Raw genomic sequence first — 224,167 nt, forward strand, 5'->3', positions numbered from 1 at the left:
GAAGAAGGTAAAGCGAAGCTTGCTCCGCTTGCAAAATTCAACCAGACACAGGTAGCCACCTCTTCAGCGGTTATTGCCGTATTTGCAGATATGAAAAGCGATCTTTATCTAGATGAAATTTATGATACAGCCGTAGAAAAAGGCCTAATGCCTGCTGAAGTCCGCGACCGTCAAGTACCGGCCATCAAAGGATTCTTTGAAAACAGCTCGTACGACCAATTGAAAGAAATGAATCTGATCGATTCAGGGCTTGTGTCAATGCAGCTGATGCTTGCCGCGCGTGCGCACGGATATGATACCAACCCAATCGGCGGGTATGAAAAAGATCAGATTGCAGAAGCTTTCGGGATGGATAAAGAACGCTATTATCCTGTTATGCTGCTGTCTATCGGCAAAGCAGCGGATCAAGGCTATCAGTCCTACCGTCTGCCAACTGAAAAAATTACAGAGTGGAAATAACACGAACCGAAAAGGAGAATGAAAAATGATTATTATTCATGCGCAATTTCAAGTAAAACCGGAAAAGGTATCTGAATTCCTGGAGGAGATTTCTGTACTCGTTTCTGCCTCAAGAGAAGAAAGCGGCAATGTTTCTTATGAGCTGATGAAGAGCACTGAAACAGATCATGCTTACACAATGGTGGAACTATGGGAAGGACAGGAAGCTGTTCAAAGCCATAATACAAGCACGCATTTTCAGGCATTTGTAGAAAAAGCACCTCAATACCTTGCAGCGCCGCTTAACGCGAGAATTTTTGCAGGGGAAGAAGTAAAGCGATAAGAGCAGTGCCGGAGCTCGGTTCCGGTGCACTATGCAAAAACCCCCGGAATCATTTCCGGGGGTTTTCGCATTCACAGCAGGACTGCAGAATGTGCGCAAGGCGGCTTCCTCTGCTTTTGCTGCTGCTTTACAAATACGAAAAACGGGTATTAAAAAACCTGATGACACCTATAATAGAAAAATATTTTACTAATGCATAAATTTTCTGTAAAATTAACTTGGAATCTATAGAAATAGCATCAGGGCAGGTACTGTACTGAAAACCGACTTATTTTATCGGTATAATCGCAATACCGGATGAAACCATGCAGACGAATGAGGTGTAAAGATTGCCATTACAAGTAACGAACAGTCCATTTAATCAGGAGCAGTCTGATTTGCTGAATCAGCTGCTGCCTTCTTTATCTCCGTCACAAAAAATGTGGCTTGCCGGATACCTGGCTGCCACAGAACAGGCTGCACCGGCCGGTACAGCTGTTCAGCAGTCTCCGGGCGGATCGGCACACGCTTCAAAAGATGTAACCATCTTATACGGGTCCCAGACAGGAAACGCCCAGGGGCTGGCTCAAAAAAGCGGCAGGAAACTGGAAGAGAACGGGTTCAAAGTAACGGTTTCCTCTATGAGTGATTTCAAGCCGAATTCGTTAAAAAAACTGGAAAATCTGCTGATTGCCGTAAGTACGCACGGAGAAGGGGACCCTCCTGACAATGCCCTTACATTTCATGAATTTCTACATGGAAAGCGCGCTCCGAAGTTAGAGGGTTTGCGGTATTCCGTTCTGTCTCTCGGGGACAGTTCGTATGAGCAGTTCTGCCAGACAGGAAAAGAGTTCGACTCACGTTTGGAAGAGCTTGGCGCAAGCAGACTTGCCCCGCGTGAGGACTGTGACCTGGATTATGATGAACCTGCTGCAGAGTGGCTCGAAAAAGTATTGGCAGAATTGCAAGGTGCGGAAGCGCAGTGTCCATCCAATGATAAGGAAATCACATACTCCGGTGAGAGTACATATACGAGGACAAACCCATTTCATGCGGAAATCCTAGAAAGCATCAATCTCAACGGCCGTGGCTCAGACAAGGAAACGACCCATTTGGAGCTCTCGCTTGAAGGTTCCGGCCTCTCCTATGAGCCAGGGGACAGTCTAGGGATTTACCCGGAAAATGATCCGGCGCTCGTGAACCTTATAATAGAAGAAATGAAATGGGACGAGGATGAGACCGTAAAGGTCAACAAGCAGGGAGAGACTAAATCTCTTAAAGAGGCGTTGACTTCAAACTTTGAAATCACCGTTTTGACGAAGCCTCTAGTAGAACAGGCAGCGAAGCTTACTGGCGGCAAAGAGCTTGGTGAACTGCTTGCACGGGAAGAAGAGCTCAAAACCTACATGAAAGGCCGAGATCTGCTTGATCTGCTCACTGATTTTGGACCTTGGAACGGAACTGCACAGGACGTATTGAACATCCTCCGCAAAATTCCGGGCAGGCTCTACTCGATTGCAAGCAGTCTCGAAGCAAATCCGGATGAGGTCCACCTCACGATTGGTGCCGTCCGGTATGAGTCGTACGGCCGTTCGCGCAGCGGAGTCTGCTCGATCCTCTGTGCAGAGCGTCTGCAGCCGGGGGATACGATTCCGGTGTACGTACAGTCCAACCAGAACTTTAAGCTTCCTGAGGACGGAGATACTCCGATCATTATGATCGGCCCGGGTACCGGAATCGCGCCTTTCCGTTCATTTATGCAGGAGCGCGAGGAGAAGGGTGCCGGAGGAGAATCATGGCTGTTCTTCGGAGACCGTCATTTTGTCACAGATTTCCTTTACCAAACAGAGTGGCAGAAATGGTTAAAAGACGGCGTCTTGACCAAAATGGATGTAGCTTTCTCAAGAGACACGGCAGAGAAGGTTTATGTACAGCACAGAATGCTCGAGAACAGTAAAGAATTATATGAATGGATCCAAAGCGGTGCCATTGTTTATGTATGCGGGGATGAGAAAAACATGGCCCATGATGTTCACAACACGCTTATAGCCATCCTTATTCAAGAAGGAAAGATGGCAAAGGAAGAAGCGGAAGCATACATCGCTGAAATGCAGCAGCAAAAAAGGTATCAGCGGGACGTTTACTGACCGCTGAAGAAGGAGCATGATTAAAAATGTCTAAGCGCACGTTAACTGCACCAGAGGGCAGTCCGAGTGATGTTGAACGGATAAAAGAAGAGAGTAAGTTCCTGCGCGGAACTCTCGCAGAATCCATGCTCGAACAAATCAGCAGCGGCATCTCAGATGATGATAACAGACTGATGAAATTCCACGGCAGCTACCTGCAGGATGACCGTGATCTCCGGATCGAGCGCCAAAAGCAAAAGCTTGAACCTGCTTATCAGTTCATGCTAAGGGTACGCCTTCCGGGAGGGGTGGCCACGCCGGAACAATGGCTTGTGATGGATGATCTGGCAGACCGGAACGGAAATGGAACCTTAAAAATCACGACTAGAATGACCTTCCAGATGCACGGTGTTTTGAAGTGGAATATGAAAAATACGATTAAGGAAATCCACCAATCGCTCATGGATACAATAGCGGCTTGCGGGGATGTAAACCGTAATGTGATGTGCAATCCGAACCCCAATCAGTCCGAAATCCATGGAGAGGTGTATGAGTGGTCCAAAAAGCTAAGTGAGTATCTGCTGCCAAAGACGAGGGCTTATCACGAGATCTGGCTTGATGAAGAGAAGGTCACCGGAGAAGAAGAGTTCTCTGAGCCGATGTACGGCCCCCTTTATCTGCCAAGAAAGTTTAAAATCGGCATTGCAGTGCCTCCATCAAACGATATCGATGTGTATTCCCAGGATCTCGGATACATCGCAATTGTAAAAGACGGCCAGCTTACAGGCTTTAATGTAGCGATTGGCGGCGGAATGGGGATGTCTCACGGGGATAAGGAAACCTACCCCCAGCTTGCAAAGGTCATCGGATTTTGCAAACCGGAACAGATCCTGGATGTGGCAGAGAAGATCATCACAATCCAGCGGGATTACGGCAACCGTTCTGAAAGAAAAAATGCGCGCTTCAAATATACAGTAGACCGGCTTGGTCTTGACAGTGTAGTTGAAGAGCTGGAAGAACGGCTTGGCTGGAAGCTCGATCCGGCTGAAGAATTCCATTTTGACCACAACGGAGACCGCTATGGCTGGATTGAGGGAACGGAAGGGACATGGCATTATACCTTATTTATTGAAGGCGGCCGTGTTGCGGATTTTGAAAACTATAAGCTGAAGACCGGCTTAAAGAAAATCGCGGGCGTGCACACAGGTGATTTCAGGCTTACAGCCAATCAGAATGTAATCATCGCAAATGTTTCTGCAGAAAAGAAAGCAGAAATCGAAGAAATCATTCAGGCTTACAGCTTGACTGACGGAGCACAATATTCCGCACTCCGCAGAAGTTCGATGGCATGTGTGGCACTCCCTACATGCGGGCTCGCAATGGCGGAGGCGGAGCGCTACCTGCCTGAGCTGATCAGCAAAATTGAAGAGATTGTAGATGAAAACGGATTGCGTGATGAAGAGATCACGATCCGCATGACCGGCTGCCCAAACGGCTGTGCCCGCCACGCTCTTGGGGAAATCGGGTTTATCGGTAAAGCACCGGGCAAATACAACATGTACTTAGGGGCTGCCTTTGATGGAAGCCGCCTCAGTAAAATGTATAGAGAGAACATAGGAGAAGATGAAATCCTGCGGGAGCTCGGAGAACTTCTTCCGCGTTATGCAAAGGAAAGAGTGCAAGGGGAGCATTTTGGCGACTACGTTATCCGTGCGGGAGTTATAGAGGCAACCACTGACGGCACAAACTTTCATCATTAAAAAAGAGATGACCGATTTTGGTCATCTCTTTTTTCTGCGCACATAGTAATTATGAAAAAGACTGGCGATCGCGCCTGCCCCAAGGCTGAATCCGATCAGGATGCCGCTGATTGCCACGCAGAACGCTATGTACTCAAAAAGAGAATAGTCTGAAAGCATACTCCAGTCAATTTTACCCTTCCAGTCTTCGATCACAAGGTTCATCCCGTAAATACCTGAAATGACCGTATAGGTAGTCAGAATAAACAGGAGATAATTATTCCGTTTCCCCGCAAGCTTTTCCTGGTTCCGGTAGAGGCTGTCCAATGTCTTTTTCACTTCATCATAAAGGGTGGAAATGTGAAACACCTGATTCATCAGAGAAGCGAGCTCCTGCCCCTCGGTGCGGCTGCTGATCTCCTTAAAATGGTACTTGCCGGAAAAGTCGGTGATTGCTGTGATGAGCTGTTCGATTTCATTCGTCCGGTTCTTTCTGTACATTAATGAATACTGGTAGGACAGCTTCAGAAGCACCATTTTATAAAAATAGTGAAGGAGCAGGCTGTAATAATGTTCACCATACATTTCTCTATAGACAGATTCCGCATGGCTGCCGCCCTGGGTAAGGCATGTAAACGAATGGTCGCTGATGATATAGTTCGTTTCAGGAGCCCACCGTGTATAGCAGTGATCTGAAACATAGTTCCTGATGTATTCCGGATTCCCGGCGGATAGATAGGGCATTCCCTTCTGGTCATATCCGTTGACCTGGCCGCACCGGAACAGATGTTCATCAGATACGCCCTTCCCGGAAGAGATGAGTGTGCTGATCACATACATTCTTTCATCCACAAAATAGGGAAGGCTTCCAAAATAAGAAGATTCGTTCTCTCCTGTTTCTATAAAAGGGACGATGCATGGAGCCACTTCCTTAAAGATGTATTCCTGTATGCTGCTGTATTCCCGGCCGCCGCTGACTGCCTTCAGATTTTTATTTTTCGCGATTTTAGGCTCAAGGATTCGGAAGTGATTTTGAAAATCCTGTACATCAGATAAAGTGAGCCCAGTTCCGGATAGCTTTGTCCTGACAGAGAGGATTCCAATTTGAAAAGGGCAAATGAAAAGATCAGCTGAAAGGACATCCGCTGTATAAGTTCTTCCTTCTTGACCATACGAAATCTGAACGGAAGACCCGATACGGGAGGAGAAGCGGCTCAGCGATTCTTTGCCCGGTTCAGGGTCAAATAACAGGTTTTCGATGAAGGGAAGAAAATACAGGTCCATCTGATCGTGGGAAACGGACCTTCCCGCTCCGTAATACCGGTCTTCGAGCTCTTTTTCACGAAGCCTGAAATAAGCATAGCCCCCTTTTTCAATGGCAGGCTTCATCTTCTTGATATCTGAATGCTTTAATGAAAACGGAAAGATAAATTGGCTTGCTGCTTCTTCAAGGAGCAATTCCCTCTCGGCAGTCATGGATCGATTCCCCCATCAGGTTAGTGGATAAAAAAAAGCCTGTCCTCTCGAACAAGCCTCTTAGTGCACCGTGCGGTAAACGCCTATTACTTTTCCAAGGATGGATACGTTGCGGAGTATGATCGGTTCCATTGAGGAATTCTCCGGCTGAAGCCTAATGTAATCCTTTTCCCTGAAGAAACGCTTTACTGTTGCTTCGTCATCCTCTGTCATGGCAACGACTATGTCTCCGTTATTCGCAGATTGCTGCTGTCTGACTACGACAAGATCTCCATCCAGAATTCCTGCTTCAATCATACTGTTTCCTGCGATTTCAAGCATAAAGACCTGTTCGTCCGGAGAAGCCAGGCGCTCCGGAATCGGAAAATACTCTTCAATGTTTTCAATGGCAGTGATCGGCAGACCGGCCGTAACCTTTCCTATGATCGGAACATTCACTACTCCGTTCTGCGGAATGTCCAGTCCCTGCTGCTCTTCTTCTGTGAGAATCTCAATGGCACGCGGTTTAGTCGGATCTCTTCTTATAAGGCCCTTGTTCTCCAGTCTGGCCAGGTGGCCGTGGACGGTGGAGCTTGATGCCAGTCCGACTGCGAGGCCGATTTCCCTGACGGACGGCGGATAGCCTTTGCTTCTGACTTCCTGTTTAATAAAATCAAGAATGTCCTGTTGCCTTTTTGATAGTTTGCTCATCCATAGCACCTCGGAGTAAGTAATTTATAGTTATTGTAGCATGATTTACCTTTGGATACAAACATAAGTTCGAAAAAAGGGCTTGACCCAAAACGTTTGTTCGTCTTATAATACAAACAGGAAATACGAACAAACATTCTGGAGGTTGAGTATTCATGTCAAAAAGCACTTTTGCTATTATAGCTTCATTTTTTGTTCTAGTCGGAGGAATTATTTTTTGTGCAGCGGGTGCAGGCAGCAGCAAAGCGATGGACGGCTATGCTAAAATAGAAATCCGCGAAGGGGATAATTTATGGGACCTTGCAACTGCGCTTAAGGACAAACACAGCCTGACCCAGATGGAATTCGTAGAATGGGTCGGCCAGGAAAACAGTCTGAATTCCATCGTGCTTAAGCCGGGTGATACAGTGTACATTCCCGTGAAAAAGGATACCCTTCATAAGCTGGACGGCACAGTTGTTGCCCTGGAGGAGTAGATCGCATAATGAAAGCCGTTATATATTGCAGAGTCAGCACAGTGAAAGAAGAGCAGGAAACTTCTTTGGGCAGGCAGAAGGAAGAGCTTGTGAAGCTGGCTGAAGAAAACAGCATAGAAGTTGTACGGGTGATAGAGGAAAAAGCGAGCGGCTATGAAGTGGAGAGAGAAGGAGTGCTTGAGCTTCTTGATGTGATCGGGAAAAAGGAAGCAGAGGTTCTGCTCATTCAGGATGAGACCCGTCTCGGCAGAGGCAGTGCACGGATGGCTATTCTCCACTGCGTATATAAGGAAGAAGCGAAAATCTATACAATAGCAGGAAAAGGGGAACTTCAGCTTTCAGAAGCGGATTCCATGGTTCTTGAAATTGTCAGTGTAGTGGAAGAATATCAGAGGAAAATTCACAATATGAAGATCCGCAGGGGCATGCGGCGGGCTGTGGAAAATGGATTCCAGCCGCAGCATAACCTGCATGATCTTTCTTCCGGAGGACGAAGGGAAAAAATAGACGTACCGATCAGCGAGATTGTGCGGTTAAGGAAGAACAAGCTGACATTCGCTGATATTGCCGCAACACTGAGAGGTTTTGGGTATTCTGTTTCCAAAGCAACCGTACATAGAAGATATCAGGAATATATGGATGAACAGGAGGCAGCCAGCGGATCTTAAAGATCTGTTCGGTTGCCTTTTCAGGCAGTTTTTTGTACGATGTCACTATCGATAGATAAAGGAGACTGCTATGCTTTCACAGGAAAAAATGAACAGAATCAATACCCTGGCCAGAAAATCAAAGTCAGAGGGCCTCACAGATAAGGAAAAAAAGGAACAGCAGGCTTTAAGGGAAGAATATTTGAAAACGTTCCGAAGCTCTGTTAAAAATACGTTGAAAAATGTGAAGATTGTTGATCCAGAGGGCAACGATGTGACCCCTCAAAAGCTGAAAGATGAAAAAAATAAACGACTGCACTGAGTGACTGCCGGGCCTGTTTGAATAAACAGGCCTATTGGTTGTACTATTCCTGCTGTACGGATATGATAAGAGTGTAAAATGTATTTCGAAAGGATGATTGAACATGACATTATCTACTATTGATTCTTTGTCGATCGCAACAATCCGGACACTGTCCATTGATGCCATTGAAAAAGCAAATTCCGGCCATCCTGGAATGCCAATGGGATCAGCTCCTATGGCGTACAAGCTTTGGACGGACCATATGAAGCAGAATCCCGGCAATCCGGACTGGTTCAACCGTGACCGCTTCGTGCTGTCCGCAGGCCACGGCTCCATGCTGCTTTACAGCATGCTTCACCTGGCTGGATATGATGTTTCCATGGAGGACATCAAGTCTTTCCGCCAATGGGGAAGCAAGACTCCCGGACATCCTGAATTCGGACATACTCCGGGCGTAGATGCAACTACAGGCCCGCTGGGACAGGGAATCGCCATGGCGGTTGGAATGGCGATGGCTGAACGCCACCTTGCACATACATATAATAAGGAATCCTTCAACGTTGTAGATCACCATACCTTTGCAATCTGCGGAGACGGCGATTTAATGGAGGGAATTTCATCTGAAGCATCTTCTTTTGCCGGTCATCTTAAACTCGGCCGCTTGATCGTCCTTTACGATTCCAACGACATCTCCCTTGACGGTGATCTGGACCGCTCTTTCAGCGAAAATGTCCAGCAGCGCTTTGAAGCAATGAACTGGCAAGTACTCAGAGTCGAAGATGGAAATGATACCGATGAAATCGGCAGAGCCATTGAACTTGCAAAGAAGAATGAAGATCAGCCGACACTAATCGAAGTGAAGACAACCATCGGGTTTGGTTCTCCAAACCGTGCGGGTACTTCTGGTGCACACGGTGCGCCTCTTGGAGCGGAAGAAGCAAAGCTCACTAAAGATGCCTACAAATGGACATTCGATAAAGATTTCCATGTTCCGGATGAAGTGTACAGCCACTTTGAGAAAACGATCAAAGAAGCAGGAGCAAAGGCTGAAGAAGACTGGAACAGGCTTTTTGCACAATACAAAGACCAGTATCCGGAGCTTGCTGCCGAACTGGAACTTGCCATTGGCGGAGGACTGCCTGAAGGCTGGGGTCAGGATGTAAAAGTGTATGAAACCGGCAAAGGAATGGCTTCCAGGGCTTCTTCTGGAGAAGTGCTGAATGCGATCGCAAAAAATGTTCCGAATCTGTTCGGCGGTTCCGCAGATCTTGCAGGATCCAATAAAACAACGATTAAAAACACTGAAGATTTCACAGCGGACAATTATGCAGGCCGCAATATCTGGTTTGGTGTCAGAGAGTTCGCCATGGGTGCTGCACTGAACGGAATGGCGCTTCACGGTGGACTCAAGGTTTTCGGAGGCACATTCTTTGTCTTCTCTGATTATCTTCGCCCGGCTATCCGCCTTGCGTCACTGATGGGACTTCCTGTCACTTTTGTCTTCACACATGACAGCATTGCAGTAGGGGAAGATGGCCCTACACATGAACCGGTTGAACAGCTGGCTTCTCTTAGAGCAATGCCGAACCTTGATGTGATCAGACCTGCAGATGCAAATGAAACAGCAGCAGCTTGGAAGCTTGCTTTAACATCGAAAACGAGCCCGACCGCTCTTGTGCTTTCCAGACAGGATCTGCCTACTCTCGAGCACTCTGCAGAGCTTTCATCTGCAGGCGTTGAAAAAGGAGCCTACGTTGTATCACCGGCAGAGAAAGAGCAGGCGGACGTGCTGCTTCTCGCATCTGGCTCTGAAGTCGGCTTGGCGGTAGAGGCCCAAAAGACTCTCCTTCAGGATGGAATTTACGCATCTGTCATCAGCATGCCTTCCTGGAAGCGGTTTGAGGAGCAGTCTGCCGAATACAAAGCTTCCGTCCTTCCGAAGGATGTGAAAAAACGCCTGGCGATCGAAGTGGCATCTCCACTTGGATGGGAGAGGTACACTGGTGATGAAGGGGACGTACTCGGAATTAACGGGTTCGGAGCCTCTGCACCGGGAGAAGTGATTATGAAAGAATACGGCTTTACTCCTGACAATGTAACAGCACGCGTTAAAGCGCTTTTGAATAAGTAATAAAGAAAGAGAGCTTCCCGGCAGCGGGAAGCTCTCCTTTTTTCAGGAGCATCCGAACTGCCGCTTCGACAATATTAGTGAATCCTCTCTCCGCATTAAGACACGATTTCCCAGGCTGCCCCCGTATAATAGGTTCATACGATTTGCAGAGGCGGGAGGGGATCTGGTGAGGCATTATTACCTGTATTTAATCGAAGAAGAATTCGCAAGCCATTATTTCGGCAAAGAGGCAAAAATCTTTGATTTGATAAAAAACTTTCAATGGACAAGCATTCATGATGGCTCTTATGAAATGCTTAACCGCCAGGTGCTGTACATTTCGCGGGACTTGCCGGTGAAGGAAATTCATGAACTGCTTAACGGATTTCTTATGCACAGGAAGGGGTACCGCCGGCTCGGGTCACTGCATCGGCTCGTTTTAAGCGCTGAGCAGGGCCAGGCTACGCTGCTGGTGAAGGACCGTTATATTGAAATCGATGCACAGGGGAGTTTTGAAGCGGAAACGATTTTCTTTGAAATCCTGCGTAAAATGGACCCTTGCTTTATAGCTATGGACTTCCAATCTCAACGATACGGCTGGCTGAACCCGATATCAGAAAGAAATTTTGTCTAAAAAGGCAGAAATTGCGCAGGATTTATTGTATAATATCGAAGGGTTTAGTAGACTGTAAACGAGAGAAAGTGAAGGAGGAACTACCATGACTTTATGGGTTGGCATCACACTGATTATCGTTGCTCTCCTGGGCGGCGTTGCACTCGGTTTCTTTATCGCTCGCCGATATATGATGAGTTATTTGAAAAAGAATCCGCCAATCAATGAACAAATGCTGCGAATGATGATGATGCAAATGGGTATGAAACCATCCCAGAAGAAAATCAATCAAATGATGAAGGCAATGAACAGCCAGCAGCTGAAGTAAACACTTTAGCTTCTTAGCGGAAGAACTTCCTCCATTAAACTGGTAAACCATCATTATAACTGAAAACTCCTTTCACTGATTCTGATCAGGGAAAGGGTTTTTTTATATCACAGATAAATTATTTTGAAAACGCTTGCAGGAAATTCCGTCCTTTTTTAGAATTTTTCTTATCAGAGGGGGGTGCGGCAGTTGAAGCAGGTGAAGATCGAGATGATTATTGAAGGAGAAGAACCTTTTCAGTATACGGTGGAGTTTGAAACTGCACAGCTGATGATGCATTGTGACTATCTTACGGTGAACATGAATACGGTCAGAGTCCATGCTAAGGAAGTAACAGATAAGGGCAGAGTGAAATTTTACGGGGTAAGAAGGAAACCGGAGGAGTTCACGTATTGACAGGAAGGTGAGAGGAGAACGCGTGCAGCGTTCTCCCCTTCGTTACTGGTAGCATACCGGATTTGCCGGCAGGAAATGCTGCTGATATTCATAGAGCATTTTATCGAGCTCCTGGCTGTATTGAATGGTGATCGGAGAAGACATTCCGTTCTTATGTACAATCTGGTTTAATTCTTCCCGTTTATGCTCGATTTCTTTGAGCAGGTTTTTCTTTGTCACAATTCTGTATCCTTTCTTCCGCTGCTGTTTATTTAAATAGAAAATAGTTATAGTGTTTGCTGTATTTGTCATCCATGATTATAAAGCTTTTTTTAGTATTGTAGAATAGGAGTGTTTTAAGTGTAAGAAAATTGACATATGAATGTCATAAAGCGAAACATTTCCTTGCATGACCAGCTGGTATGATTAAAATAGAATGATGAAGAAAAGAGGATGAAGATGGCAGATGTGAATGCAGTTTTATCATTTGGAGCAGGATTTCTGTCTTTTGTTTCCCCATGCTGTCTCCCGGTTTACCCGGCCTTTTTATCCTATATAACCGGGATGTCGGTACAGGATCTGAAATCCGGGCAGGCAATGCGGCAAAAAGAAAGCATGCTCCACACCTTTTTTTTCTTGCTTGGCTTCTCCAGTATTTTTATTGCGCTCGGCTACGGCACCTCGCTAATTGGAAATCTTTTTATCTCCTATCAGGATCTGCTCAGGCAGATCGGTGCGATATTGATTGTATTTCTGGGGTTTGTCACGATGGGAATTTTAACGCCTTCCTTTTTAATGAAGGAGAGGAAGCTTCACTTTAAACACCGCCCGGCAGGCTATGCAGGCTCGATTTTGATCGGGCTCGGGTTTGCCGCAGGATGGTCGCCTTGCATCGGACCCATTTTGACTGCCGTTATGGGACTGGCAGGTACGAATCCCGAATCAGGGATGGTATTGATGTTAAGCTATGCCCTTGGTTTTGCGGTTCCTTTTTTTATCATGACGTTTTTCCTTGGAAAAGTAAGCTGGATTTCAAAGCATACGGTTTCATTTATGAAGGCTGGCGGAGGAATTATGGTGGCGATGGGCCTGCTTCTCTTTTTTGATGGGATGACTGTGATTATCCGATACTTTACAGAACTGACAGGATTTTCGGGATTTTAGACCTATAAAATTTTCGGTAACGAGACAAAAATAATACTTTTTCCTCATTTTTCTGTTATAATGATGATAGATTAGGTGAAGCATGATGAGGGAGGAGTAACATGGCTAGAGTATTGATCGTTGATGATGCCAAATTTATGAGAGTAACACTCTCAAACATCCTGGAAGGGGCAGGCTATACGATAGCCGGTGAAGCAGAGAATGGAGAGGGTGCAGTCCGCTTATACAGGGAGCTTCAGCCAGACCTTGTCACGCTGGATATTACAATGCCTGAAATGAACGGACTGGAAGCACTTAAAGAGATCATGAGGGAATTTCCCTCTGCCAAAGCTGTTATGTGCTCTGCGATGGGGCAGCAGAAAATGGTCGTGGAGGCCATAGAGGCAGGAGCAAAAGACTTTATCATCAAGCCATTTGATTCCAGCAGGGTCCTTGAAGCAGCCGCAAGGGTACTCGGATAAAAGAAGCTGCCATTTAGACGGTGATCTAAATGGTTTTTTCGTTTCCGAAAGGATTAAATTTTGGACACGCTCATATATTAAGATGGAACAACTTCGTTTATAATAGAATGTATTACGTGAATAAGGGATGATGAAGATGGATTTATTAGTCATTTCTACCATTTTTGCTGCCGTTATGGGGTTTGCAGTGCTGGTGATCCGCATGCGGGCATCCAGAAAACCCGCTTCTGCTAAAAAAATCATTCTCCCGCCGCTCTTTATGAGCACAGGGGCGCTCATGTTTGTGTTTCCGTTCTTTCATGTGACCGTCGCAGAATTTTGGGAAGCAATTTTAGCAGGAATGTTTTTTTCAATCTTTCTGATTAAGACAAGCCGTTTTGAAATCAGAGACAATGAAATATACTTGAAGCGGTCCAAAGCCTTCGCATTCATTTTAATCGGCCTGCTTGCTGTACGGATTGCTGCAAAATCCTATTTAAGCTTATCGATTGATGTAGGCGCGCTGAGCGGCATGTTCTGGATTCTCGCTTTCGGAATGATCGTTCCATGGAGGATTGCGATGTATGTTTCATTTAAAAAGATCCAGAACCAGCTAAACCCCCCGAATACCCAGGCAACATAAAAAGCTGCACTTCCAATGTGCAGCTTTTTATTTAGAAAAGATGACAGATGAATGCTCTGCGGGCAGGTTTGTATAGGCTTTCATATTCACGTTTAAAACAAAGCTTTGTACATCTGATAGTCGATCTGCTTTTCCTTCAGTCTTTTCTTCAGAAATTTATGGTCTCTTTTTGGAGTGGCCATAATGTACCCTCTTATCACGAGATCCTGAGAGATGGAAGAGGCTCTTTCAGCAAGGGCAAGCTCCCCGATTTTCCCTGCGATTCTCTCTCTGGCCACATCTCTGAAAAGTTCCGGTACGGGTGAAACGAGTTCCTCCAGCAGTTCTTTCTGCGTTTGATCCCATAGGTGCCTCGATTTTAAAATGTAATGGTCCTGCCAATCCAAGTCGGATTTTCCGTCTTCCTTGGGGAGCCTTTTTAAAAATTTCCTGAACATAAAATATCCCCCGATTGAGAGCATGCCTGCCAGGAAAAAGACCCAAAAAAGGATAAACCATTGAAACCAGCTGTCCAGCATCCCTATCCCCCCAACTGTTTCCATTTGCTCTTATTATATAGGAAAACAGGGAAGAGGTGGACTGGTTATTCTTCTTTTTTGCTGTTCCAGATTTTACGGATGATATGGGTCTTGTATAACTCGAGCTTTCTCTGTTCTGTCGGGTGCCGGCTGATGCCCGCCTTCTTAAGCTCTGAAATGTACCATCCCTTCGATCCTTTATAAGCCAATTGAAAGTACCCCATTTCTTTTTTGAAAAGGATATGCAAAGGCAGGGAGAATGAGAACCGGCAAATTATCCCCCTCCGGCAGGATTTACAGTTGATTGGCCGGCAGGACCTGTCTGATTCGCTCCCATTTGGCCCCCGTTCGGAGCCGCTCCCATACTTTGGCTTCCTCCGGATTGAGCCTGACTGCCTCCGTTCCCATTTTCAGCCGATTTAGAAGCACTGATCGGGCTGATCGTCCGGGTGTTTCCAAAATGAACGATGCCCCCGGAAATTTCATTGATCACCAAATTTTTGATGTATACTCCCATTCCAATTATCTCCTGACTCTTTTTTATCAGGATATGTACAGGCTTCGGCTAAGGTATAAACGATTGACCGGATTGCTGCAATAAAAGTTTCCCGATGAGGTCTCGAGCTTTCACTTACAAATAAAAACTCCCGGAATGCAGCAGGAGCATTCCGGGAGACTGACTTACTTTCCTTCCATACCGTCCGGATGAATGGTAAATGCGGCGGGATGACCAAAAGGTTCCGTTTCTTCTTTCGAGATGGAAATCTCGAGTATGTGGCTGGAGTAAGCTGCCTGTATTTTCCGCTTTTCCAAAGTGAACGGCAGAAAGACCTGTGCTTTCCTTCCGGCTGTTTCAACGATTAAACAGCAATCTTCTGCTGTTATCGTCATATCAGCTGGCGGACAATCACGCAGATCCGCCTCAATGTAATAGGAGCCGCTTGTTTCAAAAACATCGGTGCGTATCCCACCGGCATAGACCGCAAAAGGATCCTCCAAAAACTGATTAAGCCATCGGTCCAGATCTTCTAAACCGGATTCCCTGTGATCTCCCATGCAGCTGCATTCCTTTCATTCCTGTATACCATTAGAAATATTCAGTCATGGCAGCATGGTGATGACAAAATGCCAATTGATTTAAAAATCATGCCCGCTGTTATGCTTCTGTCTGGAATGATTCCGGTTTTTTACTTTTTTTGAACCGCTGAGAGGCTCCGGCTGACCGGGCTGATCTCCCTTTGGTGCATTTTTTCTGATGTCTTTGCCTGTATTTTTATTTGTCATTTTGATCTCCTCCTTGTCCATTTAGGTTTTGCTGACGGAAGCGATCTATTCATGCATACAATTGGCTTTGCAGGAAAAGATATGACCATTGCAAAGGAGTGAAGAGCTATGCCGCACTATAAAAACAAACAGCAGTCCTTTCAGGCCGCACAGCAGGAAGCAACTGAAACCGTGACGCATTTTCAAAACATGGATCCCGCATCTCCGGATTACGGCTCCCATCTGAAGCATTTAAAAGAAGAAATCAGAGAAACAAATGCTCAAATACAAAACGCACTGGAGAACGCCTCAGAGCATCAGCGTGCCCAGCTTGAAACATTTAAGCGGGATATCAGCCGGATCGTAAAGGAAACAGGGGAAGAGGATCAGATCTGACCTTTCCTGACAGGACTGTAAAACCCTGTAATGGATCCTCCGTCAGATGGGGAGAAGCTGTTAGCGGGCGGAGGGTTTAAGAAAACACCTAAATAAAATACGTGAAATAACGGCTCTCTGGACCGGTGCAATGCCGGTCTGAGACGCCGTTATTTCTTTTTTTACGGAGAAACGCTAGAAAAAAGACTCTTTTATATCTTCAGGTTACTGGTTCTTTTTCCGTTTTTTATTGTTTTGTCTTTGCTCTGCAGTAAGGGGCTCGTTGCTGGTTTCTTCATTATAGCCTGCACCGGTGCCCTGAGCACCTGCTGCATTCATTCCTTCGATGATATGATTAGCCTTTCTTTTTGCCATTGCCTGCACCTCCTCGCCTTTAACATGTCTCAGTAATAGCGGATTATCCAAAGGATTAAATTTTCTTATTTTGGGAAAATGAAGAATAGTTAAATCTATAAGGATATCTTATAATGTTCGATAACATCATTGATATTTACTTATGTATAAAGTTGTATTAATATTGAAACGTATAAGTGCAATGCAATGAACGCAAACGTTTTCGGCCTTTGCCGATCACAGCTTTAAGGGGGAGACACACATGACGGAGCAATTGACTAATCAAGATGTATTTCAGGCACGCAAAACATTCAGCCTGAATGGAAAGACGTATAACTATTACTCTTTGAAAGCGCTTGAAGACGCAGGAATCGGTGAAGTGACTAAGCTTCCTTATTCCATTAAAGTATTGCTCGAATCTGTCCTCAGACAGGTAGATGGATTTGTTATTAAGAAAGAACACGTTGAAAACCTTGCTAAATGGGGGACGAGCGAGCAGAAGGAAATTGACGTTCCGTTCAAGCCTTCCCGCGTTATCCTTCAGGACTTTACAGGGGTCCCGGCAGTAGTGGATCTTGCATCCCTTCGTAAAGCAATGGCTGAGATGGGTGGAGATCCTGATAAAATCAACCCTGAAATCAATGTGGATCTCGTTATTGACCACTCTGTACAGGTTGATAAAGCGGGGACGGCAGATTCCCTTCAATTCAATATGGACCTTGAATTCGAACGGAATGCTGAACGGTACAAATTCCTAAGCTGGGCGAAGAAAGCGTTTGATAATTACCGTGCTGTGCCGCCTGCAACAGGAATCGTTCACCAGGTCAACCTTGAGTATCTTGCAAACGTTGTTCATGCTGCACAGAAGGATTCTGAGCTGCTTGCCTACCCGGATTCCCTCGTCGGAACAGATTCCCATACGACGATGATCAACGGCATCGGAGTTCTCGGATGGGGAGTAGGGGGCATTGAAGCAGAAGCTGGAATGCTCGGCCAGCCTTCCTATTTCCCTGTTCCGGAAGTAATCGGCGTCAAGCTTACCGGCAAGCTTCCACAGGGTGCTACTGCAACGGATCTGGCTCTGAAAGTTACACAAGTCCTCCGCCAGAAGGGCGTAGTCGGCAAATTTGTTGAGTTTTATGGTCCCGGGGTTCCTGAGCTTCCGCTCGCTGACCGTGCGACGATCGCGAACATGGCTCCTGAATACGGTGCAACATGCGGATTCTTCCCTGTTGATGGAGAAACATTGAACTATCTTCGTCTGACAGGCCGCGAAGAGGATCAAATTGACCTTGTTGAAGCTTATTCCAAAGAAAACGATCTTTTCTACACGCCGGATAAAGCAGATCCAATTTTCACAGATGTCGTTGAGATTGATCTTTCCCAGATCGAAGCCAATCTTTCAGGCCCTAAACGGCCGCAGGATCTAATCCCGCTTTCTGAAATGAGAGAGACTTTCCATAAACAGCTTTCCGCTCCTTTTGGGAATCAGGGGTTCGGCCTGACAGAAGAAGATTTAAATAAACAAGTGCCTGTTAAGCTTGCAACAGGCGAAGAAGCGGTAATGAAAACCGGTGCGATTGCTATCGCGGCCATTACGAGCTGTACGAACACGTCTAATCCGTATGTATTGATCGGTGCGGGCCTTGTGGCGAAAAAAGCCGTCGAAAAAGGACTGCAGGTGCCGGCTTATGTGAAAACTTCCCTCGCACCAGGCTCGAAAGTCGTAACGGGATATCTTGATAATTCCGGATTGATGCCTTATCTTGAAAAGCTTGGCTTCAATACAGTCGGCTATGGCTGTACGACTTGCATCGGGAACTCCGGTCCTTTGGCTGAAGAAATCGAAAAAGCGGTCGCTGATGCAGACCTGCTGATCACGTCCGTGCTCTCAGGAAACCGGAACTTTGAAGGGCGTATCCACCCTCTTGTAAAAGGAAACTACCTTGCATCTCCACCGCTAGTCGTAGCTTATGCGCTGGCTGGTACGGTCGATGTGGATCTTAAAAATGATCCGATCGGAAAAGACCAGAACGGCAGCGATGTATTCTTCCAAGATATTTGGCCGACTTCTGAGGAGATTAAAGAGGTCGTGTCAAGAACGGTGACACCGGAGCTGTTCCGTAAAGAATACAACCGCGTGTTTGACGATAATGCCCGCTGGAACGAGATTGAAACAACAGATGAGGCCCAATATGTGTGGGATGAGAATTCAACTTATATTCAGGCACCTACTTTCTTTGAAGGAATGTCTCCTGAGCCGGGAACGGTTAAGCCGCTGACAGGCCTTCGTGTAGTAGGAAAGTTCGGGGACTCTGTCACAACGGACCACATCTCACCGGCAGGATCGATCGGAAAAGATACACCGGCTGGACGCTACCTTCAGGAAAAAGGCGTGTCGCCTAGAGATTTCAACTCCTACGGCTCCCGCCGCGGAAATCACGAAGTTATGATGCGCGGAACGTTCGCCAATATCCGGATCCGCAATCAGATTGCGCCTGGTACAGAAGGCGGTTATACCACATACTGGCCTACAGGCGAAGTTACGTCCATTTACGAGGCATGCATGAAGTATAAGCAGGATGGTACTGGTCTTGCGGTGCTTGCCGGCAAAGATTACGGCATGGGCAGCTCCCGTGACTGGGCAGCCAAAGGAACTACTTTGCTTGGAATCAAAATGGTCATTGCAGAAAGCTATGAGCGGATTCACAGAAGCAACCTTGTCCTGATGGGTGTTCTCCCGCTGCAGTTCAAAGATGGAGACAGTGCAGAATCTCTTGGCCTGACAGGCAAAGAAGTATTCGAAGTGAGCATCGGAGAATCTGTAAAGCCGCGTGACTACGTTAAAGTGCGTGCTACAGATGAAAACGGCAGTTCACTTGAGTTCGAAGTACTCGTCCGATTTGACAGTGAAGTGGAGATCGACTACTACCGTCACGGCGGAATCCTGCCAATGGTTCTCCGCGGCAAGCTGAAAGCATAATGCAGACGGAAAAGGCAGCCGGAATGGCTGCCTTTTTTGATGTTGTCCCTTTTTTGGTTTTTACAGTAAAATAAAAGCATATCTATATAGAGAGATGCTTTTGAAAGGGGAACAGCCATGTTGAAAAGAGCAGCCGCTGTTATCATTTTGCTTATTCTCGCTTCAGCGGCAGTCTGGCAGCTGCTGTGGCCTGAGGAACCGTCGGTGGGAGTCGAAGAAGGCAACAAAGCACCTGATTTTACTTTGCCGCTTTTAGACGGAACAACCGCCAGCCTTTCGGGGTACGAAGGGAAGAAGGTGATCGTGAACTTCTGGGCAACGTGGTGCGGGCCGTGCAGGAAAGAAATCCCTGAATTAAAAAAGATTGCAGAGAAATATGAAGGTGATCTGGTTATTCTGGCTGTCAATTATACGGTTTCAGAAGCAAATGAAAGCACGGTTCAGAATTTCGTCAAATCAAATGCGATGGACTTCCCTGTTTTACTGGACCGGGAGACCGATGTGTTGAGCGACTATAAAGTTTTCAGCTACCCGACCAGCTATTTTCTCGATGAAAATGGGGTTATCAAAAAAATCCACCGCGGAATCGCAGATCAGAAAACGCTTGAAGAGTTTGCCCAATCTTGACATTCTCCGTATGAAAAGCGAAAAATCGGACAATACTGTCGCTAATACATATGGAGGTGCAGGATCCTTGCGAAAAATCAGGAAATTGTCATTTGACGAGCTGGTTTCCGAAAATAAGAAAGCGCTGTTGAAGGATGCCGCTTTTCTGGATAAGATTGAAGAGAGACTCGAGCAGCGCTACAAAGAAGAAAAATAAACTCATGAAAAGACCTCCTCCCGGACAAAATAAGAGCCGGAAGGAGGCTTTTTTTATGACCAATTCCAATAAAAAACAAAGCCAGTTCAACCCCGATCATATCGGTACGAAATCGAGAAGCTTTGGCGGCAACAAAGGGAAGCAGATGCAGGATAAATCGAACCAGCATCCTCAAGTGATCCAGACGAAGGGAGAGTAAAACGATGGGCTATAAAGCGAACCCGGACGACCGTTCCGATAATGTAGAGAAGCTGCAGGATATGGTGCAGAACACAATCGAAAACATCGAGAAATCACATGAAACGATGGGAATTGCGACAGAAGAAGAACGCAGCCTTATTGAAGAGAAAAACAAACGCCGCGAGGATTCCATCAATGCGATGAGAGCAGAAATTAAAGATGAAGCACAAGCTCGCGAGAACGGATATAAATAAGTCCGAATGGAAAAAACCGGCTCCGGCCGGTTTTTCCCATTCATGGCCGCAGCCGGTCATTTTCGCTGAGGAGCGGTACGGCCTGAATTTCCGTGCAACAAAATCAGCATGGAAAAGGGAAACGCTTCGAGAAGTAAATAAACTATGTTCTAAATAAACAGTAAAGACCGTGCTTTTTGCCGGGTGCTATTCTGCATGATAAAATAAAGGGCATGAACGTACAGTTAGGAGAGAACAGCATGTTTACATCAAATACAGAAGTGCAGGTCCGCTATGCAGAAACAGACCAAATGGGCATCGTGTACCACGCCAATTACTTAGTCTGGATGGAGCTGGGCAGAACAAAGCTGATTGAGGACCTCGGTTTTTCATATGCGAGGATGGAGGAAGAAGGAATTCTGTCTCCTGTCACCAGTCTTACTGTGGATTATAAGAAGCCATTGAAATATGGAGAAAAAGCAACCATACATACGTGGGTCAGTGAATATTCAGGCGTACGGGTAGTTTACGGGTATGAAATGTTTACACCCGACGGAGAACTTGCACTAAAAGCACATTCTTCGCATGTGTGCGTAAAAAAGGATTCGTTTAAGCCGATCAACATCCGCAAATACTTTCCAGACTGGGACGCTGCTTATAAAAATGCCGCTGAAAACAGGAACTGATGGCTTTTGGAATCACGAAGGCCGAAATAGAAGAATGGAAAAAGAAAGTCGCCGACGGCGAGGTGGCGCTCCTGACCCATTTTTGGAAGGATGAACGTTTCCCGCACTCACATGCCGTTACGAAAGCAGGGTGCAGGGATCTAGGTAAGCTCGCAGAGTGGGGAAACCGTTTCGGCCTGGATGAAAAGTGGATTGACAGGCGCAGCAGCTATCCTCATTACGATCTGATGGGTGCTATACAGATAAAAGTGCTCGAACATTACGGAAGAAACGACATCATCCATAAATTCAAACTCAAAAAAACCGCAGATTAATCTGCGGTTTTTTCGTAGTCAAAGACCGGTTCGTTATTGTCTTCATCAAACTTTATCAAAAGATCATTGCCGTCAAAATACCAGAGATCCTGCTCGCTTACGAAGAACTCAATCCCGCATGCTTCAGCAGAAGCACCGGCTTCCTCTTTGTTCTCCTGTACAACCCCAAGGCTAAACCCCTTTTGGATCGTGCTGGAGCCGCCGTATCTCACAAAAAACCGAACGGAGTCTCCAGCGTCAAGATGCAGTTCATCCTTATACCACTTAGCAGCGTCATCATTCATTTTAATCTTCATGCCAGCACTCCTTTCTTCCCCATCCATTATAAGCGATTTTAGAGGCGTTCAGCAAAAAATACCCTTCAAATTAAAATAAACATTGTGCTAAATAATCACTAAAGTAAAAGCGATGTGCTCAAAAGAAGGTTATCTTTTGACGAAACATATAGTAATTGTATACATTTTGTATAGAAGATGTCGAAGGGAGGGCCGTCCAGGATTTATCTGCTGACCAAATAAACTAAAGGGAGAGACAGTACATGAAAAAAATCAGTATGCTGGCAATTGCGTTTATTTTTGCTTTACTAGGGAATTCTGCTGCTTCTGCGGCGCAATCCAAAGAGGCGATGGTTCGTATCGTTCATGCTTCCCCCGATGCACCTGCAGTAGATGTAGCAGTTAATGGTGACGTAGTTGTCGAAGGAGCTGAGTTTAAAGCAGCAACTGATTTTATGGCAGTTCCTGCAGGGGAACATAAAGTAGAAATTTTCGCAGCAGGTACAGCAGATGAAGGGAAACCAGTTATCAGTGCTGATTTGACAGTGGAGGCTGGCAAGATGTATACAGCTGCCGCGATCAATACATTGGATAACCTTGAATTAAAGGTCCTCAATGACGATACAATGACGACAAACGGAAAATCCAAAGTGCGCGTTGGCCACTTTTCTCCAGATGCACCAGCTGTTGATGTAGGGATTAAAGGTGAAGATGCGCTGTTTGCCGGTGCTGAATTTTCCGGTGTAACAGAATATATGGAAGTAGACCCTGGAAGCTATGACCTTGAAGTTCGCCCGGCTGGTACAATGGATTCCGTCCTTGATCTTTCCGGTACAGAGCTGAAAGAAAACATGACGTATACGGTTCTGGCGGTCGGTTTTCTTGAAAAAGAACCTGCGCTGGATGCAATTGTCCTTGAAGATCCAATGATGCCGTCCGGAATGCCTAAAACAGGAATGGGAGGAGCATCTGAGAGCAGTGGCTCAGCAGCCCCTTGGGCAGCTGCTGGAATGGGTGCAGTACTGCTGGGTGCGCTGATGATCTATGGCAAAAAGAAAAGCGCCCAGTAAGCTCATTCTGATTATCGCATTCCTTTTGCTTGCAGGCTGCAGTGCGCAGAGCGAGCAGGCTGAAAAGCGGGAGGAAGCCCGGATTGAAAAGCCTCCTGTCATGCAGAGCGCCTCTTCAGACGACACTGCTTCTAAAAAGGTGGAGAAGGTGGAGAGCGAGGGAGTGATTCCTGCTCAACTCGAAATTCCGGAAATCGGAGTGAAAGCAGCTGTGGAACAAGCGGGATTGCTGGCAGACGGTTCGATGGATGTCCCTAAAAAGGATGAGAATACAGCATGGTTTGAGAATGGAGCTAAACCCGGAGATGCAGGGAATGCTGTGATCGCCGGGCATGTAGACAGCAAAACAGGCCCATCTGTATTTTACCGTTTGAAGGAACTTCAAAAGGGTGATGAAATCCTGATCAAAAGCAGCTCCGGAGAAACCTTAACTTTTACAGTAGAAAAAGCAGCGGCATATCCCTATGAAGAGGCGCCGCTTCACGAAATCTTTGGAGCGGACCGGGAAACCCGGCTGAATCTGATTACTTGTACAGGGGAGTTTGACCGGAGCAAAAAAACGCACCTTGAGCGACTCGTTATATACTCGAAGCTGAAAAAATAATGAAAAACCCCCTTCTTCCTGCTGAAGAAGGGGTTTTTTCTGTTCCAACACAAATATCTAAATAAACTATGTTCTAAATAATCAATAAATAACTAAATCGTCAGCAAAGAAATCGAACCAACTGCGCAAAGAGCTTACCGATCGTTAAGCCCCAAGGCTTATATGAAAATATGGCGCTGGCTCCTTATGGATAAATGCAGATGAAGGTAAGCTAAAAACATGAAAGAAAGGAGCTGAGAACATGAGAAAAGCGGGATTAATCGCGGCAGCCATTTTTCTTGGGATCGTGCTGCTCGCAAGCACCGGGCATATGATCGGCCTTGCGGCCAGTGCTGTCCTATTATACTTCGCATGGAAAGGTTTTGTGAAGACAGATTCAACCGGAATGAAAATTTTCTGGGCTGCAGCAGGCTTGATTGCCCTAAGCGCTTCGGCAGCCAACCTGCCGGCGATCATAGGAATCGCAGCTTTGTATGGACTGCTTAAAGTTGTTAAACGTTTAAAAGGAACCAGTAAAAAAGAGCATCGCTCAACAGATCCATTTGACAATTTTGAACGGCAATGGAACGAAATCAATCAAACCAAGTGAGGGGATTAAACGATGAGCAACTTATTTACGAGAATGAAAGACAGCATCTCTGCCGATCTGCATGAACTGCTTGATCACAAGGAAGAGAAAAATCCAATTTCCATGCTGAATCAGTACTTAAGAGAATGTGAGAAAGAAACGGAAAAAGTCAGAGCACTTGTGGAAAGACAGTATAAATTGAAGGATGAATTTCAAAGAGAGCTTCAGGATGCACTAAGAATGGCTGAAAAACGGAAGCAGCAGGCGGAAATTGCCCGCCAGGCAGGGGAGGCTGATTTGATCACCTTCGCAGAGAGGGAGCATAAACATTATGCAGAACGGGGAGAGCGTTTGGCGCATTCTCTGGAAGAAGCCTCTAGCCAGCTGGTTACCCTCGAACATAAGTATGAGGAAATGAAACACAAGTTGAAGGATATGCATTTACGGAGAATGGATCTGATGGGCCGCGAAAATACTGCACGTGCCCAATACAAAATGGACAAAGTACTGCGCAGGGAAGATGTCGCATCCTCTGACCGGTTTGCTGAGATGGAACGCTACATCGACCGGATCGAATACAAGGTTCAGACTGACTATTACCGCAACACGATCGATGCAAGAACAGAAGAGCTCCAGAAGCAATTAAATGAGCAAAAAACAAATGCTTCATCCTGATTAAACGTGGTATTCTAAAAAGAGGCGCAGGATTGCGCCTTTTTTACGATAGGGAGGCGGCCGCTATTTTCAATCAATTAAAGACAGAAACGATCAACTTGTTCCTTCTCATCGGGGTCGCCCTATTGGTTCTCGAATTCACGCTTCATGACGGGGGAACGGTGTTTTTTCTGCTGGTGACCATCGCCGGTATTTATTTTGGCAGAAAAAAAATGCCGCGTACGAAAGGGAAAATCCTATTCTGGTCCGGAATTTTTTTCTTTACACTCACTCTGCTGAACACAGCAGCATTCAAATTTTTGCTGATCGCCATCCTCGTTTATACCATCTATAAATATATCCAGAATCAGAAAAATCCAAAGGTCATAAAACCAGAGCAGCCGATCGTTCTTGAAAAGAAAGAAGACCATGGAATGGTTATAGAAGCCCCGCTCATGAAGAACATTCTGTTCGGAACTCAGCAGACCCCTGAAGAGGTTTATGAATGGAAGGATATCAATATACAGACAGGTGTTGGGGACACGGTAATCGATTTGACCAATACTGTGCTGCCTAAAGGAGAGGCCGTTATTTTTATCCGCGGTTTTATCGGCAACATTCAGATTTTTATCCCTTATGATGCAGAAGTCTCTCTAAAGCATTCAGTAGCAGCAGGTGCAGTAAATGTTCTGGATTATCAGGAGCCGAGAAAGCTGAATTGCACGATCAACCTGCAGACGGAAGGATACCTGGAAGCAAAGGAGAAGATCAAAATCTGCACATCTCTTTTGACGGGTGATCTCGAGGTGAGGCGCAAATGAGTACATGGATCCGTTCTGTTTTTATGGGCGCTTTGCTTTCCTTTATGCTTTTTATTGCACTTTTTACGTTATGGTTTTTTGCTTTTCCTCCTGATAACTGGTCCATTCTATGGGAAAAAGAGATAGCGGATTTGCCGTTCATCCTTTTCGCGCTGATTTTATGCCTGATGATTGGATCCGTTTTCGGATTGATCACCGGTCTCGGTATGAAAAAACAGTTTAAAATGATCATTTCCTTCTTGTCTGAGCTTGAAGCGGGACGCCATACGAACACTTTCACCGAGAAGCCGGCCGCACCGGAGCTGCAGCAGATATGGGACCGGCTGGGGAAATTGAATAAGCAGCAGACTGAACAGATCAAAATTTTTCAGAAAACAGCAAATGAAAGAGCCGAAAATCATGAAAAACAAGTGCAGGCCATGGTATCTCTAGAGCGCCAGCGTCTGGCCCGCGAACTGCACGATTCAGTCAGCCAGCAGCTTTTTGCAGCTTCCATGCTGATGTCTGCGATAAATGAGAACGAGGAGATCCCCGAAGCGATACATAAACCATTAAAAATGGCCGAAGAGACCATTCATCAATCACAGCTGGAAATGAGAGCTCTGCTTCTTCATCTCCGTCCCGCAGCTCTAAAGGGAAAAAGTTTAAAAGAAGGAATCGAGGAACTGCTGTCAGAGCTGGTACACAGAGTTCCGCTGAATGTCAGCTGGAAGCTTGAGCCGTTTCAGCTGCCTAAAGGGGTGGAAGACCACCTGTTCCGTATTCTGCAGGAATCCGTCTCCAATACATTAAGGCACGCTAAGGCTGAACAGCTTGATGTTCTGCTGATTAAAAGAGAAGACCTCGCGATCCTGCGGATTTCGGATGACGGGATCGGGTTTGATATCGGAAAAACAAAAGCGGGGTCCTATGGGCTTCAGAATAGTAAAGACCGGGCAGCGGAGCTTGGCGGAATGGTTAAGATCGTCAGTCTTCCGAATAAGGGGACGCGGCTTGAAGTGCGCATCCCGCTGCTGGACGGGGATTCAGGAGGGGGAAAATCGTGATTCGCGTATTGTTTGCAGATGATCATGAAATGGTCAGGATCGGAGTTTCTTCATATTTAAATGCTCAGTCAGATATAGAGATCATAGGAGAGGCAGAGGATGGTTTACAGGCTTATGAGCTGGCTCTTCAGCTGAGACCCGATATTATCCTGATGGATCTCGTGATGAAAGAAATGGATGGAATTGAATCCACCAGGAAAATCATACAGGATTGGCCAGAGGCTAAAATCATCATTGTCACAAGCTTTCTGGACGATGAAAAAGTTTATCCTGCTCTAGAGGCAGGAGCATCCAGCTACATGCTGAAGACATCAAAAGCGGTGGAGATCGCCCGTGCGATCCGGGAAACCTACCGGGGCCAGTCTGTTCTCGAGCCGGAGGTAACGGGGAAGATGATGCAGCGGATGAGACAGCCGGACCGTTCTGCCCTGCATGACGAACTGACAGCAAGGGAAATGGAGATCCTTCTTTTGATGGCACAAGGGAAGTCCAATCAGGAAATGGCGGATGAGCTGTTTATCGCATTGAAGACCGTTAAAGTGCATGTCAGCAACATTCTGGGCAAACTTGAGGTCCATGATCGGACACAGGCTGTTATCTATGCATTCAAAAATGATCTGATCCATGAAAAATGAGCCGCTGACGGCTCATTTTTTTGTGGTAAGGACGTGTTTTTTTATAGAATCATCAAGCTCAGGGTCTACATTTTTCAAAATGCGGACCTTGTAATTGCTCTTATTGGAGTGAGTGACGATGGTCGGGATAAAGCCGGGTTCTCCTATTTGAAGATCTCTTTTATCCCCGGAGATTTTTTTGTAGAAGGTGAGCTTTGCAATCCCTCCAATGTCTTTATAATCTCCCTCCTGTCCAGAGAGAAAGTTTCCAAGTGAATAGATCACCAATGTTTTTTTGCCGCTTTTAGCCGTGATCCATTCCATCGGCTGCAGCACGTGGGGATGGTGGCCGATAATCACATTCGCTCCCTCATTGGCAAGCATGGCTGCCAGGCTTTTCTGTTCTCCATTCGGAAACCGTTCATACTCCAGCCCCCAGTGGGCGCTAACAATGACAAAATCAGCAAGTTCTCTCATTTCACGGATGTCTTTTTTCATCTTTTCAGCATCGATCAAATTAACGAGATAGGGCATTCCTTCAGGCACTGGAATCCCGTTTGTGCCGTATGTGTAGGAGAGGAATCCAAACCGGATCCCATTCCGGTTAAGGACTCTTGGTGTCAGCTGGTCCCTTTCATTTTTATAGGCCCCTGTGTAGAGAACATTGCGGTCCTCGTAGTAGCGGATCGCGCTTAGCACTCCTCTCGATCCCTTGTCCAGTGTGTGGTTGTTTGCCATATTCATGACATCCATCCCTGCGTTCAGAAGGGCATCTCCAGCCTCATGAGGTGAATTAAATGAAGGGTAGGAAGAAAGGCCAAGAGCTTCACCGCCAAGAATCGACTCCTGGTTGATATAAGCTGCGTCCGATTCTTCGAAAATGGTTCGGACCTCCTCAAACATGGGGTTAAAATCATAGCTTGTCCCCGTAAATGCATCTGTGTAGAGCGGCTTATGGATTAAAAAGTCCCCGGCGGCCGTAAGCTCAGCCTTTGAGGCAAATGATTTTTCCGTGAGTGTGACTTCATGTTCCGGATTATTTTCAGCAGACCGGGGGGAGCCTGAAGTTTCGTTCCCCAAAAGAAAGTATGCTGAGCCTGCCCCTGCAGCAACGGTGAAAGCGGTAACAACTGTAAGTATGGATTTCTTTTTCATCTTCATGCATCCTTATCAATAGAATCTTTATCCTGCTCTCAGCATAGCTGAACAGCGAGGAAAACAAAAGAGAATTTTAATAAGCTGTCCAGATGAAATGGACAGCTCAATACGTATTATACCGCTTTTTTCCCAAACTTCACCTTTGGTTCTGTGCCGTTGCGGATTCTGCTGATGTTCGCCCTGTGCCGGTAGATCACAAACGCTGTCATGACTGAGGTCATGATGATCAGCCACATATTCCCGAGAAAAATGGAGAATACGACAGCATACAGTCCTGACATCATGGACGAGAGAGATACATATCTTGTTGCCAGAAGAAGGACGAAAAAGAATGCGAGCATCGTAATAAAGAGCACTGGTGCATAGAACAAAAGAACACCGCCTGAGGTAGCAACGGCCTTGCCGCCCTTGAACCTTGCGAAGACCGGGTACATATGGCCGATCACAGCAACGATTCCTGCGAGCAGCGGATGGAAGCTGCTGCCGAACCACAGCGGAACGGATGCGGCGGCCGTGCCTTTAAGGATATCAGAAATGGTAACGATCAGACCTGCTTTGACACCGAGTGTCCGGAAGGTGTTGGTTCCCCCGAGATTCCCGCTTCCGTGCTCGCGGATATCAATCCCGTATCCCGCTTTGCCGACAATCAGACCGGAGGGAATGGAACCGAGCAAATAAGCAATAATAACAATAAGTACAATAATCATGGACGAACTCCTTTACCCGCATGCTTGTTTTTGTTACTAGTTTATCATGACAGAAGCCTTTCAACTACTGTCCCTTAAAAATTCTTCCGGCCCGGAACAGTTGCGGTCTGTGCATGCAGCCTATAAGATAAAAAGAAAAGGAGTGTGCAGAATGATTGAAAATCCGTCGAGGGAAGAAATTGGAAGGCTTCTGAAGGAAAACAAGCGCATAGCGGTCGTCGGACTGTCAGATGATCCGGGCCGTACTTCATACATGGTCAGCGAAGCCATGCAAGCTGCAGGCTATGAAATCATTCCTGTTAATCCCACGATCAAGGAATCTCTCGGAGTTCCGGCTGTTCCGGACTTAAAAAGCATTAAAGGACCTGTCGATATTGTGAATGTGTTCAGGCGATCTGAATTTCTTCCGGAAGTGGCAGAGGATTTTCTGGAGATCGATGCAAAGATTTTCTGGTCGCAGCTCGGTGTCGTTCATGAAGAAACATACCGGATGCTGAAAGAGAAGGGATATACAGTCATTATGGACCGCTGTATTAAGGTCGAGCATGCGATAACAAAGTAAACAAAGGGGCCTGTACAGCAGGGCCCCTTTTAAGGGAATCCTCTTCAAAACCTTCCAATTATCCTCCATCTTTCTAAAAAAAAACGTCCTTCTGACAAAATTAGGTTTGCGAATTACTGCGGAAAAGATAAAATAGTGCTTGGACGCATTCCTTTCATGAAAATTTTTCTAATTGTTTAAGGAGTGCAAATGAACGTATGCATCAGTCGTATCCGCTAAACCTTGTCATTCAAACAAGGTTTACGGTACAATATAGAAACACACGTTCCCATTTTGATTGCGAATGTTTGAAAGGAGTACAAGTCTTTGGCTAAGCAGCAATTTGATTACAACGATGATGCGATACAGGTGCTCGAGGGCCTTGAAGCGGTCCGCAAGCGGCCGGGCATGTATATTGGAAGCACGGACACTAGAGGCCTCCATCACCTTGTCTATGAAATCGTCGACAATTCAGTCGATGAGGCATTGGCAGGCTACGGGGATGAGATTATCGTCACCATTCACAAAGACAACAGTATATCTGTTAAAGATAAGGGGCGCGGCATGCCGACGGGCATGCATAAAATGGGAAAGCCCACACCTGAAATCATTCTTACCGTCCTTCACGCCGGAGGAAAATTCGGCCAGGGCGGTTATAAGACAAGCGGAGGACTGCATGGGGTTGGGGCGTCCGTCGTAAATGCGCTCTCTGAATGGCTCACGGTTACAATCTGCCGGGACGGTACGATCTATGAACAGCGGTTTGAAAAAGGCGGGAAGCCGGTCTCCACGCTGGAAAAGAAGGGGAAGACCAACCGGACCGGAACCACGATCCACTTTAAGCCGGACCCTCTCATATTCAGTGCCACCGTCTATAACTTTGAAACGCTCAGTGAACGGCTGCGGGAATCCGCTTTTCTGCTTAAAGGCTTTAAGATTCAGCTCAAGGACGACAGGGACCATCTTGAGGAAACGTATCTGTATGAGACAGGAATTGAAGCTTTTGTAGAATATTTAAATGAAGAGAAAGACGCGCTTAACCCGGTCGTGTCATTTGAAGGGACCCAAAATGGAATTGAAGCAGAATTTGCTTTCCAGTTTAACGATGGGTACTCTGATAACATTCTTTCATTTGTGAACAACGTCCGCACAAAAGACGGCGGAACACATGAAGCAGGCGCCAAGACGGCGATGACCCGTGCGTTCAATGAGTATGCCCGCAAAGCCGGTCTGCTTAAGGATAAGGATAAAAATCTTGAAGGCTCTGATATACGCGAAGGCCTGGCAGCCATTATTTCCGTCCGCATACCGGAGGAACTCCTTCAGTTTGAGGGACAGACAAAGGGCAAGCTTGGAACGAGCGAAGCGAGATCCGCGGTTGACTCGATCGTATCCGAGCATCTGGCCTACTTTCTGGAAGAAAACCCGGATATCAGCACCTTGCTCACAAGAAAGGCGATTAAAGCCTACCAGGCCAGAGAAGCAGCCCGCAAGGCACGTGAAGAGGCGAGAAGCGGGAAAAAAAGAAAGCGCTCTGAAACATCGCTGAGTGGAAAGCTGACACCTGCACAGTCGCGGAATCCGCAGCGGAACGAATTGTATCTTGTAGAGGGAGACTCGGCAGGAGGGTCCGCCAAGCAGGGCCGGGACCGGAAATTTCAGGCTGTTCTCCCGCTCAGAGGTAAAGTCATCAACACGGAAAAAGCAAAGCTGCAGGACATCTTTAAAAACGAGGAAATCAACACGATCATCCATGCGATCGGCGGCGGTGTCGGCGCTGAGTTCATGTTGGAGGATATCAACTACGACAAAATCGTCATCATGACCGATGCCGATACGGACGGAGCGCATATTCAGGTACTGCTGCTTACCTTCTTTTACCGCTACATGAAGCCTCTTATTGAAGCGGGCAAAATATTTATCGCCCTGCCGCCTTTATACAAAATCAGCAAAGGGACCGGCAAGAAAGAAGTTGCAGAATATGCATGGTCGGATGAAGAGCTGAAAGCCGTTCAGAAGCGGGTCGGGCGCGGGACCATGATCCAGCGCTATAAAGGACTTGGGGAGATGAACGCCGATCAGCTGTGGGAGACGACGATGAACCCTGAGACACGCACGCTGATCCGTGTAAGGATCGATGATGCGGCAAGAGCGGAGCGCAGGGTGACCACCCTGATGGGGGACAAAGTCGAGCCCCGCAGAAAATGGATCGAACGCAATGTGGCGTTTGGTCTTGAGGACGAAAGCAACATTCTGGAAAATGAAAATCTGTCGGCTTTGGTGGAGGAATAATCTATGGCATTAACTGAAAAATTTCACGATCTTCCATTAGAAGAAGTATTAGGCGACCGGTTCGGCCGCTACAGCAAATACATCATTCAGGACCGTGCCCTGCCGGATGCGAGGGACGGCCTGAAGCCTGTACAGCGCAGAATCCTATATGCCATGTACGCAGAAGGCAATACACAGGACAAAGGCTTCCGCAAATCAGCGAAAACGGTCGGAAACGTAATCGGGAACTATCACCCGCATGGGGACTCTTCTGTGTATGAAGCGATGGTCCGGATGAGCCAGGACTGGAAGGTCCGGAACCTGCTTGTGGAAATGCACGGCAACAACGGGAGCGTGGACGGGGATCCGCCCGCAGCCATGCGTTATACGGAAGCAAGGCTTTCAAGCATCGCTTCCGAACTGTTAAGGGATATCGATAAAGAAACAGTCGAATTTATCCCGAACTTTGATGACACAAGCGCTGAGCCGGTCGTCCTTCCTGCAAAGTATCCGAATCTGCTTGTGAATGGCTCTACCGGAATTTCGGCGGGGTATGCAACAGAGATTCCCCCACATCATCTCGGGGAAGTCATCGATGCGGTGATTAAACGGATCAACCAGCCTGAATGCTCAGTAGATGAATTGATGGAGGTCATCAAGGGACCAGATTTCCCTACCGGCGGAATCATTCAGGGCATTGAAGGAATTAAAAAGGCTTATGAAACAGGTAAAGGGAAAATCATCATCCGCAGTAAAGCGGCGGTTGAAACGCTCAAAGGCGGACGTCAGCAGATCGTTATCACTGAAATTCCTTTTGAGGTCAATAAGGCCAACCTCGTTAAGAAAATGGATGAATTCCGCATCGAACGCAAGGTGGAAGGGATCTCCGAAATCCGCGATGAAACAGACCGGACCGGGCTCCGTATTGTGATCGAACTAAAAAAAGATGCAAACGCAAACGGAGTTTTGAACTATCTGTACAAAAACAGCGATCTTCAGATTCCGTATAACTTTAATATGGTAGCCATCGCAGGACGCAGGCCAGTGCTGATGACGCTGACTTCCATTTTAGACGCATACATCAGCCACCAGCGCGAGGTGATCACCAACCGCTCGGTCTATGAGCTCAGAAAAGCGAAAGAGCGCCAGCATATAGTAGAAGGCCTGATCAAGGCGCTCTCCATCCTGGACGAAGTCATATCGGTCATCCGTGCTTCCACTGACAAGCGGAACGCGAAAGAAAACCTGATTTCCTCATTCGGCTTTACAGAGCCTCAGGCTGAAGCGATCGTAACCCTTCAGCTGTACCGCCTTACAAATACAGACATCACGGCCCTCAGAAGCGAAGCGGAGGAGCTCGACCGGAAGATCGCCGAACTTGAAGCGATCTTAAATGATGAAAACGTGCTGTTTAACGTGATCAAGACCGATCTGAAGAAATTGAAGAAAACCTATCAGGACCCGCGCCGGTCAGTCATCGAAGCGGAGATTGAAGAGATTAAGATCAACCTCGAAGTGATGGTTGCCTCCGAAGACGTGATTGTGACTGTTACGAAGGATGGGTATATCAAACGCACGAGCCAGCGATCTTTTTCTGCATCGAGCGGGCAGGAATTCGGCATGAAAGAGAGCGACAGGCTCATCTGCCAGCAGGAGATGAACACAAAAGACGTACTCCTGCTGTTTACGAACAAAGGCAGTTATCTGTATTGCCCAGTGCACACACTGCCTGACATCCGCTGGAAGGACCTCGGCCAGCACATCGCGAATATCGTCCAGGTCGATAAGGATGAGTCCATCCTTAAAGCGATTCCTGTTAAAGAGTTCTCTGAACACCAGTATTTGCTGTTCATCACGAAAAATGGAATGGTGAAGAAGACAGAGCTCCTCTCTTATAAAGCCCAGAGGTACTCAAAACCGCTTGTCGCCTTGAACTTAAAAGAAAACGATGAAGTGATCGATCTTCATCTGACAGACGGGAAGACCGATCTTTTCCTTGCCACGCATTTTGGATACGGACTCTGGTTCGGAGAGGAAGAAGTCAGCCTTGTAGGGGCCCGTGCAGCGGGTGTGAAGGGGATCAGCCTGAAACCGGACGATTACGTGATAGCCGGGAAAACCTTCGCTAAAAACACGAGCCCGTCGGTAATCATTGTTACGCAGCGCGGAGCTGTAAAGAGAATGGATCTGACCGCAGAATTCGAGCATTCTGCAAGAGCAAAACGGGGACTCGTCATGCTCCGGGAGCTGAAGAAAAATCCGCACCGCCTGACAGGGGCTATACTGACTGACAAGGACATACAGATCTACCTGAAGACCTCCAAAGGAAACATCGAATCCATCCGGTCCAGTTCTTACCGGAACAATGACCGCTACAGCAATGGATCCTTTGCAGTAGATGAGCACGAGGCAGGCACTGTTACAGATATATGGACAAACGGCTGGTCAACAGACTGAGCTAGACGAAAAACCCGCTGACAGGCGGGTTTTTGTTTTGCACTAAACAGCAGAATCTTCCTGATAGCGGTTTCCGCCTTCCGGCTTAAGGGAATAGCAGGAGAAATGAAAGGAAAGGAGGATGTCTATGAACCGGATTCATGCGTGTGAAAGGAATAAAAAAAATTGTGTGTCCAGTTTTAACAGCGAGCCATCTCAGTATGTAGAACCAATTCCGTATCATAGCGATGAAAAAACAGCTGTTCAGCTGATGGAATCTGTACTCCTCGATTTAAACGGAACGGAAATTGAAGAAAAGGATCCTGCTTATATCCGATGCATCTGCAAAACGGCCTTTTTGAAATTTAAAGATGATGTGGAAATATGGTTCGATGCAGAAAACAAAAAAGTACATATAAAGTCTTCTTCAAGAATGGGAAAGTACGATTTTGGAGTTAATAAAAAAAGGGCCAAGCACGTTTTGAAGGCATTTCAGGAAAAAGAAAAAGCGGCCCGTTAACGGAGCCGCTTTCCCTGCTTGTTTATTTTTCAGAAAAGTAGTTCATAAATGCGTGAATGATTTCATTTCCCTGATAGAACAGCAGTGTAGCGGCTGTTAGAGAGAAGCCTGAGATCATGATTGCTTTAAGCCAGAACATCCGGGTCGCCTCCTTTGCATGGATTTTGCCTATGCTGTGGATCTGCGCCGGATGCCCGAAAAATAATCAGATTGATAAAAGACCGGGAACAAAAACCTTTTTATTTTAACTTTTTTTACTGCTGACAAGATCAGCAGGGCAGTCCACGCCATCTGCTGAAGCGAAGCTGCACTGATATCAGGACCGGAATCCGCCGGGAAGAGAGGTTCATACTTGCTGTGCTCTTGCTCTTTCACGTGAACGGAAGGCTCTTCCACGAGCTTGACCTGGTGATGCTGACCTGCCAGATAACCAGTCAGGATGAAAAAAAGCATGACAGCCAAAATCCGATTCAAGGTCTTCATCACCTCCTGTAAATCGTATTTTAGCATGATACAAGGTATTCGAAAAGAAAAAAGGACTATACAAATAACAAAATTTCAGTATAATAAAAACTTGATGTTAGCTTTCCTTACATACTCAACTAATCGATTTGGAGGATTTTTATGGACTTTATAAATGGTCTGTTTTACGGGTATCTTGATTTGCTTTGGAGCAAATTGCTTATCTATCTGCTGGTCGGACTTGGAATCTTTTTCACGATCCGCACTAAATTTGTTCAATTTCGCCATTTTGGTGAAATGATCCGCCTCCTCGGCGATAAGAACATGGTACAGGGAGAGGGCGGAAAAGGGGTTTCCTCTCTGCAGGCGTTCTTCATCAGTGCCGCATCGCGTGTAGGTACCGGTAATATTGCTGGAGTCGCGATCGCGATTGCGCTTGGAGGACCGGGTGCCGTGTTCTGGATGTGGCTGATCGCCCTGATTGGAATGGCAACTGCATTTGTGGAAAGTACACTTGCACAGGTATACAAAGTAAAAGACGGAGATCAGTACCGCGGCGGTCCTGCTTATTACATGGAGCGGGCCCTGGGCCAGCGCTGGATGGGCATCTTGTTCGCGATCTTGATCACTTTATGTTTTGGGCTGATTTTCAATGCGGTACAGGCGAATACGATTGCATTGGCGTTTGAATCCGCTTTTGATGTGAACAAGAATATAATCGCTGCCATTTTAGTCATCATTACCGCTTTTATCATCTTTGGCGGGTTAAAAAGAATTGTGGCAGCAACTCAGCTGATTGTTCCGGTTATGGCCGGATTGTATATCCTGGTCGCTTTGTTCGTTGTCATTGTGAACATCAATCAGGTTCCTGCCGTGATTGGTGAAATTTTCGCCTCTGCATTTGGATTGCAGTCTGCTGCAGGGGGAGCTGTCGGAGCAGCACTCCTGAACGGTGTGAAAAGAGGACTGTTCTCCAATGAAGCCGGAATGGGGAGTGCGCCGAATGCAGCTGCTACAGCTCACGTATCGCATCCGGCTAAGCAAGGTTTTATTCAGTCGCTTGGAGTATTCTTCGATACGATCATGGTCTGCAGCGCTACAGCATTCATGATTTTGCTATATGATTTAACACCGAACGCAGAACTGAAAGGCATTCAGCTTACCCAGGCTGCACTCAGCCACCATATTGGGGGCTGGGCTCAAATCTTTATTGCCGTCAGCATCTTTCTGTTCGCATACAGCTCTATTATCGGAAACTATTATTACGGTGAAACGAACATCGAATTTATGAACAAGAGTAAAAACCTGCTGCTTGTCTACAGGATTGCTGTACTCGGAATGGTCATATTCGGTTCCGTGTCAGGATTCCAGCTCGTCTGGGATCTCGCAGACGTATTCATGGGGACCATGGCGATTGTCAACCTGATTGCCATCACTCTTCTGGCAGGAATTGCAGTAAAGGTCTTGAATCATTACATGAAGCAGCGAAGAGAAGGCATCGATCCTGTGTTCACTGAGAAATCAGTACCGGGATTGAAAAATATTGAGGCCTGGAACGAGAACAGGCTGAAAGAGAAATAAGCGAAAGGAGTGCTGTTCATGTGAAACAGCGCTCTTTTTTGTTTAGCAGTAGCTTTAAAGTGGAAAAATGCTTTAGAATAAGCAGAAAGTGTTTCAGAAAGAAGGGCCTTGGATGTTTGTGATAAAAACCCTCTCCTATAAAGAAATCCTTTATATAAAAGAGATGGAATTTGAAGAAGGTAAAGTGACGAGTCTGATCGGGGAAAGCGGGGCAGGAAAGTCTACTTTGCTGAAAATGCTGAACGGACTGCTGTCTCCTGATAAAGGGAGTATAACGTATAAGGGGAAAGAGCTGTCAGAGCTAAATTTCATTCAGCACCGGAGAGAGGCTGTCATGCTCGCTCAGCAGCCGGTCATATTCGAAGGATCGGTGAGGGACAATTTGCTGATCGGCCGGAAGTTTTCTGAAAAGCCTCCAGTGGATGATCAGATGCTGACTGAAGCGCTGTCTTTTATAAAGCTGGATAAAGACCTTGATGATGATGCCGAGGATTTATCCGGAGGTGAAAAGCAGCGGCTTGCTCTTGCAAGGGTTTATATCATGGACCCGGATTGTTATCTGCTGGATGAGCCAACTTCCGCTCTGGATGAGGGAACAGAAGAAGAGATTGTACGCAGATTTTTGGAGAAGGTAAAAGGGAAAACGGTCATCATGGTTACCCATTCTAATGAAATCGCGGAAAAATACAGCGACCAGGTGATTACTCTTCATAAACTGGCAAAGGATCACGCCCATGAATGATAACATGATTAATATTGACTTATGGAGACTGTTGGCTGCATACGGGTTTATCATCCTGCTGCTGGTTATCGTCAAAAGAAGAGGCATTCGCAGGGAATGGAAGATCATTATCGCCACGAGCCGGATGACGATCCAGCTGATTCTAGTCGGCTACATCTTAACGTACATATTTGAACGCCCTAATCCGTTTATATCCATTCTTATTGTATTGGTCATGGAGACCTTTGCCATCCTGAACATCTTCAGGCAAGTGGAGGATTATCTGTCAAAAAAAATGAAAACCGCGATCGCTGTCTCGATGCTCTCGGGGTCTTTAGCCAGTCTTATCTATTTCAATTTTGTCGTCGTTCACTTCGAACCATGGTATGAACCGCGCTATTTTATTCCAATCGCCGGGATGATCATTGGAAACTCCATGACCGGTATAACGCTTGGAGTCAAAAACATGGTGGAGGGCATGAGGAAGCAAAAGCAGTATGTAGAAGGTGCGCTTATGCTTGGAGCTAAGCCGGAGGAGGCCTCGCGCTCCATCGTCAACTCTGCTTTTGATTCAGCGATCCTGCCGACTCTTAATAATATGCTCGGAATGGGGATCGTCTTTCTTCCGGGCATGATGACAGGTCAGATCCTGGCAGGTGCAAGCCCGCTTGTAGCCATTGAATATCAGATTGTCGTGCTCCTCAGTATTACAGGAAGCACCGCTCTATGCGTCATCCTCTTCATCCAGCTCGGGACAAAGCTGTTTTTTAACAAACGGTCCCAGCTCGTATATAGAGGAGAAGAGTAAATTTCTCAAAGAACCGTGCAGAATAAAGCTCTGCATGGTTTTTTTGATTGCAGCAGGAGGCTTTTTCACTTACTATAAAAACAGAAGGAAAATATGGTAATTGTTCAAGGAAAAGGATGAGGCATTTTGACTTCTTATAAAGCCATGCTTTTCGATCTGGATGACACACTGGTGGACCGGGATCGGGCAGTAGAGCGTATGTTCTGCAAGGTTATAGAGACATGCTATGAAGATGTTCCAGTGAATGCCGAGATGCTGCAAGCATTTAAGGAGAATGATCAAAAAGATTATGGCACGAATGATAAAACACAGATGTTTGAATCGTTTTTTCACAAATACCCGCCTGCATACAGATTGCAGGGCGGGCAGATCCTGGAGTTTTGGAATGTGAATTTTCCGCTTTGCTTCGAAGAGGATCCAGAGGTCATTCAGGTTGTAGAAGCAATAAGGAGAAAGGGGATAAAAACGGGGATTATTACGAATGGTTCTTCAGTCAGGCAGAGGGCGAAGTTGAAGAATACCCGGCTGAATCCATATTTTGAAACAATCCTCATTTCAGAAGAAGCGGGACTCAGCAAGCCTGACAGCCGTATCTTTGAATTAGCCTTATACAAGCTGAATGTCCAGCCGGAAGATACACTGTTTATAGGGGATAACCTGCACTGGGATATAGAAGGCTGCCAAAATGCGTGCATGATGGGCGTCTGGTACAATCCACTAAATAGAAAGGCCCCATCAGATATCATACCGTTTGCAGAAATCAGCTCGTTAGATCAGCTTCTTGATCTCTAATTGCAGCACCATACTCGAGAATGTATAGAGGATAGTAAGATGATTACGATACAAAAAGCCGTTATGGCAGATGCAGTTCAACTGACTGCCATCATGAAGAGGACGTTTGATGAAGAGGCAAGAAGGTGGCTTGAAAACAAAGAAACAGCAGATTATAACATTCAGCCGCCGGGGTACGATTCTGTGGAGATGATGAAGTACAGCATCGAGGAACTGCAGTGCTACAAAATCATGAATCATGGTGAACTAGCGGGTGGTCTGATTATGACGGTGACCGGCTCTCAATTTGGCAGGATTGACCGGATATTTGTAGATCCTCTTTATCAGGGAATGAAAATAGGTACGCGTGCTATGGAACTGGCTGAAATAGAGTATTCTTCCGTTCTCACATGGGATCTTGAAACATCGGTGAGGCAGGTGCCCAACCATCATTTTTATGAAAAATTGGGGTACCGGGAAGTGTTCAGATCAGAAGATGAAATTTGCTATAGCAAGAGAATGGAAGAACCCTCCCGCACTTTTCATTTTAATGGCGATATTGAAGAACCTTCTGCCAGCCTTTACGATCAACGCAGCATGGAGGGAAGCGGGTTTTATCAGGTTAACCTGGCAAAAAGCTCTGTCAGCAATAGCACACTGCAGGAGGCCCAATTCAGCAACTGTAATCTCAGCGGCTCAAAGTTTCAAAATATCAATTTCCGGGACAGTCTTTTCGCTGATTTAAACCTTTCTAACAGCAAGCTCAGACATGTAACATTAGAAGGGATAAAGGTAATGGATTCGACTCTGGGGGAAAGGAATCATCCGGTTACGTTCGAAAGATGCGATCTTGAAGGAACAAAAATCAGCGGCTGCAGCTTGAAAAATGCTCAAATTACGAAAAGTGAAATAGAAGGCATGACAATTGACGGGATATCCGTGGAAAAACTTCTTGAAGTGTATGATGCTTACCAGAAAAAAAGAGATCATTAAACGTACAGGATATAAAAAGAAAAAGCGAAGACGATTGGCAGTCAACGCTTTTTTCTCTATTATTCAGTAAGTTCGCTTGTTACGGTCTGGAAAACTCGACAGTCCTATCATTCCGTTCAAACCATCCTCTAAACGACCAGTTAATATACCCGCCATCGCCTTCATTCGTGAATTTTCCATCTTCAAATACCCAGACTCCGAACGTCACACCGTCATATTCCACCGTTTCAAAGAATTTAACGCCGTTTAATTGTTCATCATATCCTTGGCTTAAGTTCATCACCATCACATTGTGCTGCTGACCCGCTGCATAAAATGCGTTCTCCATCGCGCCTTTAACAAATCCGCTGCGGTTGTCCGCTGTTTTTACTGCGTCAGCAATCGCTTCTCCAATGGCTACAGGATCAACCGGAATCTCTGCAGCCGCTCCGGCCGCCTTTGCAGAAGCAGTTGATTCTTCAGATGCAGGAAGAGCTAATGGCGTCACCAGCATCGCTAATCCCAAAGCAGACGAAACAGCAGCTTGTTTTTTCTTCATAAGATCTCCTCCTTATTTTGAGTTACGGAGAACTTTTACCCTGATGATCCTAAAAAAAACAAAATTAGAAAATAGTAGTATAATTTAATATTATTTTGAAGAGAATTAACTGGGTCAAAGTTCACTAATATACAAAGCTATCCGTTGTTTAGATCATCTAATGATCCCTTATATTACAGATACGTAAAGGCGTAATGGGAGGTTGGAAGGCAGACTGTCCGTAGGTCAAATTATTTTTAAATCGATCACTTTTGAATAATAATCCCATTAAATGGCGTTTTCCAGCATTTATCATAAGAAGGAATGATTCACTTTTTGTTAAAACAGTACATTGGTTACAGGGGTGATTGCATCTAAAACAGCGCTGTAAAGAACGTGTAAGGGGAGCGGGTGCATATTAAAGGATTTTAAGGCTGGAAAGAAGCTTTGAATGAAAAATGATTCTCTTCCAGATTTGTACAGTGTGATTAGCGGGAATGAGGCTGCAGCGGAAATAAAGCTGCCAGTGAACATACTTGAGTTGCTGTAAAGTAAACTTTCATAAGAAAACTTAAGTCACAATCGTTCGTATTGATTGCTGATTGGTTTATGTATTGAAGAAGACCAAGATACGAAAGTCTGCAGCGATGCAGCAAATAAACGATATGAATAAAGGCAGGAATCAGAAAAAAATTTCTTTTTGTCTCATTATCTTAAGTATACTTAGGTTTTGAGACAAGATTCAGTTTGATTCTGCAACTGATTAGAATTTACATTATGTCTACTTGAAAAAAGTAAGAAAGCCAGAGCATAGTTACTCTGGCAACTTTCCCCTACTATAAATCATGGCCTTCATTTATCTTGGAATTCTTCCGTTTATTCTGTAACTGCTCGATCGGCAGCTTTTCTTGCTGGAAAGTCTCAAACTTTCTTTCTAAATAAATTCCCTTGTCTGAATAAATCCAGTCAGCAAACTGTTTTATCGTTTTTCTGCCGCTGACATATACCCGGTAATGGTTGTTGTAGGTTTTGAATACGGGTTCAAATCCTTGTTTTTCAAGCGTTATTTTGAGCATGCTCATGAAATCAAACGACCCGCCTACAAAATTAATGAAATATCCTCTGTAATTAATATTTCCATCACCATCAAAATAACCTCGGATAAAATGATGTAAATATTCCTCAGGTATAGTAGGAAATACAGCATCAACTGACTTTTTAGAAGAAACCCCAAATAAATTAATCAAATCTTCCCTCATAATTTTACTGTTCAAATTAAGAATATACACTCCGGTCTTTTTATTCTGGCACAGGATGGCTTCTGACTGCATCTCCTCTCTGATTTGTTCGAGGATCATGGGATCTTTCTGAGCAAAGCTTACGGTTTGCTGCTTGCTGGCAACAAAGCCATCTGCATAGAAAAATCCGAGTATGTATGCCATGTTGTTTGACCACGTTTTGAAATAATGTTCGTTCAGCCTGTATTTTCTGTGGGAATGTCCGAAAGGTCTCAATTGAACATTATGATCTTTAAAAACGAGCCTTACATAATTTGGTGATACGTTTTCTGCTTCTGCTATTTCTCTCGTCCCCGTACCTTCTCTGTAAAGCCTGATCATCTCCTCAATCTCCATTGTCCTCTTTCTTAATTTTCCCTTCTTTTTCCCGCTCTCCATATCCATCCCTCCTATTAGTATAAACATTCCATTTTCATTATACGAACATTTGTTCTATAGGTCAAAAAATAGCATTTTGCTATCGGTTCATTCTAAAAAAACGACATAAATAAAAACGCCTTGCCTGCAATTCCTTCTGCCGGCCGGGCGTTTGTTTAAGGTATATCATCCATCATACATCCTATCTGCTCCGCCCTTTGTATAGGGTCTGCAGATTACTTTCTCAAGATCTTTTCCATCGCTTTTCCCCTTGCTAATTCATCGATCAGCTTATCCAGGTAGCGAATTTCACGCATCGTTGGTTCTTCAATGTTTTCTACACGGACACCGCAAATCACGCCTTTGATCAGTGCCCGTGACGGATTCATTTGAGGAGCTTCCGAAAAGAATGTTTCAAAATCAATCTTATTATCGAGGACCATTTGAAGCTCCTCTTCGCTGTATCCTGTCAGCCAGCAGATGATTTCATCTACTTCTTCTTTTGTACGGTCTTTTCTCTCTGCCTTTGCGACATAATGCGGATAGACGCTTGCAAAGCTTGTAGTAAATATTCTATGTTTCGTCATAAGATACCCTCACTTTCGTTCATTCTCCAACCGTTTTGAAATAGCCAGTCAGCTATTTATTAGATTCATGCAGCTCGCAGACTTGTATGGCATTTATCCATTTTCCTGCTTTATCTGACTGTAACCTTCGACAGATCGGCATCCAATCCCTTTAAAGCCGCGTACGTCAGTTTATCCATCACCGCTCCGTCAAAGCGTACCGTTTTAATATCGCGGTAAAACTTTTTGGTCAGGGTGAAACCGGAAATGAAGGACGTATTCTTAAAGGAAGCGTTTTTAAAGGAAGCGCTCTTTAGTGCTGTTTTATCAAACTTGACTCCCATAAAGGTCTGTCCGTCAAAGGACATCCCGCTTAAATCGGAATATTTGAAGTCCACTCCGTTAAAATAACAGTTTTCAAATACCGCTTTACGAAGATCGGTCTTGGTCAATGTGACGTCCGTCATGTTCACGCTGTTAAATTTGGCGCCATCCAGCCCTGATGCGCTGAAATTCGTACGAACCAGGATGGTTTGATTAAAGCTTGCATTGGAAAGGTCAAGGCTCTTGAAACTGCAGTCTGTCAGGTTTGCTCTGTCAAAGTTCGCTTCCCTTACATCGCTCCCATTGAACGAACTGCCGGTCAGATCAGCACCGGAAAAGTCGGAGCCGTGAAGTGCACTGCCATTAAACTGGCCTTTATGAGCCTTCACCCCGGCAAAGTCACTTTTCACAAGATTGCTTCCGCTGAAATTTGTCAGCACCTGACGCTCAAGCGACCGGGTAAGATTGGCTACCTCCATGACCGTCTCTTCAATGTCTCCAATGCTGTCAATCGTCATCCCGAATGCGGTTTCATCATCCTTTCCCTCCGCTTTCAAGTCGCGGAACCGTTCCTGAAGATCAGAAAGCAGATCTTCTTTCAGCTCATCCACACTTTTTACGCCGTCATATGGTGCAAAAACGCCGTTCAGATAATGGTTCAGTTTTTCGTTCATCAGTAGTCCTCCCTATAATAAGTCTTCAAGCACCCGCTTCGCATACTCCCAGTTGCTTTTGTTGCGCTCATAAGCAGCTCTTCCCTTATCGGTAATCCTGAAATATTTTCTCCGTCCGCCCTGTGATTCATTGCCCCAGTACCACTCGATGTCTCCGTCCGCCTCGAGCCTGCGGACGCTTGAGTACATCGTAGCCTCCTTTAGCTCGTACTGGCCTCCTGACCGTTCGGCAATCAGCTTCACGATCTCATAGCCGTACCGGTCTGTTTCGGCAAGCAGCCTCAGAATCATCGTATCCGTATGTCCGCGGAGCAAATCGGATGTGATTTTGTTAGCGCTCATTCCATCACCTCTTATTTGCAGTATATGCCACATTACTATGAGTGTCAAAGTAATTTATTTATGATATTACTTTGCTGAGGAAGTTCTTTTTATTCATGGACAAACGAAAAAAGACATCCTTCATGTTCCTATAATGCGCAGATCACAGCTGGAGCCGGTTTACGTACGCAGGTGCATGATAGATGCCTTTTATTTAGACGGATGTGATGTAAGGGGGTAAATCCTGTGAACTCTTTTATTGACCAGCAGCTTCGGGTCATATTCATAACGCGTAATTAGAATTATTTTTTCTTTTTCTTCGAATAAAACTCAGCTGCTTTTTTTCGGTTTCCGCACAGCTCCATGCTGCACCAGCGTCTCTTTCCTCCTTTAGATGTATCAACAAAATAGAGTTTGCATTCTTCATGATTACACTTCCGAATACGCTCGAGAGGAATATTTTCAAGAGTATCCAATAAAGAATCCAAAATGCTGTACAACACGTGATCTTCAACCGTTTCCCCTTCAAATGTCATCTTCAAATTTTCACTGATGGTCGGGCTGACTTGCAGGTTTTCAACAGCTATTTTAATTGTATTGGCCGTATTAAGCGAAAGCTCTCCTCTTTGTTCGATCTCTGCCAATATCGTCTTACAAAGAGTACGGATTGTGTGAAGCTCAACAAGTAAAGATTCCAGTATCTCTTTTTTTTCCAGAGCTTCTGCATCAGATTTCCGCAATAGATTGTTTCCCTTCAGCCATTGAAGCGCGCTTGATGCATTAGCTAATATGTCTATCTCTTGTTTATTCGAGACGTAAATGGTATTAACAAGGTTTACCCAAGAAGACCCGCCTAATGTAAATATTGATTTATCCAAAATGTAATCACCTCACTACAATTATAACCACTAAAAATAATTTGACAAGTTATAAAAAGTGATGTAACGTAAATTGTAACTTCTAAAAATAGTTTTAACGGTTATATAGATTTGAATTTCATTAACCCTTTTAGAAGTGCAAAATAAAATGGATGAGGTGGTAATATGACAGTTACTCACAAAACGATCAGGATTCAGGGCGTAGATCTTTTCTATCGAGAAGCAGGTCAAAAGGAAAATCCAACAATTCTGCTGCTTCATGGTTTTCCCTCCTCTTCGCATATGTATCGAAACTTAATACCGGAATTAATGGAGGAATTTCATGTTGTGGCACCCGATTATCCAGGGTTTGGGAACAGCGGCCAGCCGGAAATGAATGAGTTCGAATACACATTTCATAACTTTGCCCTTCTCATTAATGAGTTCGTTGACCAATTAAACATAGAGAAATTTAGTATTTACGTACATGATTATGGTGCTCCAGTAGGGTTCAGGCTGGCGCACGAACACCCTGAACGTATTCAAGCCATTGTAACCCAAAACGGAAATGCCTATGAGGAAGGTTTAATGGCAGCCTGGGACCCCGTACGCACATACTGGAATAATCCTAATAAGGAAAATAAGGATAACATTCGATTCCTTTTATCAGCCGAATTTACGAAGCATCAATATATGAATGGTACCCGTAACCCTGAGCATATTAGTCCTGATGCTTGGAATATGGATCAGTTTGTTTTGAATCGCCCCGGAAATGACGAGATACAGCTTGCTTTACAATATGACTATAGAAACAACGTTAAGCAGTATCCGAACTGGCAGAAATTCTTTAGGACCTACCAGCCGCCTACACTCGTTATATGGGGCAAAAATGACATGTTTTTCGGACCTGAAGGTGCTCTGGCATTTCAGAGGGATCTTGATGACTGCGACGTGCATTTATTGAATACAGGCCATTTTCCACTGGAAGAAGATTTAAAAATAAGCGCTTATTTAATTAAACAGTTCCTGCAAGACCGTCTGCAAAGCGAAGCCTGATTCCTGCAGAAGTGGCTTTTTATCATACCTTTCCTTATGTGTTTCATTGTGGAAGAACACGGTCTTCCTTATAATAAAAATAGATAGGTTATGTAAGGAGACCCAAAGATGAAAGAAGAACAAAATGCAAATCCAGAAAACATCTTGGATGAAGAAACCCTCTTTATCGTTTCCCAGACATTCAAAGCCCTGTCGGACCCGACCCGGCTCAGAATTCTTAATCTTCTTTTCGAAGGAGAGCATTCCGTGAACGAGATCGCCGAAAAGCTGTCGCTTTTGCAGACGACTGTATCCCATCAGCTCCGGTTTTTGAAAAATATCCGGCTTGTGAAATTCAGGAGAGAAGGAACGTCACTTTACTATTCCCATGATGATGAACACGTCATTGATATGCTGAAGCAGACGATCGACCATGCGAGACACATGTAAAAAAGACCTGATGCACAAAGCATCAGGTCTTTTTTAATTACAGGAAGAACAATTTCCGCCTGCCGAATCGATCTGGATCGTTACATGGTGAAGCTCGAATGATTCATGAAGCAGCTTTTTGGCTCTTTCCAGCAGCTGCGGGTAATCCTCAATCGTTTCTACCTCCAGATGGCAGCTGAGCGCCGGAAAATCAGAGGTGATCGACCAGATATGCAGATCATGAACACCTTTCACTTCTTCCATTCCGAGCAGCGTCTCTTTCACCTTTTCGACATCTATGTTTGGAGGCACACCCTCCATCAGAATATGAAACGATTCCTTTGTCACCCTCCATCCGCTTATCAAAATTAATAAGGCGACAAGGACGCTTGCAATCGGATCCGCCAGATTCCAGCCGAAAAACAGAATGAGCAGAGCGGCTGTGATCGCCCCGACAGAGCCGAGCAAATCTCCAATTACATGAAGGAACGCACTGCGCACATTCAAGTTCCCGTCCTTATCCCCTCTCATCAGGATATAAGCCGCGGCAAGGTTTACGACAAGTCCAATGATTGATACAGCAAGCATCCCGGTACTGATCACAGAAGGCGGCTCTAGAATCCGCTGATAGGCCTCCCAGAAAATATAGAGGGAGATAAGCAGCAAGGTAAGGCCGTTGATAAAGGCAGCAAGTATTTCAAAACGCTTATAACCATATGTCTTAGAAGCTGAAGCGCCTTTTTCTCCAAACTTCAGCGCAAAGAAGCTCAATCCCAGTGCTGCAGCGTCGCTCAGCATATGTCCTGCATCAGACAACAGGGCAAGACTGTTCGTCATGATCCCCCCGATGATTTCAACAACCATAAAGGAGGCGATCAGGAAAAAAGACAGCTTCAGCGCTTTTTTATTTGCTGATGCATGGGAATGACCATGGTGAGAATGCCCGTGTGCATGACCCATAAAAAACGACCTCTTTTCATATATGAGTATATATTCATATATTATGAGTTATAAAGCCACACCTTTCAAGTTTCTTTTATTTTCCGGGTCTTGCCCAAATTAAATGAAAGATTCCCTTCCAGTGATGCTCTGCCTGGATCACTTCCAGCGGTGACCGGGATAAAATCTCCATGATGTCCCGGTCCTGGAAGCATCCCGCCGCTTTACAGGCAAGCGGGTTAACCGCTTTTTGGATGAAAGAGATCATGGCGTTCCTGCTGATTCCGTGCTCCAGTAAAAGGATAGACCCATCCGGTCTGCACCAGTGCTGCAGCTGTTTAAGTACCCTTAATGGATCGGGATAGCCGCAGAGAGACAGGGTGGAAACAATGGTGTCGAACGAATTCTCTTTAAATGAGGCATCATAGATGTCTGTTTCGATAAGATTTACGGGCAGGCTGTACAATCCTGCTGCCTCTCTTGCCTTTTCGAGCATCGCCGGACTAAAATCCACAGCCGTAATGCTGCTTATGGCGCCTCGCTTATAATACGGAAAGTTCCCTCCCGCTCCAACGGCAATTTCCAAAACCTCTCCCTGGGCTCCATTCAGCAAATTTTCTCTCCATTCTTTCTGAAACTGCTTTTCTCTGATCCGGTCATATTTTTCCGCCTGTTTATTGTATTTTTGAATGAGTTTGCCATTTTTCCCTGCCTTCATTCGATCAGCTCCCTTACAGCTGCTCCTTAAAGGATGCAGCAGGAATTTGTACAATAAGGAATTGATAAGCCTTCCCTTTAATTCTCAATATCCCTTTTACTAAAGCCTGTAAAACCGGCCGATGTCATCAGGAGGGCGGCAGCACTCAGAAGAATAAGGGGCATCGCTGTAAATTCGTCCACCGGAATATGCGGGACATAGCCGAACGGAGACAGCTTGCCCGCCCACTCCGGAAACTGAAACAGCTCTCCAAAATAAAGGGTGATAAAGGAATACACTACATAAAACCAGATCGCTCCTGCCCATTTAGGAATAAAACCGATAAGAGCTGCAGCGATACTGACCATAACGAGCATAGCGGGAAAGTAAGCCCATGCAGCTCCAAGTATCATCTGAAAGGAAATTCCGCCTTCTGCCGCTGCCGTCCCGGCTGACCACAGGCCCAAGGCTCCGAGGGTGATCATCAGAAAGCCGGTGAAAACAGCTGCCGTAAAATAGCCTGCCAGAAGTTCATTCCGTGAAACCGCTCTGCCCAATAGGTGTACAAGCCGGTCTTTTTTCTCTTCTGATCGAAGCTTCAAGATGGATAGAATGGAAGGAATAACAGCAATTAACGAAATAACGATCAGCAGCAAAGGAATAAACTGCTCAATAACCGTCATTCCTTCTTCAGGCTGAAACAACTGCTGCATCATCTCATTGTCAGATAAAAAGGTTTCAAGATCTCCGAGAACCGATCCATAGGAGGCACCGAGCACGAACATCCCCGCTACCCAAGACAGCATGCCTGTCCGCTGCAGTCTGAAGATCAGACCGGCCGGGCTCTTCAGAAAACGGGAAGCATGCGTTTTACCGGCCCTTGAAGGCAGCAACCCTCTGCCTAAATCGCGGATTGCATTCAGCCAAATAGCCGCCGCATAAAGAAGCAAAGCAGCCGCAGCGAGCAAAAGCACCGGGAGCCACCTGTTGGAATCGTATACTTCAGCCTTCGTGACCCATGAGAGCGGAGAAATCCAGGAAAGATCCTCATTGCTCACATCTGTGAGGGCACGAATAAGGTAAGCGGACAGCAAAAAAGCGACCGATAAGCCGACGGTTCCTCTGGAGCTGTCTGAAAGCTGGGCAAAAACTGCCGCGACTCCTGTAAAAAACAAACCGGTTGCACCAAGGGCCGCTCCGTAAAGCATAGAACCTTCCAAATCCATGCTTTGCAGCCCGAGAGCATAAAGTCCCGTTCCGGTTCCGAGCGCCAATAATATGCACACCGTGAGCATGACAATAAAAGAAGCCTGTAAATAAGCCAAGCGGCCGGCCGCCAGTGAACGGACCATTTCCAGGCGGCCCTCTTCTTCATCTGCTCTTGTATGGCGCGAGACAAGCAGGATACTCATGATCCCGGTGACGACAGCTGTCATCAGCAGCATTTGATGTGAGGTCATCACACCAAGAGTATAGCGGCTCAAGTCGGCCGGACCGATCATGGCGGTCATGGCAGGATTGGCCATGGTCAGCGCCATCGCATCCCTTTCGTGCTGAGTAGCATATAAGCCATCAAAAGCAAGCGGAACAGCGATCGTAAAAAAGCCGAGGCTGATCAGCCATATGATTATGCGCAGCCAGTCAAGCCGGAAAATGAAGGCGGCAAGAAAAAAAGTTTTAGCAAATAAATTCGTTGTCATGGTCGGCCGCCGCCTTCATAATGGCGCATGAACAAATCCTCCAGCGTCGGAGGTGCGCTTTCCAGTTTGATGACCCCAAACGGACTGATATGTCTGATCACCTCATCCATTCGCTCACTGTCGATTTGGAAAAGGGTATGATTTCCGTCTTCTTCTACATTGTGAATTCCTGCCATCTCCTGCAGACCGGTGACCGGCACCTTTGTCGTCACGGACATCTGTGTTCTCGTCAAATGCCGGAGCTCTAACAGTGAGCCGGTCTCGATCACCTGACCCTGGCGGATAATGCTGACACGGTCACACAGCTTTTCAACCTCGGATAAAATATGGCTCGACAGAAGGACACTCTTCCCCTGCCGCTTTGCATCCAGCACACACTCCTGGAAAACCTGTTCCATGAGAGGATCAAGGCCTGAGGTCGGTTCATCGAGAATAAACAGGTCCGCGTCCATTGCGAAAGCGGCAATTAAAGCAACTTTCTGCCTGTTCCCCTTTGAATACGTTCTGCATTTTTTGGAGGGGTCCAGATCAAATCGTTTGATGAAGGCATCTCTTCTCGATCGGTCTGACCGGCCATTCAGCTTTAAAAATAAGTCGATAACTTCCCCGCCCGTTAAGTTTGGCCACAAATTTACATCTCCCGGAACGTAAGCGGTCCGTTTATGGATGCTGACGGCATCACTCCAGACATCCATGCCGAAAATTCTCGCCTCCCCGCCTGTTGGCTTTAAAATACCAAGCAGAATCCGGATCGCGGTGGACTTCCCTGCACCGTTCGGTCCGATGAAACCCAGAATTTCCCCTTCCTTCATTTCAAGGTTAACTCCGTTCAATGCAGGAAAGCTGCCGAATTTTTTGGATAGCTCTGTAACCTGAAGCACACTCATCCTCTCATTCTCCTTCCTTGTAAAAAGCCTGTTTTAAAAGCTCCGAATAGCTCTCCCATTCTTTTAAAATCACAGCTCCATCCCGGTCGAGAGCTCCTGCTTTGCTCATCTGCATTTCAGCAAACCCTGTCATTGTCCAGTTTAGAATGTGAAGCGCCTTTTCCGGATCCGTGCCCTCCTTAAATTTGGACCAATCAATGTTTTCATAGATTTTTGAAAATCCCTCCTGCAGGATACTGCCGAGAATCTGCTGTGTATCCACTTTTACTTCTTTAGAATCTTCTACTGCAACAGACCGCAGAAAGTCAAACAGCAAAGGATACCTTTTCTGAATGTCTAGTTTAACCAGCCCTGTTCCGCTAAGCCTTTTAAAAATGTCCCTCTCATCCATATTTATTTTTCCCAGAACCATATCTGCCGCTTTTTTGGCATCTTCAATTAGAAATAAATACAAATCTTTTTTGTTATTAAAGTAGTGGAACAAGGAACCCTTAGAAATTTGTGCTTCTTTTACAATTTCGTTTGTGGATGCCTTTTCAAACCCCCTCAGAACAAATTCCTTCATCGCTCCGTTTATGATCCGCTCTTGCTTTTCTGCATTCAGATTAAAAAATTGAGAATTGATAAGCCTTGCTCCTTTAATATTAGATTTGACCACTGTGGTCATGATTAGAATATCTCAATTGACCAAATTGGTCAATTACTATAATTAAAAAAACACCCTATCAAAAAGGGTGTTTAAAGTCGTTAAGAGCATACTGAATGAGGCGGATCACACCATATAGCCAGCTGCAGTTCCTGGTGTGAGATATTCAGTTCCTTGGAAATCCTAAGTATGAGTGTTTCGGAGGGATGTACTTCTCCCCGTTCAATTTTGCCGATATAACTTCTGGTGGTCATCAATCGTTCTGCAAACTGCTCTTCCGTCCACCCTTTATTTATTCTGCCCTCTTTAATAAAAGCTCCATAATTGCTGCAAGGTGCTGTAATCATCTTACTTCCTCCTCATCAAATTGTATTTAGCAGTTGTTCTCAGGAAGTCCTTTAAGCATAAAGCCATCGTTCTGAAAATCCAGAGTCACATTTTCTGCAGCTGACACGGCGAGCTGGTCGATGGCTACCTGTATTCCGTTAATTTCCTGAACGGTGTCTTCTTCCCCGGGTTCATCAAGTCCAAGACCAATTTGCGGACCGCAGCACCCCTGTCCCATTAAATAGAGCCTCACACAGCTCGCTTTGTGTTCCTGCATCGCTGACATCAGTTTTTCTTTTGCGTCATTTGTGATTTCCATGGATAGGCCTCCTTCTGCTATTTATATAGACGGTTTAACGTATCTTTCATTTCTGGCTTTACCTGAATTGCAGGGCGGATGGATTTGGCTTTTCTCTCAGCCTCATCTACTATATCAGCAAGGCCAAGATTGATCAGTGTCCCGATTGCAACCGTACCTGTCCGGTTCTTCCCTCCGGAACAATGAAAGTAAATGTTTTTGTTTTCGTTATAAGCTTTTTCAACTTCATCTAACGCTCGTTTAACAGAGTCATCCTGCTTCTCTGAATCATCTACAATCGGCAGATGAACTCGCTGTTTAACGTGCTGGCCGGAATCAGCTTCTGCTCTTAAATCATAGATCACATCAATTTTTTCATTGTTCAGCAACTCATTGATATCATCTGCACCACCTATAAAGATGCGGTTTTTCACTAACTGCTGATAAGATTTCTCCATTTTAAATTCCTCCTTATTCAGATAGGGATTCGCTCCAGTCATGGACCGCTTTCCCTTCCAGAAACCGTTCTGTATCTAATGCTGCCATACATCCTGACCCTGCAGCTGTAATTGCCTGGCGGTAGTGTTTATCCTGTACATCTCCGCAGGCGAAAACTCCCGCTATACTGGTTTTTGTTGTTCCGGGCACGACTTCGATATAACCAGCTTCATCTGTTTTAATCTGATTCTCAAGAAATGCGGTATTCGGGTTGTGGCCAATCGCTACAAAAATACCATCCGTCGCAATCTGCTTTTCTTCACCTGTGGCGTTATCGATCACTCTTATAGCAGAGACCTTCCCGGCTTCACTCATCACTTCGACAGGAGTGGTATCCAGGCTCCATGTGATATTAGGATTCTGCTTCGCACGGTCCTGCATAATTTTAGAAGCCCTAAGTTCCTTCCTGCGATGGACTACCACAACCTCAGATGCAAATTTGGTAAGGAAACTCGCTTCTTCCATTGCAGAATCTCCTCCGCCAACAATCACGACTTTCTTCCCCCGGTAGAAAAATCCATCACAAGTTGCACAAGTGCTTACCCCTGATCCGATGTTTTCTTTCTCTCCCGGGATTTTAAGCAGCTTGGCAGATGCACCGGTAGATAGAATCAGTGATTCTGCTGTAACTTCCCCCATGCCGTTCACTTGGAGTTTAAAAGGACGTTCATTTAAGTCAACAGAAGTGACCCATCCTCTTTTAAATTCAGCACCAAACCTTTCAGCCTGTTTTCTCATTGAATCCATGAGGACGGGGCCGGTAATTCCATCTATAAATCCCGGGAAGTTTTCTACTTCTGTTGTCAGAGTCAGCTGGCCTCCCGGCTGATCTCCTTCGATCACTAACGGTTTCATATTTGCTCTTGCCAGATAGATGGCTGCGGTCAAACCAGCAGGCCCTGTACCAAGAATCACGACTCGATTCAATGCAATTCCCCCTTCAGCTTAAACAGGATCTTGTTGTAACAGCCCGGAAAATCCCGTTGCTGCTTCTTTCAACCATGGTATGACCACCGAGTTTTGCGCTAATTCAGATTGAACGATCGCAATCCAAGGTTTCTCTGAGTATGCTTTACTTTTCAAAATAGGATCGTTTGTTTCAGCTGCCAGTAAACTTTGATTGATCACCCACCATTTTGGGGTGATCTCTGCCCTTTTAAGGTCAGATTGTAATCGATTCGCTTCAAGTACAGGCGTCGCTTCTGGGAGTGTGACAATCACAACCGCTGTTTCCTCAGGGTTCCTGAGTCTAGGAAGCAGCTTTTTCACGCTTGCCGGAACTTCTCCTGCAGCTCTGGCCATCTCCTTGTGATAGGATTCCGCAGCATCCAGAAGCAGAAGTGTATGCCCGGTAGGAGCAGTGTCAATAATGACAATATCGCGTTCAGACTGTTCCACGACATCCGCAAAGGCTCTGAAAACAGCAATTTCTTCTGTGCAGGGAGAATTTAAATCCTCTTTCAGATAGGCGAGGCTTTCTGCATCCAGCTCTTTTCCGCTTTTCTTAATCATTTCCTGCTTGTATTTCTCTACCTCTGTTTCAGGATGGATCTGGCTGATCGTTAAGTTAGCTTTTCCCTGGGAATGGCTGACCATCTCCTTTAGATTTGCTGCAGGATCTGTTGTTGTCAGGTGTACACTGTGTCCTTTTTCAGCAAGACCCAATGCGATCGCTGATGCTACGGATGTTTTTCCGACCCCGCCTTTTCCCATCGTAAAAATGACCCGTTTATTTTGAACAGAAAATTCTTCTACCATCTCAGCCAGTTTCTGCATCTCAAATAATGGTTCTTCGGTTTGACTGGCATCTTCGGTATAATTTGCCTCAGGTAAAAAGAGATTCCGCAATTTTTGAATGCCTGTTAACGAGTAAGGAACAAATGGAAGCTGGTACTGAACCATCTGTTTTAATGAAGAAGGGATATTCTCCAAAGCTTTTCTCTGACGGTCATAAAAGGTGCTCGATACTTCATCATCACTCATTTTGGATTGAAGCACACCGTTAATGAGCAGCAGCTGATTTTGTATTCCGATTTCCTTTAACTCGGCGGAGGCGCGGCCGGCTTCATGCAAAGAAGCAATATCAGGCCTTGCAACGAGGATTAAGGTCGTTTTTTCATTGGCAGATAATGCTTGAACCGCCTGGGAGTAAGAAGTCTTTTTGTGCTCCAGTCCAGATAATGGACCCAAACAGGAGGCCCCATGTGAACTCTCGCTAATAAACCCGCCCCATGCAGAGGGGAGCTGCAGAAGTCTGAGAGTATGGCCTGTCGGTGCTGTATCAAATAAGACATGATCGTATTCATCAGAAATTTCTTTATTGATCAGCAGGTTTGTAAACTCGTCGAACGCAGCTATTTCTGTCGTGCAGGCACCGGACAGCTGTTCTTCCATCTGGGTGATCACGGTTTGAGGAAGCTTTCCGCGGTAAGGTCCTACAACCTTCTCCCGGTAGGCAGCTGCTGCCGTTTCCGGATCAAGATTCAAAGCGAATAGATTCGGCACGCCCTGAACTTGAGCGGGTTTGTTCGTTAAGGCTGTTTCGAATACATCCTGCAGGTTGGAAGCGGGGTCGGTGCTGACAATCAGCACCTTTTTACCCTGATCTGCCAAGTTTACGGCTGTGGCACTTGCTGCAGAAGTCTTGCCGACTCCTCCTTTGCCAGTGAAAAATAAATACGGAACATGTGGAAGATGAGCTGGACGATAAAACTCAGTCACCGCATTCCCCTCCTCTGTTAATTTTCTGTGTGAAGATCCAGTGTGATTTTCGGCTTTTGAAGCACGAACTCTCTTTCATCGAACCCAAAGATTTCTGCAAACTCCTGATTGGAAGGATAAGTCTGGGTTTTGTATATTTCCCCGTTTAATAAGGTGACAGGAAGAATATCAGGGCCTTTCTCTTCAAGTAAAGCTAATACCTTAGGCTGCTCTGTAAAAGCCCCTGGTTCATTGGCGAGATTGAACCGTTTAATTAAACAGCCCTTGTTTTCCAGTTTGTAAACTGCAGAAGCGACCCGCGTCAGCTCTGGGTCTGTACTGGGTCCGCATACTCCCGTAGGACAGCACATCGCCGGATCATATAGCTGGATGGAATTCATCTTTACCGTCTCCTCCATATAAGTAATTGCTTATATTACAGGTATGAGAAAAGCCGGAAGAGGATTCCCGGCTATTCGTTTACTTCCCTGTTTCTGCAAAGCGTTTGATTCTTTCTCCGATCTCATCACGTACACGCTGGAATACAGACCATTTTTCTTCATCTGTTCCCGTTGCCTTCGCAGGGTCGTCAAAGCCCCAGTGCTCGCGGCGAACGTGAGGAGGCGTCATCGGGCATTTATCCGCGGCATCTCCGCAAAGAGTGACAACAAAGTCCGCATTGTTTAAAATTTCGCTGTCGATGATGTCTGATGTTTGATCAGTAATATCAATTCCGACTTCATTCATGGCTTTTACAGCATTGGGGTTCAGTCCATGAGCTTCAATTCCTGCACTTAGGACATTCCACTCGTCACCTAGATATTTCTTCCCCCATGCTTCTGCCATCTGGCTGCGGCAAGAGTTCCCTGTGCATAGAAAGTAAAGTGTTTTTTTCGTCATATTGTACGTCTCCTTTTATGTGGATTGGAATTAGAAAACCAGCAGCCATAGATACAGGCCGATTAGTGTGATAAAAAGTGTTGGAACGGTCAGGATAATTCCTGTTTTAAAATAAGTCCCCCATGAAATTTTGACTCCCTTCAGTGAAAGAACATGAAGCCAAAGAAGTGTCGCAAGAGAACCGATAGGTGTAATCTTTGGTCCTAAGTCGGAACCGATGACATTCGCATAAATCAGTGCTTCCCTCACGATGCCTGATGTATCAGTCTCGGCAATCGCGAGTGCGTCAATCATTACAGTCGGCATATTATTCATAACGGACGAGAGAATGGCTGCAATAAATCCCATTCCGATTGTCGCAGAGAGCAGGCCCTGATCGGCCACCGCCTGGATGACATCAGCAAGAACGCTCGTCAGTCCGGCATTGCGCAGTCCATACACCACCACGTACATTCCAATGGAGAAAAAGACAATGGCCCATGGTGCGCCTTTAAGTACTTTAGCTGTCGGGACTGCAGGACTTCTCCTTGCCATAATCAAAAAGAAGATGGCAATAATCCCGGCAATAATGGACACTGGAACCCCGATTATTTCGCTAATGAAATAACCGGCCAGCAGGACACCGAGAACAATCCAGGAAAGTTTGAACATCTTTTTGTCCCGGATGGCTTCTTCCGGCTGTTTCAAGCTTGCAGCATCATATGTTTTCGGAATGCTTTTCCGGAAGTAAAGGTACAAGACCAAAATACTTGCGGCAAGAGCGAAAAAGTTTGGCACAATCATACGGCTTGCATATTCAGCAAACCCAATATCGAAGTAGTCAGCTGAAACGATATTGACTAAGTTACTGACAACGAGCGGGAGCGATGTGGTATCTGCTATAAATCCGCTTGCCATGATAAAGGGGAAAACAAGCTTTTCTTCGAAATTCAAGTTACGGACCATCGCAAGAACGATGGGTGTTAAAATAAGGGCGGCACCGTCATTTGCAAAAAAAGCAGCAACCACAGCTCCTAGTATGCTTACATAAACAAACATTCTTACGCCGCTGCCTTTGGCAGCTCTGGCCATATGAAGGGCAGACCATTCAAAAAAGCCGATCTCGTCTAAAATTAACGAAATAATAATTACCGCGATAAAAGTTAATGTGGCATTCCAAACGATGCCCGTTACATCCCATACGTCCTGAAAATCGACAACTCCTGCAATCAGTGCGAGTACCGCACCCCCGCACGCGGACCAGCCGATGGACAAATTCCTTGGCTGCCAGATCACGAGGATGAGCGTCAGAAGGAAAATCAGGGAGGCTAAAATCACTGATGTCAAAATGGTCCCTCCATTATTCGCAGATTATTCGCAATCCCTGTTTTTCCAGATCTTTCAGTCTCTGATCCTGATCCGGAACGAACTCCAGCAGATTTTGAACAAACTCATAGATTTCGCTGTCACGGTTCAATGAATAAAAAACCCACTGTCCGTTCCGTTTTTCTTTAACAAGCCCCGCATCCTTCAGTTTCCTTAAATGCTGGCTGATGGCTGGCTGGCTCGCCTGAAAGATGGCTGTAAATTCACAAACACAGCATTCATTTCTCTGAAGCATTTTCATCATTGTAAGCCGTGTTTTGTCACCGAGCAGCTTCATGATGGCCGCTGCCTGGTCTATAGTGATCGTTTTAGACACTAAAGTCATCTAATGATTCACCTCCAGGTATCATCATATAATAATGCACTTATATAATCAACCGCTTATATTTAAAATTGCAAACAATTTTTTGCTGGTTACATTTTCAGTATATCTTCTCTAATTACTAACCATAAACACAATTTACTTTTCCTCTCCCTCCTTAATTGATTCTTGCCGTTGTTCCCGGCAGCAGGACGGCTCTATTCCTTTTTCTGTTTCCTTCACTTCCTCAATTTTCACATTGCAGCACTCCTTCTGCTTTTCAGAACCAAACCATTTCTTCAAAAAATTCATAATGCTCTCCTCCTAAATGATATAAAATAAAAATCCTGAAATCGTTGACATGGCAATAACGGAAATGACAAAAGCAGCCACAAGCTTTTTCTTAAAAATGCTGTTTAAAAGGGTCAGTTCCGGAAGGCTTGCTCCGGCTGAGCTGATCATGAGCGCCATGACAGGGCCCAGTGCCATTCCTTTAGCAATCAAAATCTGTGTGATTGGGATCATAGAGGAAAGCCTGATATACAATGGAATCCCGGCAACTGCCGCAATCGGCACAAGCCACCAGTTATCCCCCCCAAAGTATTGGGTGATCAGACCGGTCGGAACCGCGCCATGAATCACCGCTCCGATCCCTGCACCTATTAGAAGGAAAGGGTACACGGTTTTCATAAGCTGGACCGTTTCAGATAAAGCTCCTTTTATACTGAACCCGCTCTTAACGGGATCGAAATTTTTAACCAGCACATTTTTCACTTCCCCTTCAAATCCCAGCTTTTCTAAAATAAATCCGATGCTGAAAGATAATATAGAAGTAATAATCGTATAGGCAAGCGCCACTTTCCATCCCAGCACTGCTGCCATCAGTGTTATTATAGTTGGGTCGAGTACAGGAGATGCAAATAAAAATACCATGACTGCCTCGAACCGGATCCGGTTATTCAATAAATTGACGACCACCGGAATCGTTGAGCAAGAGCAGAATGGCGTCACAAAAGCAAACAGCAGTGCCAATCCTCCGCTAACAATCGGGGAGCTGTCCCTCATCCATTTTTCCATCCTGTGATAAGGGATAAATCCTTGTACCAAATTGATTAAAAAGGAAATGACAATAAATAAGATGGTTAATTCCAATGCGATTTCAATAAAACTTCTGCCTATTTCTGCCCACACAGCAGCTCAGCTCCTTTTATTTGCATTTTGCAACTATCATACCGAATAACAGCCGGCGTATTAAGAACGAATAGGCCGGCAGCACATTGAACTTTTTGCCATGGAATCGTTCAGCAGTTTAATCGAGGTAAGCACCTGTTCCTTTTCTTCTGGTTTCATAAAAGAAAAGACGTCCTCTAGAAAATTGTTCATTTGATCATTAATTGATTCAGATACATTTTTCCCTTTCTCTGTTAAAAAAAGATGGTAAACCCTTTTGTCATTTGCGGATTGTTTTTTTGTAATCATCCCTGATTTAACCATCGTTTGAATTTGACGGCTGAAGGTCGTAATATCCGTTCCCAAAGTATCTGCAACATCCTGGATTGAAGGAGCCTCCCTTCTTTCCAATTCTGCCAGGATGTGGCTTTGAACAAGTGTCAAATCTGCATCAGCTGCTGTGCAGCAGTTTTTGTCAAGAAGACCAAGCCGTCTGACCATAATTTGAAACAACTCCCGTTTCGTCTCCATTTTATCCCTCCTCTAGTTATGTATAATCTCATGATAGTTCATAAACTTGCAAATTGCAAATATTTTACGAAAAAAGTAGAATCCTTTAAAAAAAGGATTCTGAAAGAAACGATTATTGATTTTCCATCACCGCAAAATAATTCTCTTCATAATCCGCAAAATTGAAGACCTTTATGCCTCCCATGTCCATGATCTCCCCGGCTTTCACTCCTTTACCGGAAAGCGAACGATGAAATTCTTCCAGGTTTTCTGTAAAAAACATGAGAGACGGCGTTCCTAGATTCAGTTCCGGGGACATTTCAGCGATGTGTTTTTTGTTGTGCAAAATGATGCTCGTCTCGGCATGAGGTGAAGCTGAAAGCTGAATCCACCGCATTCCGTTCTCCATCGTCTCATCTGCTATGATTTGAAACCCTGCCATTTCAGTCCAAAATCGTGCTGCCAGGTCCTGATCCTCTACATACAGCATCACTTCAGCAAGCTTAGTAATCATGTTTTTCGCTCCTTTTTTTATGGGATACAGTTTATTATTTCGATCCCGGCTGTCTGTTTTCCTCTGCTGCTTGAAAAATGTACATGGCAAAAAGACCGGGAAATGTATGATTTCCCGGTCTGATTTGTTTATTTGTTTGAAAACGGCCGTTTAATATTTCTGCCAAAATAGATTTCGTTCATTTCCCCAGTAATTTTGTCTGTGATGTCCTTCTGCTCTGCTTCTGTTAACGAATCCTTGGAATAGCCGAACAGATAGTTGTTCAGGTCAAACTCCTTCAGCTTGCATTTCGTATGAAAGATTCTTTCCTGATAGATGTTGGAATCGATCATATCAAATTGATCTTGTATCTCTTCACACAAATAATTTTGAATGGAATTGATTTCATGATCGATGTAAAGTTTTTTTCCTTCTATATCCCTTGTAAAACCCCTCACACGGTAATCGATTGTCATGATATCCGTATCAAACGATTGTATGAGATGGTCTAAAGCCTTTAATGGAGAGATTTCTCCGCATGTCGATACGTCAATATCGGCTCTGAATGTGCTGATTCCCTCATCAGGGTGGTATTCAGGGTATGTATGTACTGTTAAATGGCTCTTATCAAGCTGCATGACAACAGATTCCGGAGTAGCGGGCGGTGAATCTTTATCCGTTTCGACCGGCACTTCGACAACAGGCCCCTCTGAAACGAGTACCGTAACGCTTGCACCCTGAGGGACGTAATCCTGCTGCGCGATGTTTAAAACGTGTGCCCCAATCGTATCGGAAACCTTTTGCAAAATGTTGGTCAGCCGCTCGGCACTGTATTCTTCATCGATGTATTCGAGGTACGCCTCCCGCTCTTCACGGGTTTTCGTGTAACAGATATCATACAGATTAAAGCTGAGCGACTTCGTCAAATTGTTAAAACCATGTAGCTGGATTCTCTGGTTTGATGCTTCATTCATGATTCATTTCCCCTTATAAAAAAAAGTTTGATGGAATTTTATAAGTAAAATACCCTTCCAGCTGAAAAAAAAACAGGCTATCCAATTATGGAGCAGCGCGGGCAATTTTGGAAATGCTTAGCACCCTGAAAGATTAGATTGACACCTCGGCGCATATCCTGTATTTTGTTCAAGTATGTATAAATTTCAGGAGGTTTCACTTGGACAAGCAGAATACACATCAAGTTAAGATCACAACCGCCGATCCATCGGCTATCGGCTTATTCGGACTGGCGATGGTCACACTCGTTGCCTCTTCTCAAAAATTAGGATTAACAGAGGGTCTATCCTTTATTATTCCATGGGCCATTTTCCTTGGAGGTCTGGCACAGATTTTTGCCAGCATTCAGGATGCAAAGCATAACAACACGTTTGGCTCCACTGCATTTGGTGCGTTTGGACTGTTTTGGTTCGGGGTCGCCGTATCCTGGCTCATGCAGCTCGGAGTCTTCGGAGAAGCGGTCTCAGCTGATATCGATTCCAGACAGCTCGGTTTTGCCTTCACCGGTTACCTGATTTTCAGCCTGTTTATGACGATTGGCGCCATGGAGACACATAAAGTGCTGTTTACTATTTTTGTACTAATCGACTTTTTATTCATCGGCCTCGCACTGAGCTCCTTCGGAATTGCCCATGAACAGACGCATATGCTTGCTGCTGTTTCAGAAATGCTGATTGCCCTCGTTTCCTTTTACGGATCAGCGGCTGCAGTATTAAACCCGCATTTCGGACGGGAGTTTCTTCCGGTCGGCAAACCGTTTGGCATCTTTAAGAAATAAAAAGAAAAGGAAGAGTTCAGACACGTTTAGTGTCTATCTCTTCCTCTTTTTTTCTATATGGGCGGCGTCGGCCGCTGGATTGATGAAATGGACTGTGTTTTAGCTGATTTAATAGCGCTGTTGCGCTTGGAGTTGTCGAATTTGTAAAGATGACTGTTTTGAGAGCGCTTAAACCAGTTATGGTGTCTGGATATCAGCGATATTTTCCATATTTCGACGAAAATAAAAATATATCAGCGATATTTTCCATATATCGGCGAAAATAAAAAGATATCAGCGAAATTCACGTTATATCGACTTTTCGGGACAATTCGACAACGCAAGCTGCGTTTATGCAAGCAAAAGGAGACTAGGTAATGGAAACCCGGTCTCCCGCAAGCACAATTAATATGCCCTCTTGCTTAATCCTGCTTACCCTTCCAGTCCTTCGACCGCTTTCCCGTTTATAGAGCAGGTTACTTTAATCTCCGCATTGAGAGAATGGGAGACGGAGCAGTATTTATCTACCGACAGCTTTACCGCTTTTGCCACTTTTTCCTCTGGAAGGTCTCCTTCCAGTACATAGTGGATGTGTACATTGGTGAACCGTTTCGGATGATCTTCCGCTCTTACCCCTTCCACTTCCATCTGAAAGTTTACGGGCTCCAGGCGCATTTTTTTCAGGATCAGGATGATATCGATTCCGGTACAGCCTGCAACCGCATGCAGCAGCAGTTCTGTTGGCCGGGGACCGCTGTTCACGCCTCCGCTTTCCTGCCCTGCATCCATTTTGATCTCATGTCCGGATGGAGACAATCCGCCAAATGAGAGATTGCCATCCCACGCTACAGTCGTTTTCATCTGATTCAGCTCCCTGTTTTTCTTATAGTATGACACAGCAGGCTATTTTTAATAGCCCAGGAAAAACCAACAGCAAGGAACCGTGTTTAAGCTTTCTTGATCCAGAATTTCAATACGTCCCCTTCTTCTGCCGTCTGTAGAAGTTCATGTCCTCCGGATTTCGTCCAGGCGGTTAAATCCGCCTTTGCTCCTTTGTCAGTAGAATGGATTTCGAGGATTTGGCCTGATTCCAGCTCGTTCATTGCTTTTTTAGTTTTTACGATCGGCATCGGGCAGGCAAGCCCTTTTGCGTCTAATACTTTATGTCCGTTCATCTATTTCCTCTCCAATCGATTGTTTGTTTTAGTACATATACCCGTATATATATCATAACTCACTCTATATACACGAGTACCCCTACTGGTACTTAATTAACCACTGTACATTTGTTAAATAAACAGATTTACGTTTCCGTTTTCAGCATCTGCAAGGTATGCTGCTACTCCTGCATACTCAATATCCTCAAGCAGTTCACCCTGCTGCAGTCCGAGCAGATCCATCGTCATCGTGCATGCTACCAGGTTTATTTCCTGCTCTTGAGCCATTTCTACAAGCTGAGGCAGAGTCATGGCATTGTGCTTTTTAATGACGTGTTTGATCATTTTCGGGCCCATACCCGCAAAATTCATCTTAGAAAGACCCATTTTGTCTGCACCGCGCGGCATCATTTTGCTGAACATTTTTTCAAGAAATCCCTTTTTTACATTGTACGGCTCATCTTTCCTCAATGCATTCAAACCCCAGAAGGTATGAAAAATTGTCACCTTATGGTCGTAGGCTGCTGCTCCATTTGCAATGATATATGCCGCCATGGCTTTGTCATAATCTCCGCTGAATAGGATAATATTGGTTGTCTTTTGTTCAGTCATGTTTATTCCTCCTGTATATTACCCTAAGGGGTATATGAGTTGTTAAAAATAAAATACCCTATCGGGTATGAATTACAGCAAAAAAACAGCAGGTTCGTTACCCCTGTGGGTATAACAATACAAAAGATCCAACGTATTGTCAACCCAAAGATACGATTACCTGCTTTTAACGAGAAGTTCTACTGCCTGCTTGACGAGATGATCCGTAGATTCTCCTTTGGCAATATTTTCGCGGACACAATCCTCCAGATTCTGACTGACAATAACGCCCATTGTGCGGTCAATCGCATTTCTTGCAGCAGACAGCTGGATCACAATATCTCTGCAGTCCTTGCCCTGCTCCATCATGCCAATGACGCCTTTGATCTGGCCTTCAATTCTTTTAAGGCGGTTTAATGTGTTCTTATTGTATTCCAATCTATTTACTCTCCTTTAATTTATAGGTAATTGATAATATCTTATACCGCATCGTACCCGTAAAGCAAGCAATTTCGCTTAAATCCAATGAGTTCTGCGATAGGAGGCAGGAGACATTTTCATTCTTTTCTTAAATACCCTGCTTAAATAAAATCCGTTGTTGAATCCGCATTCTTTAGCAATTGTGTCGAGGGTTTTGTCTGTCTCCAGCAGCTGCTGCCTCGCCTCCCTGATGCGGATTGCGGTTAAATAATCAATCGGGGTCATCCCGAGATTTTTGGCGAACCTTCTAGTAAATTGAACTGAGCTCAGCCCCATTTCTTTAGCCAGGCTGTTGAGTGAAATCTGCTGGAATGCATGGTTCCGAAGGTAGAGGATCGCTTGATAGATGATTGGATCCTGATGCTGCAGAGGACCAAGCTCTAACAGCTCTTTTTCCCCTTCCATCTCCCTGAGGCAGAAGAAGTCGAGCAGGAAGTGCTCTTTAAGCGAGATCGCTTTTTCATCCTGCTCATGAGCATACCTCCTTAGGTATGAAAAATTCGATTCGATCCGGTTGGTGTCCTTAATGGTAAATTCACCTGCATGTAATTCTCCCCCGCCCTGCAGCTCAAATTGAAAAAAATGAAAATTGAGCGGCGAAACGGCCTCCCTTTGGAGAGGGATTCCGGGTGGGCAGAGCAAAAAACTGCCCGGTCTTGCTGTACCTGACTTATTTAATACGGTATAGCGCAGAAGACCGCTTTCGATGCAGAAGATGCTCCAGTGCGGATAGGTATCCTCCTTTAAGAGAAACTGATTCAATGATTCCCAGTACGTATGCTGATGAATGTTTAATCGCTGAGTCATTTTATCCCCTTTTGTGAAAAATAGTATATACAGAAGAAAGATTTAGCTATGTCTTATAAATCGCTTACATACTAGAATAGTCCATAAGGCGTCAATTATTCAAGTGTTTATGGTGTGGTTCTTCAATAATAAAAACGCTTTATTAATGAGTTTTTAAAATATAGAGTTTGAAATATTGTATATCCTGTGTTTAAGTGAAGGGGAATGAGGGGAATGAAAAAGTGGCTTTCATTGTTCAGTTTATCGTTTGGAGCCACCCCGGCAATTGGGATGGCTCCTGTCCTCTGGCTGCAGCTGCGGAAACAGCCGTTCCAGAAGACCGCTCATTCCGTTGCAGGAGACGTAAAAAAGGTGCTGGGGATGCGGAATCGCCTTCATTATTTTTTTGTGCAGTTACAGCTTACGCGGGAATCACATATTTTACTCCGTACATGCAGAAAGTATATGGGATGAGTGCGTTTATGGCAGGTGTGCCCGCGATTTTGAGGACTTATGTGGTGCAGATGATCGGAGGTCCGCTTGGGGGATTCTTATCAGTTAAACCGGTTCTGGTAGTAAGGTGATCCGGACAGGTTTTCTGGACATGTTCCTTCTTACTGGTCTATTAAAATTCCTGCCCTCTTCCCCTGCCTATTTACATGTTGTTCTGGTAGTCATTCTGCTGCTGGTGACAGAAGTATTTGCAGTCCGCGGCATTTATTTTGCAGCGGTTAATGAAGCCCGGATTCCGTTTTAATTGACGGGTGCTGCAGCAGCCTTTGCTTCCTGTGTGGGGTATATTCCGGATGTTTTTGTTTCAGTGCTTTACGGAAGCTTGCTGGACAGCTCTCATGGTAAAACCGAATATATGATGATTTTTGGCTTTATAGCTGCTGCAACCGCTGCAAGGTTCATCCTCAGTGTCAATTTTGCTAAAAACACACGTTCAATAGCAGCTGCTGAATCTACAGACTGCACAAACACAATCAGACGATGGAGGGATTACGTTGAAAATTACCGGAATTGAAATCAAACACTATCTGCTTCCACTGGACCCGCCGTTTAAAGCGGCATGGGATCCAGCTCCAAGAAAACAGTTTGCTTCTACAATCGTTTATGTACATACAGATGAAGGGATTACCGGCATCGGCTCCGGGGATTTAATGACAGGATTCGAAGGCCATGAGCATCTTTTTATCGGACAGGATCCTTTTGACGTAGAACGCCATGCCAAGGTGCTCGATAACATTGACTTCCATTACGGCCGCCCATGGCCGCTTGATCTGGCACTTTGGGATATCATAGGCAAAGCCTCAAACCAGCCTGTTTACAAGCTTCTTGGAGCCAAGCATGATAAAGTACTCGCTTATGCCTCTACCGGTGAGCTCGTTACGAAGGAAGAACGGGCAGACCGTGCTCTCAAGCTTTATGAACAGGGCTTCAAAGCGATGAAGATCCGCTTCCATCACAGCAACCCGAAGGATGACATCGCGGTTGTGGAAGAGGTTAGAAAAGCGATCGGCGATAAGATGGACATCATGGTCGATGCCAATCAAGGGTGGAAGATGCCGTGGGACACAGAGCGCACGTGGGATTTTAAAACAGCGGCGAATGTCGCGAAGGAGCTTGAAAAGCTGAATGTATTCTGGCTGGAAGAACCTCTTCCCCATGATGATGCAGAAAACATGGCAAGACTGCGGCAGATGACTTCTGTCCGGATTGCAGGCGGAGAAATGAACCGCCGTTTCCACGAGTTCCGTGACCTTTCCAACAAAGGAGCTTTAGATGTGTATCAGCCAGACGTAGCGCTGTGCGGAGGCATCACATACGGCCGGAAAATCGCGGATTATGTTCAGGCGAACGGCAGCATTTACAGCCCGCACACTTGGACGAACGGAATTGGCGTCATCGCCAACCTGCACATTGTATTGGGCCTGAGCAACAGCCCTTATATTGAATTCCCTTATGATCCTCCGGCTTGGTCGATTGAACGGCGCGATTTTGTACAAACAGCCGAAACGATGCTCAACATCGATTCAGAAGGCTATTTGAAGGCAACGGACAAACCGGGCCTTGGATTTGATTTGGATGAAGAAGTGCTGAAACGATACGAAATTAAATACACGTATGTTGGAGAAAAAGACGAATAAAGGAGGACAAGTCCAATGAAAAGGTATCAAGCTTATATAAACGGTGTATTCGCAGACAGTTCCAGCGGCGAAACGATGGAAGCCAAATCCCCTGCCAATGAAGAAGGGTTTGCAGAGTTTCCATCTTGTACGGAAGAGGATGCACTGAAAGCGATCCAAGCTGCCAATGATGCGTACCGTGAGTGGAAAAAACGCCCTTCCATCGAACGCAGCCAATATGTGCAGAAGCTTGCGGCTCTCCTTAAAGAAGAACGATACCAGGACAGCATAGGTACGGCTATTGCAAAGGAAATGGGAAAACCGCTGAATTCAGCCAAAGGCGAGGTCGCAGGAGCTGCTGAACTTGCAGAGTACCATTCCCAGTGGGCCCGCAGAATTGAAGGCTCCGTTGTGGACGCAGACTCAAGCAATGAGCGGATCCTGATTTATAAAGAATCTCTCGGTGTCGTTGTGTGCATTGTGCCATGGAACTTCCCGATTTACGTTTTAATGAGGAAGCTTGCCCCTGCACTGGTTGCCGGAAATACCGTGATTGCCAAGCCGAGCTTTAAGTCGGCCGTCTCCGCTTTGGAGTTCGCGAAAGCTGTTGAAGAAGCAGGTTTCCCTAAAGGAGTCATCAATATCGTGACTGGCGAGGATGAAATTGTCGGAGATACACTGACCACTTCCGGGGATATTAACATGATTACCTTTACCGGAAGCACAAAGGTCGGAAAAATGATGGCCGAGAGAGCCTCCCGGAATATGGTGCGCACCTCTCTTGAACTCGGCGGGAAGGCTCCTGCAGTTGTGATGGAAGATGCCGATCTTGAGACGGCTGCAAAAGGAATCGCGGGCGGACGTCTGGCAAACAGCGGCCAGGTCTGCAGCAACACCGAACGGGTTTATGTTCACGAGAGCGTGAAGGATGCTCTGATTGAAAAGCTGAAGCGCGAATTTGAAGCATGCTCGATCGGTGACGGCATGGAAAACCCGGATGTGCAGATGGGCTGCATGGTTCATAAAAATGAAGCAAAGCGTGTGCATCAGCTCGTTGAAGAGGCAAAAGCAGAAGGTGCAGAAGTTGTGACGGGCGGACATTTTATTGAGGGGTTAAGCGAAGCTTTTTATCCCCCTACCCTTCTCGACCATTGTCATCAGAACATGAAAATTGTACAGGAAGAGGTTTTCGGTCCTGTCCTTCCAATCGTGACTTTTAAAACAGTGGATGAAGCGATCATGCTTGCCAACGATTCGGTCTATGGCCTCACTTCCAATGTGTACACGAATAATTTTCAATATGTGATGCGTCTCACAACGGAGATTGAAGCCGGAGAAGTTTACGTGAACCGCCAGCAAGGCGAAGCGTACCAGGGTTATCACGCAGGCTGGAAGCAATCCGGCATCGGTGGAGATGACGGCAAATACGGTTTTGAAGAATTCCTGCAGAAGAAGACCGTTTATCTCGATTTTTAGCGCCTACCCTCATTATAAGGAGAATAGAAGATGCTAAAGAACTTTCAATTTCATTTACGGACTAAAGTGGTTTATGGAGAGAATCAGTCATTAAAGCTTGCCGAGCATATCCCTTCAGGTGCAGGAAGCCCTAAAGCAGTCATCGTCACCGATCAAGGTCTTGTAAACCTCGGATACATCCAGCCGATCGCGGATGCTCTTTCAAAAGAAGGCGTTGAAGTGACGATATACAGCGATGTGAAAAGCAATCCGACGTTTCAGAACATCAATGAAGCGGCAGAGTTACTAAAAAAAACGGGCAGCAGCGCCGTCATTGGAATTGGCGGCGGCTCCCCCCTTGATACGGCTAAAACAGCGGCTCTCGTTGCTGGCGGAGACCAGGAAGCAGGGCATTATGCTTTAATGGCGAACCCCTTTCCCCCTAAAAAGGTTGTGACAATTGCCATTCCTACAACGGCCGGAACCGGCGCAGAGGTGACGAGTACGACAGTGTACTCCGATGAGAACCACCGGAAACTGTGGGCGTGGGATCAGGAAATGCAGCCTGAGATCGCTATTTTGGATCCTGTTCTGACCGTTGATCTTCCAGATTTTCTAACGGCAGCCACAGGTATCGATGCGCTCGTTCATGCGCTCGAGGCTCTCACTGGACAGGCTACCAGCCCGGTCATTGAAGCAGCGGGCCTTCATGCGATCCGCCTCGTTGCGGAAAATCTTCCTGCTGCATTAGAAAACAAGGGCAACCTGGAGGCCCGGGGGAATTTGCTGACCGCTTCTATGCTTGCAGGTGTTGCGATTGAACAAGGCGGGACGGGGATCGCCCATAACCTTGGCCATGCCTTGAGTACTGTAGGCGGTCTTCACCACGGAAGAGCGGTCGCGATCGCGCTCTACCACGCGTATGAATGGAACCTTGAGAGTCCGAGGATATCTGAGTTTGCGAAAGCTGCCCGCGCATTCGGCGCCTCCGGAGAGTTCGGGAGTGACGCAGAGCTTGCGAAAGAAGGAGCACGCCTTTGCCGCTCACTCATTGAAAGCTGTCCGATCGATCTCGAAGTCGGGATTGACGGACTAACCATGAAAGATCAGCAAGCCCTCTTTACAGCAAGCCTCGCTGAGGAAAACCGTCCAATGAGAGTGAACAACTGCCGTTACGCTTCAGATGAAGATTTGCAAATGCTTGTTGAACAAATTTTATCGCACAAAACAGCACCGAATTACGTATAGAACCTGACACAAAGGAACGCTTCTGCGTTCCTTTGTATGCTTTAAGCTCATTGATTCTCCCTCTTCCCCAGATTCTAAGCATCTGCTTTTAGATTCCTGCCATTCTACTCAATTCTGCTCCTCCCTCCTGCATCCGGTCATTCATATTGAAACCTCTTCCCGGGTATGCTAGAATTTCCGGGCATTCTTTTATTAAAAAAGAAAAATTTTATCTTATTTTCACCTGTTTTTGTTACATATTTCACAAAATAATCCTTTAGTGGGAATGTTCAGGAGGCATGAACGTGCAGCAGCTAAAAAAAGAAATCGGCTTTTTTGCCGCATTGGCGACAGTCGTCGGAACCGTAATTGGTGCGGGTGTATTTTTCAAGCCCACAGCCGTTTACGGCGCAACAGGATCTGCAAGCTTAGGCTTGCTTGCTTGGTTTATCGGCGGGGTCTTAACAATTTGCGCGGGGCTTACGGCAGCTGAGCTTTCAGCGGCTATCCCACAGACGGGAGGAATGCTCGCCTATTTGAAGCGGACATATGGGGATCTGACTTCTTTCCTTCTTGGATGGGCTCAGACTGTTATTTACTTCCCTGCCAACATCGCCGCACTGGCGATTATATTTGGAACCCAGACTGTCAGCCTGTTCGGCCTTGAAGCAAACAGCAGCCAGATGCTAATTGTAGCGATCGCAGCAGGAACGGCTGTTTTCCTCACCCTGATGAACTTCCTGGGTGCAAAAGCTGGAGGAGGAATTCAGGCAGTTTCCACGATCTGCAAGATGATTCCGCTCGCTCTGATTATTGTGTTCGGCCTTCTTCATGAGGAGAGTGTGCCATTTCAGCTCTTCCCGGTCGAAGCGGGTCCTGAGCAGGCGTCCTTTTTGACCGCACTTGGCTCGGGGCTGCTCGCTACGATGTTTGCTTATGACGGCTGGATCCTTGTCGGCAACATCGCAGGAGAGATGAAAAACCCGAAAAAGGATTTGCCGAAAGCCATTATCCTTGGACTGTCGGCTGTGATGGCCGTCTACTTGCTGATAAATGTGGCGTTTCTGACGGTTATGACTGCCGGATCTCTGGCAGGTACAGATACGCCTGCATCTGATGCATCGCAGCTCATTTTCGGTGCCTTTGGCGGGAAACTCGTCAGCATCGGGATCCTCATTTCTGTTTTCGGTTCCATCAATGGGTATGTGATGACAGGTATGCGCGTCCCCTTTGTGATGGCTTCAGAAAATAAGCTTCCGTTCAGCAAGTGGTTCGCTGCGCTCACACCAAAGAGCCGCGTTCCTTACAATTCCGGGCTGTTTATTCTAGGCATTGCCATCATTATGATGTTCATCGGCGGGTTTAACACGCTCACCGATATGCTCGTGTTTGTTATCTGGATTTTTTATACGATGACTTTCGCCGCCGTTCTTATACTGCGGAAGCGCGAGCCTGGACTTGCACGTCCTTACAAGGTGCCGCTCTATCCGTTGCTTCCGGTCATTTCGATCCTTGGCGGACTGTTTATCGTCATAAACACCCTCTTTACACAGACGCTTCTGGCCCTGTGCGGACTCGGAATTACCGCATTAGGCCTGCCGGTTTACTATATGATGAAACACAGGCAACCCGTTAAATAACAACTGACGTGAGCCCCGGAAGCAATCCGGGGCTTTTTTGGTTGAGTTCCCCTAAAAGGCATCAGATTTATAGGCTTTAAAACAGGATCTAAAACGACATCTGCCAAGATTGACGGCGCTACAGGCGATTTTAGAAAATCATCTTTAAATCCGCCTGTAGCGGCTTGGCGCAGGCGGGTTTTCATTATTGTGAATAATAGAATGCCAGCATGGCCAGTACAGCAAGCTTGCTTGTCATATCCTGCACATCCTTTGACGGATCGATTTCGACAATGTCCATTGCTTTTACTTTCTCATTTGATGCACAGGCACCTACCGCCGCCAGCAGTTCCCTCGACGTCAGCCCGCCCGGCCCTGCCGCCGGACAGCCGGGTGCATAGGCCTGATCTGCACAATCCATATCGAGAGAAAAATAAATCATGTCCACAGATTTGGCGAGCCTTACGGTTTCCCTCTCAATGATTGACCGGATTCCTTCCCTCTCTATATCGCTCATTGTAAAGACTGATATCCCTCTCTTGCGCGCATAGTCTCTGTATTCCTTCCCATTGGCAAAGTCCCTGATGCCGGCTTGAACGAGGTGCTCTCCCACAATAATGCCTTCTTCAATTAAACTCCTAAAGGGGGTTCCGTTCGTACGGCCGCCATCTTCTATGTTTCTTACATCATGGTGGGCATCCAACTGGATCACGCCGATTTTACCAAAGCGGCCGGCAAAAGCTTTTACAGACGGATACGTGACTCCGTGATCACCTCCGAGCAGCACGGTTCTCGGGCAGGTATCTGTTGAGAGAACTTCCCCTACAGTCGTATAAATCCGCTCCAGATTCACTTCTCCTGCAGCCGGGCTAAAGCGGATATCCCCGTAGTCCACGATTGTTCTGCCAGCATAATCTAAATCTTTTTCAGCGGAATACGTTGTAAAGGACCCCATACAGCGCCGGATGGCAGCCGGGGCATCTGACGCTTTGGACATGGAGATGGATAGCCTTGAGAGCGGCATGCCAATCAGGGCTAAATCTCCTCTCATTCCGCTTTTGTACGGGGTCACCGTCTCACTGATTTTCGTAATGAACCGGTCCTTAAAGATAGGCGGTTCACCTGGTTTCAGATAAGAAAAGGCCTGCATGCCGCTCTCCCTCCCAACGTTTTTCCCCTGCAATGTACACACTGTCTGTATGGTTCACCCCGAAATGGTAAGGCAGGTAGCGGTAATTCGGAATGTTCCAGATTGTAAAATCAGCCCGCCCCCCCACTTTTAAAGTTCCCGCCTCTTCACCGAATCCTGCAGCATGCGCAGCATTAACGGTCACTGCATTCCAGATTTCTTCAGCGGACATCCTGAGTTTCAGTGCGGCAAGTGACATGATCAGCTGCAGATTTTCTGTCACACAGCTTCCTGGGTTGAAGTCTGTTGCCAGTGCGACCGCTGCTCCCTCTTCAATCAGGCGGCGTGCGGGAGCATATCGCTCTTTTCCTAAATAAAAGGTCGTTCCCGGCAGCAGGACAGCAACCGTTTCTGATGCGGCAAGCATGGAGATACCCTCTTCAGAGACAGCTACGAGATGGTCGGCTGTTTGAGCCCCTAGCGAGACCGCCAGCTCAGTGCCTCCGGTCGAATGGATTTCATCCGCATGAATTTTCAGTTTGAGACCCGCACTTTTGGCTGCGAGCAAGAATTTGGAGCACTGCTCGGCTGTAAAAACACCGGTTTCACAAAAGATGTCAGCAAAATCCGCCAGACCCTCTTCTTTGATTTCGGTGAGCAGATCGGTCATTTCCTTTAAAAATTCTTCTTCCTTTCCTTTTCTGTCCGCCGGTACCGCGTGCGGACCGAGAAATGTGGAAGCGATCCGGATATGATGGGTTTCCTGAAGCTTTCGGGCAATCCTCAGCTGCCGCAGTTCCGTCTCCCGGTCCAGTCCGTAGCCGCTTTTTGCTTCCAGTGCTGTCACACCATGGGACAGCATACGCATGAGATGGAATTCTGCTTTTTTAAACAGCTCTTCTTCGGATGCTTTTCTCGTCGACGAAACGGTGGAAAGAATACCCCCACCGCTTTTTAAAATATCTAAGTATGCAGTCCCAGCCTGTTTCAGGGCCAGTTCATCCTCCCGGCTTCCTGCAAAAACAAGATGCGTGTGGGGATCGATAAGCCCGGGAGAGACCACTTTTCCTCCTGCATCCACCTTCTCGGCAGCGTGTATTCCTTCATTTGAAGGACCGATCCAGGAAACGTTGCCGTCTTTAACGGCGAATGCTGCATGCTCCAAAACCGGCAGGCGGCTCATTTCGTTCCCTTTCAGCGGTACGCCTGCAGAAAGCGGCAGTAAAAGCTGGCCTATATTGTAAATCAAAAGATCATTCATCCGTCACTCCTCCTCCTCCTCCATCATTGGAATGGATAGCGCATTCCTTGAAGCTGCCTGTTTTGCCTCCGCATAGCCTGCGTCGGCATGCCTTGCGATCCCCATTCCCGGGTCTGTTGCGAGCACCCTCTCCAGCCGTTCCCGTGCAAGCTCCGATCCATCTGCAACGATGACCATTCCGGCATGCAGTGAGTACCCCATCCCGACTCCCCCCCCGTGATGGACGGACACCCATGAGCCTCCAGCAGCGGTGTTGATGAGTGCATTCAGGATCGCCCAATCTCCGACGGCATCACTGCCATCAAGCATCGCTTCTGTTTCCCTGTTAGGGGAAGCAACAGAACCTGCATCCAAGTGATCTCTCCCTATCACGACCGGGGCTTTCAGCTCTCCGTTACGGACGAGTTCGTTGATCGCAAGCCCCATTTTCGCACGGTCTCCGTACCCGAGCCAGCAAATCCGTGAAGGCAGGCCCTGAAAGGACACTTTTTCACGGGCCATATCAATCCATCGCAGCAGCGGTCTGTTTTCGGGGAACAACTCTTTAACGAGCTCATCTGTCCGGAAAATATCCTGTGGATCACCAGAGAGCGCCGCCCACCTGAAAGGCCCTTTTCCTTCACAGAACAGTGGCCTGATGTACTCTGGAACGAACCCTTTTATATGGAACGCATCCGCGACGCCTTCATCTTTGGCCGCCTGGCGGATGTTGTTGCCGTAATCAAATACGACCGCCCCTCTTTTCTGGAACTCTAGCATGCAGGCGACATGCTGCGCCATCGTTTGCTTAGCGAGCTTTTTATACAGGATGGGATTTTCCTTTCGAAGGACAGCTGCCTCACTGATGGTTGTATCAGATGGAATGTATCCGTTCAAAGGGTCATGGGCTGAGGTCTGATCGGTTACGATTTCTATGTCGATCTGTTTCTCAAGCAGCTTCCGGAGAACATCCGCTGCATTTCCGGCGACGCCGATGGAGAGAGCTTCCTGGGCTGTCTTCGCTTCAATAGCCCACTTTAACGCTTCATCCAGATCCTCTGTCATTCGGTCGCAGTAGCCGGTCTCAAGCCTTTTCCGGATTCGCTCCGGATCTGCTTCTGCTGCAAGGCAAACTCCGCCGTTCATCGTGACGGCCAGCGGCTGGGCTCCTCCCATTCCTCCGAGCCCTGCTGTCAAAGTGATCGTCCCTCTCAGAGAACCGTTAAAATGACGGCGCGCGACCTCTACAAACGTTTCATATGTTCCCTGCAGAATTCCCTGAGTGCCGATATAGATCCAGCTTCCGGCCGTCATCTGCCCGTACATCATCAGCCCTTTCCGGTCCAGTTCGTCAAAGTGCTCCCAATCCGCCCATTTCGGAACGAGTACGGAATTTGACAGCAGGACACGGGGTGCTGCCGGGTGGGTTTTAAAGACAGCGACTGGCTTCCCGGACTGAACGAGCATGGTTTCATCATGTTCGAGCGTTTTTAAGGTACGTACAATCGCATCAAAAGCGGCCCAGTTTCTTGCCGCTTTCCCGATGCCGCCGTAAACGATCAGTTCTTCCGGTTTTTCGGCCACCTTAGGGTCCAGATTATTGCACAGCATGCGGAGTGCCGCTTCCTGCTCCCAGCCTTTGCATTCCAGTTCCATCCCTTTTTTTGCAGTGATCACGCGTTTCGTTTCCATCCATCAGGCTCCCTTTTTATCCGGGATGTTGTCCATCCCGCCTTATTTTTTTTAAGCCACTGGGCTGCATGTTCAATGTCCTTCGAAAACACACGGTCCTCCGTAATGGAAGGGACAATGAGTCTGGCATCCTCATAAAATGCTCTTGTAGCAGAAGCCATTTTATCAGCTCCCCTGTACTCCGCAGCCTGAAGGGCACAGATGCATTCAATGGCGAGCACCCGCCTTGCGTTCTGCACGATGACATAACAATGGCGGGCTGCGATCGTCCCCATGCTGACGTGATCCTCTTGATTGGCAGAAGAAGGGATCGAATCGACGCTTGCTGGATGAGCGAGCGTTTTGTTCTCGGAAACGAGCGACGCGGCACAATATTGCAAGATCATCGCACCGGACTGGAGGCCGGGCTGCGGGCTTAAAAATGGCGGCAGATCACTGAGGTGAGGGTTTACGAGCCGCTCGATTCTGCGTTCAGAAATATTCGCGAGCTCTGCCATCGCCATTTTCAAAAAGTCCATCGCAAAGGCAATGGGCTGGCCGTGAAAATTCCCGCCGGATATGACGGTACGGCCGCCATCAAAGATTAGCGGATTATCTGTTGCCGCATTCATCTCGATCTCAAGCTTCTCTTTTACATAGTCCAGCACCTGCCATGATGCACCATGAACCTGCGGGATGCATCTGAGCGAATAGGCATCCTGGACCCTCAGATCGCCTTGCTTTGTAACGAGTCGGCTGTCAGCGAGAATGTTCCGGATCCGCTCCGCCACCGCACACTGCTGAGGGTAGCCGCGTGCTTCATGAATCGATGGATGAAAGGCATCCATGATTCCGTTGAGTCCTTCCATTGTCATTGATGCAATCATCTCACTCTGAAAGGCCAGTGCTTCTGCCTCTGCATAGCAGATCACTCCCATTGCAGTCATCGCCTGCGTACCGTTGATCAACGCAAGACCTTCCTTCGCTTCCAAAACAATTGGCTGAACCCCGAGCTCTTTGAATACATCTGCAGAGGTCCGTTTTCTCTCTTGAAAGATCACGTCACCTTCGCCGATCAGAGCGAGCGCAAGATGGGACAGCGGAGCCAGGTCGCCGGATGCTCCGAGAGATCCCTGCTGGGGGACAACCGGGGTGATGTGTTCATTGAGCATGAAGGCAAGCCTATCAAGCAATTCCTTACGGATCCCTGAATAACCTTTTAGCAGGGCGTTGAGCCTGAGCAGCAGCATCGCTCTTGATACCTCATTTGAAAACGGCTCTCCTGTCCCGCAAGCGTGAGACCGGATTAAATGAAGCTGCAGCTGCATGACATCTTTTTCGTGAATCAGCGTGTCACTGAATTTGCCAAAGCCGGTGTTGATTCCATAAACCGTTCTGCCATCGCGGACGATCTTCTGAACAGCCTCTCTGCTCTTCTCAGCTTTCTGCAGGCTTTTCCTGCTGAGAAAAACCTGCTCTCCCTCCAGACAGACCTTCCGGACATCTGCAATTGTGAGTCCATTTCCCGTTAGCTCAACCAAGACCGTTCCCTCTCTCTTTTATGATTTTCCAAACAAAAAGAGACGATAATGGCAGTAAAAAACCATCATCGCCTCCTCTTTTCTCATGACTCTAGGCAATGTCCTTTATATATGATTGATTCCAAGTCCAGTCGTTTCATGCTCAAGACCCTTTACCGGGGCTCCGATGGTCCCGTAAAATGCAGCCGCGATCCATTCACCTTCAGATTCGTCTTCATACGGCTTTCCGCGGACGATAGCAAACCTGAGCCCTACTGTCCTGCTCATTTCCCCAATGGAAGGCTGCCCGCGCGTAACTCCTTCAATCCCTTCAAGCACCGCATGGTATAAAGCATGTGTCTCCCTGTAGCACTGATCCTTAATAATGCCATTGCGTTTTGCTGCGGTCTCGGCTGCTGCGATCACCTTTTGCATGTTCATCGATCCCACTCTTCCCTGGCAGTAGGAAAGCTCCTGAAGCGCCGGCTTGAAAAGCTCTAGCTCCGCCTCATCCAGTGAGGCAAGGAGGATCGCATATTTACCGATAGGAGTTTGTAGTGTCATCGCATTCCTCTTTTATCAGAATTTTCACTATTTACTATTCACTTCTTTTATTCTATGTGCGGATGCCCGTTCAGTCAATGAAATTTTTGAAAAGAAAAACAGGGCCTGAGCCCTGTTCCTGATGCTTTTAATAAAGCAGATAGTTTTCACGGATGTTCATAAATTGCTCCGTTTCTGATTTATAGCGTTTTACAATATCGTCTACTGCAGCGCCCTGCATCAGCATATCCTTAACCCATCCGTTCCCAAGCAGCAAGGTAAAGTTGTTGGCCGGCAAAAACTGAAAGTCGTCCGGATACGTGTCTTTTACCGTTTTTACGATGGACAGCCCCGTTCTCACTGCCTCAAATTTCTTCCTGTCTGTCACATATACCTGCACACCGTGTGAGAGCTTGCCGGAATGTTTGGAGAAGGACGGTGTGAAGGATGCGGCTCTGAAAGAAACACCCGGAAGCTTCAAGCTATTCAGTTTTGCAGCGAGATCTGTACTGTTGATGTAGGGAGCCCCGATTAACTCAAAAGGTTTGGTCGTTCCCCGTCCTTCTGAAAGATTTGTTCCTTCGATCATTCCGGTGGCCGGATAGACAAAGGCTGTGTCTTCTGTCGGCATGTTCGGGGAAGGCATCACAAACGGCAGTCCTGTGTCACTGAAGTCCATATGCCGCTTCCAGCCTTTCATTTTCACAACCTTCAAATCGGCTCCGATGTTAAATTCTTTGTTGAAAAGCATGGCGAGCTCACCGGCAGTCATCCCATGGCGGAGCGGGATCGGGTAAAGACCGACAAAGGAGGAGAACTCCGGCTCAAGCACCGGGCCATCCACTTTGATGCCTCCAAGCGGGTTCGGCCGGTCCAGTACGATGAACGGGATGCCTTTTTCCTTTGCGGCTTCCATCGCGTAAGCCATCGTGTAGATATACGTATAGTAACGCGTTCCGACGTCCTGGATATCAAACAGCAGTACATCGGTATCCTTCAGCATTTCCTGGGTCGGTTTTCTCGTTTTCCCGTACAGGCTGTACACAGGCAAACCTGTTTTTTCGTCCACGTAATACTCCACATATTCTCCTGCCTGTGCACTGCCTCTCACGCCGTGTTCAGGTCCGAACAGGGCAGTGAGCTGGACATTTTTATTTTCAGAGAGGATGTCCACGGTGCTTTTCAAGTGCCGGTCCGTGCCGGTCGGATTCGTAATCAGTCCGACCCGTTTCCCTTTTAAAAGATGCATGTTTTTTTTCAGCAGCAGCTCTGTACCGGTTTTAACCGTTTTCTCCTTCTTCCTCCCGAACAAGTCAGCATGAACGGTTGTAACGGTGCCCATAGCCAGGATGACAGCAAGCACTGCGATGATCATTTTTTTCATTCAGCCATTCCCCCTTATTGCTGCGGATTTTTTGAATGGAACGTTAAACCATAGCCATATGGATACAAAATTTCACCCGGCTGTGTAACGGATGGAATATCAACAGGCATTTTGCCTTTTGGATTAGACAGCCCGAATATCGTCTGGATGCCTGCCGGAATATTCGGCTGGCGGTAGCGTCCGTTCGAGTAGCCCTTAAACCCATAAACAGCAAGCACTGCTTTTGACTCTTCGAAATTGGCGGCATCATACGGATTGCGGAGACTCATCAATACAAACTTCTTATCCTGCTTTTGGGCATAGTTCATGACGGCTCTCGGGAAAGCTGTCGCCCACTTGCTGGAATCGGTTACCGTATCATCGATCACCCCGTCATTGACGGCAGGGTCATTTTTCACTACATACGAGCCTGTAATCACATAATCTGCTTCATCAATTTTCCGGGCTGTTTCTTTATCGAACACTTTTCCTGAGAATACAACGGAATCGGTCTTTACCCGGTTCATCATCTTTTTGGAATAAAGCTCATTAATCGATCTCCTGATCGCTTCCGCCTGGTCCTCAAAAGGAGCGGCAATCAAGATCTTGTCATTTCTTTTCGGCTTGAAAGGGAGCGTCTGATCATCGTTTTTCAGAAGGGTGACGGCATCGAGCGCCATCGCTTTTTCTAAATGATGATGCTTCATGCTTCCGACAGTCTTCTTAGCCTGACTGATTTGCTCTTGAAGGGACTGGCTTACCTCGTTTACTTCAGGGTTGAGAATGCCGCGCTTGATTTTCAGCTCCAGGATCCGTTCAACTGAATCATCAATCTCAGCCATCGGAATTTCACCTGTTTTAACGGCATTAATGACACCTTTGTAAACTTCAGCCAGGTTTTTCTCTGTGGCGAGAGACGTTACAGGTGCAGGCATCAAAGCAATATCCACGCCTGCGTTGATCGCCATGATCACCGTTTCTGTCTGGCCGAAGTTATCTGCGATGGCTTTCATATTCAGTGCATCCGTTACTACGACGCCCTTGAAGCCCATTTCTTCCTTAAGCAGACCGGTGAGGACTTTTCGGGAGAGAGTAGCGGGCACCATAATCTGCTGGCCGTCTTTTTTGCTTGTATACGTCGTGTCATCGATTGCCGGGAACTGAACGTGCGCAGTCATGATCATGTCTACGCCTGCATCTATTGCCTTCTGGAAGGGATACAGCTCCACATTTTTGAGTCTTTCCTTCCCGTGGGTGACCATCGGAAGCCCGTAATGTGAATCAACAGCCGTGTCACCATGTCCCGGGAAGTGTTTGGCTGACGTAGCCATGTTCTGTTCTTGCATCCCTTTAATGGACTGAAGTCCAAGGGATGCCACGAGTTCAGGATTGCTGCTGAACGAGCGAACACCGATGACCGGGTTGGCTGGATTGTTATTTACATCAAGGGACGGAGCGAAATTCACGTTAATGCCGAGCGATGCCAGCTCCCTGCCGATGATCTTACCGGTCCGGTAGGCATTTTTTTCGCTTCTGCCTGCCCCGAGCGCCATGTTTCCAGGTAGGTTTGTCCCGGACTGAAGCCTTGTGACAATTCCACCTTCCTGGTCAATGGTGATAAACAAAGGGATTTTTTTGCCTGCCTTCTGAAGTCCATCTGTCAGCCTAACCGTCTGTTCTGTCCCGGTCACATTTTCAGCAAACAATATGACGCCGCCAAGATGGTATTTTTCAATGATGCTTCCGACTTCGCTGTTCATCTCAGTGAACCCCGTTGCTTTTGCTTCCCCCGCCTTCTGCCAGTTGCGGAAGTCCGGCATCAGCATTTGACCTACTTTTTCCTCAAGCGGCATTTCACTCACCATTTGTTCAACCGTTCGGGAATCCGGTTCCTTTCCCTCTTCCTGAAGTGAAGTCCCTGAGAAGCCTGATAATACCAGCGCAGAAATCATTCCATATACCGCCCATCGTTTCTTTCCCATTGTTCTCCTCCTTATGGCAGACGCCTGAAAATGATAAAGCTTTTTATTGTAAGCGTTTACTTTGATTGGTTAAGCATCGCTTCATAAACAGCGGTCACAATGCTTCCATATTTCCCAGTTTGATATAAATCTCCTTGAAAACTGGCAGACCCTTTTACCATAGGTGTGTGTTTCTTATTGGTCAGCAAGACAATTCCAAGGTTATATTCCGGGTCCAGGATGGTCACTGTGCCTGTCCATCCGGTGTGTCCGAACGCAGATCTGCTTGCGAAGGGCCCGAACATCCACTCCATGCTATCATTTCCGTTCAGCCTCCATCCAAGTCCGTATGTAGGATTCAAAGCGGAGGGCTTGAGAAAAGAGGTTGCAGCCTCTTTGCTGAATAGGGTTTTCTGTCCATAGGAACCCCCGTTCAGCATCGTTTGAAGGAGAACAGCAAGATCCCCGGTGGTTGAGAACAATCCCGCATGTCCGGATACCCCATCCATGGAATAAAACGCTTTTTCATCATGAACTTCGCCTTGCAGAGTATGTGTCCGGATATTCGGAAAAATGATTGTGCCTTCTCTTGTGTTTCCCCTTCTCTCTGTAGCAGCTGCATCTTTTTCAGAGAATCCATTTCTAAGAGGGTTGTACATGGTCCGGGTCAATCCAAGAGGCTTATATAATCGGTTTTCCGCATATTCATCGAGCCTCATGCCGGATACTTTCTCTATAATCGCCCCGAGAAGCATATAATCAACATCACTGTATACATTTTTCGTTCCCGGTTTGTAGGACAAAGGCGTTCTGGAAATCATTTGTATGGTCGTTTCACGGTCCTGGGAATATAAATCTTTTGAAACTTTCGGATTGTGATACTGCGGATCTGCTGGAAAGCCGGCCGTGTGATGAAGGATGTCTACGATTCGAAGCGAATCTTTTCCCTTAATGACGTCACTGTCTTGGTCCTTAAATTCAGGAATGTACGTCTGAACCCGGTCTTCCAGACGAATCTTTCCTTCTGCCACAAGCTGCTGAAGCGCAAAATTAACCGCGTACATCTTCGTATTGGAGGCCAGATCAAAGAGCGTATCCTTTTTCATTTTTTCCGGTTTCTTCAGTCGCTCTGCCCCTTCGTAAATCTTGCTGTATCCGTATGCCTCTTCCTTAACGATCATTCCATCCTTGATAATGATCAGTGCTGCTCCGGGGAAGCCGCGGCTTATATCCTTCTCAATCATCCGGTCTATTTTTTTCAGGGCGGCTGAGGAAAATCCGGCCTCCTCCGGGGAATGGGCCTTTTTCAACATGGATGCCTCCTCCATGACTGCTGTTTCATGGCTTCCTGCTGCATACGCATGCATAGGAACAGCAGCCGGCAGCATAAGCGACAAGGCTACCAAAGATTTCACAGCTTTTCGCTTCAAATCTCTCCATCTCCTAATCTTTCATTTTTATTTGTGAGGAGCACGTTTGTGCCCGGACGAATAAAAGAGAGCAGAGGAAGGTCTTTTTCATCGATCATTCCTATGACGTTCACTCTCTCATCAGTCGGCAGATCGTTCTTTACAATCTGCATCTCCCCTTTGTATCTTCCGTACCGGTCATTGTCAACGGTAACCGCGCCCCTTCTTCTCAGAGTTGCGGCTTGAGGCGGGACAGGATCATTTGACCGCGTATCCATCAGCCGGATGACATCGCGGGACAGATCCGGCCTGACTTTATAGCAGCCATCGAACTCCCTGGATGAATGAACAGGAATCCGAAGGGTATCCTGCTCGTACAAAATGAGATCCTCGAGCAATCCGCCGCCCCAATCAGGATCACCGATAAAAATAAAATCAGCTCCCAACTCCTTCAGCTCTGCAGCTGCGTGAAGCGGGTTTGTGCTCCGGTGTTTTTCCAGAGTTGGCAGACCTTCATACAGCGGCCCCCTCTTTTCTCCCCTGCCTGGAACGAATGCTGCTGACCGTATTCCGTACCGGCTGAAGAGCTTATTTTGCTGAGAGAAAAATTCCTCATCGAGACCGGTCTCTCTCCTCGGATAGTAGTTATGCCAGGCGATCATCGATTGCGGCTTAACTCCAAGTTCCAAAAGCTGCAGCAACTCGTCTTCAAAAAGAATGCTCGCATTAATGGCGATCGAAAATTCCTCGGATAAAGCAGCTGTTTCCCCGGGACTGAATCCATCATCCAGCCGGAGTCCGGAAACCCCGAGCCCATTAAGCCCCTTCACTGTGGAGAGTCCGAATCTGGCATGGGTATTTGCGGAAATGTCCGCAAATACCTGAATGCCTGCTTCTGCTGCTTTTTCAAGAAGTCCGGCTGCGACGGCAGCCAGATCTCCTTGTTCTTCAGGGATGTGGAGGGAAGTAAAGGCTCGTTTAACCCCAAGCTTTCCCGCTTCTTCGATCCGTTCAGATGCAGAAGGATCCTGCAGGTAAAACGAAAAGCCGATCATGAAAACTCACTGGCCATTTCATCTTTAAATCCGAATAGATACGTTATGAGAAACCCTGCTCCGTAAGCGATGACCAGCCCGATCACGTATAGAGCAATTTCATTCAGCGGGATAAGGAAAATCAGCGGCAGTCCTGATACACCGATGTTCGTGGATGCCACATTAAAGTAAGCCTGAAACGCACCCCCGACGCCCGCTCCAAGGCAAGCGGTCAAGAACGGGCGGCCGAGCGGAAGGGTGACACCGAATATGAGCGGCTCTCCGATTCCCAGGAGTCCCGCAGGTAAACTTCCGCCAATGGCCCGCTTCAGGCGTTTTTTCTTTGTTTTGGCAAAAATCGCGAATGCCGCACCTACCTGGCCTGCTCCGCCCATGGCGAGAATCGGGAGCAGCGGATCGTCACCGATGGCAGCAATCAGCTCCAGGTGAACCGGGGTAAGACCTTGGTGAAGTCCTGTCACGACAAGGGGCAGGAAGGTTGCTCCAAGGACGAAACCGGCACCCGGTCCGCCTGCATCAAGGACTGCGAGCAAGCCTGCTGTAATTCCTCCTGATATCCAGCCGCCTACCGGCATGAAAATGATATACGTACAAAGACCGGTTATGAGAAGTGCAATCGTAGGAGTGAGGATAATATCCAATGATTTAGGTATGAAACGACGTACTCTCTGCTCCACTACCGCTATAAAAATAGCCGCAAACAATACGCCGATCAGCCCCCCGCGTCCTGGAAGGAGATTTTCTCCGAAGAGGGAAATGTCGGCGATAGCAGGATTGATGATCAGGATTCCGGCCAAACCACCAAGGGCAGGTGATCCTCCAAATTCTTTTGCTGCATTGATCCCTACTAAAATACCAAGGTATGTGAACAAGCCCCCGCCGATGGCGAGCAGGATCAAAGCGATTTGTGATTTATCAGGAAGAGCTTCCCCCTGGATCAACGCCTTCGTGATACCAGTGATCAATCCTGAAGCAACAAGCGCAGGAATGAGCGGGATGAAAATATTGGCAATGCGCCTTAAAAATCGCTTGAACGGTGTAGCATTCTTTTTGTTGAGTTCGGCTTTATTGGAAGCAGCAGCGGCTTTCAAATCAAAATTTTCCTCTTCTCCGGTGAGTTTGCCGAATTCCTCTGCCACCCGGCTGACCGTACCAGGCCCTACGATAATCTGGAACGTTTCTTCCACGACAAGACCAAATACCCCTTCAATCTTTTTGATCCCGTCCCTGTCTACAGCTGATGCATCTTTCACTTTCACCCTGAGCCTTGTCATACAATGAGCATACGAAGCGACGTTTTCCCTGCCTCCTAATTTCTCCAGTATGGCGGCCGCCATGACTTGTTCGTTCATCAAAAACCCTCCCCCAATGTTCTCTATTTTTCTCTTCCGGTAATGGAACGGATCGCCTCTCTCGTACGGTCTATCTGCTGGACCGTCTCACTGTATTGATTGGCAGCGAGGCCCAGAAATAAAACGTCGATCACATAAAGCTGGGCGAGCCTTGAAGAAGTGGCTGCACTTCTGAATGGGGCTTCACCGGAGCTTGATGTATAGAGGCACACATCACATAATGCGGTCATTTTGGATTGGCCGAAATGAGTCAGGCCAATCGTTCTCACCCCCTTTTCTTTCGCCAGTTTAAGGATTTTTAATATCTCAGGAGTTTCCCCGGAATGCGATACGGCAAAAAGAAGATCGTCCTCCTTTGCATTGGCAATCAGGGTCGCAACCAGATGGAGATCAGAAAAAGCCGTTGCTTGTTTGCTGATGCGGAGGAGCTTTTGCTGAGCATCAGCCGCCACAATACCCGAGGCACCAACACCGAAAAAATGAACATTACCGGCACTGAGGAGCAGCCGGACAGCTTGCTCCAGCTGCTGGTAATCGAGCAGCTCTGACGTATCAGTGATTGCCTGAATGCTGTTGCTTGCCGTTTTCATAGCCGTCGTGTAAAGAGGTTCCTCCGGTTCGATGTCCCGGTAACCAGGTGCCGCAGGCTTCAGCAGATCACCTGCGATTCGGAGCTTCAAGTCCTGGAATCCTTTGAGACCAAGGGATTTACAAAGTCTTACAACAGCTGCTCCGCTCGTATTCGAAGATTTGCTGATCTCCTGGACCGTGCTGTTGACGGCTTCATGCGGATAGTCGAGTATATACTGGGCGATTTTCCGCTCAGATTCAGGCAGCCTGTTCATCGTGCTGGTGATGATGGATAACCCGCCCTTTGTCACGAACGCTTCTCCTCTTCCGCTGCAGTAACGGCTTCCTTTACATTTCCTCCACATGATTCAAGGAGAACCTTCGCTTGTTCTGCATCTTTATTTGCCTGGATCATGACAATCGCTCTTTTTACCTGCAAGTCTGCCTCTTCAAGCGCAGCCCTGGCTCTCTCGGCTGTTGCGTTAGTAATTTCCTCAATAATGGAGACGGCCCGCTCTTTCAGTTTGTGATTGCTGACATGAACGTCCACCATCAGGTTTTCATACACTTTTCCGCTTTTCACCATCGCTGCAGTGGAAATCATATTTAAGACCATCTTGTGTGCCGTTGCTGCCTTTAATCTTGTCGATCCCGTCAGTACTTCCGGTCCCGTTACAGTTTCAATCGCACAATCTGCAAGACCGCTTATGTAAGCGCCTTCATTACTGGATAATGCGACAGTGTCTGCACCAATCCGGCGGGCGTATTGAAGGGCACCGGCCACATAGGGTGTTCTACCGCTTGAAGCGATCCCAATGACAGTATCCTTGCTGGACAATCCGAGCTTCTGTAAATCCTTCTCTCCCTCTTCCGTGGAATCCTCTGCTCCTTCTGCCGCCCGGATAAAGGCGTCATTTCCGCCAGCCATCACAGCTTGAACCTGTTCAGGGGATGTACTGAAGGTAGGAGGGCATTCAACAGCATCCAGAATTCCGAGTCTTCCGCTCGTTCCTGCTCCTATATAAATCAGCCGGCCCCCTTTTTGGAACGATCCGGCAGCAAACTCCACCGCTCTGCTGATCTGCGGGAGTGCTTTTTCCACAGCTTCTGCTGCTTTTTTGTCTTCTTCATTCATGATGGTCAGGATATCGATCGTTTCCGCCGTATCCAGATTTCTGGATTTTTCATTTCGCTGTTCCGTCGTCAACCTCTTAAGCTGCTTTTCCATCGTACGGAAACCTCCTGTATACGTATAATATTCTGAATATTCACCCAACACCTGTATTATACTTCTTTTTGAATAATTATTTCAATTTAATCCTGCATTTTATGAAATTTCGTTTCAAAAGGCCTAGATGATTAAAGCAAAAAAAGCTGGCTGCGCAGCTTTTTCGTTAGGTTTATATGCAAACAAGTACTTCTCGGGAAAACTTGCTTTTTACGGCCAGTCCCCTGTCGATAATCTGAAAACCGGCTTCAGCAAGGGCCTGGTCGATCGGTCTTACCGTAACAAAAATACACCGTCCGGCAATGTTTCTCGCTGCTTTAAGGATCGAGAGCTGCTGTTCTTCTGTAATGTGTGTGTACAGGTTATACGGCAAATCAATGATGGCCGCATCATAAAGGCTGCTTACTTCCTCAATGGGCTGAACTTTAACAGTTCCCTCCAGTCCAAAATGGGCAATATTTTCACGTGCCCCGGTAACAGCGAGAGGATTGATGTCACTTCCGTCAATCGTGACACCCATTGAGAGGGCCTCTACGAGTACATTTCCGATGCCGCAGCAAGGATCAATAACAGAAACTCCTTCCGTCTCCGGCACCGCAATATTAACTACAGCCCTCGCCATCCTCGTGCTGAGTGCAGTGGAATACTGACGGGGTTTTTTCATATGCTGAAGCCAGACCGAGTCACTTCGGCTGTACAAGCCGAAATACCAGAGCCCATCAAGTGCTGCAAGGCCATACACATGATCGGGTTCGTGAACGTCCGCTTCTGCATCGATCCACTGGCCAAGGAGCCGTTCTGCAGCTCTCCGCTCCTGGTAGGAAAGGCGTTCCTGTCCAGTTTCCCTGCTTTGTTTTAAACAGATTATTTTAAAGGTTTCTTCTTCCAATTTGATTCTTTCCAACGCTGGTTTCAAATCTTCCAAAGTCTTTCCCTTGGCTGTAACCTCAATTCGTTCCCGTAAAAAAGGGCTCCTTCCTGGAGCAACTTCTTTCCGGCTGCTGAAAAGCTCCTCTTTGGGCTCCATTTGAAAAAAAGATCTCATCTCAAGCATGCAAAGTGGTTTTTCTTCAGGATTGTATGAATGGGAATAAATAAAGTATTTCTCCATGCTCCCTCTGCCTTTCTATTTGTTTAGCTGATTGGCAGCCCTGCGGCCGATCAGCCGGTGTGAAAAGATGAGTAAATCGTCAAAGAAAAAAGAGGTGGAATCCCCCCTCTTTTTTGTTACGACTCCATCTGTGACTCAAACGCAGAGGTGACCGCTTCAAATTCTTCATCATCTTCAATTTCGGAAAGTTCTCCGTCTTCTTCCACTCTCAAAAAGAACAATTCGATTTCTTCTTTTGTTTCTTTTTCGATGTCTTCGGTGAAACCAACAGCCGCATACTGCCTGCCATCCATTTCAGCCGTCGCCAGTACCTCGAGCTCCTGCTCCTGGCCGTTTTCATCTTCGATCAGCAGCAGATCTCCTACTTCAACTGTATCCATGGTTTTCCTCCTTTATCGGGTTAATTAAAGAAAACCTTATCCACGTTATATTTTGCCTGGTCTTTGTTTATTGCATACGTCTCATAAATTTCCCGTTCCATCGGGTCCTCAATGCAGCACACAGCGATTTCAGCAATCTCATCACGGTGGTCCTTTACAGGGGAAACCGTGTCCTCAAAATGCTTTCTGATGCGCTGTCTAAGTTTCCGTGCTTTGCCAACGAAAAGCAGTTCATCATTCAAATTATAGAACATGAAGATCCCGCCCTTATCTCGTGGGATGTTCATGTAATCGCTAAAGCCGTATTTGCTGCTGATAGCAGGTTCTCCTGGAGTTCCCCCGCCATCATTTCTTTTCAGCACATAATCCGGTGCCGGTATTCTAATATTAATCATCTGATCACTTCCATCTTCTGCTGTTATAAGCCTTACTGTATACATCCTGTATTATCTCATAACTTACAGAGCATATCCACTGCTCTTATCCGCCGCTGACCGGCGGGATGAAAGCCACAGTGTCCCCGGGCTTAATTTCATAGTCATCCGGAACAAAGCTTTCATTTACGGCAGCCATCGCATGTGAAAAAGGAGCTTCCGGGTAATCCTTTTCAAGCTGCTCGCGAAGCTGTAAAACAGTCTGGCTTCCGCCTTCCATCTCAATCATATCCTTGCCGATGAACTCTCTGACAGCGGCAAACAGCAAAACTTTTATCATTGGTCCAACATTCCTTCCGGAGGTCTTCCATCGGGATATGCAGCGGTTTCCCGCTGATCGCCTATCCATTTGGAGCCGTCCTCCCAAAATTCTTTCTTCCAGATCGGCACAATTTCCTTTATTCGTTCAATGGCATATTCATTTGCTTCATAGGCTGTTTTCCGGTGCGGTGAGGATACGGCAATCACTACCGCTGTATCCGAGATGTCCAGCTTGCCTGTCCGGTGGGTGATGGCTGCTTCTGCTTCCGGCCATTTTTCTTTCACTTCTTCACCGATTTTCTCAAGCATTTTTTCTGCCATCGGCTTGTATGCTTCGTATTCGAGATAAAGAGTCCGTTTTCCATTCGTCAGTTCCCGGACTGTACCGATAAAAACCGTTACCGCTCCAGCTTCTCTTCTCGCAACCTTTTGAATGACTTCCTCAGCTGAAATTGGATTTTCTGTCAGCAGAAAGTTTTTCATGCTGTCTCCGGACCTCCTCCATAATAAAATCCAGATACTGCTCTTCTTCATCCCGCCTGAAAACAGGCAGGTGCGTTGTAATGTCCAGATCTGGATCGCCAATCACACAGATGACCCCTTTCAATGAATGGATCAATGCTTCATCCTCTTTCTTCTCAAGCAATAGTACTTTTGGAAAGGGTTCATTTTTGTATCCCTCGATGAACAGGACATCAAGAGGGAAATGAGAATACAATGCCATTAATCCCCCGAGAGAAGTATCTTTTAGGCGGATGGAAAGCTGAAGGACTCCATCTCCTTCAGCACCTGAGACAGCAGCTCCGGCACTGAAGTGCCTGTGGCTGTCTTTTGTAAGCTCCGGCCTTCCTCCATGCCCATGATGCTTGATCGAAGCGGGCATTAGCCCTTCTGTTGCTGAACGGGAGATGAGTTTTTCCATTAAAACGGTTTTTCCGCTATTCTGATAACCAGCTACCTGTAGGATGGCAAAATGTTTTCCCATGGCCAGCCACTCCCTGTCTCACCGCCGACCAGCAGAGCATCGACTGTCATTCCCTTTTCGTAGCCCCTTGTACCGCCGGGAAGAAGGATGAAAACATCTGCTGCTGCCAGCGAGGATACAGAGCTGGATTTGTTAAAGCCAGCAGGGACAGCAGATACCGTTCCGCCCTCACCGTATTTAAGTCTGCCGCGTACAAGCCTTGTGAACGGATTGGCTTTTTTGAAGTCAGCTCCGAGGATCGCTTTTATTCTTTTCAGGTGCGGAAACGGATTTCCCATTGTTCTCCGGATGACTGGCCTTGCAAACAGCTCAAACCCCACATAGCAGGCAGAAGGGTTTCCGGAAAGCCCGAACAGCAGCTTTCCATCCTTTTCTGCAACAGTTGTAACACTGCCCGGCCTCATCGCCACTTTGTTAAACAGGACATTCGCACCGAGATTTTTGTAAATGTCAGGAAGGTAGTCATAATCACCAACCGAGACACCGCCTGTGGTGATAAGCATGTCCGTTTCTTTTAAAGCCCTGCTGATGGTCTGAAAGCAGGCTTCGAAATCATCCGCCACTTTGCCGAAATACACGGGGTCCGCACCTGCCCGTCTTATCTGGGAAAGAAGCATGTAGGCGTTGCTGTTTCGGATTTTTCCCGGCTCAAGCGGGGCTTCCGGGTCCAACAGCTCGCTCCCGGTGGCAATAACGCCAACGGAAGGGCGTGAAGCAACAGGCACTTCCTGATAGCCAAAGGTTGCGAGCAAAGCAGTGACTCCCGGGTCGACGAACGTTCCTTTCCCGGCAAGGATCTGTCCTTTTTTCGCATCCTCACCGCGAAAAGAAAGATTATCCCCTTTACTATAGCTTCTGCTGACTTCTATGTATTTCTTTTCATTCTTTGTATGTTCTTTAACAAGCTCGATCATCACCACGGCATCGAAGCCCTCTGGAATGGCTGCCCCCGTCATGATCCGGACAGCCTGATCCGGTTTGGCAGTGTGGGGATAAACAGAACCGGCGCCGATCTCCCCGGCTACTTCGAGCACTGCCGGCAGTTTTGACTGTGTGTCTTCCGCCCGGATGGCAAAACCATCATACGGGGACCGGTCAAAAGCCGGTACATCATGATCCGCGGTTAAATCCTCCGCGAGAACGCGCCCGAACGATTCTTCGATGGGGATGAGTGCGGCTGCCCCCTCTTCCGCATACTCCATCACTCTTGATACCGCCTCGCCGATTGGGATCGGAGTGCGTTTTTCGGCCATCGTTTCCCCTCCTTTCTTGCAGATGATGGATCTACCCGGCTTAACGGACCGGCAAGTACCGGTCCGCATACCGAAGTCAGGAAACTTTCTTTGAAGCGACAGAACGCTTCACATCTTTTTTAAAATAGGCAATATAGTAAGCCATTCCGACGAAAAGAGAACCGCCGATCATGTTACCGAGAAGAGTCGGGAGAAAATTGCCGAGGTATTCCAGCCAGGAATAATGGCCTGCAAAAATGGCGGCTGGGATAAGAAACATATTCGCTACAACGTGCTGAAAGCCAATCGCGACGAACGCCATAATCGGAAACCAGATGCCGAGGATTTTCCCTCCCATGTCATCTGATCCCGCTGCCAGCCAGATGGCAAGACATACGAGCCAGTTGCACCCTATTGCCGATACAAATGTCTGCAAAAACGATTCATCAAGCTTTGCACCGGCCATCGAAACGGTTTTTTCCAGATAAGGCCCTGTCTCGGTCAGTCCTACGACATGCCCGAAAAAGAAGGCGACAAATAAGGCTCCCGCAAAGTTGGCGAGAAGAATCAGCAGCCAGTTCGCTCCGACCGCTTTAAGTGGGATTTTTTTTGCATACCATGCCATGGATACCGACATAATGTTTCCTGTTACAAGCTCTGCACCGGCAAGGACGACGAGGATCAGGCCAACTGGGAAAACGGCCCCGCCGAGTAAAGAAGCGAAACTGCCCCATTCCTCGGGAAGATCGGCAATAACCCGGATATCAAGCAGGAACCCAAGCGAAATAAAAGCGCCTCCCAAAAACCCTAAAATCCATTTGGCTGCTAACGGCAATTTTGTTTTTGAAACCCCTGACTCGACGGTTTTTTCCGCGATCTGTTCCGGCTTTAAAAAAGCCATCTTACCCTCTCCCATCTTGTGTTTTCCGATTCATCCCCCGATGCGTGACATTTCCACTTTATGTCCGGCAGGCTTCCCTTCCCTCCGTTCATCGGAATAACGGTCTGCCCTCACCTCCCAAATGGAGGAGATGCTGCGGAGAATCTCTTCATCCGCTGCGCCGGAACGCAGCAGGCTCTTCAAGTCATGCCCGTCTTCTGCAAAAAGGCAAGTATAGAGCTTCCCTTCAGCTGAAACTCTTGCCCTGGAGCAAGTGGAGCAAAACGAGTCTGTTACAGAAGAGATCACCCCGATTTCCTGTCCATCATCTTCATACCTGTACCTGGAAGCAACTTCTCCCTTGTAATTCGGTTCCAGCGGTTCAAGTGGCATCGCTTGTCCGATCCTGTTTAAAATTTCTTTTTTCCCGACTACTTCATCCATTTTCCATCCGTTCGTATTCCCGACATCCATATATTCTATAAAACGCAGGATGTGTTTTTTCGACTTGAAATACTCAGCCATCGGAAGGATGTCTTCACTGTTTTTTCCTTTTTGGACGACCATATTGATTTTCACCTGCAGGCCTGCTTCTGCAGCCGCCTCAATACCTTCCAATACCCTCTCGGTGTTGCTTTTATTCCCATTTAACTTCCTGAAGGTTTCCTCATCAAGTGAGTCCAAACTGATCGTTACCCGGTCCAGACCGGCAGCTTTCAGTGCAGCAGCCTGCTTTCTTAAAAGGGAGCCGTTCGTCGTGATCGCAATATCCCGGATTCCCTCGATCGCTGCAATTTTTTCTATAAGCTTCGGCAGTTCCCTCCTTAAAAGAGGCTCCCCTCCGGTTATGCGGACTTTTTCAACACCAAGCCTTGCGAAAAGGCGGGTGAGCCGCTCCATCTCTTCAAAAGTCAGGATGCTGTCCTTCGGAAGAAATTTAAAATCCGGTCCAAAAACCTCCTCCGGCATGCAGTAGGTACACCGGAAATTGCACCGGTCTGTAACTGAAAGCCGCAAATCTCTCAGAGGCCGCTGAAGTGAATCTGTCAGGCTGTCGTTCATTCCTGTCCTCCCCTTTCTTCCTCGTCCAGTTCCAAAATCCGTTCAGGCCATGTGTAGATGTTCATGGAGTCGTTTCGGATGAAACCTGCTGCTGTAATCCCCAATTCCTCTGCCAATTCTAAAGCAAGCACGGTCGGAGCAGATTTTGACAGAACGATCTCACAGCCGATCTTTGAAACTTTTGTAAGGATTTCGGATGAGATCCTGCCGCTAAAGACAATGATTTTATCGTTCACGGAGATGCCATTCCGCAGGCAATATCCATAAATTTTATCGAGGGCATTATGACGGCCAATATCTTTTCTGCTGATGATGATTCCGTTTTCATCACAAAGAGCGGCATTGTGGACGCCGCCTGTTTCCTGAAATGTGCGCGCTGACTCCTGCATTTCCCTCATCAGCCGGAAGCAGTTTTCAGCGGAAATCCGGACAGTGATGCCCTCTATTTTCTTTGCTGTACGTGCATCGTTCACAAAAACAAAGCCCTGTCTGCTCATTCCGCAGCAGGAAGTAATGATCCGCTTGCTCTGAAAATCCCTCGCAAGCTCATTCACTCGGTCTGTCTTTACATGCACAAACCCTTCTTTTTCCTGGACCCACAAGTCTTTAATATCTTTATAGTCCTGAATGATCCCCTCTGAGGCCATATACCCTACCGTCATATCCTCGATGTACTCCGGAGTGCAGATCATCGTAACAAACTCCATCCCATTTACTTTCAAGGTGACTGGAAACTCCGTTACAATCGTATCCTCCAGCCTCTGAACCCGGCCATTCTGAACTTTAATAATGCTGCGCTTTCTCTCAGCCGGCTGCATCTCGTCACCACCAGTTCTAAGTCTACTCTTTCTATACCCTTAGATGGAGCCCGGAACCCTTAAAAAAGTCTATTCTTTTAATTTAAACCTCTTAATGCTCTGAAAGCAAAGAAAAATCACTTAAAGACTGGTATTCGCAGGACCTGTAAAGGGAGGCTGCACATGAAAAAGGGGACGCAGACGCGTCCCCTGACAGGTTTATACCCCTTCGTGTAAAAAATTCAGATCTGATAGATCTGAAAAAGGCGGGATAGCAGAAGGTTACGTGTCTGCGGATCTTTTTCATGCCGAAATGATTCAGTCACATGTTAGGGAAACCAATCCCAGACATATACCTCATCAGTCCTCAACTTTCACAGAGTAGGGAAAAACGTGAACCTTGCCTTCAAATTTAAATTCAGCCCAAATTTTATAGACGCCGGGATCTTTAAAGGTGGTTTCGAACTTCGTTTCATTGTCGGAAAGCGGGTGGACGTGAAGAAATTTTTCGCCTTTTTCATCCAGGATGACGACATGGCCTGCTGCTCCGAGATACCGCTCCGGGGTTCCCTTGTTAAAGGTAAAGGATAGACGGACAGCTTCATTTGCTTTTAGCTGTTCCGGGCTCATTTTTGCCTCATACTCTGAAGAACGCTGGACGAATGAGTCATCCGGATATAGCGTGCTTTGCACACTCGGCCCCGCGGCACCCGCAGATAGATTAGCAGGTTGAATTTCATAGGCTGCGTCTTCGGGCTTGATGTCAACGAATGCTTTGTAGCGGCCGTCTGGAAGAGACTGCCGGACTTCATAAAGTCCGTCTTCTCTTTTATCCGGATGCAGGTGCCGGTAGGTTTTTAAGTCCTCACTGACGACAATTAAATGCATGATTTTTTCGTGATTAACCTGCAGCCTGCTATAAGGCTGATTTTCATCGTCTTTCACATGTATGCTGATGGTTCCATCCTTATAGGCTGCCTTTGCTGAAACCGAGCGTTCAGACTCTTCGGGATCATGGCCGGAATGCCCTGATGAACTTTCTTTTGAATGATGGCCCGGGGAAGCTTCTGCAGGCTGCGTGGATTCATAGATCGAGTATCCTGCGGTCACCGCCGCGAGGATGAGAACGGCAGACAAAATCCATCTTTTCATGATCGGATTTCCTCCTGTTATTAGAGTTTTAATCTTTGAAGCCTTAAAGCATTTAACACGACGGATACGGAGCTGAATGCCATGGCTGCGCCTGCAACCCAGGGGGCAAGCAGCCCGGCGGCGGCAATCGGAATCCCAAGGGCATTATAGCCGAATGCCCAGAAAAGGTTTTGTTTAATGTTCCGGATCGTTTTTCTGCTTAAGAACAGCGCTTCCGCTATGCTGTTTAAATCTCCCCTTACAAGGGTGACATTTGCTGCTTCCATTGCGATGTCCGTACCGGTCCCCATCGCGATCCCGATATGAGCTGCTGCAAGAGCAGGCGCATCGTTGATCCCGTCCCCGGCCATTGCGACAACCTTTCCGGACTGCTGAAGTTTCTTAACAGCTTCTGCTTTATCGTTTGGAAGCACTTCTGCGATGACTTCATCAATCCCGGCCTTATGAGCGATCGCTTGAGCGGTCCGTTCATTGTCTCCAGTAATCATGATGACCCGAAGACCCATGTCCTTCAATCGTTTGATCGCTTCAGGGGAGGAATCTTTCATCGTATCCGCTACCGCGAGGACTCCTGCGTAAATGCCGTCCACCGCTGCGATCATCGCTGTCTTCCCTTCTTTTTCGAAGCGCTGCAAGACCGGTTCAGCTTCCCGGATATCCACGCTGGATTGATTCATCAGCTTTCTCGTTCCAGCCAATACTGTGGCGTTCCTAATTTGTGCCTGTATGCCAAAGCCGGGAAAAGTTTCAAAGTTCTGTACATCCTCCAAGACGGCACCTTGCTCCATTAAGCCTGTAACGATGGCTTTTGCAAGCGGATGTTCAGACTGGTTCTCTGCAGAAGCGATAAGAGAAGCGAGCTTTATCTCATCTCCGGAAACCCATTCTGTATCCGTCAGCACTGGACTCCCGGTCGTTATCGTCCCTGTTTTATCCAGCAGGATGGTATCGATCCGGCGGGCCGTCTCAATGTACTCTCCTCCTTTAAAAAGAATTCCGTTCTCAGCCGCTCGTCCTGAGCCTGCCATGATGGATGTGGGAGTCGCGAGACCAAGGGCGCAAGGACAGGCAATCACCAAGACGGCAATCCATTTTTCAAGGGCAGAAGGAAAGTCGCCTGGATCGAGCCAGACCAGCCATATGAAAAAGGTGAGAAGGGCGATTCCCAGCACGATTGGAACAAAGATCCCCGAGATCGTGTCAGCCAAACGCTGGATTGGCGCTTTGGAGGCCTGGGCATCCTCGACCGTTTTGATAATCTGTGCGAGCGCAGAATCTTTCCCGACTTTTTCGGCTCTTACTTTAATCGATCCGTTTTGATTGATGGATGCCCCATATACAAAATCACCGGGTGATTTGTCCGATGGAATGCTTTCCCCTGTCAGCATGGACTCATCAACGCTTGAACGGCCTTCTTCGATCTTTCCGTCTACCGGTACCTTTTCGCCAGGCCGGACGAGGACAAGATCACCTGCTGCAACTTCTGCAAGAGGAATGACCGTTTCCTTCCCTCCGCGGATGACCGAAGCGGTTTTCGCCTGAAGACCCATCAGTTTTTTTATCGCCTGGGAAGATCGGCCCTTCGCTCTCGCTTCAAACAGCTTTCCGAGTAAAATAAGCGTAATAAGTACAGCACTCGTTTCATAATAAAGCCCTGCGGCACCAGTACCTGCAGCGGACGCAAAGAGGGTTGTGAACAGGCTGTAGAAAAAGGCCGCAGACGTTCCCAATGCTACAAGCACATCCATGTTGGCGCTTTTGTTCCGCAGCGCATGGTAAGCTCCCCTGTAAAACTGCCAGCCGGCAACGAACTGAACCGGGGCGGCCAGTGCAAGCTGGACCCAGGAATTCATCAGCATTTCCGGAAGGTAGATAAAAGAAGTGAACGTAAAATGACTGACCATCGCCCATAAAAGCGGTACGGACAATATGAGGGAAAACCAAAATTTCCCTTGCTGGTTCCTTAGCTCCCGCAGTTGCTTTTCTTCCTGCTGCTCTTCTTTGATGGCCGCACCGTAGCCCAGTTTTTCAATCCTCTGAATCAGATCATCAGGTGTGACTGCGGAATCCACATATTCCACATCTGCCCGCTCCACGGCAAGGTTCACGGATGCGTGCAGCACTCCCTCCATTTTGCGGAGCCCCTTTTCGATCCTTGCGGCACAGGCCGCACAGGTCATCCCTGTAATCGTAAAAACAGCTTTTTTCCCTTCTGCTTCATAGCCGAGGCCATGAATCTTTTCAAAAATGTCATGGGTTTTTAGTTTGCTGCTGTCATAGGTCACGGTACCGCGTTCTAAAGCGAGATTGACGTTCGCTTCCTCGATGCCGTCCATTTTCCGGAGACCTTTTTCAATTCTTGCTGCACAGGCAGCGCATGTCATTCCGCGAATGCTGAAATCCGCACCTTTCCTTTGTTCCAATATTTCTCACCTCACATACCTGCATGGGGTATATTTTATTGCTGGAAAAACGCACAGCTGCGGAGCCGTGCGTCCTATTCTTTTACATCATATCCTTGATCATCGATGGTCTCTTTGATTTCATCCAGTGTAACAGATCCAGGCTCAAAGCTTACAGCCACAGTTCCTGCCTGAACATCTGCTTTAACTGATTCGACACCGGATAATTGGCCGACACTGCCTTCGATGGCCTTGACACAATGCTGGCAGCTCATTCCTTCCACTTGTAAAACCGTATTCATCCTATCATCCCTCCTTTTTTATTTTTTCATCAGTTTGCCGATGGTGAGGAGCACCTCATCAAGAATTTCAGGGTCACCATCCTTAATCCGCTCTGCTACGCATGATTTCATATGACCTTCTAAAAGAAGCTTTCCGACACTATTTAATGCCGCCTGAGTGGCAGCAATTTGAGTGATGACATCATCACAATACGTATCTTCTTCAATCAGTCTTTTTATTCCGCGAATTTGACCTTCGATCCTGTTCAGGCGGGAAGTTAAATTCTTTTTCGTAAGCTCGGAATGGTGGCTCTTTCTTTCCGCGATGCAGTGTTCTGCGACAGGCTCAGCTTGATTTTCTTCCATAAGGGCACCTCCTTCATTAAAAATTAATGTAACATACCCCTATACGGTATGTAAACACTTTGATTTTGATTCCGCTGCTGCAATCATACGGATTTCCGGCTAAAGATGATATAATGCTAGGAGATTAAGGAAAAGGGTGTAGTGGATGACAAGAATCGCAATCATCGGGGCCGGAATCTTAGGTGCTTCTGCGGCCTATCACCTCGCTAAAAGCGGAGCAGATGTAATGATAGCTGACAGCGCTGAGCCCGGTCAGGCAACAGGAGCGGCGGCTGGCATTATATGCCCATGGCTGTCACAGCGGAGGAATCAGGCCTGGTATCAGCTTGCCAAAAATGGTGCGGGTTATTATCCGGATCTGATAAAAGCGCTGGAATTGGACGGAGAAACCAATACAGGGTATTTCCGTTCAGGTGCGGTGAGTCTTAACAGTGATGAGAAAAAAATAAGGAAAACACTGGAGCGGGCAGAAAAACGGCAGCCTGACGCGCCGGAAATGGGAGCGATTTCCTTTCTTTCTCCTGAGCAAACCTCTGCCCTCTTCCCCTTGCTGAAACAGACGTATTACGGGGTTCATGTGAGCGGCGGTGCACGGGCGGATGGCAGAAAACTAAGAGACGCTCTTTTGAACGGTGCACGGAAACATGGTGCTACGTATATAACGGGTGCTGCATCCTTATTATTTGAAGGAAACAAGGTAACAGGTATGGAAGTTAATGGGGAACACATTCCGGCAGACTGTACAGCAGTGTGTGCAGGAGCCTGGGGAGCCAAGCTTCTGGATCCTTTACAGGCATCTGTAAAGGTCACCTTTCAAAAAGCCCAGATCGTCCACCTAAGAACCGCAGAGAAGGAAACATCGGAGTGGCCTGTGCTTATGCCTCCCGGAACGCACTATTTACTTGCTTTTCCCGGAGGAAGGGTCGCAGCGGGAACCACTCATGAAGATACGGAGGAATACAGTGTCTTTCCTACTGCCGGTGGAATTTCAGAAATACTTCAAAAAGCAGCGGAAACCGCACCGGAGTTGGCGTCAGCAGAATATGTAGAAACGAGAGTTGGATTCCGTCCGTTCACAGAAGACTTTCTCCCCGTAATCGGCGGGATTTCGGGCTGGGATGGCTTGCTGTTTGCGAATGGGCTCGGCTCTTCCGGTTTGACCACGGGACCCTACATTGGAAAGCAGCTTGCCTCGCTCGCGCTGGGGGAAGATCCTGATCTGGATCTGTCACCTTATCAGCCGCAAACTCATTACGTTTAAACAGGAGGACATGCTTCGTGCAGAACAAAGATCTTGAGAACCAAATAATCGAGAACTACCAGAATGACGAAAAGATGATGATTTTAGTATTTGCTCAATGGTGCATAAATCATGATTTGGATCCGGAAGAGCTTTACCGGAAAGCGTACCCCGGGCAAAAAAACAACCAGGCACTGAAAGAAGCACTCGAATTGACAGTGCCGAAAAAAGAGGCGGGCCCAATTGCCGATGACACTCTGCTCGGTGTACTATCCCTCTTTGGCAACGAAGATCTTGCCTTTGCTGTAATGGAAGAAATCAATAACAGAAAAAAGTAACCGTTTTATGTAAAAAGGCAGCCTCTCTGGTACAGTGGTACCAAAAGCTGCCAAAAAGGAGAGTGCGGATTGGCTGTGCATACGCATAATCAGAATTTATCTGTCGCTGCAGCGGTTTTAACGGTCAGTGACACGCGGACAAAAGAAAATGACAAAAGCGGCGCTCTGATCCGGGAGCTGCTGTCCAATGAAGGGCATACTGCTGCTGATTATGCCATTGTAAAGGATGAGACAGCAGAGATCGTGAATAAAGTTCTCAGCTGGTCGAGAACAGACGGAATACAGGCTGTCATCATCACAGGAGGAACCGGATTCAGCCCAAGAGATGTCACGCATGAAGCACTTGTGAAGATATTCGATAAGGAAATGACCGGATTTGGAGAGCTGTTCAGACGTCTGAGCTATGATGAAATCGGCGTGAAAGCCATGTTCAGCCGCGCTGCCGCAGGAAGCATAAACGGCCGGCCGGTATATGCGATGCCCGGCTCTTCAAATGCTGTGATGCTTGGCATGAAAAAATTGGTCCTTCCTTCTATTCAGCATTTTACAGAGGAGCTGAACCGGATATGAAAACAGCGGGAGTCGTTCTTGCAGGAGGAAAATCCTCACGATTCGGTAAACCAAAAATGTTTGAATCACACGAAGGAAAAGCGTTTTATGAGCACAGCCTCGACGCCCTAAAGGTCAATCAGCTGTCCCCGCTTGTTATCTCGACAAACCATGAACTCGTTCACCGGTTTGAGCGGGAAGATGTCAGACTGATTGTCGAGGAGGAATCAAATTCTTACCAGGGGCCTCTATATGCCATACATAATGTAATCAGCAAAATGGATGATACAGAATGGTTTTTTATCTTATCCTGTGACATTCCTTACGTAACAGCTGAATTTGTAAAAGAGATGGTGAGTTTTGCAGAAGAATCAGAGGCAGATGCCGTTGTGCCGGTCCAGGGCGGGAGAATTCAGCCGCTAATGGCCCTGTACCATAAGAAAACGGAAACGAACTTTGAAAAAATGCTCGCGGCAGATGATCATAAGCTTGTCCATCTGCTGAATGATCTGCATGTCCTGACGATCCCCTTTGCAGAGGACGATCCGGCTTTTATCAATATTAATACAGCTACAGACTGGAATAACGATTACTAGGAGGGATTCAGGATGGATTCGTTTACGCACTATAACGAGGCCGGGATGCCGCGGATGGTCGATATCTCAGAGAAACATCCTTCAAAGAGAACCGCTTCAGCACAGTCTCTCATCTCTTTGTCAGAGGAGCTTTACGATGCGATTCAAGCGGGAGCGATCAAAAAGGGAGACCCTTTGCAGACAGCCCAGATTGCAGGCATTATGGCAGCCAAGAAAACGGCTGACTTAATTCCGATGTGCCATCCGATTCAGCTTCAAGGAACAGATCTTGCATTTGAATACCGGAAAACAGAAAACGGGTATCAATTAGCCATCACGGCAGAGGTCAAGTGCGATGGAAAAACAGGGGTTGAGATGGAGGCTCTTACCGCCGCTTCAGTAGCAGCCCTCACCTTCTATGATATGTGCAAGGCAGTGGATAAAAGCATGGTCATTAAAGAAACGTGCCTTGTAAAAAAAACAGGCGGGAAAAGCGGCGATTATCTTCGCAAATAAAAAAGGGCTGAATCAGCCCTTTTTTTATTGAAGAGAAACACGTACTTTCTCTTCTTTCAGATCGGTTGTTTTTTCTCTGAAAACAAGCCACAGAACGAGCCCCATTCCGGCTGCGATCGCTTCCAGGGAGAGGATATACCATGGATAAGGCCCAAGAAGGTCAAGCAGGCTTCCGCTCGAAGGTTTGTGGGCAAGAAACATGTAATTTCCCCCGGTAACGAAGTTCACGCCAAGTACGGCCGGCAAAAGGATATTCAGGAATAAAACCATCTTCCAGACGGAATGGAATGTCGGCCTGTACCCCTTCACCCACGTATAATAGAGCGGCACAGCAAAAATCCACACATGCGTATAGAAGAAATGGAAAAACCGGAAGTGCGGAAAGCCGATTTCAAGCACTGGCGTCAGCAGTGCCTGGGATGCACCGAGCAAACCAATAAACAGCAGGATCTCGTATATGAGGCGGTTTCCCGTCAGCAGCAACAGCACGGCCATGATAAAACTGATGTTGCACAGTTCCAGCGGAAGGGCATGGTTCACACTCCAGTTGCTGTTGACGATCAGCCACACATGATACAGCAGCTCGGTAACAATCAGGCTGACAGCAAGCGCTCTTTCATAAACCTTCAAATTTCTCTGCTGAAGTTTTTTCCTGAACAGATACATCAAGAACACTAAAATAAACAGGATGCCAAGCACGGCCGTATGGCTCGCTTCAAACATAGCAAAAGGAAATTCACCCGGATTATTGTTAAATAGGTTCATCTGATCAACCCCGCACAAAGTTCAATTTTCTCCATTCTATCACACAGGCAGCTTAAGGCTCCTCTTTTTCAGGTATCATCCCTATATAGGAGTATGCCGCTGTCTGGAAAATGCGGATCCGCTTTCGCTGCATGCTTGAGTACAAAGCGAAATGGTACGGCAAACAGGTCATCGCTGTCGGAAAAAGTTTCCCGTCGAGCCAGCTCTGTTCGATTTGCGGTTACCGCCACAAAGAGGTAAAAAGCCTCGCTTTGCGAGCGTGGGAATGCCCGTCATGCCGCACGCACCACGACCGTGATGCGAACGCGAGCCAAAACATTTTGACCGAAACCTTGAGGCTTCTAACCGCAGGGACTGCGGGGATCGCCTAATCAATAACGGGCGGTTACGCCCGTGTTCTTAGGAATCCCCCACTTCAAATTTCTGCAAGGAAATTAAGTGGGGGTAGTTCAACACACACCCCTCAGAGTTTCAAAATCTTGCTCTCCTATTTAGATCAGACAGAAGCCTCCGCTTTTTCAGGTATAATCACCAGTAAGGAGTGAGAAACATGACGGAAAATGATCGGCTTGATGAAGTTTATGAAACCATTTTATCCAGAGATACGAAGTATGATGGCATCTATTTTATCGGAATTGCTTCTACTAAAATATACTGCAGGCCTTCCTGCCGCTCCCGGACACCGAAAAAAGAGAATGTTACGGTTTATGAGAGTGCGAAGGAAGCAGAGAAAGCAGGCTTTAGGGCATGCAAACGGTGTAAGCCGGAGACAGCCGGCCAGCATGGACCTGATTCTGCTCTCGCTGAAAGCGTTAAGAAGGTCATAATGGAACGGTATGCCGAACCTCTTACTTTAAGCGCAATGGCAGTTGCTGTAAAGGTAAGCGCCTATCATTTGCATCGGGTATTCAAGCGGGAAACAGGGCTGACCCCTGCTCAATACCTGCTTCAGTTCAGAATCAGCATGGCAAAAGAGCTGCTTAAACTCGATTCTTATCCAGTCGGAGAAACAGCTAGAAAAACCGGTTTTAAAAACCCTCCCCACTTTTCTTCTGTTTTCAAAAAAACAGAAGGCTGCACCCCGCTTGAATACAGAAATAAACAATTGCTGGAGGAAGAATAAATGGATCAGGCGATTTATTACGATGAAGTAATCAATGAACGTTTTTCTTCAGAGCCTTTTTACCTTGCTGCCACGGATCAGGGAGTATGCCGTATCACATGGCCAGGAGAATCCGCCGATGCTCTTGAAAGATGGAGCTCAGCCGCGCTACCCGGCTCTTCTCTGGTTTATTCCCCTGAAAAAACCATGCTTTATATAAGGCAGCTGAAAGAGTATTTGAATGGAGAAAGACGCTGCTTCCAGCTTCCGCTGGACTTATATGGCACCCCGTTTCAAATATCCGTCTGGCGGGCCCTGCAGCTGGTTCCGTATGGTACACTCACAAGTTACAGGCAGCTTGCTATGGCTGCTGGAAACGAAAAAGCGGTAAGAGCAGCCGGAACTGCAAATGGAAAAAATCCTGTACCGATCATTGTTCCATGCCACCGGGTAATTGGTTCGGACGGAAGCCTGACCGGCTTTCGGGGCGGTCTGCAGATGAAAGAGCGTCTCCTCAATCTGGAAGGTATCTCTGATTTTAGCAGCAAAGGACACAAACGCTTCCAGTTTTAGGAAGAGGCAGCTGCGAGTTGAATAAAACACTACTAAACCAATATTACGGAACAATCTGCTAAAACCACGCTGGGTTATGGTGCTGGCCGTTATATTGGAAAGTTTAGCCGACATATCGAAAGTTTGACCGATATTGAGATTTTGACCGATATAGTGGAAAGTTTGACCGATATTGAGATTTTGACCGATATAGTGGAAAGTTTGACCGATAAATTTTTCATCATACGTACATGCACATTTCCCGTTGAATTCAGGCTAAGGCATACGATTTGGACTCTTTCTTTCAATAAGATATGATGAATTCAGTTGTTTTTCTCGATCAGAGCAGGCTGAAGCATCCGATCAATCCAGAATTACAGAAAGAAGGAATCCGAAATGAAACTCAGTATTCTCGACCAGTCAGCTAAGCCTTCTGATGCAGCCCCGCTTAAGGCACTGCAATCCTCTCTCCGGCTCGCACAGACAGGTGAAGAGCTTGGCTATTCCCGCTATTGGATCGCCGAGCATCATGATCTGCCGGGACTGACCAGTTCTGCGCCGGAAATCATGCTTGCCTGGATTGGCGGACAGACAAGCAGAATCCGGCTCGGGGCAGGTGCTATTCTGCTGCCTCACTATAAACCTTATAAAGTGGCTGAAACGTTTCATATGCTTGCAACGCTGTTTCCAGGACGGATCGATTTGGGCATCAGCCGATCTCCCGGAGGATCCGCAGAAGCGTCCATCGCCCTCTCAGGAAATTTTCTCAGGAATGTTAAGCAGCTTCCCGATTCGCTCAGGGAACTGCTTCATTTTATTGATCATGATTTTCCTGTTGAACATATGTATTCCAAGCTCAATGCGGCCCCCCTCCCTGCGGTTCCGCCACAGGTATTTGTTTTGGGGACAAGCATGAAAAGTGCAGATCTCGCTGCAGAGAATGGTACGGGTTACGCTTTTGGCCATTTTATGGGCAGTGAGGATCCGTCAGTCATCGCCCGGTACTCCGAAACCTATAAACCAAGAAGCGGAAATGCTGCCCCGCCGCATCGGATCCTTACAGTCTCAGCTGTATGCGCTGAAACACCGGAGAAAGCAGCGGAAATTGCCTACAGCGGGCAAGTCTGGCAGCTGATGCTTGCAAAAGGGGAAGGTGCTGATGGCATTCCTTCTGCTCAGGAAGCAAAAGATTATCCGAAGTCATTCGAAGATGAAGAAAAGCTTGCCGCTATGAGCCGGAATGCGCTGATTGGAACACCATCTGACGTAAAGATGCGCCTGCAGCAGCTTTCAGATGCGTATGGAGCAGACGAAGTGATGATTATTACAAACGTGTACGCTGAGGAGGATAAACTCCATTCCTACAAGCTGCTGGCGGAAGCATGTCTATAAAAAAAGGCCGGATTAATACCCGGCCTTTTTTTCGATGAGGTGAAGATCATATTCCCCCGCCTCATTTTCTTTATACAAATTGTGTGTGGATGTTGAATACTGCTTGATTTCAGCCTGGAATAGAAGTTTCAATTCCGGGATCCTGACTGTAAAATCGTTCTCATACAGCAGCGTGGCCGTTTCGTGATAATCAGATCCGCTTTGAACGGTAAACTGAAACTTTATCAGATGCAGTCCGTCGATCGTTTCAAGCTGAAATCCATTCGTGCTGATTTCTTTGTCATTCAGAAAAAGAAGCATTCGCCGTTCACCCTTTAATGATGGTCATGCCATCCTTTTTTTCTGTTGATGATCTCAAAGCGCTCCTTTGGTAAAAAGAAGTATTGAATCCATACGCCGTCGAGGAATTCTTCTCTGCTGTCGAGCAGAATATCAATTCCTTTATCTGTTTTTACGACTTCATCATGTTCCTTCTCGGTATCAAGCTTCACATCATAGTGGGCATGGTCTCCATGCATCTCGGTTATGAAAACCCGGATCATTTTCCCCTGTCCTTCTTCACTCTCAAGCATTCTGTTGAAAATTTTTGCTGCGTTGCGGTTCATTTTAACATCCATTTTTTATTCTCCTTTATCCTTTGGCAGCCTGTGCAGTCAGCTCGAACGATTTTAGTCTTGCATGATGGTCAAATATATTGGCTGTAATCATCATTTCATCTGCTTGCGTTTCATCCAGGAATTGCTGCAGCTTCACTTTCACCTGTTCCGGGCTTCCGATAGCTGATGCACGCAGTGTCTGCTGGATCGATGCTTTTTCATAGTCACTCCAAAGCTCGTCCATATCATCAACCGGCGGGTTCAGCTGGCCCGGGCGCCCCCTGACGAGGTTCAGGAACTGCTGCTTCATTGAAGTGGACAAATACTGTGCCTGCTGTTCAGTATCAGCGCTAATCACATTCATTCCTACCATCGCGTACGGTTCATCCAGCACTTCTGACGGTTTGAAGTATCTTCTGTACACATTTAGTGCTTCTACTGTATGCTCAGGTGCAAAATGGCTGGCGAAAGCAAACGGCAGTCCGAGCTGTCCGGCCAGGTGGGCACTGAAGCCGCTGGATCCGAGAAGCCAGACCGGTATGTCTAAGCCTTCTCCAGGCACCGCTTTAACATGGCTGCTGCCGGAGGGCTTAAAGTAAGCTCTTAGCTCTTCTACCTGTTCGGGAAAGTCGTCTGCACTAGTCAAATCTCTGCGCAGGGCCTGGGCTGTCAGCTGGTCTGTTCCGGGAGCTCTTCCCAATCCAAGGTCAATCCGGCCCGGGAAAAGTGATTCGAGTGTGCCGAATTGTTCTGCAATAACGAGCGGAGCATGGTTCGGCAGCATGATCCCGCCGGAACCTACCCGGATTGAGGAAGTGCCCTGGGCGATGTGCCCGATGACTACTGAGGTTGCTGAACTGGCTATCCCTCTCATATTATGATGCTCGGCAAGCCAGAAACGGTTGTACCCCCATTTCTCGGCGTGCTGCGCCAGATCGAGTGAATTCTGCAGGGCTTCGCCTGGATTGCTCTCAGCGGTGACCGGGGCGAGATCCAGTACAGAAAGTTTAATTTCATGAAGCTGCTTTTTATGTTTATCTGCGTATTCCCTTTTATACAAAATGGTTCCTCCTTACACGGACTCAATATAAATCATAAGGACAACTTTACTATAGGATCTTCTAAAACTCGAATGATTTGCACCATCCGCTTTAAAATCTGCTGAAGAAGTATGATACCTCTGCTTTCTGACAAAACTGAGACGAAAGGAGTGATTACGTATGAATCAGCTTGCTGTCATTGGAGTAAAGTTTATTATTGCCGCGATTGCTTTTGCGGTTGGGCTCGACTTATTTTTTGATGCGGATCTTGCAGATATTCTTTCCTTCAGCCTGTATGCCGCGATTGCGACCTATTTGATTGGAGACCGGATCATCCTCCCCGCCCGAGGAGACAGAGCCTCTTATATCGCAGAATTTTTCACGGTCTATTTAGGAGTTTGGATTTTCGGGTCCGTTTTATACGAAAGCTATCTGCAGATTGCGTGGGGAAGCATTATAGCAGCGGTACTTTTCACGGCTGGAGAAGTGCTCGTCCATGTGTTCATGCTCGAACGCAGCGAGCTTCGTTATCCGTCCCCCAGAAGAAGCCAGCCAGCGTTCGGATCGGAGTTCTCTGAAGAACTGGACCCGAGGAAAAAAAAATAAACAAAGAATCGTTCAGCAAAGTTCTGCATGGTATGACAGCCGGAACACCGGCTTGAACACGTTAATGGCAAAATGTTAGCTCGATTCGCCTTCCTGCGGCAAAATTCCCCGTTTTCCCATAAAGTTTTGGCGGTTTTTGCAGAGTGCCGGAAGGTTTTATTTGCTGTAAATGACGGTATGTAATAGGTACAATCCTAATTACGAGGTGAGAAGTATGGTAATAAGAGCAGGAAGCTGGAAAATGCTCTCAGCGAAAGAGAAATTATTCATCCTTAAAGCCGTCAGCCATCTTTACAAGCCTAAAGCATGATCCCCCCTCTAATCCTATTCTGCTGTCTATTCATTCCCGGAATTCCCAATAGATGAACCGCACTTTTGGAGAGTGCGGTTTTTTGTATTTTCAACCGAATAAAGGATAAATCTCTAGATCGGGAACAAAATAGAAACAGCTAGTGGTATGAGGAGGATTTCTATGTCAGATCAGGGTAAATTCAAAAAAACGATATCCCTTCTTGATTTAACACTTATCGGCCTTGGGGCCATCTTTGGTTCAGCATGGCTCTTCGCTGTCAGCAACGTGGCTTCAAAAGCAGGACCTGCAGGAAGCTTTTCGTGGGTCATCGGAGGAGTCATTATCCTGCTGATCGGATTCGTTTATGCCGAGCTCGGTGCAGCTTTGCCAAGAACAGGCGGAATCATCCGCTATCCGGTGTATTCACACGGTCACCTGGTAGGATATTTGATTTCATTTATTACGATTGTTGCCTATACAAGCCTGATTTCCATCGAGGTAACAGCGGTGAGGCAGTACGTAGCCTACTGGCTGCCGGGATTAACGGTAAAAGGCTCCGAATCTCCGACTATAGCGGGGTGGCTGCTGCAGTTCGGACTGCTTTGTTTGTTTTTCCTGTTGAATTACTGGAGCGTGCGGACTTTTGCAAGGGCGAACATTATTATTTCCATTTTTAAGTACTTTGTTCCGCTGACGATTATCGTGGTCCTGATTTTCTATTTTAAAGGAGATAACTTTACTTCAGCCGGTTTTGCCCCTTTCGGTTTTACAGGTATTCAGGCAGCCATTTCGACTGGCGGCGTGATGTTTGCCTACTTGGGGCTCCATCCGATTGTTTCAGTCGCGAGTGAAGTGAAAAATCCGCAGAGGAACATTCCGATTGCCCTGTTTCTTTGCATCATTCTTGCTGCAGCTATTTATACTGCATTGCAAGTGCTTTTCATTGGGGCGATCCCTTCAGATATGCTCTCGAACGGCTGGGAGAGCATTCAAAAAGAATTCTCCCTTCCGTTTAAAGATATTGCCGTCGTCCTTGGACTAAGCTGGCTCGCATTTTTTGTTGTCTTTGATGCGATCGTTTCACCGGGAGGGAATGGAAATATCTTCATGAACACGACTGCCCGGCTCGTCTATGCATGGTCAAGAAACGGGACTCTCTTTAAGACGTTTTCGAAAATAGATGGAAAGACCGGGATCCCGCGGACTTCTCTTTGGCTTTCGTTCGCTTTATCTATTTTTTGGACCCTTCCCTTTCCTTCTTGGAATGCATTGGTAAATGTATGCTCCGTTGCTCTAATCCTTTCTTATGCGATCGCGCCGATTTCATCGGCCGCATTCAGGGTTAATGCGAAAAATCTGGAGCGTCCATTTAAACTGAAGGGCATGAGCATCATTGGTCCGCTTTCTTTTATCTTTGCTTCATATATCGTCTACTGGTCAGGCTGGACGACTATTTCCTGGCTGCTGGGCTCCCAGCTCCTCATGTTCGCTGTTTACCTGATGTTTGCTAAATACATTCCTGTTAAAGAAGTTAGCCTCAGCCAGCAGCTGAAATCCTCCTGGTGGCTTGTCGGGTACTACATCATGATGCTGATTTTTTCCTATACAGGTTCTTTTGGTGGTGGGCTTGGCTTAATTAAAGGGCCTATTGATCTGTTCCTGATCGCAGCCGGATCTCTTGCTGTGTTTTATTGGGCGAAATACAGCGGATTGCCTGAGGCACTGATTGATGATGATGATACGGATGACTCTTCACCGCTGGAAGGACAGCCGGCGAGTCCGTGACAGGATGAAGCAGCTATCCCGCTCTGGACTAAAAAATGGGACGCTATGGAGCGTCCCATTTTTACTTCCCCTTCATATATCTCTCTGTAACTTATACAGCTTATCGTCACCTTTATTCGCAGTACCTCTTCCATCCGTATTATTCGTGATAAAATACAGGTCATTGTCCCGGCTGTAAACATCCCGGATCCTCCCATACCCTTCGGCTATTTTAGAGAGTTTTTCAGCCTTTAGGTCATACGCAAAGACTGCCTCACCTCTCAAGCCGGCAAAATAAAGGATGTCCCCTTTTAGGGCTGCTCCTGACGGGGCCCATGATTCATCCCCTGAATGAAGGAGCGGCGGCAAAAACCCCTCGCCTTTCTGATCTCCTGAAATCTTTGGCCATCCATAGTTCGCTCCAGGGGTAATCCGGTTTATCTCATCCTTGCCATCCGGACCGTGTTCAGTGCTGAAAAGGCTCCCCGCATTATCCCAGGCCATCCCTTGAGGGTTGCGGTGGCCGAGGCTGTATACAGGGGAATCCGGATCCGGATTATCTTCCGGAACGGATCCGTCCAGCTCCAGCCTGAGAATTTTCCCGCCGATATCCTCAGGATCCTGCGCCTTGCTCTCTTCTGCTGCATCTCCTGCAGTTACATACAGTTTCTGATCCGGTCCTATTTTCATCCGGCCGCCCTGATGGAATGGACCGCTCGGAATCCGGTCGAGGAGCGTTTCCGTTTCAGACCATGTTCCGCCCTGAAGCTTTAGTTTGATCAGCTTGTTTGAAGAGGTTCCCTCATCATCATACGTATAATAGGCGAATGCTTCCCTGTTTTCATCAAAATCCGGATGGAGTTCCATCCCGAGAAGGCCCGCTTCTGCTGCCTTCGATAGCGGATGTTTTAACCGGACATCCATACGGATTTGCTTGCCATCTTCTATCTTAACGATTGCTCCGGGTCTTTCTGTTAGGTAGATCGTATCACCTGCGGCACTTATGGACCAGGGGGTGTCCAGGTTTTCCGCCAAAGCTTCGGCTGTCAGGCTTTCGGAAGTTTCACGGCTGCCGGAACAGGCAGTCAGAGTGATAAGCAGCAGAAACACAGCTTTTCTCATGTTCTTCTCCTTTCTCTAGCTGCTAAGAAAGAAATTCAGCCGGATTCAAACCGAGCTCACGGCATATATCCGAGACCGCCTGTTTTTCAGAATGATCAAATTCCCCGTCTGCAAACCCCAGAGCTACACAATAGCGGACAACCAGCCTTCCTGCGTCAGGCTTGGTGCGGAGATTGCCGAGTGCTCTCATCGCTTCGGCTCTGCCAGTCATCCAGTCACGCTCCAGATTCGTCACAAACTGGTTAAAGCGCTGATTGACTTTAGCTGTATCAAACACACGGAGTTCCTGGCTGCTGCTGAAGAATTCATTTACCTTCTGCCGCTCGGCCGGTGAAATATGGCCATCTGCAAGGCTGACCAGTGCACATCCAGCCACGATCGCATCCATCATATCCTGGCCTTTAAACCTTTGCATCAGCTCCTGGGCATTCCGCTTCTGTTCATTCGCCCATGCGGCAAAATCCTTTTGATCGGGTGCCCATTTATAAGCACATTGGTGGCAAGTAAACTGAACCTTATTGCCGCCGATGAATCCTCCAAGCAGACCGACTGGACCGAGTACAAGTCCGCCGAGAGCCGCCTTTCCTAGGCCAAATCCTTTTTTGCCAGCCCCTACGTTCTGGGATTGGCACCGCGGACATACAGTGGTGCGGTTCGCCGTTTGGGTTCCGCCGTAAGACTGGGACGGAGCCCCATAGTTTTGCGGTGGCTGCTGCTGATACGGATTCTGTGCTGCAGCCGGTGCCTGGTTTTGATAAGGATTTTGCGGAGATTGGGACTGGTTTTGGTAAGGATTTTGGGAAACGGCGGGAGCCTGATAGGTGCCGGAGCTGTATCCCTGATTTTGATAGCCTCCGGAAGGCTGATGGCTGCCCTGGTGCTGCTGCTGATACGGCTGTGAAGGTGCTGTTTGCGCCGGTTCATCATCTACTGTAACCCCGAAGTTCCTGCATAGCGCACCAAGGCCGCCGCCAAACCCGCTGCCGGTCGCACTGAACTTCCATTCTCCCTGATGCCGGTACAGCTCGGCTGCCACAATGGCCGTTTCTACTGAAAACTCTGTCCCCAGCTGATACCTGAGAAGCTCGGCACCATTATTTTCACTGAATATCCTTACGTATGCATTGGATATTTGTCCAAAATTCTGTCTTTTCTCTTGAGCATCATGAATGGTAATCGTGAAAGCAATCCGCTGGATGTGATTGGGAACGCGGTTTAAGTCAACCCGGATCAGCTCATCATCTTGAGCACCTTCTCCAGTGCGGTTATCTCCGCAATAAATAACGGATCCTGAAGCGCCTGTCGGATTGTTGTAGAAGATAAAGTCATTGTCGGACGGTACTCTGCCATTCTCTCCAAGAAGGAAAACAGAAGCATCCAAATCATAAGCCGCTCCGCCAAACTGGTTAATGTCCCATCCGAGACCCACTGCAATGGCGGAAAGTCCGGGGTTGCTCTTTGTCAAATCCACTTTCTGGCCTTTTTTTAACGTAACACCCACAGGTCCATCTCCCTTTCTGAATACAGGAATATTGTCTCTATTATTCTACCATTAATTCCGTCCCTCCCCAAATTTATACAGAAAAAGACAGAAAAAAACCGGCCTTCAGCCGGTTGAATTTGTTTGACTTACTTTTCGGTCATGTTTCCATGCATGAACGGGCATTTCCCTTTTATCGGCTCTATATCATCTCCGATAAAGTACTGCTTCCATTCATTATGGTCTTCATCGCCGTAATGGCTGATATCCGGATGCTTCGGCAGCTGATCCCATTTCTCCACACGTTCCCGTACTTTTTCGCGTGACATAATTCCGCCTTTTTCCGTTCCGGTCAGTCCCTCAAAAATCATCCGGGGCTGAAAGCCAATAACGAGGCTGTTCCCGAGATGCCTTGTTTTTCTTTGCTTATAGGCAGGCGCATTTCCGAACACGAAAAACGGTTCTCCGGCAAAATGGAAATCCCACAAATGATGTTCAGGGTCTTTCGGTGCCCCTTCAGGCCATGGCTTTTTGTCATGGGCATGCAGATCCTGGAGAATATCCCAAAAACGCTTCCTGTAAAGTTCCAGGTCTCCTTCTTCCTTTTCCGGTTCCATGAAGACAAATAATCCATGGCGCGTATAGGGAGGCGCATCGAACAGTGCGAGAAACTCCTCCACTGCTGATGGAAGATTGCTCCAATCTTCCTGTGTTATGTAAGCATAGCGCAGCTCGCCTTTATTTTCTGCTTTCATTCCAAAGTAACAAGGAAAAGTGGCATCTGTAACCGTATCATGGAACGTTTTGTATTCCCGGATGACCCATTCAGGCACTAAATCAGAATTGGTCATTTCTTCTTTTGTAAGCAATGCTTTAAATCGAGTGTGCATAAAATAGCCCCCTTAATTCTTTCCCTCTTTTCTATTCCCTGAATAGAAGGAGTAAAACGTCCAAACACTCTAATTGCCAAGAAGGCGGCATGTGTGGCATTCTACTTGCATGTCAAACGGAATAGAAAGGATTGAACAATGAAACTTAGCATATTGGATCAGGCTGCAGTTGCCAAAAACAGTGACACGTCCAGGACGTTGAAAGAATCCTTAGAAATGGCTCAGTACGCTGAGAACCTTGGCTATAGCCGGTATTGGTTTGCTGAGCACCACGGGACAAGAGGCCTCGCCAGTGTATCCCCTGAAATCCTCATGGCAGCTGCCGCTTCAGTTACAAAGAGCATCAGAGTCGGGTCAGGCGGGGTGCTCCTGCCGCAATACAGTCCGTATAAAACAGCTGAAAATTTCCGGCAGCTGGAATCGCTGTTCCCGGGCAGAATAGATGCCGGAATCGGCAGATCACCAGGGGGGACTGAAAAGGTCCGGGCTGCACTCCTTGACCAAAACGGCCATAGCATGAGCGAGTTTCCGAGGAAGCTTGATGATTTCATCTCGTTCCTGACCAATCACATTCCCCGCCAGCACCCGCTTTACGGAATAAAAACGGCCCCCCTCCCTGATGATGTTCCTCCTGTCTGGCTTCTCGGGCTTGGAGAAAACAGTGCCGCGCAAACGGGGGCACTGGGACTGAATTATGTATTCGGCCATTTTATTAAACCGGACCGGGGTCAAGAAGCTTTCAAAATGTACCGGGAATCGTTCGTGCCCTCTCACTTCTCCCAAAAACCGGAGGCACTTGCTGCTGTGTTCGTGATCTGTGGAAGGACGGACGAAGAAGCTGAAGAACTGGCTTTAAGCCAGGACTTATGGCTGCTGCGTGCGGAAAAGGGACTGGACAGCCGGGTCCCGGGCATAGAAGAAGCAAAGGCTGCCGTGCTCAAGGATTCAGACTGGAAGAAGATCAAACAAAACCGCAGGCGGATGGTTATCGGCGGGCCTGCCAAGGTCCGGAAATCCCTTGATGCATTAGCTGAACGGTATGAGACCGATGAGATTATGGTTCTGGCTAATGTATTTTCGTTTGAGGAAAAGAAGCAGTCCTTCCTAAGGCTTGCGGAGATGTATTTATCCTGATTCCTGCATGCCTCTTTTTCCTCCGCGCATACTAGAAGGTATTAAGCCGGAAGCGGGGAGTTTTGAATATGCTGAAAAAGGCTGGCCTCATTTTTCTCCTGTTCATGACCGTTTTATCCGGTACAGGCTATCGAGCGATCCGGAACATACAGGCAGGAGCTGAAGAATACAACCATAGCCATCCGCTGATTGAATCTCCCGTTTTTCAGGGAGATGCTGTTCTGCTGAATGACGGAGCCGAACTTTATAAACGGCTTTTTTATGACATTGACCATGCGTCTTCATCGATTTATATTCACTTCTTCATTATCCGGGATGACAAAATAAGCCGGGAATTCATTGAAAAGCTGAGCAGAAAAGCGAAACAGGGAGTAGACGTCAAGCTGTCTGCGGATGCAGTCGGAAGTACGATGGATAATCAAATGATGGAAAAATTAAAAGAAAACGGCGGAAAATTCACTGCGAGCAGGAGTCCCGGAATACGAAATTTTTTTTATGAACTCAACCACCGGAACCATCGGAAGCTCGCGGTAATCGACGGGAGAATCTCCTACCTCGGGGGCTTTAATATGGGAGAGGAATATTTGGGAAACGACCCGAAATTCGGCTACTGGCGCGATTATCATATCCGGCTGACCGGAGGAGGGGCACGTTCTGTTTCTGAGCAGTTTAAGAGGGATTGGGAAGAGGACAACGGAAAACGGGATCCCTCTTTTAGAAAAGAAGGTTTTTTACAGCGTGGACCCGTCTCTTATCAGTTTCTTTTCTCGACAGGAGGAGATCTTGAAAACCGGATGATTGGACTCATCCATCAGGCCAAAGAAGAAATCTTTATTGCGACTCCATATTTTCTGCCGACTGATGCCCTGATGGAGGCCTTACAGCTTGCGCTGCATCGCAAGGTTTCCGTGCACCTTCTTCTTCCCGACCATCCGGATTACTGGTACACGAAGCCGCCCAGTTACCCGAAAACTAGAATGCTGCTTAAAAACGGCGCTGTTGTCCATTTGTACCGGAATGGTTTTTTCCACGGGAAAGTGATGGTAATCGATGAAAAAATCGCTGATATCGGGACTGCAAACTGGGATCCCAGAAGTTTGTATTTAAATGATGAAGCAAATTGTCTGATCTATTCTCCTGAATTTATAAGGGAAATAAAAAAAGAGCTGCAGGAGGACTTCGGACGCAGCCGGATTTTGACAGAAGAAATGTACGATTCGATTCCCTGGTGGGAAAGCATGCTTGAAAGGCCCCCACTCTGGCTGTACAGGTTACTCTAAAGCTTCTCTCATTATGTACTCCCTCTCTTCCTGTTCAGTCAGCAGCCTTGTCGCTTTTCCTACAGTTCCGTTTTGAAGAGACCAGATTTGATTGTGATCCTCAACCGCTTTGGAAAAATCCCCTTTTTCCCATCGGTCCAGAATCTCCTTATAAACAGAAGCGTGCTTCAGCTCCGCTTCCTTCTCATCAAGAAGGTTCTGGAGTATTTCGATCCGTTCAGGTGTCATTTTAATGGCCCCCCATTTCAGATCAGATGCTACTTTTTGATGGGACATCAAATGAATTGTTTTACAAAATTCTTCATCTCCCCATTTCGCTGAATCCGCAAAAACGGCGTCAGCAGTTTCAGCAGGATCAGCAGAATCCGTAATAGCCGGCTCTGAAGCCGGTGCAGAGACGGATGCTTCCGGCTGATCTTTTGGGCCGGGTTCAACAGAAAAATAAAAATAGACGGCAGCTGTTAATCCGGTCAGAGCCGCTGCTATAATGAGCAGCGTTTTAGTTCCTCTTACCGATCTTCTTTTTTTGTTTTCGTTCAGCACGAAACCCCCTCCTTTTTCTCTCATAAGTATACCATCATTTTACATTATTGGATGACATCCTTTTACATAGGAAATACCCCCGTTTCACATGTTGAAGCGGGGGTACTATGAGATTTATGGCTTTAAAAGGATCTTGCCCGTGCTTTTTCGGCTTTCCAATAATTCGTGTGCTTCTTGTCCATCTGCAAGCGGGAAGATCGCAGGCGGCTGGATGACGATGAGACCGCTCAAGATCCACTGAAACAGTTCAGCTGAACGCTTTATCCGTTCTTCTTTAGAAGTCAGTACATTCCATAAATCCCCGCCTGTCAGCGTTTTGGATTGATCCATCAGCATTCTTGGATCAACAGGAAGCGGATCTCCTCCGGCCATTCCATAAAATACCGCCGTTCCCCCCGTGCGCAAGGCCGAGAAGCTCTGCGCAAGCGTTGAGCCGACTGAATCAAAGACTGCATCTGCACCTCTACCGCCTGTTGCAGCCTGGACCGCAGCGACCCAGTCTTCTTCGTACAAAAACACTTCATCTGCCCCTGCTTTTAACGCAGCCGCACTCTTATTATCTGAAGAAGTCAGACCAATCACACGGCCGCCCAAAAGCTTTATAATCTGAATAAGAATCTGGCCGACTCCTCCTGCAGCTGCATGAACAACTGCAGTGTCTCCTTCTTTAACAGGGAAGCTGTCGCGGGTCAAATACTGCGCAGTCAAACCTTGAAGCATAACAGCAGCTGCCGTATCAAAAGAGATTCCGTCAGGGAGCGGGATGGCATGGTCTGCAGGGACAAAAATGTATTCTGCATTGGCATACGGAACATCTGCGAAGCAAATTCGATCGCCGGGCCGTAAATCCTTAACCTGTGAGCCTGCTTCTGCAACCACACCTGCTCCTTCATAGCCCAGTATGTACGGCGGATCACCGGCTAAATGGTAATTTCCTTTTCTTCTGTATATGTCAGCATAATTAACACCGATTGACTCCACTTTAACGAGGACTCCATCGGGTCTGCATAAAGGAGTTGCGATCTCCCTGTATTGCAGGACTTCAGGACCTCCAAATAATTCAAAAACCAAAGCCTTCATTCTCATTCTCCTAACTCTGCCTGTCACGGATGACTACACTTCCGTTTACACCAGTAATCACAGTATCAGGATGACGTAAAAACAGACCATGCTCGATAACGCCTGGTATCTGAATGATCTCCGCAGCCATCGCTTCCGGGTTTTCGACCGGTCCTGTATTCAAATCAAAAATGACGTTCCCGTTATCTGTGTAGTACGGATGACCTTCGCCTGTTTTTCTTAAAACGGGTTTTAAGTTCAGGTCTTGAAGCAGTTTACCGGTGTGCATCCAGCCAAAAGAAGCAGCTTCCACCGGCAATGGAACATTCCCGATTCTCTGCACCAGTTTAGCGTGATCTGCCACCCAAAGAACCTGATCAGAAGCGAGGGCCACCAGCTTTTCCCGGAAAAGCGCGCCCCCTCCTCCCTTAATTCCATTAAATTGAGGATCGATTTCATCGGCCCCGTCAATCGTCAAATCGATTTTTTCAGCTTCATTGAAGCTGATCAGCGGAATTCCGAATTCAGCAGCTTTTTTTTCTGTTTCAACTGAGGTCGCTACACCCTTTATCGATAAACCTTGCTGTACTAGAGCGCCGATCTTTTCAATGGTGTAGGCAACTGTACTTCCAGTCCCTAAGCCGATTGTCATTCCCTCTTTAATGTAGCGTACAGCGTATTCTCCTGCCTGTTTCTTTTCAATCATAGCCTTTTCCCTTCTCCGGCTGAATTTACCGATTAATCTTCTTCAGCTCACTCACAACCTCGGATGGCTCAGCACGGTCTTTATAGTCTGCCTTCACGTAAGAGTAGATAATATGGCCGGTCTGATCGGCAATAAACGTTCCGGATACAGGGAGTGTCCAGGACTCATCCCCATTATGTCCGGGAACATCTAAATCCTTTTCCTTATACAATTCAATTAAATATTCCGGCATCTGGTAGACGAGGTTAAACTGCTTGGCCGTTACATTCCCTTCGTCACTCAGAACATGGTAAGTAAGCTCGTTCTTCTCTTTCGTGGACAGAGATGCATCAGGTGTTTCCGGACTGATGGCAATAAGCTCTGCTCCAGCTTCATGGATCTCAGAAAGGACCGACTCGTATCCCTTTAATTCCAGATTGCAGTACGGACACCAGCCCCCCCGGTAAAAGGTAATGACCACTGGTCCCTTTTTAAGTAAGTTTGCGATGCTGACTTTCTTTCCGGACGCATCCGGAAGGACGAAATCAGGAATTTGATCCCCTAGCTCCAGACCTTTTCCCTCTTCGGAATTTTCAAGGTCATCGATTGCTTTTTGCATGTCAGCCTGTGTTTCAGCAGATGCACTTTCTTTAAACTTTTCCAGGTATTCTTTAAACTCCGTTCTCATTGCAGTCATCGAAACCCCTCCTTTTAGTTGGTGCAGACTAATCGTATCAGCTTTACCCGGATAATTCCCTTCATATGCTTATTTCATCTTACTGCCGGCAAATCCTTTGTGAACAGGAGCCTGAACAGGGAGGCCGTATCACCGGCATTGAACGTGAAGCCGGATTGCCCCAGAGCCTTCCTCAGCCTGAAACCGTCCAGCAAAAGAAGATAAAGCTCAGCAAGCTTGTGCGGGTCAATGCCCTTGTGAATGCTTCCGTTTTTCTGGCCTGAACGGATCCACAGCAGTGCAAATTGATAGATGTTGTCATAAAACTCATCCAGAGCTTCCCTGGCTGCCTTCTCATCAGACCTGGCAATAAAATAGGTAAAAATCTCACTGATTATTTGGCCAGGCTGATCGAGAGCGCTGATTTGCCCTGCAAGGACTTCCTCCGGATGAAGATACGATTCTTCTCCTTCTGAAAGTCTCGCTAAAAACAAATCGTTCGTCTCTTCCATTATGCTGGTCATCACCTTCGCCATCAAGTCATCCTTGCTGCTTATATAATGATAAAGAGCCCCCTTTGAAAGGGCTGTTTTTTTCATCAGCTGCGCCAAGGTTGTCTGACGGCAGCCTTTTTCCCTGATCAGCTCCTTAGCTGCATCAAGAATGAGCTGCTCAGAACGGATTCTTCTGACAAACTGCTTCATAACAACCCCCCTCCCTCCTTATAGTATAAAAACCGACCGCCGGTCTGTAAATATGCCAATGTCCGTCAAACTTCGATAAGACCAATAAGGATTGCAATTTTCAAAAGATGCGTTACGATTATGCTAAAGCTTGAAACTTTTTTTAGTTGGACGCGTATTAATGCTATACAAACGAATTGGAGAGGTTGAAAAAATGCTGCTTAGAAAATGGATGTCACGCTTAGGAATAGGTGCTGCCAAAATTGATCTTGTACTCGATCATGATCAGTATAAACAAGGAGACGTAATCATAGGCCGATATGACATTTACGGGGGAACCATTGAACAAAAACTGAAACGGATAGAATCTGATCTTGTACAGACGATAGACGGAGAAGACCGGCCGATATTGAACAATTGCATCTACACGGCTTCAACCGTTCTGGCTGAAGAGAACCGGGCCATTTCTTTTAAATGCCGGCTGCCTGCGGATCTGCCTGTATCTGATTCCGACACGGCGTATAAATTTGTGACAAAGCTCGTGTTTGAGAGTGGTACCGACAGTCTCGACCATGATGAAATTAAAATTACATCCGCTTAAAAATAAGCCGGCCTCTTGGCCGGCTTCCTTATTTTACATGCCTGCTGCTGACTTCATCCAAGTATCGGCGAGAAGTCTGCTTCCTCGGGAGGTTAAATGAACACCATCTGTCGTAAGGGCCGTTCTATCAGACTGCTTTAAATCCTCTAAAAATGCCACGTGGGAAGGGATGAGCTTCGCTTGAAACTTTTCAGCAAGATCCCTGATAACCGTTATGTAGGGAGCGAGTTTCCTGTTCCCTTCAGACTGCAGATCCTCTTCAATAATCGTCGGTTCCATCAGTATAAGGCGGGCACTGGTTTTTTCTGTGGTTTCCAAAAGCAGATGAGTATATACTTCTTTAAATTCATCCGGCAACACCTGTTTTATACCCGGAGAATCTAGCTGCCGCCAAACATCATTGATGCCGATGGATATCGAGACAACGTCAGGATTTTCCCGGATGACATCCTTCTCCCATCGATCCGCTAAGTCAGTCACACGGTTTCCGCTTACCCCTTTGTTGCAAATAAATGCCTGCAGCTCATGCTGGACGTAATAATCGCGGATCAGCTTCACATACCCTTTGCCGATCTCTTCTTTATCCTTTCTGCGGCCGGCGTCTGTTATACTATCTCCGATAAAAAGGATTTTTCCTTTTGGAAGTCCTCTATGTAAAAACATTCGCTTTCACTCCTTCTCGTGCGATAAGATAGGTACAATTGCATTTTTCCCATTTTACCATAGGATCCAGAGGAGGTATTGGAATGAAAGCATTTATCGTAACAGGCGCAAGCAAAGGACTGGGAGAAGCGATCGCTTCCCGGATTATCATGCAGGGCGATACGGTCTTCAGTTTATCCCGGAGCAGGAACGCGGGTTTAGAAGAGCAGGCCAAAAAAACCGGGGCAAACATCCGCCAGATCCGGGCAGACTTAACAGATCATGAAAGCGTCCATTCCCTCATGAGCAGCATCTTTTCAGAAATTGCCTTAGATGAATTGGATGGAATCTATTTGATCAACAATGCAGGCATGGTGGGACCGGTTGGACCGGTGCAGGAAAATGACCACCTGGAAACAGCGAAAAATCTTGCTCTGAATTTAACCGCACCTATTCTATTATGTTCAGAATTCATAAAAAGGACAGAAGGAGTTCCGATTGAAAAGCGGATCATGAACATTTCTTCTGGAGCTGCAAGAAAACCTTACGAGGGCTGGAGCAGTTATTGCGCATCTAAAGCCGGCCTGGACCATTTCACGCGCTGTGCTGCTGAAGAGCAAAAAAGGATTTCAAACGGGGTCAAGCTCGTCTCCATCGCTCCTGGAGTGGTAGATACATCGATGCAGGAGCACATCCGCGGGTTAAAAGAAGGGCTTTTCCCCCAGCAAAACCGCTTTGTTCAATTAAAAGAGCAAGGAAAGCTGTATTCCCCTGCCCTTGCGGCCGAGAAACTGATGAAAGAGCTTTTGCACGATTCTTTTGGCCGGGAACCGGTTATGGATATCAGAGATCAGTGATTGCAGAATTCGAATTTGCAGATGGTTCTGCAAGCAAAAACCCAGACCCCTTCTTAAAGGGTCTGGGTTTGCTTTTTCCCGTTCTGTTCATCTTCTGAAGAAGCTGAGGCCGCCAGCACTTGAATCGTGATCGACCCTTTTTCCTCATCTACTGTAGAACGGATTAGCACAGGATACTCTCTGTTATTCTGGAATTTAAAATCAGGTCCTCCCCAGGAAACGGTCGCATCGCGGTCCTTAGGTACGTACCCTACTGTTTTAGAGTGGTGATGAAGTTCAATGATGCCGAGGCCTGCCTGGTCCACCGCATTATACAGGGTCGAAGAAGTCTGGCAGATTCCGCCGCCGATCCCTTCAACAAATTCTTTATTCACAATCTCCAAAGCTTTCTGGTATCCCCGTGCTTCCGTTCTTTCTCCTACAATCAGGTTATAGTAAAACTTATCTCCGGGCCCCAGGATCACATTATTGATGGAGTTGGAGGAAAGCTTAATATTTTGCACTCTGCCTTCTACCTTTGGATTAAAGGTTGTTTTATACTCACCAAGAATATGATTTGTAATCCCGGCTGCATCCTCCGGTTTTACGTTTGGAACGCTCTCTTCAATCGGCAGGATAAGCTGCCGGTCAAAAGCATTCAGATTGCTGATCATCTCTGCAGTAGCCTTCTCATCGAGAATGACCCTTTTCTGACCTTCAAAAACGCTGCCGTCTACCAGTCTTGCCGGAATCATTGGCTGATCGATTCCTTGTGCGAGCTCGTCAGCAACAGCAGCTGCATTTATCTCACCAGTTGACGTGTCAAATGTATAAACGGCTTCTTTCGTCCGGCCATCCACTAATTCAATTTTACGGCTGACATTTTTAGCTTCCAAAACCGTTTCTTTTCCTGCTGCATTTTTAGGTTTTTCCTTTTCAGCTGCGTTCCCTGCTGCTGCCGAACAGCCTGCAGCAAACAAAATCGAAATCACGATAGCTGTCTGTTTAAGCAAATTCTCTCTCTCCCAATCCTCTTTTATTTCGTTCCCCTTATATAACGCATCATAAGTGGTAAATGTTTCATTGATTACAAATATTTTGAGTGAACACCTTTAGATTTTACCACGTAAGTGAAGTACTTCATGTGTATATAGTACCATCTTTCGGCAAATCTCTGAATGAATATGCTCAAAAAATTGGAAAAAGCAGCCGTCAGAAACGGCTGCTTTCTTTGCTTTAATCGAATCTTGGGGTTGAATATCTTCCAAACCATTTTATTCGGCTCTCAGATACATACGAGTAAACAATATCAGCGGCAGGAGTAATACCGGGAAGCTTCATGAACAGTCCAGCCGGTTTGGCGAGTGGAAGAGAAATCAGCATTTCTCTAATGGCGGCAGCTCCCGATATCACGCTCCCATCTGCGCTTATCATATGGATCCGTTTCATGAGAGGCCGGTCTCTGAGAAAAGCGTAGGGAGTCTCTTCAATTGTCTGGACAGCAGACCATTGAATCCGTTTCTTCCAGTCAAGGGCGGACAGGATGTTCTTTAAGTGATAACAAAGCGGACATTGAGCATCATAGAATGCAATACGCTGCAAGTGATCTCCTCCTTGTCTTTCCTTACCACTTTGAATATTCTTAAAACCCCTGTTCATGCAGCTGCAGGTTTGAAAAAACAGTTTGAAGACATGGTGCTGAAACACCTTGGGCGTGAGCCAATTCAGCCAGTATGCCCTGCAGATGAGACGCCTCCGTCTTTTTACCAAGCTCCAGGTCTCTCAGCATGGAGGACTTCATCTCATACTTCATCGCATCCATTGTTTTCATGTGCTTTTCTGCAATATCACTGGAAAGGTGTGCTCCTGATTTCCTCATTATCGATTCCATCTCTTTTATGAGCTGTATAAGGTATCCCCTTGTCCATGCAAGCTCTCTGATCGGTCCTACCGGCTGACTGAAGAGTGAAGTGACTCCGGACATAGCAGCGATAAACAGATATTTCTCCCACATATCCTTCTCGATTTCCGTGCTTACTTTTACTTCACACCGGCTGCCTTCAAATGCCTTCCGGACTGCTTCTGCTCTTCTGCTTGAGGTTCCGTCCCATTCACCGAATACCATTCGATGGGTACTGCTTGTCTGGTGCACGGTTCCATCCTGAGACAAATAGGCCTCTATAAAAACGAGACCGCCCATTACCTGCTCCCGGCTGAAATGGTTTGTTATTTTTTCAAGATGGGCCATGCCGTTCAGCAGCGGAATAATGACCGTCTCTTTATCAATGAACGGTTGAAGATCCTGAAGCATTTGTTCAAGCTGATAGGATTTCGTGCAGAGCAGAACAACATCAAAGATCGAGCCTTCGGTTTTCGTTACGGTTTTTGGTGTGAAGCTGTAATTTCCATGGATACTATGTACGTTCATGCCGGACTGCGCAAGCTGATTTTGCCTGCTTTCCCTTACGAGAAACGTAACATCTTCCCCGTTTTCATCCAGTCTGCTTCCAAAGTATCCGCCTACTCCCCCAGCTCCTGCTACTAAAAATTTCATGATTTTCCCCCTTTGCCTATGTTGCTTTGAGTATACACGAACTGGCAAAAGGAACGCATTATTTGGGACTCAGACGCTTCCCCTCATCTCTCGACATCCCATACACTCCAGCCAATATAAATACGCCGCCAGCTGCAGCGGTCCAAGTCCATTTTTCTCCGAGCAAGGCGGTGCCAGCAAGCATTGTGAAGAGAGGCTCTGCATACAGGAAAGCAGCGGTACCCGTTGCGCTTAATACCGATAAGGCCTTTCCCCATAGCCAGTAGGCTGCTGCAGATACAAAAACCGCTAAAAAGAGGAGATGCAGCCATTGCTCGGGCGGCAAACTCATCAATGATTTCCATCCGCCGCTGCGGATGGTGAAGGGCAGCATAAAAAGCGCTCCGAAAAAACTCGTGTAAAAAGCTGCTGTGATCACCGGATATGGCAATGGAAGCTTTTTTACAAGTAGAGAGTAAACCGCCCAATTCAGCGTGCTTAAAACCATCAGTCCGATTCCGGTTCCGGCAGTCAGGCTGAATCCCTCACTCTCTGCGACAAGAACGACACCTGTAAAAGCCGCCGCCATCCCTGCCGCTTTAAAGCGTGTCATTTTTTCACCAAAGCACATAGCAAGAATAGCTGTAAATACCGGAGATAAGCTGATCAGCCATCCAGCGGTCACAGCATCAATATAATTCAGTGCCTCCACCTGAAGACTTTGATGGATCCAGATCCCGCACACTGCGAGAATAATCATATGAGGAATGTGGTGTAGTTTAATTTTCAGGGACTTTCCGGCAAGCAGGCACATTGCGGCAAGGAAAACCGCCGCGAGGCCAAACCTCGCTGTAATAATGCTGTACGAATCCATATAGGAAAGCAGGGACTTACTGGACACAAAAGAAATCCCCCAAAACGCTACGGCAATTAACGCATACATCCTGAAAATCAGACGATTGTGCACGGCAGGCCTCCAAAGCATGACTTGTCCATTAATATGCCGTGTAACAAAATTTAAGCACTTCAGGGGAGTCGCTGCTTCTATTTTTCTTCTGTTTCCACCATCTTTATGTCCCCCAGAACAAACGTATAGAAAAACAAGCCTGCAGCCAGGACCACAGCAGCGATGATGAACGAGTAATCAAAAGAACCAGTCTTATCAACGATGTATCCGGTTAGAGCCGCCGCGATGATTCCTCCGAACAAGTTGTTGGAGAAGTTCACTATCGAACTCATCTGGGCTTGGGCGCCGGGCGGGGAAATCTTGGATGCGATGATCCAGCCAATCGGTGCAGTCGCCGATATTCCTGCCAGTCCAATCGATATATAGACCATCGATAAAACGGGGTTGGACGTTAATAAAGCTCCCAGAAAAGTAAACCCAATGCTCATTCCGGTAACGATAATGGTTTTATAGACTTTATCAGGCGGATGCCCCTTCCGGATCAGCCGGTCGGTAAGCAAACCTCCGACAGCGACACCAGAAATAGATGCGATCAGCCAGGGAACTGCAGTAAGCAGTGAGGAGGTGAGCAAATCTGTCTGAAACTCCTTTTTAAAAAAAGTAGGCAGCCACAGGAGAAGCAAATTGAACGTATATCCATATCCGGTAAAGCCAATTGTAACCCCCCACACCTTTCTGCTCGTAAAAAGCTTTTTCCACATCGGCTTGGCCCTGTTAACGGAAAGATCGGGTGAATCAGCTCCATATTTCTGAATGTAATTCACTTCTTCTTCTGAAATTTTTTTATGCCGTCCCGGTTCATCATAATAGCGCCAGAATATGACGGTAAACAAAACATTGATCACGCCAATCAGGATAAAGGCAGCCCTCCATCCGTAAAAAGTAATCATTAACGCAACCAAAGGACCTCCCAACACATTTGAAAACTTGGCTGCAGAATCAAAAAGTGAACTTGCAAGCCCCCTCTCATGGAAAGGAAACCAGTTAGCCGTTGCCTTGGAAGCAGCAGGAAAAGCAGAAGCACTCATAATCCCTGTCAAAAACCGCAGCACATACAGCAGCAGCTTGCCGCTCACAAACGCAAACAAGATGGTCAGCACACTCCAGACCGCCATCCCGATCCTCGTAATCCAGAACACCCCCCAACGGTCAAGCATCGGTCCAATCGGCAGCTGCATCATGGTGTATGCATAATTGTATATAGAAAAGACAAGTCCGATTTCAGTGGCAGAAAGATTAAAGCTCGACTGCAGTTCAGGTGCCGCCGCCGCAATAGCCACCCTGTCAAAGTAATTCAGGATGATCATCGTACATAAAAGAGAAGAAATCGCCCATCTCGTATTTTTCCCTCTCGGTCTTTGAATTTCCGCTTCATCCATTCCTGGCCCCTCCCCTTCGGTCTGTCTTACTAATTTGCCCGGACCATCTTCTGCCTACCCTTCCCATTTACCTCGATCCTCAGGATTTTATAAAAAAGAATAGAAATTGCTTTTCTTGTATAAACAAACGTAATATACTTGCTTTATTGTTTTCATGTACACCAACAGAAATGGGGTTTTAAATTGTTATTGCAGCCGCTTCTTATCTTTGTTCTTCAGATTCTGTACGTTCCGATACTGACGCTGAGGACCATTTTTCTAGTTAAAAACCAAACGAAGGCAGCCGCAGGGGTCGGTCTTCTTGAAGCAGCCATCTACATCGTTGCTCTCGGTATTGTCTTTCAGGACCTTTCGAACATTTATAATATCATCGCCTATGTACTCGGTTTCAGTGCCGGTTTATTTTTAGGCGGTATGCTGGAGCGCAGGCTTGCAATCGGCTATGTCACTTATCACGTAAACCTCAATGAGCGCTCGGATGAACTGGTGAATCTGCTTAGGAATGCCGGCTTTGGCGTTACCGTGTTTACAGGCCAGGGACTGAACTCCACCCGCTACCGTCTCGATATCGTCGCAAAACGATCCCGGGAGCAGGAACTGCTGGAAATCGTGGAGGAAATTGAACCGAAAGCCTTTATGACCTCCTATGAGCTCCGGTCCTTCAAGGGCGGATACATGGTAAACTCCATGAAAAAAAGAGCGAAGAAAATAAAGGCAGAGAAGGCGGAAAAAGGAGAATAAGAAAGCGGCCCTGTTACGGGCCGCTTTCTTATTGGCTGTTTCCCTGCCGCATCACCTGTGTGCGGCAGGATTTGTGCGTGTTCGTGCTGCTGCATATACTTTTCCAATCCATTTTTGAGTGCTTGGGCCAAGCGGAACTTCTCACGTACACCGTATCTGGCCACCGGCATGAAATTCAGCTGCCTTCTCTCATTTTGGTGACAGAAATCTTGGGCAGTAAGGCGTAATTGCTGACTTTCAGCGGTTAATTGCTGACTTTTTACTAGTAATTGCTGACTTTTTACTAGTAATTGCTGACTTTTTTCAATAATTGCGGACATTATCCTGATAATTGCTGACTTTTCATCAATAATTGCTGACTGGCTTTATAGAGACAGCCCCTTCGATGAATTTTTCAGAAATTATCACGGATTGCTTTATCCAGCAGCCCCTGGCATCGATCCAGTTCAGTTTTCAGCTGTTTCTTGTAAAGCATCGCTGCGTCAAAGTCTTTAAACTCGTAAAAGACCACCTCTTGCAGCTTCATTCCTTCCTTCTTCCTTTTCACCTGTCTTAACACTCCATCGTCGATCAATTCGTGCAGTGCTTTATAAATTTCGGAATGGTTTGGCTTATATCCGTATTGCCGGAATTCATCCCTCATTGTATCCAACAGTTTCAGGCCGTAAAGCCGCTTTTGATCTGTAAGTGTTATCATATACAATTTTAAAAAGGCCCGCTGCTTCAGCAGAAATCCGCTGCTGCTTCTAGTCTCTCTCATCCTTTTCACTCCTTTACCGCTACTTCGTGATGGGAACACCATTTCCCTTTTTTCGCTGAAAAATTGGTTCTTTCTGCATTTTGTTTATTATTTTTTATTATTATAATGTTTATTTAGAACATAGTTCAAGAAAAAAGGTTATCGCTTCCTGTTTATTTAGTTGGCATCATCTAGTTGGTTATTTAGAACATAGTTTTATTCATTCATTTTTATTTACATAACATGATTATTCCATCAAAAAAACCGCCCTCATACAAAGGCGGTTTTCTTACGTTACATTTATTCCTGCTTTCTCGAATGTTGCCATTTCCGAAAGCATTCTCACTGATCCTTTTATAATCGGATAAGCAATGGCGGCTCCGCTTCCTTCCCCAAGCCTCAGCTGCAGCTGCAGCAAAGGTTTGAGGCCCAGCCATTCCAGTGCTGTTTTGTGCCCGGGCTCTTCAGACTGATGGCCTGCGATCAAGTATCCTTTTATGTCTGGGTTAATGAGTACAGCAAGACAGGCAGCAGCTGTACAGATGAATCCATCGAGCAGGACGGGCACTCTATGCTCGGCAGCTGCGATGATGGCACCGCACATGCCCGCTATCTCCAGGCCCCCTGCTGCTGACAGCAGCTCAACCGCATTGCTGCGGTCGGGATTGTGCATGGTTAGTGCTTTTCGGATCAGGTTTGCCTTTTTTTCTTGGGCTTCTGCAGTAATACCTGTTCCCTTCCCGGTGACTTCCCCGGGATCCTTACCTGTGATTGCTGCGGTAAGAGCAGCTGCAGAGGTGGTGTTTCCTATCCCCATTTCCCCCGGGATGAGGCAGCGTACCCCTGCATCAATCAGTTCCGCGGCAAGTCTTTTACCGGTGAGGATTGCGGATTCTGCTTCTTCAGCAGTCATCGCTTTTTCCTTTAAAAAGTTTCCTGTACCGTTCCTGATCCGGCAGTTTTCAACTCCGGGATCCTGTTTTTCTTCCTTGATTCCGATATCTGCCACTTTCAGCCGGGCATCAATCATCCTTGCAAATACATTGATGGCAGCACCCCCTGCGGCAAAATTTGCAGCCATTAAAGCTGTGACTTCCGAGGGGAAAGCGGATATTCCTTCTTCTGCAATGCCATGATCAGCAGCGAAAACCAATATACCGGGCGGTTCAGCTGCCGGGAACGGATTCCCTGTAATTTCCGCTATTTTTACAGCGATGTCTTCCATCCTGCCAAGGCTCCCCGGAGGCTTGGTCAACTGATTCAGATGATCTTCTGCTTTCTTTCCTGAGGCTTTGTCTAATGGCGGGATTTCCGTCAGTAAATGATTCATTTCTGCTCCCCGCTCAATCTTGTAGAAAATGTTCCAGGGCGTAGGCAACGCCATGGTCATTGTTTGACAAGGTTTCTTTATCACACATTTTCTTCACGTCCGGGTCTGCATTGCCCATTGCAATGGAAAGGCCTGCTGCCTCAAGCATCGGCACATCGTTAAAGTTATCTCCGATCGCAACCGTATCTTCCATTGGAATTCCCAGATGAGCAGCCATGATCTCCAGCGCTTTGCCTTTATGTCCATCCGGATTCATAATTTCAAGATTAGAAGGTCCAGATGAAGTCGGTGCGATTCCCTTTATCTCTTCCAGTTTGGGCAATAGAGTGTTTTTAACGGCCGGATCAAGGGTCAGGATAAAGAATTTCTGTATGGACAGATCCTTTTTGTCCAACAGTTCATCTATATGACTTAAATGCTTGATCACCTCGTCCGCTTTCGGCTGTTCTGTGATCCGTTTGTATTCATTCTCCGGCAGGGAGTCCCGGCCATCCCATGCATCAACGGCCGCGATCGTTCGTTCCGCCCAGTCTGTCAGGACATAGATCCCTTCACTGGTGTAGATTTTGTATGGCACGTTTTTACTGTCAAGCAGTTGGGCTGCATCTTTTGCTGCTTCAGGGACTATTGATATTCTGGATAAAAGTTCTCCATTTGAGTAAACAGCTGTTCCATTGCTTCCGGCAAGGTCAAGCTGAAGGTCCGAATCGGCGAGAACAGCTTGAATATCTTCCGGTGCTCTTCCTGAGCAAATCATGATATGGTGCTCTTTTTGGGCATTTAACAGAGCATCACGGTTTTCCTTAGATATTTTGATCCGTGAAGACAGCAATGTTCCGTCCAGATCAATCGCAATCAATTTCATCAACAGTTCTCCTTTATGTACCATTGTTATGTTCCATAAATCATGATACACACAATCTGGGCATTCGTCATGCAAGAATGGGAAAAGGACCAAAAAACCGGCCCATTCTCATATGGGCCGGCTGAAATTTCAGCGGATCTGTCCATTTCCTCTTAATTTAATTTTCACTGTAGTGAGTGCCGGCAGACCCATTGGTCCTCTGGCATGGAGTTTTTGGGTGGAAATGCCGATCTCGGCACCGAATCCTAGTGCACTCCCGTCCGTAAACCTTGTAGAAGCATTGTGATAAACGGCAGCTGCGTCAACGCGGTTTAAGAATTCTTCGGCTGTCTGTTCATCTTCTGTAATAATCGCTTCCGAGTGCTTCGTTCCATATTCGTTAATGTGGCCGATAGCCTCATCCAGTCCGCTGACAACTTTCATTGCAATATCAAGGCTTAAGTATTCGTCTGTCCAATCTTTCTCTTCGGCTTTCTTAGCCCCGTCCATGTGCTGCACAGCAGTTTCATCCCCATGTACTTGAATTCCATGCGCATTAAATGCTGCGTTTAATACATCCTTGTACTTTTTCAGCCATTTTTCGTGAATGAGGAGGGTTTCTGCCGCATTACAAACAGCAGGACGGTCTGTCTTGGCATTGATCAGGATCGGCAGTGCTTTATCTGCGTCCGCATTCTCATCAATGTACAGGTGACAGTTCCCTACTCCTGTTTCTAATACCGGCACCGTTGCATTTTCTACAACCGCCTGAATCAGTGCGCCGCCTCCGCGCGGAATGAGGACATCAATGTGTTCTTTCATCGTGAACAGCTCTCTGGCAGCTTCCCGATCTGTACTGGAAATGAACTGCACAGCCTCTTCCGGCAACTTTGTATGGGTAAGCCCTTCCCTTAAAATACGGGCTATGGCCGCATTAGAATGGATTGCGGAAGAGCCGCCTTTCAAAACGATCGCGTTGCCCGATTTTATTGCAAGCCCTGCTGCATCAGCTGTGACATTAGGTCTTGCTTCATAGATCATGCCAATCACGCCAAGCGGCACAGAGACCTTTTCCGCTTCCAGTCCATTGTCGAGAATCCATTTTTCAAGGGTAACTCCAGAAGGATCCTCAAGCTCGGAAACTTGTCTCAGACCTTCCGAAAAGCCTTTTATCCTCTCTTCATCCAGCTTGAGCCGGTCCATATAGGCTTCGTCATATCCTTTAGCGCGTCCATTGTCCAGATCTTTTTCGTTTTCCTTCAATAGAAAAGCCATATTTTTTTCAAGTTCATCCGCAAGGATCAGCAATGCGTGATTTTTCTCCTCTTCTGATGCCGTCTGCATCACATATGAAGCTTGTTTTGCTTTTTTAGCCTGGGTTTCTACTGATTGACGTTCGATTACTGCAGTCATCCAATTCCTCCCGGTTTTATATCGTTGCCGGCAATGGTACATCAATCCGGCATACTAAGCCTTCGCTGTCTACAATAGCCTTTGCTTCTTCATCCAGTTCACGAAAATGCTGAAGCTGTTCTGAAGAGTAATTAATGATGCCAAGTCCGATCTCTTCTTCATTTTCATCTTTAAGCCTTACAACCGCACCGTTCTTGAAGCGGCCTGATACGCTGATGACATGTTCCGCCTGAAGCTCTCCTGTATGGGCAGTTAAGACATTTTTTGCATTCTGGTCGACCGTTACGGTTCCCTCAGGCCCCGAATTAAAGGCAATCCACTGTTTTCGTGAATCAAGAGTCTTTTCAGCCGGGGTAAAATACGTGCCACTGGCAGTCCCGTTTGCTGCATCGAGGAGAAGCCCCCTCACTCCGGCCTTCCCCAAAAAGGCATGAATGCCTGAAGCCATTGTTATTTTAAATGCTTCTATTTTCGATTTCATTCCTCCGGTGCCTGCAGCACTTCCCGGGTCACCCGCGGATGCTTCAATCTCCGGCGTGATTTCTTTTACATCCCGCACAAGCTCCGCATTTGGATTTTTCCGGGGATCTGAATCATAAAGCCCGTCAATATCTGATAGGATGATCAGCTGATCTGCATCTACTAAACCTGCAACTTTGGCTGAAAGTGTATCATTATCTCCGAACTTCAAGCGGTCTATTGTTACCGTGTCATTTTCATTTACAATCGGAATAATCCCGCGGTCCAATAGAATTTTCAAAGTGTTTCTCGCGTTTTTATACCGTTTTTCTTCCGAAAAATCGGTTCTTGTGATCAGGATTTGGGACGCAACATAGCCATGAGAGAGAAAATACTCAGAGTATGCCTCCATAAGAAGTCCCTGCCCAATTGAGGCAGCTGCCTGCTTTTCCGTAAGGGCTGTAGGTCTCTCTACACAGCCAAGCTTTCGGTATCCGGCTGCAACGGCTCCCGATGAAACCAAGAGCACCTCATGTCCTTCCTCTTTTAGCTCTACTACCTCTTCAGCGATCCGCTTTAATTTTCTTCTGCTGATTTCTCCATGAAGACTTGTTAGTGAACTGCTGCCAATTTTTATGACAATACGCTTTTTTTGTGTCAACGATGATCACTCCTCTGAATATTAGCCCGATTATTTTACCAGCATGGATTCTTCGAATTGTTCGCTGATTTCCTTTGACCGCTTTGCTGCAGATAAGATCGCCTGTTCAATCGCATATCCTCCGCCGTTGAAATTCAACGCGTCAAGTCCGGCAGCAGTCGTTCCATTAGGTGATGTCACTTTTCTCCTCAGCTCTGAAGGAGCTTCTTCTCCATTCAATATCATTTTTGCAGCACCGAGGATGGTCTGCGCTCCGGCTTTCCTAGCTGTCTGTATATCCATGCCGTTTGCACGGGCAGTCTCTTCGATGCTTTCCATTAAATAATAGAAGTAAGCCGGGCCGCTGCCGGCAATTCCAGTAAACAAATCCATTTCTTCTTCTTTAATTCTGAACACTTGTCCGACTGACGCCATCAGCTCTTCTGCAAGCCAAACGTTTTCCATGGATGCGGACGGACTTGGAGATACCCCTGTCGCAGACTCACCAATCGTACTTGAAGTATTCGGCATGACACGAATCACCTGCTGCCGGTCGTGCAGGCACGCTTCAATAAATTGGCTCGATATTCCGGCAATCACTGAAATGACTGCCTGCTCTGCTTTGATCTTTCCTTTTAAATTCACAAGGGCTTTCTGTGCGTCCTTTGGCTTCATCGCTAAGATAAAAGCGTCAATCTCGCTGTATGGGAGTTCATCCAGCAGCATTCCATTAATGCCGTAGTTCTCCTCAAGCTCCTGCAGTCTTGACTGATTGCTGCGGTTGGCAGCGTATATGTTTCTTTTCCCGACCGTTCCGGATTCTGCGATTCCGGCAATCATGGCTTCTGCCATGGAACCTGCTCCTATAAATGCAATTTTCTTTTTATCCATCATTTGCACCCCCAGTAAAGGTATCCTGTTCACTGTTCGTATTTTTGTTCGCGTTTTATTAACGTGTTCTATCGTAACATGAGGGGAGATCGTGTCAAGCGCATGCATTCCTGCTAAAATCCCGTTCTTCTATATGATAAGCTGGAGTAAGCGCTGCCAATAAAAGATTCAATTCTAAATTTTCTGAACTCTATATCCTGCTGGATCCTCCATAACCAGCAGGATGAGGCAAAAAAAAAACACGGCCGGCGGCCGTTTATTTTCAGCTATTTAAAATGATGAGCACGGATTATCGACTACTTGAAGTTCTTTTGTCTGGGCGGCCATAGGGCTCTTACAGATCGGGCAAAGCGGCTCATCACTGCTTTTAAAGTTATCCCGAACCCAGCAATTACAAGCGTTAGCTGTACAAGTCCAGATTTTGGTTTCTTTTGTAATAATTTCCTCAATCGGTTTTTTATTATACAAGTACAAAACCCTCCTTTTATACCTCTAACTAAAAAGCTACCCATAAAAGGCAGCTTTTATTACTCGCAATTTCCGCAATACGTGAGATTATGAAGCGGCTTCTTAGACTGGAGAAATAATTCTCCAAAAACCAAAACAACGAAAGCCCTGCCTCTCTTTCATCCTTGCGGCTCCTGGGCCGCGCCAGTAGGAATCAGTTGTTTGGATAAACCAAAACAATTCTTTTGTGAAAAAGGTTTCTTGTTAAGCAGATAAACTGAAGAGTAGCTCTCGGAGGATAAAAAGCGGTGAAAAAGATGTGTCTTCGTTTATAAATCAATCGTATTTCTTTACTTAACGTGTTTCTCTAGTCTATAAATTCGAGTCGATCAAAAATATTATACCTTTTTATCAAACATTTGTCAACAGGGCCGGCAGGAAGCCGGCTCCATGCTGATTACGATTTGCTGTTTACTGCTTCAACTGCTTTTTTGATCAAGTCTTCAAATCCGGCCTCTTCCAAAACGTGGATGCCTTCAGCAGTTGATCCGCCCGGAGTGGTCACCTGCTCCCTTAATGACGCAGGGCTGCCAAATTGGCTGATCATCGCAGAAGTTCCGCTGATCATTTGTTTGACGAGCCTTTCAGCTTTATCTTCCTGGATTCCATATTCAATAGCTTTAGAAGTTAAAATTTCCGCAAATAAATAAATAAAGGCAGGCGCACTTCCCGTAACAGCTGTTAACTTAAGGATTTCGTCTTCCGTACATTCCTCCGAACGGCCGATTGAATCAAGCAGCGTCTGCAGCACCCCTTCCTGAAACTCCGTCAATGGTGCAGTACCTTTGCAGTAAAGAGAGATGCTTTCTCCAATTTGCGCAGCTGTATTCGGCATGATCCAGCTGACCGCAGAATCCGGCAAGGCCTCTTCCAGAACAGATGGCCCGATACCTGCAGCGATTGTCACAATCAGCTGTTTGCTGACTGCCTTTCGCAGCTTCCCGAGGATCTCATGGTGCTCATGCGGGGGAACGGCTAGAACAACCGCATCAGCCTCATCCAGCACATCCGGCCAGTTGAGGGCAGTCTCAACATTGTATTGTTTTTTTATTCGGTCAAGCCTCATCATGTTCGTCCGGTTAGAGACGATAATACGCGCCTGTTTCTCTTCATGGCTTGACAGCAGGCCTGCAGTCATAGCCTCCGCCATCCTGCCCGCCCCGATAAATAAAATAGTAGGTTTCTTCACAATCACTGCTCCTCATAACTTTTATAGAAGGTATTATAACACGAAAGGATCAGCCCGGTTTTTAGTACAGCTATCCAAAAATGAATAGTACAGTTTTGAGCTGTTGCAGACCGAATGGCCTATCACACAAACAGCACAAACACAGCTCTTAAACCGTTCTATATAACAAACAGTTACTCACAGAACGACTGGCGTTGTGAGTAACTGCAAATCATTTGTGATTAATAAGGATATTTATAAATATAAATCGCGGCCTCTTTAAAACGACTTCCGCATAAACATTCATCTTCATTCACTGCCCTGTAAAATGCAGTTTGATCCCCTTCCCGCTATCATGTTTAGCAGAAATGAAAACCCGGAACGCTGAAGCTTTCCGGGTTTTGCTGTAAATATCGAAGGACATGAGACATAAAAACTGGTTTTTTAGGATTTGTCCGATACGCTCTCTCTTTCAATGATCTCAAACCCGGATACCATTTTCTCCTCCACAGGATTCCCTTCAATTAAGCTGACGAGAGAGGAAGCGGCCTGCTGTCCGGCTTTGTAATAATGAAAACTGACTGTCGTTAGACCAGGATGAACCATTTCAGAAATTCGATACCCTCCAAAGCCCGCGACCGATACATCCCCAGGAATCGAAAGTCCTTTTTCCTGGATTGCCTTCATCGCTCCGAGGGCCATGTTGTCAGTAGCACAGATGATGGCATCTGGAATTTCGCCTTCGAGGGTTTTTTCTGTGAGTTTCTTCGCCTGCTGCATGGAAAAGTCCCCTTCAGCGAATTTCAGCTCGTGAGATCCTCCATCTTCCAAAGCCTTAGCAAAGCCCTCTCTCCTCATTTTACCTACCGCTTCATCTTTTTCGCTTACACCTATGTATAAAATATTCCGATGGCCTTTTTGATAGATAAAACTGCCGAGGCCGTAGCCCGCTTCATAATCAGCGTGAACAAGACAATGCAGTTCTTTGCTTTCCTGGCCTATGACAACTGCCGGCATGCCAGTGTCACGGAAAGCGTCTGTATGTTTTTCGCTCAGCTGTGCAGCCATCAGCAATACTCCGGCCACCTTTTGCCGGGAAAATGCAAAAACATTTTCGATTTCCCTCTCAGGAATTCTGTCTGTATTCGCAACCAGCATCTGAAAGCCAAGTTCTTTCAATTTTTCATCTATGCCCATCAATGTTTTGGTCATGGTATACGAATCAAGCCTTGGGATAATGACTCCAACAAAATTTGTTTGTTTCAATTTAAGGCTTTGGGCAAAAGTGTTCGGTTCAAATTTTGTTTCTTTTATCGCCATTTCAATTTTTGCAGAAGCCGCTGTACTCACATATCCTCCGTTCAGGTAACGCGAAACTGTACTTTTAGATACCTTCGCCATCGCAGCAATGTCCGAAATAGTGGTCTTCACCCATACCCCTCCCCTCTTTACCTGTAAATAAGCATCATTTATTATAGTGATGTATTTTAACGTGTTCCATTGAAAAAGACAAGTTCATCACTTGTCCAAGTTAACATAACAAAATTATATGTATCTACACTTTTACGAGCTTATATCCTGATTTGTCCCACACGTATTGAATTCCCTGTTTAAAGGATGAAAAGGATTTAAGTGAAAGCCCGTATCCTTTTATAGTAATCTGTCGAGCCATATCGGGCTTGAGCCCTACACAGATGGCTTCCGTTCCCATCAGTTCCAGCGCTTTTACGAGCTGCTCGAGTTTATGGGTGACCGCTTCATCAGGGACTGCATACATTTCCGAAAAATCAAAGAGAATATGCTCCGCTTTATGATCGGCGGCAAACATCAGAATTTTCTCCGTCATGTATTCCACCCGCTGCTCGGATAAAAAACCGGTAACCGCAGCAAGAAAAGTATGATCAAGCATCGTGCCGATGATTGGTGTGTATAATTCTTCCATCAGTTTTCTGCCACTCTGCAATTCTTTTTCGTAACCGGTTACATCCTTCCATGTCAAGATGTAGCCTCTGTCATGAGGCAGTCTGTCGAGCACAATCTGAGCAGAAAAAGTTTGGAAAAGCTGAATGGCCGATATGTATGGGAGTGGACTTTCTTCGATTTTCTTTATTTGCTCTTTCTTATGGAAGGACCTTAAATTCATTCCGATCAGCTCCCCGCTGTCTGAAAGGCCAATGTGGGGTACGACGGTATTCAGCAAATCGCGTGCCGTATGATTGAACCATTTGATATTCAGTTCCAGATCGGTAAGAATAACTGACTCTCCCACTGTATTGAGCAATTCAGCCGGCTTTATCCCGTCTAAAAACCCCGACTGTTTCTCCAACCGGTTCTCCCTCGCTTTCCCATGCTTCTGGATTAGATTTCTTTAAAATAATCTTTATAAAAGCCGCTTACTTTTCCGGAATTGTCGGTTACAAAGTAAAATTCTTCCGTTTCATTTTTGACATCGTAGGTTTTCCCCTCTGTCAAAGCACGGTTCACGATATACTTTGCAGCATTCGTATGGATACACCTTACCTGTTTAATTGTTTTTTTATCCTGCCAATGTAAATGATTCATCTCGATTGCTCCTTTTTTGGTATCCCTACCTATTTTATCTTATGTTAGCTGCTGTGCAAACCAATAAACTAAAACTCAGCATAAATAGCTGTCATATCATCATGGTGCAGACGATTGGTGTATTCATGAAAACGAAGTGCTTGAGCGTATGCTTCCAGACCAACGGATTTAATTTCTTTGTAAGAATCCGTCAGATCCATTTCAGGATGAAAAAAACCATCACTGATCAGTAGGAAACTTTTTGTATTTTTAATGCTGAACGCACCTTCCTGAACAAAGCTCCGCAGCTCCTGATCGCCGTTCACTACCGAGTAGCCGGCTGGCCGGTTGGCAAGGGAGCGGTTAAACTTCATTCTTTCCGCAGGATCATCATAAAAGCTTTCATCCTGTGAAAGCAGCCCCTTCTCTCTCAAGCTTTTCCTGAATTCGATGGCTCTCTCTGATATCCCCTGAACCGAATTGACTGTTACCTGATGGATGACCCCTTCATCATCTTCTCTCAAAATCATACAGTCTCCGCATTGCACATACTCAGCCTGGTCTCCGGAAATTCTTACGGCGGCTGCACACGAAGACCATCGGTAATGTCTTTCCTCCAGATCCACTCCCGCCTCCATCATGGCTGTTAATAGTGAAGTGTTGGCAGCAAATAGCCATTCTGATAAAGGATCGCTCTTTTGGAATGCATGAAGAGAAGCAGCGAGCATACGGGATGCAAGATAGGCTCCATTATGCCCGCCTGACCAGACCTCTCCGTTCAGGGGGGTCACCCCATCAAATACACCGAATGAACAAAGGTCCTCTGAGAGACAGAAAGCATCTTCTATTTCTTTTTTATGGGGGCTTTTATGAGCGAGTACAGAGATATGAATAGTCTCCCCTCCTATAAACGCTTTTCTACAGTATAGCACAGCAGGGAATTGCGGTGAATGCAGGAGCTGTCTACTGAATAATGTAAATGGAACAGGAAAAGCAAGGAGGGATGACAGCCAGTGAAGACAGAAAGCCCTTATTTAGCTCCCGTCCGGAAGTGGTGCAGAGAAATCTCTGATTCGTGGGATTCTGTCCGTACTTTTGGAGAGCTCGGAGCATATCCGGAGGAGTGGCAGCATTGGGAGGAACGATTTCGAAGGCTCATCGATCAATGTGAAGATCCATCCTCTGCCATTCCGGTGCAAGTGATGTACAGCGAGGCAAATGAACTATTTTCCCTGTTAGTCGCATACAAGGAACAGACTGAAGCGAACGGCGGTTCTCCGGACAGAAAATTTCGTGCCGTACCGGTCGGAAAACATACGCTCCCTCCACTCCCTTATTCTTACAATGCGCTCGAGCCTTACATCCCGGAGGAAATCATGAGGCTTCATCACCTTAAGCATCACCAAAGCTATGTAAACGGGCTGAACAAAGCGGAAGAAGAGATGCAAAAAGCAAGAGAATTGAACGATTTTACGCTAATTAAGCATTGGGAGAGAGAAGCTGCCTTTCACGGGGCAGGCCATTACCTCCATACTCTGTTCTGGACCATCATGTCTCCGAATGGCGGAGGACAGCCTAAAGGTCCTTTGCTTGATGCAATAAACGAATATTTTGGAAGCTTCGAAGCTTTTAAAAGACATTTTTCCCAGGCAGCCATAAACGTAGAAGGGTCCGGCTGGGCACTGCTTGTCTGGTCTCCGAGAGCGGGACGGCTTGAAGTCCTGAATGCTGAGAAGCATCAGAATCTAACCCAATGGGAATCCATTCCCCTTCTCGTGCTCGATATGTGGGAGCATGCCTATTATTTAAAATACAAAAATGATCGAAACGCCTATGTAGAAGCCTGGTGGAAGGTTGTTTTCTGGCCAGAAGCAGAAAAACGTTTTTCCCTTGCCAAAAAACTTCAATGGACACCTTATTAATACCGTGGTCCGCTTTAAGGATCCGGCCGTCTTCTCAGTTGAAGACGGCCGGATTCTGTTTATCAGTTTTTATTTTTTCAGTCCGGCAAGATGTGTATTCAGATTGACTACCGCATCAAGCCACTCATTTAAAACAGGATACACCTGTTCAGCACCGGATTCCATCCGGCGGGTGACGATCCTGCCCGCTGCATTTCTGAACGATTGCATCGTCATGTTCAAGTAGACAGCCGGCCAGCTGTTATTCAGTAGTTGTTCCAGCAGCCCGGTTAAATGATCTGAATGGACAGGCTGAAAATCAGTAAAATAGGAGAACAGCATCTGAAACAAGGCCTCGTTTTCCTCTGTGTGTTCCAAGTACGCTGAAAATTCATGGCTGCTCCTTTTTTCCAATTCCTCTTTCCAAAGCAAGCGGATGGCTTCTTTCTCTTCCAAAGCTGACTGTATAATCGCTTGAATCATGTCCGTCCTCCGTCCATTAATCTCCTGTTTTGCTCGTGCCTCTTCTAATATAGCATGCACGGAACGGCTCCAAAAATAGAAAAAGACCTATCCTTAAAAATCGGATAGGTCTTTCTCCGCAAGCTTCCCGTTATCCTTCAAGAAGAAGAGACTCAGGATCTTCAAGCAAATCTTTCACAGCTGCAAGGAAGCTGACTGCCTCTTTTCCATCAACAATACGGTGATCATAGGATAATGCGATATACATCATTGGGCGGTTTTCCATTCTTTCCTGATCCAGTGCGATCGGACGCCATTGAATTTTATGCATTCCCAGAATTCCAACCTGTGGAGCATTTAGGATAGGTGTGGACATAAGGGAACCAAAAACACCGCCGTTCGTGATCGTGAAGGTGCCGCCCTGCAGTTCGTTCAGGCTAAGCTTGTTGTCCTTCGCTTTTTTAGCGAGATTGGAGATTTCTCCCTCGATCCCGGCAAAGCTCAGACGGTCTGCATCGCGTACAACCGGAACGACCAGTCCGTCCGGAGCTGCTACCGCGATTCCGATATCATAGAATTTTTTAAGCACAAGTTCTGTGCCTTGAATTTCCGCATTGAGGAGCGGGAATTGTTTTAAAGCTGCAACCACGGCTTTGGTGAAGAAAGACATAAAACCAAGGCGTACGTCATGCTGTTCATAGAATTTATCCTTACGGCGTTTGCGGACATCCATTACAGCTGTCATGTCCACTTCATTGAATGTAGTAAGCATTGCAGCAGTCTGCTGAACTTCAACCAGACGGTTCGCGATGGTTTGTCTGCGGCGGGACATTTTAATGCGTTCCACCGGTTTTGCAGGATTATCAGCTTGCGGCTGAGGTGTTTTTTCAGCAGGCTTTGCCGCTGCCTGGGACTTTGGCTGGCTGCTGTGATTTTCAATGTCATGCTTCCGAACACGGCCAAGAGGGTCTGCTGCCTGTACAGAGCTCAGGTCAATCCCTTTTTCCCTTGCCAGTTTTCTCGCTGCAGGTGAAGCGACAGTGCGGTTTTTCCCTTCTGCTGCCGGCTCTTCATTCTCCCTCGCAGGAATATGATCTGTTTTCGGCTCTTCTTTTTTGGATTCTTCTTTAACCGGTGTCGGCTCTACGGACTTTTCCTTTGTTTCTGCACCTGAGTTTTGTCCGCCGTCTGATTGATTTTTTTCATCAATCGTTCCGATGATCTCCCCCACCTGTACAGTGTCCCCTGCGTCCTTGAGCACTTCCTTCAAAACTCCGGACTGTTCGGCAGTCAGCTCAACGTTTACCTTGTCGGTTTCCAGTTCAAGCAGGTATTCCCCCTGCTCAACGAAATCACCAGGCTGCTTCAGCCACTGGGCAATTGTCCCCTCAGAGATTGATTCTGCAAGTTCCGGTACTTTAATTTCAGCCATGATCATTTCCCCCTTAGTTTCGTGTGGTCGCTTCTGTTATGATACGCTCCTGGTCTTTCTTATGAACGGTCGGATCTCCTTCGGCCGTACTGGATCTTCTGTTTCTGCCGATATAAGTTACCGCTGCTCCATCAGGTGCCGATTCACGGAGCTTTGGTTCAATATATGTCCAGGATCCCATATTCTCCGGTTCTTCCTGGACCCAAATGATTTCTTTCAGGCTGCTGTATCTGGAGAAGATCTCCCGAATCTCTTTTTCCGGATATGGATAAAGCTCTTCCACCCGCAGAATATGAAGCCAGTCAAGGTTCTCTTCGCTTTGACGGACCTTATCGGAAAGATCGATTGCAACTTTTCCGCTGCATAGCACGATTCTCGTTACAGATTCAGCATTGGCACCAAGTCCAGACTGCTCAAGCACTTTTTTGAAGGATCCGCTGCTCAGCTCCTGAACATCAGATACTGTATTCGGGTTGCGGAGCAGGCTCTTAGGCGTCATGATGACGAGAGGTCTCGCTTCTTCCATCGTCAGGACTTTCGCCTGTCTTCTTAAAATATGGAAGTATTGCGCGGCGCTTGTCAGGTTTGCCACAGTCCAGTTATTCTCTGCAGCAAGCTGGAGGTAGCGCTCGAGCCTTCCGCTTGAATGCTCAGGTCCCTGTCCTTCATACCCATGAGGAAGGAGCATAACAAGTCCTGACTTTTGGCCCCATTTCGCTCTGCCGGCTGAGATAAACTGGTCGAAGAACACCTGTGCAGCATTGGCAAAATCTCCGTACTGGGCTTCCCAGAGAACGAGCGTTTCCGGTGAGAACACATTATAGCCGTACTCAAAGCCGATAACCGATCCTTCTGAAAGCGGACTGTTATGGACGGCAAACGATGCTTTTGACTGGTCCAGCTGGTGAAGAGGAGAATACACCTTGCCGGTTTCGCTGTCATGAAGCACTAGATTGCGCTGGGCAAACGTTCCGCGCTCGGAATCCTGACCGGATAAACGGATCGGAGTCCCTTCCAGAAGAATCGAACCGAATGCAAGTGCTTCAGCGAGTCCCCATTCCACTTTATGGTCTTCTTCCAGCACATTTGAGCGGCGCTCAAGGATGCGCTGCAGCTTGCCGAATACTTTAAAGCCTTCAGGCCACTGGACAAGTGCCCGGTTGATCATCCGGATCTGGCTGATATCAACGGCAGTGCTGATTTCAGGGAATCCGTGTGAAATGGATTCCGGGAGCTGGATTTCATGGACGGATGCAAGTTTCTTATCCGGAACCTTTTTATAGGCTGTTTCGAATTTGTTCTGGACCTCTTCTTCAAGGGTATTCACTTCATCCTCTGTAAGGACCTTCTTATCAATCAGAGCTGAAGAGTAAATGGATTTGACTGTCTCATGCTTTTTGATTTTCTCATACAGCTGAGGCTGGGTCGTCATCGGCTCGTCCATCTCGTTGTGTCCGAAACGGCGGTAGCCGATCAGGTCGATCAGGAAATCCTTTTTGAAGATCCGTCTGTATTCTGATGCAAGATACGCAGCTGCGAGACATGCTTCGGGATCATCCGCGTTTACATGGATAATCGGAATCTCGTATCCTTTTGCCAGATCACTCGCATAGCGGGTGGAACGGCTGTCCGCACTCTCTGTCGTAAAGCCGATCATATTGTTCGCGATGACATGAATCGTCCCCCCGGTCTGATAGCCCTTGAGCTGGCTGAGGTTCAGCGTTTCGGCGACGATTCCCTCTCCAGGGAATGCTGCGTCACCATGAATCAGAATCGCAAGAGCCCGGTCGGTATCGATTTCCGGAAATCCGCTCACTTCCCTGTTTTCCTGTGCAGCTCGGGTATATCCCTCTACGATCGGGTCGATGTACTCAAGGTGGCTCGGGTTATTCGCAAGAGTAATGCGGGCCCGGGTCATGTTCTCATCTTTGATCTGCCTGTCGGCACCGAGGTGGTATTTTACATCCCCGCTCCAGCCGTAATTGATCCCCGTCGATCCTTCGGAAGGAACCAGGTCTTTGTTCGGCGCGTGCTGGAACTCAGAGAAAATAATTTCGTAAGGCTTCCCAAGCACATGGGCAAGGACGTTCAGACGGCCCCTGTGTGCCATCCCGATGTTTACAGTCTTCGTCCCGTATTCGACTGAATTCTGAATCATCTCATCAAGAACCGGAACAAGCATGTCGAGTCCTTCGATGGAGAAACGCTTCTGTCCAACAAATGTTTTATGAAGATACTTTTCGAAGCCATCCACTTCAAAAAGCCTTTTCAGCAGTGCTTTTCTTTTTTCTTTTGAATGCTCTTTAAATAAGTCTCCCGTTTCTACCATCCGTTTCAGCCAGTTCTTTTCTTCAAAGCGGTGGACATGGTCGAACTCGAAAGACAGCGATTTTTTGTAGCTCTCCTTCAGGTGCAGAATGGCGTCATATCCGTTTTTTACGGACGGCGGTGCATCCTCGCACAGTACAGAAGAGGGAATTTCTTTTAAATCTTCTTCGGTCAGACCATACGCTTCCATACTGAGCAGGTCCTGTCTGTCTCCAAACCCTTCAACCGGATAAATGGAGGCGTTTAAATGTCCATACGTGCGAATATCCTCAGCCAATTTTACAGCTGAAGCTACTTTTACAATCTTTTCCGGACCGAAGTCCGCAATGGAAGCTGAAGCAGCTGGCTGAACTGCGGCTCCCGCAGCAGGCGGTTTGCCCAGTTCTTTGAAAAGCTCCTGTAACTCGGCGTCTACCGATTCAGGGTCCTCAGAAAATTGATCATACATGTCCATGACATAGCCAAGGTTAGGGCCATGGAAGTCTTCCCATGAAACGCTGAGCTTTGACTTGGTTTGTGGCATTCACACTACCCCCAACTAATAATTACCAAATGTAAATACAAGGATATTATATTGGTATATAAAAAGATTGACCGCGTCTTATACAGAAACTTTAAAACGCTTCCATAGATATTTTAACACTCCCCTATATTCTTTCCAACAATAATCTATCGAAAATTGTAAATAATATTGAAAAACAAAAAATTGTATCGATTGCTGTCGGAATTTTTACTGAATTTGGTTAAAATCAAAGGATTATAGGTTTACCTTTCTTCTGATCAGCTCTGAAAGCGGAAGGTTGGAACATTGCAGTATACTAACCCGCTGCTTCAGCAGGTCAATGGATGCCGTCTCCAGAGCATAGGAGAGCATAGACATTTGTTCCGCCATCATGTACTTAGTTTCGGGTTAACAGACTTTGATTCCGCCAGACTCCCTGCTCCCGGTTTACAGCCATAAAAAAAGAACCGCAATAATGCGGCTCTTACCTCATCCACTCTGGATACTTTTTTTCAGAAGCTTCCTCAACAAAGGAAACAAAACATCCGGAAGATCGCTCACATTAGGGACGATGATGCTGTATTTTCCATAGATGTTCTGGATCGTTTTCACCTGGGCCTCCGCAACATCTCCATTTGAAAGAAAGATATTGATGACTTCAATCCCCCGCTTGCGGGCTTCAATGACGGCTTCATGGGTGTCTACGATGCCTTTTTGCTCGTAATCCATGGCAGCAGGCTCTCCGTCTGAGAAGACGATGAGGAATTTCTGCTTTTCATATCTTGCGGTCAGCTCTCTAGTCATATGGCGGATAGCAAACCCATCACGGTTGTCTTCCTCAGGGTTCAGCTGCATGATCGCAGGCCCTGCACCTTTACTCAGGCTGCCCTGGAAGGAAATGACCCTGTGAAAGTAATTCGGCTGGCTTGCAGCTGAAGCTTCGTTCGTATCCTCCCAGAACCCTGTCACCTGATGGACTACACCCACCGATTTCAGCGCTTCATGAAAGAGCGTGATGCCAAGTTTTGTATCCTCCATTTTATCATGCATCGACGCGGAGCAATCCACCAGCAGACTGAACACGGCATCAATCTGCATATCAGGTTCCTGTTTTTTGTAAAACAGCCTAGGGTTGTCATCTGTCAGCCACCTTAAAAGCTTGCGGCCGAGTCTGCCCGTATGAAGGTTCGTGCGCGGGCTTGTTTTCTTATGCTCAAGTGTTTTTTTAATCATCTGCTTTAATTTTTTCTGGTAGTGCGAAACCGCTGCTTTGTTTTCACTGTACAAGGTCAGTTCGCCGGGAGTTGCCACTGCAGGATCTTTGTCGACTGCGAAAGCGAACCGGTTTTCTTTTCCGAAAAGAGAACCGGTGCGGTCCGAACCATCCTGCCTGTTTTCCTGAACGTCCGAATCCTTATAGTTGTTTTTAGCCGATTCCCTGGCGGAGCCCTGAACGGTTCCCATCGCCTGGTCCCCGTCCTCTCCTTCCCTTAGACCGTTGCCCATTAGATCGGTCTTGGAACCGTGCTCCAGGTCATACTGCAGGAAACTGTCGGTTGCTTTACTCGTTTCCCTGTGCCAGGTTGGCATTTCCTGATCATGAACGTCCCGTTCCTCTTTCCTGTCCACATCGAGTTCATCGTCGTTATCAAGTTTATTGACCCTTTTCAAGTCAGCAAAACGGGCGCCATCTTCTTCCTCATAGCCGTGTTCAGGAAGGAAAAAGTACGTGTTCAGCATGTCTTTATCCAAAAACTCTTCAGCTGTTTCAGAGATTCTGAGAGCAATGCCTGCTGTTTCAGAAGTACTTCTGCTCTCATAGGCACTTTCAAGCTCTCGCTGCAGATAGGGCAGCATCCGCTCGAAATCCTCATTGAGCGGGGGCAGCACTTCCAGCGGCGAATCGGCAGTAAGCTTTAGATAAAGGGCGTTAAACAGTGCATCTGCTGCGATATTCCTTTCCAGATGAATCGTCAGCTGGGATTGGAAGTACCTTCTGTAGAGCGCGGTTCGTCTGGCAAAATATTTTCCGGTTCCAGGCCTGTCCTGTACAATTTTCGCTTCCACCCGGGCCGCTTCCAGCAGAGCAAAAAGCTGTTTGGCGAAGCTGGGAACAGAAAGTTTAACAGCCTGCTTAATCCATTTATCCGTCTCTTTCCTGTCACTGTAAAAGACATGGCCGTATGCGTGAAGATAAACATCACTTTTTAGCCCGCCTCTCTGATCCTCCTCAGGACGGTGGTCCCAGAAATGAGTCAGATATATCTTATTTTCAGTAGGATTCAAGTAGGAATAAGGAGCATACTCCAGCTCAAGCTCCGCGTTTTGGGATAACGTCTTCGCAAGGTCGGACAATTCCATGAACAGAAAAGAATCGATCTGGCTGTCGTTAAATTTAATAAATCTCATCGTACTTCCTCACCCAAACAGCGTTTCTGCGATATTTCGGACAGCGGCTTTTTCCCTGTCATCCTCGAGTTTCTCCGCAATGCCGCGTTCGATGGCTCTCATTGGAGGGATGAAAGATGCCAGATCGCAAGTGTCAAGCAGCGCTCTGATTGAAGCAGCCTCTTCAGATACCTGGCCGTTTTTAACTTGAGCGATCAAATCTGCAGAAAGCCTGACAAATAACGTGATGAGCTTTTGATCTTTCAGATTGGACTGGTTTTCGATGATTGACCGAAGCTCTTCTCCTTGTATGTAAGGAACATCAATGATCACAAAACGGTTTTTCAGCGCTTCATTAAGCGGCACAGTACCCACATAGCCTTCATTGATCGCAGCGATCACACCGAATGCAGACGTTCCTTTTATCACTTCTCCCGTAAAGGGATTCGTAATGGTTTTCCGGTAATCCAGCACACCGTTTAGTATCGGCAGGGTTTCAGGCTTCGCCATATTGATTTCATCTATATAAAGGAAATGGCCTTTTTGCATCGCTTTGATGACAGGACCCGGTACAAATTCAATAGCGGTCTCTCCTCCGCTTGAGTGAATGGTCTTGTAGCCAAGCATGGCCTCTGCATCCAGATCAACCGAACAGTTGATGCTGTGCATGGATCTGTTAAATATAGAAGAAATGGTCTCGGCAAGCTTTGTTTTACCGGAACCGGTTGGCCCTTTTAAAAGGACATTTTTCCCAAGTGCCAATGCGATCACAGCATCTTCTATGATGGAGGCATCTCCTGTAATAAATCCTCCTGTTCCAATCAGAGAAGGATCCTTTTCGGAAATACCCGCAGTTTGTTCCATTCGTTCTTTAATTGCTTCAGGCAAAGAAATGTTTAATCTATTCATCAGTAAAAACCTCTTTTCAAGCTTTTCATTCTGTAACAGTATACAGAAAAAAAAGGACGGCGACAAAACGTATCGCATTTTTGACAGACTGCTAAGGAACAGCTCTCATTCATCCGGTCCGTTTTGTCATTGTGCAAAAATGAACAAGCATCCGGCTTTTGGAAGAGACAGGATTAAACGATCACCATCCATTTACCCTCCAATAAAAAGCAAAAAGCACAGAGACGCTCGTCTCTGCGCTTTTTACAGGCTGCCATTTAGAAATATCTTTTCGCTCCAAGATACGTTTTTTTCCAATAGGAATTAGACATGCTGGACACGGTTATCCCCTGTGATCCGCTGGCATGAATAAATTCACCGTTCCCAAGGTAAATTCCCATATGGGAAGGACCTGCCTTATAAGTTGTAAAGTATACAAAATCTCCTCTTTGAGGCTGTGCTACCGGTTTCATGATGCTGGAATAGCCGGCTGCACTCAGTCTGGATACGGAAGTGACCTTGTTCATCACGTAATAGACAAAGCCGCTGCAGTCGAATCCTGCCGGGGTATTCCCTGCCCATTTATAAGGGATTCCCTTTAATTTATGGGCTTCACTAATCATCTTTTCAACCTTGCCGCTTGCGGAAGGCGCCTGCTCTTTTTGCGGAGGCTGCTGATCGGATACAGTCCCCCCTGAAGAAGTCAGCTTAAGGATCTGATTTACATAAATGACATTCGACTTTAACTGGTTCGCTACTTTGATCTCTGCTACAGACACGTTCAGCTGATTCGCGATCTTCCAGAGCGAATCTCCGGGTTTTACTTTATAAGTGCTTTGGGATCCCGGCTTCTGTTCCTCTGAAACGGGCGGTTTGGAAGATGGTACTGGAGGAACTGCCGGTTTCACAGGATTAGATACATTTTTAACTTTAAGAATCTGGCCTAAGAAAATGGTATCGCCTTTTAATGAGTTAAGAGACTTTAGTTCGTTTACGCTGACTCCAAATTTACGTGACAGGAGCCAAAGAGAATCTCCCTTTGTGACTCTGTATGTACTAACCTCACTTTTTGTTTCCTTGGACTCGGCGGCTGTGTCTTTTTTTACAGCAGACGTTTGCGGAATTTTTAAAAGCTGGCCAATCTGAATCGTGCTGCCCGTCAATTCATTCTCACGCTTTAAATCATTGATGCTCACATTATACTGATTGGCGATCTTCCAGAGCGAATCTCCTTTTTGCACTTTCACACTTTCAGCAGAAGCAGACGTTGCAAAAAATGATGCACCGGCTACCGCAGTAACTGTCAATCCCAGGACTTTGTGATTCATTCTAGAGCCTCCTTCTTTCATTAGTTCTATTCTACTTTACTCAATAAGCACATATCTACATCTTTTTTCAAAAAGATGCAGGATTCACCATATTGACAGCATTCTATAAGATTATCGGCCAATAAAAGGATATGTTAATAGATTGACTGATTTTTTTCTATTATGGTAACGGAGCGTTCCTTGAATTTAATCTTTTCCGGAGTGCGGCCGGGCTGGCCTCCCCTGCCGCACTGCAAAAAAAAACAGCCGGAGGCTGTTTTTATCTGCTTGCTTTCTCCGGTTCTCTGCAGACTGCAGAGGAGCGGCTGATGGCGAGAAGCTGTTTTTTGCCGTACACCAAGGTGAGCGCCAGAGACAGAGCACCGAACACGAGAACCATGTACTGCAGGCCGATCGTGTCAAGTAGGAGGCCCGTACCGAGGAGCACCACCTGAAACATGACACGGTCAAGCATATTGCGGAAGGAAAAAAAGCGGCCGTGGTATTCTTTTTGGATTCTTGTTTGAAAAATAGTCGAGGCGATTGGAAAGAAACATCCTACACTGAGACCGAAAAGCCCGAATGACAGCAGTGACATCCAGAAGTGATCACTGAAAAACAGCGACAGATGGGCGATGGATGTGCTCAGAGAAAAGATCAGCATCAATTTAATATGGTTAAACCGGTCTGCCAGTTTTTTCACAAGGAATGCTCCAACCATAAAACTGAGCCCTTCAACCGTGTAAAGCAGTCCCTTAACAGCCGTGCTCTGCTGAAGTTCGCTGATATTGATCACCATTAAATTGAACCCGCCTATGAAAAGCATGGGAATGATGGTCAGGATTAGGGCTGATAAGGCCGCTGGCGCTTTTTTCAGGACGGGCATGACCTCAAGGAAGCCCCCCTGGCTGATGCGGTTTTCAGAATCACTTGCCTGCTTTTCTTCAAGAGAGAGAAAAAACGTTGAGACCAGGAGCAGCCCGTATGCTGCCATCGAGAGAGCGTATACAACGGTGAGGCTCACGTAAGCAAGCAGAATTCCGGCAAGTGCTGTGCCAATTATTCTGGAAAGGGTCGCAACGTTCATATGCACCCCGTTCATCTGCACAAGCTCTTCATCTTTAACAATCATAGGAATAGATGCTTGCAGAGCCGGAAAATAAAAAGCAGCGGACAGCTGGATTCCAATGAGAAACAGGAGCATCAGCCATACAGATCCATAGGAAATGGCAGCGAACATAAACAGGACACTTAGCATCCTTGCAATTCCTGATACAATCAAAACGTTCTTTTTAGAGCGGCTGTCAATCATTTTCCCTGCTGCCGGACCTGCAGCCACTCCTGCGAGCAGACCGGCAATCAGAAGCAGGGATTTGTAAAAGTCAGATGGAATGTACTGCTGCATAAATTCAAGGTTGCCGATGATGCCCATCCACAATCCCAAACCTGCTATGAATTCCCCGGTCAATATGATCCACACATTTTTATTTTTCCACATCGCATAGTCTCCATTATTTGTATGATCCTTTAAATATAGCATCCGGCAAATTATTTCGCCACCCGAAATTTCCCCTAAAAAAATACAGGGTTCTCACCCTGTATCATCCGGTCAGGAAAAAATTCACGATAAAAGCGGCTGAAATGATATACATGAGCCAGTGAAGCTCTTTTGCCCGGCCTGTAAACAGCTTGATCAGCGTGTAGGAAATAAAACCGAAGGCTACTCCCTCTGCAATGGAAAACGTGAGCGGCATCATGATCAAAGCCAGGAAGGCTGGAATCAATTCCGTTAAATCCTGAAAGTCAACCTCCATCAGCTCTGTCAGCATAAATGCTCCGATGATGATCAGGGCCGGAGCAGTTGCTACACTGGGGATAAACTGAATCAGCGGAGCAAAGAGCAAAGTGAGCAGGAATAAAAGAGCTGCAAAGACTGCTTTTAGGCCGGTTTTTGCTCCGGCAGCGATTCCCGTTGCATTTTCAACGTAAGTGTTCATCGCCGTGCTTCCGAGCAGGCCGCTGATCATCGTTCCCAATGCGCCTGTAGTAAGGGCGCGGTTTGCATTCGGGACATTGCCGTTTTCATCCGTAAGATTGGCTTTTTTCGTTAACCCGATCAATGTGGCCAGAGTATCGAAAAGCTCGACGATTGTGAAAGAGAAAATGATGGAAAGAATTCCATAGCCCAATGCTGCTTTTAAATCCAGAGCCAGCCAAGTTGGTTCAATGGATGGGATCTGCAGGGACAGAATGTCTCCAAATCCGGAAGGAGCAGGAGAAAATCCGAGGATCATGGAAGCCGCAGAAATGGCCAGGATGGAAATAATGATGCCGCCTTTCACATCCAGCGCCATCAGAACAGCAGTGAGAACGATTCCTGCTACAGCCAGAAGGGTTCCTGTATTGGACATATCTCCAAGAGCAACGACCGTAGCTTCATCCGCTACGACGATCCCTCCGTTTTTCAGGCCGATAAAAGCAATAAACAGGCCGATTCCGGCTGTAATGGAAGCTTTGAGTGTTTTCGGAATGGCCCGGACAACTTTTTCACTGATTCCGAACACGGAAAGCAAAAAGAAGAAAAATCCGGAAATGAATACAGCTCCAAGGGCGGTTTCCCATGACAGGCCCTGCTTTAGTACGACCGTATATGTAAAAAACGCGTTCAAACCCATTCCAGGTCCGATGACGATCGGCAGGTTTGCCCACAGACCCATTATCAAAGTGGTTATTACGATTCCGAATATTGTAGCGGCGAGTGCAGCTTCCTTAGGGATGCCTGCTTCTGCCAGAATAACCGGGTTTACAAGAATAATGTAACTCACGGTAACGAATGTCGTAAGCGCGGCTAAAAATTCGGTCCGCACTGTCGTCTTCCGTTCCGTCAGTTTAAAAAATGAATCCAGCACCCTGTTCAACCTCTTACCTCCTCTAATAAACATATCCGCCATTATATCCTACATTTTCACCAGAAGAAAGAGCATTATCATTTATAGATTATTTGTACTTATCGGATAAATCGAGCCGTCCTTCGCAAAAGACATTTTGCCTGATTCCTCAGACACAATCAGGACGACTGCATCGGTTTTTTCAGACAGGCCGATCGCAGCCCTGTGCCTTGTTCCAAGTTTGCTTCCATTAGAAGATACATCTGACAGCGGAAGAACATTGGAGGCGGAAACGATTTTATCCCCTTTGACGAGCATGGCCCCGTCATGCAGAGGATTCCCCGGATAAAAGATGCTTTCTGCAAGGGAAGCCGACAGATCGGCCATTACCTGAATGCCGTTTCTGATATGTGGAGCCGTATTGTCTCCCCTCTCGACGATAATGAGTGCTCCATGGTTTTTCTGGGACAGATTCTGCATGGCAGAAGCAAGGGCATGAAAACTTTCCGTATAAGCGGACAGATACGCCTGTAAATAAAATGTGGACGCAGAGGATTGTATGACTTGAAAGTGACCGCTGATTTCGTCAAGCTCGCACAGCAGACAGGAATCGGGATCGCCAAGTTCCTTTAAAATCCCCTCAGATTTTTTAATGATATCCTGCAGGTTCCGTTCAATGCTGTTTTTAATATGATCCAGTACAAATACTTCCTCTTTGCTGCTCATCCTGAAACACCGCCTGTTCTCGTTTCATATTAAAAAGAATTTTTTGGTATTTTTTACTTATACTATCCCTATCGTTCTATACGAAAGGAGACGTGATGATGTCCACTGCAAAAATCTTTCAGTATCTTTTTTCAATTTCCGGAACCGTGATTCTCGGGTTTATTTATTACGGAATGTTTAAAGGAGATTCCAATTCAAAAAAAACGATAAGCAAAAATGAGAAAAACCGTTCAAATACGTGATATAATTCCTCCATTATGTCATTTTGCAAAAGAGGTCACGTATGCATTACGCTTCATCGCTTTCTGATAAGACGAAACAGTTTCTTTACATTCTTTTCCCCATCCTGATCACCCAGCTCGGGCTGTATTCGATGACTTTCCTCGATACAACGATGTCCGGAAAAGTCAGCCCCGGTGATTTAGCCGGCGTTGCAGTCGGCTCCAGCATCTGGGTGCCGGTTTATACGGGATTGAACGGCATTTTTATGGCCATTACACCAATGGTCGGCCAGCTGATTGGAGCAAACAAACCAAAAGGCGCCTCTTATACCGTCATTCAGGGCATCTATCTATCAGCGGTTATGACACTTCTTGTGATCCTGGCCGGATTCATCGCATTAAAGCCGATGCTCTCCTTCCTTCCGCTCGATCCGCTTGTCAGAGAAATTGCCCTGGACTATTTGATCGCTTTAGGATTCGGGATTTTTCCTCTCTTCCTATATGGTGTGCTCAGGAGCTTTATTGATTCACTTGGCATGACGAGAATCACGATGTGGATCACTCTTTCCGCGCTGCCGGTCAACTTTGTACTGAACTACATGTTCATTTTCGGCAAGTTCGGATTTCCGCCTCTTGGCGGAGCGGGAGCCGGCGTTGCAACGAGCATTACATACTGGTTCACCGCTCTCTTGACCGCAGCTCTTATAAAGAAGCATCCTTCTTTAGCTTCTTTTTCCCTCTTTTCCCGTTTTTATAAAGTTTCTTTTCAAAAATGGAAAGAAATTCTCGGGATTGGAGTTCCAATCGGATTTGCCATCTTTTTTGAAACAAGTATTTTTGCCGCCGTTACACTGTTTATGAGTGAATATGACACGGTTACAATCGCTTCGCATCAGGCAGCCATGAATTTTGCATCGTTTCTGTACATGATCCCCCTCTCCATTTCGATGGCCCTTACGATTGTAATTGGATTTGAGGCAGGAGCCGGCAGGTGGAACGATGCAAGAACATACAGCCGGATCGGCATACTGCTTGGTTTGATGCTCTCGCTTGCTACTGCCGCTGTCATTTATTTTTACCGCAGTCCGATTGCCTCTGTTTATACTGAAGACGCGGATGTACTGAACCTGACGAAAACCTTTTTGATCTATGCAATCTTTTTTCAGATTTCAGATGCGGTCGCTGCCCCTATACAGGGTGCTCTAAGAGGATACAAGGATGTCCGCTTTACGTTTTATACCGCCCTTATTTCGTATTGGGCGGTCGGACTGCCGCTCGGCATCCTGTTAGCACGCTTTACAGAACTTGCTGCTTTCGGGTATTGGATCGGACTTATTGCAGGTCTTGCAGCAGGTGCAGCCGGCCTTTCCTTGAGGCTTTCTGCCATTCAAAGAAGATATGGAACGGTTCATGGCTGATTCTGCGGAAATTCCAGCTCATCCAATGCAAAAAGGAAGACTCCCTTATCGAAGGGGGTCTTCCTTTATATGTTCAATCTTAATCTTCCCATTGATAATGATAATACGTCTCTTGTTCAAAAAGCCAGCTCATCATGTGGGTGCTGCCGGCTGCGATCGTGTCTTCCATCTGTTTGATCAGCCCCTCTGTCTGGGAGCGGTGGGCTTTCAGCGCGTTCATCTTAATTTCGGCAGCTTCTTTAATATCAAGCACTACATTCGGCTGTCCGAGAACCTCTTCCCTGTTCTTGGTGATCGCAAGACAGTATGTAACCGGCCGTTCCTCTTTCGGCATCCTTTTTAAAGCATGAATCACAGCTCTTCCGGTTGCATCATGATCCGGGTGGACGCCGTGGTCCGGATAGAATGTCACGATGAGTGTCGGTTTTATCTCCTGGATCAGAGCTTCAATTTTATCCGCAAACAAATCGATGTCTTCGAATTCAAGTGTTTTATCCCGCATTCCAAGCATTCTGAGGTCCGTTACATCCATTGCTTTGCATGCATCGATCAGTTCCCGCTTACGGATCATTGGAAGCGTCTCCCGGTTGGCGAACAGGGGACTCCCCATATTCCTGCCCATTTCTCCAAGCGTTCCGCATGCATAAGTAACCGGCACACCTCTTTTTCTGTTTAACGCAATCAGCCCTGCTACCCCATATGATTCATCATCCGGATGCGGAAGGACCACTAAAATATGTTCATTCACAATCAACACTCCTTATTATCAAGATGGAAATGGCTCAGTACTGATCTGCAATGCAATCGCAAGCTTTCCATCCGGAAGATGGCCAGCCATAATCAGCCTGTTGTGTTCATCAATCGTAAAATCCGTCAGACCTTCTGCGTACGTCCATCCTTCTTCCATCTTCAAGCCTACCCGGTACGGTCCGAAACCGGTGATTTTTCCCAGAGAATAACGGAATTTAGCATTTCGGATAAAGGCAACGACTGTCATGCTGTCATGATGGTGGGCGTTATAAGCTCCGGTTGTCGTTTCGAGATGGATATATACTTCCTCATTGGCATGCTCATCCAAATAACTCTGGATATCAGCCGGTACGATTGGTTTCATACTAAATCTCCCCTACTCTTGTTTTAATGCCTTCAGCATCCTTGTGTATTCTTCGAGAAGAAGCTCCTTTTCCACGGCTCCGATGGATGCCGCTGCAATTCGGGCAGCCGAAATCCGGTGCTTTTCTTCCAAAGGCTTTCTTACTCTTGGATGAGTTCCTTCATCTAGCAGATCCCGCTTAATGGCTTCTTTTAATGTATCCGCTGGATGAGGACCGGATGCGAGCTCTCTGTTATTCCAAATTTGTCTGTAAGCATCCAGCAGCTGATCTTCTTTCATCTTATCACTCCTGCATGATTATAGGTGGGCAGATGCTTTTTTCGGCTTTCTGTATGAACGGTTCAGGAAAGCCCTGCTGCTTGAAACAGTAAAGATGAGCAGAGCAGCCCAGATCAATGAAAATGTGATCAGATCAACAGCAGTAAAAGCTTCTCCATATAGCAGGACGCCTGCAAGCAAAGTCAGCGTCGGCGCGATATACTGGAGGATCCCGGTCATATAGAGCGGGATGCGGCGGGCTCCGCCGGCAAACAGCAGGAGAGGAATCGCGGTTACAATCCCGGCACCTATGAGAAGAAGATCGATCTCTAGGCTCACTGTACCGAACGAAGCATTCCCGCTTCCTGAGAGGCTGATTAAGAACAGGACAGCCGCTGGGACCATCACAATCGTCTCAAACAGGAGACCAACTGACGGGTCAAGCTTTGTCACCTTTTTGGTTAACCCGTACAGGCCGAAGCTAAGGGCCAGAATGACCGATATCCATGGGAAGCTGCCGAAGTGGATGCTTGAAATAAGAACTCCTGCCAGTGCAAGAACGAAGGAAAGCTTCTGCCAGCCGTTCAGTCTCTCCTTCAGAAATAAAACGCCCAGCAGAACGCTGATCAGCGGGTTGATATAGTAGCCGAGGCTTGCCTCGACAATGTGATGATTGTTAACAGCCCATATGTATACAAACCAGTTGGCACTGATTAAGACGGACGAAAGGATAAGCGACCCGATCAGGAACGGTCTTTTCTTCATCTCTTTTATTGCCTGGACTACTCCGGGCCAGTTCCGTGCAGCAGTGATGACTGCCAGCATAAAAATAAATGACCAGAATATCCGGTGTGCCAGAATTTCTTCTGAGCTTACCGTTTCAGCTGCCTTCCAGTATACAGGAAGGATGCCCCACAGGATATATGAGCCTGCTGTGAGCCATATTCCTTTCCGGTCATGTCTTGTCTGTTCGTGCAATAGATATTCACGCTCCCTTTTCTCCATGGACATTATACTCTTCCCATCTCAGCCTTCACAAGCAAAAGGTTTTGCCCGTGCATATACTGTTGATGCGCCCGCCTAAAGAAAGGATGATTCGATGTTTCCTTGGAACAAGCAAAATCCGTTCAATCAGCAGAAGCTGCCGGATTTCTTCAGCAAAATGAACCCCAATCAAGTGGAAAATTATGTACAGCAGGTGATGGGCCAAGTGTTTGGCCAGGATCAGCCATCAGGCGGTTTCCCTTATCAGTTTGGGCAATTTGGACAGCAGGGGGAAGAAAAGAAAGCACCCCAGACTGAGGACTGGTTCGAGGCGACAGACCGGTTATATTTCAAGATTCCCGTCCCCCGTAAAACAGCGAAGGATGTACTCATCCAGCACAACAGCCACCAGCTCACTCTAGTTAACTTCCCCGGAAAAGGGGAAAAGCAGACGTTTCAAATGCCGCATGCCGTCCGCAGAAAAGGCACGAAAGCCTCCTATCAAGATGAAGTTTTAGAACTGGTTTTCATCAAGATGGAAGACTCAAATGTCACGGAAATCACGATTCCGGACCACGATTTTAAGAGCTGAACTGGATCAGCTCTTTTTTGCGCAAAAAAAACCGCTCTCATCGAAAGCGGATAGCAGCTGTTAATATGGTCCCGGAAATCCTCCGGCTCCGGGGTAGCCCCCAGGGTAGCCGCCTGGAAAGCCTCCAGGATAACCGCCGTAAAACCCCCCGCCGTAAAATGGCGGATAAAAATACGGACGAGCCAGTCCTCCTACAATCGCCCCTCCAAGCAGGCCGCCAAGCAGCCCGCCGACAAATGGAAAGCCGAATGGAACAAATCTTGGGTATGGAACGCCAGGGTTCCCTCTAAAACTGTATGGGTACATCATTTCCCTCCTCCGTTTATCTTCAAGATAGGTTATTCACCTAGCATGGACAACGGATGGGCCCTTACCCAGCATGCCCTTAATTTATTGCAGTTTCCTGTGAACCGTCTTCTTTGTAAACTTTTACAGAAGCATTTTTCTCCCTGGCGAGCTCTCTTGCTTTTTTTACAGCATCTGCTTTTGTATGAAAGGTATAGCTTGCCCGTTTGCTGTCTTCCTTCCCGATCGCCCATTTGTCGTCTTTTTTCTGAAGAAGGTATTCTTCAGCAGCCGGACCCCCATCATCCGCCCACTTTTCTGCCTGAGCAGTAGCAATGGCGATGGCACGTCCTTCTTCATATTGTTCGTCAAGCAGGGCATTCGCGATTTCAATTGCTTTCTCGCGTGTCTGCTTCGGCAGATTTTTCATTGAATCCGGGTAGTTACGGCTGTTCCAAGGCATAATCTTCGAACCTCCTCAGTGTTCGTAAATCATTTTACGCGTCATTCCGCCATCGATGACGAGATTGGCTCCGTTCACAAAGCTGTTGGCGGATTGGGTCAGATAAAGACATGCTCCTGCGATATCGGATGGTTCCCCGACTCTTCCTGAAAAATGCTGGACATGATCTTTTTCCCTCAGCTCGTCCATTTTCCCGGTATGGATCCACCCTGGAGAGATGGCGTTTACCGTTATGGAATAATCAGCAAAAGAAGCAGCCAAAGCGTGCGTCAAAGCAACGATCCCGCCTTTTGAAGCAGCATAAGCCTCAGACCCGGGCTCTGACATCCCCGCTCTTGTCGATGCGATATTGACGATGGACCCGCCTGTTCCGTCCTTCATATGCCTGGCAGCCTCTCTCGAAAACAGAAATACACTTCTTAAATTGATGGATAGAACATCATCCCATTCCTGGACATCCAGTTCGAACGGATCTTTAAAAGCAGTCACCCCGGCATTGTTGATCAGAATATCCACACTGCCAAAAGTCCGGACTGCTTCTTCTACGCAGTTTTTGATATCTTCCGGATTCCTGACATCGGTTTTTAAAAACAATACCCGGTCGTTTTGCTCCAGCAATTCTGCTTCCAGCTCTTTTCCCTGTTCCGCGTCTTTATCCGCAAGCACTACACTGTACCCTTCCCTGCAGTAGGCAGTCGCGATTCCTTTGCCGATCCCATTTGAAGCTCCAGTTATGATTACCGTTTTGGCATCCATTTTTATTCCTCCCCGCAATAGCGATTGCCCCATTTTTGGACTTCCTTCATGACACTCTCTAAAGCCTTACCCTTTTCCGTCAAAGAATAAATCACCTTTATCGGTGTTTCGGGATACACAGAGCGTTCAAGCATCCCGGAGGCTTCCAGTTCTTTCAAACGTTCAGCCAGCATCTTTTGACTGATCCCGGGGATAATTTCTGATAGTTCCTTAAATCGCTTGGGCCCATCCATGAGAACGTGGATCAGCATTCCATTCCATCGTTTTCCAAGCAGATTAAAAGCCGTATGAATGTGAGGACAATGCAGGAATTCCATAACATCTCCACCTTTTCAATCCCGATTGTTGACAATTGTTTGAACAAAGATTTATGATAGACAGCGTTCGACACACTTACGAATAGTGAGTGTGTTACTTTTCGTCTATTATATACGACAAACCAATCATTTACAAAAAGGAGGCACTAATCATGACAACTTCAGCGTCCGATCTCTTAAAACTGATGGAGGAACGCACGTCCATTCGTCATTACGACAGTACTGCAGATCTATCCAAAGAGGATCTCTCGCAAATACTGGAAACAGCGATTAAAGCTCCGACGGCCTGGAACCTTCAACACTGGAAATTCATGGTTTTCCACAGCGATTCTTCTAAAGAAAGACTTCTCCCAATCGCTTACAACCAGAATCAAATTGTAGAAGCTTCTGCTGTTATTGCCGTACTGGGTGATCTAGAAGCGGATAAAAACACAGATTCCGTCTATGGACCGCTCGTGGAAGCAGGGCATATGTCCAAAGAGATTAAAGAAACACTTGCCGGACAAATCCATGGTGCCTATACAAATCCTGTATATGCCCGTGATGCGGCATTCAGCAACGCTTCCCTTGGCGCGATGCAGCTGATGCTTGCGGCAAAAGCAAAAGGCTTTGACACATGCGCGATCGGCGGATTTAACGGCCAGGAATTCATGAAAGAATTCCAAGTATCCGAGCGCTTTGTACCCGTTATGCTCATTTCAGTTGGAAAAGCAGCCAAGCCCGCTCACAAAAGTGCAAGGTTTTCTCTGGACCAAGCGACAGAATGGCTTTAAGTATAAAGCGGGAGCATTCCCGCTTTTTCCTGTTCCGTGTTTTATCACCGCAATAATTTTTCTATACTTTTACCTGCTTTGAGGAATAGTAAAAGCAATTAAATGTACACCAAGGAGCGTTCCCTATGTTCAGTATTATTCTGGGCCTGGTCCTTTTAATGGTGCTGGCCTATTTTGGCTGGTCCATTATCTGGATCGCCCCGCTAATTTCTTTAATCGTTGCAGCTTTTTCTGGTCTTGACCTGCTTCCTGCCTATACGGAAACGTATATGGAAGGCTTTGTAGGCTTCGCAAAAAAATGGTTTCCTGTCTTCCTGCTCGGTGCCATTTTCGGTAAATTAATGGAAGAAACCGGAATGGCACAGGCTGTAGCCTATAAAATCACAGACTTTATCGGCAAAAAGCGTGCGATATTGGGTGTTTTAATCGGTGCTGCTGTCCTGACCTACGGCGGTGTCAGCCTCTTCGTTGTGGTATTTGCCCTTTATCCTTTAACCATCGCACTGTTTAAAGCGGCTGATTTGCCAAGAAAGCTGATTCCCGCAACGCTTGTGCTCGGTGCTTTCACGTTTACGATGACGGCACTTCCGGGAACACCACAAATACAAAACATCATTCCGACGGAGTATTTTAAAACGACTCCTCTTGCTGGGCCAGTAACTGGAATCGTTTCCGGATTAATCATGGCGGTCGGCGGATATTTATACCTTGCCTGGAGGGGAAGAAAGCTGCAGGCAAAAGGAGAAGGTTTTACAGCACCAAAAGGCGGGAGCGAAGTAAAGGAAATCGATGCAAACAGTTTGCCGAATCCTTATCTGTCCATCGTTCCCCTGCTCGCGGTCGTCGTTTCATTAAACTTCCTGAAGCTTGACATCCTTCCATCCCTTCTAATTGGGATCGCGGTCATTATGGTGCTGAGTTTGAAGAAATTCAAAATGTTCATCAGTGCGATCAACGGTGGAGCAAGCGGCTCAGTCATGGCAGTCATCAATACGTCTGCTGCTGTAGGATTCGGAGCTGTCGTAACCGCCGTTCCAAGTTTTGCAGGGATCACAGACTCCATAATGGGTCTTGGCGGAAACCCGCTCATCTCAGAAGCAGCTGCAGTTCAGCTGCTCGCAAGCATCACCGGTTCCGCATCCGGCGGAATGGGAATCGCCCTGCAGGCTTTGGGTGATCAGTACTACCAGCTTTCACAATCATCCGGGATAGCTCCGGAAGCCTTTCACCGTATTGCAGCAGTTGCTTCGGGAGCTTCGATTCTTCCCCATAATGGGGCATTGCTCACACTGTTGACTGTTACAGGATTGAAGCATAAGGATTCATACGGCGATGTGGCAGTAGTCGGTTTGCTGATTCCCACCATTGCCCTTATCGTTGCAGTCTTACTTGCAGCGGCAGGCATTTACTAACGTAAAAAATTAGGGGACTAACCCGCTTATCCCTCTAATTTTATATAAAATTGTATTTCTGAAAGGAGAAACATTACTCATGGTAGAAAATAAAGTCGTATTCATTACAGGTGCAGCACAAGGTATCGGTTATGAAATCGGAGAAAAGTTTGCTCAGGAAGGGGCAAAAGTCGTTCTGACTGACCTGAATGAAGAAGGTGTCAAAGCAGCAGCAGAAAAACTGGCCCAGGGCGGAAATGAAACGCTTGGTCTGAAATGTGACGTAACAAATGAAGATGAATTAAAAAAAGCGATCGATGATTCAATCGCCCACTTTGGCGGCATCGATATTTTAATCAATAATGCAGGGATGCAGCACGTTTCACCGATTGAAGAGTTCTCCACTCAACGCTATGAACTGCTTGTGAAAATCATGCTGACCGCACCATTCATGGCCATCAAGCATGTTTTCCCGCATATGAAGGAAAAAGGATTCGGACGCATTATCAACATGTCCTCCATCAATGGCCTGATCGGATTTGCGGGTAAAGCTGCTTACAATAGTGCTAAGCACGGAGTAATCGGCCTGTCCAAAGTTGCCGCTCTTGAAGGAGCAGAACACGGGATTACCGTTAATGCCCTCTGCCCGGGATATGTAGACACTCCCCTTGTACGCGGACAGATGCAGGACTTGGCTAAAACCCGCAACGTGCCTTTGGAAAAAGTGCTGGAAGAGGTCATCTATCCACTCGTTCCCCAAAAGCGCCTGCTGACTGTTGAGGAAATCGCAGATTACGCGATCTTCCTTTCAAGTGATAAAGCACGCGGTGTTACAGGTCAAGCAGTCGTTCTCGACGGCGGATACACTGCACAATAAATGAAAAAATCAAAACCCCGGTCAGCTTTAGAAGCTGCCGGGGTTTTTTTGAAAATGACGGATTGCAAGCGTGAAAAATACAATCCGGTCCTGCCTGACATCTATACCGCACGCTTCGAATGAGCTGCTTACTGCCATTGCCCCCATCTGCCCGATCCATTCAGTTCTTGTCTGATAGATCCTGTTCAAAAAACGCCAGCTGATTTTTCCGGTCCGCCCCCGCTTCCTTCAGCATGCGGACAGCTTCTTTTATAAAAGGACCTTTATTCAGCATCGTACACGCCGTTTTCTGCGAAAAATACACATCAGTCATTTCGGGTCTTGAAGGCATTCCGGTTTTGGCAAGACTATTCAGCACCTCAGTCGCATATATCAGCGGAGTCTGTGAATGATGGCAGATCTCCATGATGTCGTTTTGGAGCCTTCCAAGCTTTTCAAATCCGGTTTCCGCCGCTAAATCTCCCCGAGCCAGCATAATCCCGAATCCCGGATTTTTCAGCCCCTCTGCAATAATGGAGGGCATATTTTTGACCGCATACTCCGTCTCGATTTTGGCAGCTATCGGCAAGATCCGCCCTGCCTTCTCGATCATTAAATTTTTCAAGGTGATCAAGTCTTCCTTGCTGTGTGCAAACGAGAGGCCGACCAGATCTGCTGACCGGAAAATAAACCCGCTCTCCCGGATATCCGTCTCAGACAAGGGCGGAAGCGTAAGGAACGGCAAAGAATCCGGCAGATTGATCCCATCATGGACTTTAATCCATAAGCTCTTCTTATACCGATGTGCCACTTTCGCTTCAATAAACCCTTTTCCCGTATTAAGGATTGTGCCGGCTATCTTTCCATCATTGATAAGGAGCCGGTCTCCCTTTTTGGCATTCAGGAATGCCTTCGGGGCAGTAACCGTAAAATGAGCGGCTTCCATCCCCTCTTTTTTATGGGCAATCTTGATGGTCTCCCCGTTTTTAAGCTTTATCCGTCCTGCACTTTCAGGAAGAGATTGAAAGCGGATTTTAGGACCGCTTAAATCCATGTAAATTTTACAGTCAATGCCCGTCATCTTTCTCGCTTCTTCAATTTTATTTATTATGCTGCTCCATTCAGGTGCATGATCATGTCCGCAATTGACCCTGGCGATCGACATGCCCTCTTTTAACAGGCCGGCAAGATCTGCTGCGCTCAGCATCTTATCCATCGTGACCATCACACAATGTTCCCTGGTCTGAAACAGCGCCTCTTTCCGGTTGTTATAGATCCTGCTGCTCTCATCCTCGTTTAAAAGGATGCCCGTGTCAGGAACAGCCGCCACTTCAAATCTGGATTTTTTTCTGCGCTGCAAATAGTGTTTCATGGATTGAAGGCTATAAGACCGGTCTGCTAATTGCTTTTTTTCAGTCACTGCTGCTCACCCCGACAAAGCTTTATCAACTTATTGTATGCGATGCTGACAGGGAAATGAAAAAGAGGCCATTTTGGCCCCTTTTTGATTAGTGAAGAACAGTTAGTTTATAGACCCGCTTTCTTCAAAGCAGCATCCGGCAGACTGGACTTCTTTTCTATGGATTTATTTATGAATGGCTTATTGAAGCCCCGTTTTCACAGCACCTGCAATCGCCACTGTACGTTTTGCCTGACTTTTAACAGCCTCTTCTACATTTTCCTGCATCTGTCCATCCTGGTTAACGGTCACACTGTTTCCATAAGGATTTCCACCTGAAGTGAAAGCGGATTGATCTGTGTAGCCGGGAGCTGCTACAATCGCACCCCAGTGATACATCGTTGCATACAAGCTTAAAATGGTCTGCTCCTGTCCTCCGTGAGGATTACTTGCAGACGCCATGGCACTTACCACTTTGTTTGCAAGCTTGCCTTGAAACCATAAACCACCCGTCGTATCCAGAAACTGTTTCAACTGAGACGGTACATTCCCGAACCTTGTAGGGACACTGAAAATGATCGCATCCGCCCACTCCAAATCTGCAAGTGTCACTTCAGGTACCGTATCCTTCGTCTCCTCATAATGCTGCTTCCACGCTGGATTCGCCTCAATCGCCTCCATCGGTGCAAGCTCTTTCACCCTTAAAACCTTCACATTGGAACCAGTTGCCTTCGCTCCCTCTTCCGCCCACTTCGCAAGCTTGTAATTGGTTCCGGTAGAACTGTAATAAATGATCGCGGTGTTCACATTAGACATAACCATCTCTCCCTTAAAATAAGTTTTGGCCTAACTGCTTCAGAGTCAAATATCTCAGTTTCAAATTAAGTATAGAGCGTCTGGAATTGTTTCGTCAAACGATATCCTGTTTTGGTGGAAGACGGGGTATTTTTTGGTGTGCTGGGGATGGGGTGGTTAGGGTGGATTTGGTGGCGGATAATCCGTGAAAGGCAGGTTGGAGGACAATTAGCGGCTCTGGGAGACCGTCAATCCGGAAAAAGGCCGTTTAGAGCACAAATAGCGGCTCTGGAGACCGGACTTTTCTCCATCGGTCTCCAGAGACGCTATTTTAGCCGATTCATCGGATTTTGAAGGCTTTCGGTCTCAGCGGCAGCTATTTTACCTGAAAACAGGAATTTTTGTCCCTTTCACACCAAATAATGGCCCTGGAGACCGTTAAACCGAAAAAAGGCCGTTTAGAGCACAAATAGCGGCTCTGGAGACCGAACTTTTCTCGATCGGTCTCAGGAGACGCTATTTTAGCCGAATCATCGAATTTCAAAAGCTTTCGGTCTCAGCGGCAGCTATTTTCCCTGAAAACAAGAATTTTTGCTCCTTCCAGACCAAATAACGGCCCTGAAGACCGGTAATCCGAAAAAAGGCGGTTTGGTGCAAAAATAACGGCTCTGGAGACCGAACTTTTCTCGATCGGTCTCAGCGGCAGCTATTCTCCCTGAAAACAGGAGTTTTTGTCCCTCTCCGACCAAATAACGGCCCTGGAGACCGGTAATCCAAAAAAAGGCGGTTTGGAGCAAAAATAACGGCTCTGGAGACCGACCTTTTCTCTATCGGTCTCAGGAGACGCTATTTTTGCCGAATCATCGAATCTCGTTAGATTTAAGTGTCAAAGGTTAATCCTCCATTAATAAAACATCAAAAAAATCCAGCACCGGAAATCAGGGATTTGATTTAAAATTGGGAATTCGTCAGTTTGTACGTTCGGGCTCTTGCGGTACCGCTTGCAATGAGGAGTTTCCCTACAGCTGTCAGTTTTTGAAGTAGTTTTCTAGCATGCCGGTTACTGATTTGCAGATGGGCTTCAACTTCCCCTGGTGCAAACGGGCGGAGTTTCCGGCTTGCGTAGCGGAGGATTTCTGTCTCGAGCCAGTTTAGGTGACCGGCTGCAGGCTGGATGGAGCTGTATTTGCCGATTAAGGCGAGGATGAGCTGCTGGCATTTCTTAGGTTCGTCGCGGATGGAGAGGTAGGCGATGGGCAGGATGGTCCAGCCGTCAAGGGCGAGAAATGAGTGGCGCCAGCAAAGGTCTTTGAATCGCCCGGTGTCCAGATCCCGTGCATGCGGTCCGTATCCCTGGATCTCGATGCAGACTTTTCCGCTGTCTGGCAGGTAGGCAAGGTCAAGGTAACGGCAGCCATTCGCGAAATCTCTCACTTCCCACTCCGGTGAAAGATAGTTAAAGTGGCCGGCCACAGGAAACCAGACTTTGCGGAGGAATTCGACTGTCCCATGACCGAGCCCGTTTTTAAGCATTTCTGCTCTTCTTGGGTTCTGTTCTTCTGAACTGATTTTTTCTATCCATTCATTGTATCGGCTTTGAAAATCTGCCATTCAGCACCTTCCTTTATGTTCCCTGATCCCCGGTGCCTCTCCCAGTATAATCCAACCATTAAAAAAAGGACAGGCAACGGCCTGTCCTTTTTTGCGGATTATTGATTTTTAATGCTCTCCACAGCTTCCTTCAGCTGGGTATCGTTCTTTTTAATTTTTTCCTGCAGGTCGGTCATCATGCTTACGGCTGTTTTTTCATCGATGGTGCCGGTTTGCTTGATGCCGCTGTCCGTTTGATACTTTTCAACGGCTTTCCTGGTTCCTTCTTCGAAAACACCGTTTTCAGCTGTTTTATAGCCGAGCGCATTCAGGAAGCTTTGGGCGGTTTTTACTTCCTTGGATGCATCCCCCACTTTGAGTGTTTTGGAGGAGTTAAGGAACGGGAGCTCAGAGTATGCCGGGAGTGAAACCTTTTTACTCGGCTGAATTCCTTTTTTATGGACCCATTCTCCGCTTGGTGTGAGCCATTTGGCAATGGTGAATTTTACGGATGAACCGTCTTTATAATTCTCCTGGGTTTGAATGGTCCCTTTTCCGAAGGTCTTTTCACCGATCAGCGGGATTCCTGCTGACTCGTTCAGGGCAGCTGCCATGATTTCACCTGCGCTTGCTGTCCCTTCATCGATGATGACAGATGCAGGGATTGTGACCGGGTTATCGTTCCGTGATGCAGAAACTTCTTTAGAGCCATCCTTATCTTCCACCTGAAGGATATTTTTCCCCTCCGGTATGAACAGTTCGCTCATTTGGATTGCCTTGTCCATCAGGCCGCCGGGATTTTGGCGGAGGTCAAGAACGATTCCCTTTGCCCCTTTTTCCTGCAGCTCGTTCACTGCTTCTGCGAAATCAGCAGCCGTGTTTTCCGAGAAGGTGGTCACTTGAATTTTCCCGATGTCATCTTCCATCATTTCGGAATAAACTGTTTCGATCGGGATTTCATCTCTTACGATGGAAAATTCGAGTTCCTGCGAACCGCCGCGGCTGATGCCCAGTTTAACGGAGGTCCCTTTTTCCCCGCGGATCAGCGATACGGTGTCATTTACAGATTTCCCCTTCACATCTTTTCCGTCCACTTTTACAATTTGGTCCTTCGGTTTAAGTCCCGCTTTTTCTGCAGGGGAACCTTTGATCGGCGAGACAATTGTCACCTGTCCGTTCACTTCCTGCAATTCGGCACCGATGCCTTCAAAAGAGGAGGAAATGGTTTCGTTGAAGCCTTTTGAATCCTCAACGTTCATGTATGTGCTGTAAGGATCCTCCAGTGACTGAACCATTCCGCTGATGGCACCGTCAACAAGCTTCTCCTTCGACGTGTCCTGGTAGTATTTTTGTTCGAGCATAGTGTATGTATCATACAATTTGGAAAAATCCTCGTTTTCCGTGGAGCCGCCTGTTTCCCGGATGACAGTTTCCGGTTTGATCAGTGCAAGTGTAAGCCCTGAGCTGATTACGGCGGTAATCAGGATGATTAACCCCATTTTCATCATTTTGTTCAATTTTTCTCACCTCATTATTCATTTTATTATGTCGGAGCGGCGGGAAAACGTCAACTATTTCAAGTCCAGCAAGGTTTAAGGGGTCATAATTTTTTTAAATCTTTCGACAGGTTTCACAAGATTTCTTTGTAAATTTTGTGTAAATTTTATTACAAAGCTGCAAAGGGGGCCGACAGAATGGTGTTAGATCAATTTGTCATGAAGACAGACCGGGAGTTAATCCGTTTTTCGTTTGATTTGTTAAATGATATAGAAGATAAATTAAAAAGGAAGATTCTTTTTTATGAAAATCAAGTGAATTCCTATATACAGATGCGCGTTGACTGGTACATCCGCTCGCTTCCGGCCGCCGCTTCGACCAAAACCGTTTGCCGGTCGGAAGTATGTGCTCTCATCCAATTCAGGCTAAAAAAAATACTGGAGAATTATTCATTGTTTACATGCTATTAAGGCAAATGCCTCTTTCTTTGCATATGGTAAAGGAAAAAAGGGGTGGAGCGCAAATGTCTGATTATCTTGATATGCTATCCGTTCTGGGAATTGCCGGGGCACATCCAGGCGGATTACAGCTGACCAAACAGCTCATGGATGAATGGGATCTTCCTTTTCCTGCGAGAATTCTCGATGCAGGGTGCGGCACAGGACAGACGCTGCATTATCTTTCACAGCTCGGACACCAGCCTGAGGGTGTGGATGCAGATCCGAGGATGGTCAATAAAGCGAGAAACCGGCTACAGTCCGCTGTTCCTGTATCAGTGGGTCTGATTGAGAACCTGCCCGCTAAAAACAACCAGTTTGATGCGGTTTTATGTGAATCGGTCCTGTCCTTCTCCAGGACAGAAAGTGCTCTTAAGGAAATATGGAGGGTGCTTAAGGATGGAGGCCGGCTGGCAGCGGCTGAAATGACGCTGGAAAACGCGCTGCCGGAGGAGGATGAAAAAGAAATCGCCGGGTTCTATAAATTTACCGGACTTCTTACTGAAAAAGAATGGATCGCTGCAATAGAAGCTGCTGGTTTCCATGATGTCCGTTTCATGCAGCATGATCGGGGGCTGCTCGATCAAAATCAGCCTGATCACGAGCTCGATATGGACGAAAACATACCGCCTGAAATCTTTGAAGTGCTTGACACACACCGGCACATCCTCCAGAAATACAAAAAGGCTTTGGGATTCAGACTATATCTTGCTGAAAAGTAGTGCAGCCGGGATATTCGTACAAACTGTTCTCCTTCCACTATCATAAAGTACAGGGTAATGATAAATTGGAGGGATCAAAGCATGAGCCAGAATTATTATAATATGTGCTGCCGCTACAGAGGACAGAACGTTCGGATCAATGACAAGTTCGGAAACGTGCACTCCGGCAAAATCGTTAATGTTACACGGAGCCGGGTATTTATCCAGCCGAACGGCCCCCGGCCGGCAGGATCATTTGGGATGGGATTCTATAGAGGATACGGACCATACTCTTACTATCCTGCCTATGGAATTGGATTAGGGTTCATCACTGGTCTGGCAATTGGCGGCTTATTGTTCTGGTAAGGTGCCAACATAAAAAGGGACTGCTGGTTCAGTCCCTTTTTTCTATGGCCGCAGCCAGGATTTGATAAATGGAAACCATCTCGTCCAATTTTATGCGGACGAGCCCGCTGGATGAAGGTGCGGCGAATTCCTGTACATCTTTATAAAGGCGTTTGTCCTGAAATCCCCAAGGCGCTTTTTTCTGCCCCCTGTATTGCAAGTATACACCCTTTCCCACAAAACAGACTGCTTTTGGCCTGTACGTGCCGATCTTCTCAATCAGCTCATCCCTGCCTTCCGCATACTCTTCTTTCGTAATTTCTGCTGCGTCCTTAGTCGGTCTGTGAACGATGTTAGTGAATCCGTAGCCCTTGCTGAGCAGCGACCGGTCTTCCTCCGGTCTGTACAGCCTGTCTGTTAATCCTGACAGAAAGAGGATTTTCCAGAAACGGTTCGTCGGATTCGCATAATGATGACCCGTCCTGCCGGATTGGATGCTTGGGTTAAAACCCGTAAACAGGATGGACAGGCCCGGTTTGATGAGATCCATCTCCCTTTCCATTCCATCACCTTCTATATTTTCTTCGCCTGTTCAAAAAACTCCTCCAGGGTTAGATCATGTTTATTTAGGATCGCGGCTGTTTTTTTCCCCACGTACCTTAAATGCCAAGGCTCATACATAAATTCGGTAACCTCTGTTTTATCATTTTCATATCGGACGATGAACCCGTATTTGTGGGCATTTTTTTTGATCCATTTACCCTCAGGGACCTCTCCGAACTTTTCTGTGATCTCAAGGTTTACGCTTCTGCTGGAGATATCCATGGCGAGACCCGTCTGATGCTCGCTTTGACCTGGCAAAGCAACTGCCTGTTCTGCTTTTTTTTCCCCTTTTGCGGCAATTTCCTGATTTAAGATATTCCCTTGCCTGTCATAGGAACGGAAACCGGATACCGCAAAAAGCTCAATTCCGCTTTTCTTAGCCCCGCTGAACAGACTTTCCAGAGCGGCGGCTGCTTCTTTGCGGATGTATTTTTGGGGTACATCGGCGTCTCCAAAGGAAAATGGAACATTTGGAACGACCAGATCCGCCGGCTTATAATCGACCGGAAGCGTGAAGTCTTTGTTCACTAGAACGAGGATGTTTTCAGGGTTTGTTATAACCTGGCTGCTTCCTGCCGTTTCAATTGTGTTAAAATATTTCCCTTTTAGTTCAAAGTCATCGGGAGTTTTCGTTTGTGTTTGATTTTTAGTATGCTGCGCCTGCTCTGTCTGCGTTTTTTCTTCCGGTGAAAACGTGCAAGCACTGGAATACAAAAACAGCGGTACAATGGCACAGATCAGCTTCTTCTTCATTTGTTACGACCACCTAAATCGTTAAGTTTCTTTTTGTAAGCAGTGTTTATTGTACCATTATCGCCACAAAATCCAAAAACTATATTTTACAATTTTCGACTTATTCCGCCATCCAAAATTCCTGTATTAAAAAAAATCCGGGAATGCTCCTGCAAGCATTTCCGGATTTCAGCATTACTTTTGAATAGCAGCCTCCAGTGCCACTTCGATCATTTCATTGAAAGTCGTTTGCCGTTCTTCTGCAGTCGTTTCTTCTCCTGTCAGAATGTGATCGCTGACCGTAAGAACAGACAATGCTTTCCGGCCAAATTTGGCAGCGAGTGTGTAAAGTGCGGATGATTCCATTTCGACAGCCAGCATCCCATACCGTGCCCACTTCTCCCAATCCGCGTTTTCATTATAAAACTGGTCCGCTGTAAAGACGTTGCCGGCTTTCAGCTTCAGACCTTTTGCTGTTCCTGCTTCATAAGCTTTTCTCAATAAATCGAAGTCTGCAGTAGGTGCATAATCGATACCGCCAAAGGTCATTCTGTTCATTTGTGAATCGGTGGATGCGCTCATAGCGAGGATGACATCTCTGACGTTTACATCCTTTTGGATGGCACCGCACGTTCCGACGCGGATGAGCTGCTGCACATTGTAGCTCTGCATCAGTTCATGCACATAGATGGAAATAGAAGGGACACCCATTCCGGTTCCCTGAACAGAAATCTTTTCTCCCTTATAGGTGCCTGTGAACCCGAGCATTCCACGGACCTCATTGTAGCATTCAGCGTTCTCCAAAAACGTTTCTGCTATATATTTTGCTCTGAGCGGATCGCCGGGCAGCAAAATCGTTTCAGCAATCTGTCCTTCTTTAGCTCCAATATGTACGCTCATGTACAAACCTCCTGATGCTTCATTTTCAGCACATGGTGCCGTACACTTATTTTACTGTTATTGTACGCACTATGGAAGCTGTTTTCGGGAAAGATACTTCGGTTTAATGACAAGCAGGTTCCCTCTGACATCATACTTTTTCAGGCTCTTAACATATTTGGCAAACATCCAGGCTGCGAGCAGATAAAACGGAAAGTAAAGGAGCGAAACGTTGATCATTTCAAAGAAATACATGGAGAAGCCGTTAAATTCATGAAACTTACTGTAGAAGACAATATCGGAGAAGCTAATGAGCAAACTAACGAAGTACAGGTTCAGCAGATGAAAAAGCACCTGGCTTTTTCCTTTGTAAAAAAGCTTTTCCAGCTCTTTTTTGACGAGCAGCGCGGAAACGGTTGAAATGATCCCCAGTACACAAATGATGAAAAAAAGCATTACCAAATCCCCTTTGTTTGGAGGTAGTCTAAATGGGCAAGAAACACCGAAACCGGGTCAATGCACCTAAGAAAAACAACCATATCCCTCCATCTGCGATTGAAGCGGAACAGGAAGCACATGGAAAGGAACAGAGCGCCGGGAAAAGGAAAAACAGTCCGGGCAGTCATTTATAATGTGTACAAGCAGCGAAAGAACCATTCGCTGCTTGCTCTAAAAATCTATCGAACGTGAATCCGGCTGATTTTTTTCCAGCCCCCGGAATGAAGCCTGTAATAGGCAAGCTCTTTATGTTCTTCGCTGACAGAAACGATATCCCCTGTCCGGATGAACCGTGCACTGCAGTTTTCTGGAAAGGTGTCCTGTACGCTGAACATCCTGAACGTTTTTTCCAGGACAGAATAATGATCCTTCGCTTCAAGCTGAAGGGTACAGACCGGCTTATACCCTTTCATTTCTCGGAACTCCGGGCTTTGAAAAACGGTTACTTCCATCATGCGCAGTTTTTTCTTCATTAATACCATCTGCTGTCTCATCTTGATCCCCTCCGCATTCTTTTATCTACATATTTGCTCTTACGGGGGCAAAGTCCTTCTTCTAAAAACAGCTATTTTTGTCGGATGGCTGTATAAATGTTCTTGCACACGAAAAACCAGATCAATCCTGCACAGATCCCTGCACTGATATCACTTAGATAATGGACTCCGATATATACTCTGCTAAAGGAAATGCTCACAATGAAATAGGCCATCACTGAGTAGATCAGCGGTTTATGCTGAGGATAATAGCGGGCGGTCAGAAAACCGGCAAATGTGAAAAATGCAGCGGAGTTCATCGCGTGTCCGCTAGGAAAGCTGTAAGTGGTCTCCTTAAGAAGAGGATCATAAGAAGGTCTTTCCCGGTCAAATCCATTTTTCAGCAGCCAGTTGAAAAGCCTGGATCCTGCAAAGCAGATAAACAAAAATACGGCTTCAGGCGCAAGTTTCCGGTATGCCATGACAACAGCTGCCCCGAGCAGGAGCGGAAAGATCGTTTTTCCTGAACCAAGCTCTGTAAAAAAGATAAAATAATCGTTTAAAAATGAAGTCCTGTTATTTTCAAAAAATAAAACAATGGCTCCATCAAATGGAGTGAACCAATCCTCGCTGTAAATCACGGCCAGGATGCAGAATATGGCCAGCAGCAGCAGAACTTTCCGTATGTCTTTCATAAGCGGGCGACCTTTCTTAAAGCGGTATGCTCCTACGATACCCATTTTAAGTCGACTCTAAAACGGTCAATGAGCCCCCGATTCAAGAAAAAAAACCGGACCGCAATGGCCCGGAAGCAATAATCAGCTGTATCGCTGGATGATCTGCTGCAGCTGTGCTTTTAGCTGAGGGAGATCTCTGTCTGTGATGGAGAGACGGACTGCTGTTTCATCCATTTCAAGCATTTCTGAAAACAAACCGGAGAACCCTTTCGCTTTTCGGTCAATTTCCATCACGAGCTCTGCCCGGTCTTTTCGTATATTAGTAAAAACGATTTCCAGTTCATCAAGCTTTCCTCTGAATGGCCCTTCATAAGGATAGAATTCGAATTCCTGTACAAATGGCAGCCTTTTGCTTAGTGTAGCCGGAGCGGCCTCATTTTCCGCTTTCCTCATCTGAAAACCAAGTTCGCCTAGGGCATTGAACAGTTCCTGCTGCAGCCTGCCGGGATGGACATGAATCGCATCCTGATCGCTCGGATCGACGGCGTTTTTAATATCCAGGCCCGTATGGATCCATACTTTTGACTGCCCGTATGTAACCGGCGTATCCTCCGGAAGAAGAAAGTTAAACGGAATCTCCTTGTGTTCGTTCGGCATGATAACAAACGGCTCATTGATTTTAATTTTTGCAATTTCAGCTTGCTGGGAGTATTTCTTATCGTCCGCCTCTTTTACATAAACGGTCATGACGGAGAGGTAAATCTCTGAAATTTCCTGTTCTGTTTTTCCTCCCGTTACACCTACAATCCCCTTTACTTCTTCCCCTGCCCTTACATTCACATCCAGCAGCCTGGTATCCGCTTTGGCTGATCCGATTCCCACGCTTGCGAAAACTTTATTAAAAAAAGACATGAATTACCCTCCATTACTCGTGATCAGGCCGTGTTTCAATCAGCCTGTAAAGTGCTTTTCGCCTATCTTATACGATGCAGGATGAACAGAAGTTTCAAGTTTATCATACATTATTTTATGGGTTTCAGCTGATATGACGGAGGTGATGGCATGACCAGACCGGAAAACAGCCTGGCCGCTGCCGAAATAGCGGAACTTTATGCTGAACTGAAGCATTTTTATACAGAGCCGCCTTCTCCGGTCATTACTTCCGCAGATGAACGGGCTCTTATTCAATCAATCCGGGGAAGAACTTCTGAAAGGAACCGGACGAACCTTACACGCACTTCCGCTTACCTGGAGTTTCACTGTGCCTGTCCGGAAATTCACTGGGCTCTCCTCGCTCACCTTGTTTCCAGAAACGGCGGATACAGCATGACGGATCTTCACGCATCCCATATCGGCCCTTTGCTGAAAAAATCAGAAAAGGAAGAGCTTTTCAGGCTCCTGGAAACCATCAATGCCTCCATCTTTGCAGATGCCTATCCGCAGCTCCTTTTGTACGAAGAAAGCAAAAAACGGGGCAGAGATCTATCTTATCTCCTTCCCGCTTTCCGGGTTTCTTCATTTATGATTCCAATTTGGACCGCTTTTTTCAAAAGGGGAAACCGCGGTCTGCTAACCGCGGCTCTCATTACAAACGAACAATCCATGATCGAAGTGAACATGCTATCAGAACCGGAAACGATCCAGCCCCTGTTGAAGCCTAAATTTATTCTGCAGGAAAAGCTCGGGCTTACCTATGTGCTTTTTCCATATAAAAAAAGGAAAACACAAAAGAAGTTCAGTGTGACCGGTCTCTCCGTCTCAGGCTTTCAATCGCTTGATGAGCGGATACATACAGGGAAAAGACTGTATCATCTGCTGTACAGTAAACCTGCAGCCCACCAGTCTATTCTTTCATTCTGTAAGCAGCATGCCCATACCGGCTCAAGAGCCGATTATTGGCCGCACCTGTTTTCAACGGAAGAGAGCGCTGTAAAAGCTGTAAGTCCATATCTTGAAACCGTATGGCCTGAAAAGCAATGGATGAAGCCCGCTGCATCTGACTGGTACAAAAAACTGGGTTTCCCTGAAGGATTTGAAACACCTGAACGGGCTGTGCTGAAGGATTTAAGCCATGAAGCTCTCTCAAGCATCCTGTCTCTCGCTCCCCTGTCAGCACTCAGCAAAAAATGGAACCGCTAATCTTTCGGGGAGGGCTGTTCCTCATCCTTTTCTTCATCAATAATGCATTTCAGCAGCAGAAAATCAAACATAATATCCGCCAGTACTTCCGCTTCCTCTGCACCGGGGATGTAGCCCCTGCCGGCTAATTCTGCATAAAAAAACTCAGCCAATTCTTCGGTATCGATGATGACTTCCGCTTCCTTCATATGTCCCGCCCCCTTTTTATCTTTATATGAAGCAGAGAACAGGCATATGTCTTTTTTAGGAAAAGCTCTTTACTCCTTTTGGAGACAGCAAATTGTTGTCATCCTTGTCCGCCAGCTGTCATAGATTTTATCAAAAGGACAAGCCCTTAAAGGAGGTCTTCATATGAATTCGATCGTTAAATGGATAGACAGTGACCGGTTTGATCAGATGCTTTTACTCGGGGTACGGGTGCTCTTTGCGTTTACCATCATTGTCTGCCTGCCATATTTCATCTGGAATGTATGCCGGTGGCTTTTTTTATAAATCAGGACGGAATCTTTTCAGGCTGTCCATCACCATGTCCATCATTTCTTTATACTCCTGATCACCAAACTGCAAATAAAGCATCCGGTAATCATTGTAGATATCAAGCAGATCATTTATAAGCTGGCCCGGGTCTCTTTTGGATTCATGTTTACCAAGGGAGTATGCAGGCTGGCTTCCGGTGCTCTTGCCCTTCGCCTCTTCCTGTGCCTCTCCTTCCGCACCTTCCTTGTTCAGCATGAGCATAATCTGATGCAGCGATTTTTCCGCTTCATTATTGCTCATGACGAGGGTCATCTCTTCTTCTGCCGCCTCAAGCCACTCACCGTCAGCTACCCGCATCAGCTCATAGACCATATCTTCCCAGCCGTCTTCGAGGTAGCGCCATATTTCCGTCCGGAGACCGACTATTTTAAAGAGATCCGTACCATATCCATTTACATGCACAAGGTCTCCGATCGCAAATTGATATTCCACTTCAATCCGCTCGATTTCAAAAATTTTGCCTTCATAGTCTTTATAGAGGGACAGGGCGCTCTCAAAGAATAAAACATCCCCGTGATTGACCTCATACAAAAAAGACTGGTTCAGCTTATAGACATTCGTTACGGTTCCGACAGTTCCATATAAAACGATCACTACTACTTCACCCATTTTGTATTTAGGATACTTCGAGGCCATGCCCGCTCTCACTCCCGCACTCTTAAAAGTTAGAATAGTATATGCGGGGCTTCTGTATTCGCATGGGCAGTTCACCCGGGGCCTGAACGGTATTCTAGCTTCCTGTGCTTGAATAGTTTTTCAGACCCAGAAGCCAGACCGAATAGGCCAAAGCCATGGCTGCGGCTGCCGTGATGGGCGCAGCGGCTGCCACGTAAGCATATCCTTCGCGGTCAAGGAACCAGGCTGCTGGCAGAAAAGCCGTAAATCCGTACGGAATGATCCATGTCAGGAAAAATTGCAGCCCTTTATGATAAATGGTCAGCGGAAATCTTGCGAACTCACTCAGATTGAATACAGCCCATAAAACGGGCATACTGTCTGTCATCCAGAAAGACAGCGCCGCAAAAAACAGATTGATGGCGACGAATAGAACACCGCTCGAAAAAATAAGGAGTAGCAGCATCAAAATCTCGCCCGCTCCCCATGTTAAGTCCAAATGGGAAACCGACGTCCAAAGGATCACTGAACCAATCAACAGCTGTCCGAAGCCGTCCTGCTGCAGCCGGTCTGCACATACATGAAAAAATGGATTGATAGGACGGATCAGAAGCCGGTCCAGCTGTCCCGGCTTGATATATTGCCAGCCGAGCGTCCAAAGATTATCAAAAAAGATATGATGGATGGATCTTCCGCAAGCAGCAATCGCATAGATAAAAAGAAGTTCGTAAAACGTCCATCCATTCAAGTTTTGGATATGCCCGAACACAACGGAGAGAAAAAACACACCGGCAAATTGCTGAAGGGCCACAGAAAGGATTCCGATCAGAAAATCGACGCGGTATTCCATCATCACTTTCAGGTGGTTTTTCGCAAATAAGTAATACAGTCTCGCATATCTCCGCAAATAGCTTCACCCCCCGAAAATAGTTACCTTTCGAACCGCCAGATTCCACAGCACCTTCAGCAGGATAAATAAGGCCGCTGTCCAGAAAAGCTGGATGCCGATCGCTGCCCACGCGTCTGTTCCATTGATAAGCCCTGTGTATAAAGAGACCGGTGTAAACACCATCGCCTGAAAAGGAAGAAACAGCATCCCTCTTTCCAGCCAGTCCGGAAAGAGCGTCAGCGGAATGAGCGCCCCGGAGAAAAAGGTGATCACACCCTCTTTTAACACCCGTACGCCCCATACATTCACCGTCCAGAATGCCAGTATTCCAATTAGCATATCAAAGAATGTTCCGATCCAGATACCGAGCGCGGTGCTGATCAGAAACAGAATGAGTTCCTCCGCACTATCCGGAGGACTGATCTTCACAAAAAGAAAAGCGATCAGTGCCATCGGAATGGTCTCCCGAATTAAAAAGGACGCCTTTTGCCCAAAATCCATAAAAATCATTTTAAAAAGGTAATCATATGGACGCATTAATTCAATGGCGATCTGCCCCTGCTTGATCTCCTGTGCCAGTTCATTCCCTGCTCCGGAGACGAACCCCTGGACAAACATGGCGATGATGACATAAGTCAGCATCTCCTGCAGGGAAAGCTCCTGAATGGAAGACTGATTGGCGTATACCGCATTCCAAAAATAAAACATGATCAGGATCCGGAGGACAACAGAGACCATGCTTGCCCAATACCATGCAGAATACGCCGCGCTGATCTGCATGGATGATTTGGCGAACATCCAATATTTTCTCAAATGAAGCCCTCCTTCACAGACCGCGGTTATAGATTTCTTCCACAATCGTTTCAATTTTCGGATCCTGGATCGATAAATCTGTAATTTTATTCAACTGCAAAACGGCGGATATAACCTCCGATGCTTTCAGTTCATGATGGGAAAAGGACACAATCACCTTCTCGGTTCCTTCCCCATTTTCAAGCACCGCCTCCGCTTTGCTGCTGATGGAATCCGGCAATGCAAACGCTTGTCCCGAATCGAGTTCAAAATGAATTTCCCGCTTGGCAGAGAACCGGTCTTTTATTTCCCGCAGGCTGCCATCATATAAGATCGCTCCTCCGTCAATGATGATGATGCGGCTGCAGATTTCCTCAATGTCCTGCATATCATGGGTCGTCAGCAGGACCGTTGTACCCCATTTAGCATTCATCTCACGAATAAACTTACGAATTTTTACTTTTACAGCCACATCAAGGCCGATGGTAGGTTCATCGAGGTAAACCACTTCCGGTCTGTGGATAAATGCGGCTGCAAGTTCGCATCTCATCTTTTGCCCCAGGGAAAGCTGTCTGACCGGTACGGGAAGAAGGGCGTCGAGCTGCAGAACCTCAGTAAACAGCTCCATCGTCTCAGAAAACTGTTCTTCCGGGACTTCATAGATCTCTTTCAGGAGTTGAAAAGATTCCCTTACCGGTATATCCCAAAACAGCTGGGTTCTCTGTCCAAAAACCGCCCCGATCTGCTTTGCGTTTTCTTTTCTCCTTTTATAAGGAATGATTCCGTTTACCCGCACCTCACCAGAAGAGGGTGTCAGAATACCGGTCAGCATTTTAATCGTTGTGGATTTTCCGGCTCCGTTCGCTCCTATGTATCCGACCATTTCACCTTTCTCAATTTGAAAAGAAATGCCATCCACCGCTGTTTTTTTTTCGTACTGCCTGTTAATCAGGGATTTCATGGCCCCTCTTAAACCGGGATCTCGTTTTACGAGTGTGTATTCCTTAACCAGTTGATGTACAGATATCATTTTATCCCCCCGAACATACTTTCTGTATCCGCTTACATAGTATAATGATTATTCCACAATTTGTAAACGAAAAAAAGACCGCAATTTGCGGCCTTTTCCATGATTATTTAGACGTTTCCGTTATATAAAGCTCCCATGCTTCATCGAAGACAGACATAGCGGTCAAATAGTCAGCGCTGAGCTCCAGATAATCCGAGATTTCATCATAGGCTGTGGAATATTTCGGAAAACTGTGATCCTCGTAGGCATGGTTGGCAAACCGGCTGATGTCATCTTTGGGTTTCGGGTGCCTGTATTTCATTAAATAGTGGTAAAACGACTTCATATGGATTCCCCCGCAGATTATGGCTGATTGGATACTATTATATCCTCTCCAGCGGGGCAGTCAATTCTTTCGTATTTCAGCTGAAGTCAAAATAGTTTTTCTTCAGAATTCTCGGCTCTGCCATCAGCTTTTTATAAGAGACAGAATCATCAAGGTTCGCTGTACGGATTAAATAAAGCTGGTTTTCGATTTCTTTAATGGTTTCCTCTTCCTGGTACACCATGCTGCATCCTCCGCAAACGATTGAAGGTGCTGCAGTGATTTCGATCGCACGGGTTCCATCCGGAAGCTCCCAGTACACGTCGGCTTCGGTTTTTCTTGTTTGTTCGGAGCTGCACCATTCACACGTCATGGTCTTCCTCCGGTTTCTTGAATTGGGATTGGTATTTCTTTTCTTTCAGTTCATCCCGTTTTTCCCGCTTATCCTTTAATGTCTGATGGGCCGGATTGCTGCTGTACTGGTTTCGCCTCTCGAGGCGTTTCAGTTCTGCCGGAACCAGGGTGAGTCTTGCGTCCTCATTGATTCCAGCGATGCCGGTAAGCGATTTTTTTCCTTCCAGGCTTCCATAGACCGATTCAAAATACGCGTCAGCCGTTCCTGGGACATAATTTTCAGGCTCCGGGTAAGAAGTAATCACGCCTTCAAAATTGCGGAGAACCGTTTTGGAAGGGCTCTGGGAAAGCAGATAATTCGGCTGAAGCGTAATCTTTCCTCCGCCCCCGGGCGCGTCGACGACGAATGCGGGTACTGCATATCCACTTGTATGTCCGCGCAGTCCTTCAATAATCTCGAGCCCTTTGGAGATCGGCGCTCTGAAGTGGCCGATGCCTTCCGAGAGATCACACTGGTAAATGTAGTAAGGCCTTACGCGAATCATGACCAGATCGTGCATGAGTTTTTTCATGATGGCTGTACTGTCATTAATCCCGGCAAGGATCACCGCCTGGTTTCCGACCGGCACCCCTGCATCGGCGAGCATTTCACAGGCTTTCTTTGACTCTTCGGTGATTTCAATCGAGGTGTTAAAATGCGTATTCAGCCAGACCGGGTGATACTTTTTCAGAATGGCGCATAAGTTCTCTGTAATCCGCTGAGTAAACACGACCGGTGCCCGCGTGCCGATCCGGATGATTTCAACATGGGGGATATCCCGCAGGCTCTTCAAGATGTATTCAAGGATCTGATCATTGATTAAAAGCCCGTCACCGCCGGAAATAAGGACATCCCTTACCTCCGGAGTGTGTGCGATATAAGCTATTGCAGCGTCCAGCTGCTTTTTCGGCACTCCCATTCCAATCTGCCCCGAAAACCTTCTGCGCGTGCAATAACGGCAATACATGGAACATTGATTTGTGACAAGAAACAGGACCCGGTCCGGGTAGCGGTGGGTCAGCCCCGGCACAGGGGAATCTTCATCCTCGTGAAGAGGATCCTCTAGATCATATTTTGTTTTATACAGTTCCCTTCCAATCGGCACAGACTGCATCCGAATCGGACATTTCGGATTATCTGGATTCATGAGCCAGGCATAGTAAGGCGTGATATTGAGCGGGATGGTCTTAGCAGAAATCCTGACTCCTTCCTCTTCCTCTGGAGTCAGATTGATCACTTTCTTCAAATCATCAGCTGTCCGGATCGTATGGGTCAGCTGCCAAAGCCAGTCATTCCACTTTTCATCCGGTACATCCTTCCATAAGCTGATGTCCTTCCAATGCCGGTCAGGTGTATAAAGCTTCTGGGCCATCGGTTTCCCCCCTTTTGCTTTTACATACATTCAATGCATACAGTCTCGGAAAGTTGCCTGGCTTCACTTATTTTGATAAATCCTTATACCAGAGATTCATATTCTCGAGTCCGTCTCCTATATAGCAATTGTTAAGCAGCCTGCCTCCATACATGTAGCCGGACTGATAGAGCGACCGGTTCATCCCGAACGATCCTGCTCTTGAAAGGGAATAGGCGGAGTATATTTCCATTCCCGCCAGTTCTTTTTCAAGAGCTGTGATTAACTGCTTAAGCAGGCCCTGATTTCGATAACCTGGGAGGGTCGCGCAATCGGAAATTTCCGCGTTCCGGTTTACAAAATCGGTCTCTGCCGAGGCAGCACTTACTGTCTCCCCTTTTTCTTCCACGATCATATAGACCGTTCCCTCTTCCATCGAATGCAGGATATAGTCCGGGTCTGCTATAGGAACCGGATAAAGAGTGAACATTTTTTTATAAAAGGAAGAGAGGGTTACCGCATCTTCCGGCAGCGCCGCTCTCACGCGGGCATCCAGTCCGGAATCCGACTCTCCTGTAAAAAGTGTGCAGGCATCACGGAGAATCCGGTCTTCTTCCTTCCAGCGGGTTGTTTTTCTTCTCTCTTCTGAAAAAAACATCGCAAAGAACCAGCACGTCTCCCCCCTGAAATAAAACGGATCTGCACCCTCTGCATGCATTCCGGTCTCAAATGCTTTAAGGCAGTCTGAAGCCTTTACTTTCCAGATCAGCTTATTCACTTTACGGGACTCGCATTCTTCTATCAGGCGTTCTGCAAGCACCTTGAAATTTCCTGAATAATCATCCACCCTGCACCGGCTGTTGTAAGTGTCAAAAAAGACTGCTGCTTTTCCTTTCCCTTCAACTCTTATGATTTCTTTCATCCTAATCCCCCTTCCGCCCGGGCATCTTAGTCCGCCCGGCACCAGTTCAGGGCGAACAATGCCATAATTTTGGCCGATTCCATCACATTTTTTATTGGAATATACTCATTCGGATGATGGGCGGTTTCTGTAATTCCAGGTCCGAACACAACGGTTGGGATTCCTCCTGCAGCTGCGAGCATCCCCCCGTCCGTTCCCCACGGCGAAGCTTCGAGAACCGGGTCTTTTCCAGTAACCGTCCGGCAGCTGGAAGCAAGACCCTTAACTAGCGGATGGTCCGGCTCAAGGCTGTTTGGGAGCCATCGCGCCCCAAACCATTGCAGGCTTACCGGATGCTCTTCAAACCATGAATCGTGCTCCGGCAGCCTGCTGAGGTACTCTTGCACTTCTTTTTGGACCTCTTCCGGCTGTTCGTCTGGTGCTATACCGCATCTTCCTTCGAGAATGACTTCATCCGGAACAGAGGATGGCCACGTTCCGCCCGATATTTTCCCGATGTTGATCGGGACGGGAATCGGAGTAGCGGAATAAAGAGGATCGGTGATTCGTACGTTGCGGAGCTTCTCAAGTTCACGGAAGCAGCGGATGACGATCATCGCCTTCTCAATGGCAGAGACGCCTTCATATCTCGTTCCGCCATGGGCTGATTTTCCTCTCACGGCCACCTTAAACCACATCGACCCCTGCTGTTTCGGGAAAATTTTCATTTTCGTCGGTTCGGGGATAATGGCTCCATCTGCACGGTAACCGCGCAGGATCGCATCGAGCGTACCGGCTCCCCCGCTCTCTTCCTCGATCACGCTTTGAAAGATCAGATCGCCCTTCAGCTCAGCCCTGCATTTGACCAGTGCCTCAATGGCCATCAGCATTGCTGCATTTCCGCCCTTCATATCTGATGTCCCCCGTCCATACACCTTTCCGTCCTCAAACTTCGGAGTATACGGGTCATGAACCCATTGAGTCGGGTCCCCTTCCGGCACCACATCGATATGGCCGTTAAACAGGAGCGACTTTCCCCCGCCGCTTCCCTTCCAAACAGCAGCAATATTTGGACTTTCTTTAAAATTCGTCCGGGTGGATGAAAAATGTTGGTGCTGGACGAGCTTTTTGCCTCCAGGCTCCCACACATCGATGCTTAACCCGATTTGCCGGCATTTTTCAAGGACAATCGCCTGTGCTGCCGCTTCGTTTCCCTGTGTGCTTGGCTGTTCGACGAGCTTTTGGAGGAGTCTTATTGCGCGGTGCTCATTTTTGTCAAGCCATTGGCAGATAGCCGCCTGTTGCTGATCCATGCCCTCATCCTTTCATGATTCCGCTTTTAGTTGCGCAGCCGTGCAATCGGCCACTTCCTGAAGCGTAAAAGGCTCCATGACTTCGGCAAGTAAAAGTCCATTCTCCGTTACATCGATCACTGCCATATCGGTGATGATGCGGCTGACACACCTTCTCGCTGTCAGCGGGAGTGTGCACGTTTCGACGATCTTCGGCCGCCCATTTTTATCAAGATGGCTCATGACGACAATCACTTTTTTCGCTTTTTGGGCAAGCTCCATTGCGCCGCCCATCCCCGGTATCGTTTTTCCCGGTACAATCCAATTCGCGAGATCCCCGGCTTCGCTGACCTGAAGGGAACCAAGGATAGTCAGATCGATTGCACCGCTGCGGATCATCCCGAAGGCAAGAGCTGTATCAAAATACGACACACCTTTCGCTTCTGTCACCGGATAGCCGGCCGCATTGCAAAGCTCCCACTCCTCCTTTCCGGGAGAAGGCTCCGCTCCGATTCCGAGAATCCCGTTCTCTGCCTGGATCATGACCGGAAACCCGGCAGGCAGGAAATTCGGAACGAGGGATGGTATACCGATTCCGAGATTCACGACCATGCCTTCTTTGATCTCTTTTGCAGCCCGCTTGGCGATTTTTAGCTTCATTTCTGCTCCCATACCCATTGCCAGTTCACTCCCCTGCTTTGCACGACCGTCTGGATAAATAATCCAGGTGTAACGATCTGATCTCCCGGCAGCGACCCTGCCGCAAGAATTTCCTCCGCCTCTGCAGCTGTGTAATCTGCCGCCATCGCCATAAGAGGGTTCATATTCCGTGCACTTTTACAGTACGTCAGATTCCCCCACTCATCTGCAGCCCCGCAGAAGAGTATCGCAAGATCGGCGCGTATTGCCGGCTCAAGCAAATATTCCTTCCCCCCGGTATGGATGATCTGCTTGCTTCCCCTGACTTCTTCTATATCGATGCCGATATCGGTCAGAATCCCGCCAAGGCCTGTACCGCCTGCCCGGATTCTTTCAGCGAGTGTTCCCTGAGGGGAAAATTCGACCTCAAGCTTCCCTTCTGTCATCAGCCTGCCTGCCACAGGGTTTGAACCGATATGGGAGGCGGTCAGCTTCCTCGCCCTCCCAGCCGTGATCAGTCTCCCCGCTCCAATTGCCGGAAAGCCGGCATCGTTGCAGATGATATGAAGATCTTTCACTCCTTTTTCCAGGATGGCATCGATCAGGGAGGGAGGAGAGCCAACACCGCCGAATCCCCCAATCATGATCGATGAACCATCCTGAATGCAGGCTATCGCTTCTTCTATGGACCGGGTTTTATTCATGCCCTCCATCTGGTACCCCCTCCCTCTGCTCTGCCCTGAAAGCGGAACAGGCTTTCGTGAACCGCTTCATGAATTCAGCCAGTTCCCTGTCATTTATCGTCAGCGGCGGTGCAGCAATTACCGCATCCCCGTCTCCCCCTTCAACGCCTGCACTGGCGGGATAAAGCAGAAGACCGTTTTTAAATGCCAGCTCGATCAGCCTGGCTCCTGCCGCCTGCTTTTTCAAAAATGGCTTCATGGATGCCCGATCCTGTACCAGCTCGATCCCGATCAGCAGCCCTTTCCCTCTTACATCGCCAATGAACGGTTCATCAAGTTCTGTAATCATCGTCTTCAGCCTGTCTCCCTGCTGTTCAGCGTTAAGAATCAGATGATTGTTTTCGATATACTGCAAGACAGCTAGAGAAGCTGCCGCTGATTGAGGGTTGGCGCTGTAGGTGTGTCCGCTCATAATGCTCCGGCTTCCCTGCAAAAATGCCTCCATCACCCTGTCAGTAGCTACAACTGCGGCGATCGGTGCATACCCTGCCCCCAGCCCTTTCCCGAGTACAGCAAGGTCAGGCTGACAGTCCCAATGCTGAATCCCAAGCACGTTTCCCGTCCTGCCCATCCCCGTCATCACTTCATCTGCGATAAAAAGGATTTCATTAGCGGTGCAGATTTCCCTGATTTTTTCGTAATAACCTGCCGGGGGAACGAGGCATGCCCCTGCAGCTCCGACAATAGGCTCTGCGATGAAAGCCGCTATATTCTGCCTGCCTCTTCTTTTGATGGACCGCTCCAGATCTTCTGCACACATGAGGCCGCACTCCGGATAAACCTTTCCGAACGGGCATCTCGCACAATACGGCGGCGCAATATCGGGCACCCCTGACATATGGTATTGAAAACGCTCTCTCCTTTCAGGAAACCCGGAGAGGGACAGAGCCCCCATCGTAATGCCGTGATAGCTTCTCCATCTTGACAGGACGATAGTTTTAGAAGGCTCTCCTTTTTCCTGCCAATACTGGATCGCCATTTTCATCGCGGTCTCTGCTGCTTCCGAACCGCTGTTAACAAAAAAACTGTGGTTCAGATCACCCGGAAGCCACTCGGCGATCTTGGCCGCCAATGCTTCCGCAGCAGCACTTGTAAACTGAGATCTGTATACAAACGATATTTTCTTAGCCTGGGTATGCATGGCTTCAGCCACTTCCTTAATTCCATGGCCAATGCTGCACGTGATCGCACCCGAAGACCCGTCCAAATAGTCCCTGCCGTCTGCCCCGTACAAATAAACGCCTCTCCCGAAAGATATTTCCGGGAGCTTTCCGCCGATCTGAGGTTTTATCAGGTAACTCCTGTCCACCCTTCCCCCGCCTCCTGCCCATACTCTTTTTCTACTATATGAACCGCTGAAGCGGTTTATATCAGGAGGATGAATGGATTTTAAGGAAACCCGGTTTTCCTTTTCTGAAAAAAGCCGGCTGATGGAGGGTTCCCTTTTCAGCCGGCTTTTTATCTGTTCAATTGGTTTCGGACATCAGCGGTGCAGACCATTCAATCTTAAAACCACGCTCTTCAAACTTCTTGGTGTTCTGGCCGAAAGCTGTTAAAAATTGATAACGTAAAAACAGCCGGATAGACTCCGGCTGTTAATCGCTCCACTCGATTAAGTTGGGATGCGGATCGAGAATGGATTCATACTGCTCCTTAACACCATACAGATAATCCGGATCGAGCTTTCTGTAACGCTCGTATTTTGCCACCCGGTCAGCCTCTCTCGCCCATCCAAAGTGCTTGATGCGGATGGAAGAAAGGCCGTTAGGCTGCTGGAAAATGTTCTCTGGGAAACGGCCGCAGTGCAGAGCACTTTCTTTCCATTGATACGGAAAGTCTCTTTTATATTTTAATAAAAACGGTCTGTAAAACTGGTGTGCCCTCCACATCGGGTCTTCCCGGTAGTGCGTTTCACTCCAGAAATCAAACAGGCGAAAAGAAAACAGCTCGTAATCCTTGCTTTGCGTCAGCTTGCGGAGATCTGGGCAGAATCCGGTTTCAAGCATCTCATCAGCGTCCAGGCTCAAAATCCAGCCCGGATCCGTCGCGATCGTCTCCTCCCACTGCTGCCGGCGTAGGGTGATTTCATTGCTGAATCTTGATTCAACATTATGCACAATTAAATGCGGCACCCCGCTTAACCCTTCGCGGCAGATATCCGCTGTCCGGTCTGTGCTTCCGTCATTAATGATCACTGCATAATCAATGCATGGGGCATGATGTTTCAAGACGTCTTTCAGATACCGGTTTTCTTCATTTTTCACGACCATCGAAAGGGTAATCTTCGGTTTTTCAATCACTTTGATTCTCGGCTTCCTATGCACTTTCCTAAAAAACGCTTCCGTCCCGCCCAGATCGGAATCCCTGTAAATATGGTATGGAGGATAGCACGTATCTGCCCAGAGCGATAGTCCGAGCGCTGCCGCACGGATCGAAAAATGTCTATCCTCTCCCCAAAAGGATAAGTTCGGTATTTCCTTAAACGCGACCCCTTTTTTAAGAGCATTCAGCGAGAGCAACGTGCACGCTCCGAGTCCGCCGACTTCGTATTGCCCAGGCACCTTCATCTGATTGATAAACTCGTGAAAGCGGGTGTTCGACTCTTCCGGACTGAGCTCTTCGTTTCTCCCTTTCCGGTATTGCGTGTATTCATCTGAGAGCCAAACTTGCGGCTGCTCCATTGCATACGGCTGCCACTTCGTCCAGAACACCTCTGAAATAATGTCTTTATCCTGGGCGATCAGATGACGGATTGTCTCTGGATAAAGGAGCAGGTCGGAGTCTACGAGAAAAAGATAATCATATTCGTTCTCTGCCGCATGACTGATGATGGAATCTTTAAATCCCGCCACCTTCCAAACGAGGTGCTCATTCCAGTAATGAGTAGCATCATCTTTTGCGTAATAGTCGCTGAAGGAGGACGGCTGGATCAACGTTCTTGGCGTTTTTTGCTGAAAATCCTGCAACAGCCTGGAGGAACCAGGGGCCGTATTATCATCGATAAAGTAATAATCAAGCATGATTCCAGCAGAATCCAGATGTTCTAGCGAATACAGAAACTCTTCCAGTATTTCCGGCTTCTGATGAATGGGGCTTCCGACGAGAACTTTTTTCACGATTCACCGCCTTCCTTTTTTAACTCTTCAAGCTGCTGAAAGTAGTTTTTGTTGTACAAATACTGTTTGCTGTCCGGGCGGATGGCGCCGGCCAGCTCATTATGGCGGTATGCCGTCTCATGATCGCCAAGACGGTCATAGCAGACACAAAGCTGGAGGTGCGGAATGTAACCGGAATACGCATGGTTGTATATGCCCCACGTATCTGCGGGAACACCGTTATCGAGTGCCTGTTTGTACCAGTGAATGGCAGCAGGATAGTCTCCCTTTTCAAAAAACGTATAAGCGAGCCGGCAGCAGAATTCCGGCCTTGGAACACCGTACGTAAAGGAACGGAGAATGCTGACGGTCATTTTTTCATGGTCTCCCGTTTCGTGATAGCAGTCTGACAGCTTGCCGCAGGCCGAGATGTTATCCTCTATCCAGCCCTGACCGCCTGCAAGAAATTTTTCATAATATTCTATCGCCCGCTCGAACAGACCGTGGTCCTTCAGCTCATTTGCAAAGTAATACGTATCCCTTGGAGAAAATTCCTCCCCCTGCTTCAGCCGGTTTTCATAGATGCGGAGATTTCGGTCTGAATCATGATGGATGCTCGCATGTGTAACGGCAATATCACTCATCTCAATGTGTCCGCCAACCTCCAGGAACTCATGTACGGGCCCGATCCACCTGAAGTTCCGGCTTCTTTTTACCAGACGGTTTCTCCTCAAGCGAGTGACGGGGTTGCCATGTTCGTCCATGGCAAGGTTGTAGAACATCGATACAGAATCTACTGAAGGATTCAGTTCTTTTTTCAGCTTTTTAAACTTTTTCCGGTCTCCCTCAAGAAAAACATCGTCCGCATCCAGCCAGAGAATGTATTCCTTTGTTGCTTTCTTGAAGGCAAAATTACGGGCTTTTGCAAAGTCATCCACCCATTTGAAGTCATACACCTTTTTCGTAAATCTGGAAACGATTTTCTTCGTGTCATCCGTAGAACCGGTGTCGATGATAATGATTTCATCTGCAATCCCCTTCACCGATTCCAGGCATCTGGCAATGACATCTTCTTCGTTTTTAACAATCATACATAAACTGATTGTAATCATGAGCGGTGATCCTCTCCTCTATAAATGCTGACTAAATGATTTTTAATACGCTCCGATGCCCGGCCGTCTCCATACGGGTTCTCAGCCTGGGCCATTTTCCGGTAAGCTTCCGGGTAATCAAGCACCTGTTTAATGTCAAAAAGAATCCGCTCTTTCGTCAGACCAGTCAGCTTGATCGTTCCGGCACGCTCGCCCTCTGGCCGTTCCGTGTTTTCACGCGCAACGAAAACAGGAACATTCAGAGCCGGCGCTTCCTCCTGGATGCCGCCTGAATCGGTAAGGACAAGATAAGAACGCTTCATAAGATGGGTAAATTCGAGGTAATCGAGCGGTTCGGTGATCAGAACCCGTTCATGGGAATGAAGGAACTTGTGGACTTCACTGCGGACGAGGGGGTTTTTATGAACCGGAAAGATGACAGTCAACTCGGGATAGGTTTGGACGAGGAGATTGAGCGCTTCATATACACCTTGAAGCTTATGGAGATTTTCCCGTCTGTGGGTCGTAACGAGGAGGATCTTACCTTTTACATCCAGTACGGGGTTAGGTGTGAATGGCATAGATGCTGTATTTAAGAGGGCATCAATGACTGTATTTCCGATGACAATGATCTGTTCAGGTGCGATGCCTTCAGCGAGAAGATTCTGCCGGTTTGCATCCGTCACAGCAAAATGGTGAGTCGCCAGCTGATCGATCATTTTCCGGTTCATCTCTTCAGGGAACGGAGAATAGCGGTCGCCGGAACGCAGCCCCGCTTCCACATGCCCGACCGGGATTTTTTTCAAATAAGAAGCATAGCTGCTCACAAATGCCGTCGTTGTATCCCCGTGGACAAGCACAACATCCGGCTTCTCGGCATCCAGCACCGGCCCCAGTCTCATTAAAATCTCAGCACTGACGCTCTCAGGTGTCTGGACGGACTTCATTATATTAAAATCGTAATCAGGCACAAGCCCAAACAAATCCAAAACATGATCCAGCATCTCCCTGTGCTGGGCCGTGTTCACCAACACATGCCTCACTCCCGGCTCCCTTTTCAAACACTGAATCAGCGGAGCCATCTTGATCCCTTCCGGCCGGGTTCCTAAAATCGTCATCACTTTCATAACATGCTCCTTTTTCGCTTAGTGAAAGGAGTCCGCTGCTTGTAAAGACTCAAACTAGTGTATGAAAAAATGGTCTGGCCCGCCTGTAAAGAAAGCCCAAGCCCTGGCCTAAATTGGAGGGTAATTTGTTCAGGTGGAGTTTCCGGGAATGGGGCGGAAGGAAAAGGTTCGCGGCGGCAGAACGTTGGGAAGCTGCTGGGTATGTGCGGGGAATAGGCGAATGGGGAGACTTTGGGATGTGCGGGGGCTGGGGATGAGCATAACGGGGCGGATGGGACGGGGGTGCGGTTCAGCATAGTGGGGCGGAAATGGGTTTGCAGTTCATTGACTTTGCATGTGAGACGGAAGCTGGGTTTCAGCTTAATGGGAGGCGCTGCACGGGAATGTGTTCGCAGTAAGTTGGTGTTGCAGATGGGACGGGCGGGGGTTTAGCATGACGGGAGGCGCTGCACGGGAATGTGTCCTCAATACGTTGGCGGTACATATGGGAAAGGGCTGGGCTCCATCATATATCTGGTATTTTAAGCATAACCTTCCAAAAATTCAGCATATATCTTAAATATTCAGCATAAATCCTAAATTTTCAGCATAAAGGGCGGAGTTTTCATCATATATGATCTGACGGGGTCTAGTAGAAGGTGACGCCTTGGGATTAGTAAGCTCTGGAAGTCCTTTTCAGCAATTAACCTTTGAAAGTCAGCAATTAATAGGAAAAAGTCAGCAATTAATGCCTGGTAGTCAGCAATTAATGCCTGGTAGTCAGCAATTAATGTCTGAAAGTCAGCAATTACCCTTAAAAAGTCCGCAATTAAGTTCATTCTGTTCGGAATTATTGTATGAGGACAGGTAAAAGAGAATAAAAGTCCATGCAGCAGCATGTTTTACATAAAAACGGGTGAAAATGATGTGTATTTCAAGCCCTTGTAATCTTTTACTCGTCACTCGCGGATTTTTCAATCATCCAGTATGCTTATTCCATCACCTCCACCCTCTATTCCATCACCCCCGCCCCTCATTCCATCACCTCCTCCCACTATTCCATCACCTCCGCCCACAATTCCATCACCTCCGCCCATCATTCCATCACCTCCGCCCACAATTCCATCACCTCCGCCCATCATTCCATCACCTCCGCCCATCATTCCATCACCTCCGCCTTACGCAATCAAAAAAAGACAGCCAACTGGCTGTCTTAGGCGAATACTTCTTCTTTTTGTCGAGCGGGTCTTTTGGAGGCGATGTCGCGGGCGATCCAGACGCCGCATGCGCCTGCCTGGGCGAGGCCGCGGGTGATGCCTGCGCCGTCTCCTCCCACATAGAGGCCGCCGATTTCGGTTTCAAACCGGTCGGACAGCTTTGGGCGGGCGGAGTAGAATTTTGCTTCTACTCCGTAGAAAAGCGTATGCTCGGATGCGAGGCCCGGTGTTACTTTATCAAGTGCTTCTGTCATTTCAATCAGGCTTTTCATCGTATTGTAAGGCAGGGCGAGACCGAGATCTCCCGGTACTGCTTCTTTCATTGTCGGCTCAAGGAAGCCTTCTTTGATCCGGTTTGCGGTGGAACGGCGGCCTTTCAGGATATCACCATATTTCTGAACGATTAATCCTCCGCTTGAGAGGCTGTTTGCAAGCTTCGATACCTCATGCGCGTATTCGTTCGGCTGGTCGAAAGGCTCGGAAAATTTGTGCGAGACCAGCAGGGCAAAATTGGTATTATCGCTCCCAAGCTTCGGGTCTTTGTAGGCGTGGCCGTTCGCGAGCATCGTTCCGGAGTGGTTTTCGACGACTACATGTCCGGAAGGGTTGCTGCAGAACGTTCTGACACGCGTCCCGACAGATGTATTGAAAATAAACTTGCCTTCATATAAATGTTCATTGATTTCCTGCATGACGACATTGGATGTCTCTACACGGACACCGATATCGACTTGATTGCTGATCATGGCGAGTCTCCGTTTTTTTAGGATGCTGCCGAGCCAGGTAGAGCCGTCGCGGCCCGGGGTCACGATCACTCTGCCGGCATGGATTTCTTCGCCGTTTTTGAGCAATATGCCCTTCACTGTATGCTTTCCATCTTCTTTAACGGTGATCAGATCTTCCACTTCTGTTTTAAATTGCATATCGATTTTTTCTTTTAAGTATTCATAAATGCTTTTCAGGATTTCAAGGTTTTGCTCTGTTCCGAGGTGGCGGACCTGAGCGCGAAGGAGCTTCAGTCCCGCTGCATAGGCTCTTTTTTCAATATCCTTTACCTGTGATGTCAACGGGTCGGTGATGGTATCTGTCGCTCCGTGCTTCAGGTTAATGGAATCCACATATTTAATTAAATCGACGACCGTGCTCTCAGGGAGATAATCGGTCATCCAGCCCCCGAATTCACTGGTGATGTTGAATTTTCCGTCTGAATAAGCACCTGCTCCTCCAAATCCGTTTGTGATGGAGCATGCTGGAAGACAGCCTGAGAAATCTTTCTTGCCAGCCGGCGGCGGGCATTTCTCTATTTTTTTCTGAAGAATCGGACAATTCCTCCGATAAATGTCGTGACCTTTGTCGATCAGCAGGATCTTTGCCTCCGGCAGAAGATTGTTTAGTTCATATGAAGCAAAGATGCCTGCCGGCCCTGCTCCTACGATGATCACATCATATATGCGTTTCAAGGGAACCCCTCCGATAGTTGTTTTTCAATAACCCTTGGCAAATATATCAAAGTAAACCGCTTCCGTCAACCATAAAACGAACTATTATTAATAAATTTAATTTTAATGTTCGTGTTTAAAGAGGGCATAAAAAAGAGCCTCTGCGGGCTCTCTTTGTTTTGTCAGCAGCCGATGTAAGCTGCTCCAACGATAATCAAAAGGATAAACAGAACAACAATTAGTACAAATCCGCTTCCATATCCGCCGCAGCGGCCGTGTCCAGCGTAACCATGGTAACCGTACATGTAAAATCCCTCCATTTGCTGTAGTCAATCATAGCCTATGCAGCATGAGGGTTGTTTCGTTTGTGTGAATGCCTAATTTTTCACAGCCATTAACCTGGTTAAATTTTATTTACAGCAAATGTTTCGCTGACTGCTGTGGATGGAGGCCCGGCAAACTGCTCCGAGATAATGCTGATATCACAGAGGGAAACGGTTGCGGGGAAAAAGCCAGGAATTGGATTTAGCGAGACCGTGTCATGTGTCAGACGGCCGACAATGCCGATGATGGCTCCTCCCGTCGTTCCGAGGAGAACGGTGCGCCCTGTCAGCCTTTCCAGTTCTTCCTTGATTCCTTTCGTACAGTGGACCGGATACCCGGAACTGCCGTATTTTGGAAGGTATGCGTTATGCGTTTCGCGGCCGTAATGCTCTTTGCAGCACCGGATTTCTTCTTTCCACGAATGCTTCCCGCATGTGCAGTAATCTTCCTGCCACGAATGCTTCCCGTACGTGCAGTGATCTTCCTTCCACGCATGCTTCCCGCATGTGCAGGAATCTTCCTTCCACTGATGCTTCCTGCATTTGCAATGATCTTCCTTCCACGCGTGCTCCTTGCAGCAGCCGTCTTTCATGCAGTGTTCCTTACAGCTGCATTCTTTGCAGCAGCAGTGTTTTTTCTTCTCGGGCATTCCGTTATACATGTGATCCCTCTCCTTTTGACTGTATAAAACAGAACTGAACGATAGGTCATACCCCTCCATTTTGGACACATGCTCAGCCAGTTTAACAACGAGATATTTTCCGAATTTCTTTTTCCCGGGCATCGCTTATCCCTCTCTCCGCTGTGCTTTTTCCCATCATCTATTCAAAGTAGTCGTCCAGTGCATCGCCTTTAATGGTGATGCCGCTTAGGACTTCCTGCCACAAGTGATCATTGCTGTTCCATTTTTCCGTATCGGGAAATTCGAGCACGCATGTTTTTTCCAGACCCCAGTCGATTGGAGTGACCTCTTGAACGGCGGTATGGTTGATGAGGAGGATGCAGAAGTCATTGGCCACTCTCTTGGACAGCACCTTCTCGAGTTCAGCCGCTTCTTCCTGACTTCCTTCAGTCCGCACGAACAGCAGCCGTTCTCCGTTTTCCATTTTTTCAAGCGTTCTCTCGATGCGGCGGTCAAATTTCTCCCGGACCTGCGGATAGGAGGCGAGAGAGGTGAGGGTATTTCCGTCCTTTACATAAAAGTCATGATTGGACACGAAATTATAGCCATCATCTGCCACACAGATTACATCATCTCCTGCATAGCCGATGATCCGCAGGTTTTCTTCGTCAAAAAAACCGATAAACTTGTTTTTTACAAGGCGGCTCACATCTTTCAGAAAAGGCGAAGCCATCCAGTCCAGCACACCGGAAAAATTTCTTAAATTGTTTTTTTTCAGCTGTATGGAACCGAGGCAAAGATCTCCCAGACTGATAATCGCGTCATAGGAACCTTTGATGCTTTCCAGATTCATATTTCCTGATCCTCCATTTTTAAATTTTTTTGAACTCAGCTCTCTGAGTGACTTTTATAATAGTGATACGTTTCAGCAAGCCCTCTCTCGAAGGAGTACGCAGGCTTCCAGTTCAGGAAGCTGAGAGCTTTTGCATTATCCAGGCAGCTGTGGCGGATATCGCCGGTGCGTTCGGCTGAATAGTTCACACTGACTGCAGCCGAATGATGCCTTTTCATTTCATGGATCAGCTGATTGATCGAATGGGTCCTGCCGGTGCTGATGTGAAAAATTTCACCGTCACCTTTGTGCATCACTGCCACATTTGCCGCGGCAACGTCTTTAACAAAAATAAAATCGCGTGTCTGCTCGCCATCGCCATGTACATCTACGAAGCCCTTATCTGCCATGCTTTTCAAAAAGACCGCAACGACCCCGCCGTCTCCTTTCGGAAGCTGCCTTGGACCATAAACATTTGCATATCTCAGGATGGTGCATGGCACGTTAAAGAGTTTTCTGTACAGCATCATGTAGGATTCTGCGGAAAGCTTGGAGAGGCCATAGGGAGAGGTCGGATCTGCAGGATCGGTCTCTTTCAGCACATCTTCTGAAAGGGATCCGTATACAGCAGCCGTTGAGGCAAAAATCATTTTCGCACCTGTTTCCTTGCACGCTTCGAGCATGTTAATCGTCCCATGCAGGTTCACTTTCTCATCATAAAGGGGATCTTTTACCGAAAGACCGACGTCCGCCTGTGCCGCAAGGTGGAAAAGAAAGGACGGACGGATTTTTTTGACTGTTTCATACGCTTCCCTGCTGCATATATCCGTTATATGAACAAACACATTTTCATTACCGGGCGCTCCGGTCGGAGCGGGTTTCAGATCGAGGATATGAACCTCAATCCCGAGCTCCGCCAGGCTTTCCGCAAGATGGGACCCGATAAACCCGGATCCCCCTGTTACTACTGCCTTCTCCATCAAATCTTCCCTTCTATTCGCCGGATTGAACGATATTCTTTAAAGCTTCAACCGTTTTTGGATTCGGGAGTGTATACGTGTCCGGCAATGCCGTCTCAAGCCTTGACCAGATTTCCGGGTTGGCGGCAAATGGTCCTGTTCCTATAAGGCCGGCAAGCACTCCCTTGTCTTGCACAGGGGTTTCCACAATTCCGGCAAACCTTCTGTTGATTGCGTCCCAGAATAATTGGCTGGCATTCGGCATTTCTTTTACAGCACTGAAGGTTTCTTGTTTCATCCCATCAAGATTGACAGGGACTTCGTCCTGGACTGGTTCTGTCAGATTGAGAGGGGCAACGTTCCCGCTGTGCTCTTTTTCCAGAACGGGATTTCCCATTTCTGCTTTTTCCTTTAAAAGAGTCATCAGACTTTCCATGTTTGTATGGACTCCGCCGGCTTTTCCAGCGGATTTAGATGCGGCCATGGAATTCAGCAAAGCCTTAATTCTAAGCTGGCGATCGTACAGCCCTGATCCTTTTTTTTCCACGTTTGTATTACCTCCTTTTACTTGTTCATTACATGCCCGTATAAATTGATGAGCTTTCTAACCCCTGAACCAAGATCCCAGTGGATCCTTCCCCAATCTCTCGCTGCTTTCCCAAGACGTTCTCTCAAATCATCGCAATCGATCAGGGTAAGCAGCACCTCTGCCATTTTTTCAGCATTTTCCGGCGGAAAGAGGAGTCCTGTTACTCCATCCTGCACCATTTCAGGCAGACCCCCGGTTTCACTTACAGCAATCGCTTTTCCCATAAGCTGTGCTTCAATGACGGACAGCGGCTGATTCTCGATTAAGCTTGGAAGAACGAAAACATCAGCCTGCTCAAGGAGCAATGGCAAATCATCGCGGATCCCAAGAAATTTCACATCATCCCTTAAGCCAAGGACCCTCGTTTCAATGGAAAGCTCCGGCTTTTGCTCTCCGTCTCCCGCAATCCAGCAGACCCAGTCCTGATTCGTCTCTTTCATCAGGGCGAGCGCTTCCAGCAGGTAGTTTACACCCTTGAGCTCCACCAGCCTGCCTGAATATAAGATGACTTTTTTCCCCTTTGGTTTTTCGACCGGATCATTCATCTTGCTGTAGTCGTACGGAGGCATGATATAACCGTAATGCATCACTTCCAGCTGCTCTTCAGCCACACCGAATTCATCCATTAAAATGTCTTTCAGCCAGTTGTTGGCGACTACTGTCTTATCAGCACTTTGCCCTCCCATGCGTTCCAGCGCATCGTAGTATTCTTTTGCAATATAAGCATTCGGCGACTTATGAATCGTCTTCAGCTGGCGGCGGATTTCATGGGCAACCGAGCCGTGCAAAGTGGCAACTAAAGGGGTTTCAGCGGGCTTCACCCGTTCGATGCACGTTGCAGCCAGCACATCCTGTGTATGAATGATGTCATAGCCGTCCAGACCAAGATACGCAGCTCCGAGCTCAAAGCAATACCGGTGGATTTCCGTATATTCCACCAGGGAGTTTTCATAAATTTCCGGGTATTCCTGTTTGCTTACCCGTGCAGCAACGAGCGGCAGCAAATCTTCTTTTTTTATCTTTCTGTCCTGATTGACCATGTGAATGTACGTATTGTCCGCCCCGTATCCGAGCAGATCCACCTCGTGGCCGAGCGCTTCCAGGTATCCTTTTGTCTGAACCATGTAATTCCACACCCCTCCGAGATGGGGAATGGCCCAATAAGTGGCCAGCAGTATTTTCATTTTTTCAGCTCCCGTCATGCAGTTCATCCCTCTAATCCTGCTGCTTATAAGATATGGATTGGCATCATTGGATGACACCCTTTTTTACCCGCTGGAATACAATATGGGTTTATTGCTCACGGACAGAAGCGGAGATTCAGGGGCATGAAAAAACACCTGATTATCAGGTGTTCGTATAAAAAGCCAATGTATCCTTCAGAGAATCTGTGAACGAATAGGCGGGCTTCCATCCAAGCTTCATTAAAAAGGCGGGGCTGCCGGGGATGCTTGCATCCCTTTGTCCCTGGGAAGCTGCTTCGATACGGACCGCATCCGGAAGGATTTGCTTATATGTTTCTGCTATTTCCAGAATGGTACGGTGCACACCCGAGCAAACGTCGTACACTGTGCCTGCTGTTCCGTTTTCCAAAAGAATCTCATAGGCTGCAGCGGCATCTCTTACATCTATAAAATCCCGTTTTGCGCGGGGATTTGGCAGGTGCAGATCAGCGGCACCGGACTGCCCTGCTGCCTCTGCAATTTTTCGGGCAAAAGTACTGCAGACTCCCTGTGAATGACCCGGACCAATCAGGTTGGATGGCTTGGCAATAACCACATGCAAGTTGTAAAGGGAAGAAAATCCAAGTGCGGAAAGGGTTTGGAGCGTTTTACTCAGACTATAGGGGTGCGGTGGGGCTTTTGGATCCGCCTCCAATGCAGACCCTGTAATCAGGAGCCTGCAGCTGGGAACCATCTTCCTGACAGCCTCCAGAAGGTATAAAGCCGGCAGCACATTCGCTTCGATTGTACCAGCGGGGTCTCCCCACGACTTCCCGGCATGGCTCATTCCCGCCAAATGAAGGATACGGTCAGGCTTTGTATCGCTGATCATCTGGAAGACGGCTTCTTTATCCCGGAGATCAGACGGTATCCAGCGTACAGCCGGCTTATCCGGAATGCTTCTGGATGTCCCGGTCACATCATAGCCTTTCTGAGAGAAATAGCGGCAGGCATGGATTCCGGTAAACCCGCTCGCACCGGTGATCAGGATGCGGTTCATTGTCTGTCCATCCAGTGTTTAAGCTCTTTCAGCATCGTTTCGTAGGATGGAACATCATAATGCATATCTGTCCTTGTCTTAACAATCGTCCGGTCAAGCACGATTTCGCTGTCCGGCAGAATGGTGACATCCTCCTTATTAAACGTTTCCTGAAAAAGCTTCAGCAGACTGTATTTCGATATCCTGGAGGGATTGCATAAATGATACAGACCGGATGCATCCGCCTCTGCAAGCCTGTGTATCGCTTTCGCAAGCTCAAGTGTTGTGACCCCGTTCCAGAAAACCTGCTCATATCCTTTAATTTCTCCGTGCTGTTTCATAAACCAGGAGAACAGGCCGATACCATTTGCTTTTCGTTCAGGGCCGATAATTGACGTCCGGATCGTCAAGTGCGGCTCGTCATAGATCTCTCCAAGTCTTTTAGACTGGGCATAAAAGGAGGTTCCGTCAGGTGTGTCCTGTTCACTGTAATTTCCTTTCTTCCCCGAAAAAACGCAGTCTGTGCTGATATGGATCAGCTTTCCACCCTGACGGTTCAACAGCTTAACGAGCTGATGCGGCAAAATGCTGTTTGCCTGCAGCGCAGCGAGCGGCTGCTCTTCAGCCGCGCTGTTTAAAAGGCCAATACAATTGATCACCAGGTCAGGTTTAATGGCTACAATGATTTCTTCAATAGCATGAGCGTTGCTGATGTTTAAATAGATGCCCTTCGTATCGGTCCAATCTCTTGTTGTGTAGGTTACCCGGAAGGCCGGTATGCTCCCGAAGTAATCTTTTATGACGTGCCCTGCCATTCCGGCGCCGCCAAGCACGAGAATGTTCATTTACAGAAAACCGCCCCTCCGCAGCATCGCCTTGATCTCGGATTTGGACATCAGGTTATCACTGGAATCGTAATTTTCCAGTTTTACAGGTTCATAGCCAGCGTACCGTTCTTTAACACCTTCTATAAAAATAGATGGAAGAATGACATAATACTCATCGTCATAAATGATGGAGTAGGAGCATTCATAATTCGAAAGCAGCAGCTCATGGATTTTTTCTCCCGGCCTTACCCCGGTCGTTTCAATTTTCACATTTTTCTTCCCGCTCTCTTCGATCAGCACTTCGGCAAGATCCACAATTTTACAGGTCGGCATCTTCATGACGAAGATCTCTCCGCCAACGCTGTCTTTAACAGCTTTGAAGACCAGCTTAATGGCATCTTGAAGCGTCAGGAAAAAACGGGTCATTTTCAAGTCAGTAATTCCGACTTTGTTCGTTTCCGCCATCTGTTTTTTGAACACGTGGATGACACTGCCGTTCGTGCCAAGAACGTTTCCGCCCCTGATGCAGACAAACTTTGTTGCTGTTCCAAGCGTATTGGCGTGAATGATCAGCCTTTCTCCCATGGCTTTTGAGAATCCGTAAAAGTTGGACGGATCGGAAGCTTTGTCTGTAGAAATGTAAACGACGGAGCGTACGTTATTGGCGATTGCTGCATCAATCACGTTCTGTGTCCCGTGGACATTCGTTTTCAATGCTTCTAGCGGCTGTGCCTCACAAACCGGAACGTGCTTAAGAGCGGCCAGATGGAAAATATAATCGGTTCCTTTGGCAGCTTCAGCCATCGCTTCACGGTCTCTGATGTCGCCAATTAAAAATTTCAGGCAGCTGTCTTCTTTAAATTCCTGCCCCATCGTAAATTGGCTTGATTCGTTTCTCGAAAAAATCCTGATTTCCTTCGGCTTGAACTCCAGAAGCTGCCTGACTAGTTCATAGCCCCAGGAGCCTGTACCGCCTGTCACTAAGATGGTCTGGTTGTTAAACACGTTAATGGCCTCCCAAAAGTATTTTGATTACGGTATCGGATACATTCACACGCAAGTATTCTGCCGGCACTTCCCAATCCGGCGGCAGCGACATCATGTATTTCGTGCAATCGGCAATCCTGTCTTTATTGATGCCGGATAAAATATTGCTTCCGCAGGCAATCGTCTCCGGCCGCTCGGTCGTCTTCCGGACGGTGACGGCAGGAACATGGAACAAGCAGCACTCCTCCTGTACGGTTCCGCTGTCTGTCAGGACACACGCTGCCCGCTGTTCAAGATGGACGAAATCAAAGAAGGAAAAAGGCTTGTAGAATTCTACGAGGGGATGAAGCTTGATTCCCGCTTGATCAAGCCGGGATTTTGTCCGGGGATGGATGCTGCAGATCAGTCTTTTATTCTGGCTTTCTGCAGTAAGATTCAAGCCTTCAAAAATTTCCTGCAGATGCTCCTGCTGATCTACATTTTCTGACCGGTGAATGGTGGCCAGAAGGTAATCCTTCTGTTTCAAACCGAGCTCTTTTAAGATGCCGCTGTTTGAAATGTCCTTCCGGTAATAGTCCAGCACTTCCTTAATCGGGTTGCCGATGACATGGATATCTTTTGTATGGCACCCTTCTCTAAGCAGATTCTCACGGCTTTGAGCCGTATATGGCAGGTTGCAGGTCGATGCCGCATCAATGATTTTGCGGTTTTTCTCTTCCGGAACAGCGAGATCGTAGCATCTGTTCCCTGCCTCCATATGGAAGACCGGGATGTTCATCCTCTCTGCAAGAATGGAAGAAAGTCCGCTGTTCGTATCTCCTAAAACGAGAATCCGGTCCGGTTTTTCTTTTTCCAGAATGCCTTCGAGGCTGCTGAACATCTCTGACAGCTGCTCACCGAAGGATAATTGCTTATGAAACAGCTGATAATCCGGCTGCCTGATCTTTAATGATTGGAAGAAAACGCCGCTCAATTCTCTTGTAAAGTTCTGCCCGGTGTGAATGACAATATGCTTTTGGGCTAGCTGATCGAGCTTCGGTATGATCCGGCTCAGGCGGATGATTTCCGGCCGTGTGCCAAGTATGGTTGCAATTTTCACTTTCCATTAGCCTCCTGACCTGCTGAAAACTCCGCGCAAAACGCTCCTCTCTGTGCATTCCCTCTAACATATGCTCGTTCAAGCGGCTAGGAATAGGCAAAATCATTGACTTTTCTCGTTTCTTATAAAACCGTTACCTGCCTAGTTCTTATTACTGTTCTGAAAAAAAAGCCTTCTGTCGTCCGTAAACGATAGAGGGCCTTTTTATTGACTGATCTGGAAAGAGACTTAGTAGACAGAAACAACAATTGATCTTGTTTCAGCTTGTGCACTTGCCAGACCGTTTCCGGTAATATTTATCTGAATGCTGTACACAAAGGTACCCACTCCAACATCATCGAACCAAACAATATTCGGTACGTCACTAAACGTACGTGCTGCAGCTGTAGTAAACTCGAAATTTTTTGTTTCAGTAACAGTGGCGATAGGAGTGACATCCCTGAAGAGTGTCATCGTGATATTGTAGCTTGGAGTGAGTGTCACAGCATCTGTTACGATTACAACATCACACATAGTAGTAATGATTAAATCATCGTCCTCATTATCAGTAGTAACCGGGCCATTTGTAAGAACAGTAGTCGGCGTAGCTAAAGGAACAGCGACAGCAACTCCACTCTGGTTGTTTACAAACGGCACGTTATTAGGGCCAGTCGGACCGGTTACACCTGCTGCTCCTGTAGCTCCTGTTGGACCCGTTTCACCTGTTGCCCCTGTTGCTCCGAAACCTGTTGGACCCGTTGGGCCGGTTGGACCGGTAGCACCTGTCGGACCGGTAGCGCCTGTTTCTCCTACTCCTGGCCCCGTTGGACCTGCCGGACCCGTTGGACCGGTCTCACCAGTTGCTCCTGTTGCTCCGAATCCAGTAGGACCCGTTGGACCTGTTTCCCCGGTTGCTCCCGCTGTTCCAGTCGCACCCGTTGCTCCCGTTTCCCCGGTTGCTCCCGCTGTTCCAGTCACACCTGTTGCTCCCGTTTCCCCGGTTGCTCCCGCTGTTCCAGTCGCACCCGTTGCTCCCGCTTCTCCGGTTGCCCCTGTTGCTCCCGTTTCCCCGGTTGCTCCCGCTGTTCCAGTCGCACCCGTTGCTCCCGCTTCCCCGGTTGCTCCAGCTGTTCCAGTCGCACCCGTTGCTCCCGCTTCCCCGGTTGCTCCCGCTGTTCCAGTCGCACCCGTTGCTCCCGCTTCCCCGGTTGCTCCTGTTGGTCCAGTTGCTCCAGTAGGGCCGGTTGCTCCCGCTTCCCCGGTTGCTCCCGTTGCTCCAGCTGCTCCGGTGGGTCCTGTTTCTCCTGCTCCTGTTGGTCCAGTTGTTCCAGTAGGGCCGGTTGCTCCCGCATCTCCTGTTGCCCCAGTCGGACCGGTCGCTCCGGTTACTCCTGCTCCTGTTGGTCCAGTTGCACCCGCATCTCCGGTTGCTCCGACTGCTCCTGTTGCACCGGTCGCTCCAGCGGCACCTGTCTGCCCGGTTGCTCCGGCTGCTCCTGTTGCACCTGTTGCGCCTGCAGAACCGGTTGTTCCAGCGGCACCTGTCTGCCCGGTTGCTCCTGTTGCTCCAGCAGCACCTGTGGCCCCGGTAGCACCTGCCCCTGTAGGACCAGTTGCCCCTGTTGCTCCCCTGGCACCGGTTGGACCGGTCGGGCCAGTTCTGCCTCTTTCATCCCCTCTTAATTCTTCAAACACTAAACGATGGGCCGTTACGATCTGCCCTGATGCATTTTTGCCCCAAACGGAAACCTCAGTCTCTTCTTCAGCCGTTCCGCCAGTAGTAAACACATATTCGAACGCATCCAGATTGGCAAAGTAGTTTCGGGTTACAGCCTGGTTCGGATTGATGCTGATCAGTTCTTCTACATACAGTGTTCTGGATCCATTTAGCACGTAGCCGCGTATTAGGATAGACGATGAATCCGTCGAACTATTGTTGTCAATTTTGACAGTTACAAGCTGGGTGGGTCTGACCCCGCCTACCGGATTATTTTCAATCGGTCCGGTTGATAAAATCGCCATTCAGTTTTACCCTCCATTTAAGAATTTTCTTCAAACTCTTCAAATACAAGACGCTGGGAAGAAACAATGTTCCCTGACGAATCTTTCCCCCATAGTGACACTTCCATTTCCGGTTCAGCCGTGCCTCCTGCTGTCAGCAAAAACTCATACGTATCCACATCAGCAAAGTAGTTTCTTGTTAAAACTTGATTGGGGCTTATAGATACCAGTTCCTGAACATAAAGCGTCCGTGAACCGCCGATACTATATCCTTCAACTAATAGGGTTCCGCTGTTTACAGCATCCCGGTTAACCGCCTTAACTGTAAGAAACTGGGCAATCCTCCCCAATGCCCCCGATTGGTTATCTACAGGCCCTGTAGAAAATTGTGCCATTTTTTTCTCCTTTCTACGCCAGCTGAGTGCAGGTATACTTACACTCAGTACATTTTATTAAACTAAAGGAAATCTGCTTGTATTTCTGTCATATCCAGTTGAAAACAAACCAAAAACAGGCTGTCCAAAACATATCAATTTGTTAAATTTCTTTACTTTTTAATTAGATTAGCTGATCTGGAATACTCAACCTGAGGTGGCAGTGCACTTCTCCTCTCTTCGCGCCCGTCCCGCTTCTTTATGACCGGATTCAAGCACTTTCCGCTTCAATCAGCGGGATCAAAATTCATGCCATCTTAAAAACTAAACCCCGGAAGCTCTAGAGCATTCCGGGGGTTTAACTGGATTGGTTTTGCTTACAGCACCTCAGCGGACAGCCCTATCTTGTTCTCTTAAAATTTGCTGACGATGATCGAACGGCTCTGCACTACCGCTTCTAACAGCTCAACTCCGGTTACCGTAACCAGTAGACTGTAGGTGTACGTGCCCGGGGGGACATCATCGAACCAAGATATGCTTGGGTATTCTGAAAATGACCTCGTTAAATCGAAAGGAAAGGCAAATTCTTTCGTGATTGTGACAGTAGTAACGATTTCAGTGTCTCTCAGTAAATCAAAAATAATCGTATAGCCTGGTTCTGTTGAGGTCTCAGCGGTAGATGTTACCTCTATATCAGCGAAAGCATTAATGATAAGACTCTCTTCTTCTGATGTTTTGGTAATTGGGGGTGCTGTCAGAACCGTTTGCGGTGTGATCAGAGGGATAATTAAAGTTGTATTTGTCTGATTGCTGACAAAAGGAATGCCCCCGCCGTCATTACCTGAGCTGCTCAATTCATCAAAAACGAGACGGTGTGCTGCAACGAGCTGACCAGAAGCATTTTTGCCCCATACAGAGATCTCTGTTGCCGATGCCGCGGCATCTCCGGTTGTAAAAACAAATTCAAATGCGTTTACATCTGCAAAATAGTTTTTGGTAATAACCTGGTTTGGCGCGATAGCCAGCAGTTCACTAACGTATAGAGTTCTGGTGCCGTTTAACTGATAACCCTGAATCAGGATGGTAGAAGAGTCCGTTCCACTCGAGTTATCAATTTTCACTGTTACCGTCTGAGTAGGTCTGCTCCCTCCAGCCGGGCTGTTTTCGATAGGACCAGTTGATAAAATAGCCATGTGTCTCCTCCTCAAAAATCTATAAATTTGCTAAGTAACTATACAGACAGGTCCATTAAAACTTGATCAAATTTAAATTTCTATTAACAGCTGAGGCGCCATTAACGTTGTTCGCTTGCGTAACGTTCGTCCTGACCTGATAAACCGCCGCCGCATTCGCCACAATCGGAACATCTACGAATGTGTCTGCTATATCGAACCGCTGGATACCGGCGCTTGCCAGTGTTCTGTTCAGCGTTCTTGTTGAAATAAGCTGGTTGTCTCTGTATAAAAGAAAAGTTACGGAGAACGTGTTATTGGCGTTCGCATTTTCTTCTACTGCCAATGCATAATCCACTTTAATTCTCTGTCCTGCGGCAACGGAGGTGATAACCTGGGCAACAACGACTTCTATTCCAAGGGGAGGAAAGATCGCGATTGCTCCCGCGGTATTAACGAATGCCAGCTGCGGCTGAGTTCCAGTGGGTCCTGTCGGGCCAGTTACTCCCGCTGTCCCAGCTCCGGTTGGGCCTGTGGCTCCTGTGGCTCCTGTTGCTCCTGTGCTTCCCGTTGCTCCTGTTGCTCCTGTTGCTCCTGTGCTTCCCGTTGCTCCGGCTGCTCCGGTCGCTCCAGCACTTCCGGTCACCCCGGCTGCTCCCGTTGCTCCTGTGCTTCCCGTTGCTCCCGTTGCTCCGGTCTCTCCTGTGCTTCCCGTTGCCCCGGTTGCCCCGGCTCCTGTAGGACCCGTTGCCCCGGTGGCTCCCGTTGCTCCAGTGCTTCCCGTTGCCCCTGTTGCCCCAGCTCCAGTCGGACCCGTTACCCCGGTGGATCCCGTTGCTCCGGTCTCTCCTGTGCTTCCAGTCGCTCCGGTTTCTCCAGCTCCGGTCGGTCCTGTAGCTCCAGTGGCTCCCGTTGCTCCGGTCTCTCCAGTGCTTCCAGTCGCTCCGGTTTCACCAGCTCCGGTCGGTCCTGTAGCTCCAGTGGCTCCGGCTGCGCCTGTTGATCCTGTACTCCCTGTCGCACCGGTTTCTCCAGCTCCGGTCGGACCCGTTGCTCCGGTTGCACCTGCAGCGCCTGTTGGTCCTGTGTTTCCTGTCGCCCCGGTGGCTCCAGCCCCGGTCGGGCCTGTTGCTCCGGTTGCCCCGGCTGCACCTGTAGAACCTGTTGCCCCTGTAACTCCTAATTCTGAACCGAGCAATTCGTCAGAGACAAGGCGATGGGCGGTTACAAGTTCTCCGGCCGCATTTTTCCCCCATACGGACACCTCTGTACTTTCCTCCGCTGTGTCCCCTGTTTCAAAAACAAATTCAAATCCATCGAAATTTGCAAAATAATTTTTGGTGATGACTTGATTTGGAGAAACCGAGATCAATTCTTCCACATACAGGGTCCTGCTTCCGTTTAAGATGAACCCCCTTATTAGAACAGAGGAAGGATTGACAGAATCACGGTTGTCAATTTTCACCGTGACCTGCTGACTCGGCCTCACACCCCCAACCGGGCTGTTCTCAATCGGTCCTGTTGATAAAAGCGCCATTTCGGCAGTCCCTCCTAAATAAATACATGAAGCCCGGATTTAAATGGTTTGATTCAAAATCTCATCAGATACAAGGCGCTGGGAAGCGACAAGGTTTCCGGATGCGTCTTTTCCCCACACTGAAATCTGTGTAGATGTCTCAGCAGCCCCACCCGTCGTAAAAACAAATTGATACTCATCAAAATCAGCGAAATAATTCTTAGTCAGCACCTGATTCGGAAGGACCTGTATAAGTTCCAATACATAAAGAGTTCTTGTGGTTGTCAAAATGTATCCCTGAATTAGAACAGTAGATATGTTCACCGGATCCCGATTATCAATCTTTACCGTTACAAGCTGCACCGGCCTAACTCCGCCAGCCGGAGTGTTTTCAATTGGACCTGTAGATAAAACAGCCATGTTCAACCTCCTGTCATTTTTCTTATCCGCTTTCGCGTTCAGATCAAAAAAGCATAAATTTCAATCCATACATCTTATTCATAAAGTTCAAGCCCGCTTAAACGCCTGTCCATGCATGTTTGTCCAATTGTAATTTTTTTCACCGGCTATGATTATTCCAAGCCTGCCTGCAATAGGTATGTAAAGATGGATATCAGGGTTTATTTCAATCGTATGGGAGGTTCAAAAATGTATCATTTTACAGAAAGCCAGCTTAAAAGAATGGCACTGATGGGCTATCCCAACCTCAACATAACAGATGATGCATATTATTCCGGCGGGGAGTATCTTGTAGAGAAACAAGTTGGAGACAGCATGCTTCTTCCCTATTCTGCAGAAGAAATCATAGCAGCCGGGGCGGAAAGTCTGAAGGAGGATTTGATTCACCTAAGAAGAGGAGCCGAGGTTAAAGAACAAATCCTTACCTCCCTTAAAGAGGGAACCGGATGTTCCATAACAAGAATGGGTGACGGGCCGCTTGGATTTCTCGCCCACGACCATCTCATTCCGGCTCAGGTGATGAAAAATGACCCCTATTTTCAGTTCCTTGATTTTGCCGGGGTAAAGGTTCCTGACCACCGCAACAGGGACCTGCTGACTGAGTACATCACCAAAACCGATTATCTCGGCGTCCCTGTCAGAAGGCTTCCGGTGTTTCAGTCACTCTTTATTAGATTGGCGAAGTTTCACAATTGGCCGCTTAAAAAGATGAACCTCACTCATTCCAATATCAATCTTGAGCTGAATGAGCTTGGTACGTATTCGGAAATCTTGAAAAAACATAGAGTATTGCTGATTGGAAACCGCATGGGAGAGGTAAAAGAATTCTTTGAAAGACTTGGGTTCCATAATATTGCCGGAACCGTTAGAGTAGAAGGTCTGGAGAATGTTCACAAGGCCATAGATGAAGCTTCCCGCTATTCCTTTGATGCCGCATTTGCTGCTGCTGGAATTTCAGCTTCGGTTATATGTGTGGAGCTTGCCAAAGCGAAAAAAACCGCCATTGACTTTGGCCAGCTGGCAGACGGTCTGATCAGCGGGAGAGCTGTTGTAGGATGAAGCGCACGCCTATGATCAGTGTCATTATGCCGGTCTTTAACGCAGCGCGATTTCTTAAGCCATGTATTGAAAGCATCCTCTGCCAGACTGAAAAGGACTTTGAACTGCTTATCATCAACGATGGTTCTACGGATGAAAGCGAATCGGTCATTCAAACTTTTGGTGACCCAAGGATTAAATATGTTACACAGGCAAACGCCGGTGTCTCGAAAACAAGAAACAAAGCACTCGATCTGGCAGAAGGATACTTTATCGTGTTTCAGGATGCAGATGATGTATCCGTCCCTTCCCGCTTTCAACAGCTCAGACAGCAGTTCCACTCCGAAACGGTCGGACTCGTCCACTCAGATGTCCTGCTGATTGATGAGCAGGACCAGCCCGCGGGATATTACAGCAACCGGAATCTGGACAAACAGCGCGCCCTCAGGTATTTTTTCAAAATCGGCACGCCGATCTGCGGCGGGACTGTGATGGCCAGGAAGGAATGTTTTGAAAATGTGCGGTACGATGTTGAACTGAAAATAGGGGAAGACAATGAGATCCTGTCGCGCATCACCCAAAAATGGGACTCTGTTCATGTCCCCGAGCCCCTGTACCTGTATAGAAGACACAGCCATAATTCAGCGAGACATAATCAGTATGCGACCGTTTTTGCCCACGTGCAGAAGTTTTTAGATGACTACCCGCTGGAGGTTTTGATCCCGGAGCTGGATTGGAGCAAAAATTCGAGCAAATCCCGTGCTTATGCCATCATCTCCCTCTTTTTGCACGGCAGAGGTATGCATCTTCATGCCGATAACTGGATGAAAACGGCAGAGGAATATGTGTCTGATCAGGATTCCAGCCTTTTTGTCAAAGCCATATCCATGATGCTTGCCTCCAAATATAAGGAGGGCCTCCAGTTGCTTGACCAGTGCAGCATCCGGGATCATATTACAGAGAATTATAAAGGTGAATGCTTAGCGCGGCTTCAAGACGCTCCTTCCGCACTGCAGTGCTTTTTTAAAAGCCTCAAGTTGGCGCCACATTATCAAGAACCGATGGATAATCTGAAAGCGCTCGGGGGGATGGGGAATTTTATGATTGGCGATATAACGTGGCAGAAATATCACTGACATTACAAAAGGACGTGCCGGAGCACGCCCTTTTTATTTACCAGTTCTCTGTTACTCTAAAAATCGCTGTAACCGAATTGGTGCCTGGTCCACCTACAGATGCTACAGCCAAGGTCACTATTTCATTGTCAGGCAGTTCAAAATCCAGAAGCTGTTCGGTAGTGAGCACCCGGGTAGATGTGGATGAAGAAGCTGAAGCCAATCCCTGATAAACGACTTCTCCCCCTGAGATTGTTGTAGAGGTGGAGTTGACCAGTAACGCTGTCTCATTTGTCGGTATATTTGTTGTAGCCGTAGGAAAATTGACAAACGCCCCATTGACTGTGGCCCCAAGGATAACCTGAAAAGCCAGGTCTACGTTTGTAACAATTTCTACAGCCTCTAAAAGCACTTGTACGGAATTGGGTCTTCCCGAACCTGCAGGAAAGACTGCTTTTCTGGTGAAAGAGAGAACAGGTGTTAAGCTTGCGGTAATGTTATTAACGGTTCTTCTTTCGGAAGTATTACGAAAAACAGGATCAAATTTGCCAATGATACTATACTGCCGGCCGCCTACAAAAAGACTAAAAGGTGCAGCAGTACCGTTATTTGCTATTTCAGCTCTCAAAGGAAGGTTTGGATCAGTAAAACTCGTTTGCCCGGAAGGAGAAAAACGGTTGACAGTTACAACTTCCTGCGCAAAAGTTACAGGGTTAGTAATGACTACCCTGAATTCGATAACACCATATCCATACCAAGTAAAAACGATCAAAAAGATATTGCCATCTGCCAGGTTAAGTGTTATCCCGCTAGGTCCGCTCCCATCTAACGGATCTACATTCCATGAGGCTTGGGGAATGATGGTGTCTGCCCCTCCGCGCCTTATACCTACAAAAGTTCCCGAACTGCTGCTTCCAAAAAATGCTCCATTCTGATCGTCAAAGAGCCCCCACCGGGAAATCTGATTTGCTGTTGGCGCTCCAGGCTGCCTTATGGCAATTCCGCTCTCACATGCATAACCCGGTTCATATCTGCCTCTCTCTGCGCTATCCAGTACTGCCCGATCAGCAGCAGCTGCAGTGGTAAGATTATATTCTGTTGCATTATTCGTAACAGTTGCTGTTCCGGTGGTGGTCACAATATCACGCAGATCAGAAATGCCGTATGTTGAAACCAGCTCGATAATTGGCGTTTTTCTGGAAACCAGCAGTTCATTAAATTGGGAACTGACGTCTGGTCCTACATTATTAATGATGATATCTGCCATAAAAATCCTCCTTCCTTAAAAATTTCATAAGCAAGTTTACATGGGGCAGAAAGACCTTTACCATTCTTCAGTCACTCTGAACGTAGCTGTTACAGGATTTGTACCGCTTACGAGATTTGCTACTGCGAGTGTAATATTTGAATTGTCCGGAAGTTCAAAATCCAAAAGGAGAGCTGAAGCGAGTACCCTGCTGGAACCCGAAACCCCTGCCGCGAGACCCTGAAGAATGACCTGACCGCCTGTGATCGTCGTCAGCGTGTTATTGACAAGCAGCGCTGTTTCGTTCGTTGGAATATTTGTAGTGGCAGTAGGAAAGTTGGTAAAGGTCCCATTAACCGTACCGTCCAGTATAATTTGATAATAAATATCATCAGAGGTGACAAGGTCGATCCCTTCCAGCCTCACACTAACCGAGTTTTCTCGTCCAGATCCAGCCGGGAAAACAGGCTTGCGCTGGAATGAAATAAGAGGGGTCAGCGCTGTCCCAGATACATTCACCGTTCGTCTCTCTGAAGTAATGCGGAAAACTGGATTATATTCTCCAAGAATGCTGTATTGCCTTCCGCCTACAAACAAATTAAATGGAATGGCAGTGCCGACATTTGCAATTTGAGCACGTATAGGAAGATTCGGATCCGCTACACTTGTTTGAGCAGTTGGGGTAAAACGGTGAACAGTTATGACTTCCTGAGCAAGCGTTACAGGGTTTGGAAGGACAACTCTAAATTCAATAACCCCATACCCGTACCAAGTGTATACAATCTGAAAAATATTTCCGTCCGCAAGGTTCAATGTGGCTCCGCTCGGACCTGTTCCATTGAGGGGGTCTACATTCCAGATCGCCTGTGGAATAATTGTATTTGTATTATCCCTATTGATGCCAACAAAATTACCGATCGGTCCGCTCGTACCAAAAAAGAATCCGTTCTGGTCGTCAAAATAGCCCCAGCGTGCCACCTGGGTTCCCTGCGGCGGTGCTGGAAGACGGATGCCTATCCCTGCTTCACCTGCATAACCGGATTCATATCTCCCTCTTTCTGCACTGTCAAGTATTGCACTGTCTGTCGGGCCGGCTGCTGTATTGAGCAAATACTCCGTCCCATTATTTGTTACGGAACCAGAACCCGTTGTGGCAATTTCATCCCGCAGAACCGAGATTCCATATACGGACGTGAGCTCAATTAGAGGCGTTCGTTCAGCTGTCCTGAGTTCTGCGAATTGAGAGCTGACTTCCGGTCCTACATTTACAATAGTAGCATTAGGATTAAATACTCCTGTCGGGCCGGTAACCCCTGCAGATCCGGTCGCTCCTGTAGCACCCGTGCTGCCTGTTGATCCGGTTGCTCCTATTTCACCTGTAGCCCCTGTTGGTCCTGTAGATCCTGTTGAGCCGGTTGGTCCTGTTGCCCCTGTATTTCCGGTTACTCCCGTTTCTCCTGCACCTGTCGGCCCGGTCGCTCCAGTTGCTCCAGTCGCACCTGTTGAACCTGTACTTCCGGTTGCTCCCGTTTCTCCTGCACCTGTCGGCCCTGTTGCCCCTGTTGAACCTGTGGCTCCTGTGGATCCCGTACTTCCGGTTGCTCCCGTTCCTCCTGCACCTGTCGGCCCGGTCGCTCCAGTCTCCCCAGTCGCACCTGTTGAACCTGTACTTCCGGTTGCTCCGGTTTCTCCAGCTCCAGTCGGTCCCGTTGCGCCCGTTGAACCTGTGGCTCCCGTCGGTCCCGTATTTCCGGTTGCCCCGGTTTCTCCGGCTCCGGCCGGTCCGGTTGCTCCCGTTGAACCTGTGGCTCCTGTAGGTCCGGTATTTCCGGTTGCCCCGGTTTCTCCGGCTCCAGTTGGCCCTGTTGCCCCGGCTGTTCCTGTCGCACCTGTTGCTCCTGCAGCACCGGTTGCACCGGTAATACCTGCATCAGTTCCTAATAATTCATCCGATACAAGCCTGTGAGCTGTTACTAACTCACCTGCAGCATTCTTTCCCCAAACGGATACTTCGGTTTCATTTTCAGCGGGTCCTCCTGTTGTAAATACAAATTCAAACGAATCAAAGTTAGCAAAATAATTTTTCGTGATAACCTGGTCAGGACTGATATTCAGTAATTCTAATACATAGAGAGTTCTAGTGCCGTTCAGAAAATACCCTTGAATTAGAACAGTCGAAGAATCTGCTGAATTCCGGTTATCAATTTTTACAGTAACCTGTTGGCTCGGCCTGACACCGCCAACCGGACTGTTCTCGATAGGACCGGTCGATAACAAACCCAAATTTTTTCCCCCCTGCATTCATTCTTTATATACTCTCTCTTTTTAGAGCGCATATATCGCATATTATTCATTTAGGAAAAAAAAAACTGAGACAATCTCCCAATCTAGTAAATTCTTTATAAGAATTACGAAAAGAGCAAGCACTGTCAATGTTTTTACTGAGTAAGAATACAGAAAAATGCCTGACCATACTTCTGCCGGCTGAAATGATGTTTTATGTGATGAAGCGCTCCTGCCGTGATCTGATCCCTTAATCCGGAGTTGTTCAGCAATTCCAGACCCTCCATGCAGGCACCGCTTATATCGCCCAGGCTGTAAAACTTGCCGGTCTGGTTATGAATGATGGAGCGCTGCACGCCATCCGAATTAGTAGAAAGCACGGGACACCTGCAGCTCATCGCTTCAACGATCGCATAGCCGAACCCCTCTACCTTTGAGGTTGAGCAAAAAAATCCGCCTGAGTCCCCCATTCTGGAAAAATAATCGGCCATCGCTTCATTTGGGATGTTCGAGAGAACGGTAAGCCTGCTTTCAATGCCGAGCGCCGGCTTCAGCATCTCGAATTCTGCCCGTTCTGCCGGAATGGAAAGGGTGTGGTCCTCAAACATGAAATAATCGGCATCTACTTGGTGGACATGTGTCAGGTGGTGGGCAATCTGGAGGAATTCACGCCAGTTTTTGTTGTCCTCGATCCGTCCGATCCAGCCGATAATCGGGCGCCCATGAGCCGGGCCGCTGACGAACGTAAACCGTTCTGCATCAAAGCAGTTATCGATAAAATGGAACGGGAAAGAAGGGTAAAGTTCATGGAGAAGCTGCATGATATGAGGAGTTTTAGAGCTTAGGATGCAGCTCGCATAGGGGGTCACATAGGGGGCCGCCATTGTCAGTGTATTCCTGGCCGCTTCCATTGATCCGAGGCCCTGGATTTCAAAAATCAGCTTTCCTGTATAGCCCCAGCTTCTGATCTTAGGAAGAATCGTATAATCGGAAGTGACCACAATCGCATCGTATTGATGCTGCTGGATCGTCTGCATGATTTCATAGTCTGAAGCCTGTATATAAAGCGGCGTCCCGTGATCGTTGATCAGCGGCCTCTCCTGCCGGTAGTAGAGGAAATGGCACTCGATACCTCTTTCAGTAAGGGCCTTTGCCCTCTGCCTGTTAAGCGTCTCCACACCGCCGCTTGGGACGTAATACATAAAAAGTACTTTCATTTTCCTCGTCCTTTCCCGTGCTTTGTCTTTTACATAACTATGTAACAGGAAAGGGATTGGAATATGCGCTTTTATCAGATTTTTGTAAAAGCTGGACAAATATCTTATCAAGGGGGGCAGATGAGACATACCTTATTGGAGAATCTGAAGAAAAGGAGAACAACTATGACTCCATTGGTATCCATCATCATTCCTTTTTACAATTGCTCATACGTTCAGCAGGCAGTTGAAAGCTCGATCAACCAGACGTATCCGAATGTCGAAGTGATTGTAGTGGATGACGGTTCCTACATCCACACTGAAAAACTGCATCCTTACATGCACCGGATCCGGTACATCCGCAAAGAAAACGGAGGAACAGCTACCGCTTTAAACGCCGGTATTCAGGCAGCACAGGGGGAATACATCGCCTGGCTGAGTTCAGATGATTTCTTCCTGCCCGATAAAATTCAAAAGCAAATGGACTTTATGCTGCCGAGGGGCGCTGCCTTCAGCTTTGGAAACTATCATTATATTAATGAATACAATCAAATTCTGGTCCCGTGGTGCGGCCACCGCTTCTCACCGAATGTACAGGAGGTTCCTCAGTTCTTTCTGCAAGGAAACCCAGTGAACGGGTGCACGATTGTGATGAAGAAAACATGCTTCGACCATGTGGGTCTATTTGATCCGCAATGGCTGTACACACACGACTATGATATGTGGTTCCGCCTCATCCTCGCCGGATATGACTTGTATTATATTGATGACGTCCTCATCCAATTCCGGACTCACGGTGAAGCCGGAACGCGCAAATACCAGCCTCAGATTATGTCTGAAGTTTACCAGCTGGAAGCAAAATACCGTCCGCAGCTGTGGAATAAATTGTATAATCCCTCCTAATTGAAAAAGGAGCCCGTCTAAAAACGGACTCCTTTTTTATATCAATCAAACAGCACGCTGTACCGGCCATACCCCTGCTCATCCAGTTCACTCTTCGGAATGAATCTAAGGGCGGCGGAATTGATGCAGTACCTGAGCCCGTCCGGTCCCGGTCCGTCGTTAAAAACATGTCCAAGATGGGAATCGGCCGTCTTGCTCCGCACTTCGGTCCGGATCATGCCATGGGTATAATCCATCTTTTCATCCACTTCCTGCTCATCGATCGGCTTGGTGAAGCTCGGCCATCCGCAGCCCGCATCGTATTGGTCATTTGAACTGAAAAGCGGTTTTCCTGAAACGATGTCTACATAGATCCCCTGTTCTTTGTTATCCCAGTATTCATTGCGGAAAGGTGGTTCCGTCCCATTATTCTGGGTGACTTCATATTGCATCGGGGTCAGCGTCTTGAGAATATCAGCCTTTCTCTCATCTTTTTGCCCCCAGTGGTCCTCAATAAATTTCGCCCGGCCCGATCCGGTTTTGTACCGGTTATAGTGGGACGCATTTTTTTTGTAATAATCCTGATGATACTCCTCAGCAGGATAAAACGGCGCTGCCGGTTTAATTTCAGTTACAACCGGCTTGTTGAATTTACCGCTGGCATCCAGCTCCTGTTTTGATTGTTCAGCAAGAAGCCGCTGCTCTTCACTATGATAGAAAACAGCGGTTTGATAGGACTCTCCCCTGTCAAAAAACTGTCCGCCGGCATCGGTCGGATCAATCTGCTGCCAGAAAAGCTCAAGCAGCTTTGTATATGGAAACAGTTCCGGATCGTACGTGATCTGCACCGCCTCATAATGGCCTGTCTGATTTGAGCATACTTGTTCATAAGTGGGATTTTCTACAGTGCCTCCAGTGTAGCCTGAAACGACTCTTTCGATTCCCGGCATCTCATCAAACGGCTGCACCATGCACCAGAAGCATCCTCCTGCAAATGTTGCCTGTTCATATTGTTTCATCCGTAAGCACCTCACTTTATATTCATACCGCTATTATAACACCTGTACATCGAATCGAAAGAAATAGGCTCTTATTAGAAAAGCCGCCAATTTATTTTCTTGACTTTCGCATGAAAAATACTTAATCTGGTTAATAGTTCAGTAAGTGAAGTACTTTTTTAGAAAGCAGGTTGAAGAAGCGTGAGGCATAAACAAGAGTTGCTCTATGAAATGGAAGGGCTCCTGCGGAAAGTATTCCGCCAGCTCCGTCAGGGTGTGAACAGCATCCTCGAAAAAGAAATCTCAAGAAACGAATTTTTTATGCTCAAAGCGTTGGGTGACGGTCCGCTTAGAGCATCCGAGCTCTCCAGGATCCTTGAGGTTTCAGCGAGCCACATCACTTCAATGTCCGATTCACTCGTAGAAAAAAGGCTGATTGAGCGGAAGCGGGATCTAACGGACCGGCGCATGCTGAACATCGCCATAACCCAAAAAGGGCAAGATAAGCTTCAGGAACTTGACGAAAAGAAAACAAACTACTTATTTCAGAGATTTGAAAGCCTGGATGAGGAAGAGCTTCAAACGCTAGTCGGGCTTTTTAAAAAATTGGACAGCGAGAGAAATGAATAAGCGGGAGGAAACAAAAATGGAACATTTAGATCATCGCAAAAAAGTGACCATCATGGTGGCCATTATGGCAGCCATGCTGTTTGCTGCACTGAACCAGACAATTGTCGGAACGGCACTGCCGAAAATTGTAGCCGAGCTTGGGGGCTTTGAATATTACAGCTGGGTGTTTACCATCTTCATGCTGACGTCAAGCATAACAGCTGTGCTCGTTGGAAAGCTATCCGATATATACGGAAGAAAACCATTTATATTAATAGGAATCGGTGTATTTATGGCTGGATCGTTGATGGCCGGGTTTTCCCAGAGTATGATTCAGCTGATTATTTTCAGAGGAATTCAGGGCTTTGGCGGAGGGATGATCATGTCTACTGCCTTTACTGCCGTCGGAGACCTGTTCTCTCCCCGTGAACGAGGGCGCTGGCAAGGCATTCTGAGTTCAGTGTTCGGTCTGGCCAGTGTATTCGGGCCGACTTTTGGAGGATGGATTGTAGATAATGCCAACTGGCAATGGGTGTTTTGGGTTTTCCTCCCGTTTGGGATTGTCGCCTTTTTATGCATCATTTCCCTTTTTCCAAGTACTCCAAAGAAACAATCAGAATCTGTCGATTACCTCGGCTCTATTTTGCTGACTGCAGTCATCGTACCGCTGCTGCTCGCGTTTACTTGGGCTGGCACCACATACGATTGGGGATCTGTGCAAATCATCGGATTGTTTGCTTTAACCGTGATCAGTCTCGGTCTCTTTATATGGGCTGAGAAAAAGGTTAAAAGCCCGGTTATGCCACTGGAATTGTTTAAAAACCGTATCTTTACCCTTTCAAATGCTGCCGGATTCATTCTCGGTGTCGGAATGTTTGGTGCCGTCATGTATGTCCCCTTTTTCATTCAGGGAGTCATGGGCGTTTCCGCTGCTGTATCAGGGCTGATCATGATGCCGATGACGCTTTCAATGGTGGCGGCAAGCAGCATCACCGGCTCGTTCATCACAAAGACCGGCAAGTATAAAGTGTTTGCACTGACGGGTCTGGCCATTATGGCGGCCGGAATGTTCTCCCTTTCGATGATGAACAGTGATACATCCATTGCCATAGCTGTTATCAACAATATCATCGTTGGAACTGGTCTCGGAATGAGTTTCCCGATTTTCACCCTGACTGTGCAAAATGCAGTAAGCCATCAGCACCTTGGTGTTGCTACCGCTGCTTCCCAGTTGTTCAGGCAGACAGGCGGAACCATTGGAGTCGCCATTATGGGGCTTGTTTTGAACAACAGTATGCATCGTGCAGAGCGTCCGGAGATTCCGGAAGGACTGCCTGCTGACAATGTTCAGGGATTGATGAACCCGCAGGCATTGATGGATCATGCCAAGCTGGATAAAGTTCTGGCATCCGTACCCCCTCAATACCAGGATGCCATTACGAAGCTGATCGACAGTGTGAAAGAGACGCTGCAGAACGGCTTGTCCGGGATCTTCCTGATCTGTGCGGGTATCATTCTTCTTGGATTTATCCTGACGTTCTTCCTTAAGGAAATCCCGCTTCGCACGAGCAACAGCGACGCCCCTGCTGAGCAAGAAACAGAAAAGCAGAAAGCGGCAGTTGAATAATAGAGCCGCTTGCATTTCGGGTATTTTGGATTCTCGAGATAGCGTCGAAAACACGGTTTATTGCAGAAATAGCGTCTTCTGGGACCGATCGGTCTCCAGGGACGCTATTTTAACAAAATCCGGTGATTTTATCTCCGAACGGTCTCAGGGGCCGTTATTCTCTAACTTAGAGAGCAATTTTGCCTCGAATTTCAGAAATAGCGTCTCTCAGGACCGAAACAGGATAATAACATGGTTTTTAGCTGAAATAGCGTCTTCTGGGACCGATACGGTATAGTTCGGTCTCCAGGGACGCTATTTTCGCAGTAACCGGTGTTTTTTTCTCCGAATGGTCTCAGGAGCCCTTATTCTCTAAATTAGAGAGCCGATTTGCCTCGAATTTTAGAAATAGCGTCTCTCAGGACCGAAACAGGATAAAAACACGGTTTTTGGCTGAAATAGCGTCTTCTGGGACCGATCCGGTGCACTTCGGTCTCCAGGGACGTTATTTTCACAGTAACCGGTGTTTTTTTCTCCGAATGGTCTCAGGAGCCGTTCGAAGGCAGGCAGATTCGCCCACAATTTCAGAAATAACCCTGATTGTAAAATCACACTTGAAAAATGCTTCACAATCAGGTATCATTTTATGTTGCTAAGATAAACTGACCTCGATCATTTATATCTTGCAAATATAAATAGACAGGTGATAATTCATGTCAACTAAACCATTCAGAGTATTGCTGTACTACAACTATGTAACGATTGAAGACCCGGTGGAGTTCGCTGCATCCCATCTGAAATTTTGCAAAGAGCTTGAGCTGAAAGGCCGGATTCTTGTCGCAAATGAAGGGATTAACGGGACGGTCTCAGGAACGTTCGAACAGACGGAAGCGTATATGGAGGCCATGAAGAAGGACTCCCGATTCGCCGATATGGTGTTTAAGATCGATGAAGCAGAGCACCATGCATTCAAGAAAATGCACGTTCGTCCGCGCAGTGAACTGGTCACCCTTCGTCTTGAAGATGATGTGAACCCGAAAGAGATTACCGGGAAGTACTTCAGCCCGAAGGAATTTTTCGAAGCGATGCAGCAGGAAGACACGGTCATTCTTGATGCCCGTAACGATTATGAATATGACCTCGGTCACTTCCAGGGAGCCATTAAGCCTGATATTAAAGCATTCCGTGAAATTCCGGACTGGATCCGTGAAAATAAAGAATTACTAGAAGGCAAAAAAATCCTCACCTACTGTACAGGCGGAATCCGCTGTGAAAAATTCTCCGGTTTCCTGCTGAAAGAGGGCTTTGAGGATGTAGCCCAGCTGCATGGAGGAATCGTGACGTACGGAAAAGATCCGGAAGTGCAGGGTGAGCTTTGGAACGGACAATGCTATGTATTCGATGAGCGCATCAGTGTCCCTGTAAATCAAAAAGAGCACGTCATTGTCGGGAAAGATTATTTTACAGGTGAACCTTGTGAACGCTATACAAATTGCGCCAACCCGGTATGCAACAAGCAAATCATTGCTTCTGAAGAAAACGAGCAGAAACATTACCGCAGCTGCTCCGAAGAATGCCTGGTTCATCCGAGGAACCTCTATGTGAAAGAACATGGACTCACGGAAGAAGATGTTCAGCGTAAATTGGAAGAGCTTAAAGAAGAAAACACGATGCCAGCAATGAGCTGATGCAAATAAACTGAAAGCCTGCAGCTTGAACTGCAGGCTTTTTCATGTGCGGGTCTGAAGTTCCGTGCGATCCCTTGCATGACCGTTCAAACATCTTTTTGCCCCCCTCTATTGTGCTCCATTCACTTCTATCCCCCACCTTATCCTTTCTGCCCGATGAATAATACCATTTACATCCAGAAATACTACGGTTATATACGTGCATATCACTTTCAGAAAGGGAGGTTTTCCATGTCTTCTCCATACCTGTGCCCCAATTGCAAAACGAACCGGTCCCGGTATCATATCATTGAACAGAAAGCCCAGGCAGTGAAGCTGAATCCGCAGACAGGAGAGCTGCTTGAAGAGTACAGCTCTGAATCACTCGATCCGTTTCATCTTCCCTACAAGGGCTCTGCCAGACGTGTACAGTGCGGATCATGCGGACTCGTTGAAGACGAGCACACGTTTATAAAATTTGCTGAAAGTCATCCTATTAAATAAAAAAAGCCGGGTTCCTCCCGGCATTTTTTTATTCTTGAGGTGATGGATGAACGATGTTTTCCAGGAAATTTATTAGAATGTGATTGAATTCCTCCGGCTGCTCAAGCATGCCCATATGGCCCGAATCACTTAGAACGGCTGAATGGATATGCGGGGCCTCCGATGTAAAGGTCTTTTCTGGTGGAACGACCTGATCCTTTTCCCCTGCCAGAAGCAAAACCGGTACGTGCGAAGCATCGATCACAGCTCTGCGGTCAGGCCGCACTTTCATGGCTTGAAGAGCGGCTGTCGCCCCAGCTGGCGGAGTATGGTAACCGATTTGCTTTGTAAAGTCTTCTTCCTCTGCTTTCCCGTTTTCAGGTGCAAACAGTTTCGGAACGAGCTGGTCGATAAAGCCGTGGATGCCTTCTGTTTCGATTTTCCGGATGGCTGCTTCCCTGGCAAGCTTCCCTTCCTCATCATCCGGAAATCCAGTAGAATGAATCAGTCCAAAGGAATTCAGCCGGTCTGGGTATTTTTCTGCAAAAGCAAGCGTTACATAGCCTCCGAGCGAATGACCGAAAACGGATGCGGTCTGAATGTCCAGATCATCCAGCACAAGCTTGATGTCTTCTGCCATTTCCTCTACCCCATATTCCTCTTTTGCTGTACTTGAGCCTCCGTGGCCTTTAAGGTTTACCGCAAGTACCCGGTGCTTTTTTGCAAGCTCCGGCAAAACATACTTCCAGTAATCAGCGCTTCCAGTGAAACCATGGATGAATACGACAGGATCCCCAACCCCGTCATCTGTATATGTAATACTGTGTTCTTCCACTGTCAATTCATAACGATTCATCTCATCACTCCTTTCTTTGTCATTTTTCCTTAATGAAAACCATCTAAACGTCATATAGGTGTAGAGAGTATTTTTTTCAAAACGCATAATTTTATTATGTAAACATTAACGGGGAGAGTGACATGATATGTACGATCAAAATGCACTATGGCAGGCGATGGTATATGATTTGTACGCCTGTTATTATAAGTACCGGGATCCAAGAGCCCACATCATGTACTACCAGAAACATCTTCAGGCTGTCCAGTCCGCCATGCAGACAAGGGCGGCCGGCTCCAGCCAGCCGCAGGGACAAATCAGTCCGGGGATGCTGCTTTTAAGGGTTCTTCACGCCTCTCCTGATGCCCCTGCAGTTGACATTTATCTGAACGGAAGACTCGTGCTGTCCAATGTGTCCTTTAAGCAAATCAGCGATTACCTTCAGATTCCCGGAGGCCAATACCGCGTGGATATTTACCCTGCCGGAAACCAAAGTTCCCCTGTCCTTTCCGAGAATTTTCTGCTGATGCCGGGCATCGCCTATACCGTAGCTGCAGCAGGGACAGTATCAAACCTCAAGCTCCTTCCAATTGTAGACCGGCCTTTTGTATCCGGAGGAGAAACGAAAGCGAAATTTGTTCATCTGTCTCCTGATGCCCCAGCGGTAGATGTTGCTGTTAAAGGCGGCGACATCCTTTTCTCAAATATACCTTTCATGAAATCCGCTAAATACATTACCGTTCCTGCAGGAAAAATCGATCTGGAAGTCCGTGTGGCCGGAACGGACACAGTTGTGCTGAACGTTCCGAAAGTACAGTTCAAGGCAGATACAGCGTATACCATTTTTGCTGTCGGATTAGCGAATGGGAACCCTCCTCTGGATGCTGTGCTTGCGGTAGGGTGATTTTGTAAAGGCTATATAAATTTTGTAAATTTTATTTTATAAATCCGTGAATCCGGCCAATTCCCGCTTCATTTCCTATAAAATACAGGGTGAAGAACTTATTCATTCTTATACTTAAGGGGGAGCAGCCATGCGTTTTTCGAAAAAATTCAGTATATCCCTTTTCATCCTTTTTCTGCTGGCCGTATAATCCTTCATCTTGCATAGCATCACATGAACATAAAAATGAGAAGGTCTCTGACCTTCTCATTTTTCATTTGCACTTTTTGATTTTTCATCCTTCAGATGAAGCAGATACACTGTTCCTCCGAAAAACAGTGCACTGTAAGCTATATTGGTAAAAACAATGTCCATATTCTGCTCAATGTTATCGTCCATAAACTGAATGCCGGCAATGCCTGCAAAATAGAGACCAACCAAAAGAAAAACTACACTGCCTAATATGTATTTTCTCTGATCCATATTCATCCTCCATCCTTTAATGACTGCAACTGGGAGCCAACCCGCTGCCTGCTTCTCTCTTATTATTAAGCTATTGTAAAAGCTGTCATAAAACATTTACATTCTTAGGTACATATTATCAGGGAATTTTATTGATTCGTCAACCCAGAAGAACCTATTTTTCTATGGGAATAAACAAATCAAAACGGATTTCGTCATTTTTCAAATCGAAGCGGTCAGCCTTCGCCCTGTAGTTGTTTGCCAGCTCGATTTCTGTTAAGTCCACATCGATCGACTGGCTTCCTTCATCAATATGAACAAATTCAGGGAGTGTATAGGATGTATTAATGTAGTTGAGCACAAATGAAACTGGCAGATCCAATTTCCCAATCGAGAGATCTTCAACGATCAGCTTCATGTTCCCATCCTTCTTAACAATCGGCTCAAAACTGATCTTAGCGTCGATATCCTTTCCAAATGCCCGGATTCCGCCTGTGAAATATACTTTATCATCCAAGAACACCTTATAGTTGTACTCGTCTGCATTGGCCTCTTTCCTCAAGTAATGATCGATCAGCTCATTTAGTGCTTCTTTTTTCGCTCCGACGTTGAGCGCAACGGCTTTGCCTTCTTCAATATCTTCCTGTGTTGGTACTCTTTTTTCCCCTGGCGAAAAAATCAAAACAGCGGCAATGGAGATTGCCGCTGCATTGAGTGCCAGCAGAACAAAGAATGCCCATTTCCATTTTTTCATGGCGCTCCTCCTAACTGGAACCCTTTTTATTCAAGATGGCTTCATAAACTCTTTCTCCGATTAATGAATACCCCTGTGTATTTGGATGAAACGCATCTTTGTAAAGCAAGCCTTCGTTTTTGCCTGAATACAGATCTGCGACGGGCACAAACTCCGCATTTGGATCCTCCTGAAGCAGTTTTTTTGCCGATCCGTTCCACTGGGCTACAACGAGATCGATTTCAGAAAGCTCAGGCAAAACATATTTAAAGGGATTGTACAGGCCGGAATAGATAATTTTGGCGTCCGGATTGTATTCTCTAATTTTTTTAAGGATCTTTTCCATCTTTTTTTCGTATTGCTTTTGTTCTTTCTCAAAAGGCTGCAGCGTCAGATCGAAGATATTATCTTTGACCACTTTCATGATGTCATTTCCGCCAATCGTAAGCAGAATATAATCAGACTGGCTGATTGAATTCTGAACTTCCTTCCTGCCAAGCTTATGGAGCAGATCGTCCGTTACATTGCCGTGCACCGCATAATTGTTGACGGCAACGCTCTCAGCAGTCCTCAGGTTCGATATTTTGCTTTTGACTACTCCTACATAGCCGCCGTTCTTCGAGTCATCACCGATTCCTGCTGTCAGAGAATCCCCGATCCCGGTGATCGTTACTTCACCAAGCTGTACTTTTTTTAGCGGCTTTTCTGTTTTCTTGACCGTTGCTTTTTTCGGGGCAGCCTCCTGCGGCTCCGGAGAAAATTGCCCGCAGCCTGTCAGGAGGACTGCTGCCGCAAAGACTGTGAACCATTTTTTCATATGCACTGTCCTCCCTCTGCTTATTTTATCGATCGTACAACATCTCTATTACTAGAATAACGATTTACCGGTCCTTTCTTCAATGAATATGCATAAGAAAAGAGGCGTGCAGAATTATGAATCCTGCAGCCTCTGAACATCTTTCAAAATCTCATTATAGGGAGTATTCTCGATGCCGCTGTAGGACTTTACTGCCTTCCCTTCTTTATCCACTACATAAAATGAAGTGCCGTGAATAACCTGGTCCTCTGATTCCGGTTTTTTCACTAACGTCTTGAAGCTGTTTAATGAAAAAGTTTCGATTTCTTTTTGGCTGTAGCCGGTCAGAAAATGCCAATTATCAAAAGAGCTGCCAAACTGGCCCGCAAACTGCTTGAGCTTTTCCGGATTATCGATTTCCGGGTCCACGCTGAACGAAACAATCTCAAGCTTGATCCCCTGGTCATCTGCCATTGTCTGAAGTTTTTTCATATGAGCTGTCATTGGCGGACAGACTGTCGTGCAGCTCGTGAAGATGAAGTTGGCGACCCACACCTTACCCTTCAAATCCTCAAGACCGAACGGCTTTCCCTCCTGGTCAGTAAACTTGAACTCCTGTACGGTTGCGATTGGCTTATAGCCAGCAGCTTGAGAACCACAGCCTGCCATCACGAACAGAACAGCAGTAAGCAGCATCAGGCTTTTCCATATCCTCATCGTCTCTGCTCCCCGTTTATCTATTCAGCGTAATACATAAAACCGATGGCACCAGGTCCTGTATGTGTCGAAACAACTGGAGTCGTGTACGAAATATCAACCGGCAGATCAGGGCTTATGTGAAGGATTGCCTCTTTTAAACTGTTGGCAAGCTCCAGTGCATCTGCGTGTGCGATACCGATTGCCTTAGCTGTTTTTCCTTTCACGTCGTCCCCGAATTGCTTTGCCAGGTACTTAACAATTTGCGAATGGCTTCTTACTTTGGCTACTGGAGTATAAACCCCATCCTGAAGGCTGGCAATCGGTTTAATATTTAACAGTGAACCGATCATTGCCTTGCCTCTTCCAATCCTTCCGCCCTTTACCAGGTTCTCAAGCGTATCAACTGTTACAAATAGCTTCGTCGCGTTTTTTATCGCTTGGATCCGCTCAAGGATTTCTTCTTTTCCAGAGCCTTCCTTCGCCATTCTGGCTGCTTCCACCACCTGAAAACCGAGGGCCTTTGAAATGAACTGGGAATCCACAACCGTAATGTTCCCGCCCGTCATTTCAGCCGCACTGCAGGCTGTCTGATAGGTTCCGCTCATTCCCGATGTCATATGAATGGAGATGATTTCATCCGCTTCGTTCAATAGGGATGAATACAGTTCAGTAAAATTCCCTACTGCAGGCTGTGAACTTTTAGGCAGCTCATTGGCTGCAGCCATTTTCTCCAAAAACTCTTCCGGGGTGATATCAACCCGGTCAATATATGTCTCACTGTCTATTTGAATAGCCAGCGGTATCACTTTAATATCGTATTCTTCAATCACTTTTCGGTCCAGATCTGTCGTTGAATCAGTCACAATTACAATTTTCTTCACAATGTCACTTCCCTATCTATCTCATTAAGAAGTATTATACAGAATGTGCACATGGTTTCAATAAAAACCGAAAAATATCCACCACATTCCTCTGAATCTTTTCACAGAAAAGTGAAAAGCCTCCATTCCCGGAGAGCCTTGAGCAGCAGCTTGATGCTTGATTCCTTACATTTTGTCCGGGTTTGATACAGCTTGCTAAATGTGCCGTCTGAAGGATCCTGTCCTCCCCGGACGGCAAAAAAGAGACCAAAATGGTCTCTTATGCATTATTCTGCAGTACTTCAGATTGAAAGATTGCTTCATAATCCGGCCATTTTAAAGTTTTTCTGAGATATTCCCTGAAAGAGTATACACTTTTCGGTTCAGGCTCTGCGTTTAGCCGGGTCAGGTATGCCTGAAGCCGCGCCTGAATCAAAAATGTATAGCTGTTGTCTTTCACCATGACTGGAATCTCGATAACCTTAACCTTCTGTCCATCCATCCGTTTGAACTCCAGGCTTTTGAATAGCAAAATATCAATCCTCTTTTTCAACCGTTTCCTCTA

General features: G+C 47.0%; 255 protein-coding genes and 3 pseudogenes (1 of these 258 running past the window's edge). 85 read left to right on the forward strand and 173 right to left on the reverse strand.

Annotation, left to right across the window (positions count from 1 at the left end):
- From GKZ89_RS00255 to cysI, 4 genes are all read left to right on the forward strand, one after another.
- Positions 1-459: the 3' portion of a nitroreductase family protein gene (locus GKZ89_RS00255; protein ID WP_162356426.1), read on the forward strand. Its footprint begins 171 nt before the window's first position; the window shows 459 of its 630 coding nt (coding positions 172-630); the start codon falls outside the window, past its left edge; it ends in the stop codon at positions 457-459.
- Positions 460-484: 25 nt separating this feature from the next.
- Positions 485-781 carry a putative quinol monooxygenase gene (locus GKZ89_RS00260; protein WP_155110383.1) on the forward strand — a complete coding sequence of 99 codons (297 nt, stop codon included), beginning with the start codon at positions 485-487 and terminating at the stop codon, positions 779-781.
- Between the two features lie 329 nt (positions 782-1,110).
- Positions 1,111-2,907 carry an assimilatory sulfite reductase (NADPH) flavoprotein subunit gene (locus GKZ89_RS00265; protein WP_155110384.1) on the forward strand — a complete coding sequence of 599 codons (1,797 nt, stop codon included), beginning with the start codon at positions 1,111-1,113 and terminating at the stop codon, positions 2,905-2,907.
- A gap of 26 nt (positions 2,908-2,933) precedes the next feature.
- Entirely contained in the window at positions 2,934-4,646 is a 1,713-nt protein-coding gene (gene cysI / locus GKZ89_RS00270; RefSeq protein ID WP_155110385.1) for an assimilatory sulfite reductase (NADPH) hemoprotein subunit, read from the forward strand.
- 21 nt (positions 4,647-4,667) lie between these two features.
- Here cysI and GKZ89_RS00275 read toward each other — a convergent pair whose 3' ends face one another.
- The gene (locus GKZ89_RS00275) at positions 4,668-6,101 is read right to left on the reverse strand and encodes a magnesium transporter CorA family protein (RefSeq protein ID WP_155110386.1); all 1,434 of its coding nucleotides are present in this window, start codon (positions 6,099-6,101) and stop codon (positions 4,668-4,670) included.
- 60 nt (positions 6,102-6,161) lie between these two features.
- On the reverse strand, positions 6,162-6,791 hold the full coding sequence (gene lexA, locus GKZ89_RS00280; protein ID WP_155110387.1) for a transcriptional repressor LexA: 630 nt from the start codon (positions 6,789-6,791) through the stop codon (positions 6,162-6,164).
- 155 nt (positions 6,792-6,946) lie between these two features.
- Between lexA and yneA the strand changes: the two genes are divergently transcribed.
- The 7 genes from yneA (at position 6,947) to GKZ89_RS00315 (ending at position 11,665) form a co-directional block, all read left to right on the forward strand.
- On the forward strand, positions 6,947-7,267 hold the full coding sequence (gene yneA / locus GKZ89_RS00285; protein WP_155110388.1) for a cell division suppressor protein YneA: 321 nt from the start codon (positions 6,947-6,949) through the stop codon (positions 7,265-7,267).
- Between the two features lie 8 nt (positions 7,268-7,275).
- Positions 7,276-7,935 (forward strand): YneB family resolvase-like protein, encoded by a 660-nt coding sequence (locus GKZ89_RS00290; RefSeq protein WP_155110389.1) that lies wholly within the window; start codon positions 7,276-7,278, stop codon positions 7,933-7,935.
- Positions 7,936-8,005: 70 nt separating this feature from the next.
- Positions 8,006-8,236 (forward strand): DUF896 domain-containing protein, encoded by a 231-nt coding sequence (locus tag GKZ89_RS00295; RefSeq protein ID WP_155110390.1) that lies wholly within the window; start codon positions 8,006-8,008, stop codon positions 8,234-8,236.
- Positions 8,237-8,339: 103 nt separating this feature from the next.
- On the forward strand, positions 8,340-10,349 hold the full coding sequence (gene tkt / locus GKZ89_RS00300) for a transketolase (RefSeq protein ID WP_155110391.1): 2,010 nt from the start codon (positions 8,340-8,342) through the stop codon (positions 10,347-10,349).
- A 163-nt stretch (positions 10,350-10,512) separates the two neighbouring features.
- Positions 10,513-10,962 (forward strand): sporulation inhibitor of replication protein SirA, encoded by a 450-nt coding sequence (sirA, locus tag GKZ89_RS00305; protein ID WP_155110392.1) that lies wholly within the window; start codon positions 10,513-10,515, stop codon positions 10,960-10,962.
- 85 nt (positions 10,963-11,047) lie between these two features.
- Positions 11,048-11,269 carry a YneF family protein gene (locus tag GKZ89_RS00310; RefSeq protein ID WP_155110393.1) on the forward strand — a complete coding sequence of 74 codons (222 nt, stop codon included), beginning with the start codon at positions 11,048-11,050 and terminating at the stop codon, positions 11,267-11,269.
- A 189-nt stretch (positions 11,270-11,458) separates the two neighbouring features.
- Positions 11,459-11,665 (forward strand): hypothetical protein, encoded by a 207-nt coding sequence (locus GKZ89_RS00315; protein ID WP_155110394.1) that lies wholly within the window; start codon positions 11,459-11,461, stop codon positions 11,663-11,665.
- Between the two features lie 42 nt (positions 11,666-11,707).
- Here GKZ89_RS00315 and GKZ89_RS00320 read toward each other — a convergent pair whose 3' ends face one another.
- Positions 11,708-11,884 (reverse strand): Spo0E family sporulation regulatory protein-aspartic acid phosphatase, encoded by a 177-nt coding sequence (locus GKZ89_RS00320; RefSeq protein ID WP_162356308.1) that lies wholly within the window; start codon positions 11,882-11,884, stop codon positions 11,708-11,710.
- 219 nt (positions 11,885-12,103) lie between these two features.
- On the opposite strand from GKZ89_RS00320, the gene GKZ89_RS00325 reads away from it, so the two are divergent.
- The 3 genes from GKZ89_RS00325 (at position 12,104) to GKZ89_RS00335 (ending at position 13,891) form a co-directional block, all read left to right on the forward strand.
- Complete coding sequence (locus GKZ89_RS00325; protein ID WP_155110396.1) at positions 12,104-12,808, forward strand: cytochrome c biogenesis CcdA family protein; 705 nt, start codon at positions 12,104-12,106, stop codon at positions 12,806-12,808.
- A gap of 101 nt (positions 12,809-12,909) precedes the next feature.
- Positions 12,910-13,269, forward strand: coding sequence for a response regulator (locus tag GKZ89_RS00330; RefSeq protein ID WP_155110397.1), 360 nt, complete (start codon positions 12,910-12,912; stop codon positions 13,267-13,269).
- Positions 13,270-13,405: 136 nt separating this feature from the next.
- Positions 13,406-13,891 carry a CcdC family protein gene (locus GKZ89_RS00335; protein WP_430696422.1) on the forward strand — a complete coding sequence of 162 codons (486 nt, stop codon included), beginning with the start codon at positions 13,406-13,408 and terminating at the stop codon, positions 13,889-13,891.
- Positions 13,892-13,983: 92 nt separating this feature from the next.
- On the opposite strand, the gene GKZ89_RS00340 is transcribed toward GKZ89_RS00335, so the two are convergent.
- The 5 genes from GKZ89_RS00340 to GKZ89_RS00360 form a co-directional block, all read right to left on the reverse strand.
- The gene (locus tag GKZ89_RS00340) at positions 13,984-14,409 is read right to left on the reverse strand and encodes a DUF2621 domain-containing protein (RefSeq protein WP_155110399.1); all 426 of its coding nucleotides are present in this window, start codon (positions 14,407-14,409) and stop codon (positions 13,984-13,986) included.
- A gap of 65 nt (positions 14,410-14,474) precedes the next feature.
- Positions 14,475-14,618 carry a DUF2639 domain-containing protein gene (locus tag GKZ89_RS00345; RefSeq protein ID WP_241680089.1) on the reverse strand — a complete coding sequence of 48 codons (144 nt, stop codon included), beginning with the start codon at positions 14,616-14,618 and terminating at the stop codon, positions 14,475-14,477.
- Positions 14,619-14,683: 65 nt separating this feature from the next.
- Positions 14,684-14,926, reverse strand: coding sequence for a spore germination protein (locus GKZ89_RS00350; RefSeq protein ID WP_155110401.1), 243 nt, complete (start codon positions 14,924-14,926; stop codon positions 14,684-14,686).
- A gap of 164 nt (positions 14,927-15,090) precedes the next feature.
- Entirely contained in the window at positions 15,091-15,465 is a 375-nt protein-coding gene (locus GKZ89_RS00355; RefSeq protein ID WP_155110402.1) for an Hsp20/alpha crystallin family protein, read from the reverse strand.
- Positions 15,466-15,546: 81 nt separating this feature from the next.
- On the reverse strand, positions 15,547-15,693 hold the full coding sequence (locus GKZ89_RS00360) for a small acid-soluble spore protein P (protein ID WP_155110403.1): 147 nt from the start codon (positions 15,691-15,693) through the stop codon (positions 15,547-15,549).
- Positions 15,694-15,801: 108 nt separating this feature from the next.
- On the opposite strand from GKZ89_RS00360, the gene GKZ89_RS00365 reads away from it, so the two are divergent.
- Entirely contained in the window at positions 15,802-16,068 is a 267-nt protein-coding gene (locus GKZ89_RS00365) for a hypothetical protein (protein ID WP_155110404.1), read from the forward strand.
- Between the two features lie 204 nt (positions 16,069-16,272).
- Here the strand turns inward: GKZ89_RS00365 and sspO are convergent, their stop codons facing one another.
- Entirely contained in the window at positions 16,273-16,422 is a 150-nt protein-coding gene (gene sspO, locus GKZ89_RS00370) for a small acid-soluble spore protein SspO (protein WP_155110405.1), read from the reverse strand.
- Between the two features lie 241 nt (positions 16,423-16,663).
- On the opposite strand from sspO, the gene acnA reads away from it, so the two are divergent.
- The 7 genes from acnA to GKZ89_RS00405 all read left to right on the forward strand — a co-directional run bounded on the left by acnA (position 16,664) and on the right by GKZ89_RS00405 (position 21,620).
- On the forward strand, positions 16,664-19,384 hold the full coding sequence (acnA, locus tag GKZ89_RS00375; RefSeq protein WP_155110406.1) for an aconitate hydratase AcnA: 2,721 nt from the start codon (positions 16,664-16,666) through the stop codon (positions 19,382-19,384).
- 117 nt (positions 19,385-19,501) lie between these two features.
- Complete coding sequence (locus GKZ89_RS00380; RefSeq protein WP_155110407.1) at positions 19,502-20,011, forward strand: TlpA family protein disulfide reductase; 510 nt, start codon at positions 19,502-19,504, stop codon at positions 20,009-20,011.
- A 10-nt stretch (positions 20,012-20,021) separates the two neighbouring features.
- The gene (locus GKZ89_RS00385) at positions 20,022-20,207 is read left to right on the forward strand and encodes an FbpB family small basic protein (RefSeq protein ID WP_164502869.1); all 186 of its coding nucleotides are present in this window, start codon (positions 20,022-20,024) and stop codon (positions 20,205-20,207) included.
- 55 nt (positions 20,208-20,262) lie between these two features.
- Positions 20,263-20,406 (forward strand): acid-soluble spore protein N, encoded by a 144-nt coding sequence (locus GKZ89_RS00390; RefSeq protein ID WP_155110409.1) that lies wholly within the window; start codon positions 20,263-20,265, stop codon positions 20,404-20,406.
- 4 nt (positions 20,407-20,410) lie between these two features.
- Positions 20,411-20,641, forward strand: coding sequence for a small acid-soluble spore protein Tlp (gene tlp / locus GKZ89_RS00395; protein ID WP_155110410.1), 231 nt, complete (start codon positions 20,411-20,413; stop codon positions 20,639-20,641).
- A 239-nt stretch (positions 20,642-20,880) separates the two neighbouring features.
- On the forward strand, positions 20,881-21,306 hold the full coding sequence (locus GKZ89_RS00400; RefSeq protein WP_155110411.1) for an acyl-CoA thioesterase: 426 nt from the start codon (positions 20,881-20,883) through the stop codon (positions 21,304-21,306).
- Positions 21,306-21,620 (forward strand): hypothetical protein, encoded by a 315-nt coding sequence (locus GKZ89_RS00405; protein WP_155110412.1) that lies wholly within the window; start codon positions 21,306-21,308, stop codon positions 21,618-21,620. The genes GKZ89_RS00400 and GKZ89_RS00405 overlap by 1 nt, the downstream gene beginning before the upstream one ends.
- Here the strand turns inward: GKZ89_RS00405 and GKZ89_RS00410 are convergent.
- Positions 21,617-21,916, reverse strand: a complete 300-nt coding sequence (locus tag GKZ89_RS00410; RefSeq protein ID WP_155110413.1) for a HesB/YadR/YfhF family protein — start codon at positions 21,914-21,916, stop codon at positions 21,617-21,619. The genes GKZ89_RS00405 and GKZ89_RS00410 overlap by 4 nt on opposite strands.
- A gap of 242 nt (positions 21,917-22,158) precedes the next feature.
- Here GKZ89_RS00410 and GKZ89_RS00415 point away from each other — a divergent pair, with 242 nt between their 5' ends.
- The 7 genes from GKZ89_RS00415 to GKZ89_RS00445 all read left to right on the forward strand — a co-directional run bounded on the left by GKZ89_RS00415 (position 22,159) and on the right by GKZ89_RS00445 (position 27,293).
- The gene (locus tag GKZ89_RS00415) at positions 22,159-22,965 is read left to right on the forward strand and encodes a DUF4397 domain-containing protein (RefSeq protein ID WP_155110414.1); all 807 of its coding nucleotides are present in this window, start codon (positions 22,159-22,161) and stop codon (positions 22,963-22,965) included.
- Positions 22,940-23,569, forward strand: a complete 630-nt coding sequence (locus tag GKZ89_RS00420) for a class F sortase (protein ID WP_155110415.1) — start codon at positions 22,940-22,942, stop codon at positions 23,567-23,569. The genes GKZ89_RS00415 and GKZ89_RS00420 overlap by 26 nt, the downstream gene beginning before the upstream one ends.
- 241 nt (positions 23,570-23,810) lie before the next feature.
- The gene (locus GKZ89_RS00425) at positions 23,811-24,158 is read left to right on the forward strand and encodes a lmo0954 family membrane protein (protein WP_155110416.1); all 348 of its coding nucleotides are present in this window, start codon (positions 23,811-23,813) and stop codon (positions 24,156-24,158) included.
- 12 nt (positions 24,159-24,170) lie between these two features.
- Positions 24,171-24,812, forward strand: a complete 642-nt coding sequence (locus GKZ89_RS00430) for a PspA/IM30 family protein (protein WP_155110417.1) — start codon at positions 24,171-24,173, stop codon at positions 24,810-24,812.
- 32 nt (positions 24,813-24,844) lie between these two features.
- On the forward strand, positions 24,845-25,612 hold the full coding sequence (gene liaF / locus GKZ89_RS00435; protein ID WP_155110418.1) for a cell wall-active antibiotics response protein LiaF: 768 nt from the start codon (positions 24,845-24,847) through the stop codon (positions 25,610-25,612).
- Complete coding sequence (locus tag GKZ89_RS00440; protein ID WP_155110419.1) at positions 25,609-26,658, forward strand: sensor histidine kinase; 1,050 nt, start codon at positions 25,609-25,611, stop codon at positions 26,656-26,658. Before liaF ends, GKZ89_RS00440 begins: the two co-directional genes overlap by 4 nt.
- Positions 26,655-27,293, forward strand: coding sequence for a response regulator (locus tag GKZ89_RS00445; protein ID WP_162356309.1), 639 nt, complete (start codon positions 26,655-26,657; stop codon positions 27,291-27,293). Before GKZ89_RS00440 ends, GKZ89_RS00445 begins: the two co-directional genes overlap by 4 nt.
- 12 nt (positions 27,294-27,305) lie before the next feature.
- On the opposite strand, the gene GKZ89_RS00450 is transcribed toward GKZ89_RS00445, so the two are convergent.
- Both GKZ89_RS00450 and plsY read right to left on the reverse strand, forming a co-directional pair.
- Complete coding sequence (locus GKZ89_RS00450) at positions 27,306-28,427, reverse strand: CapA family protein (protein ID WP_162356310.1); 1,122 nt, start codon at positions 28,425-28,427, stop codon at positions 27,306-27,308.
- Positions 28,428-28,543: 116 nt separating this feature from the next.
- Complete coding sequence (plsY, locus tag GKZ89_RS00455; protein ID WP_155110421.1) at positions 28,544-29,137, reverse strand: glycerol-3-phosphate 1-O-acyltransferase PlsY; 594 nt, start codon at positions 29,135-29,137, stop codon at positions 28,544-28,546.
- Positions 29,138-29,288: 151 nt separating this feature from the next.
- On the opposite strand from plsY, the gene GKZ89_RS00460 reads away from it, so the two are divergent.
- The 4 genes from GKZ89_RS00460 (at position 29,289) to GKZ89_RS00475 (ending at position 34,905) form a co-directional block, all read left to right on the forward strand.
- Entirely contained in the window at positions 29,289-29,699 is a 411-nt protein-coding gene (locus GKZ89_RS00460; RefSeq protein WP_155110422.1) for a CoA-binding protein, read from the forward strand.
- A 306-nt stretch (positions 29,700-30,005) separates the two neighbouring features.
- Complete coding sequence (parE, locus tag GKZ89_RS00465) at positions 30,006-31,970, forward strand: DNA topoisomerase IV subunit B (protein ID WP_155110423.1); 1,965 nt, start codon at positions 30,006-30,008, stop codon at positions 31,968-31,970.
- Positions 31,971-31,973: 3 nt separating this feature from the next.
- The gene (gene parC / locus GKZ89_RS00470; protein WP_155110424.1) at positions 31,974-34,406 is read left to right on the forward strand and encodes a DNA topoisomerase IV subunit A; all 2,433 of its coding nucleotides are present in this window, start codon (positions 31,974-31,976) and stop codon (positions 34,404-34,406) included.
- A 127-nt stretch (positions 34,407-34,533) separates the two neighbouring features.
- Entirely contained in the window at positions 34,534-34,905 is a 372-nt protein-coding gene (locus GKZ89_RS00475; RefSeq protein ID WP_162356312.1) for a DUF1499 domain-containing protein, read from the forward strand.
- Between the two features lie 168 nt (positions 34,906-35,073).
- On the opposite strand, the gene GKZ89_RS00480 is transcribed toward GKZ89_RS00475, so the two are convergent.
- Positions 35,074-35,379 (reverse strand): hypothetical protein, encoded by a 306-nt coding sequence (locus GKZ89_RS00480; RefSeq protein ID WP_155110426.1) that lies wholly within the window; start codon positions 35,377-35,379, stop codon positions 35,074-35,076.
- Between the two features lie 150 nt (positions 35,380-35,529).
- On the opposite strand from GKZ89_RS00480, the gene GKZ89_RS00485 reads away from it, so the two are divergent.
- The 5 genes from GKZ89_RS00485 (at position 35,530) to GKZ89_RS00505 (ending at position 40,241) form a co-directional block, all read left to right on the forward strand.
- Positions 35,530-36,948, forward strand: a complete 1,419-nt coding sequence (locus GKZ89_RS00485; protein ID WP_155110427.1) for an alanine/glycine:cation symporter family protein — start codon at positions 35,530-35,532, stop codon at positions 36,946-36,948.
- A 112-nt stretch (positions 36,949-37,060) separates the two neighbouring features.
- A complete protein-coding gene (locus GKZ89_RS00490; RefSeq protein ID WP_155110428.1) occupies positions 37,061-37,690 on the forward strand; it encodes an ABC transporter ATP-binding protein in 630 nt (209 codons plus the stop codon).
- Positions 37,683-38,477 (forward strand): ABC transporter permease, encoded by a 795-nt coding sequence (locus tag GKZ89_RS00495; RefSeq protein ID WP_155110429.1) that lies wholly within the window; start codon positions 37,683-37,685, stop codon positions 38,475-38,477. Before GKZ89_RS00490 ends, GKZ89_RS00495 begins: the two co-directional genes overlap by 8 nt.
- Before the next feature lie 144 nt (positions 38,478-38,621).
- Positions 38,622-39,269: an HAD family hydrolase gene (locus GKZ89_RS00500; protein ID WP_155111057.1), complete on the forward strand. Its 648-nt coding sequence runs from the start codon at positions 38,622-38,624 to the stop codon at positions 39,267-39,269.
- Between the two features lie 39 nt (positions 39,270-39,308).
- On the forward strand, positions 39,309-40,241 hold the full coding sequence (locus GKZ89_RS00505; RefSeq protein ID WP_155110430.1) for a GNAT family N-acetyltransferase: 933 nt from the start codon (positions 39,309-39,311) through the stop codon (positions 40,239-40,241).
- A gap of 79 nt (positions 40,242-40,320) precedes the next feature.
- Here the strand turns inward: GKZ89_RS00505 and GKZ89_RS00510 are convergent, their stop codons facing one another.
- The 6 genes from GKZ89_RS00510 to GKZ89_RS00535 form a co-directional block, all read right to left on the reverse strand.
- On the reverse strand, positions 40,321-40,779 hold the full coding sequence (locus GKZ89_RS00510; protein WP_155110431.1) for a stress protein: 459 nt from the start codon (positions 40,777-40,779) through the stop codon (positions 40,321-40,323).
- An 815-nt stretch (positions 40,780-41,594) separates the two neighbouring features.
- Complete coding sequence (locus GKZ89_RS00515) at positions 41,595-42,434, reverse strand: LAGLIDADG family homing endonuclease (RefSeq protein ID WP_241680090.1); 840 nt, start codon at positions 42,432-42,434, stop codon at positions 41,595-41,597.
- Positions 42,435-42,649: 215 nt separating this feature from the next.
- Positions 42,650-43,000, reverse strand: coding sequence for a DUF2200 domain-containing protein (locus tag GKZ89_RS00520; protein ID WP_155110432.1), 351 nt, complete (start codon positions 42,998-43,000; stop codon positions 42,650-42,652).
- Between the two features lie 110 nt (positions 43,001-43,110).
- The gene (locus tag GKZ89_RS00525) at positions 43,111-43,977 is read right to left on the reverse strand and encodes a pentapeptide repeat-containing protein (protein ID WP_155110433.1); all 867 of its coding nucleotides are present in this window, start codon (positions 43,975-43,977) and stop codon (positions 43,111-43,113) included.
- Between the two features lie 12 nt (positions 43,978-43,989).
- Positions 43,990-44,319, reverse strand: a complete 330-nt coding sequence (locus GKZ89_RS00530) for a PadR family transcriptional regulator (RefSeq protein WP_155110434.1) — start codon at positions 44,317-44,319, stop codon at positions 43,990-43,992.
- A gap of 281 nt (positions 44,320-44,600) precedes the next feature.
- Positions 44,601-45,176 carry a CGNR zinc finger domain-containing protein gene (locus GKZ89_RS00535; protein ID WP_155110435.1) on the reverse strand — a complete coding sequence of 192 codons (576 nt, stop codon included), beginning with the start codon at positions 45,174-45,176 and terminating at the stop codon, positions 44,601-44,603.
- 165 nt (positions 45,177-45,341) lie between these two features.
- Between GKZ89_RS00535 and GKZ89_RS00540 the strand changes: the two genes are divergently transcribed.
- Together GKZ89_RS00540 and GKZ89_RS00545 are read left to right on the forward strand one after the other, a co-directional pair.
- On the forward strand, positions 45,342-46,211 hold the full coding sequence (locus GKZ89_RS00540; protein WP_155110436.1) for an alpha/beta fold hydrolase: 870 nt from the start codon (positions 45,342-45,344) through the stop codon (positions 46,209-46,211).
- Between the two features lie 108 nt (positions 46,212-46,319).
- Entirely contained in the window at positions 46,320-46,640 is a 321-nt protein-coding gene (locus GKZ89_RS00545) for an ArsR/SmtB family transcription factor (protein ID WP_155110437.1), read from the forward strand.
- 33 nt (positions 46,641-46,673) lie between these two features.
- Here the strand turns inward: GKZ89_RS00545 and GKZ89_RS00550 are convergent, their stop codons facing one another.
- The 19 genes from GKZ89_RS00550 to speD form a co-directional block, all read right to left on the reverse strand.
- The gene (locus tag GKZ89_RS00550; protein ID WP_155110438.1) at positions 46,674-47,579 is read right to left on the reverse strand and encodes a cation diffusion facilitator family transporter; all 906 of its coding nucleotides are present in this window, start codon (positions 47,577-47,579) and stop codon (positions 46,674-46,676) included.
- A gap of 76 nt (positions 47,580-47,655) precedes the next feature.
- The gene (locus GKZ89_RS00555; RefSeq protein ID WP_155110439.1) at positions 47,656-48,276 is read right to left on the reverse strand and encodes a class I SAM-dependent methyltransferase; all 621 of its coding nucleotides are present in this window, start codon (positions 48,274-48,276) and stop codon (positions 47,656-47,658) included.
- Positions 48,277-48,353: 77 nt separating this feature from the next.
- Positions 48,354-49,955: an ABC transporter permease gene (locus tag GKZ89_RS00560; RefSeq protein WP_155110440.1), complete on the reverse strand. Its 1,602-nt coding sequence runs from the start codon at positions 49,953-49,955 to the stop codon at positions 48,354-48,356.
- Positions 49,952-50,842 (reverse strand): ABC transporter ATP-binding protein, encoded by an 891-nt coding sequence (locus tag GKZ89_RS00565; RefSeq protein ID WP_155110441.1) that lies wholly within the window; start codon positions 50,840-50,842, stop codon positions 49,952-49,954. Before GKZ89_RS00565 ends, GKZ89_RS00560 begins: the two co-directional genes overlap by 4 nt.
- Positions 50,843-50,846: 4 nt before the next feature.
- Positions 50,847-51,509 (reverse strand): TetR/AcrR family transcriptional regulator, encoded by a 663-nt coding sequence (locus GKZ89_RS00570; RefSeq protein WP_194201616.1) that lies wholly within the window; start codon positions 51,507-51,509, stop codon positions 50,847-50,849.
- Between the two features lie 80 nt (positions 51,510-51,589).
- Positions 51,590-51,835 (reverse strand): helix-turn-helix domain-containing protein, encoded by a 246-nt coding sequence (locus tag GKZ89_RS00575; RefSeq protein ID WP_155110442.1) that lies wholly within the window; start codon positions 51,833-51,835, stop codon positions 51,590-51,592.
- 26 nt (positions 51,836-51,861) lie between these two features.
- Positions 51,862-52,134 (reverse strand): iron-sulfur cluster biosynthesis family protein, encoded by a 273-nt coding sequence (locus tag GKZ89_RS00580; protein ID WP_155110443.1) that lies wholly within the window; start codon positions 52,132-52,134, stop codon positions 51,862-51,864.
- Between the two features lie 17 nt (positions 52,135-52,151).
- On the reverse strand, positions 52,152-52,571 hold the full coding sequence (locus GKZ89_RS00585) for a protein-tyrosine phosphatase family protein (RefSeq protein ID WP_155110444.1): 420 nt from the start codon (positions 52,569-52,571) through the stop codon (positions 52,152-52,154).
- Between the two features lie 13 nt (positions 52,572-52,584).
- Positions 52,585-53,538 carry a thioredoxin-disulfide reductase gene (gene trxB, locus GKZ89_RS00590; protein WP_155110445.1) on the reverse strand — a complete coding sequence of 318 codons (954 nt, stop codon included), beginning with the start codon at positions 53,536-53,538 and terminating at the stop codon, positions 52,585-52,587.
- 18 nt (positions 53,539-53,556) lie between these two features.
- Positions 53,557-55,332, reverse strand: coding sequence for an arsenical pump-driving ATPase (arsA, locus tag GKZ89_RS00595; RefSeq protein WP_162356314.1), 1,776 nt, complete (start codon positions 55,330-55,332; stop codon positions 53,557-53,559).
- Between the two features lie 17 nt (positions 55,333-55,349).
- Positions 55,350-55,712 (reverse strand): arsenite efflux transporter metallochaperone ArsD, encoded by a 363-nt coding sequence (gene arsD / locus GKZ89_RS00600; protein ID WP_155110446.1) that lies wholly within the window; start codon positions 55,710-55,712, stop codon positions 55,350-55,352.
- Positions 55,713-55,791: 79 nt separating this feature from the next.
- Positions 55,792-56,211, reverse strand: coding sequence for an arsenate reductase (thioredoxin) (arsC, locus tag GKZ89_RS00605; RefSeq protein WP_155110447.1), 420 nt, complete (start codon positions 56,209-56,211; stop codon positions 55,792-55,794).
- A 30-nt stretch (positions 56,212-56,241) separates the two neighbouring features.
- Positions 56,242-57,537, reverse strand: a complete 1,296-nt coding sequence (locus GKZ89_RS00610; RefSeq protein WP_155110448.1) for an arsenic transporter — start codon at positions 57,535-57,537, stop codon at positions 56,242-56,244.
- A 13-nt stretch (positions 57,538-57,550) separates the two neighbouring features.
- Positions 57,551-57,901 carry an ArsR/SmtB family transcription factor gene (locus tag GKZ89_RS00615; RefSeq protein ID WP_155110449.1) on the reverse strand — a complete coding sequence of 117 codons (351 nt, stop codon included), beginning with the start codon at positions 57,899-57,901 and terminating at the stop codon, positions 57,551-57,553.
- Positions 57,902-58,036: 135 nt separating this feature from the next.
- Entirely contained in the window at positions 58,037-58,189 is a 153-nt protein-coding gene (locus tag GKZ89_RS20950) for a hypothetical protein (RefSeq protein WP_164502870.1), read from the reverse strand.
- 12 nt (positions 58,190-58,201) lie between these two features.
- Positions 58,202-59,068 carry a permease gene (locus tag GKZ89_RS00620; RefSeq protein WP_162356317.1) on the reverse strand — a complete coding sequence of 289 codons (867 nt, stop codon included), beginning with the start codon at positions 59,066-59,068 and terminating at the stop codon, positions 58,202-58,204.
- 60 nt (positions 59,069-59,128) lie between these two features.
- Entirely contained in the window at positions 59,129-59,578 is a 450-nt protein-coding gene (locus GKZ89_RS00625; RefSeq protein ID WP_155110450.1) for a MarR family winged helix-turn-helix transcriptional regulator, read from the reverse strand.
- Between the two features lie 112 nt (positions 59,579-59,690).
- Positions 59,691-60,071: a VOC family protein gene (locus tag GKZ89_RS00630; protein WP_155110451.1), complete on the reverse strand. Its 381-nt coding sequence runs from the start codon at positions 60,069-60,071 to the stop codon at positions 59,691-59,693.
- Positions 60,072-60,199: 128 nt separating this feature from the next.
- The gene (gene speD / locus GKZ89_RS00635; RefSeq protein ID WP_155110452.1) at positions 60,200-61,024 is read right to left on the reverse strand and encodes an adenosylmethionine decarboxylase; all 825 of its coding nucleotides are present in this window, start codon (positions 61,022-61,024) and stop codon (positions 60,200-60,202) included.
- Positions 61,025-61,224: 200 nt separating this feature from the next.
- Here speD and GKZ89_RS00640 point away from each other — a divergent pair, with 200 nt between their 5' ends.
- On the forward strand, positions 61,225-61,842 hold the full coding sequence (locus GKZ89_RS00640) for an acetate uptake transporter (RefSeq protein WP_155110453.1): 618 nt from the start codon (positions 61,225-61,227) through the stop codon (positions 61,840-61,842).
- Positions 61,843-62,253: 411 nt separating this feature from the next.
- On the opposite strand, the gene GKZ89_RS00645 is transcribed toward GKZ89_RS00640, so the two are convergent.
- The 5 genes from GKZ89_RS00645 to GKZ89_RS00665 form a co-directional block, all read right to left on the reverse strand.
- Complete coding sequence (locus GKZ89_RS00645) at positions 62,254-62,682, reverse strand: OsmC family protein (RefSeq protein WP_155110454.1); 429 nt, start codon at positions 62,680-62,682, stop codon at positions 62,254-62,256.
- Positions 62,683-62,768: 86 nt separating this feature from the next.
- Positions 62,769-62,996 carry a sulfurtransferase TusA family protein gene (locus tag GKZ89_RS00650; RefSeq protein WP_155110455.1) on the reverse strand — a complete coding sequence of 76 codons (228 nt, stop codon included), beginning with the start codon at positions 62,994-62,996 and terminating at the stop codon, positions 62,769-62,771.
- A 114-nt stretch (positions 62,997-63,110) separates the two neighbouring features.
- The gene (locus GKZ89_RS00655; RefSeq protein ID WP_155110456.1) at positions 63,111-63,590 is read right to left on the reverse strand and encodes a DsrE/DsrF/DrsH-like family protein; all 480 of its coding nucleotides are present in this window, start codon (positions 63,588-63,590) and stop codon (positions 63,111-63,113) included.
- Between the two features lie 156 nt (positions 63,591-63,746).
- Complete coding sequence (locus GKZ89_RS00660) at positions 63,747-64,007, reverse strand: metal-sensitive transcriptional regulator (protein ID WP_155110457.1); 261 nt, start codon at positions 64,005-64,007, stop codon at positions 63,747-63,749.
- Positions 64,008-64,085: 78 nt separating this feature from the next.
- Positions 64,086-64,856 carry a helix-turn-helix domain-containing protein gene (locus GKZ89_RS00665; protein WP_155110458.1) on the reverse strand — a complete coding sequence of 257 codons (771 nt, stop codon included), beginning with the start codon at positions 64,854-64,856 and terminating at the stop codon, positions 64,086-64,088.
- Positions 64,857-65,077: 221 nt separating this feature from the next.
- Here GKZ89_RS00665 and GKZ89_RS00670 point away from each other — a divergent pair, with 221 nt between their 5' ends.
- The 6 genes from GKZ89_RS00670 to GKZ89_RS00695 all read left to right on the forward strand — a co-directional run bounded on the left by GKZ89_RS00670 (position 65,078) and on the right by GKZ89_RS00695 (position 71,286).
- Positions 65,078-65,419 (forward strand): hypothetical protein, encoded by a 342-nt coding sequence (locus GKZ89_RS00670; protein WP_155110459.1) that lies wholly within the window; start codon positions 65,078-65,080, stop codon positions 65,417-65,419.
- A 20-nt stretch (positions 65,420-65,439) separates the two neighbouring features.
- Positions 65,440-65,592: a hypothetical protein gene (locus GKZ89_RS00675; protein ID WP_155110460.1), complete on the forward strand. Its 153-nt coding sequence runs from the start codon at positions 65,440-65,442 to the stop codon at positions 65,590-65,592.
- A gap of 250 nt (positions 65,593-65,842) precedes the next feature.
- Positions 65,843-66,985 carry a mandelate racemase/muconate lactonizing enzyme family protein gene (locus tag GKZ89_RS00680; RefSeq protein ID WP_155110461.1) on the forward strand — a complete coding sequence of 381 codons (1,143 nt, stop codon included), beginning with the start codon at positions 65,843-65,845 and terminating at the stop codon, positions 66,983-66,985.
- A 15-nt stretch (positions 66,986-67,000) separates the two neighbouring features.
- Positions 67,001-68,440, forward strand: coding sequence for an aldehyde dehydrogenase (gene aldA, locus GKZ89_RS00685; RefSeq protein ID WP_155110462.1), 1,440 nt, complete (start codon positions 67,001-67,003; stop codon positions 68,438-68,440).
- A gap of 30 nt (positions 68,441-68,470) precedes the next feature.
- Entirely contained in the window at positions 68,471-69,667 is a 1,197-nt protein-coding gene (locus GKZ89_RS00690) for an iron-containing alcohol dehydrogenase (protein WP_155110463.1), read from the forward strand.
- A gap of 278 nt (positions 69,668-69,945) precedes the next feature.
- Positions 69,946-71,286: an APC family permease gene (locus tag GKZ89_RS00695; RefSeq protein WP_155110464.1), complete on the forward strand. Its 1,341-nt coding sequence runs from the start codon at positions 69,946-69,948 to the stop codon at positions 71,284-71,286.
- 184 nt (positions 71,287-71,470) lie between these two features.
- On the opposite strand, the gene GKZ89_RS00700 is transcribed toward GKZ89_RS00695, so the two are convergent.
- From GKZ89_RS00700 to GKZ89_RS00825, 26 genes are all read right to left on the reverse strand, one after another.
- Positions 71,471-72,415 carry an agmatinase family protein gene (locus GKZ89_RS00700; RefSeq protein WP_155110465.1) on the reverse strand — a complete coding sequence of 315 codons (945 nt, stop codon included), beginning with the start codon at positions 72,413-72,415 and terminating at the stop codon, positions 71,471-71,473.
- Complete coding sequence (hutI, locus tag GKZ89_RS00705; RefSeq protein ID WP_155110466.1) at positions 72,384-73,655, reverse strand: imidazolonepropionase; 1,272 nt, start codon at positions 73,653-73,655, stop codon at positions 72,384-72,386. Before hutI ends, GKZ89_RS00700 begins: the two co-directional genes overlap by 32 nt.
- A gap of 3 nt (positions 73,656-73,658) precedes the next feature.
- Positions 73,659-75,326, reverse strand: a complete 1,668-nt coding sequence (gene hutU / locus GKZ89_RS00710) for a urocanate hydratase (RefSeq protein ID WP_155110467.1) — start codon at positions 75,324-75,326, stop codon at positions 73,659-73,661.
- Positions 75,308-76,846, reverse strand: coding sequence for a histidine ammonia-lyase (hutH, locus tag GKZ89_RS00715; protein ID WP_155110468.1), 1,539 nt, complete (start codon positions 76,844-76,846; stop codon positions 75,308-75,310). The genes hutU and hutH overlap by 19 nt, the downstream gene beginning before the upstream one ends.
- Before the next feature lie 105 nt (positions 76,847-76,951).
- Positions 76,952-77,389 carry a histidine utilization transcription antiterminator HutP gene (gene hutP, locus GKZ89_RS00720; protein WP_155110469.1) on the reverse strand — a complete coding sequence of 146 codons (438 nt, stop codon included), beginning with the start codon at positions 77,387-77,389 and terminating at the stop codon, positions 76,952-76,954.
- Between the two features lie 127 nt (positions 77,390-77,516).
- The gene (locus GKZ89_RS00725; RefSeq protein WP_155110470.1) at positions 77,517-78,752 is read right to left on the reverse strand and encodes an exo-beta-N-acetylmuramidase NamZ family protein; all 1,236 of its coding nucleotides are present in this window, start codon (positions 78,750-78,752) and stop codon (positions 77,517-77,519) included.
- 14 nt (positions 78,753-78,766) lie between these two features.
- A complete protein-coding gene (locus GKZ89_RS00730; RefSeq protein WP_155110471.1) occupies positions 78,767-80,713 on the reverse strand; it encodes a glycoside hydrolase family 3 protein in 1,947 nt (648 codons plus the stop codon).
- A 56-nt stretch (positions 80,714-80,769) separates the two neighbouring features.
- Entirely contained in the window at positions 80,770-82,122 is a 1,353-nt protein-coding gene (gene pbp4b / locus GKZ89_RS00735) for a penicillin binding protein PBP4B (protein WP_194201617.1), read from the reverse strand.
- On the reverse strand, positions 82,119-83,156 hold the full coding sequence (locus GKZ89_RS00740; protein ID WP_155110472.1) for a MupG family TIM beta-alpha barrel fold protein: 1,038 nt from the start codon (positions 83,154-83,156) through the stop codon (positions 82,119-82,121). Before GKZ89_RS00740 ends, pbp4b begins: the two co-directional genes overlap by 4 nt.
- A complete protein-coding gene (locus GKZ89_RS00745; protein WP_155110473.1) occupies positions 83,153-84,508 on the reverse strand; it encodes a PTS transporter subunit EIIC in 1,356 nt (451 codons plus the stop codon). The genes GKZ89_RS00740 and GKZ89_RS00745 overlap by 4 nt, the downstream gene beginning before the upstream one ends.
- Positions 84,509-84,531: 23 nt before the next feature.
- Positions 84,532-85,389, reverse strand: coding sequence for an SIS domain-containing protein (locus GKZ89_RS00750; RefSeq protein ID WP_162356319.1), 858 nt, complete (start codon positions 85,387-85,389; stop codon positions 84,532-84,534).
- Positions 85,386-86,306: an N-acetylmuramic acid 6-phosphate etherase gene (gene murQ, locus GKZ89_RS00755; protein ID WP_155110475.1), complete on the reverse strand. Its 921-nt coding sequence runs from the start codon at positions 86,304-86,306 to the stop codon at positions 85,386-85,388. Before murQ ends, GKZ89_RS00750 begins: the two co-directional genes overlap by 4 nt.
- Before the next feature lie 172 nt (positions 86,307-86,478).
- Entirely contained in the window at positions 86,479-87,417 is a 939-nt protein-coding gene (locus GKZ89_RS00760) for a TRM11 family SAM-dependent methyltransferase (RefSeq protein ID WP_155110476.1), read from the reverse strand.
- A 116-nt stretch (positions 87,418-87,533) separates the two neighbouring features.
- On the reverse strand, positions 87,534-87,797 hold the full coding sequence (locus GKZ89_RS00765) for a DUF1292 domain-containing protein (RefSeq protein WP_155110477.1): 264 nt from the start codon (positions 87,795-87,797) through the stop codon (positions 87,534-87,536).
- A gap of 20 nt (positions 87,798-87,817) precedes the next feature.
- A complete protein-coding gene (locus GKZ89_RS00770) occupies positions 87,818-88,192 on the reverse strand; it encodes a nucleotide excision repair endonuclease (RefSeq protein ID WP_155111062.1) in 375 nt (124 codons plus the stop codon).
- 85 nt (positions 88,193-88,277) lie between these two features.
- Positions 88,278-88,511, reverse strand: coding sequence for a molybdopterin converting factor subunit 1 (gene moaD / locus GKZ89_RS00775; protein ID WP_155110478.1), 234 nt, complete (start codon positions 88,509-88,511; stop codon positions 88,278-88,280).
- Positions 88,508-88,975: a molybdenum cofactor biosynthesis protein MoaE gene (locus GKZ89_RS00780; RefSeq protein WP_155110479.1), complete on the reverse strand. Its 468-nt coding sequence runs from the start codon at positions 88,973-88,975 to the stop codon at positions 88,508-88,510. Before GKZ89_RS00780 ends, moaD begins: the two co-directional genes overlap by 4 nt.
- A complete protein-coding gene (mobB, locus tag GKZ89_RS00785) occupies positions 88,935-89,477 on the reverse strand; it encodes a molybdopterin-guanine dinucleotide biosynthesis protein B (RefSeq protein WP_155110480.1) in 543 nt (180 codons plus the stop codon). Before mobB ends, GKZ89_RS00780 begins: the two co-directional genes overlap by 41 nt.
- Entirely contained in the window at positions 89,447-90,730 is a 1,284-nt protein-coding gene (locus tag GKZ89_RS00790; RefSeq protein ID WP_155110481.1) for a molybdopterin molybdotransferase MoeA, read from the reverse strand. Before GKZ89_RS00790 ends, mobB begins: the two co-directional genes overlap by 31 nt.
- Before the next feature lie 76 nt (positions 90,731-90,806).
- Positions 90,807-91,610, reverse strand: coding sequence for a formate/nitrite transporter family protein (locus tag GKZ89_RS00795; protein ID WP_155110482.1), 804 nt, complete (start codon positions 91,608-91,610; stop codon positions 90,807-90,809).
- 30 nt (positions 91,611-91,640) lie between these two features.
- Positions 91,641-92,651 carry a GTP 3',8-cyclase MoaA gene (moaA, locus tag GKZ89_RS00800; RefSeq protein ID WP_155110483.1) on the reverse strand — a complete coding sequence of 337 codons (1,011 nt, stop codon included), beginning with the start codon at positions 92,649-92,651 and terminating at the stop codon, positions 91,641-91,643.
- The gene (gene fdhD, locus GKZ89_RS00805; RefSeq protein WP_155110484.1) at positions 92,648-93,469 is read right to left on the reverse strand and encodes a formate dehydrogenase accessory sulfurtransferase FdhD; all 822 of its coding nucleotides are present in this window, start codon (positions 93,467-93,469) and stop codon (positions 92,648-92,650) included. Before fdhD ends, moaA begins: the two co-directional genes overlap by 4 nt.
- Positions 93,470-93,808: 339 nt before the next feature.
- Positions 93,809-94,600, reverse strand: coding sequence for a hypothetical protein (locus tag GKZ89_RS00810; RefSeq protein ID WP_155110485.1), 792 nt, complete (start codon positions 94,598-94,600; stop codon positions 93,809-93,811).
- A gap of 20 nt (positions 94,601-94,620) precedes the next feature.
- Positions 94,621-97,026 carry a heavy metal translocating P-type ATPase gene (locus GKZ89_RS00815; protein ID WP_162356430.1) on the reverse strand — a complete coding sequence of 802 codons (2,406 nt, stop codon included), beginning with the start codon at positions 97,024-97,026 and terminating at the stop codon, positions 94,621-94,623.
- Between the two features lie 71 nt (positions 97,027-97,097).
- Entirely contained in the window at positions 97,098-97,304 is a 207-nt protein-coding gene (gene copZ, locus GKZ89_RS00820; RefSeq protein WP_155110486.1) for a copper chaperone CopZ, read from the reverse strand.
- A gap of 18 nt (positions 97,305-97,322) precedes the next feature.
- Positions 97,323-97,649, reverse strand: a complete 327-nt coding sequence (locus GKZ89_RS00825) for a metal-sensitive transcriptional regulator (protein WP_155110487.1) — start codon at positions 97,647-97,649, stop codon at positions 97,323-97,325.
- A 145-nt stretch (positions 97,650-97,794) separates the two neighbouring features.
- Here GKZ89_RS00825 and GKZ89_RS00830 point away from each other — a divergent pair, with 145 nt between their 5' ends.
- The 5 genes from GKZ89_RS00830 to moaC all read left to right on the forward strand — a co-directional run bounded on the left by GKZ89_RS00830 (position 97,795) and on the right by moaC (position 100,867).
- Complete coding sequence (locus GKZ89_RS00830) at positions 97,795-98,910, forward strand: NAD(P)/FAD-dependent oxidoreductase (RefSeq protein ID WP_155110488.1); 1,116 nt, start codon at positions 97,795-97,797, stop codon at positions 98,908-98,910.
- A 17-nt stretch (positions 98,911-98,927) separates the two neighbouring features.
- A complete protein-coding gene (locus tag GKZ89_RS00835; RefSeq protein ID WP_162356321.1) occupies positions 98,928-99,227 on the forward strand; it encodes a hypothetical protein in 300 nt (99 codons plus the stop codon).
- Between the two features lie 75 nt (positions 99,228-99,302).
- The gene (locus tag GKZ89_RS00840; RefSeq protein WP_162356432.1) at positions 99,303-99,797 is read left to right on the forward strand and encodes a molybdenum cofactor synthesis domain-containing protein; all 495 of its coding nucleotides are present in this window, start codon (positions 99,303-99,305) and stop codon (positions 99,795-99,797) included.
- The gene (locus GKZ89_RS00845) at positions 99,794-100,372 is read left to right on the forward strand and encodes a molybdenum cofactor guanylyltransferase (RefSeq protein ID WP_155110490.1); all 579 of its coding nucleotides are present in this window, start codon (positions 99,794-99,796) and stop codon (positions 100,370-100,372) included. The genes GKZ89_RS00840 and GKZ89_RS00845 overlap by 4 nt, the downstream gene beginning before the upstream one ends.
- Before the next feature lie 12 nt (positions 100,373-100,384).
- Complete coding sequence (gene moaC, locus GKZ89_RS00850; protein WP_155110491.1) at positions 100,385-100,867, forward strand: cyclic pyranopterin monophosphate synthase MoaC; 483 nt, start codon at positions 100,385-100,387, stop codon at positions 100,865-100,867.
- A 24-nt stretch (positions 100,868-100,891) separates the two neighbouring features.
- On the opposite strand, the gene GKZ89_RS00855 is transcribed toward moaC, so the two are convergent.
- Positions 100,892-101,632, reverse strand: coding sequence for a YwaF family protein (locus tag GKZ89_RS00855; protein ID WP_155110492.1), 741 nt, complete (start codon positions 101,630-101,632; stop codon positions 100,892-100,894).
- A 119-nt stretch (positions 101,633-101,751) separates the two neighbouring features.
- Between GKZ89_RS00855 and GKZ89_RS00860 the strand changes: the two are divergent.
- The 4 genes and pseudogenes from GKZ89_RS00860 to GKZ89_RS00875 form a co-directional block, all read left to right on the forward strand.
- Positions 101,752-102,003 (forward strand): annotated as a pseudogene (locus GKZ89_RS00860) (zinc ribbon domain-containing protein); the annotation flags it as partial.
- A 179-nt stretch (positions 102,004-102,182) separates the two neighbouring features.
- Entirely contained in the window at positions 102,183-102,755 is a 573-nt protein-coding gene (locus GKZ89_RS00865; RefSeq protein ID WP_155110493.1) for a bifunctional transcriptional activator/DNA repair enzyme AdaA, read from the forward strand.
- A complete protein-coding gene (locus tag GKZ89_RS00870) occupies positions 102,756-103,307 on the forward strand; it encodes a methylated-DNA--[protein]-cysteine S-methyltransferase (protein ID WP_155110494.1) in 552 nt (183 codons plus the stop codon).
- Between the two features lie 375 nt (positions 103,308-103,682).
- Positions 103,683-104,678, forward strand: a complete 996-nt coding sequence (locus tag GKZ89_RS00875; protein ID WP_155110495.1) for an LLM class flavin-dependent oxidoreductase — start codon at positions 103,683-103,685, stop codon at positions 104,676-104,678.
- 12 nt (positions 104,679-104,690) lie between these two features.
- Here GKZ89_RS00875 and GKZ89_RS00880 read toward each other — a convergent pair whose 3' ends face one another.
- Genes GKZ89_RS00880 through GKZ89_RS00890 form a run of 3 tightly spaced genes read right to left on the reverse strand, consistent with a single transcriptional unit; the run spans position 104,691 to position 106,334 of the window.
- Positions 104,691-104,978 (reverse strand): DUF3219 family protein, encoded by a 288-nt coding sequence (locus GKZ89_RS00880; protein WP_155110496.1) that lies wholly within the window; start codon positions 104,976-104,978, stop codon positions 104,691-104,693.
- Between the two features lie 14 nt (positions 104,979-104,992).
- On the reverse strand, positions 104,993-105,295 hold the full coding sequence (locus GKZ89_RS00885; RefSeq protein ID WP_155110497.1) for an iron-sulfur cluster assembly accessory protein: 303 nt from the start codon (positions 105,293-105,295) through the stop codon (positions 104,993-104,995).
- A gap of 13 nt (positions 105,296-105,308) precedes the next feature.
- Entirely contained in the window at positions 105,309-106,334 is a 1,026-nt protein-coding gene (locus tag GKZ89_RS00890) for an LLM class flavin-dependent oxidoreductase (protein ID WP_155110498.1), read from the reverse strand.
- A gap of 160 nt (positions 106,335-106,494) precedes the next feature.
- On the opposite strand from GKZ89_RS00890, the gene GKZ89_RS00895 reads away from it, so the two are divergent.
- Both GKZ89_RS00895 and GKZ89_RS00900 read left to right on the forward strand, forming a co-directional pair.
- Positions 106,495-106,920: a DUF2512 family protein gene (locus GKZ89_RS00895; RefSeq protein WP_155110499.1), complete on the forward strand. Its 426-nt coding sequence runs from the start codon at positions 106,495-106,497 to the stop codon at positions 106,918-106,920.
- A 472-nt stretch (positions 106,921-107,392) separates the two neighbouring features.
- On the forward strand, positions 107,393-108,997 hold the full coding sequence (locus GKZ89_RS00900; protein ID WP_155110500.1) for an APC family permease: 1,605 nt from the start codon (positions 107,393-107,395) through the stop codon (positions 108,995-108,997).
- Positions 108,998-109,069: 72 nt separating this feature from the next.
- Here GKZ89_RS00900 and GKZ89_RS00905 read toward each other — a convergent pair whose 3' ends face one another.
- From GKZ89_RS00905 to GKZ89_RS00915, 4 genes and pseudogenes are all read right to left on the reverse strand, one after another.
- Positions 109,070-110,098 carry a PQQ-dependent sugar dehydrogenase gene (locus GKZ89_RS00905; protein ID WP_155110501.1) on the reverse strand — a complete coding sequence of 343 codons (1,029 nt, stop codon included), beginning with the start codon at positions 110,096-110,098 and terminating at the stop codon, positions 109,070-109,072.
- A 22-nt stretch (positions 110,099-110,120) separates the two neighbouring features.
- Complete coding sequence (locus GKZ89_RS21345; RefSeq protein ID WP_338324887.1) at positions 110,121-110,513, reverse strand: tellurite resistance TerB family protein; 393 nt, start codon at positions 110,511-110,513, stop codon at positions 110,121-110,123.
- 510 nt (positions 110,514-111,023) lie between these two features.
- Positions 111,024-111,599: pseudogene (locus GKZ89_RS21350) on the reverse strand (TerD family protein); the annotation flags it as partial.
- A gap of 128 nt (positions 111,600-111,727) precedes the next feature.
- Positions 111,728-112,468, reverse strand: a complete 741-nt coding sequence (locus GKZ89_RS00915; RefSeq protein ID WP_155110502.1) for a YqcI/YcgG family protein — start codon at positions 112,466-112,468, stop codon at positions 111,728-111,730.
- Between the two features lie 138 nt (positions 112,469-112,606).
- Here GKZ89_RS00915 and GKZ89_RS00920 point away from each other — a divergent pair, with 138 nt between their 5' ends.
- Together GKZ89_RS00920 and GKZ89_RS00925 are read left to right on the forward strand one after the other, a co-directional pair.
- Positions 112,607-113,602 carry an LLM class flavin-dependent oxidoreductase gene (locus GKZ89_RS00920; RefSeq protein ID WP_155110503.1) on the forward strand — a complete coding sequence of 332 codons (996 nt, stop codon included), beginning with the start codon at positions 112,607-112,609 and terminating at the stop codon, positions 113,600-113,602.
- A 68-nt stretch (positions 113,603-113,670) separates the two neighbouring features.
- Positions 113,671-114,882: a phospholipase D-like domain-containing protein gene (locus GKZ89_RS00925; RefSeq protein ID WP_155110504.1), complete on the forward strand. Its 1,212-nt coding sequence runs from the start codon at positions 113,671-113,673 to the stop codon at positions 114,880-114,882.
- Here the strand turns inward: GKZ89_RS00925 and GKZ89_RS00930 are convergent.
- The 5 genes from GKZ89_RS00930 to GKZ89_RS00950 all read right to left on the reverse strand — a co-directional run bounded on the left by GKZ89_RS00930 (position 114,874) and on the right by GKZ89_RS00950 (position 118,549).
- On the reverse strand, positions 114,874-115,425 hold the full coding sequence (locus GKZ89_RS00930; protein ID WP_155110505.1) for a DUF6241 domain-containing protein: 552 nt from the start codon (positions 115,423-115,425) through the stop codon (positions 114,874-114,876). The two genes, GKZ89_RS00925 and GKZ89_RS00930, sit on opposite strands and share 9 nt — an antisense overlap.
- A gap of 114 nt (positions 115,426-115,539) precedes the next feature.
- Complete coding sequence (locus tag GKZ89_RS00935) at positions 115,540-116,505, reverse strand: quinone oxidoreductase family protein (protein WP_155110506.1); 966 nt, start codon at positions 116,503-116,505, stop codon at positions 115,540-115,542.
- A gap of 10 nt (positions 116,506-116,515) precedes the next feature.
- On the reverse strand, positions 116,516-117,190 hold the full coding sequence (gene rpiA, locus GKZ89_RS00940) for a ribose-5-phosphate isomerase RpiA (protein ID WP_155110507.1): 675 nt from the start codon (positions 117,188-117,190) through the stop codon (positions 116,516-116,518).
- A gap of 25 nt (positions 117,191-117,215) precedes the next feature.
- Positions 117,216-117,866: a peroxiredoxin-like family protein gene (locus tag GKZ89_RS00945; protein WP_155110508.1), complete on the reverse strand. Its 651-nt coding sequence runs from the start codon at positions 117,864-117,866 to the stop codon at positions 117,216-117,218.
- A 74-nt stretch (positions 117,867-117,940) separates the two neighbouring features.
- Positions 117,941-118,549 (reverse strand): TetR/AcrR family transcriptional regulator, encoded by a 609-nt coding sequence (locus tag GKZ89_RS00950; RefSeq protein WP_155110509.1) that lies wholly within the window; start codon positions 118,547-118,549, stop codon positions 117,941-117,943.
- Positions 118,550-118,709: 160 nt separating this feature from the next.
- Here GKZ89_RS00950 and GKZ89_RS00955 point away from each other — a divergent pair, with 160 nt between their 5' ends.
- Positions 118,710-119,129 carry a sporulation protein gene (locus tag GKZ89_RS00955; RefSeq protein ID WP_155110510.1) on the forward strand — a complete coding sequence of 140 codons (420 nt, stop codon included), beginning with the start codon at positions 118,710-118,712 and terminating at the stop codon, positions 119,127-119,129.
- Between the two features lie 33 nt (positions 119,130-119,162).
- Here the strand turns inward: GKZ89_RS00955 and GKZ89_RS00960 are convergent, their stop codons facing one another.
- A complete protein-coding gene (locus tag GKZ89_RS00960) occupies positions 119,163-119,792 on the reverse strand; it encodes an SGNH/GDSL hydrolase family protein (RefSeq protein ID WP_155110511.1) in 630 nt (209 codons plus the stop codon).
- Between the two features lie 83 nt (positions 119,793-119,875).
- Here GKZ89_RS00960 and GKZ89_RS00965 point away from each other — a divergent pair, with 83 nt between their 5' ends.
- Positions 119,876-120,628, forward strand: coding sequence for a (S)-benzoin forming benzil reductase (locus GKZ89_RS00965; protein ID WP_155110512.1), 753 nt, complete (start codon positions 119,876-119,878; stop codon positions 120,626-120,628).
- A gap of 53 nt (positions 120,629-120,681) precedes the next feature.
- Here GKZ89_RS00965 and GKZ89_RS00970 read toward each other — a convergent pair whose 3' ends face one another.
- The 5 genes from GKZ89_RS00970 to GKZ89_RS00990 form a co-directional block, all read right to left on the reverse strand.
- Entirely contained in the window at positions 120,682-121,620 is a 939-nt protein-coding gene (locus GKZ89_RS00970) for a VanW family protein (protein ID WP_155110513.1), read from the reverse strand.
- Positions 121,621-121,843: 223 nt separating this feature from the next.
- On the reverse strand, positions 121,844-122,209 hold the full coding sequence (locus tag GKZ89_RS00975; protein ID WP_162356326.1) for a thiol-disulfide oxidoreductase DCC family protein: 366 nt from the start codon (positions 122,207-122,209) through the stop codon (positions 121,844-121,846).
- Between the two features lie 40 nt (positions 122,210-122,249).
- A complete protein-coding gene (locus GKZ89_RS00980) occupies positions 122,250-123,161 on the reverse strand; it encodes a ketopantoate reductase family protein (protein ID WP_155110515.1) in 912 nt (303 codons plus the stop codon).
- Between the two features lie 58 nt (positions 123,162-123,219).
- Positions 123,220-124,107, reverse strand: a complete 888-nt coding sequence (locus GKZ89_RS00985) for an EamA family transporter (RefSeq protein ID WP_162356328.1) — start codon at positions 124,105-124,107, stop codon at positions 123,220-123,222.
- Positions 124,108-124,184: 77 nt separating this feature from the next.
- Positions 124,185-125,486: an MFS transporter gene (locus tag GKZ89_RS00990; RefSeq protein WP_155110517.1), complete on the reverse strand. Its 1,302-nt coding sequence runs from the start codon at positions 125,484-125,486 to the stop codon at positions 124,185-124,187.
- A gap of 183 nt (positions 125,487-125,669) precedes the next feature.
- On the opposite strand from GKZ89_RS00990, the gene GKZ89_RS00995 reads away from it, so the two are divergent.
- A complete protein-coding gene (locus GKZ89_RS00995) occupies positions 125,670-126,227 on the forward strand; it encodes a DUF2179 domain-containing protein (protein WP_155110518.1) in 558 nt (185 codons plus the stop codon).
- A gap of 394 nt (positions 126,228-126,621) precedes the next feature.
- Here GKZ89_RS00995 and GKZ89_RS01000 read toward each other — a convergent pair whose 3' ends face one another.
- The 12 genes from GKZ89_RS01000 to GKZ89_RS01055 form a co-directional block, all read right to left on the reverse strand.
- The gene (locus GKZ89_RS01000) at positions 126,622-126,987 is read right to left on the reverse strand and encodes a replication termination protein (RefSeq protein ID WP_155110519.1); all 366 of its coding nucleotides are present in this window, start codon (positions 126,985-126,987) and stop codon (positions 126,622-126,624) included.
- A 268-nt stretch (positions 126,988-127,255) separates the two neighbouring features.
- Positions 127,256-128,296 carry a nicotinate-nucleotide--dimethylbenzimidazole phosphoribosyltransferase gene (cobT, locus tag GKZ89_RS01005; protein ID WP_155110520.1) on the reverse strand — a complete coding sequence of 347 codons (1,041 nt, stop codon included), beginning with the start codon at positions 128,294-128,296 and terminating at the stop codon, positions 127,256-127,258.
- A 13-nt stretch (positions 128,297-128,309) separates the two neighbouring features.
- A complete protein-coding gene (locus GKZ89_RS01010) occupies positions 128,310-129,161 on the reverse strand; it encodes a Cof-type HAD-IIB family hydrolase (protein ID WP_162356330.1) in 852 nt (283 codons plus the stop codon).
- A gap of 129 nt (positions 129,162-129,290) precedes the next feature.
- The gene (locus tag GKZ89_RS01015; RefSeq protein ID WP_155110522.1) at positions 129,291-130,553 is read right to left on the reverse strand and encodes a glutamate-5-semialdehyde dehydrogenase; all 1,263 of its coding nucleotides are present in this window, start codon (positions 130,551-130,553) and stop codon (positions 129,291-129,293) included.
- 16 nt (positions 130,554-130,569) lie between these two features.
- Entirely contained in the window at positions 130,570-131,673 is a 1,104-nt protein-coding gene (gene proB / locus GKZ89_RS01020; protein WP_155110523.1) for a glutamate 5-kinase, read from the reverse strand.
- A gap of 30 nt (positions 131,674-131,703) precedes the next feature.
- Complete coding sequence (proC, locus tag GKZ89_RS01025; protein ID WP_164502871.1) at positions 131,704-132,546, reverse strand: pyrroline-5-carboxylate reductase; 843 nt, start codon at positions 132,544-132,546, stop codon at positions 131,704-131,706.
- A gap of 267 nt (positions 132,547-132,813) precedes the next feature.
- Positions 132,814-133,017, reverse strand: coding sequence for a cold-shock protein (locus GKZ89_RS01030; RefSeq protein ID WP_338324869.1), 204 nt, complete (start codon positions 133,015-133,017; stop codon positions 132,814-132,816).
- Between the two features lie 430 nt (positions 133,018-133,447).
- A complete protein-coding gene (proC, locus tag GKZ89_RS01035; protein WP_162356434.1) occupies positions 133,448-134,242 on the reverse strand; it encodes a pyrroline-5-carboxylate reductase in 795 nt (264 codons plus the stop codon).
- A 420-nt stretch (positions 134,243-134,662) separates the two neighbouring features.
- Entirely contained in the window at positions 134,663-135,649 is a 987-nt protein-coding gene (locus GKZ89_RS01040; RefSeq protein ID WP_338324870.1) for a LacI family DNA-binding transcriptional regulator, read from the reverse strand.
- Between the two features lie 124 nt (positions 135,650-135,773).
- The gene (locus GKZ89_RS01045; RefSeq protein WP_155110526.1) at positions 135,774-136,544 is read right to left on the reverse strand and encodes an STAS domain-containing protein; all 771 of its coding nucleotides are present in this window, start codon (positions 136,542-136,544) and stop codon (positions 135,774-135,776) included.
- 32 nt (positions 136,545-136,576) lie between these two features.
- Positions 136,577-136,780: a DUF6501 family protein gene (locus tag GKZ89_RS01050; RefSeq protein WP_155110527.1), complete on the reverse strand. Its 204-nt coding sequence runs from the start codon at positions 136,778-136,780 to the stop codon at positions 136,577-136,579.
- Between the two features lie 68 nt (positions 136,781-136,848).
- Entirely contained in the window at positions 136,849-137,550 is a 702-nt protein-coding gene (locus GKZ89_RS01055) for a protein phosphatase 2C domain-containing protein (protein WP_162356332.1), read from the reverse strand.
- A 222-nt stretch (positions 137,551-137,772) separates the two neighbouring features.
- On the opposite strand from GKZ89_RS01055, the gene GKZ89_RS01060 reads away from it, so the two are divergent.
- Entirely contained in the window at positions 137,773-138,681 is a 909-nt protein-coding gene (locus GKZ89_RS01060) for a superoxide dismutase (RefSeq protein WP_338324871.1), read from the forward strand.
- A 69-nt stretch (positions 138,682-138,750) separates the two neighbouring features.
- Here the strand turns inward: GKZ89_RS01060 and GKZ89_RS01065 are convergent, their stop codons facing one another.
- The 9 genes from GKZ89_RS01065 to cdaS all read right to left on the reverse strand — a co-directional run bounded on the left by GKZ89_RS01065 (position 138,751) and on the right by cdaS (position 151,581).
- Positions 138,751-139,143, reverse strand: coding sequence for a hypothetical protein (locus tag GKZ89_RS01065; protein ID WP_155110529.1), 393 nt, complete (start codon positions 139,141-139,143; stop codon positions 138,751-138,753).
- 130 nt (positions 139,144-139,273) lie between these two features.
- Positions 139,274-140,554 (reverse strand): 2-oxoglutarate dehydrogenase complex dihydrolipoyllysine-residue succinyltransferase, encoded by a 1,281-nt coding sequence (gene odhB, locus GKZ89_RS01070; RefSeq protein ID WP_155110530.1) that lies wholly within the window; start codon positions 140,552-140,554, stop codon positions 139,274-139,276.
- Positions 140,555-140,567: 13 nt separating this feature from the next.
- The gene (gene sucA / locus GKZ89_RS01075) at positions 140,568-143,405 is read right to left on the reverse strand and encodes a 2-oxoglutarate dehydrogenase E1 component (RefSeq protein ID WP_155110531.1); all 2,838 of its coding nucleotides are present in this window, start codon (positions 143,403-143,405) and stop codon (positions 140,568-140,570) included.
- A 468-nt stretch (positions 143,406-143,873) separates the two neighbouring features.
- The gene (locus GKZ89_RS01080; RefSeq protein ID WP_155110532.1) at positions 143,874-145,793 is read right to left on the reverse strand and encodes a vWA domain-containing protein; all 1,920 of its coding nucleotides are present in this window, start codon (positions 145,791-145,793) and stop codon (positions 143,874-143,876) included.
- A gap of 9 nt (positions 145,794-145,802) precedes the next feature.
- Positions 145,803-146,681 carry an ATP-binding protein gene (locus GKZ89_RS01085; protein ID WP_194201618.1) on the reverse strand — a complete coding sequence of 293 codons (879 nt, stop codon included), beginning with the start codon at positions 146,679-146,681 and terminating at the stop codon, positions 145,803-145,805.
- Positions 146,682-146,938: 257 nt separating this feature from the next.
- On the reverse strand, positions 146,939-147,988 hold the full coding sequence (locus GKZ89_RS01090; RefSeq protein ID WP_155110534.1) for a C40 family peptidase: 1,050 nt from the start codon (positions 147,986-147,988) through the stop codon (positions 146,939-146,941).
- Between the two features lie 259 nt (positions 147,989-148,247).
- Positions 148,248-149,465: an MFS transporter gene (locus GKZ89_RS01095; protein ID WP_155110535.1), complete on the reverse strand. Its 1,218-nt coding sequence runs from the start codon at positions 149,463-149,465 to the stop codon at positions 148,248-148,250.
- A 103-nt stretch (positions 149,466-149,568) separates the two neighbouring features.
- Positions 149,569-150,876 carry an NCS2 family permease gene (locus GKZ89_RS01100; RefSeq protein ID WP_338324888.1) on the reverse strand — a complete coding sequence of 436 codons (1,308 nt, stop codon included), beginning with the start codon at positions 150,874-150,876 and terminating at the stop codon, positions 149,569-149,571.
- An 81-nt stretch (positions 150,877-150,957) separates the two neighbouring features.
- Positions 150,958-151,581, reverse strand: coding sequence for a sporulation-specific diadenylate cyclase CdaS (gene cdaS / locus GKZ89_RS01105; protein ID WP_155110537.1), 624 nt, complete (start codon positions 151,579-151,581; stop codon positions 150,958-150,960).
- Positions 151,582-151,619: 38 nt separating this feature from the next.
- On the opposite strand from cdaS, the gene GKZ89_RS01110 reads away from it, so the two are divergent.
- Together GKZ89_RS01110 and GKZ89_RS01115 are read left to right on the forward strand one after the other, a co-directional pair.
- On the forward strand, positions 151,620-151,823 hold the full coding sequence (locus tag GKZ89_RS01110; RefSeq protein WP_338324889.1) for a MarC family protein: 204 nt from the start codon (positions 151,620-151,622) through the stop codon (positions 151,821-151,823).
- Positions 151,824-151,864: 41 nt separating this feature from the next.
- Positions 151,865-153,220, forward strand: coding sequence for an MATE family efflux transporter (locus GKZ89_RS01115; protein ID WP_155110539.1), 1,356 nt, complete (start codon positions 151,865-151,867; stop codon positions 153,218-153,220).
- A 79-nt stretch (positions 153,221-153,299) separates the two neighbouring features.
- Here GKZ89_RS01115 and bshB2 read toward each other — a convergent pair whose 3' ends face one another.
- Genes bshB2 through rarD form a run of 4 tightly spaced genes read right to left on the reverse strand, consistent with a single transcriptional unit; the run spans position 153,300 to position 155,570 of the window.
- The gene (gene bshB2, locus GKZ89_RS01120) at positions 153,300-153,968 is read right to left on the reverse strand and encodes a bacillithiol biosynthesis deacetylase BshB2 (protein WP_162356334.1); all 669 of its coding nucleotides are present in this window, start codon (positions 153,966-153,968) and stop codon (positions 153,300-153,302) included.
- A gap of 18 nt (positions 153,969-153,986) precedes the next feature.
- On the reverse strand, positions 153,987-154,334 hold the full coding sequence (locus tag GKZ89_RS01125; protein ID WP_155110541.1) for a YojF family protein: 348 nt from the start codon (positions 154,332-154,334) through the stop codon (positions 153,987-153,989).
- A gap of 12 nt (positions 154,335-154,346) precedes the next feature.
- Positions 154,347-154,613, reverse strand: a complete 267-nt coding sequence (locus tag GKZ89_RS01130; protein ID WP_155110542.1) for a hypothetical protein — start codon at positions 154,611-154,613, stop codon at positions 154,347-154,349.
- An 18-nt stretch (positions 154,614-154,631) separates the two neighbouring features.
- A complete protein-coding gene (gene rarD / locus GKZ89_RS01135; RefSeq protein ID WP_430696666.1) occupies positions 154,632-155,570 on the reverse strand; it encodes an EamA family transporter RarD in 939 nt (312 codons plus the stop codon).
- Positions 155,571-155,691: 121 nt separating this feature from the next.
- On the opposite strand from rarD, the gene GKZ89_RS01140 reads away from it, so the two are divergent.
- A complete protein-coding gene (locus tag GKZ89_RS01140; RefSeq protein ID WP_155110543.1) occupies positions 155,692-156,168 on the forward strand; it encodes an Hsp20/alpha crystallin family protein in 477 nt (158 codons plus the stop codon).
- 60 nt (positions 156,169-156,228) lie between these two features.
- Here GKZ89_RS01140 and GKZ89_RS01145 read toward each other — a convergent pair whose 3' ends face one another.
- The 4 genes from GKZ89_RS01145 to GKZ89_RS01160 form a co-directional block, all read right to left on the reverse strand.
- A complete protein-coding gene (locus tag GKZ89_RS01145; protein WP_155110544.1) occupies positions 156,229-156,474 on the reverse strand; it encodes a hypothetical protein in 246 nt (81 codons plus the stop codon).
- Between the two features lie 79 nt (positions 156,475-156,553).
- Entirely contained in the window at positions 156,554-156,916 is a 363-nt protein-coding gene (locus GKZ89_RS01150; RefSeq protein ID WP_155110545.1) for a DUF2188 domain-containing protein, read from the reverse strand.
- Between the two features lie 15 nt (positions 156,917-156,931).
- The gene (locus tag GKZ89_RS01155; RefSeq protein WP_155110546.1) at positions 156,932-157,672 is read right to left on the reverse strand and encodes an SDR family NAD(P)-dependent oxidoreductase; all 741 of its coding nucleotides are present in this window, start codon (positions 157,670-157,672) and stop codon (positions 156,932-156,934) included.
- A 2-nt stretch (positions 157,673-157,674) separates the two neighbouring features.
- Positions 157,675-157,989, reverse strand: a complete 315-nt coding sequence (locus tag GKZ89_RS01160) for a winged helix-turn-helix transcriptional regulator (protein WP_155110547.1) — start codon at positions 157,987-157,989, stop codon at positions 157,675-157,677.
- Between the two features lie 152 nt (positions 157,990-158,141).
- On the opposite strand from GKZ89_RS01160, the gene GKZ89_RS01165 reads away from it, so the two are divergent.
- From GKZ89_RS01165 to GKZ89_RS01175, 3 genes are all read left to right on the forward strand, one after another.
- A complete protein-coding gene (locus tag GKZ89_RS01165; protein ID WP_155110548.1) occupies positions 158,142-158,762 on the forward strand; it encodes a nitroreductase family protein in 621 nt (206 codons plus the stop codon).
- 125 nt (positions 158,763-158,887) lie between these two features.
- Positions 158,888-160,174 carry a GntP family permease gene (locus GKZ89_RS01170; RefSeq protein WP_155110549.1) on the forward strand — a complete coding sequence of 429 codons (1,287 nt, stop codon included), beginning with the start codon at positions 158,888-158,890 and terminating at the stop codon, positions 160,172-160,174.
- A 79-nt stretch (positions 160,175-160,253) separates the two neighbouring features.
- On the forward strand, positions 160,254-161,030 hold the full coding sequence (locus GKZ89_RS01175; RefSeq protein ID WP_155110550.1) for a 3-hydroxybutyrate dehydrogenase: 777 nt from the start codon (positions 160,254-160,256) through the stop codon (positions 161,028-161,030).
- A gap of 27 nt (positions 161,031-161,057) precedes the next feature.
- On the opposite strand, the gene GKZ89_RS01180 is transcribed toward GKZ89_RS01175, so the two are convergent.
- The 5 genes from GKZ89_RS01180 to GKZ89_RS01200 all read right to left on the reverse strand — a co-directional run bounded on the left by GKZ89_RS01180 (position 161,058) and on the right by GKZ89_RS01200 (position 166,310).
- Complete coding sequence (locus GKZ89_RS01180; RefSeq protein WP_155110551.1) at positions 161,058-161,219, reverse strand: hypothetical protein; 162 nt, start codon at positions 161,217-161,219, stop codon at positions 161,058-161,060.
- Positions 161,191-162,429 carry a pyruvate kinase gene (locus GKZ89_RS01185; RefSeq protein WP_155110552.1) on the reverse strand — a complete coding sequence of 413 codons (1,239 nt, stop codon included), beginning with the start codon at positions 162,427-162,429 and terminating at the stop codon, positions 161,191-161,193. Before GKZ89_RS01185 ends, GKZ89_RS01180 begins: the two co-directional genes overlap by 29 nt.
- 180 nt (positions 162,430-162,609) lie before the next feature.
- The gene (gene wrbA / locus GKZ89_RS01190) at positions 162,610-163,224 is read right to left on the reverse strand and encodes an NAD(P)H:quinone oxidoreductase (protein WP_155110553.1); all 615 of its coding nucleotides are present in this window, start codon (positions 163,222-163,224) and stop codon (positions 162,610-162,612) included.
- A 930-nt stretch (positions 163,225-164,154) separates the two neighbouring features.
- Positions 164,155-164,814 carry a transcriptional regulator gene (locus GKZ89_RS01195; protein ID WP_155110554.1) on the reverse strand — a complete coding sequence of 220 codons (660 nt, stop codon included), beginning with the start codon at positions 164,812-164,814 and terminating at the stop codon, positions 164,155-164,157.
- 98 nt (positions 164,815-164,912) lie between these two features.
- Entirely contained in the window at positions 164,913-166,310 is a 1,398-nt protein-coding gene (locus GKZ89_RS01200; RefSeq protein ID WP_155110555.1) for a S41 family peptidase, read from the reverse strand.
- Positions 166,311-166,487: 177 nt separating this feature from the next.
- Here GKZ89_RS01200 and GKZ89_RS01205 point away from each other — a divergent pair, with 177 nt between their 5' ends.
- The 3 genes from GKZ89_RS01205 to GKZ89_RS01215 all read left to right on the forward strand — a co-directional run bounded on the left by GKZ89_RS01205 (position 166,488) and on the right by GKZ89_RS01215 (position 167,854).
- Positions 166,488-166,760 (forward strand): hypothetical protein, encoded by a 273-nt coding sequence (locus GKZ89_RS01205; RefSeq protein ID WP_155110556.1) that lies wholly within the window; start codon positions 166,488-166,490, stop codon positions 166,758-166,760.
- Positions 166,761-166,813: 53 nt separating this feature from the next.
- Positions 166,814-167,509, forward strand: coding sequence for a class I SAM-dependent methyltransferase (locus tag GKZ89_RS01210; protein ID WP_162356336.1), 696 nt, complete (start codon positions 166,814-166,816; stop codon positions 167,507-167,509).
- Positions 167,510-167,590: 81 nt separating this feature from the next.
- Positions 167,591-167,854 (forward strand): hypothetical protein, encoded by a 264-nt coding sequence (locus GKZ89_RS01215; protein WP_155110558.1) that lies wholly within the window; start codon positions 167,591-167,593, stop codon positions 167,852-167,854.
- Between the two features lie 28 nt (positions 167,855-167,882).
- Here GKZ89_RS01215 and mug read toward each other — a convergent pair whose 3' ends face one another.
- From mug to GKZ89_RS01235, 4 genes are all read right to left on the reverse strand, one after another.
- Positions 167,883-168,395 carry a G/U mismatch-specific DNA glycosylase gene (gene mug, locus GKZ89_RS01220; RefSeq protein ID WP_155110559.1) on the reverse strand — a complete coding sequence of 171 codons (513 nt, stop codon included), beginning with the start codon at positions 168,393-168,395 and terminating at the stop codon, positions 167,883-167,885.
- 11 nt (positions 168,396-168,406) lie between these two features.
- Complete coding sequence (locus tag GKZ89_RS01225; protein WP_155110560.1) at positions 168,407-169,189, reverse strand: M15 family metallopeptidase; 783 nt, start codon at positions 169,187-169,189, stop codon at positions 168,407-168,409.
- Positions 169,190-169,363: 174 nt separating this feature from the next.
- Positions 169,364-170,068 (reverse strand): purine-nucleoside phosphorylase, encoded by a 705-nt coding sequence (gene deoD / locus GKZ89_RS01230; protein ID WP_155110561.1) that lies wholly within the window; start codon positions 170,066-170,068, stop codon positions 169,364-169,366.
- 69 nt (positions 170,069-170,137) lie between these two features.
- Positions 170,138-170,503 (reverse strand): hypothetical protein, encoded by a 366-nt coding sequence (locus GKZ89_RS01235; protein ID WP_155110562.1) that lies wholly within the window; start codon positions 170,501-170,503, stop codon positions 170,138-170,140.
- A gap of 32 nt (positions 170,504-170,535) precedes the next feature.
- Between GKZ89_RS01235 and GKZ89_RS20955 the strand changes: the two genes are divergently transcribed.
- Positions 170,536-170,679, forward strand: a complete 144-nt coding sequence (locus GKZ89_RS20955) for a hypothetical protein (protein WP_164502872.1) — start codon at positions 170,536-170,538, stop codon at positions 170,677-170,679.
- Positions 170,680-170,724: 45 nt separating this feature from the next.
- On the opposite strand, the gene GKZ89_RS01240 is transcribed toward GKZ89_RS20955, so the two are convergent.
- The 3 genes from GKZ89_RS01240 to GKZ89_RS01250 all read right to left on the reverse strand — a co-directional run bounded on the left by GKZ89_RS01240 (position 170,725) and on the right by GKZ89_RS01250 (position 172,607).
- Complete coding sequence (locus GKZ89_RS01240) at positions 170,725-171,039, reverse strand: hypothetical protein (RefSeq protein ID WP_155110563.1); 315 nt, start codon at positions 171,037-171,039, stop codon at positions 170,725-170,727.
- Positions 171,040-171,110: 71 nt separating this feature from the next.
- A complete protein-coding gene (locus tag GKZ89_RS01245) occupies positions 171,111-171,713 on the reverse strand; it encodes a phosphatase PAP2 family protein (RefSeq protein WP_162356339.1) in 603 nt (200 codons plus the stop codon).
- Between the two features lie 123 nt (positions 171,714-171,836).
- Entirely contained in the window at positions 171,837-172,607 is a 771-nt protein-coding gene (locus GKZ89_RS01250; protein WP_155110565.1) for a sporulation protein, read from the reverse strand.
- A 150-nt stretch (positions 172,608-172,757) separates the two neighbouring features.
- Between GKZ89_RS01250 and GKZ89_RS01255 the strand changes: the two genes are divergently transcribed.
- A complete protein-coding gene (locus tag GKZ89_RS01255) occupies positions 172,758-173,834 on the forward strand; it encodes a DUF2515 family protein (protein ID WP_155110566.1) in 1,077 nt (358 codons plus the stop codon).
- Here the strand turns inward: GKZ89_RS01255 and GKZ89_RS01260 are convergent.
- Positions 173,831-174,022, reverse strand: coding sequence for a YozD family protein (locus GKZ89_RS01260; protein WP_155110567.1), 192 nt, complete (start codon positions 174,020-174,022; stop codon positions 173,831-173,833). The two genes, GKZ89_RS01255 and GKZ89_RS01260, sit on opposite strands and share 4 nt — an antisense overlap.
- Before the next feature lie 163 nt (positions 174,023-174,185).
- Between GKZ89_RS01260 and GKZ89_RS01265 the strand changes: the two genes are divergently transcribed.
- Positions 174,186-174,326 (forward strand): hypothetical protein, encoded by a 141-nt coding sequence (locus tag GKZ89_RS01265; RefSeq protein WP_155110568.1) that lies wholly within the window; start codon positions 174,186-174,188, stop codon positions 174,324-174,326.
- Here GKZ89_RS01265 and GKZ89_RS01270 read toward each other — a convergent pair.
- The 15 genes from GKZ89_RS01270 to wecB (GKZ89_RS01340) form a co-directional block, all read right to left on the reverse strand.
- Positions 174,321-175,007 carry a hypothetical protein gene (locus tag GKZ89_RS01270; protein ID WP_155110569.1) on the reverse strand — a complete coding sequence of 229 codons (687 nt, stop codon included), beginning with the start codon at positions 175,005-175,007 and terminating at the stop codon, positions 174,321-174,323. The two genes, GKZ89_RS01265 and GKZ89_RS01270, sit on opposite strands and share 6 nt — an antisense overlap.
- Before the next feature lie 94 nt (positions 175,008-175,101).
- On the reverse strand, positions 175,102-175,893 hold the full coding sequence (locus GKZ89_RS01275) for an ABC transporter permease (RefSeq protein ID WP_241680092.1): 792 nt from the start codon (positions 175,891-175,893) through the stop codon (positions 175,102-175,104).
- 6 nt (positions 175,894-175,899) lie between these two features.
- Positions 175,900-176,688 carry an ABC transporter permease gene (locus GKZ89_RS01280; protein WP_155110570.1) on the reverse strand — a complete coding sequence of 263 codons (789 nt, stop codon included), beginning with the start codon at positions 176,686-176,688 and terminating at the stop codon, positions 175,900-175,902.
- A gap of 13 nt (positions 176,689-176,701) precedes the next feature.
- Positions 176,702-177,697 carry an ABC transporter ATP-binding protein gene (locus GKZ89_RS01285; RefSeq protein ID WP_155110571.1) on the reverse strand — a complete coding sequence of 332 codons (996 nt, stop codon included), beginning with the start codon at positions 177,695-177,697 and terminating at the stop codon, positions 176,702-176,704.
- Between the two features lie 103 nt (positions 177,698-177,800).
- Entirely contained in the window at positions 177,801-178,022 is a 222-nt protein-coding gene (locus GKZ89_RS01290) for a YozE family protein (protein WP_155110572.1), read from the reverse strand.
- Positions 178,023-178,098: 76 nt separating this feature from the next.
- Entirely contained in the window at positions 178,099-178,374 is a 276-nt protein-coding gene (locus GKZ89_RS01295) for a YokU family protein (RefSeq protein WP_155110573.1), read from the reverse strand.
- Positions 178,364-179,767: a lysine 2,3-aminomutase gene (kamA, locus tag GKZ89_RS01300; protein ID WP_155110574.1), complete on the reverse strand. Its 1,404-nt coding sequence runs from the start codon at positions 179,765-179,767 to the stop codon at positions 178,364-178,366. The genes GKZ89_RS01295 and kamA overlap by 11 nt, the downstream gene beginning before the upstream one ends.
- Before the next feature lie 67 nt (positions 179,768-179,834).
- Positions 179,835-180,668 (reverse strand): putative beta-lysine N-acetyltransferase, encoded by an 834-nt coding sequence (ablB, locus tag GKZ89_RS01305; RefSeq protein WP_155110575.1) that lies wholly within the window; start codon positions 180,666-180,668, stop codon positions 179,835-179,837.
- Between the two features lie 26 nt (positions 180,669-180,694).
- Positions 180,695-181,960 (reverse strand): peptidase, encoded by a 1,266-nt coding sequence (locus tag GKZ89_RS01310; protein ID WP_155110576.1) that lies wholly within the window; start codon positions 181,958-181,960, stop codon positions 180,695-180,697.
- Between the two features lie 12 nt (positions 181,961-181,972).
- Positions 181,973-182,617, reverse strand: a complete 645-nt coding sequence (locus GKZ89_RS01315; protein ID WP_155110577.1) for a 3-oxoacid CoA-transferase subunit B — start codon at positions 182,615-182,617, stop codon at positions 181,973-181,975.
- Positions 182,596-183,291 carry a CoA transferase subunit A gene (locus tag GKZ89_RS01320; protein WP_155110578.1) on the reverse strand — a complete coding sequence of 232 codons (696 nt, stop codon included), beginning with the start codon at positions 183,289-183,291 and terminating at the stop codon, positions 182,596-182,598. Before GKZ89_RS01320 ends, GKZ89_RS01315 begins: the two co-directional genes overlap by 22 nt.
- Entirely contained in the window at positions 183,275-184,630 is a 1,356-nt protein-coding gene (locus tag GKZ89_RS01325) for an aspartate aminotransferase family protein (RefSeq protein WP_162356342.1), read from the reverse strand. Before GKZ89_RS01325 ends, GKZ89_RS01320 begins: the two co-directional genes overlap by 17 nt.
- 286 nt (positions 184,631-184,916) lie before the next feature.
- Complete coding sequence (locus GKZ89_RS01330) at positions 184,917-186,437, reverse strand: glycosyltransferase family protein (protein ID WP_338324873.1); 1,521 nt, start codon at positions 186,435-186,437, stop codon at positions 184,917-184,919.
- Entirely contained in the window at positions 186,434-187,528 is a 1,095-nt protein-coding gene (locus GKZ89_RS01335; RefSeq protein ID WP_155110579.1) for a tetratricopeptide repeat-containing glycosyltransferase family 2 protein, read from the reverse strand. Before GKZ89_RS01335 ends, GKZ89_RS01330 begins: the two co-directional genes overlap by 4 nt.
- Positions 187,525-188,634, reverse strand: coding sequence for a non-hydrolyzing UDP-N-acetylglucosamine 2-epimerase (gene wecB / locus GKZ89_RS01340; RefSeq protein ID WP_155110580.1), 1,110 nt, complete (start codon positions 188,632-188,634; stop codon positions 187,525-187,527). The genes GKZ89_RS01335 and wecB (GKZ89_RS01340) overlap by 4 nt, the downstream gene beginning before the upstream one ends.
- Positions 188,635-189,280: 646 nt before the next feature.
- On the opposite strand from wecB (GKZ89_RS01340), the gene GKZ89_RS01345 reads away from it, so the two are divergent.
- The gene (locus GKZ89_RS01345; RefSeq protein WP_155110581.1) at positions 189,281-189,484 is read left to right on the forward strand and encodes a hypothetical protein; all 204 of its coding nucleotides are present in this window, start codon (positions 189,281-189,283) and stop codon (positions 189,482-189,484) included.
- A 103-nt stretch (positions 189,485-189,587) separates the two neighbouring features.
- Here GKZ89_RS01345 and GKZ89_RS01350 read toward each other — a convergent pair whose 3' ends face one another.
- From GKZ89_RS01350 to GKZ89_RS01430, 17 genes and pseudogenes are all read right to left on the reverse strand, one after another.
- Positions 189,588-189,776, reverse strand: coding sequence for a hypothetical protein (locus tag GKZ89_RS01350; RefSeq protein ID WP_155110582.1), 189 nt, complete (start codon positions 189,774-189,776; stop codon positions 189,588-189,590).
- Between the two features lie 50 nt (positions 189,777-189,826).
- Entirely contained in the window at positions 189,827-191,290 is a 1,464-nt protein-coding gene (locus GKZ89_RS01355; RefSeq protein ID WP_155110583.1) for an NAD(P)/FAD-dependent oxidoreductase, read from the reverse strand.
- 161 nt (positions 191,291-191,451) lie between these two features.
- Positions 191,452-191,535: pseudogene (locus GKZ89_RS01360) on the reverse strand (YjcZ family sporulation protein); the annotation flags it as partial.
- Between the two features lie 137 nt (positions 191,536-191,672).
- Positions 191,673-192,377 (reverse strand): hypothetical protein, encoded by a 705-nt coding sequence (locus tag GKZ89_RS01365; RefSeq protein WP_155110585.1) that lies wholly within the window; start codon positions 192,375-192,377, stop codon positions 191,673-191,675.
- A 37-nt stretch (positions 192,378-192,414) separates the two neighbouring features.
- Positions 192,415-193,068 carry a DUF1796 family putative cysteine peptidase gene (locus GKZ89_RS01370; protein WP_155110586.1) on the reverse strand — a complete coding sequence of 218 codons (654 nt, stop codon included), beginning with the start codon at positions 193,066-193,068 and terminating at the stop codon, positions 192,415-192,417.
- Positions 193,069-193,103: 35 nt separating this feature from the next.
- Complete coding sequence (locus tag GKZ89_RS01375) at positions 193,104-194,027, reverse strand: GDP-mannose 4,6-dehydratase (protein ID WP_155110587.1); 924 nt, start codon at positions 194,025-194,027, stop codon at positions 193,104-193,106.
- A 13-nt stretch (positions 194,028-194,040) separates the two neighbouring features.
- A complete protein-coding gene (locus GKZ89_RS01380) occupies positions 194,041-194,553 on the reverse strand; it encodes a hypothetical protein (protein ID WP_155110588.1) in 513 nt (170 codons plus the stop codon).
- 17 nt (positions 194,554-194,570) lie between these two features.
- Positions 194,571-195,779: a glycosyltransferase family 4 protein gene (locus GKZ89_RS01385; protein ID WP_155110589.1), complete on the reverse strand. Its 1,209-nt coding sequence runs from the start codon at positions 195,777-195,779 to the stop codon at positions 194,571-194,573.
- 163 nt (positions 195,780-195,942) lie between these two features.
- Positions 195,943-196,818, reverse strand: coding sequence for an NAD-dependent epimerase/dehydratase family protein (locus GKZ89_RS01390; RefSeq protein ID WP_155110590.1), 876 nt, complete (start codon positions 196,816-196,818; stop codon positions 195,943-195,945).
- Entirely contained in the window at positions 196,815-197,642 is an 828-nt protein-coding gene (locus GKZ89_RS01395; RefSeq protein WP_155110591.1) for a dTDP-4-dehydrorhamnose reductase family protein, read from the reverse strand. The genes GKZ89_RS01390 and GKZ89_RS01395 overlap by 4 nt, the downstream gene beginning before the upstream one ends.
- Entirely contained in the window at positions 197,643-198,629 is a 987-nt protein-coding gene (locus GKZ89_RS01400; protein WP_162356344.1) for a polysaccharide biosynthesis protein, read from the reverse strand. It lies immediately after the preceding gene.
- A gap of 1 nt (position 198,630) precedes the next feature.
- Positions 198,631-199,710, reverse strand: a complete 1,080-nt coding sequence (gene wecB, locus GKZ89_RS01405) for a non-hydrolyzing UDP-N-acetylglucosamine 2-epimerase (protein WP_162356346.1) — start codon at positions 199,708-199,710, stop codon at positions 198,631-198,633.
- A gap of 228 nt (positions 199,711-199,938) precedes the next feature.
- Entirely contained in the window at positions 199,939-201,711 is a 1,773-nt protein-coding gene (locus tag GKZ89_RS21110; protein WP_241680093.1) for a collagen-like protein, read from the reverse strand.
- Positions 201,712-201,728: 17 nt separating this feature from the next.
- Positions 201,729-202,085: a hypothetical protein gene (locus tag GKZ89_RS01415; protein WP_155110592.1), complete on the reverse strand. Its 357-nt coding sequence runs from the start codon at positions 202,083-202,085 to the stop codon at positions 201,729-201,731.
- A 392-nt stretch (positions 202,086-202,477) separates the two neighbouring features.
- A complete protein-coding gene (locus GKZ89_RS21115) occupies positions 202,478-203,257 on the reverse strand; it encodes a hypothetical protein (protein WP_241680094.1) in 780 nt (259 codons plus the stop codon).
- A gap of 55 nt (positions 203,258-203,312) precedes the next feature.
- Positions 203,313-204,773 carry a hypothetical protein gene (locus GKZ89_RS21120; RefSeq protein ID WP_155110593.1) on the reverse strand — a complete coding sequence of 487 codons (1,461 nt, stop codon included), beginning with the start codon at positions 204,771-204,773 and terminating at the stop codon, positions 203,313-203,315.
- Between the two features lie 39 nt (positions 204,774-204,812).
- Positions 204,813-205,172, reverse strand: a complete 360-nt coding sequence (locus tag GKZ89_RS01430) for a hypothetical protein (protein ID WP_155110594.1) — start codon at positions 205,170-205,172, stop codon at positions 204,813-204,815.
- 228 nt (positions 205,173-205,400) lie between these two features.
- On the opposite strand from GKZ89_RS01430, the gene GKZ89_RS01435 reads away from it, so the two are divergent.
- Together GKZ89_RS01435 and GKZ89_RS01440 are read left to right on the forward strand one after the other, a co-directional pair.
- The gene (locus tag GKZ89_RS01435) at positions 205,401-206,270 is read left to right on the forward strand and encodes a GT-D fold domain-containing protein (RefSeq protein ID WP_155110595.1); all 870 of its coding nucleotides are present in this window, start codon (positions 205,401-205,403) and stop codon (positions 206,268-206,270) included.
- A complete protein-coding gene (locus tag GKZ89_RS01440) occupies positions 206,267-207,385 on the forward strand; it encodes a glycosyltransferase family 2 protein (protein ID WP_206672148.1) in 1,119 nt (372 codons plus the stop codon). The genes GKZ89_RS01435 and GKZ89_RS01440 overlap by 4 nt, the downstream gene beginning before the upstream one ends.
- A gap of 37 nt (positions 207,386-207,422) precedes the next feature.
- Here GKZ89_RS01440 and GKZ89_RS01445 read toward each other — a convergent pair whose 3' ends face one another.
- The 3 genes from GKZ89_RS01445 to GKZ89_RS01455 form a co-directional block, all read right to left on the reverse strand.
- Positions 207,423-208,631 carry a hypothetical protein gene (locus GKZ89_RS01445; RefSeq protein ID WP_155110596.1) on the reverse strand — a complete coding sequence of 403 codons (1,209 nt, stop codon included), beginning with the start codon at positions 208,629-208,631 and terminating at the stop codon, positions 207,423-207,425.
- A gap of 57 nt (positions 208,632-208,688) precedes the next feature.
- Positions 208,689-210,893: a collagen-like protein gene (locus tag GKZ89_RS21125; protein WP_241680095.1), complete on the reverse strand. Its 2,205-nt coding sequence runs from the start codon at positions 210,891-210,893 to the stop codon at positions 208,689-208,691.
- Between the two features lie 155 nt (positions 210,894-211,048).
- Positions 211,049-212,110: a glycosyltransferase family 4 protein gene (locus GKZ89_RS01455; protein ID WP_155110597.1), complete on the reverse strand. Its 1,062-nt coding sequence runs from the start codon at positions 212,108-212,110 to the stop codon at positions 211,049-211,051.
- Between the two features lie 165 nt (positions 212,111-212,275).
- On the opposite strand from GKZ89_RS01455, the gene GKZ89_RS01460 reads away from it, so the two are divergent.
- A complete protein-coding gene (locus GKZ89_RS01460) occupies positions 212,276-212,992 on the forward strand; it encodes a glycosyltransferase (RefSeq protein ID WP_155110598.1) in 717 nt (238 codons plus the stop codon).
- 41 nt (positions 212,993-213,033) lie between these two features.
- Here the strand turns inward: GKZ89_RS01460 and msrB are convergent, their stop codons facing one another.
- Entirely contained in the window at positions 213,034-213,990 is a 957-nt protein-coding gene (msrB, locus tag GKZ89_RS01465) for a peptide-methionine (R)-S-oxide reductase MsrB (RefSeq protein WP_155110599.1), read from the reverse strand.
- 180 nt (positions 213,991-214,170) lie between these two features.
- Here msrB and GKZ89_RS01470 point away from each other — a divergent pair, with 180 nt between their 5' ends.
- The 4 genes from GKZ89_RS01470 (at position 214,171) to GKZ89_RS01485 (ending at position 218,355) form a co-directional block, all read left to right on the forward strand.
- Complete coding sequence (locus GKZ89_RS01470) at positions 214,171-214,599, forward strand: MarR family winged helix-turn-helix transcriptional regulator (protein ID WP_338324874.1); 429 nt, start codon at positions 214,171-214,173, stop codon at positions 214,597-214,599.
- Between the two features lie 16 nt (positions 214,600-214,615).
- Positions 214,616-216,205 carry an MDR family MFS transporter gene (locus GKZ89_RS01475; RefSeq protein WP_155110600.1) on the forward strand — a complete coding sequence of 530 codons (1,590 nt, stop codon included), beginning with the start codon at positions 214,616-214,618 and terminating at the stop codon, positions 216,203-216,205.
- Between the two features lie 692 nt (positions 216,206-216,897).
- Positions 216,898-217,872, forward strand: coding sequence for an oxygen-dependent tRNA uridine(34) hydroxylase TrhO (gene trhO, locus GKZ89_RS01480; protein ID WP_155110601.1), 975 nt, complete (start codon positions 216,898-216,900; stop codon positions 217,870-217,872).
- Positions 217,873-218,103: 231 nt separating this feature from the next.
- Positions 218,104-218,355 carry a DNA alkylation repair protein gene (locus GKZ89_RS01485; RefSeq protein ID WP_155110602.1) on the forward strand — a complete coding sequence of 84 codons (252 nt, stop codon included), beginning with the start codon at positions 218,104-218,106 and terminating at the stop codon, positions 218,353-218,355.
- A 28-nt stretch (positions 218,356-218,383) separates the two neighbouring features.
- Here GKZ89_RS01485 and GKZ89_RS01490 read toward each other — a convergent pair whose 3' ends face one another.
- On the reverse strand, positions 218,384-219,190 hold the full coding sequence (locus tag GKZ89_RS01490) for an alpha/beta fold hydrolase (protein ID WP_155110603.1): 807 nt from the start codon (positions 219,188-219,190) through the stop codon (positions 218,384-218,386).
- 127 nt (positions 219,191-219,317) lie between these two features.
- Here GKZ89_RS01490 and GKZ89_RS01495 point away from each other — a divergent pair, with 127 nt between their 5' ends.
- Positions 219,318-220,073, forward strand: coding sequence for a DUF4397 domain-containing protein (locus tag GKZ89_RS01495; RefSeq protein WP_155110604.1), 756 nt, complete (start codon positions 219,318-219,320; stop codon positions 220,071-220,073).
- A gap of 246 nt (positions 220,074-220,319) precedes the next feature.
- On the opposite strand, the gene ypmT is transcribed toward GKZ89_RS01495, so the two are convergent.
- From ypmT to GKZ89_RS01525, 6 genes are all read right to left on the reverse strand, one after another.
- Positions 220,320-220,535, reverse strand: coding sequence for a protein YpmT (gene ypmT / locus GKZ89_RS01500; protein WP_155110605.1), 216 nt, complete (start codon positions 220,533-220,535; stop codon positions 220,320-220,322).
- Positions 220,536-220,689: 154 nt separating this feature from the next.
- The gene (locus GKZ89_RS01505; protein ID WP_155110606.1) at positions 220,690-221,268 is read right to left on the reverse strand and encodes a YpmS family protein; all 579 of its coding nucleotides are present in this window, start codon (positions 221,266-221,268) and stop codon (positions 220,690-220,692) included.
- A gap of 10 nt (positions 221,269-221,278) precedes the next feature.
- Positions 221,279-222,064 (reverse strand): SGNH/GDSL hydrolase family protein, encoded by a 786-nt coding sequence (locus tag GKZ89_RS01510; protein ID WP_155110607.1) that lies wholly within the window; start codon positions 222,062-222,064, stop codon positions 221,279-221,281.
- Positions 222,065-222,178: 114 nt separating this feature from the next.
- On the reverse strand, positions 222,179-222,760 hold the full coding sequence (locus GKZ89_RS01515) for an SCO family protein (RefSeq protein ID WP_155110608.1): 582 nt from the start codon (positions 222,758-222,760) through the stop codon (positions 222,179-222,181).
- A 20-nt stretch (positions 222,761-222,780) separates the two neighbouring features.
- Positions 222,781-223,623 (reverse strand): DegV family protein, encoded by an 843-nt coding sequence (locus tag GKZ89_RS01520; protein ID WP_162356348.1) that lies wholly within the window; start codon positions 223,621-223,623, stop codon positions 222,781-222,783.
- Positions 223,624-223,882: 259 nt separating this feature from the next.
- Positions 223,883-224,134 (reverse strand): DUF2535 family protein, encoded by a 252-nt coding sequence (locus GKZ89_RS01525; protein WP_155111077.1) that lies wholly within the window; start codon positions 224,132-224,134, stop codon positions 223,883-223,885.
- Positions 224,135-224,167: the final 33 nt, after the last annotated feature.

The sequence above is a fragment of the Metabacillus mangrovi genome, from assembly GCF_009711125.1.
Classification (GTDB): domain Bacteria; phylum Bacillota; class Bacilli; order Bacillales; family Bacillaceae; genus Metabacillus_B; species Metabacillus_B mangrovi.

Coding starts and splice junctions, on each gene's coding strand:
- GKZ89_RS00885 (WP_155110497.1), bottom strand. CDS start 105,295: ATGGATGTTAAAATGAACCGCAACGCAGCAAAAATTTTCAACAGAATG.
- GKZ89_RS01350 (WP_155110582.1), bottom strand. CDS start 189,776: ATGATGGGCGGAGGTGATGGAATGATGGGCGGAGGTGATGGAATTGTG.
- GKZ89_RS01155 (WP_155110546.1), bottom strand. CDS start 157,672: ATGGATGCCAAAACGGTAATCATAACTGGAGCTTCAAATGGGATCGGC.
- proC (WP_164502871.1), bottom strand. CDS start 132,546: ATGATGGATAAAAAGAAAATTGCATTTATAGGAGCAGGTTCCATGGCA.
- GKZ89_RS00810 (WP_155110485.1), bottom strand. CDS start 94,600: ATGAAAAGATGGATTTTGTCTGCCGTTCTCATCCTCGCGGCGGTGACC.
- fdhD (WP_155110484.1), bottom strand. CDS start 93,469: ATGCAGCCGGCTGAGAGAAAGCGCAGCATTATTAAAGTTCAGAATGGC.
- GKZ89_RS01095 (WP_155110535.1), bottom strand. CDS start 149,465: ATGTGGAAAAATAAAAATGTGTGGATCATATTGACCGGGGAATTCATA.
- GKZ89_RS01000 (WP_155110519.1), bottom strand. CDS start 126,987: ATGAGAGAGACTAGAAGCAGCAGCGGATTTCTGCTGAAGCAGCGGGCC.
- GKZ89_RS01505 (WP_155110606.1), bottom strand. CDS start 221,268: ATGAAAAAATGGAAATGGGCATTCTTTGTTCTGCTGGCACTCAATGCA.
- GKZ89_RS00500 (WP_155111057.1), top strand. CDS start 38,622: ATGCTTTTCGATCTGGATGACACACTGGTGGACCGGGATCGGGCAGTA.
- GKZ89_RS00645 (WP_155110454.1), bottom strand. CDS start 62,682: ATGAAAACGACTGTAGCGTGGGATGGCAATCTCTCATTTGGCGGATTG.
- GKZ89_RS00415 (WP_155110414.1), top strand. CDS start 22,159: ATGAAAAAAATCAGTATGCTGGCAATTGCGTTTATTTTTGCTTTACTA.
- GKZ89_RS00625 (WP_155110450.1), bottom strand. CDS start 59,578: ATGGAGACGAAACGGGAGTTGTTTCAAATTATGGTCAGACGGCTTGGT.
- GKZ89_RS00960 (WP_155110511.1), bottom strand. CDS start 119,792: ATGTTTTTACATAGAGGACTTCCAAAAGGAAAAATCCTTTTTATCGGA.
- aldA (WP_155110462.1), top strand. CDS start 67,001: ATGAAAAGGTATCAAGCTTATATAAACGGTGTATTCGCAGACAGTTCC.
- msrB (WP_155110599.1), bottom strand. CDS start 213,990: ATGAAACAATATGAACAGGCAACATTTGCAGGAGGATGCTTCTGGTGC.
- wrbA (WP_155110553.1), bottom strand. CDS start 163,224: ATGTCTAATGTGAACACCGCGATCATTTATTACAGTTCTACCGGAACC.
- GKZ89_RS01290 (WP_155110572.1), bottom strand. CDS start 178,022: ATGAAGTCGTTTTACCACTATTTAATGAAATACAGGCACCCGAAACCC.
- GKZ89_RS01175 (WP_155110550.1), top strand. CDS start 160,254: ATGGTAGAAAATAAAGTCGTATTCATTACAGGTGCAGCACAAGGTATC.
- GKZ89_RS01315 (WP_155110577.1), bottom strand. CDS start 182,617: ATGGGTATGGGAGCAGAAATGAAGCTAAAAATCGCCAAGCGGGCTGCA.
- GKZ89_RS00740 (WP_155110472.1), bottom strand. CDS start 83,156: ATGATCGGCTTTTCGTTTTACCTGCAGGATCCTTCTGCATCTGAACGG.
- GKZ89_RS01015 (WP_155110522.1), bottom strand. CDS start 130,553: ATGACTGCAGTAATCGAACGTCAATCAGTAGAAACCCAGGCTAAAAAA.
- GKZ89_RS00510 (WP_155110431.1), bottom strand. CDS start 40,779: ATGAAGAAAAAACAAGCTGCTGTTTCGTCTGCTTTGGGATTAGCGATG.
- GKZ89_RS00585 (WP_155110444.1), bottom strand. CDS start 52,571: ATGGAGAAATCTTATCAGCAGTTAGTGAAAAACCGCATCTTTATAGGT.
- GKZ89_RS00870 (WP_155110494.1), top strand. CDS start 102,756: ATGGATCAGGCGATTTATTACGATGAAGTAATCAATGAACGTTTTTCT.
- speD (WP_155110452.1), bottom strand. CDS start 61,024: ATGAATGAAGCATCAAACCAGAGAATCCAGCTACATGGTTTTAACAAT.
- GKZ89_RS00545 (WP_155110437.1), top strand. CDS start 46,320: ATGAAAGAAGAACAAAATGCAAATCCAGAAAACATCTTGGATGAAGAA.
- GKZ89_RS00550 (WP_155110438.1), bottom strand. CDS start 47,579: ATGGGTCATGCACACGGGCATTCTCACCATGGTCATTCCCATGCATCA.
- GKZ89_RS00905 (WP_155110501.1), bottom strand. CDS start 110,098: ATGAGAAAAGCTGTGTTTCTGCTGCTTATCACTCTGACTGCCTGTTCC.
- GKZ89_RS00450 (WP_162356310.1), bottom strand. CDS start 28,427: ATGAAAAAGAAATCCATACTTACAGTTGTTACCGCTTTCACCGTTGCT.
- cobT (WP_155110520.1), bottom strand. CDS start 128,296: ATGAATCATTTACTGACGGAAATCCCGCCATTAGACAAAGCCTCAGGA.
- GKZ89_RS00795 (WP_155110482.1), bottom strand. CDS start 91,610: ATGGCTTTTTTAAAGCCGGAACAGATCGCGGAAAAAACCGTCGAGTCA.
- rpiA (WP_155110507.1), bottom strand. CDS start 117,190: ATGATTGAAAAGAAACAGGCAGGAGAATACGCTGTACGCTACATTAAA.
- GKZ89_RS01270 (WP_155110569.1), bottom strand. CDS start 175,007: ATGGCCTCGAAGTATCCTAAATACAAAATGGGTGAAGTAGTAGTGATC.
- sspO (WP_155110405.1), bottom strand. CDS start 16,422: ATGGCAAAAAGAAAGGCTAATCATATCATCGAAGGAATGAATGCAGCA.
- kamA (WP_155110574.1), bottom strand. CDS start 179,767: ATGGCCCAGAAGCTTTATACACCTGACCGGCATTGGAAGGACATCAGC.
- GKZ89_RS01495 (WP_155110604.1), top strand. CDS start 219,318: ATGTACGATCAAAATGCACTATGGCAGGCGATGGTATATGATTTGTAC.
- GKZ89_RS00655 (WP_155110456.1), bottom strand. CDS start 63,590: ATGACTGAACAAAAGACAACCAATATTATCCTATTCAGCGGAGATTAT.
- murQ (WP_155110475.1), bottom strand. CDS start 86,306: ATGGAAAAGCAGCTTAAGAGGTTGACGACGGAACAGCGAAATGAAAAA.
- GKZ89_RS01510 (WP_155110607.1), bottom strand. CDS start 222,064: ATGAAAAAATGGTTCACAGTCTTTGCGGCAGCAGTCCTCCTGACAGGC.
- GKZ89_RS21120 (WP_155110593.1), bottom strand. CDS start 204,773: ATGGCGCTTTTATCAACAGGACCGATTGAGAACAGCCCGGTTGGGGGT.
- GKZ89_RS00615 (WP_155110449.1), bottom strand. CDS start 57,901: ATGACTTTAGTGTCTAAAACGATCACTATAGACCAGGCAGCGGCCATC.
- GKZ89_RS00290 (WP_155110389.1), top strand. CDS start 7,276: ATGAAAGCCGTTATATATTGCAGAGTCAGCACAGTGAAAGAAGAGCAG.
- GKZ89_RS00475 (WP_162356312.1), top strand. CDS start 34,534: ATGAACCGGATTCATGCGTGTGAAAGGAATAAAAAAAATTGTGTGTCC.
- GKZ89_RS01080 (WP_155110532.1), bottom strand. CDS start 145,793: ATGAGATTTATTAAATTTAACGACAGCCAGATCGATTCTTTTCTGTTC.
- GKZ89_RS00700 (WP_155110465.1), bottom strand. CDS start 72,415: ATGCAGGCCTTTTCTTATCTGAAACCAGGTGAACCGCCTATCTTTAAG.
- GKZ89_RS00855 (WP_155110492.1), bottom strand. CDS start 101,632: ATGAACCTATTTAACAATAATCCGGGTGAATTTCCTTTTGCTATGTTT.
- GKZ89_RS01435 (WP_155110595.1), top strand. CDS start 205,401: ATGTATCATTTTACAGAAAGCCAGCTTAAAAGAATGGCACTGATGGGC.
- mug (WP_155110559.1), bottom strand. CDS start 168,395: ATGGAAAGGGAGATGGATCTCATCAAACCGGGCCTGTCCATCCTGTTT.
- GKZ89_RS00845 (WP_155110490.1), top strand. CDS start 99,794: ATGAAAACAGCGGGAGTCGTTCTTGCAGGAGGAAAATCCTCACGATTC.
- GKZ89_RS01115 (WP_155110539.1), top strand. CDS start 151,865: ATGCATTACGCTTCATCGCTTTCTGATAAGACGAAACAGTTTCTTTAC.
- GKZ89_RS00260 (WP_155110383.1), top strand. CDS start 485: ATGATTATTATTCATGCGCAATTTCAAGTAAAACCGGAAAAGGTATCT.
- GKZ89_RS20955 (WP_164502872.1), top strand. CDS start 170,536: ATGGGCAAGAAACACCGAAACCGGGTCAATGCACCTAAGAAAAACAAC.
- GKZ89_RS00580 (WP_155110443.1), bottom strand. CDS start 52,134: ATGGAAATCACAAATGACGCAAAAGAAAAACTGATGTCAGCGATGCAG.
- GKZ89_RS00770 (WP_155111062.1), bottom strand. CDS start 88,192: ATGATTAATATTAGAATACCGGCACCGGATTATGTGCTGAAAAGAAAT.
- GKZ89_RS00865 (WP_155110493.1), top strand. CDS start 102,183: ATGACGGAAAATGATCGGCTTGATGAAGTTTATGAAACCATTTTATCC.
- GKZ89_RS00575 (WP_155110442.1), bottom strand. CDS start 51,835: ATGATTACAGCACCTTGCAGCAATTATGGAGCTTTTATTAAAGAGGGC.
- GKZ89_RS01385 (WP_155110589.1), bottom strand. CDS start 195,779: ATGAAAATACTGCTGGCCACTTATTGGGCCATTCCCCATCTCGGAGGG.
- GKZ89_RS00725 (WP_155110470.1), bottom strand. CDS start 78,752: ATGAAAAAAATGATCATCGCAGTGCTTGCTGTCATCCTGGCTATGGGC.
- GKZ89_RS01415 (WP_155110592.1), bottom strand. CDS start 202,085: ATGGCACAATTTTCTACAGGGCCTGTAGATAACCAATCGGGGGCATTG.
- GKZ89_RS00380 (WP_155110407.1), top strand. CDS start 19,502: ATGTTGAAAAGAGCAGCCGCTGTTATCATTTTGCTTATTCTCGCTTCA.
- GKZ89_RS00420 (WP_155110415.1), top strand. CDS start 22,940: ATGGCAAAAAGAAAAGCGCCCAGTAAGCTCATTCTGATTATCGCATTC.
- GKZ89_RS00895 (WP_155110499.1), top strand. CDS start 106,495: ATGAATCAGCTTGCTGTCATTGGAGTAAAGTTTATTATTGCCGCGATT.
- GKZ89_RS00355 (WP_155110402.1), bottom strand. CDS start 15,465: ATGGGAGATCACAGGGAATCCGGTTTAGAAGATCTGGACCGATGGCTT.
- GKZ89_RS00430 (WP_155110417.1), top strand. CDS start 24,171: ATGAGCAACTTATTTACGAGAATGAAAGACAGCATCTCTGCCGATCTG.
- GKZ89_RS00540 (WP_155110436.1), top strand. CDS start 45,342: ATGACAGTTACTCACAAAACGATCAGGATTCAGGGCGTAGATCTTTTC.
- hutI (WP_155110466.1), bottom strand. CDS start 73,655: ATGAATGATCTTTTGATTTACAATATAGGCCAGCTTTTACTGCCGCTT.
- arsC (WP_155110447.1), bottom strand. CDS start 56,211: ATGACGAAAAAAACACTTTACTTTCTATGCACAGGGAACTCTTGCCGC.
- cysI (WP_155110385.1), top strand. CDS start 2,934: ATGTCTAAGCGCACGTTAACTGCACCAGAGGGCAGTCCGAGTGATGTT.
- GKZ89_RS01460 (WP_155110598.1), top strand. CDS start 212,276: ATGACTCCATTGGTATCCATCATCATTCCTTTTTACAATTGCTCATAC.
- GKZ89_RS01490 (WP_155110603.1), bottom strand. CDS start 219,190: ATGAATCGTTATGAATTGACAGTGGAAGAACACAGTATTACATATACA.
- GKZ89_RS01195 (WP_155110554.1), bottom strand. CDS start 164,814: ATGGCAGATTTTCAAAGCCGATACAATGAATGGATAGAAAAAATCAGT.
- GKZ89_RS00765 (WP_155110477.1), bottom strand. CDS start 87,797: ATGGATACAGTTGAAGTAGGAGATCTGCTGCTGATCGAAGATGAAAAC.
- GKZ89_RS01285 (WP_155110571.1), bottom strand. CDS start 177,697: ATGATATCTGTACATCAACTGGTTAAGGAATACACACTCGTAAAACGA.
- GKZ89_RS00825 (WP_155110487.1), bottom strand. CDS start 97,649: ATGGAAGAAAATCAAGCTGAGCCTGTCGCAGAACACTGCATCGCGGAA.
- GKZ89_RS01165 (WP_155110548.1), top strand. CDS start 158,142: ATGACAACTTCAGCGTCCGATCTCTTAAAACTGATGGAGGAACGCACG.
- GKZ89_RS01250 (WP_155110565.1), bottom strand. CDS start 172,607: ATGTCTTTTTTTAATAAAGTTTTCGCAAGCGTGGGAATCGGATCAGCC.
- GKZ89_RS01430 (WP_155110594.1), bottom strand. CDS start 205,172: ATGGCTGTTTTATCTACAGGTCCAATTGAAAACACTCCGGCTGGCGGA.
- parC (WP_155110424.1), top strand. CDS start 31,974: ATGGCATTAACTGAAAAATTTCACGATCTTCCATTAGAAGAAGTATTA.
- GKZ89_RS01050 (WP_155110527.1), bottom strand. CDS start 136,780: ATGAATCATTTACATTGGCAGGATAAAAAAACAATTAAACAGGTAAGG.
- GKZ89_RS01205 (WP_155110556.1), top strand. CDS start 166,488: ATGGTGTTAGATCAATTTGTCATGAAGACAGACCGGGAGTTAATCCGT.
- GKZ89_RS00295 (WP_155110390.1), top strand. CDS start 8,006: ATGCTTTCACAGGAAAAAATGAACAGAATCAATACCCTGGCCAGAAAA.
- GKZ89_RS00555 (WP_155110439.1), bottom strand. CDS start 48,276: ATGAAGGCAGGGAAAAATGGCAAACTCATTCAAAAATACAATAAACAG.
- GKZ89_RS01375 (WP_155110587.1), bottom strand. CDS start 194,027: ATGGAGAAGGCAGTAGTAACAGGGGGATCCGGGTTTATCGGGTCCCAT.
- trhO (WP_155110601.1), top strand. CDS start 216,898: ATGTCAACTAAACCATTCAGAGTATTGCTGTACTACAACTATGTAACG.
- copZ (WP_155110486.1), bottom strand. CDS start 97,304: ATGAATACGGTTTTACAAGTGGAAGGAATGAGCTGCCAGCATTGTGTC.
- GKZ89_RS20950 (WP_164502870.1), bottom strand. CDS start 58,189: ATGAATTTTTTGAAGAAATGGTTTGGTTCTGAAAAGCAGAAGGAGTGC.
- GKZ89_RS21345 (WP_338324887.1), bottom strand. CDS start 110,513: ATGCAAAGGTTTAAAGGCCAGGATATGATGGATGCGATCGTGGCTGGA.
- GKZ89_RS01010 (WP_162356330.1), bottom strand. CDS start 129,161: ATGAAATTGATTGCGATTGATCTGGACGGAACATTGCTGTCTTCACGG.
- GKZ89_RS01210 (WP_162356336.1), top strand. CDS start 166,814: ATGTCTGATTATCTTGATATGCTATCCGTTCTGGGAATTGCCGGGGCA.
- GKZ89_RS00405 (WP_155110412.1), top strand. CDS start 21,306: ATGGCTTTTGGAATCACGAAGGCCGAAATAGAAGAATGGAAAAAGAAA.
- GKZ89_RS21115 (WP_241680094.1), bottom strand. CDS start 203,257: ATGGCTATTTTATCAACTGGTCCTATCGAAAACAGCCCGGCTGGAGGG.
- GKZ89_RS00275 (WP_155110386.1), bottom strand. CDS start 6,101: ATGACTGCCGAGAGGGAATTGCTCCTTGAAGAAGCAGCAAGCCAATTT.
- GKZ89_RS00330 (WP_155110397.1), top strand. CDS start 12,910: ATGGCTAGAGTATTGATCGTTGATGATGCCAAATTTATGAGAGTAACA.
- GKZ89_RS00690 (WP_155110463.1), top strand. CDS start 68,471: ATGCTAAAGAACTTTCAATTTCATTTACGGACTAAAGTGGTTTATGGA.
- moaD (WP_155110478.1), bottom strand. CDS start 88,511: ATGATAAAAGTTTTGCTGTTTGCCGCTGTCAGAGAGTTCATCGGCAAG.
- tlp (WP_155110410.1), top strand. CDS start 20,411: ATGGGCTATAAAGCGAACCCGGACGACCGTTCCGATAATGTAGAGAAG.
- GKZ89_RS00880 (WP_155110496.1), bottom strand. CDS start 104,978: ATGCTTCTTTTTCTGAATGACAAAGAAATCAGCACGAATGGATTTCAG.
- GKZ89_RS00980 (WP_155110515.1), bottom strand. CDS start 123,161: ATGAAATTTTTAGTAGCAGGAGCTGGGGGAGTAGGCGGATACTTTGGA.
- GKZ89_RS00385 (WP_164502869.1), top strand. CDS start 20,022: ATGAAAAGCGAAAAATCGGACAATACTGTCGCTAATACATATGGAGGT.
- GKZ89_RS00325 (WP_155110396.1), top strand. CDS start 12,104: ATGGCAGATGTGAATGCAGTTTTATCATTTGGAGCAGGATTTCTGTCT.
- GKZ89_RS00390 (WP_155110409.1), top strand. CDS start 20,263: ATGACCAATTCCAATAAAAAACAAAGCCAGTTCAACCCCGATCATATC.
- cdaS (WP_155110537.1), bottom strand. CDS start 151,581: ATGAGCAGCAAAGAGGAAGTATTTGTACTGGATCATATTAAAAACAGC.
- GKZ89_RS01085 (WP_194201618.1), bottom strand. CDS start 146,681: ATGAATAGATTAAACATTTCTTTGCCTGAAGCAATTAAAGAACGAATG.
- GKZ89_RS01125 (WP_155110541.1), bottom strand. CDS start 154,334: ATGAAACCAATCGTACCGGCTGATATCCAGAGTTATTTGGATGAGCAT.
- GKZ89_RS00410 (WP_155110413.1), bottom strand. CDS start 21,916: ATGAAGATTAAAATGAATGATGACGCTGCTAAGTGGTATAAGGATGAA.
- GKZ89_RS01130 (WP_155110542.1), bottom strand. CDS start 154,613: ATGAAAGAAGATCAGCTGCTGGATGCTTACAGACAAATTTGGAATAAC.
- GKZ89_RS01145 (WP_155110544.1), bottom strand. CDS start 156,474: ATGTACCCATACAGTTTTAGAGGGAACCCTGGCGTTCCATACCCAAGA.
- GKZ89_RS00830 (WP_155110488.1), top strand. CDS start 97,795: ATGACAAGAATCGCAATCATCGGGGCCGGAATCTTAGGTGCTTCTGCG.
- GKZ89_RS01485 (WP_155110602.1), top strand. CDS start 218,104: ATGTCTTCTCCATACCTGTGCCCCAATTGCAAAACGAACCGGTCCCGG.
- GKZ89_RS00695 (WP_155110464.1), top strand. CDS start 69,946: ATGAACGTGCAGCAGCTAAAAAAAGAAATCGGCTTTTTTGCCGCATTG.
- GKZ89_RS00950 (WP_155110509.1), bottom strand. CDS start 118,549: ATGAAGCAGTTTGTCAGAAGAATCCGTTCTGAGCAGCTCATTCTTGAT.
- plsY (WP_155110421.1), bottom strand. CDS start 29,137: ATGATTATTGTACTTATTGTTATTATTGCTTATTTGCTCGGTTCCATT.
- GKZ89_RS01065 (WP_155110529.1), bottom strand. CDS start 139,143: ATGATTCAAGCGATTATACAGTCAGCTTTGGAAGAGAAAGAAGCCATC.
- wecB (WP_155110580.1), bottom strand. CDS start 188,634: ATGAAAGTGATGACGATTTTAGGAACCCGGCCGGAAGGGATCAAGATG.
- GKZ89_RS00360 (WP_155110403.1), bottom strand. CDS start 15,693: ATGACAAATAAAAATACAGGCAAAGACATCAGAAAAAATGCACCAAAG.
- GKZ89_RS00760 (WP_155110476.1), bottom strand. CDS start 87,417: ATGGAGAAATACTTTATTTATTCCCATTCATACAATCCTGAAGAAAAA.
- GKZ89_RS00440 (WP_155110419.1), top strand. CDS start 25,609: ATGAGTACATGGATCCGTTCTGTTTTTATGGGCGCTTTGCTTTCCTTT.
- GKZ89_RS00790 (WP_155110481.1), bottom strand. CDS start 90,730: ATGGCCGAAAAACGCACTCCGATCCCAATCGGCGAGGCGGTATCAAGA.
- ypmT (WP_155110605.1), bottom strand. CDS start 220,535: ATGGATCAGAGAAAATACATATTAGGCAGTGTAGTTTTTCTTTTGGTT.
- GKZ89_RS00915 (WP_155110502.1), bottom strand. CDS start 112,468: ATGCACACTCGATTTAAAGCATTGCTTACAAAAGAAGAAATGACCAAT.
- GKZ89_RS01225 (WP_155110560.1), bottom strand. CDS start 169,189: ATGAAGAAGAAGCTGATCTGTGCCATTGTACCGCTGTTTTTGTATTCC.
- GKZ89_RS00485 (WP_155110427.1), top strand. CDS start 35,530: ATGGACTTTATAAATGGTCTGTTTTACGGGTATCTTGATTTGCTTTGG.
- GKZ89_RS00340 (WP_155110399.1), bottom strand. CDS start 14,409: ATGCTGGACAGCTGGTTTCAATGGTTTATCCTTTTTTGGGTCTTTTTC.
- GKZ89_RS00570 (WP_194201616.1), bottom strand. CDS start 51,509: ATGACCACAGTGGTCAAATCTAATATTAAAGGAGCAAGGCTTATCAAT.
- mobB (WP_155110480.1), bottom strand. CDS start 89,477: ATGGGAAAACATTTTGCCATCCTACAGGTAGCTGGTTATCAGAATAGC.
- GKZ89_RS00400 (WP_155110411.1), top strand. CDS start 20,881: ATGTTTACATCAAATACAGAAGTGCAGGTCCGCTATGCAGAAACAGAC.
- GKZ89_RS00425 (WP_155110416.1), top strand. CDS start 23,811: ATGAGAAAAGCGGGATTAATCGCGGCAGCCATTTTTCTTGGGATCGTG.
- GKZ89_RS00955 (WP_155110510.1), top strand. CDS start 118,710: ATGCTATACAAACGAATTGGAGAGGTTGAAAAAATGCTGCTTAGAAAA.
- GKZ89_RS00650 (WP_155110455.1), bottom strand. CDS start 62,996: ATGAACGGACATAAAGTATTAGACGCAAAAGGGCTTGCCTGCCCGATG.
- GKZ89_RS01395 (WP_155110591.1), bottom strand. CDS start 197,642: ATGAACATTCTCGTGCTTGGCGGCGCCGGAATGGCAGGGCACGTCATA.
- GKZ89_RS01475 (WP_155110600.1), top strand. CDS start 214,616: ATGGAACATTTAGATCATCGCAAAAAAGTGACCATCATGGTGGCCATT.
- GKZ89_RS01150 (WP_155110545.1), bottom strand. CDS start 156,916: ATGCCTTGGAACAGCCGTAACTACCCGGATTCAATGAAAAATCTGCCG.
- GKZ89_RS00925 (WP_155110504.1), top strand. CDS start 113,671: ATGCTGAAAAAGGCTGGCCTCATTTTTCTCCTGTTCATGACCGTTTTA.
- GKZ89_RS00965 (WP_155110512.1), top strand. CDS start 119,876: ATGAAAGCATTTATCGTAACAGGCGCAAGCAAAGGACTGGGAGAAGCG.
- moaA (WP_155110483.1), bottom strand. CDS start 92,651: ATGAACGACAGCCTGACAGATTCACTTCAGCGGCCTCTGAGAGATTTG.
- odhB (WP_155110530.1), bottom strand. CDS start 140,554: ATGGCTGAAATTAAAGTACCGGAACTTGCAGAATCAATCTCTGAGGGG.
- GKZ89_RS00310 (WP_155110393.1), top strand. CDS start 11,048: ATGACTTTATGGGTTGGCATCACACTGATTATCGTTGCTCTCCTGGGC.
- yneA (WP_155110388.1), top strand. CDS start 6,947: ATGTCAAAAAGCACTTTTGCTATTATAGCTTCATTTTTTGTTCTAGTC.
- GKZ89_RS01310 (WP_155110576.1), bottom strand. CDS start 181,960: ATGGATCAGCAACAGGCGGCTATCTGCCAATGGCTTGACAAAAATGAG.
- GKZ89_RS00515 (WP_241680090.1), bottom strand. CDS start 42,434: ATGGAGAGCGGGAAAAAGAAGGGAAAATTAAGAAAGAGGACAATGGAG.
- GKZ89_RS01365 (WP_155110585.1), bottom strand. CDS start 192,377: ATGCCCGGGAAAAAGAAATTCGGAAAATATCTCGTTGTTAAACTGGCT.
- GKZ89_RS00675 (WP_155110460.1), top strand. CDS start 65,440: ATGTTCCTTCTTACTGGTCTATTAAAATTCCTGCCCTCTTCCCCTGCC.
- GKZ89_RS00875 (WP_155110495.1), top strand. CDS start 103,683: ATGAAACTCAGTATTCTCGACCAGTCAGCTAAGCCTTCTGATGCAGCC.
- GKZ89_RS00990 (WP_155110517.1), bottom strand. CDS start 125,486: ATGGATGAAGCGGAAATTCAAAGACCGAGAGGGAAAAATACGAGATGG.
- GKZ89_RS00630 (WP_155110451.1), bottom strand. CDS start 60,071: ATGATTACTAAGCTTGCTGAAGTGATGCTGTATGTAGAGGATCAGGAC.
- arsD (WP_155110446.1), bottom strand. CDS start 55,712: ATGAATTCCATCCAGCTATATGATCCGGCGATGTGCTGTCCTACGGGA.
- GKZ89_RS00900 (WP_155110500.1), top strand. CDS start 107,393: ATGTCAGATCAGGGTAAATTCAAAAAAACGATATCCCTTCTTGATTTA.
- GKZ89_RS00935 (WP_155110506.1), bottom strand. CDS start 116,505: ATGAAGGCTTTGGTTTTTGAATTATTTGGAGGTCCTGAAGTCCTGCAA.
- sucA (WP_155110531.1), bottom strand. CDS start 143,405: ATGCCACAAACCAAGTCAAAGCTCAGCGTTTCATGGGAAGACTTCCAT.
- hutP (WP_155110469.1), bottom strand. CDS start 77,389: ATGACACTACAAACTCCTATCGGTAAATATGCGATCCTCCTTGCCTCA.
- GKZ89_RS01215 (WP_155110558.1), top strand. CDS start 167,591: ATGAGCCAGAATTATTATAATATGTGCTGCCGCTACAGAGGACAGAAC.
- GKZ89_RS00560 (WP_155110440.1), bottom strand. CDS start 49,955: ATGACAACGAATTTATTTGCTAAAACTTTTTTTCTTGCCGCCTTCATT.
- GKZ89_RS00335 (WP_430696422.1), top strand. CDS start 13,406: ATGGATTTATTAGTCATTTCTACCATTTTTGCTGCCGTTATGGGGTTT.
- GKZ89_RS00350 (WP_155110401.1), bottom strand. CDS start 14,926: ATGGGAGTATACATCAAAAATTTGGTGATCAATGAAATTTCCGGGGGC.
- GKZ89_RS00780 (WP_155110479.1), bottom strand. CDS start 88,975: ATGAAAAACTTTCTGCTGACAGAAAATCCAATTTCAGCTGAGGAAGTC.
- GKZ89_RS00460 (WP_155110422.1), top strand. CDS start 29,289: ATGATTGAAAATCCGTCGAGGGAAGAAATTGGAAGGCTTCTGAAGGAA.
- ablB (WP_155110575.1), bottom strand. CDS start 180,668: ATGAAAGAAATCATAAGAGTTGAAGGGAAAGGAAAAGCAGCAGTCTTT.
- GKZ89_RS01455 (WP_155110597.1), bottom strand. CDS start 212,110: ATGAAAGTACTTTTTATGTATTACGTCCCAAGCGGCGGTGTGGAGACG.
- lexA (WP_155110387.1), bottom strand. CDS start 6,791: ATGAGCAAACTATCAAAAAGGCAACAGGACATTCTTGATTTTATTAAA.
- GKZ89_RS21110 (WP_241680093.1), bottom strand. CDS start 201,711: ATGGCGATTTTATCAACCGGACCGATTGAAAATAATCCGGTAGGCGGG.
- GKZ89_RS01440 (WP_206672148.1), top strand. CDS start 206,267: ATGAAGCGCACGCCTATGATCAGTGTCATTATGCCGGTCTTTAACGCA.
- GKZ89_RS00505 (WP_155110430.1), top strand. CDS start 39,309: ATGATTACGATACAAAAAGCCGTTATGGCAGATGCAGTTCAACTGACT.
- GKZ89_RS00495 (WP_155110429.1), top strand. CDS start 37,683: ATGAATGATAACATGATTAATATTGACTTATGGAGACTGTTGGCTGCA.
- GKZ89_RS01335 (WP_155110579.1), bottom strand. CDS start 187,528: ATGATTACAATCAGTTTATGTATGATTGTTAAAAACGAAGAAGATGTC.
- GKZ89_RS00365 (WP_155110404.1), top strand. CDS start 15,802: ATGCCGCACTATAAAAACAAACAGCAGTCCTTTCAGGCCGCACAGCAG.
- GKZ89_RS01140 (WP_155110543.1), top strand. CDS start 155,692: ATGTTTCCTTGGAACAAGCAAAATCCGTTCAATCAGCAGAAGCTGCCG.
- hutU (WP_155110467.1), bottom strand. CDS start 75,326: ATGGAAACGAAACGCGTGATCACTGCAAAAAAAGGGATGGAACTGGAA.
- GKZ89_RS01390 (WP_155110590.1), bottom strand. CDS start 196,818: ATGAACCGCATCCTGATCACCGGTGCGAGCGGGTTTACCGGAATCCAT.
- GKZ89_RS00520 (WP_155110432.1), bottom strand. CDS start 43,000: ATGACGAAACATAGAATATTTACTACAAGCTTTGCAAGCGTCTATCCG.
- GKZ89_RS01260 (WP_155110567.1), bottom strand. CDS start 174,022: ATGAAGGAAGCGGAAGTCATCATCGATACCGAAGAATTGGCTGAGTTT.
- deoD (WP_155110561.1), bottom strand. CDS start 170,068: ATGAGCGTACATATTGGAGCTAAAGAAGGACAGATTGCTGAAACGATT.
- GKZ89_RS01265 (WP_155110568.1), top strand. CDS start 174,186: ATGAATTCGATCGTTAAATGGATAGACAGTGACCGGTTTGATCAGATG.
- acnA (WP_155110406.1), top strand. CDS start 16,664: ATGACGGAGCAATTGACTAATCAAGATGTATTTCAGGCACGCAAAACA.
- GKZ89_RS01160 (WP_155110547.1), bottom strand. CDS start 157,989: ATGGAATTCCTGCATTGTCCTCACATTCATACGGCTTTTAATCTGCTT.
- GKZ89_RS01235 (WP_155110562.1), bottom strand. CDS start 170,503: ATGCTTTTTTTCATCATTTGTGTACTGGGGATCATTTCAACCGTTTCC.
- GKZ89_RS00525 (WP_155110433.1), bottom strand. CDS start 43,977: ATGAACGAAAAACTGAACCATTATCTGAACGGCGTTTTTGCACCATAT.
- GKZ89_RS01090 (WP_155110534.1), bottom strand. CDS start 147,988: ATGAATCACAAAGTCCTGGGATTGACAGTTACTGCGGTAGCCGGTGCA.
- GKZ89_RS00665 (WP_155110458.1), bottom strand. CDS start 64,856: ATGACTCAGCGATTAAACATTCATCAGCATACGTACTGGGAATCATTG.
- GKZ89_RS00730 (WP_155110471.1), bottom strand. CDS start 80,713: ATGGGAAAGAAACGATGGGCGGTATATGGAATGATTTCTGCGCTGGTA.
- tkt (WP_155110391.1), top strand. CDS start 8,340: ATGACATTATCTACTATTGATTCTTTGTCGATCGCAACAATCCGGACA.
- GKZ89_RS00745 (WP_155110473.1), bottom strand. CDS start 84,508: ATGAACGAACAAGTCATGGCGGCCGCCATACTGGAGAAATTAGGAGGC.
- moaC (WP_155110491.1), top strand. CDS start 100,385: ATGGATTCGTTTACGCACTATAACGAGGCCGGGATGCCGCGGATGGTC.
- GKZ89_RS01295 (WP_155110573.1), bottom strand. CDS start 178,374: ATGACGTGTGAATGGTGCAGCTCCGAACAAACAAGAAAAACCGAAGCC.
- GKZ89_RS01320 (WP_155110578.1), bottom strand. CDS start 183,291: ATGGAGGGCATGAATAAAACCCGGTCCATAGAAGAAGCGATAGCCTGC.
- GKZ89_RS01445 (WP_155110596.1), bottom strand. CDS start 208,631: ATGGCAGATATCATCATTAATAATGTAGGACCAGACGTCAGTTCCCAA.
- GKZ89_RS00530 (WP_155110434.1), bottom strand. CDS start 44,319: ATGAGCGCTAACAAAATCACATCCGATTTGCTCCGCGGACATACGGAT.
- GKZ89_RS00945 (WP_155110508.1), bottom strand. CDS start 117,866: ATGACTGCAATGAGAACGGAGTTTAAAGAATACCTGGAAAAGTTTAAA.
- GKZ89_RS01370 (WP_155110586.1), bottom strand. CDS start 193,068: ATGAATCTGGAAAGCATCAAAGGTTCCTATGACGCGATTATCAGTCTG.
- GKZ89_RS01245 (WP_162356339.1), bottom strand. CDS start 171,713: ATGAAAGACATACGGAAAGTTCTGCTGCTGCTGGCCATATTCTGCATC.
- GKZ89_RS00565 (WP_155110441.1), bottom strand. CDS start 50,842: ATGAGTGTGCTTCAGGTTACAGAGCTATCCAAAAAATTCGGCAGCTTT.
- GKZ89_RS00920 (WP_155110503.1), top strand. CDS start 112,607: ATGAAACTTAGCATATTGGATCAGGCTGCAGTTGCCAAAAACAGTGAC.
- GKZ89_RS01515 (WP_155110608.1), bottom strand. CDS start 222,760: ATGAGGATATGGAAAAGCCTGATGCTGCTTACTGCTGTTCTGTTCGTG.
- GKZ89_RS01255 (WP_155110566.1), top strand. CDS start 172,758: ATGACCAGACCGGAAAACAGCCTGGCCGCTGCCGAAATAGCGGAACTT.
- GKZ89_RS01240 (WP_155110563.1), bottom strand. CDS start 171,039: ATGAGACAGCAGATGGTATTAATGAAGAAAAAACTGCGCATGATGGAA.
- GKZ89_RS01170 (WP_155110549.1), top strand. CDS start 158,888: ATGTTCAGTATTATTCTGGGCCTGGTCCTTTTAATGGTGCTGGCCTAT.
- GKZ89_RS00490 (WP_155110428.1), top strand. CDS start 37,061: ATGTTTGTGATAAAAACCCTCTCCTATAAAGAAATCCTTTATATAAAA.